Consider the following 230,686-nt stretch of genomic DNA (forward strand, 5'->3'; position numbering starts at 1 on the left):
GCTGCACTTTAAAAAAGTTTAATTCATAATTTTATAAATTGCTTTCGTCATATCCTGAGCTTGTAATCCTCGAATGCCTTGCTTTGCAAGCTCATCTCCAGCCAATGCATGTAAAGTGACAATATCATGTAAAGATATATCATCTTTAAATTGTGCTTTTAAACCTGCAATCATGCCTGACAACACATCTCCCATTCCAGCTGTTCCCATACCTGCATTTCCTGCAGTACAAATCCATAATTTTTCTTCTAAAATTAAACTACCTGCTCCCTTTAATACCCATTGTCCTTTATATTTTTGTTGTAATTTTTGAATAGATAAAATACGATCAAATTCAATAACTTTCGTTGAAATATTTAATAACTTAGCAGCTTCACCAGGATGTGGCGTTAAATAAAAATTAGATGTAAGCTGTTGGTTATCTTCTGCTAAAAACCATAATGCATCTGCATCTAAAACTATATCCAAAGAACATTTTACTAGCACAGAAAACCATTTATAAAATTCTTTTTTTGCCCATTCATCTCTGCCCAATCCCATCCCAAAAGCAACACTATCAACTTGTTCCAATAAATCCGCAATGTTATGCTGATTTAATACTTCAATATCTTTAACCATGATATTCGGAGATCTTGCTAAAATTGCACTATGATGCTTTGCATGACAAATTACTGTGACTTTTCCTGCACCTGTGGCAAATGCTGATTCAGCAGCCATTGTCACAGCCCCCCCCATGTCTGCATGTCCCCCACAATAAGTACATGCCCATATGTTCCTTTATGCCCATATGCTTTTCGGATTGGAAGATTAATTTTTAGTGGACTTAGGTGCGCTAGTGCTGTTAATTGTTTATCTTCTGGAATAGGTGCTATCAGTTTTATTTTTCCAATATATTCTTTCGCTTGACCTGTAAATAAACCCGCTTTAAACCCAAGTACTGTTAATGTCATATCGGCTTGAATCACACATGGTAAAGCTTGACCACTGTTTGCATTTAAACCACTCGGAATATCAATCGCGATTTTTAAGCCATTTTGTTGATTAATTACTTTAATAATCTCTTGCCAATTTTCATCTAATAACCGATTTAGACCTATACCAAATAAAGCATCTATATAACAATCATATTGTTGTTTAAATTGAAAATTCGAATATATGGTTATTCCTGCTTCTTTTGCTTCCTGAATTGCATAGGCTAAGTCTTCTGATATTCCAGGTGTTGCAGCATAAACATCAACAATATAATTTTTTTCTAACAAATACTTTGCTAATAAATAACCGTCACCAGCATTATTTCCTTGACCACAACATACAGCTATTCGTCTTATTTTCTTTTCAATGAATAAAGGAATAAGTTGTTGATTCATCATCCAAGCAACTTGCTGCATCAATCCATAAGAACTATTTTGTTGATTAAACCACCGTTGCTCCCATGCTTGAATTTCAGAGCTATGATAAACTTGCTGCTGCATTCTTATTTCCTTTTTATCAATTATGAACTTATCTCCATCTTTACATAAAATTCAAGTCGATCAATATGATCCTGAAGAAGTAAAAGTATGGATTAAGAATCAAGCACTAGCGCTTGGATTTTCTGATTGTGTCATTGCACGTCCGAATGCTCAAGAAGAACTGCTACGTTTAAAAGAATATTTAGAGCGTGGTTATCATGCTGATATGGATTATTTAGCAGAAAACTTAGATAAGCGTGCTGATCCGACGTTGCTTGTTCCCAACACAAAAAGTATTATTTGTGTTCGTATGAATTATTTAGTTACAACACCTAAACCACGAACAATACCTGATCTTCCAAATTCTGGCATTATTGCTCGTTATGCTCGTGGTCGCGATTACCATAAAGTCATGCGTGGACGTCTAAAAATATTAGCAACTAAAATTAAAGAAAAATATGGCGATTTTGAATCCCGACCATTTGCAGATTCAGCCCCAATCTTTGAAAAATCATTAGCAGAAAATGCTGGAATGGGCTGGACAGGTAAGCATACATTGCTCATCCATAAAAAATCTGGCTCATTTTTTGTACTTGGTGAACTGTTTACATCTTTAGAACTTCCTTTTGATTCACCAACTACTAAGCATTGCGGTTCATGCACAGCCTGTCTTGATATTTGCCCTACACAGGCGATTGTTGAACCATATATGTTAGATGCAAGAAAATGTATTGCATATTTAACAATTGAATACAAAGGTATTATTCCTGAAGAATTACGTAAACCAATCGGAAATCGTATTTTTGGCTGTGATGATTGCCAATTAATTTGTCCTTGGAATAGTTTTGCTCAAAAAACAGAAATTGAAGATTTTTATCCTCGACATGATTTAGACAGACTCACTTTATTAGAGCTTTGGCAATGGAATGAAGAAACATTTCTTAAAAACACTGAAGGTAGCCCTATTCGTAGAACGGGTTACCAAAGTTTTAAACGAAATATTGCGATTGGGCTTGGAAATGCTCCTTTTTCACCCGAAATTTTGACTGAATTAGAAGTTCAAAGAAATAAACATGATGATATTGTGCAAGTCCATATTGATTGGGCAATTCAACAGCAACATGAAAATTCACTAAAATTTACAAACAAGAATGTATAAATAGATTTTTACAAGAACCTTGCAAAGTTTGCACTATTTATATTTTTTAATTTCAAAATCAAAACATTTTATGTTTTTATAAAATATAATCTTGCAAGCATTTAACAAGAAAACCACAAAACATTGCAAGTATTTAAGCTAAATTAAAAATCAGGAAGCATACTTAAACTTGACACTTATTGCCTTCACTTAATAAAAAATCAATGTAAAAATATATCTCAATTTTTCACTTTTACAGGGAATTTCATAATGAATACACGCCATGATTGGACACGTGAAGAAATTACAAATCTTTATAATCTTCCATTCTTAGACTTAGTTTTTGAAGCACAACGTATTCACCGTGAAAATTTTCCTGCAAATACAATTCAAGTCAGCACACTACTTTCAATCAAAACAGGAAAATGCCCTGAAGATTGTAAATATTGTTCTCAATCGGTTCATTATGATTCAAAACTAGAAGCAGAAAAACGTATTGCTATCTCAAAAGTAATAGAGGAAGCCAAATTAGCATTAGCTCAAGGTTCTTCTCGTTTTTGTATGGGTGCCGCATGGAGAAATCCCCATGAACGAGATATGCCTTATGTATTAGAAATGGTCAAAGAAGTAAAAGCGCTTGGTTTAGAAACATGTATGACTTTAGGTATGCTCAATCAATCACAAGCAGAACGTTTAAAAGATGCAGGTTTAGACTATTACAATCATAATTTAGATACATCACGTGAATATTATTCACATATTATTAGCACACGTACTTTTGATGACAGACTTGATACCTTAGAACACGTTCGAAATGCAGGTATGAAAATTTGTAGTGGCGGTATTTTAGGGCTTGGAGAAACACAAAATGATCGTATTGGTTTACTCTATGAATTAGCTACTTTAGCCATACATCCAGAATCAGTTCCAATCAATATGCTCGTTCCAATTGAAGGAACACCACTCGAAAATATTGAAAAATTAGATGTAATTGAATGGATTAGAACCATTGCTGTTGCTCGTATTATTATGCCTAAAAGTTATATTCGACTTTCAGCAGGTCGAGAATCTTTAAGCGACTCAGATCAAGCATTAGCATTTATGGCCGGCGCCAATTCTTTCTTTTCAGGGGAAAAACTATTAACGACCCCAAATATAGGTGAAGGCAAAGATAAAATTTTATTAAGAAAATTAGATCTGAAAGTTGAAAAACCAAAACTGACGATCCATGAATTAAGCATCAATGCAATGGAAGTTTAAAATTTATTAATTAAAGGCACAAAACCGTGCCTTTAATTGACTAAAATGAAACCTACAAAATTAAATTGGCAACTTTTTAATAGCTATTACTCAATTAAGAATAATAGATAGTTCTTTTTTTCGAAAACTTATCTAACTGCTTTAAAAAACCTTCAAAATAATCTTTTTCCTTCTCTTCTGTTCGGTAACCTGCATATAACGTGCGGCGTAAACCTTGTTCTGCAACACAGTCTAGACGTCGTGATGTTACCCATCCTTTTTGCTCATACTCTTTTACAACCCAGTCTGGTAAAGCTGCAATGCCATGACCACTTGCAACTAACTGAATTAACATTTGTGTCAAATCTGTCGTTCTAATTTTCTTAGGATGAATATTTGCAGGAATAAACAATCGAGACATAATGTCTAATCTATGTTTATCTACTGGATACGTCACCAAAGTTTCCTCTGCCAACTCTTGAACGGTAATATTTTGGACACGAACAAGTGGATGCGTATTCGATAGTACTAAGCGTGATTCATATTCAAAAATTGGAAAATACTCAATTCCTTTTAATGCAATTGGATCTGCTGTAATGAGTAAATCAAACTCCCCAATTTGCAATAATTCATGTGGATTAGCATCAAAACCACTCGCAAAATCTAAGTCAACATCGAGATATTGTTGACGATATTGATTTAATAATGGCATTAACCAGTCGAAACAACTGTGGCATTCAGAAGAAAAAATTATCCGCCCTGTCTGACCATGCACAATTCTGGAAATATCAGTTTGTGCAATTTGTACTTGAGGTAAAACTTCATCAGCAAGCTTTAATAAACGCTGCCCCACATTTGAAAAACTTACAGGTCTAGTGCGACGATTCACAACCTCAACACCAAACCACTGATCTAACTCTCGAAGTTGGTGTGATAATGCAGATGGCGTTAGACACAAATCTCCAGCCGCAGCAACCAATGAACCATGTTCTCTCAGCGCCTTTAAAGTTTTTAGATGACGTAACTCAAGCATCTTTGCACCAAAATATAATAAATAAAACAAACAGTGTGACTAGCATACTCTAAAATTTATATTAGTTTATTTTTTTTCATTAAAAAAAATATATCGTGAAGAATTCTCATCAACCCTAAATACTTATTCCTTATTTATAAACTTAAAATCATTAGCGTTTATAAATAAAAAAGCTCTCCACAAAGGAGAGCTTACTTATAAGTTATCAACTTATTTATCTTGTAAAAGTTCAATATAAAATTCAGTCATTTCATCTGGTAACTTTTCTGTTACTTGCTTAGACATGGTCGCAATATAATTATTATCCATTCTGAGCTTTACAAATTTATATGATTCTAAGCAATCATAAATAACATCATACTTATTCAAAATATCATGTATTTTTTCTAGCGATTGTAAACAACTCACAACAATTGCAACATGTGCCTTTTCATGCAAAGTTTTAGCTTTAAAACGGTATTGATAATGCATCAAAAGCTTTCTTAACTCATCAGTATAATCAATCATATTTCGTACTATAGTTTGATAACCACGATATAAATTATCATCTTGTTTAAGTTGTTCGATATTTTTCCCTTGATATTCAACAAAATAAAATAAAGCATCCATACTTTTTTTATACGTTTTAATGGCTATTCGAATTTCTTTTTGATCTTGCTCAAGCTTGTTTAAATACTGCGGTTCTTTCCAATCTGCATACAAAGACAATAAGACAAAAGCAATAAAAAAAATTGCCGATGCAACTAAAAAATCTGTCTGTATATCAAACTCAGTAAATAGAAAATACGAACCACTAAAACAACAGCTTAAAAGCACAACCCCTAAAAACAATATTTTCAAAAATTTACTTTTCGTCATCTATAAAAAACCTTATGTATGCTTATTATATTTCAATTGAAATATATTCTACTCTAGCCACATATTCAAATCATAGATTTTAGTATATCAACCTATCTTAGCGATAGATTGATATAATCTTCACTTCTGTTTATTTTTTCAGCTTTTCTTCTATATTTTCAATAGATTTTTGCTCTATTTTTTCATAAAGTTCAATTTCATCAATAACTTCACAACCTAAATAACTTTCAAATAGCGATTTACTTGAAGTTATCTCATAATTAATTTGATGATTTTCTCCTAAATTCGACTGAAAAATCCCTGCAGCAGAAACAGGTAAAAAATCTTCATAAACAATGGGTTCAAAAGAAACTATTCCTTTTTTAATCAAGCTTTCCAATTCAAAAAAATGATTCTCTTCTTTTAAAAGATCATCTTCTTTATTGAGAAAATATCGGAAAAATGCTAGTTTTTCTAATCGTAAAGAATTGTAGTCATCGGGAAATTTTTTAAAGTTTTCATTCAATATTTCCATATATTGTTCTGAGTTCTGATCATTAGGTATTTCACCTAATTGTGTTCTAGATTTTTCTAAAAGTTCATCATATAAATGACGCCCTTTAACTGTTAATGCAACACCTCGTTGTTCAATTTCCCCAAATCGTGCAGTATGTGTTCCCTGTTCAGAGATATGATAGGATGGAAATAATACATTTTCCTCCAAAGCTTTAAAGCTTGTTTGACGTAATAAAATCGGACAATTTCTCGGAGGTGGTCCTTCGATGACTGCTTTAGGGCTCATTCCCAATTTAAACATCTCTTTTTGCGCCCAATCTATATCTAAAACTCGTGGCGTTAAATGATTAATATGAGGTCCTTTGAATGCAACAACATCTGCAACTAATCGGTGTTGTTGATGTAATGATTCATACAATGCTTTACTAACAGCTGCTTCTTTATGCCATCTAAATGTTTCAAGTACTTCATGAATAAACTCTTCTGCATCAATTTTACTTAATCCACCTTGTTGCTCAAATTTGTCAGTCAATATCAAAGCACGTTCTGTAAAAATTTGACGCTTTTCTAAAATATCATGTGCGATTTGACGTAAATTTTCATCTTCTACCAGCTCTAATCTTAATAGTGATGTAAAAACACGAAATGGACTTTCATTTAAATCTTCAAGCTTTAGAGCACGAAATGCAGTTGCAAAAACAGGTACACCTGCTGGAACTAAATCGTAATATCCAACTGGTTGCATCCCCATTACAGCAAAAATACGGCATATAGTTTTAATCTCTTGAGCCGTCCCTAACCGTATTGCACCATGGCGCTCTAAAGACAAACGCTTATATTCATCTCTCATGTGTAATTGGGTATTTAATGCTACTTTTTGATTTAGCATTTCACCATTAATATGTTTGACTAAATCAAGTAGATCACCATAAAGAGGAACTTCCTTTTTGTACATTTCAGACATAAGTGCTGAAAATTTAGATCTAATTTGATTTGTACTTATAAATTCCATTTTTTCTTTTCCTTATATCTATTATTTTTTAACTCTATTTTCACTACATTTAACTAAATCACTCAATGTGACGAACCGTAAATTAAATATAGTGTTTGTTATTCTGCCATGAGTTAATGAATAGAAAAGTATTTGAATATAGCTTTTTGCAAATGCATTTTGAGTATTTTTTCAGCCTTTAACTTATATTTATGTTCTAATTATTGTTTATTCCTTCTATTTGATAGCCATTTTCTTCTACTAATTTATGCTAGTTTTATGCTTCTGTTAAATTTAGAGATTTAAAACATTTTTCAACTATAAGTTGAATCTAAATTTAAATTATGTTTAAGGTATAAAGCCAAGTCTATATAAATGAAAAGTGATTTTTCCAATTCAAATATACACCAAAAAAATTATGCAAAACAAATCTCAGTATATTTATTTTTCAGCAAAATAAATCAATAAATACAATTAAATCAAATACTAAATTTCACAACATTAGATGCTTTTAAAAATCATTTTCATATATTCTATTGTGAATACATAGAAAAGTATTTTACCCCAAAACTTGGGAAAGGATCTGTAATGAACTCTATTTTTGAACATGCTCTTACCATATTCATGGCATTCTTTGCCATCATGAATCCAATTGCAAATACAGCAGCATTTGCTGGGCTTACAGGAAACATGAGTAAAGCACAAAAACAGGCAACAGCACTCAAAGCACTAATTATTACCTTTATTTTAATTACACTTTTCTCACTACTAGGTCAAAAAATATTTGATTTATTTGGTATTACATTGCCTGCTTTACGAATCACAGGCGGTATTTTGGTTTTTATGATTGGCTATCATATGCTACAAGGTTCTAGTTCAAATATTCATTCATCAAAAAATGAAGACCCTGTTGGCTCAAATGATATTTCAATTTCCCCTTTAGCTGTTCCTCTACTTGCAGGTCCAGGTACAATTGCTACGGCAATGAACTATTCAAGCAATGGTGGCTTACAAGATCTTGTCACCATTGGTGTTTTCTTTATTCTTTGCGTAATTACATATGTTTGCTTCATATTCTGTAATCAAATTATTGAGAAAATTGGTAAAAATGGATTAACCATTGTGACACGTTTAATGGGATTAATCTTAGCTGTGATTGGTACACAAATGTTTATTGCAGGTGTACATGGTGCTTTTCATCTACCGACTTAATATAAATCTTTAATTCAATTTCTATAATTAATGCCATGTAAAACTACATGGCATTTCATTTCATACAACCATTAATCTAAACAATTTATCACATTAAATTTCAATTAGAATTTCCATGTATAGTCAATATTTACACGTTGCTCTTTTGCAGACTTAAATGTTGCTTTAGGACCAAAATCATTTTTGTAATCTTCATGTCTAAGTCTAATATTAACTCCTTTTAAAAAGGTACTTTGTATTTGATACGAGAGTTCTATACCAAATTTACGTTCTGTTAATTTTCGATCATCTCCCACCAAATTAACAAGTTCAATATCATGTCCTTTGGTATAACGAGTCATTAATTTTAAACCGGGAACTTGTTTTTTAAAATCATAATCATAACGAATTGAATATGCCTTTTCTTTGGGATTTAAAAAATCTGTTGCCCAAGCATCCATATACGTATTTGCTTCTCCACCACTTAAATATGGAAAACCTGTTTTCCCTGAATTATAAATATAGCCAGCAGTAAATTTATGGTTATCCACGCCTAAAGTTACTGCAATATTTCCATGATAATTATCGACTTCCCCAGCTAAACTTTCACCTGCATCAACAGTTCTGAAAATTCTAAAATCTGTAAATACATTATATTGTTCATCAATTTTATAATTATTTTTTATCCAGAATGTGTATTGATTATAAATGTCATCCAAATTGGCATAAAAGAGACTTAATGTCGTTTCTGGTCGAATATCATAATAACCACCTGCATAAGTTAAACCTGATGTTTCAACTGATTTATATTTTTGATTTGCACCTGAAAGCTTAATTTTTTCATAATTGGTTGAATCACGATGATTAACACGGTTTACATAGCCCGCTTCTAATTTTAAGTTTTGAATCTCTTTAGATTCTAATGCGACACCACGATAAATTTGCGGTAATAATCTTGCCTGTGATCCAACTAAAACAGGATTTACAGGAATAAATCCACCTACTTTTAGCTCAGTTTGAGAAAATTTTAATTTTCCTGCAATACTGCCTTTGGTAAAAGTTGATACAGGTTCTAAATCTGATTTTAATGGTGTTAAAGCTGTACCATAATATTGCTTATCTCCCCACAAATTAATACCACTGCCAATCAAAACATCTACACCAAAACCAACAGGACCTTCGGTAAAACCTGATTTTGCATTTAAAATAAAGCCTTGTACCCATTGTTTTGATGCCGGTTGAGTTGCATCATCGCCAACAAAATTTCGATCTAAATAAAAGTTCCTAGCTGTAAAAGTTACATTACTATCTTCTACAAATGCAGCAAAGCTTACGCTTGGAAAAACTATAGTTGCACTCATTAAACCCAATATAAATTTTTTCATCGTCTTTTTCCTTAGACAAAAGTTCCATATTCCATTGATAATTAATCAATAGATTTTTAAAGTTTTAAGTTGTTTCAATTACTATCAATAGCAAAAAATTATCTAAATTTTAACTGTTCGCATTTCGATCATTCCTTAATTACGTATTGTTGATGAGTCCCTCTCATCACTATGTACTTTCAATTTTGAAAACTTGATTACGTATAACCAAGTTTTCATAACGGCCAACTAAACTAAAGTAAATACAGCAGTCGCTTTACCAACTGCTTTACCATTCTGATAAGCAATACTTTCAATATTGGAAATTTTCTTACCTTGACGAATGAAATAAACTTCAACATTCACCTTTTCAAGCGCACAAGGTCTTAAAAAAGCAATATTTAAAGAAACAGTTGCCGATGCCTTCCCTTCATAAGAAAGTAATGCAAATAATCCCATTGCATCATCTAGCATTGCGCACAGCATTCCACCTTGCAGATGTCCCATAGGATTGGCAAATTCAGGTTTTGCTTGATATTCCAAACTGAGTTTTATTTCAGTTTCATCAAATTTTAAAATTTGACCACCCAAATGCGTATGAATTGCTGGTGGTTTTAAATCATCAAGCACGTTCGAAACATTCTTTGTCATCTATTATTACTCACCAAAATAGCTGTCTTTAAATTCTGTAATTACATCTCCTGCACTTCTTACAGTATGCGCAAGACCATAAATTTCAGATAAAATGACACGATGATAAAAACGAGCAGTTTCAATTTTTGCAGTTAAAAATGCTGTATTTTCAGATGGTGATGCTAATAATTCTTCTGCTTTAGATGCACTTTTTGCATGTTGCCAAGCACCAACAACAATACCCACTAACATTAGATATGGCACTGAAATTGAAAGTGCTTGTTTAGTCGATTGCATGAATTGTGCTGCAATAAGTTGGCTATTATCTTCAAGTACCTGAATTGCAGCTGCAAACTCTTTTGCAATATCAGTTAATTGAGCTGATGCTTGTGTTTCTGCTAATGTTTCTTTCATTAACCCAATTAAAACAGCAAGATTTTTCCCTTGATCTTTAACAATTTTTCGACCGACTAAATCGGCTGCTTGAATGCCTGTTGTTCCTTCATAAATCACACTAATTACAGCATCACGTAAATACTGAGCAACACCCGTTTCCTCAATAAAGCCTAAACCACCATGCACTTGGATGCCTAAAGTTGTCGTTTTTAATGCTGTTTCTGTTGCCCATGCTTTAAATACAGGAATAAGTAAATCGACCAAACCTTGCTGATGCTTTCTCACATTCATATCAGCATGACGGAAGCTCATATCCTGTGCTTGGGCAATAAATAAAGATAAAGAGCGCATCGCTTCCACTTGTGCTTTCATTGTTAAAAGCATACGGCGTACGTCTGCATGTTCAATAATCGCTACAGGTTTAGCTGTTTCAACATCAACACCTTGTACTCGTTCACGTGCATAATCCAATGCCGCTTGATAAGAACGTTCAGTTAATGCAACACCTTCCATACCAACAGTTAAACGTGCCATGTTCATCATGACAAACATTGCAGCGAGACCTTTATTTTTCTCACCAACTAAATAACCAATCGCACCCTCATCATCACCATAAGCCATGACACATGTAGGACTCGCATGAATTCCTAACTTATGCTCAATTGATACACAACGTACATCATTGCGTTCACCTAATGAACCATCCTCATTCACCAAAAACTTAGGAACAAGGAATAGTGAAATTCCACGTACACCTTCAGGTGCATCAGGTAATCGTGCTAAAACAAGATGAATAATATTGTCTGTAAAATCATGCTCACCAAAAGTGATAAAGATTTTTTGACCATGAATACGGTATGAACCATCTGCTTGTTCAATTGCTTTAGTCTTTAAAGCACCCACATCTGAACCTGCACCAGGCTCAGTTAAATTCATGGTACCGCCCCATTCACCAGAAACAAGTTTAGGTAAATATTTTTGTTTTAACTCATCTGATGCGGCATGACTAATTGCTTCAATAGCACCAATAGTCAAACCTGAACACATGACAAAAGATTTATTCGCCCCCATCATTATTTCATTGACTGCTGTCGATAAAATATAAGGTAAACCTTGACCACCAAATTCAGGATCAAGTGAAATATTATTCCATCCCGCTTGAACAAATTGTTGATATGCTTCTTTGAATCCCTTTGGTGTAGTGACTTCACCCTGATTTATTTTTAGACCTTCACGATCACCACTTGCATTAATTGGATCTAGGATATTGGTCGCAAATTTACCAGCTTCATCCAAAATTGATTCGTATAAATCAACACTTAAATCTTCCAGACCAGAAAGTTGAGCCAATTGCTCTTGATCTAACAAATGATTAAAAATAAAGCTTAGATCATTTAGAGGTGCTTTGTAGCTGTTCATGCACTCATTTCCTTGTCTTGTAGTAAACGCCAGTTAATTTTTCCGCTTGCAGTTTTTGGAAGTTCTGCAACAAACTCGACCACTTTAGGTACCTTATATGCCGACATTTGTTCCCGACACCAAGTGGTTAATTCTTCTGAGGTCATTTGTTGATTATGTTTTAACACCACTATTGCTTTAACGCTTTCCCCACGGTCATTTTTACTACAAGGAATAATGCAGTTCTCTAAAACTTTTTCATTTTTATAAAGAATACTTTCAACTTCAGATGGCCATACTTTATAACCTGAAACATTAATCATGCGTTTCAAACGGTCAGCCATAAAGAAATAACCTTCTTCATCGTAATAACCGACATCTCCCGTTTTAAAGAAACGTTTGCCATCATGTTCAATAAAGGCTTTTTCTGTAGCTTCAGGATTTTTCCAATAACCACTAAATAAGCAAGGGCTGGTCGATATAATTTCACCACTTTGGCGGACACCAAGTTCCTCACCTGTTTCAGGATCAACAATACGACTATCAACATCAAATAATGGAATTCCCAAACATTGACGCTTACCACGCCCATAAGGATTCAGATGTACGCCTGCCGTCATTTCAGTCATTCCCCAACCCTCAATAAATTCAATACCTGTTAAAGTTTCAAAATCTTGAGCAATTGCATGTGGCATTCCAGTACCACCACCATAAACGCAAATAAATGATTTGAAATTAAATTGATTTACATTTGGCATTGCCAATAAATCTACAACCATTGTTGGAATACAGCACCAATGTGTTAAAGCATGTTGATCAACCACCTGAGCAGCACATAAACGATCCCAACGGGTCATTAAATACGTGGTTGCACCTAACCAAATAGGTAAACACATTGCATTAATCATTCCTGTCACATGGAAAAATGGCGTTACAGCCAATACTTTTGCTGTGTTATTCCATGGACACCAATTAATTTGCGTTAAAATTTGGGCAACTAGTGCACGATGACTCAACATGCATCCTTTTGGATGTGCTGTTGTACCTGATGTATATAAAATGACCGCAAGATCTTCACCATTTCTTGATGCTTTATATTGAATCGGCTCATGTTTTAATGCAGTTTGTAAGTTAATAACATGATCATTTTCAATAACTAGAGCAGCATTTGTTACGGTTTCTGGAATTTGAAATTTTGTTTCAGTAAATAAGTCATCTGCATAACGTGCAGCAATGATGGTTGATAAACATGTGCTTTCACATAATGGTTCGAATTGATCTACAATTTCAGAGCCTACAATGGCAATTTTAGATTCTGTATCTGTGATGTACCATTCCAATTCCAAGGTCTTATTCATTGGATTTACAGGAACAACAATGGCATCACAGCGTAATACAGCATAGTAAGCAATAATAAAAGACACACTATTTTGCATACACAAAACAACGCAATCACCCGATTGAACATTTAATTGTGTTGATAAATATCCTGCAAAACGTTCAATGCGTTCATTTAAAGTTGCATAGGTAATTTGGCTACCATAATAATTCACTGCAGATTTATCTGGATATCGTTGCGCACTGGTTTGTAAATGCTCATATACGCCAGTTTGTGGATATGACAATCCATGCGATAAATGACGTGGCCAATGATTAAAATGTAACTTACTCATTCTTTATTCCCTCAAAGATGCCGATCTCATCTTCCTAATGTCGGCATCGTGTTATCCATTTCAAAAATATTTATGCAACTTTTTTTGCTAATAATGTTGGAATTTGCCAAAAACTTGCATCACTATATAAATCTTCTGCAAATTGCTGTATGCGATTTTTCATTACATCCAAGCCTTGCTGTTCTGCATAAAACATTGGACCACCTCTCCAACGAGGAAAGCCATAACCCGCTAAATACACCACATCAATATCCGATGACCGTAATGCAATGCCTTCTTCCAATAAACGGAAACCTTCATTGGTTAATGCATAAATACAGCGTTCTACAATTTCTTCATTACTAAACGTTTTTGCTTCAATACCTTGTGCTTGACGGTAATCTTCAATCAGTTGAATTACTTCTGCATCTTGATCACCACGACGATTCCCTTGGCTATAGTCATACCAACCTTTTTTCGTTTTCTGACCTAAGCGCTGTTGTTCAACCAATAAATCTGCAATGCCTGAGAATTTTTTATTTGGATTCATCTTTAATTGTTGTTTACGAATCAAATACCCAATATCGTTCCCCGCCATATCACACATACGGAATGGCCCCATTGCCATTCCCCATTGTTCTAAAGCTTGGTCAATTTGATAAGGTGATGCACCAGCATCAATCAATAATCCTGCGATACGTAAATATTCATTCAACATACGATTGCCAATAAATCCATCACAGACTCCAGCAACCACTGCAACTTTTCGAAGTCGTTTACCGATGTCTAAAGCGGTTACTAAAGTTTGTTGACTCGTCAATTCAGTACGTACAATTTCAAGTAATGGCATAACCTGAGCTGGACTAAAAAAATGTAATCCCACCACGGCTTCAGGGCGTTTGGTAACTTTAGCTAACTCATTTAAATCTAATGTTGAGGTATTGCTTGCTAAAATTGCAGACTCAGGGAGATATTCATCCATTTTTTGTAAAACAGAGGTTTTAACTTCCCAATCTTCAAAAACAGCTTCAACAGCTAAATCAACTTGAGAAAGTGCCGCATAATCTAAAGTAGTTGATAGATTTTTTTGAATATTTGTCGCTTTTTCTTCAGTTAAACGACCTTTGCTAATTTGTCCATCAAAATACTGACCAATTAAACCTAAACCACGCTCTAAAGCTGCTTGATTATTTTCAATTAAAGTGACAGAAAAACCTGCATTTAAGAAGCAAATGGCAATTCCACTCCCCATTGTTCCTGCACCAATGACAGCAACTTTTTGTACTGGCTGTGCTTGAATATTTTGAGCTAAATCTGGAATGTTTTTAATTTCACGTTCTGCAAAAAATGCATGTCTTAAACTTTTAGATTCAGCACTTTCAGTCAGCATCTTAAAAAGTTGTTGTTCTTTTAGAAATCCTGCTTGAAAGTTTTGTTCTATAGATGCTTCAATCGCATCAATAATTGCATTTTGAACAACTGTATTTGTATGTTTTTTAAGTTGAGCTCGTTGATTTTCTAGGTGCTGAAGTAGTGCTTCATCTGATTCGATATTTATATTTTTAATATGATAAACAGTACCTACAGATTGCGTTGCAAAAGCCAATGCTGCACTTAACACAGACTCTTCCGTCAAAACATCAATCAATGCAGTTTCATTTAACGTATCTAATTTTAATGGCTTACCAGAAAGAATTGTATTTAATGCCCGCTCAACCCCAATATAACGTGGTAACAGTTGTGTCCCCGCAGCACCAGGTAATAAACCTAAATGTACTTCAGGAAGAGCTAGCTGACTTTTCTCATGAACAATTCGATGATGACATGCTAAAGCAAGTTCTAATCCACCACCGAATGCAACACCTGAAATTGCAGCAACAATAGGTTTCGATGCATTTGAGATTAAATCAAATAAATCGTGTAAAGATGGAAACTCTAAATGTATTCCTTGTGAAAACTCATGAATATCTGCACCAGCACTAAATGCTTTTTCACCACCATATAAAATGATGCTTCGTATCTCATTATTTAACAATAATTGTTGTATTGCCTGATATAAGTCATGACGCAATGCATGTGATAAAACATTTAATTTTTCAGTTTGAAAGTGAATGATTCCAATATTTTGACTGGTTTCAATACGAACTTGCCCTTGAGTATTCATATGCATCTTCCATTATTTAAAGCATCAAACAGTTTTCACTTCAGCAAGAACATATTTATTCTTGCTGAAAATTTAGTTTATTAATTAAGAATTGATAGGATCTATGTTTTGACGTTTTTTCATCGTACTTAACAAAATCAGAATTAAAATTGCCGCCACAATAATTCCAGGAATTGAAGTCGCTATTAATCCTGTAGCTCCACTTCCCATAATTAAAACTTGTCCAGCAATTGCAGGACCCGCCATCGCACCAAAGCGACCAACAGTCATTGCAGTTCCGACACCTGTACCACGAATTTTTGCTGGATAAATCTGACTACCTAAAGCATATAAAACCATTTGCCCGCCAATCGTAAAACAACCCACTAATGCAGCTGCAAAATACATGGCATAAAGTGTTTCAAAAAGATTTAATGCCAACAACCCCAAAACAATGCCGCTATACATCAAAATAATGACGTGTTGCATTTTCCAACGATCAACTAAGACACCTAAAATCACTGTTCCAAGAAATGCACCTAAAGAGAAAAACATCATGATGCTATTAGCTACTTTTTTCTCAAAACCAAGTTCCATAAATAATGATGGCAACCAATTCAACAACATGTATACCACCATCATCGTGAAAAAATATCCAATCCATAACAAAATCGTTGGCGTACGAAAATGCTGATTAAATAAATCTTTAAATGAAATTTGTGGCGTATTTTGCTGCTGATTTTGTGTTGCTAAAAATGCGCGTGACTCTGGTAAAAACCACATCATTAGTGGAATGACCAATAATGGTAATATGCCACCAACATAAAAAATAACTTTCCAGTCTTCACTGAGTGATGTACTTGCGAGCAATGAAATAACTACGCCACCAATAGGCATACCACAATACATTAAGGAAATTGCTCGGCCACGTGCTTTTTCACTTACTGCTTCAGAAGCTAAAGCAACTAAATTAGGTAATGCAGCACCCAATCCCACACCTGTCATAAATCTTGCAAATAGCAAGCCGTTATAAGTAGTCACAACCGCTGTTAGAATTGAAAAAATACCAAATAGTGCGACTGAAAATATTAGTATTTTCTTTCGACCAACCCGATCAGCTAAACGCCCACCAATTACACCACCTGGTAACAATCCTAAAATTGCTGCACTAAAGAACATTCCTAATGCACTTTTATCTAAACTAAAATGCTCTCTAACTCCAGATGCTGCTACACCTGCAGATTGAAGATCAATCCCTTCAATCAATGCAATTAAAAAACAAATTAAAATTGTCATCACCACATTCTTTTGTGATGCATTTCCTTTGACATCCATACCAATATTTCCTTTTTTGTTTTTGGATTCCATTTAGTCACAAAAATAATCATTACAAAATTATTGTCAAGCTAACTTGACGTTTTATAAATTAGCAAAAAGTCGTACATCAAAAGTAAAAAAATGTTAATTTACACAACTCATCCTCATCTTTTAGACATAAAATTTATTGTGAAATCATTACGACTTTTACTTCGTTCCCGCCTTGAATGGGTAGAAGATCGCCTTATGGCGAGTGCTGAAAAAAATGGATATGGCTATGTATCACCTTCAATGGCAAGGCTTTATAGCTATTTAGGAAATGAGCCTATTCCTATGTCTGAGCTTGCAAGACGTTTAAAAATTTCAAGGCAAGCTGTTCATCAGTTAGTCGCTGAAGGTATTAATTCTGACTTTCTAACTTTGATTAATTCGCCACATGATAAGCGAATAAAATTAGTAATGTTTTCGACAAACGGTAAAGAGATGGCAAATACAGCACTTGCTGAACTTAGAAAAATTGAAATAGAACTTGAAAGTTCTATCGGTTCTGAAAATGTTCAGGAATTAAGAAGAATTCTTGAGCTAGATTGGCCAACCTAACATCTTCATCTCTCAGATTTTCCTTATCATTGATTTAAAGACAGTTCTTTTTTATTGATATGAAGTTTTAATATTTTATATAAAATCAATATATTAATTAACTTTAAGATGAAATAGAACTGCCTTTATAAATTGAATATTAAGCATATTATTTCAAAGCCATTTTAAATTAACTATATACTTTATTTTATATAAATAGGGATTTATGGTTTAATTCTAGCAAAATGATGAATATTCTATTTCCTTTACTTTTCCTAAGATTATTATTTTACTTTCATTCAAATTCTCCTTGTTTATAGTTTAATATTATATTTACAAATATAATAAAAGTTGACTAAAACAATAATATTTAATAATGATAAAATTCACACTATAATTCATTTAGATAAAACGAATCACAATAAAACTAATTAATTTAAAAAAATATTAATAGCAATAGAGTTAATAATGTTTAATTTATGCAACAAATTGTTTTTTAATGCAAAATGATTTTACTTTGTCACTCTTATAATCTAAATAAAAATAATTAATGCTGAATAATAAAATATTTTTCACATTTAAATGCTTCCTATAAATGCAGATTTAAAACCATCCTTTAAAAGTAGGCATTCGATATTAGGGATATATTATGGAAACAACGAACAATTCAACAAGTTCATCGACTGACCTCTCTAATCATGAGAAGCCCGCCAAAACTGAAAATCAATCTACTACTTTAAATACACAAGAAATTCAAGAAAAGCTGACCGATTTAAAAACCACAACACAAGGTTTAAATCAATCTGAAGTAGTTTCTCGTCTCACTCAGTATGGTCCTAATGCCATTGAAGCTCATGAAGAAAGTAAATGGAAAAAATTATTAGGTTATTTTTGGGGACCAATTCCTTGGATGATTGAAGCTGCTGCAATCATCTCACTGTTTCGTCAAGATTGGCCTGACTTCATTGTCATTACCGTATTACTACTATACAACGCAATTGTCGGATTTTGGCAAGATAACAAAGCAGCAAATGCCCTTGCTGCACTAAAGCAAGGATTAGCAGCAAAAGCACATGTATTACGCGATGGAAAATGGGATGCAATTGATGCAACACAACTCGTTCCAGGCGATATTGTTACAGTATCAGGAGGAGAAATTCTCCCTGCTGATTTATTGCTCCTAGATGGTCAATATCTTTCCGTAGACCAAGCCGCATTAACGGGTGAATCTCTTCCTGTCTCGAGAAGTATTGGAGATACAGTCTATTCAGGTTCAATTGCTCGTCAAGGTTCAATGACAGGCGTTGTCACAGCCACAGGAAATAATACCTTCTTTGGTCATACAGCAAAACTTGTCGCATCTGCTGGCAGCAAATCACATGCTGAAGAAGCCGTTCTTAAAATTGGTGATTTCCTTATTTTATTGGCTGTAACACTTGCTGTAATTCTGATTGGTGTACAAGTTTATCGAGATATTGTCGCTGTTGGACATTGGGAATGGAGTGAAGCAGGACAAATTGCTCAATTTGTTTTAGTTCTTTTAGTTGCATCAGTCCCTGTAGCAATGCCAGCTGTTATGTCGGTCACTAAAGCTCTTGGTGCTTTAACACTATCAAAGCAAAAAGCAATCGTCTCTCGATTATCGGCTATTGAAGAACTTGCTGGTGTTGATGTCTTGTGTTCAGATAAAACAGGAACCCTAACGCTTAATCAACTTACCTTACAAACACCTATTACTTTCAATAATACATCTACAGATGACATTATTTTAGCAGCATGTCTTGCTTGCCAAAAAAATAGTACAGATGCTCTTGATCTCGCTGTTTTAACAGCAATGAAAGATCCTAAAATATTAGATCAATATCAATCAATTGATTTTGTGCCATTTGATCCTGTAAATAAAAAAACCATTGGTCATGTGAAAGATGCTCAAGGTAAATCAGTTCAATTTTCAAAAGGTGCACCACAAGCCATTGGTCAACTCTGCGGAATTGGTGAACAAGCAGGTTCTGATCAAACATCACAGCAATATTATGGACAAGTCAATGAGTTAGCTCGTCGTGGTACACGAGCTTTGGGCGTGGCACGCTCTAATGATGAAGGAAAAACGTGGACATTATTAGGTATATTGCCATTATTAGATCCACCTCGCCCAGATGCAAAAGACACCATTGCAAAAGCAAAAGAGTTAGGTCTTTCAGTCAAAATGGTCACAGGTGACGATGTCGCAATTGGCTCAGAAATTTCTCGTCAACTTGGTCTAGGTCAAAACCTACTGAGTGCTAGTGAAATTTTTAAAAATGATAAAGATCCAAATCATATTCACACAGATACCGCACGTGCAGTAGAAAATGCAGATGGTTTTGGTCGTGTATTTCCTGAACATAAATATGAAATTGTAAAAGCATTACAACAGCAAGGTCATATAGTGGCAATGACTGGTGATGGCGTAAATGATGCACCAGCATTAAAACAAGCAGATTGTGGTGTTGCTGTAAGTGGCGCTACAGATGCTGCTCGTTCTGCGGCTGCCATTGTACTGACTGCACCTGGTTTATCGACCATTATTAGTGCCATTACTGAAGCACGTAAAATTTTTGAACGTATTACATCTTACGTGTATTACCGCGTTGCGATGACCATCGCCATTATGTGTGTTGTGGTTTTATCTTATATTATTTTTGATTTACAACCACTTACTGCCATCATGATTGTGGTTTTGGCATTATTAGATGATATCCCAATTATGACCATTGCCTATGACAATGTGAAGGTAAGTTCTCAACCTGTACGTTGGAATATGCACCGTATTATTTCATTCTCGTCTGTGATGGGAATTATTGCCTTAGCTCAAAGTTTTGGCATGGTTCTACTATGTAAATATTGGATGAACAATCCTGAATTAATGAGCAGTTTGCCAATGACTATTGATCATCTACAAACAATGGTTTTCTTACAACTCGCAGCAGGTGGTCAGCTCTTAATTTTCATTGTGCGTAATCGGGGTGCTATTTTTGCTCGCCCTTATCCACATCCAAAACTACTTTTAGCAATTCTTGTAACTCAAATTATTGCTATTTTACTTTGTGTATTTGGTATTTTCGTTCCTGCACTACCTATTGAAATGATTGGTGTTGTTTGGATTTATGTCATTATTTGGCTTCTTATCGCAAGCCTTGCAAAAATGGCATATTACAAATACATGGATCGCCAAGAAATCAATACAAAATCTAATTAATGAAATATTCGGTTGAATATCTTTTAAAAAGATATTCAACCAGTTAGGTATTAAAAATTAATCATATTGGTTTAAAAAAGAGACTTCATATTATGAATTTATATAAAAAGTTAGTTGTTGAACCAGGTAGTAAAGTTAAATTAAAAAAGGTAGATGCATCTTTCCATGCAGATTACAAAGATGAAGAACATGCCAAAGAAACCTTAGCTAAACATGTCGCTAAAATTGGTGAGTTACAACGTAAATTATATGGTGAAAAAAAACATGCCTTACTTATTGTTTTGCAAGGAATTGATGCCGCTGGAAAAGATGGAACATGCTGGCATGTAATGAATGCGATGAACCCACAAGGTACATATGTACATGGTTTCAAACAACCTACATCTGAAGAAAAAGCACACGATTTTTTATGGCGTATACATCCACACACACCTGGCTTAGGTGATGTTTCAATTTTTAACCGCTCTCATTATGAAGATGTATTGGTACAAAGAGTTCATAATATTGTGCCTAAAAAAGTTTGGTCACAACGGTATGAACATATTAATAATTTTGAAAAATTATTAAAAACCAATAATGTCACCATATTAAAATTTTTCTTATACATTAGCCCAGAAGAACAATTAGCTCGTTTTAAACAACGTTTGGATGACCCTTCTCGCCAATGGAAAATTAGTGAATCCGACTATACAGAACGTGAATATTGGGACCAATATATTAGTGCATACGAAGATATGTTAGAAAAGTGTTCAACAAAAGAAGCACCTTGGTTTGTGATTCCATCAAATCATAAATGGTTTAGAAATTTAGCCGTTTCAGAAATCATCTTAAAAACATTAGAAGATATGAAACTTAAACTGCCTGAACCAACTGTAGATTTAACTGAAATACAGCATAAATATCATGAGATAATAGAAGACCAAAATAAGCCCTCTAAATAAATAGCTTATTTACATAAAATTTCTATAATCTCATATGATCAACAAATGCTTCTTTCTTCATTTAAAAGAAGCATTCTCATTTTATAAAAGTTTAAGGCAAAGCCAATGAATTTAACGCTTTTAATATTTCTTTTGGTTTATATTGCCATGGGGTTTGGCAAAGTACCTGGCTTCAAAATTGATAGAACAGGTGCTGCCTTAGTTGGTGCACTAGCAATGCTTGCTATTGGCAGTATTTCAGCACAAGCTGCATGGAATGCAATCGATTATAAAACCATTGGTTTATTGTTTGGATTGATGATAGTTTCTGGCGCTTTTGCTGTTTCTGGTTTTTACGCATGGGCTGCAAATAAAGTTGCAACTCTACAGGTTAGTCCTGCAAAGTTATTAGCAGTATTTATTGTAGTAAGTGGTGTTTTATCTTCTATTCTAACCAATGATGTTGTTGTCGTCGCTATGACGCCATTACTCGTTTCAATTACATTAGCGAGGGGGTTAAATCCAATTCCATTTTTACTTGGCTTTTGTTTTGCAGCCAACACAGGTTCTGTTGGAACTTTAATTGGTAGCCCACAGAATATGATCGCTGCTCAGGCACTAGATGTCTCATTTATTGATTTACTTAAGGTTGCAGGTATTCCCGCTTTAATTTCTCTTCCAATTGTTTGGGGAATCATTTGTTATTTATTTAAAGGCAAATGGACTATTGAAAAAACAGTAAATACTACTCCAACCACCATTGTTCAACCGCAACTTAATAAACTTGAAACTCTCAAAGCTTTAATTGTCACCATCGTACTTGTCGTTATATTTATTATGGATATATGGCCACAAGAACTAGTTGCATTAACCGCAGCAGGTATTTTATTAATTAATCGTACTGTTGCATCTAATGATGTTCTTAAAGAAGTAGATGGAAATTTACTTTTATTGATTATGGGTTTATTCATTGTCAATGCAGCGATGTCTACAACTGGTTTACCACAAACATTACTTGCTGATCTCAAACATATGGGACTAAATTTAAATGATCCACTCTCATTATTTTTTACCAGTGCTGCACTTAGTAATATCGTAGGAAATAACCCAACTGTCATGTTATTAGTTCCATATTTAGAAACAGGACTAAATGCGAATGCCCTTTGTGCAGCCCTTGCATTAGGCACAGGTTTTTCAAGTAATATGGTAATTTTTGGTAGTTTGGCAGGAATTGTCGTTGTCGAACAAGCTAAAGCTAGTGGTATTCAAATTTCATTTATGGATTATGCAAAAGCAGGTTTTCCTGTTGCTGTTGTATGTATTTTCCTCTCTGCATTTTGGATTTATTTTATCTAATCCTAAAGATGTTATTGCCAAATTTGGTAATAACATCTTCCTTACAAATCACTTAATGTATAAATAATTTCTAATGCTCAATATTTTTTTTATTTTTAAAATAACAAAAACCACCGTAAATCATACCAATCATAATAATACAAATCACAACCAATCCAGTCACTAAACTAAAACGACTTTCATCATGAATCAAATAATCCCACAACTGATGCAGCCCATGTGTAACCTGTAAACCAATGGTCACAATAATAAATGCCCATAAAAATGAAGCAACAATATTTACAAGAAAGTAACGGATAAAATGATATCTTTTAATACCAAAGCTAATTGGAATAACAGTTCTTAACCCCCAAGCAAAACGCATAAACAAAATACTTAAAGTGGGATATTTATCAATCAAAACACTAGCTTTATGAAATTTTTCAGCAAGTTTTGGACGATCATGGATAAACTTATGGCCAAATTTTGCACCTATCTGATAGTAAAATTGATCACCAATAAATGCACCTAATGTACCCGCCAAAATCAGTATCCAAAATTTAAATACTTCTTGCTGAACAGCATAAGCACCTAATAGTAAAACCGTTTCACCTTCAAAAAATGCCCCAACAATAACGGCAAAGTAACCATAATTTTGTAATAAATCTGACCAATCCATATACGAACTCTAAATACAAATTTACTCTTAAAACAGCCATGCAATTTAGGCTATAGAATAAGAATTTTTAAAAGATGTGACATCGCCTCTTCAGAATCTCACCGAATAATAAATCACAACTTTAAATATATGGGCATGAAATCTGCCTAGGATGCTTAATTTATCACATGATTAAAAAAATTGATTTGTAATGAACATTAATACACAGAAATTAAGTCGATCGTTTATTTTTATTGTTAAATAAATCGGCTTTAAATCAAAATATAGATTATACGTTATTTTTTAATATTCCTCCTTTCATATAAGAAAGGAGGAATTTTTATTATGTCGGTTTTATCCTGGGAAAATACCGCGCTCTTTACGTGCTTCTAAAATACGTTCACACGCTAAAATATAAGCAGCAGTTCTTAAGCTACATTCTTTTTTAGTCGCACAATCCCAAACATCTGCAACAGCTTTAATCATGAGTTTATCTAGACGCTCATTAATTTCTTCTTCGCTCCAGAAATAACTTGCAAAGTCCTGTACCCATTCAAAGTAACTTACAGTTACACCACCAGCATTACAGATCACATCAGGAACCATGGTTACACCACGTCGAGTTAGAATGTCATCCGCTTCAGGATATGTTGGTCCATTTGCACCTTCAAGAACCATTTTAGCTTTTAAACGCTCAGCACGTTCAACTGTAATTTGCCCTTCTAGCGCAGCAGGAATAACGATGTCCATTTCGACATCCCAGAAGTTTTCATCATCAATTTTTGTTGCACCAATAAATCCAGCAACACCCTGATTTTTTGCAACGTATTCAATAATACCAGGAACATCTATACCATTTTCATTAAAAACTGTACCTGTATGATCTTGAATACAGACAATTTTTGCATTTGATGCATGGAATAAATTTGCAGCTTCACTCCCCACATTACCAAAACCTTGAACAGCAACTTTCGCACCATCAACTTTAAGGTTAATTTTTTTCGCTACTTCACAACCTGTAATATATACGCCACGCCCAGTTGCTTTTACACGCCCCAAAGAACCACCTAAATGAACTGGTTTACCTGTGACTACGCCAGTAACAGTATGACCTTGACCAGATGAGTAGGTATCCATAATCCATCCCATAACATTGGCATTTGTACCAACATCTGGAGCAGGAATATCTTTTTGTGGTCCAATAATATGTGCAATTTCACTTGTATATCGACGTGTTAAACGTTCTAATTCACGTGTAGAAAGTTTACGTGGATCGACACGAATTCCACCTTTTGCTCCACCAAATGGTAAATTTAATACAGCAGATTTAATCGTCATCCATGCTGAAAGCGCCATAACTTCACTTAATTCAACATTTTGATGATAGCGAATACCGCCCTTTCCCGGTCCACGTGATAAGTTATGTTGTACACGATAACCTTCAAAATGTTGGATTTTCCCATCATCCATAATAATAGGCACATCAACAATTAATGCTCTTTTGGGACGTTTTAATGTATCGACATAATCTTGTAAGTCTTCACGCAAATATGGAGCAACCCTATCAATCTGCGCCAAAAAAGTTTGCCAAGCACCGTTATTTTCATCAATATAAGAAAGATTAGACATATTATTCCTTGTTTTTTAACCAATTCTCATTACAAATGTAATTGTACGCAATAAATGCTGCAAGTCGAGCAGTTAATTGATCTTTATCGTAATTTGGATTACATTCTGCAATATCTAATAATTTTATTTTTCCACTTTTTTGAATGAAATAAATCAAATTTTCGAATGTTTTTAGATCTATTCCACGTACTGCAGGAGCGCTAACACCTGGTGCTAATACCGCAGAAAATACATCTAAATCCACCGTTACATAAAGTATATCAACCTTCTGAATAAAGTCATCTACTTTAGATAATAAAGTGGATGAATCACAACTATTCAATTCATAATCAAATACATAATCAACCCCAAGTTGATCTGCCATTTCAAATAATGATCTTGTATTTGCATGTTTTGCAATACCAATACATAAATAGTGAAATGTCTTTCCATGCTGTTGAGACAAATGCGCTGCTTGTAAAAATGGGGTACCTGATGTTGCTTGAGTATCATTTCTTAAATCAAAATGTGCATCAAAATTAATAATTCCAATCCGCTGATCTACCTGATGTTGATTTACATATTGAAACAAACCATTAAAACTTCCATAAGCAACTTCATGACCACCACCAAATACAATTGGCTTCATGTTTTGTTCTAAAGCCTGCATAACCTTTTTTGCTAATTTAGATTGTGCTTGTTCAAGTTGTGCATCGATACAACTCACATTTCCAAAATCTTGAATTGTTATAGGCTGATGTACAGGTAAATTAGCCAATTGTTTTCGAATTAAATCTGGTGCTTTTGCTGCACCAATACGACCATGATTACGTTTAACACCTTCATCTGAATTAAATCCTATAATTGCAAAATCAGCTTGTTCAGATTGATTAACCACTTGGTAGATTCGACAATGCTCTACACCAGCACCATCATCACGTCCCTTCCATTGATACGAATGACTCATATTAGATACCATTTAATTATTACAATAATTACCTTAAAGATGTAGCAATTGTCCTTTTTGGATAATCTTTTTATTTAAATCGCCACCTAACCAATAACTGAGTTCTGAAGGATGGTCGATGTCCCACGCAACAAAATCTGCACATTTTCCAATGTCTAAACTGCCATGACGATGCGCTAAGTCCAATGCTTGTGCAGCATGAATTGTCACGGCAGCTAAGGCCTGTTCAGGTGTTAAACGAAATAATGTACATCCCATATTCATCATTAATCTGAGCGATAATACTGGTGATGTTCCTGGATTTAAATCTGTCGATAATGCAATTTTCACCCCTTGTTGAATCAATTTTTCAACAGGTGGGTATTGTGTTTCCCTAAGAAAGTAAAAAGCACCCGGTAATAAAACGGCAACCGTATCTGCATCAGCCATCGCAAGAATATCTTGATCGGTCATAAACTCAAGATGATCTGCCGATAAAGCATGATAGCGTGCAGCCAAACTTGATCCACCTAATGCAGATAATTGTTCTGCATGTAGTTTGACTGGTAAATTTAAAGATTTTGCAGTCTGAAACACTTTTTCGACTTGTTGTGGTGAAAATGCTAAATGTTCACAAAAGGCATCTACAGCATCTATCAGATGTTCTTGATGTAACTGAGGTAAAATTTTCTGACATATATAGTCAATATAACCATCTGCATTATTTTTAAATTCAGGAGGAAGTGCATGTGCTGCTAAACATGTGCTTCGTATTGTCATAGGTAGTTCATCTGCTAATTGTCGAATTACCTTCAGCATTTTTCTTTCATTTTCTAAATCTAGACCATAACCAGATTTAATCTCAATGGTTGTGACACCTTCTTTTAATAAACTTTGCACACGCTTTTTGGCAGATTGAAAAAGATCAGATTCAGAAGCTTCACGAGTAGCACGAACCGTACTTGAAATACCACCACCTTGTTGAGCAATTTCGGCATAACTTACGCCCTTTAATCTTGCTTCAAACTCACCACTACGATTTCCGCCAAAGACACCATGTGTATGGCAATCGATTAAACCTGGTGTAACCCAAGCACCATCTAAATCATATGTTTCATACTTTCCTATATCTAAACATGGCATTTCATTTCGTGGACCAATCCAATCAATACATTCATTTTTTGTAATAATGGAACCATCTTTAATGATTGAATATGTACCATGTTTCATTGTGGCAATATGACAATTTAACCAAACTTTTTTCATGATATTTACCTATATTTAGCACTGATCTTTTTCAGTTTTAAGGCTTCTTTTTAATAAGTCTTCTGTATTTTCTGTTGAGTCTAAATGTGGGCTAGACATTGAAGCCATCTTAGGTTTAATTTTCACATAATAAAAAATCGCTAAAATTAAGAGCCATGTTCCACCAACATAAATTGCAGGTCTTGACGTTGGAAAATAAGCAATAATTGCTAATACAAAAACCATAAATATAATTGCAAATGCAGGAGCATATGGCCAACCAACAATCGGGAAATCAAGTGCTTGAATCTCAGTTTTTGATAATTTACGGCGCATACCAATTTGTGAAATTAGAATCATCAGCCACACCCAAACGGTCGCAAAAGTTGCAATAGATGCAATGATTAAAAATATATTTTTGGGAATGAAATAATTTAGAACAACACCAATTAATAAAACACTTGCCATAACAACAACCGTCATCCATGGCACACCATTTTTAGAAATGCGTGTAAATATTTGCGGTGCTTGCCCATCTTTTGCCATGCCATATAACATACGACCTGCACCAAACACATCACTGTTAATTGCTGAAATAGCCGCAGAAATCACCACAACATTAAGAATAGTTGCAGCAGATTGAATACCTAAACTCTCAAAAATTTGAACAAATGGACTCCCATTTACACCAATTTGATTCCATGGAAAAATTGACATCAACACAAAAATAGTCAGTACATAAAATAATAAAATACGGATAGGTACAGCATTAATTGCTTGAGGAATGGCAGTTTTGGGATCTTTTGTTTCACCTGCTGTAATGCCAATAATTTCAATACCACCAAAAGCAAATACAACTACAGATAAACATGCAACCAGCCCTGCTATACCATTTGGCATAAATCCATCATAAATCCATAAATTTTGAATGCTTGAAACTGTGCCTTGATCGGTTTGGAATCCAAAAATCATTAAACCAAGACCACCAACAATCATCGAAATAATAGCAACAACTTTTATAATAGAAAGCCAAAATTCGAGCTCACCAAATACTTTGACATGTATAAGATTAATTGCACCTAAGAATAATATTAAAGAAAGAATCCAAATCCATCTTGGTACATCGGGATACCAGAATCCCATATAAATTCCAAAAGCAGTAACATCAGCCAATGCAACAATGATCATTTCAAAAACATAGGTCCAACCTGTAGTAAACCCTGCAAATGGACTAATATATTTACTTGCATAATGGCTAAATGAGCCAGATACGGGATTATGTACTGACATTTCTCCTAATGCTCTCATCACAATATAGATTGCAATTCCTGCAATAATATAAGCAATTAAAACTGAAGGACCTGCCATTTGAATGGCTGTTGCTGAACCATAAAATAGCCCTGTACCAATCGCTGAACCCAGTGCTAAAAATCGAATATGACGAGTGTTTAAGCCTCGCTGCAACGTAGACTTTTGTGACATGATAATCTCCAATCCATGAGGAAATTTGTTTATATCGGCTACATCATGTAGCCGAGTGCTTAATTACGTCCTATTTCAAGCTTGGCAATAAATTTGGAATAATTAAGGCATTTAAACATCCACTTTCAAGTAAGCGACTAGCTTGCTCAATGTCTGGAGAGAAAAAGCGGTCTTCACTATAATAAGGAACATGATTACGTAGAATTCGACGTGCATGCTCTAACTTCTGAGTTGTTTTTAGCCCTTTACGGAAATCTAAACCTTGGCATGCACCTAACCATTCAATCGCTAAAATTCCTCGTACATTTTCAGCCATTGCCCATAAGCGTTTACCAGCATTTGGAGCCATTGATACATGATCTTCTTGATTTGCAGATGTCGGTAAACTATCTACACTTGCAGGATGTGCTAAAGCTTTATTATCACTTGCTAAAGCAGCAGCTGTTACTTGTGCAATCATAAATCCTGAATTGACACCGCCATTTTCAACTAAAAATGGTGGAAGTTGTGACATGTGACGATCCATCATCATTGAAATACGACGTTCAGATAATGAACCGACTTCAGCAATTGCTAAAGCAATATTATCTGCTGCCATAGCGACAGGTTCTGCATGGAAATTTCCACCTGAAATTACATCACCTTCTTTTGCAAAAACTAAAGGATTATCTGAAACTGCATTTGCTTCTATTTCTAATACTTCTGCTGCTTGGCGAAGTTGAGTTAAGCATGCTCCCATAACCTGAGGCTGACAACGTAAGGAATATGGATCTTGCACTTTTTCACATGCTTCATGTGACTGACCAATTTCACTATGCTGACCTAATAAATCACGATAAGCCGCAGCAACATCTATTTGTCCACGTTGACCACGTACTTCATGAACACGTGTATCAAATGGAGCACGAGAACCCAACATTGCCTCTACACTTAAACCACCACATACGGTTGCTGCTGCAAATAAATCTTCTGCTTCAAATAATCCACGTAATGCGTAAGCAGTCGATACTTGTGTACCATTGAGTAATGCCAAACCTTCTTTTGCAGCTAAAGAAATAGGTTCTAATCCTGCAATTTTCAATGCTTCTTTTGCAGGTAGCCACTGTCCTTTATAACGTGCCTTACTTTCACCCAATAAAACCAATGACATATGTGCAAGTGGTGCTAAATCACCTGAAGCACCAACAGAGCCTTTCAAAGGAATATGAGGATACACTTCCGCATTAATTAAAGCTAAAAGTGCCTCCATTACTTTTAAACGAATGCCAGAAAAACCTCGCGCTAAGCTATTCACTTTCAACAACATGATAAGACGTACCATATTGTCATCTAAAGCTTCACCTACACCTGCTGCATGCGATAAAACTAAAGACGTTTGCAGTTTTTCTAAATCTTCAGTTGCAATTTTAGTCGAAGCCAATAAGCCAAAACCTGTATTAATTCCATATGCTATTCGACCTTCTTGAATAATTTTTTCAACACAATTTACACTTGCTTGAATATCTGGTATTGCCTGCGTAGATAATATTGCTTGAACTGGATTTAAATATGCTTGACGTAAATCCGATAAAGTCAATTTTCCTGGTTGAAGTAAAAGTTCCATTTGTTATAACCTTATTTTTCTATCTATTAAGGACTACTGATTTCGAATTAAGGGAAAAATCAGTGGCTATTCTGAAAAAACTCGTTATTTAAATTTTAGCCTGTAATCATTGGTAAATTTAAACCCTGCTCTTTTGCACATTGAACTGCAATTTCATAGCCTGCATCTGCATGTCGCATCACACCTGTTGCGGGGTCATTGGTCAATACTCTTAAAATTCGAGCAGCAGCTTCATCAGTACCATCACATACAATTACTACACCTGAGTGCTGAGAAAAGCCCATCCCAACACCACCACCATGATGTAAAGATACCCAAGTTGCACCACCTGCTGTATTGAGCAATGCATTTAATAAAGGCCAATCAGATACGGCATCTGAACCGTCTTGCATTGCTTCAGTTTCTCGGTTTGGACTAGATACAGAACCTGAATCTAAATGGTCTCGACCAATGACAATCGGTGCAGATAATTCACCACTACGTACCATTTCATTAAATGCTAAACCAAGTTTTGCGCGTAAACCTAATCCAACCCAACAAATACGTGCAGGTAAACCTTGGAAACTGATACGTTCACGTGCCATATCTAACCAACGATGTAAATGTTCATCATTTGGAATTAATTCTTTAACTTTAGCATCTGTTTTATAAATATCTTCAGGATCACCAGACAATGCGACCCAACGGAATGGCCCTATACCTCGGCAGAATAATGGCCGAATATACGCTGGAACGAAACCTGGGAAATCAAATGCATTTACCACTCCTTCTTCTTGCGCCATTTGACGAATATTGTTTCCATAATCAAAGGTTGGAATACCAGCAGCTTTAAACTCAAGCATTGCTTTTACATGTTGAGCCATAGATTGTTTTGCCGCTTTTACCACAACTTCAGGTTCAATTTTCGCACGTTCACGATACTCATCCCATGTCCAACCTATAGGCAAATATCCATTTAATGGATCATGTGCACTCGTTTGATCTGTAACCATATCAGGACGGACACCACGACGAACCAATTCTGGTAAAATTTCAGCTGCATTCCCATGCAAAGCAATAGAAATTGCCTTACCTTCTTTTGTATAACGCTGAATACGCTGCAAAGCATCATCTAAATCATTGGCTTGTTCATCGACATAACGTGTACGCAAACGGAAATCAATACTGCTTTGCTGGCATTCAATATTTAATGAACATGCTCCTGCTAACGTTGCAGCCAAAGGTTGTGCACCGCCCATTCCACCAAGACCAGCAGTTAAAACCCACCGACCTGTTAAATTTCCATTAAAATGTTGACGACCAGCTTCTACAAATGTTTCATATGTACCCTGAACAATACCTTGGCTACCAATATAGATCCATGAACCTGCTGTCATTTGCCCGTACATAGCCAAACCTTTTGCATCAAGCTCATTAAAATGTTTCCACGTTGCCCAGTGAGGTACCAAATTTGAATTAGCAATCAGTACACGTGGTGCATCTTTATGTGTTTTAAAAACACCAACTGGCTTTCCAGATTGAACTAAAAGAGTTTCATCATCTTCTAACTTTTTTAGTGTTTCAATAATTTTGTCATAGCATTCCCAGTCACGTGCTGCTCGACCAATACCACCGTATACGACTAATTCTTTCGGATTTTCAGCAACATCAGGATCTAAATTATTCATCAACATGCGAAGTGGCGCTTCAGTTAACCAACTTTTTGCATTTAATGCTGTGCCACGTGGTGCACGAATTTCTGTATCACGAAATTTTGTTGTCACAATTGGACTCCTTCCAATAACTCTATTTAATACTATCCAGTGAGTTTCTGTACACACTTAGATCAACTTGTATATACATGTATATATATTAAGCAGTGTTTTGAAGATTTGAAAAGAGCCTTTTGAAAATTAATTCACCACTCACAAATAAGATATTGATTTAAAAATAAATAAAAAGTGTAAAAAATCACACAATTATTATTTTCTACAAAAAATTAAGAAGAAATGCTGAATAAAAAGAAATATGTCATCAAAAAATGTTAATTTTTATGTCAAAAAATAAGGGAATGGATATCTTTTTAGATATAAATCCCCTTATTTTTTTGCATATTTTTTATTAAAAAGATAAAAATGAAGTAAAATTCAGCTCATTTTTATTTACTTTTCCATCAATAAAACCAACTTTAAGGCTGAAACTTACCTTCTAAGTAATATCGGCTACCTGGATATAATAAACGAGCACTTGAAATTAAATTTTGATTTGCCCATGTTCGTCGTCGAATTAATAAACACGGCTCATTTTTTGTAATTTTCAACCATTTTTGTTCTTGTGAATTAGCGAGTACAGCCTCAACAATGTGCTCACCCTCACTTACTGGTGCTTTTTCCATTAAATAACTATGCGGGGTAATTGTTGTAAAATCTTGTTGAAGATATTCTGGAATTAATATTGCATTCACTAATCGATCTTCAATTTGTACAGGAACGTCATTTTCAAAATGAATAATAATTGAATGAAATAATGGTTGATTTTCTTGCATTTGCATTATAAATGCTTGCTCAGAATTAGCATTAATTTGTTCAAGTTTAATTATTTCTGCACGATGAATATGGTGTCGAGCAAGAATTTCATCTGCAATATTATGAATTTGAAATAGCGCTGAATGCCCTTGTCCTTCTGCAACGAATGAGCCAACACCCTGCACACGAACAAGAATTTTATCTGCTGTAAGCTCACGCAAAGCCCTGTTAACAGTCATTCGACTACAACCAAACATTTTCACCAATTCACTTTCAGAAGGAATTTTGTCATTAATTTTCCAAATTCCCTTATAAATATTGTTTTGGATCATTTTTTTTACTTGTACATACAAAGGTGATGGACTTTCAAAACTCATTAATTTCTCAATCTCTTTTTGATGAAGTTAAAGATAACTATCCATATAAAATATTTTAAAGTCAAAATCTTATCTAAAATCACATAGTCTTTAAAATAATGACGTTTATTTTATATTTTGACATCGTTTCAATAAGTTTTTTTAGTTTTATATAATAAAAACTACTTTAAAGATTGACTCGATCTTAACATAGATATGAGACGTCATAAAAAGAATCAATTCATCGCAACATGGAATAAGGAGCCAATCCAAGAGCTAAATACCATTGCTATAACTCCCCAAATCATCACACGAAATGCACCGCGCCATATATTTGCTCCTCCTACATAACTTGCAATTCCTCCCATGATACCTAAACTAATTACACCAATAATCATTACTCCATATTCTAAGGACTGATCAGGCAACCATAAAATAGAAGCTAGTGGAAATAATGAACCTAAGGTAAATGCGAGCGCGGAAGAAAATGCGGCAGTAAATGGTCGTGCTGAAGTATGTTCAAAAATTCCTATTTCATCTCTTGCATGAGCATCTAATGCATTATGTAAAGTAAGTTGCTCAGCAACTTTAGTTGCTAATACTGAATCCAAACCTCTTTTCATATAAATATGTTTAAGCTCATTTAATTCTAATTCTGGATGTAATTCTAGCTCTCTAGCTTCCATTTTTAAGTCACTTTTTTCTATATCTTGTTGCGACTTCACAGAAATATATTCACCTGCTGCCATAGATGCAGCGCCAGATATTAATCCTGCAATACATGCAATCAACAAAGTTTGTGAAGATGCACCGCTTGCTGCCATTCCGACAACTAAACTAGTGACTGAAATAATCCCATCATTTGCTCCAAGAACCGCTGCACGTAGCCAACCTGAGCGTTCCATATAGTGTTTTTCAATATGATAGGAATGTGGCATTTTGATCTCTAAATTTTATTTTTAATATGAGAAATATAATTGATTTAAATATCTCTATAAACAAGATATTACATTAAAGTTTTTCTAATATTTTCGTTTTATATTATTTTTCTGTTAAATCTAATTTATTTATAAGATAAGCTAAATGTAAAATTTTAAGACACGTATAAACTTAGATATATTTCAAAGATTTCTACTTTTTTAGTAATTTTAATCACATCGATAAAAATAATGCATAATTATTAAAACATAAAAAGTTATTTAAAATAGAAAATAAGTCTGAAAAGTGCAAAATATGCTCTATTCAAGTTCAAAATTAATCGTTAGACTTTAGTCGCATAGGATTTATCTAAGCCTCTATTTTGGCTTATATCATTTGTTAGGATCATGGTATGACTTATATCTCTGCCTTCGTACTTGCTTTTGGTCTCTTAGGGATTATTATTATTTGGTCATTAGTTGAAGTCTTTTTTCAACGTAAAAAAGAAAAAATTTTAGAATGATTAAATTTCTTTATATAAAGAATAAGTTTTTGAATATTTAGCTTATTTTGAGGTCTACAGAAGTTTTTCAAACCAAAACCGATGTATTTTTAAACAATTCAATAAATATCAATCGTTAATCTGAACAAGTCTTGTCCACTTAGTTTAAAATAACTTGTATTTAAATTTGAGTTTGGGTACTATTCATAGCCGTTAAGGTTGTCCTTTTAGGAACCCTTGATAAAAATCTATAGGGCCTATAGCTCAGTTGGTTAGAGCAGCGGACTCATAATCCGTTGGTCCACAGTTCAAGTCTGTGTGGGCCCACCATATAAAACAACCACTTAGGTGTATTAATCCTAAGTGGTTTTTTAATGCCTGAAACTATATAAGCAATATGTAAGCACTCAAATAAAAATAGTTTTTAATAAGAAAACTGGAAATTTAATATTAAATAGATATTGTGGATGGGAGGAAAGGGTGAAGATCAAAGAAAAGGTAATAACCACTATTAGTTCTACTGTTGCAATAATTTTAGTTTTAATCATTTTGTAGGTTATGTTCTTGGGTTGTATCTAATGAATAGAATTTCCGAAATTTAAGCATCATTCAAACAGAAAATTACAACTCACTTTCCTATTTGTAACAGTGCCATAAAACTAAAAATAAGTGAAAATAACATTTTTTTGAAGCAACTCGCTTATAATGAAATAAATAATTGATCTATAAGTAATAGCCAAGCAGTTATTTTTAAATAAAACCATATATTTTTGGGATATATTGAATGCAGTTACTCAATGATAAAAATAGTCTAATCACTAGTTATTTACTAATTTTTATTTTTCTTGCACTCCTGATTCCACTGCATCTAACTGTAAGCTTTTTTTCAGGTTTTTTAGTATTTGCAATTATTCATAGCTTAAGCAAATCAAGTGAAAAATATATTGATGGTCGCTATGCACGTCTAACTTTTAGTGTTGTTGTTAGTCTCATCATTATTAGTTTAATTGTGCTAGGAATTGTTCGTCTCATTAGTTTTATTCATTATGACTTACAAGGCGCTAGACTCGACCAATTCAATGCAGAAATAGATATTTTACTACAACAGGTACAAGCGGAAATTATTAAATATTATCCAAGCTTTAGTCCTTACACCACAATTAGTTTAAAAGATCAACTATTTGCCTACATCAAAGAAAATCTTGGTATGCTTAGACATACAGGTACCAATATACTCCATAGCTTGGCGAGTATGATTATCGCTATTATTATTGGGATAATGATATCATTACATCAAATTCAACCAACAGCTCATATTCCTGCATTTAAAGCAGCGCTGATTGCTCGTATTAAAAACTTAGCCACGGCCTTTCAAAATGTAGTTTTTGCGCAAGTAAAAATTTCACTCATAAATACGCTATTATTTATTGTTTTTGCTCATATCATTTTACCAATTTGTGGTGTTCACCTGCCATTTGCAAAAACACTCACAATCTTAACCTTCATTTTTGGTTTAATTCCAATTATTGGTAATCTAATTACCAATACATTAATTACAGTTGCAGCACTGACTATTTCAGTTGGACTTGCAATTGTGTCATTAGCATACCTGATTATTATTCATAAGTTAGAATATTTTATTAATGCCAAAATCATTGGTACTAAAATTAATGCCACAGCCTGGGAAGTTTTATTAGCAATGCTTGTTTTTGAAGCTATTTTTGGAATTACTGGATTAATCATAGCACCTATTTACTATGCATATCTTAAGCTTGAACTCAAACAACAACAAATGATTTAATTCATTGTTAGTTGATCAACTATAATTTATTTTCAAAAAACATAAAAAACGGTAGCTTTGCTACCGTTTTTTAAAGTATTAACTATAAATTAAAGACCAAATACCAAACCATAGCCCATCAGTTGAGTATCATTTAAGTCTAAACCTTGCCCACCACCAAGAATCGAACCATAAGATGTATTATAGATATAAGTTGCATCTATACTTGTGTGACCATCGCTATAAATTGTTCCATCATTCTTAATATAACTACCTGAAGTAAGATTTAAACTATTACCACTCAAAATATTTTGGAAGTTATAAATCGCATTACCTGCCGTAAGATCTGCATCTCTATCTGAGTAAATCGTATTCAAATTCTTTAAATAACCACTTACATTCATTGTGAGTTTTTCTCTACCCACAATCCAACCATAGTTATGAACATCACCTTTACGAACATTAATCGATAAAGCTCCGTCAGCAACAATAAAGCCAGTTGCATTACCTTGGATAGTCGAACCACCACCAGCCATATAGAAAACATCACTATCAAGTGTCATATCACCTGTAGAGTAAATAGTTCCATAATTGTTACTAATTTTATGACCAGCTTGAATTGTAGTTGCTCCAGCTACCAAACGGTTTGGTACTAAACCACCATTACCCGAGCTAATTAATCCATAATCATTGTGTAAATCGTGACCAAGGTCTATTTTAATTGCTGCATTTTCTGAAATGATATGACCTTTGGTATTATTTAAATTCAGTGAATTAATTACAATACCATTTCTACCATACATACCACCATTCTGGTCTGTTAAGCCCAAGTGCTTACCATAACTTGTCGAAAAATGTTCAGATGATAAGTTTTGTACGCTATGACCTGCATTGACTGTTAATTCATTACTAGCAGCAATTAATCCTGGTGCATTATAAAGATGGTAATCTGCATCAATATCAATATTAGTACCTGTAATGACACCACCATTGTTATTAATATTTGCACCATTAATACTTACATCACCGTTTTTAGCAGTAACATAAGATAAATAGTTAGTCATATCACCTTGAAGATTAATATTTACATTTTGATCTGCAATAATTTTTGATTGATTACCAGTCAAGAATTTAGATTGAATATCAATATCGCCATTGGCATCAATAGTACCCAAGTCATTGTATAAACCATGTGATGATTCAATTGTGATATCACCTTGTTCTGCAATGATCTTTCCTTTTGTATTATTTAAAGTGAGTGTATTAATCGTTACACCATCTTTACCATACATACCACCGTCTTGATCTGTCAGACCTAAATATTTGCCATAACTTGCTGTCAAATGTTCTGAAGATAAGTTTTGAACACTATGACCTGCATTTACAGTTAATGCTTTATTTGCAGAAATCAAACCTGGTGCGTTATAAATATGATACATCGCATCAAGGTCAATATTTTCACCTGTGATTACGCCACCATTATTATTGATGTTTGTTGCACCAATACTTACATCACCATTTTTAGCGCTGATATAAGATAAATAGTTTGAAATATCACCTTTAAGGTCAATATTTACATTCTGGTCAGCAATAATATTTGACTGATTATTTGTTAATACTTTTGACTGAATATCAATATCACCATCCGCATAAATACTACCGTATGTGTTATTGATGTGATGTGATACCGCAAGATCTACATCACCTTCGGTTTGTATATAGCCAGCATAGTTTTCTAGGTTAGCAACGGAAATTGAAATTCCACCATTACCTGCAACAATACCTGTTGAACCTTGAGGTGATGTATCTGTTTTTTTGTTATATAACGTTGAATTTACAGCAACGATATCAACACCACCATTCACAGCACTTAATAAACCATTTGTATTATCAAGAGCACCTGTGCTCGTAATATTCAAATCATTTTGAGCCTGAATTTGACCATTTAAATTATATAAATAGTTCGAATTCGTAGAAACATTGTCTCCTTGAATTTGACCATTATAGTTATTCAGTTTTGCTGTATTTAATACAACATCTCCACCACTAATACCAACATTAGTACCTTTACCATTATTTACTAATTCATTGTTATTGGTATTAATTTGAACAGCGCTGTTACCTGCAATATAACCATTCGTATTATCTATACGTCCACTATTAATTTGAACGGCATTATTTGCTTCAATATTTCCAGTTTTATTATTAGATACCGAATACTTATTTGTATCTACAATAATTGAACCATTTGAATTAATTTGACCGCTTGTATTTTCAAGCACACCATTTGTTTTAATAGCCACATCACCAACTGCTGTGATTTGTGCACTATTATTTAGTAAACGACCATTTGCATCAATCTTGATACCGCCAACCTGCCCCACAATATTGCCTTGGTTACGTACACCAACACCATTCTCTGTACTTACTAAATTAATTTTGTCTGAGTACATACCACCAAGTTTTGCAACATCGATGCTGTATGTATTACGAGAACCTGTAGCCTGAGCAGCCCCCGTTACATTATTATTGGTATCAACATAGTTATTTCCAGCAATAAGATCTAACTGTTGATCTGCATAAATATCACCATTTACTACAATGGAACGCGCTAAAATTGCAGTTGGAGAATCACTTGTTAAACCATTTGTGGTGATTATTCCACCATTAACAGAATAACCTTTTAACTCACCATTAACTAAATCAGGTGTACCTGTCGTTAATGTCACACTTTCACTATTAATAAAACCACAGTCATTACACGTAATACCATTTGGGTTAGCAATGATTAATTGTGCTTTATCACCAGCAACTTCCATCATACCGTTTAAGGTACTTGCATTACGAGAAGTCACTTCATTCAAAATAACTGAGGCTGTACCTGATGCTAAATTCGCATTACCCGCAATTTGACCTGCTAAAACAGTATTTGCGCCATTTTGGCTATTATTAAAAATAACACCTTCACGACCAACGTTTAAACGATCATAAATATTGTGCGAAATTCCATTACTATTCGCCTGATTAATATTAATTACTGGAACACCATTCGTAGATGCAATATTACTGCCGTTGACCATTTGAATATTTGCTGCTTGAGCCGTCATTGGCAAGGCAAACAAAATACTTACAGTTAATGGATTCAGCTTCATTATTTGTTGTTTATCAGACATATATAACCCACTTATAATTTATCTTTTAATGTAATAAAAAATAGTTATTAAATTCTGACTAGATTCAATTTAGCGTACTTTCATGACCTACTCTAGTTACAGAGAAGATTTTTTAGTAAGCAAGAAGAAAATAACTATTTAATTTATCTTATAAATATAACATAATTAATCACATTAACAATAAAAAATATTAAGTATGTCAATATATTTAGATGTGTAGTTCTGTATATCTTTAGATAACCCAATTACAAATAAATGTTTAAAGTTAACATTTTTAAACACACTTGGATTTAACAATATAGAACTAAAGCAATATTTTAAAATTATAAAAAAGAGTAAAATTCACAATAAAAAAATTATAAATCAATAAATTAAATTATTTTTCTTATGATATAAATCTGATCAAATACTCACCTACAATCTATTTTTATTGAATATTGCATAACTTAAGCAACAAAATATATAACATTATTTTATAAATTAATCATGTGATAGAGTCTATAAACACCAAAAAAAATTACATATAAAAAACGGCAGCATTTCTGCCACCGTTTTATAAAAATATATTAATTACAAGCCAAAGACTAACCCATTACCTCTTAAGTCAGTATTATTCAACTCCAAACCTTCTCCACCACCTAAAATTGAACTACGAGAAGTATTATTAATATAAGTTGCATCAATATTAGTCGTACCATCACTATAAATAGTGCTACCATTTTTGATATAACTACCAGAAGTCAAACTTAAAGAACGACCACTTAAGATACTTGCAGAGTTATAAATTGCTTTACCTGTCGTAATATCAATGTCTTGTTCTGAATAAATCGTATTATAGTTCTTTAAATAACCATTTACATTCATTGTTAGTTTCTCTTTGCCAACAATCCAACCATGGTTATGTACATCACCTTTACGAACATTAATATCTAAAGCACCATCGGCTACAATAAAGCCTTTTGCGTTACCTTTAATTGTTGAACCACTTCCAGACATATGCAAGTAATCGCTATCTAGTGACATATCACCTGTAGAGTAAATCGTACCGTAGTTATTGCTAATCTTGTGACCAGCTTTAATTGTTGTAGCACCTGTTACAGTATCAGCACGATTTCCTACATTCGGAACTAATTCATTAGTATTCCCTGAACGAATGAGACCATGATCATTATGTAAATCATGTGTTAAATCAATATTAATTGCTGCATTATCTGCAATGATTTGACCTTTCTCATTGTGCAAGGTATGAGCATTAATGATAATACCTTGGTCACCATTAATCAGACTATTCTTATTAGTTAAATTACCATCAAGATTAATGTTTATCTTATTTCCAGCAACAATATTTGAATAACTATTACTTAATAATTTTGCTTGAATATCGATATTACCATCTGCATAAACATTACCATGTGAATTATGGAAACTACCCGTGCTTGTAATGCCTACATCACCAATAGTTTGCATATAACCATGTTGATTATCTAAGTGATTAACATCTATCGAAATTCCGCCCTTCCCAGCAACAATTCCTTCAGAACCTTCAGGTATGCTATCAGTTTTCTTATTTTTTAAGGTTGAATTCGTCGCAACAATATAAACACCACCATGTGCAGCTCTTAATAAACCACTAATATTCTCAATAGTGCCTGTACTCGTGATATCTAGATCCAATCGTGAATTAATTACACCATTATGGTTATGTAAAGATGTAGAATCAGAAGAAATATTATCCCCTTGAATTTGACCTTTATGGTTATTCAACTTTCCTGTTGTTAATACAACTTCACCACCTTGAATACCAACATTAGTACCTTGACCACTGTTTACTAACTCATGTCTATTTGTATTAATTTCAACTGCATTAACACCTGCAATATAGCCACTCTTATTTTCGACTGAGCCATTTGTATTAATAACAAGATCACCAGTAGATGTGATTTTTGCATTATTATTTAGTAAGCGGCCATTTGCATCAATCTTGATACCACCAACCTGCCCCACAATATTGCCTTGGTTACGTACACCAACACCACTTTCTGTGCTGACTAAATTAATTTTATCTGAGTACATACCACCAAGTTTTGCAACATCGATGCTGTATGTATTACGAGAACCAGATGAACGAACTGTACCAGTTACATTATTATTGGTATCAACATAGTTATTTCCAGCAATAAGATCTAACTGTTGATCTGCATGAATTTCACCATTCACAACAATAGAACGCGCTAAAATTGCAGTTGGTGAATCGCTTGTTAAGCCATTAGTAGTAATTTTTCCACCATTAACAGAATAACCTTTCAGCTCACCATTAACTAAATCAGGTGTACCTGTCGTTAATGTCACACTTTCACTGTTAATAAAACCACAGTCATTACACGTAATACCATTTGGGTTGGCAATGATTAATTGTGCTTTATCACCAGCAACTTCCATCATACCGTTTAAGGTACTTGCATTACGAGAAGTCACTTCATTCAAAATAACTGAGGCTGTACCTGATGCTAAATTCGCATTACCCGCAATTTGACCTGCTAAAACAGTATTTGCGCCATTTTGGCTATTATTAAAAATAACACCTTCACGACCAACGTTTAAACGATCATAAATATTGTGCGAAATTCCATTACTATTCGCCTGATTAATATTAATTACTGGAACACCATTCGTAGATGCAATATTACTGCCGTTGACCATTTGAATATTTGCTGCTTGAGCCGTCATTGGTAAGGCAAATAAAATACTTACAGTTAATGGATTCAGCTTCATTATTTGTTTTTTATTAAACATATTAAACCTACTAATAATTGATACACTATTAACATAAAAAAATCACTGTTTTTGACTTAATTCATTATTTACAGTGTTATTTTTCAAGAGAAAAAACATTGCAATATTTCTTAAGGCAAGCATATGACTGTTTAAAATTATTTATAAATTTATCATAAAATGTACACTTTTAACACATTATTGATTAAAAATGATAAATGAATCACATTAAACATAAGAATTCAAAAGCATAATTTTTAAATTTTTCTTACTTCTTATCATAAGAAATAATTGGTTTAGTAAAAATCAAGCTCCTTTAAAGACTAATTCACAACCATTAAAAGGAAATAATTCAAATAAAAAATACATGAATTTTCATGTAAAAAGTGATTAAACAACTCTCACCTAAATTCATTCAAGAACTTATTGACGATTTTTAAATTCCTTTTTTGCGATGTTAATATTTTCCTGATTCTCAATTGCCCATTGCTCTAAATTAATTATTATCGGTAAAAAACTAAAGCCTAATTCTGTCAATTCATATTCAACACTTGGTGGTTTTGTCGCAAATACAGTTCTTTTGACGAGTCCATTTTCTTCTAAAGATCGTAGTGTTTTAGAAAGCATTCTCTTTGAAATATTTCCAGGCAGATTTCTAAGAATTTCAGAAAATCTTAGTTTTCCAGAATTAAGTAAAAGTAAAACACCTATACTCCATAAATTAATAATATTACGTAGTACATCTTGAATTAAGCATGGATTTTCTTGATCTATTGAATTCATTCTAGGTTACTCCTTGGTAACTATATTACTTATTTAGCCATTCTTGTTTTTTATTTAACACTAATTAATATGTTTAAAGAATGTTTATAAAAGTAACCAAGTAATAGGTATTTAACATGAATAAAGTTATTGTCATTTTTGGTGCAGGTACTGGCTTATCAGCTTCAGTTGCTCGTCTGTATGGTAAACAAGGCTATCTTGTCGCACTGGTCGCAAGAAATAAAGAAAAGCTTCAATTATTATCAGATGATATGTCATCTAATCATATTAAAAGTTTTACTTTTATTGCTGATCTTTCAAAATCAGAACAAGTTAAAATGGTGATATCTGAAATTTACGACTCATTAGGTCATATTGATATTTTATATTATGCACCAAATCCAAGAGATACATTTATACCAGCAAATGAATTAACATCCGAACTTTTAATACCGAAAATTAATCTTTATTTGTTTGGTTTAATTAATGTTATTCAGGAAATTTTACCAATATTTAGAAAAAATAATGCAGGTATAATTTTATCTGCAATTGGTGGATCTGCTCTTGAAGGATTTCCATATATGAGTGGGTTAGGACCAGTAATGGCTGCTTCAAGAAATTACCTACAAGCTTTATATAAAGAATTAAACGAAGAAAATATTCATATTGGACTTTTAACGATTAGTGCACAAATTATAAATAGTGAAAATTATAAATTAACATATCAAGAAAGCTCACCTTTTCCATCTGTTCATCCTGATGCTTTAGCAAAAATGTTACGTGATATCGCTGATGACGTTACCAAGCTTGAAGTTCTATATCCATAATTCAAGCATTCATTTTACATCCAAATACCAGCATTGCTCCTCTGAGGAGTAATGTAAATTATTTAATATCACTAATTAGATTAATAGAGCTTTAAATTATTATGAAATTAGATTAATTACCAATCTAAAAAATAACAGAACCATCGTACTTTTAACATTAAATTAGAAAGAGTCTCACTGTTAGAAACAATGATAATAATTATCATTTGCAAAATTTCAAAAGATAATTAATCATATGATTGTTTATATTTCTCCTTCATTCAAATTAAGCTTATTAAGTTTTGCATTGCTTTCTATTATGCAAAATACACAAGCTGATAGTTCCGACATCATCAGGTCAAATGTAAAAACTGTATTGCCTACAATTAAAATTGAAGCCATGGATGAAGGAGATCCGATTAAAACTTATGTCGACTATAAACAAGCAAGTGTTACTCGTAATGATTTAGATAAAGTAGATATTCCTCAAACCATCGATACCATTGACGTTTCAAAATATAAAATCTACGGTGAAAATGATTTAAGTGTAATGCTACAAGGAACACCCGGTGTTTCTACAAGTTATGATATGCGTGGCGATGGAATTATGTTACGTGGTTTTAGTGCAGATACAGGTGATATTTATAGAGATGGTGTTAGAGAAAGTGGGCAAATACGGCGCAGCACTGCCAATGTTGAACGCATTGAAATTTTAAAAGGACCTGCTTCAGTATTATATGGTCGAAGTGCTGGCGGTGGTGTCATTAATATGGTGACTAAATATGCCAATTTTGACTCTAACAGCACAGTTGGTGCTTATGTTGGAAGCTATCAAAATGTAGGTGGAACTATTGATATCAATCGTGTGTTATCAAACAACTGGGCGGTTCGACTAGTTGGTGAAAAATCAGATACCAATAGTTTCCGCTCTGGCATTGGCTCAAATGAACAAATGATTTCCCCTAGTCTCACCTTTCGTAGTGATGATGAAAAATTAATTTGGACTACTGAATATACCTATGACAAATTAAACCGTGTGCCAGATCGTGGACCATCTTATGAGAATTTACCTATAGGTACTTCTATAAATATGGGATTTGCACAAGCAAATGATTATGTTAATGACATTCTTAAAACTACAAGAACTGATGTTAAATATGAATTTGCACCAAACTGGAAGTTTCATTGGAGCTTAAGCCATCGGGTTGCCGATCAAAATTTTGATCATTTTTATTTAGGCTCATTGTGCAAGCGTGATGAACCAATTCAAGGACGCAATGGCTGTTACAAAGGTTATATTAAACAATCATATTATTGGCAACAAACTTCAAATAAAACAACAGCAAATACTTTTGATATCACTGGCGAATTTTATACTCAAGCGATTCGTCATAACTTATTAATCGGTTTAGACTGGTCATATGAACAACGCGAGCCAAAGCTTTCAAATAAAAATACTGATGGATCACCTATATACGGCTTTGTACATCCATTAACTGGACAACGTTTTAGTAATAGAGGCACAGGACATGTTATTACCACACACAATTATAATGAAGGTACAAACTATGGACTATTCCTTCAAGATTTAATGAGCTTTAATGATCAATATAAACTGATGCTAGGGTTAAGATATGATTCTTATAGTGCTAAAACAACTAACCGTTTAGAAAGTTCTACGCTTTATAGCCAATCCACAAAAGTAAAAGACCAATCCATTAGTCCAAATATTGGTTTAATTTGGCAACCTATTGAAAGTCAAAATATATATGCTTCATATAGTAAAAGCTTTGTTCCTTTTGGCGGTAATATGGGGGTAAATGCTGTTTCAGCAAATGAAGATTTAGAAGCATTTAATAAACAACCACAATATTTGGATCAATATGAAATTGGGGTAAAAAGCGAATGGTTGGATTCGAAACTCACAACTCAATTGTCTGCATATAATATTAATAAACATAATATTCGTGGTCATGAAAATCCTGATGACAATACATCACCTATGATCATTATAGGTGAACATCAATCTAAAGGCATTGAATTTAGTTTCCTTGGTCAAGTTTTAAATAATGTATATATTCGAGGAGGCTACGGATACACGGATGCGAAGATTCTCAAAAATCACCGTGATTCATCACTTGAAGGTAATCGTCTAAGAAATGTTGCTAAAAATACTGGAAACTTATTTGTACGCTATTTGCCACATGAAAGAGTATATGCAGAAATTGGTACAACCTATATGGGGTCTTTTTATACATCCGATCAAAATCTTATAAAAATGCCTAATTGGACAAGACTAGATGCAGCAATTGGATATAAGGATCCACAATGGGGAGCAACTTTTGCAATTACCAATGTTGCAAATAAAAAATATTGGCGTTCATCTTCTATGCCAGGAACCCCAAGAAACTACTTATTTCGGGTGAATTACTTTTTTTGAAAATTTTATTTGATATTAAAATTTTAGTACATCAATCACTATAAAAAACTCGGACAAGTTGTCCGAGTTTTTTGAGAATATTATACCGCTCTTCTTTTAACTTGAACCTAATTTAAAAATTATATTTCCAGCCTAAATTTCCCTGATAAGATTGAGTACTCTGACTACCTACAATATAAGATGCATTTATCCAAACTTGACTATTTTGAGTAATCTGCCCTTCAACACCTAATTTGACCTCACCTAAATCATTTGAACCTTCATCACCATATTTGATACCATTCACTTCAATCTCATAAGGATTTGTATTATGAATATAATTTAACGCTATATATGGTCTATATGTTGTTAATTTACCTACATCAGTTGGAATTTCTAAATAAGTTTTAAAACCTAATCTAACTTGTAAATTATCTGATCCTCGATCTATATGAGAACCTTGTTGATCATAAAAAGTCTCTGCTTTCACATTTTGATAAACAAATTGCCCCTGTGGTTGAATCCACCAATTTTTCTGCCCATTTTTATTTAGTAAATAATCACCACCCGCTTCAATTGAAGCTGTAACACCCGATGAATCATATTTATAATAATTTTGATCTGCACTATCGACTTTATTTTTAAAACTATTCCAAAGTACCCATGAATCAATATATACACCTCTTTTTTCTACAGGATGTGCATACCAAGTTCCATACAAACCAGCACTATAACCATCTACAATTAATTTAGAATTACGCTCAGTAAGATAAGATCTTGTTTTACCACTATAATGTGCATATCCCCCCATGACACCTAAGTTATATTGATTATCTACTCCTAACGTTACTAACCCCATACCAATTTGTGTAACAAAACTATTTCCTTTTGTTTTTAGCTGATCAGACATGCTTTTGAATTTATGATGCCCGCCATATGTTCTAATCCAAACATTACCTTGATCTTGTTCTAAGTTTTGATAACGACTTGCACCTTCTCTATCTTCAAGTCTAGAAGTAAATAAGCTATTTGCCATTGCTTTAGCTGCTGAATAAGTTCCCACATCTGGTGTATAAATTGGCTGCTCTGGAACAAGTGGATCAACTGGGGGATCAATTTGTTGAACTTTACTTTCTAAGTACCAGTTATCAAACTCTGTAGAATTGAGACTAGTATTAGCTTTTTTAAGATTCAAAGAATAATCATATACGCCTGCTGATACATACCCTCCTTCTAAATAAAAGGTTCTATTAGACTCAGACAATCCTGTCTGAATCACATGAATACCCTGGACAGTTTTTGCACCCCCACCACCAATATTCTTAACTTGGAGCTTTGTTGTTCCTGTTGCTTCATTTTGAATAATAAGTTTATCTGTATCTGAATAATCATCGCCTAATCGTGTATTTATAACTAAAGTCCCATCATTTCCATGATATCCGCCAGAAATATGTGAAATATTAGGTAAAAATTGCTCGTTAGTTATATCTAAAATTCCACTATTTGTCACATTGGCATCTAAAATATATGCACCCTGTGTTTTTAATGAAGATGTGTTGTCAATAAAAATGCCATGTTCTTGATCTTTTGATGCTATCAACGTAGCACCTATATGATTCAGAAGACTAATATGAGAATTTTCTTTTAAATAAATATCTTCAAAATTTAAAAATTTACTCGCATCTAAAGCTTTATGCGTTGATCCATGTAAATTTAGTACATCATATTCTTCAATTGTAGCTTCACCGATTTTACTTCCTGCATCTATTTTAACAGCTGTGAAATCGACATTTCCTTGAACATTAACTGTATCTTCACCTGTATTTAAAAGAATATCTCCTGTTAAATCTACATCCTCATATAAATGTACAGTCGTGTTCCCAGATCCATCATAAAGTAAACTTTTACCTTCACCTGCCTTAATTATTGCGCCTTTTTGCAACTCAATATCGCCATCCACATTATTAATTACAATTGCATGATCCAATAGCGACTCTACTTTGGCATTTTCACCTAATTTAACAAGTGCTTTTCCATCTACTAGCTCAATATTCTCCTTTCCTTCCCCCAAAGTAACTGCAACTTTTTGACCAGTTACCGTGAGTGCAGCTCCATTTGAGCGTAAGCTTGAGATTTCACCAGAAGATACAATTGTTCCTCCAGAAATAATCAATGCTTGTGCAGACACATTTTTAGCATCACTCGTCGCATCTTCTAATGTTGTATCAATAATTAAGTTCTGTGTTTGAAATTCAGCAGTATTTCCATTTTGGACATAACCTCTAAAGCCTTGCGATGTAATTGAAGTATGACCACCTACGTTCAAATGACTATCTGTATTTGTAAATACCGCAGCTTCATAACTATTGGTATCACCCTTTGCTGTTATATTTGCCAAACGCTCACTTAAAAGAGTTAAATCTCCTTTAATATCAAAAATAGAGCTTCCAGACATTCTTACGCCACTTTTACCACTATTCGTATAAAAATACGCATTTCGACCAACATCCATTTTAGTTGAAATAATATCGGCATTTGATCCTCCACTAATCGTTCTTTTAGGATCATCTCTTATATAAGATGAAAAATCTTGATCAACTTCAATAATTGCATTCGAGGCATACAATGATCTTGGATTATAATTTGGATATGTCACATCTCGTCCTGATCGTGCATCTGTCACCAAACTTCCTGCAACTTTCAGTTTTCCTCCTACATTTTGCAAACCATGTCCACCCAATGTATTGATCACCATAAAATTACGTTTTATATCCGCTGTTGAATTAGCCTCAATTTTAAAAGATGCTGTAGATGGGCGATCACTCATTAATACCAAATACATTTTTTCAGCTGTAGTTTCAGCGGTTACAGCCTTTTCAGTTGCACTTGTTGCTGTAAATACACCTTCCTTAATATCAATATGTCCATAAATATAATCATCACGTTGTTGGGTATATTTTAAATCTCCTCCTGTTAACTCTTGATTAAGAAAATCCTCTACATCACAAATTTGACCAGAATTAGAAAAAACATCAAAACGCCCTGTACTATTTCCTTCTCTTTGGGAGTTTGGCGTACCTTCAGGATATCTTAAAACATCATTCCCATTACTATCTTTAATCATTGTTGATTCATATTGAATATTAACAACGGTACAGCCTCCAATATTATTATTAGAGTCATAATTTTTATATTTAATATTATCTGATGCAGCTTGTGTATATTGTGCTGTTGTCACCATGAGCAAAGCCATAGTTAACTTATTTAATGGAAATTTATTCAAATTTATACACCATTTATATATTTTAATTCCTAATTTATAATGTCTTTTATAATTTCACCCACTCATTATTTTGTTACACTATTGTACCTTTATTGATCAATTTAATTTAAATCTCAATTTTTATGACTCTGTATACATGTTTAAAAAGCAATCTTAATATTTCTCATAATTAATGTGATTATTCCTCTATTAAATATATTATAAATTTAAATAGTGAGATTTATCATTTTTATTAAAACTCACTATTTTCTATAGTCTTATCAAATTTATATTGACTGATTTAATAAACAAGACCAAAGTAATAGAGTTTTATGTACTTCATGATTTTATTCATATGTTTAAAAAATTTATTGGCGAAACCGCATTTAAAGTTTCTGGTTGGACGTATTCTGTGGAGCCTAATACACTTGAAAATAAACAAGTAATTATTGGGTTTGAACATACATCAATGATGGATGCTGTTTTATCTCTTGCGTTATTCCAAATTTATGACATAAAAATTCATACGTTAATAAAGAAAGAGTTATTTAAAGGTCCATTTAAGCCTATTCTTGAAGCAATTGGTGGTATTCCTGTCGATCGTAAAGCGAATAAAGATATTGTTTCCCAAATGGTTGAGCATTTTGAAAAAAATGAACATTTTAATTTAGTAATTGCTCCAGAAGCGACTCGTGCAAAAAATGGTGAAGAACGTAAGCCAATTCGTACTGGTTTTTGGCATATTGCAAAAGCTGCAAATGTCCCTATTGTTTTAATGTTTGCAAACTCAAAAACGAAAAAAGGGGGAATTTTAGGCAAAATCTATCCTTCTGATATTAATCATGATCTTGCTTTAATTAAGCAGCTTTATAAAGAACATACGGGTTTAGATATTATTATTCCCGAACCCAAATCAGCTTAATTCTTACCGTTAAAATATCAATTGATAGCGTAGTTTTGTTCTTACGCTATCAATATGTTAGTGTCTTCTTTTCTCTTATCCAATAAAATTTCATTTCTACCCAATACCGCTACTCTGTAAAAATATCTAAACATGATTTATCCGAGATTTCATGTATCATAAACACTGTTCTCTATACAATTTTTACTGAGTTCACATTATTTTTATAAAAATTTTAATATTTTTTGTATATATTCTTCCTTATATAAAAACGAACACTTTCTTAAAAAAAAGTGCTTATGGTAGAATTTGCAAAATTCGATAGGCATAAGGCCAGTAAGGAGCATATTTCGCATGGCGGGTCATTCCAAATGGGCAAACACAAAGCATCGTAAAGCAAAACAAGATGCTAGCCGCGCTAAAATATTCACTAAATTTATTCGTGAAATAGTTACGGCAGCACGATTAGGCGGTGGTGATGTTGCATCTAATCCGCGTTTACGTGCTGTAGTAGAAAAAGCATTAGCTGCCAATATGACACGTGATACTGTCAACCGTGCTATTGCACGCGGTGTTGGTGGTGAAGATAACGAAGATTTAAAAGAAGTAACTTATGAAGGTTATGGTGTCGGTGGCGTTGCGGTTATTGTAGAAACAATGACAGACAACTTGAACCGTACCGTACCAGATGTTCGTCACTGTTTCTCTAAAACGGATGGTAACTTAGGAACAGCTGGTTCTGTTGCATATTTATTTACTAAACGTGGTGAAATCACTTTTGAAGATATTTCTTTAGAAGATCGTATCATGGAAGTTGCTTTAGAAGCTGGTGCAGAAGATATTGAAGTTGATGAAGATGAAATCTTAGTCATTACAACTCCTGAATCTTTTGGTGATGTTCAAGACGCATTACACGCAGCTGGCTTAAAATCTGACAATGCTGAAGTTGTTATGAGTCCATCAACTAAAGCTGAAATTTCAGATATTGAACAAGCTAAGAAAATCTTAAAAATGATTGATATGTTTGAAGATCTTGATGATGTTCAAAACGTATATACCAACGTTGAGTTCACTGAAGCAGTTTTAGCAGAATTAGATGCTTAATTTTCAAATTTAAACTCTTAATAAAAAACGCATCTTTAAAGATGCGTTTTTTACTTTAAAGCTAAACTCGATTTAATAAGCCATGACAATTTAAAACATCATATTGTTTAATGACAAAGCTTGAATGTAGCGCAACCACATGCTCAATTTTACCAATTTTTTTCAATAATATTTCGCTATAGTTTTCCATGTCTTTTGCAACAACTTCAACAATAAAATCAGCGGATTGTCCCGTGACTAAAAAGGCATTAATCACTTCAGGAATACTTTCCAATTCAGCTAAAAATTTTGCAAAAGTATCAGTATCATGCTTACTTAAAGAAACTTGCAGTAAAACATGTAAGTTAAATCCTAGTTTCTGATAATTAATGTCACGTTTAATCCCTGACATAATATTTAAATCGATAAGATTCTTAATTCGTCTATGTACCGAACTCACCGATAAATTAATACGCTCAGATAATTCATTTAGATTTAAGTCTTCATGAGTCAGTATTTCTAAAATATGCTTATCAAAACGATCTAATTCCATTTTTGGCCTTTAAGCTCATAAATTTTCTTCTATTATGAGCTTAAATCAAAAAAATATTCAATGTATTGTCTATTTAGTGTTTTTATTTTTCATTACTCATCTTTCCTAAATTAAATACCTCTCCAATCCACACGTGCATTACGCTCTGTTTGATAGATTCGTATGATATATTGCCCTAAAGGTAAATTAATTAAATCATCTTTAAATTTTTGAAACTCATTAACTAAGGGCTGCCCTGTTTCTCGTTCCCAAGGTGTATCTTCAATTTCTAAAATTGGTGCCAACATTGAACACACTGCAATATCTGCTAAACCTAAACGATCACCAACTAAATACTGCCCTTTATTATCAATCAGTGTTTGGTTTAAGGTACTGATCATGACTTCTAAATATTGTTTAGATTCTTGAACTCTCTCATTATTAGTTAAATGATAACCCTTAGATAATAAAGCTTTGACCAAAGGCTTAGAATATTTTTCAAATTGGCGCATATACCCTTTTTCACCAATTAAAACCTCTAAGGATTCGTCATTTCCATTAAGTGAATAAGCTAAAACCCAACGACGAACATGTCGCCCTAACTCATTTGATAAAGTATTAATTTCTAAAGCTTGATTACGATATTTTACATCTGAACGAAGCAACGTATGCTCAGGATATTTTTGATCTAAATACAATGCTATTTGAGTGCTATCTGCAATCCATTGATCTCGATCTAATAAAATAGGAAGTTTATATTGCCCAGTTTTTAGCTTTGCAAATGCTCGATGAACTCCTGGAACTAAATTTTGTGCCACATATTCCAGCTCTTTATGATCTAACATCCATCTTGCCTTTTCGCAAAAATGAGATAAAGGAAACTGGTACAAAGTGCGCATAAATTTTCTACCTATACTAAGAAAAATTTTGATTGGTTTAATATTTTTTCAATCAAATACTTTAAGTTATAAGTTTAGTAAATAACAATGAGTAAATACACCAAATCCATTTAAAAATTCCATGTATTTTAGTATGTTTTTATATCATTTATTAGCTTATTTATATAAAAACATGATATTCAGTACACTTTTAGCACAATATTAAATATACGAAAAAAGAACTTTATTTATAGATAACAAAAACTTAACTTATTCACTTTAAGCATGACTAAATCATTATTTTTCTTATTAATTCTTTCAGATAAATAAATAATAAAGCCTCATTTAATTTTCCACCAAAAGCTAGGTAATTTTTTAGCATAACTTTTGGGAATGCTATCAATTATGTATCGTTTAAATATAGATAATATTCAAGTAATTGAAAATGACATAGAAGCCATTAATGCGGCTTATCAAATTGCAGACTTTGCATTAGAAAAACGGAATCTTCGTGATCAGCAACATCAATTACCTTTTGCTGAAATTGCTCTTTTTAGTCAACGAGGTTTAGGTGGAATTCGTATCCCTAAAAAATACGGCGGTGCTTTTATTTCAAATAAAACTTTGGTTCATGTATTCCGTATTTTAAATAAAGCAGATTCAAGCGTTGGACAAATTCCACAAAATCAGATTGCATTAATCAATTTAATTCAAAGTATTGGCACAGAAGAACAAAAATCTTTTATTTTCAATGAAATTTTAAAAGGTAAACGATTAGCAAATGGAGGACCTGAACGCTATACAAAAGATATTACTACTTTGAATACTCAAATTATTTTTGAAGATAATCAATACTTTTTATCTGGGGAAAAGTTTTACTCAACAGGCAGTAGTTTTGCAGATTGGCTTGCAATTAAAGCAATTCATCCAGATGGTCATATCGTTCTTGTACTCATAGAAAAAAATTCAGATGGTGTTGAAGTCATTGATGATTGGGATGGTTTTGGTCAAAGAACGACTTCAAGTGGCACAGTTAAACTCAATCATGTTCGAGTAAACCCACTTTTAATTTTAGATGAAAATGCCCTCTATGCTCAGCCTTCTTATCGAGGTGCCTATTCTCAACTTCTACAAACAGCAATTGATGTAGGAATTGCTGAAGCTGCTTTTGCTGATACTTTAACCGCTGTACATAAAGCTAGACCTATTATTGATTCTGGTGTTGCTCAAGCAAATCAGGAGCCTTTTATCTTGCAAGAAGTTGGAAAACTTAATGTACTGTTGGATGCTGCTATTCTTCTATTAGATGAAGCAGCTGAATATTTAGATGAATTAGATCAAAAAGAGACGATTACAGAACAGCAAGCTGCAAAAGCATCGATTTTAGTCGCTGAAGCAAAAGTTTATGCCAATGATGCCGCTTTACATATTTCAGAAAAATTAATTGAACTCGGTGGCAGTCGTGCAAGCTTATCTCAACACAATTTAGACCAACATTGGCGCAATGCACGTGTACACACATTACATGATCCTATTCGCTGGAAACTTCATGCACTTGGTGATTATTACCTCAATCAAAAGTTTCCTGCCAAACACGCTTGGATTTAAGGATACTCATCATGACGACTTATCAAAATTTAAATCAATTCAATGTTCAATCTTCAAAACCAGCACATATTATTCAAAATGATGCAGAAGCTTTAGAAATTGTACAGCAATTGGCTCATCAATTTAAAAACCATGCTATTCAAAGAGATGCTGAACGTATTTTACCATTTGAAGAAGTGGAAGCTTTTAGTCAATCTGGTCTATGGGCAATTACAGTACCGAAAGAATATGGAGGTACCGATGTTTCCACACAGACATTGACACAAATTATTGCCTTAATTAGCGGTGTAGATGGATCCTTAGGTCAAATCCCACAAAATCATTTCTATGCATTAGAAGTATTACGTAATAATGGTTCTAAGGATCAAAAACAAAAAATATATGCTGAAGTTCTCGCAGGCGCTCGCTTAGGAAATGCACTCGCTGAATTTAAAACGAAAGCGGCACACATTCGCCAAACCATAATTAAAAAATCTGAACAGGGATATATTGTGAATGGGGAAAAATTCTATTGCACAGGCAGTATTTTTGCCCACCGTATTCCTACATTGGTCAAAGATGAAAATAACCGTGAATTTTTAGCATTTATACCACGCCACAGTGAAGGTCTGAGCATTAAAAATGATTGGACAGGATTCGGTCAAAAAACAACAGGAAGTGGAACTGTTAAGTTTGAAAATGTTCATGTTGATGAAGATGATGTTATTCCATTTGATATTGCTTTTAGCCAGCCCACGCTTGTTGGTCCATTTGCTCAAGTTATTCATGCAGCGATTGAAACAGGAATCGCTCGAGCTGCATTTGAAGAAACTTTAGAGCGCATCCGCTTAGCAAGACCTTGGATTGATTCAGGTGTGGAATCTTCAACTCAGGATCCACTCACACTATTCGAGTTAGGTCGAATCATTACAGATGTACGAGCAACAGAGGTTTTACTTAAACAAGCTGCTCGTTCAATTGAAGCAGCAAAACCACTACCAAATGCAGAAAACATTGCAAAAGCATCGATTGATGTTGCCAAAGTTCGTGCCCTAAGTACTGAAGTTGCACTTAAAGCATCTTCCAAACTTATTGAATTGGCAGGTAGTCGTGGTAGTCAACGTGTTGATGGATTAGATCGATTTTGGCGCAATGCTCGAACACATACACTTCACGATGCTGCTCGTTGGAAATACTACTTCATTGGAAACTATAGCTTAAATGGAATAATCCCACCACGCAGAGGGACACTGTAATGACAAACAACATACATAAAAAAATAATTCTGAATGCATTTGATATGAATAGTGTCGGTCATATTAACCATGGCTTGTGGACACATCCAAGAGATGAATCATATCGCTTTAATCAGTTAAATTATTGGACTGAACTAGCACAAACATTGGAAACAGGCTTATTTGATGGTTTATTTATTGCAGATATTACAGGTGTCTATGATGTCTACCAAAATGGAATAGATTTAACTCTCAAAGAATCTATTCAACTCCCAAGTCATGATCCAAGTACTTTGGTTTCAGCAATGGCAGCAGTCACAAAAAATTTAGGTTTCGGTATTACGGTCAATTTAAGTTATGAGTCGCCTTACCAATTTGCACGACGATTTTCCAGTTTAGATCATCTGACTCAAGGTCGTATTGGCTGGAATATTGTGACCGGTTATTTAGATAGTGCAGCAAAATTAGTTGGACAAGCTGGCTTAAAAGATCACGATTTACGTTATGAACAAGCAGAAGAATTCTTAGAACTTGCTTATAAATTTTGGGAAGGTTCATGGGAAGATGATGCCATTATCATCGATAAAGAAAATCGCATTTTTACTAGACCTGAAAAAGTACATGCAATTCAACATTATGGAAAATTCTACCAAAGCCAAGGCGTATTTCAGGTTTCCCCTTCTATTCAACGTACACCTGTATTATTTCAAGCTGGTGCATCGCCAAAAGGGCTTGAATTTGCAACTAAACATTCTGAAGCGATGTTTATTGGTGCTGATACGCCAGAAAAAGTTAAAGCCCAAGTCGAAAAAATTCGTGCTCAAACAATTGCTCAAGGACGTCATGCCCAAGATATAAAAATATTGGTGGGGATCTCTGTAGTTACCGCAGAAACTGATGCTCTAGCACAAGAGAAATATAACGAATATTTAAAATATGCGAGTCCAGAAGCTGGATTAGCTCATTTTTCGAGTTCTATTGGTTTTGATCTTTCTAAATACCAAGACTCAGAAACAATTCCATATCAAAAATCAAATAGCATTGTTTCAGTCAACCAACGCTTTAAAGAAAATAAAGTCACCATCGCGGACTTAAAAGCTCAACATGCTTTAGGTGGTCGCTATCCTTTATTCATTGGTAGTGGTGCATCTGTTGCTGAGCAATTAATTCACTTTATTGATGAAACAGGAATAGATGGTTTCAATCTAACACGAACTGTTGCACCAGAATCACATCACGATTTCATTCGTTATGTCATTCCTGAATTACAACAACGTGGACGTTATAAAACGGAATATGCTCAAGGAAGCTTACGCCATAAATTATTCCAACAAGGCGATCGTTTATCCAAACAACATCCTGCTCAACAATTTCGATGTCATCAACATGCTGAAACATCAACCTTATCTCATTTAGATAAACATACTGCTTAATTTTAAAATTTCGGGAAAATTATATGGCTACGACTCAAAAGCAGTCGAAAAATAAATTTATTATTTTCGGCATCATTATTATCGCGGTGATTGTTGGGCTCATTATTTGGTCGCAACAAAAAAACTCTGTCAGCAATGAACTCGTGATCGGTCTAAGTCCACCTTTTGCAAAACAAATTCAAGTTGCTGCTGAAGAAGCCAAAAAACAAGGAATTAATGTAAAGATTGTTGAATTTTCAGATTGGAATACTCCCAATATCACATTAAATCATGGTGATATTGATGCCAACTATTTTCAGCATCAACCCTTTTTAAATAATGCCATTAAAGAAACAGACTTTAAATTAAAGCCACTGGGTATTGGCGCAGGAACACATGTTGGGCTTTATTCTAAAAAATTTAAATCTTTAGATGAAATTCCAAATGGTGCACGCGTCGTTATTCCAAATGATCCTGTAAACCAAGGTCGTGCTCTTTTATTGCTTGAACAATCTAAGTTAATTGGCTTAAAGGATTCAAATAATCATTTATCGAATTTAAGTGATGTTGTCAGCAATCCGAAGAACCTAAACTTTGTTGAAGTTGAAGGACCTCAAACAGCTCGTGCGGTTGATGATGCTGATTTAGTCTTTAGTTATCCAATGTATTTACGTTTAGCAAAAACGATTGATCCTAATGATGCCCTCGCTCTCGATCAAACCAATAATACACGTTATGCCATTTTATTTGTGGTTCGAGATGACTACGAAGAAAAGCACCCAGAAAAAGCTGAACAACTGAAAAAGTTTATTCATATCTTTCAAACATCTGACAAAGTCAAAGCCCAACTCAATGATGAAATTGGTGAAAAACTTTGGTTTAAAGGCTGGAATTAAGGGTTAAATCATGTCTAAATCACAACGAAAAAATCATAAGTTAATGATCATTGCTGGTATTGCGATTCTTTTGATTATTGGTCTCATCAGTTATCGCGTGATTAACCATCAACCAAAAAATAATGTACTTAAAATTGGTATTAGCCCACCTTATGCAGAATTATTAAAAAGTGTTGCAGATGATGTTAAAGCCAAAGGCATTGATGTCGAGCTTATTGAATTCTCAGACTGGCAAGCCCCAAATGTTGCCGTACAACACGGTGATATTGATGCCAACTTCTTCCAACAAAGTGTATTTCTAGCCAATGCAATAAAAGAAACAGGCTACGATTTAACGCCTTTTGCAAAAGGAACAGGAAGTCATGTTGGTCTATATTCTAAAAAGTACCAATCTTTAAAAGATATTCCAGACAATGCAAAGGTTGTTATTCCGAATGACCCAGTAAATTTATCACGTGCATTAACTTTATTGGCACGGGCAGGTTTACTTTCAGTGAAAGATATTAACAACGAATTAACAACACTCGAAGATATTACGAGTAATCCCAAAAATCTAAAACTTATTGAAGTAGAAGGCCCACAAACAACTCATGCCTATCATGAAGCAGATTTGATTTTTGGTTATCCACATTACTTAAAATTGGCAAATGTTGCAGATCCATCCTCAGCTTTACTTACCGATCCAATCAATAAGAAATTTGCCATTCTTTTTGTCACTCGCAATGACTATCAAGACCAAGATAAAAAACTAGAAACCTTCGTTGAAACATTCCAAAACTCTGAAAAAGTCCGAAAAATTTTGGACAAAGATTTCGGAAAAGGCATGTGGTTTGAAGGTTGGAAATAATTTAGGGGAAAAAAATATGGTTAGCTTTGGTTCATCACTCGATTTTACCGTACCACACATTACAATTCGTAATTTAAATAAATACTATCAAGTACAAGAAGCTCAAGTACATGCTCTTAAAGATATTAATTTAGACATTCCTGTCGGGAGTATCTTTGGCATTATAGGCAAAAGTGGCGCGGGTAAATCATCACTCATTCGAACTTTAAATGGGCTTGAAAATATTTCAGATGGTTCTATTCATATTCATAAACATGAATTATCAAAACTTTCTCATGCTGAATTGATTGCACTACGTCAGCGTATTGGGATGATTTTTCAACATTTTAATTTGATGTCCTCAAAAACAGTTTGGGAAAATGTTGCACTTCCTTTAAAAATTGCGAAACTTTCTAAACAAGAAATTGAACAACGCGTAAATGATGTATTAAATTTAGTCGGCTTAGACAATAAAGCCGATCATTATCCATCTCAACTTTCAGGTGGACAAAAACAACGTGTCGGGATTGCTCGAGCATTGGTACATCGTCCTGAAATTTTGCTTTGTGATGAAGCAACATCTGCACTTGATCCTGAAAGTACATCGGTAATTTTATCTTTACTCAAGGAAATTAATCAGAAGTTAGGAATTACAATTGTACTCATTACACATGAAATGCAAGTGATTCGTGAAATTTGTGATCAAGTTGTCGTGATTGATAAAGGTGAAATTGTCGAATCTGGTCAAGTGTGGTCTGTATTTTCTAGACCACAACAAAAGATTACTCAAGAACTGCTTAATTTAGAACAGCTAGATTTACCTTTTGATCTTCAACCATACCCTTCAGAAAATAGCCAAGTAATTTTAAAACTACGCTATGAGGCTCAAATAGAGCACTCACCGGATCTAAAAGAAATCTTGGCTGTATTTGATCAATCAGTTCATCTTTACCAAAGCCATATTGATTCAATTCAAGGTCATTTAATTGGTTCACTTATCATCTCGGTAAATCAAAATGAACTTGATACTCAACAAATTAAAGAACAACTAAAACATCAAATTGCACAAATTGAGGTACTTGGCTATGTATAACCAACTCATTGATTTACTTATCACAGGAACAATCGATACATTATTAATGGTCGGAATTTCTGCACTTTTTGCATTTATTATTGGTCTACCTCTTGCTGTTATTTTTGTATGTACTTCTGAACATGGAATCTATCCATCTAAAGGCATTAATCAAACTTTAGGCTGGATTGTAAATATCACTCGCTCTGTTCCATTTTTAATTTTAATGGTTGCCTTAATTCCAATTACACGTTTCATCGTGGGAACAAGTTATGGTGTTTGGGCAGCGATTGTGCCGTTAACTATTGCCGCAACGCCATTCTTCGCACGAATTGCTGAAGTGAGTTTACGTGAGGTTGATTCAGGTCTCATTGAAGCTGCGCAAGCCATTGGCTGTAACCGTAAACAGATAGTTTGGTACGTTCTTTTACCTGAAGCATTGTCTGGTATTATCGCAGGATTCACTGTGACCTTAGTCACAATGATTAACTCCTCTGCAATTGCTGGTGCTATTGGTGCAGGTGGATTAGGAGACATTGCCTACCGCTATGGATATCAACGTTTTGATATGCAAATTATGCTTGCTGTTATTTTGGTTCTTGTTGTTTTAGTCATGTTTGTCCAAGCTGTTGGAGACACTTTTTCAGCACATCTAGACAAACGAAAAATATAAAAATATTTGGCTAGGTTGATATCTAATCATCTAGCCAAGTTTATTCACAGTGTTTATTTACTGTCCATACTAAAAATATATACATTTGTTTAAACTCATTCTCTAAAAATAGAATATAAAAGTAACCTAATCATTTTAGAGAAATATGAATTCTTATTTCTTTCGCCTGACTTTATCACGGCTTTCATGTAAAATCGTTGTCAATTTTTATATAACACTTTGTGAGTCATTTCATGGGTTTTAATTGTGGTATTGTAGGCCTGCCGAACGTTGGTAAATCTACGCTTTTCAATGCATTGACTAAAGCTGCTATTGCTGCTGAAAACTTCCCATTTTGTACAATTGAACCAAACACAGGGATTGTACCTGTTCCAGATTCACGCCTAGATAAACTTGCTGCAATTGTAAATCCACAACGTATTCTTCCAACAACAATGGAATTCGTAGATATTGCAGGTTTAGTTGCAGGTGCATCTAAAGGTGAAGGTCTTGGTAACCAATTCCTTGCAAATATCCGTGAAACAGATGCAATTGCACACGTTGTTCGTTGTTTTGAAGATGAAAACGTGATTCACGTAAATGGTAAAATTGACCCATTAGATGATATTGCAACAATCAATACTGAACTTGCTCTTGCTGACTTAGAAACTGTAACAAAAGCTGTTACTCGTTTAGCAAAATCTGCAAAAGGTGGCGACAAAGAAGCTGTTGCAACTAAAGCCGTATTAGACAAAATTCTTCCATTATTAGATGAAGGCAAACCTGCTCGTGCAGCTGACCTTGATGATGATGAGCGTAAACTTGTACGTGGTTTTGGTTTACTTACACTTAAACCTACAATGTACATTGCAAACGTTGCAGAAGATGGTTTTGAAAATAACCCTCATTTAGATGCAGTTCGTGCACTTGCTGCGGCTGAAAATGCTATTGTTGTTCCGCTTTGCAACCAAATTGAAGCTGAAATTTCTCTTCTTGAAGATGAAGATCGTGCTGAATTTTTAGATGCTTTAGGCATGGAAGAACCAGGTCTAAACATCGTAATTCGTGCGGGTTATTCGCTCTTAGGTTTACAAACTTATTTCACAGCGGGCGTGCAAGAAGTTCGCGCTTGGACTGTAAAAGTTGGAGCAACTGCGCCTCAAGCTGCTGGTGTTATTCACACTGACTTCGAAAAAGGCTTTATTCGTGCTGAATGTATTGCTTACGAAGACTTCGTTCAATATAACGGTGAAGCTGGTGCTAAAGAAGCAGGTAAATGGCGTTTAGAAGGTAAAACTTATATCGTTCAAGATGGTGACGTTTTACACTTCCGTTTTAATGTATAAATTATATTGAACAAAAAGTCCCGAATTCGGGGCTTTTTTTATTATTTAACTCTTCAAAATTAAAATTTAGATCAATTTTTATCAGTAATTATTTTATTAACTTCAGATAAAACTTAATAGAGTATTTCAGCCAAATCCAAGTTCAACACTTCTATTTCTCTAGCTGTTTGTATACCAATGATTATAGATTCTAATTTCTGACTATCAAAAAACTGATTCGTTTCAGATTCAATTAATAAAATTAAAAAATAGCAATACAATAATGATTACAATTGATAATAATTATCATTACTATTTACTTACTTTTAATATTCCCCTACACTCATGCACACAACATGAATTAAAAAGGAATTCCCAATGGCATATACACTTCCCTCTTTACCTTATGCTTACGATGCACTTGAACCAAATTTAGATACAAAAACAATGGAAATTCACCATACTAAACACCATCAAACCTATATCAATAATATCAATGCTGCTATTGAAGGGACTGAATGGGAAAAACTAAGTGTAGAAGATTTAGTTTCAAAAATTAATGAAGTACCAGAACACTTAAAACATACGGTAATCAATAATGGTGGTGGTCACGCAAACCATTCATTATTTTGGACAGTGATGAGCCCACAAGGTGGTGGTGATCCCATTGGACAAGTTTCATTAGCCATTGAACAAGAATTAGATGGTTTTGAACAATTTAAAGATGCTTTTACCAAAGCTGCAATTAGTCGCTTTGGAAGTGGTTGGGCTTGGTTAAGTGTTACACCTAAGAAAAAATTAATTGTAGAAAGTAGCGCCAATCAGGACTCACCATTAATGCATGGTAATACCCCTATTCTTGGTCTAGATGTATGGGAACATGCTTATTATTTAAAATTTCAAAACCGTAGACCTGAATATATTGCTGCCTTTTATAATGTTATCAATTGGGATGAAGTGAATCGTCGATATTTACAAGCAATCAAATAATAGGCATTAAGCTCCTAATAATTTAGGAGCTTAATAAGCGACCAACATTAAACTTTAATTTTCTTTTAAAGCTAAAGACTTTTATCCATTTCCGCTCGTTGCTTTCTTGCTTCAAAAAGCACTTTATCTTTCAATTGTGTTCTAAAGCCGAATAGAAATATAAACTCTGCTAAAACAAATAATGGACCTATCGCTAAACCAATGACATCATCCATAAAAGCAGGTTTCTTCTTTTCGTAAAAATGCCCTATAAACTGAAAAACCCAACCAACAACAAATATCATAATACTTAAAACTAACCAATGTAAGGTATCCATTTCTGTCATAATAAGTGCAATTGGATATAGCAAAACAAATATAATTGCCATCAAACATCCGAAAAGCAAATCTAAACTTAAGTAATATAAACTGCATGATGTCATTAAAATCAAAGCCACAGTCACAGAATATCCTTCTACCTGAATTCCCCAATTCGCTGTTAAGCATATAATTGAAAAAACAATAAGAGGAATTCCAATAAAATGTGTGAGAACATTTCTGCGATCTAAATGATAAGCAGCATATTGACTCAATAATTTTTCTAATCTCGTCATTGCATTTCTTCCTATCGTTTTATATATTCCATACACAAAAAATGCTTCTTCAATTGCTATTTGAATCGCCCATTCAATAGACCGAAAGATAAATACTTTCTTTTAATATTTTTATATCATGCAATAAGAGAAATTACATAAGTATTATATTTATCTCAGGCTTAAACTAGAAACACAATTATTAAATATACAGCATTTTGTCTTTTACGATTTTAATTGGCAGACATTTACATCATCAAAACCATTTGTACATGGTGCAACTTCATTTTCAACTTGTGTTTTATCAATATTTTTTTGTGCTGACTCAGGTGTACTCTGACATGCTACAACAAATACTACAACACAAAAAACTAATATTTTTTTCATCTTAATCTCAAATAAATCCTGTAAGTTATTGGTAGTTATTAGACAATATTTCACATATTTTATCAAATAGAGATAATCTATAACAATTATAGATAATTTATTTTATATAAAAAAAACGAGGCTATTGCCTCGCTTTAAAATCATATTTTTTAGTGTATTTTATAAATTACGACAAGATATTTTGGCTTTTAAACTCCTGCTCCATTTTTTTTCGGATCAGTATTTCCTAATTTTGGATTATCAATTGCATTTTTGCACTGTGCTTTATCTCTCTCATAATCAGATTGTTTAGCAGTTGCATCTTTGTTTTCTAATGTTTCGCGTGCCCAAATTTCTAAACTCGATAATGCTTTACGACATAAAGCATATTTCCCTTCAGTCACCGAATCTGTCATTTTCACATTAATACGCCAATCTGTTCCTAGCTTACGTGCAGGTTTTCTCACTTGCTCTTCAATTTGGTCTAATTTCTTTTCATAGACAAGCACATCAACATCATTGATAAATTTCCAAGCAGCCTGTGCATAGCTTGTCGCATCATTATCTAATTTCGGTGCAGGTTTAATCACTACTTTTTCTTGATTTTCATTATTACTACATGCTTGTAAAAGCATACTACTAGAAACCATCGAGATCACGATTAATGCTACTTTATTTAACTTTAACATTTTAGCTTTAACTCTAAAAACATTCAGGCAATATGCTAGTGAATTCGGTTACAATACTCAATCTTCATTTTAACAATTGTTCTAATCTTATTAGGAACTCCTGTGTCTCAACACAATACATCTCAACCTGCTAGTTTTTGGCAAGGGGCGAAAGATAGTCAGGCGATTATCTTCACCTATTTGCCAGTATCTTTTGCTTTCGGTGTTTCTGCTACACAGTTTGGTTTTACACCATGGGAAGCTTTATTTTTATCATGTTCAATGTATGCAGGAGCTAGTCAATTTCTAGTCGTCGCATTATTAGGTAGTGGAACTTCTATTTGGATGACTGCACTAACAGTCATTGCTTTAGATATTCGTCACTTACTATATGGTCCTGCACTTTATAATCTGATTCAAGATAAAATTAACCTAAAAAAAACCGCAGTATGGGCTTGGGGACTAACCGATGAAGTCTTCGCTTCAGGCATGATTAAATTATCCCAACGTCGTCAAGAATGGTCTGAATCTTGGATGCTCGGTTTAAGCTTATTTAGTTGGATGTCATGGGCACTTGGTTCTTTATTAGGTGGTTTATTTGCAGATCAAGTTTCAAACTTGCCACAATTTCTACAAGCAGCGCTCGACTTCTTATTACCTGCATTGTTCTTAAGTTTCCTTCTTGCTGCATTTGACAAAAAATATAATTTTGTCGTGATTACTACCACAATTGTTTCAGCCATTTCTTGCTATTTTATTGATTTATCTGCTGCTATTTTTATTGGGATTTCATCAGGAATACTTGCTGGCTTATTTAAACATTATGTACTTAAACAACACGACCCTGAATTAATGCGGAGTCACCATGAATCTTGAAATTATTCTTGTCGGTATTCTTGTTGGAATTGCAAATTTTGCTTCAAGATTTGGACCATTTTATTTTATTCAAAAATTTCAACAAGGTTCCCAAAAGCGTGGTGCACTTTGGATCAAAATTGCGTTAGGCTCAATTGGTATTTCTGCAATTAGTTCAATGTTAGTCGTAGCGACATTACCTCCATTATTGGAAATGCCTCATAAAAGTTTTGCAATGCTAATCGGTTTTATTGTTTTAGCATGCTTATACTTTAAGTTTAGAAAAATTGTACCTGCAACACTTATTGCTGCCTTGGCATATGGTGTTGTCTATACGTATGTTCCTATCACATTATAAATTTAAGCCATATGAATTGTGAATTTACACCACAATTCATATTTTAAATCCACAAATATATTTACTAAAATAAAAAACTCAATTCCGACAATATTTAAATTCAATCTTGTAGATTACTCATCTCAATTTATTTCTTATTGTTCAATAAAAATCTCACATACTCTAAATATAAATAAATACTCTTACGACATAATTCCTAATTCATTTGATTTTTACAACTTAATTACAACTTTAAATGTGCTATTTCATTATGATAGCGCTAAAATCAGGTCAATCTTTACAAAAACATGGCTGTTTAAATGAAGATAAAAAAGAGATTTTATGGAAAATAAGCCACCAATTATTGGCCCTGTTCCAAATTGGACAGAAGATGAAAAGCCAACCCTTCCTGGCTCCCCTGCATTTATCCAACGATCTCTTCCTGTACGTGCAGTTTACCTATTTATTGGCTTTTTCATTGCAATTGCAGGAAGCTTAAGCAATGGATTTATCACAGCAAATCTACCTGTTTTTGAAGGACAATATTCGCTTACACCGTCTGAAGCCGCACTCATTCCTGCTGTATATGTTATGGCAAATGTGAGTTCCAACTTACTCCTTTTTAAATCTCGGCAACAATTTGGTTTACGTGCTTACTCTGAAGTTGGCTTATTCATTTTTATCATTGTCATTATCTTGCATCTCTTTGTCGATAATTTTGCAATGGCGCTTTTTGTGAGGGCAATTAGTGGTTTAACCGCTGCCCCTCTAAGCTCTTTAGGTATGTACTATATTATGCAAGCCTTTGGGAAACAACATTCTAAAAATGGAATGTATCTTGCCTTAGGATGTCAACAATTAGGTGTTCCTCTAGCTTGGATAATTTCACCCGCTTTAACGAATGTGAATGATTGGGGAACTTTATATAGCTTTGAGTTAGGCTTAGCTTTATGTTGTTTTGCTATGGTTGTTTCTGTCAAATTACCTCGAAGCTTACAGGTAAAAGTTTTTGAAAAAAAAGACTTTATTACCTTTGTTCTGTTAGCTTCAGGCTTTGGCTTCCTTTGTATATTTTTAACTCAGGGTCCTATTGTTTGGTGGTTTAATGCCTCTTGGCTTGCCTATTTTTTAATTGTAGGACTAGCACTTGTCGCTCTAGGTTTACTTTTTGAGAGTCAACGTAAAAATCCGCTTATTATGACCGAATGGCTAAGCACATCTGCAACTTTACGCTTTATTATTAGTGCTTTTGCATTAAGATTTTTGCTTTCCGAACAAAGTTTTGCTGCTGTACATTTTTTAAAAACAATGGGAATGGGGCCAGATCAATTTGTTCCACTCTATACTGTTATTTTCTTCGGTGTTCTTGCTGGTACCATTTTTAGTGCTTTTACTTTTTCATTAGAAAGAATAGTTTTACACCTTTTTCTTGCAGAGTTATTAATTCTAATTGCTTGTGCTTTAGACCATCAACTCACAAGCCAAGTACGCCCTGTAAACTTCTACCATAGCCAATTTCTGATTAGTTTTGCAACGGGGATGTTTATGGGCCCCCTATTATTAACAGGAATGATGCGAGCACTTAAAAGTGGTGCAACACATATGGTCACATTCATTGTTCTTTTTTCAGCAACGCAAAATTTTGGTGGTCTTGTGGGATCGGCTTTTTATTCAACGTATCAACAAATAAGAACTCAAACACATGAACAAAATTTAAAGAATGAACTCATTCAAACCAATCCTCTTATTCTCCATCAACTAGCTTCATATAAAGTAAGCTCAAGTATCTATACGCAAGATCCTGCTATTCAAAATGAATTATCAATTCGAGATTTAAATCAAAATGTTACAACTCAGGCACAAGTCAATGCTTACAATGATGTCATTACCCTAAATGCCATTTTTGCTGTTTTATTATTATGTTGGGGAATTTTCATCATTATTGTTAATAAATATTTGTTCAAAAAACAAAATATTAGCCCATTTTAGTCATTGTGATTATTACTTTTGAGATCAATTTATGCAAAAAGATCAAAAAAATCCTGAAATTGAAAATCAGCAACAAAACTCAAATCAACATGAGTTTACAGGGCACGCAAGCAAATTGATCAAGACAACAAAACCTATGTTGGCATTGATGTTTTTAGTTCTAATCGTTGGTATTTTTTTAATTTTATATGCTTGGAAAATTGGTCCCTTTCAAGGTCATGTAGAAGCAACTGATAATAGTTATGTGCATGGAAAAATTACAATTTTATCTTCACAAATTAACGGATACATTCGTGACGTCTTAGTAAATGACTTTGACTATGTCAAAAAGGGACAAATATTAATGTATATTGATTCAAATACATATGAACAAAAAGTTGTAGAAGCGAAAGCTGCAGTAGAACAAGCTAAAAACAATTTAGCTAATCAAAAGCAAGCCATCGAACAACGCAAAGCTGATATTATTTCAGCGCAAGCCCAAGTTAAACAAGCTCAAGTTAATTATGAATTGGCACTCAATCAACAACAACGATACGCTAACTTAAAAAGTACAGGGGCAGCTTCTAAATCGGAAATCAATACTATTGAAACTACAACCAAAAGTAGTTTTGCAACATTAGAAGAAGCAAAATCAAATGTCTTAGTTGCTCAAGAAGCATTAAAAACAGCACAAGTTGCAGAAATAGGATTAAAAGCACAAGTTGAGAGTGCGAAAGCACAACTTTCCCAAGCCGAAATCACTCAGAGCTATAGTATTATTTATTCTCCCATTGATGGGCAGCTGGGACAAATTAATCCTCGTGTAGGTCAATATGTTTCGGCTGGCTCCCAACTCTTTACAATTGTTCCACCACAAACATGGATCATTGCTAATTTTAAAGAAACTCAAATTGCAAATATAAGATTAGGTCAAACATCGTGGTTTACTGTGGATGCATTAAATGATAAAAAATATATGGGTAAAGTAGATCAAATTGCACCAGCAACAGGTTCACAATTCAGCGTAATTAAACCAGATAATGCAACAGGTAACTTCACTAAAGTCGTGCAACGTATTTCTGTACGTATCCAAATAGATTCTGATCAAGAAGCAATTAATCTATTACGTCCAGGTATGTCAGTCGAAACTTATGTAGATACTCAATCATTATCGAAATAGATGAACTATTTATTAAAAAAGATACTGAGAACCTACAAGTGGGTATTTTTATCCATAATTTTACTATATGAATCACATGATGAACTTATAGAGTCCTTTTTATATTTGCGAATAAAATATTGGAATAACTATTTTCTATTGTTACCCTATGCTTATAAAAAGTACATCAATGAAAAAGATATATTTTTTTATTTACTTTAAAAACAATATATTAATAAAAATTAATTACATTTTGAAACATTTAGATACATAAGATTACTCATTTTCTCCCTTTTTTTGTGGAAACATCTGCAAATACATACTGACATGTATATGTTTTTATTAAATAAAGGGGAATCTTTACATGAAACTTGCAAAAATTGCATTCGCTAGCTTAGCTTTAGTTGCTGCTTCTCAAACTTTTGCTGCAAAAGAAACAACTACTCCTCCACCAGTACTTGAATCAACTACTACTGATGTTGCAATTAACCCTGCTTCTGTTGTTCCAGTTGTTGTAACTTCAGAAAATGAAGTAACTCCTGAAAATACTCCTTCAGCTACTCCTGATTTAACAACAACTACAACTGAAGCTGTTGTAGAAGCTGTAGTACCTGCGAAGTAATTTACAATAAAAGCCTATATTAAAGTCTTAATATAGGCTTTTTAGCTAAAAATAAAAACATTGGACATCTTTTATTTCTTATTTGATTAATTCTTAAAATATTTTTTCGGATCTCAGCATTTACTTTTATATATCAGTTTTAAACCTAACTGTTATCAGAATTAATTCATTTATTTTCATTAAATCCGCACTGAAGTGTGAATAGAGTTCTGCTATGCTAAAAGCCCCATAATATCAAGCATGGATGAAAGACATGAGCGTGACTATTGGTACCCCACTACAATCTTCTGCGTTTAAAGTTTTACTATTAGGATCTGGTGAACTTGGTAAAGAAGTCGTGATTTCACTCCAACGTCTTGGTGTGGAGGTACATGCTGCTGACCGTTATGACCATGCTCCAGCAATGCAAGTTGCTCATTATTCATATACGTTAAATATGGCAGATGCCAAAGAATTAAAAATATTAATTCATCAAATTAAACCTCATTTAATTATTCCTGAAATTGAAGCAATTGCAACAGATGTACTTGTTGAAGTTGAAGAACAAAAAATTGCTACAGTAATTCCTTCTGCAAAAGCAGTTAATTTGACAATGAACCGTGAAGGTATTCGACGTTTAGCAGCTGAAGAACTTGGATTACCAACATCTGCTTATCGTTTTGCAGATTCCTTAGAATCTTTCCGTGCGGCTTGTGATGATATTGGTTATCCAAATTTTGTAAAACCTGTTATGTCTTCTTCAGGTAAAGGTCAGTCACGCGTTAAAAGCTTTGATGAAGTTGATGCTGCTTGGAAATATGCTCAAACAGGCGGTCGTGTTAATCAAGGCACAGTGATTGTTGAATCTCAAATTGATTTCGATTTTGAAATTACATTATTAACAGTACGTGCAAAAAATCCTGAAACTGGTGAAATCGAAACATCATATTGTGATCCGATTGGACACCGTCAAGATGACGGTGATTATGTTGAAAGTTGGCAGCCTCAAGCAATGACAGTAGTTGCTTTAGATGAAGCAAAAAGAATTGCACATAAAGTCACAACTGCACTAGGTGGTTGCGGTATATTTGGTGTCGAACTATTTGTAAAAGCAGATAAAGTATGGTTTAGTGAGGTCTCACCTCGCCCACATGATACTGGACTTGTCACCTTAGCATCTCAATTCCAAAGTGAATTTGAATTACATGCTCGTGCTATTTTAGGTCTTCCAGTCAATACAGAACGTCATAGTATTGCTGCAAGTGCTGTTATTTATGCTGGTGTAGATGATAAAAACTTGTCATTTTCTGGCTTAAATTTTGCTTTAGCCCATCCAAATACTGATTTACGTCTTTTTGGAAAACCCGAAGGCTTTAAACGTCGTCGTATGGGTGTGGCAACTGCACGTGCAGAAACAGTAGATCAAGCACGTGAACTTGCTCAAAATACAGCAAATCTTGTTAGTGTAAAGCAAAACTAATTTCAACATCATAATGGACAGATGTACATGATCAATACGCTTCCCTTGCTGAACTATGTAAAAAGTAGCCATGATATTCAAGCCATTAACCAGTGGCGTACCGATGTCGAAAATCAGTTACAAGAATATTTTGATCAAGGTCTGTCCATTCGAGAAGTCATTCGTGCACGTTCAAATTTAATTGACGAAGCACTTCAATTTATTTGGCAACATGCAGGACTCGATCAAACCACATTAGCACTTTTTGCTGTAGGTGGTTATGGTCGTCGTGAAATGCTTCCCTATTCAGATGTCGACATCATGATTCTCTCTGAAGGAGAAATGTCATCTGAAAATGAAGAGCTTATTTCAGCATTTATTTCATGCTTATGGGATGTCGGAAATTTTAAACCAGGTATTAGTGTCCGCACTATTCAAGACTGTATTACTCAAGCAACCAAAGATTTAACAGTAGCAACAAGCTTAATTGAAGCACGCTTCATCACAGGTAATGAATTATTAGCAAAATGGCCTCGAAAAATTGTTTCTCAAACATGGACAGATAAAACATTTTTTGATGCAAAAATGGAAGAGCAAACAAAGCGTTATGCTCAACATAATAATACAGAAAGTAATTTAGAGCCTGATATTAAAAATGCACCTGGTGGTATCCGAGATATTAATCAAATTGGATGGATTGCCAAACGACATTTTCGTGTTAACCGTATTTATGACTTGGTTCATCTTGGCTTTATTTCAGAGTTTGAACTTGGTGTACTTGAAGAAGCTGAAAGCTTTTTATGGGAAATTCGCCATCATCTACATCGCTTAACAAAACGAGATGAAAACCGATTATTATTTGATTATCAACGTGATATTGCATTAACTTTTGGCTACACACGAGAGGAAGGTCAATCTCTTAATTACCCAATTGAGCAATTCATGAAGCGTTATTATCGAACTGCACAGCAAGTCTCAACGCTAAATGAAATGTTATTGTCTTATTTTAATGAGTCAGTCATTACACCTCGCTTACCGAGTTATGAACGTCGAATTGAAGAAATTAATGATAATTTCAAATTAGTTGATGGTAAGCTCGCGGTTCAACATCATAAAGTCTTTGCAGAAAATCCAAGTGCTATCTTTGAGATTTTCTATTTATTAGCAAATCGTCCTGAAGTTGAGGGAATTCGTGCTCGAACATTAAGATTATTAACACTTGCAGCAAAAAGAATTGATCAGACTTTTAGAGATAATCCAGTGCATCAAGCACTATTTATGGCAATTATCCGCTCACCTCACCGTTTATATGAAACGCTCATTGCAATGAAGCGCTATGGCGTTTTAGGAAACTATATTCCTGCTTTTGGGCAGATTATGGGACTTATGCAATATGATTTATTTCATATTTATACAGTAGATGCACATACCCTTTTACTTCTACGCAATCTTAATCGTTTTAAAGAACCTGAGTTTGCAAAAGACTTCCCTGTGGTTAGCTCTGTTTTCCAACGTATGGGGCGTCGAGATATTGTATATTTAGCTGCAATTTTCCATGATATCGCCAAAGGTCGCGGTGGTGACCACAGTGAGCTTGGTGCAAGTGATGCCATTGAATTCTGCCGATTACATGGCTTTACAGAGCGAGAATGTAATCTCGTTGCATGGCTGGTAAAAAATCATTTACAAATGTCTGTAACCGCTCAGAAAAAAGATATTTCTGATCCTGATGTTGTTAAAGAATTTGCAGAAAAAATGGGCGATATGGAGCACTTAGATTATCTCTATACCCTAACAGTTGCTGATATTAATGCCACAAATCCAACACTTTGGAATACATGGCGAGCATCACTTATGCGCCAGCTTTATACACATGCACGTGATGTTATTCGTTCAGGTTTGGGCCGCCCTGTCGATTATCAAATGCTCATTGAAGATGCCAAATTTACAGCAAGTGAAAAGCTCGTCAACGACTTCTCACTGGATGATGTTGAAAAAGTTTGGCAAGAATTAGGCGATGAATATTTCCTTAAAGAATCAGCAGATGAAATTGCTTGGCATACTCGTGCTATTTTACAACACGGCGATAATCCTGCACCCCTTGTTTTAATGCGTGCACATCGTAAATATGCTCAAGATGCAGTACAAATCTTTATTTACACACAAGATAAGCCTAATTTATTCGCTACCACAGTAGCTATCCTTGATCGTATGAATCTAGATGTTCAAGATGCGCGTATTATTACTGCGGAAAAGGCATTTAGCTTAGATACCTACGTAGTGCTTGATCGTTTTGGAACATTACTCACAGATCCTGAACGTGAAGATATTGTGATTCAATCTTTAATTAAAGCATTAAGTCAATCAGATAAATATCCTGGTTTAATGCAACGCCGCATTCCACGTCAATTACGCCATTTTGATATTGAAAATACAGTCGATATCACATTAAATGAAGCTCTAAATCAAAATATGGTTGAAATTGCAACCCTTGATCATCCTGGCTTACTTGCGAAAGTTGGCGGGTTATTTATGATGCAAGGTCTTGATATCCATTCTGCAAAAATTGCCACATTAGGTGAGCGTGCAGAAGATGTTTTCTACGTCACTAAAAAAGATGGTTCACCTATGACCGCAGATGAAGCAGATCTTTTTGCAACACGCTTAAAATCCGCACTAGACGAAGCTTCAAATCAAGTCTGTGGCCAACATTAACTTTACTTACTCGGTATTTATTTTTCATGAACTCTAGTTTGTCTTTATTGCACCCTTATCCATTTGAAAAGTTAAATCGACTTTTTCAAGATATACAACCTGCAAATTTACCTTTGATTCCTTTATCAATTGGTGAACCAAAGCATCCTGCTCCAGAGTTTGTGAAACAAGCAATTATTGATAACTTTAATCACCTTTCAACTTATCCAAATAGTAAAGGTCTTCCCGAATTACGTGAAAGTATTGCAAATTGGTTAACTCGTCGCTTTAAGCTTAATCAAATCAGTGCCGAAACAAATGTATTACCTGTATCAGGTACTCGTGAAGCTATTTTTTCTTTTGTGCAAGCTTTGATTAAACGTGAAGATTCACCTTATGTAGTAATGCCGAATCCATTTTATCAAATTTATGAAGGTGCTACATTACTTGCAGGTGCACAACCATATTTCATCAATTGTACTGAAGAAAATGGCTATTTAGGCGACTTCGATGCTGTACCTGCTGAAGTTTGGGAAAAGACCGCTCTTTTATTTGTTTGTACACCAGGCAATCCTACTGGTGCTGTATTGTCTAAAGAACAATTCAAACAATTAATTGCTCTTTCAGATAAATATAACTTTGTTATTGCATCAGATGAGTGCTATTCAGAATTATGGTTTGATGAAGCACCTACAGGCTTACTTGAAGTATGTGCTGAAATCGGACGTGATGATTATAAAAATTGCGTTGTATTCCATTCACTTTCTAAGCGTTCAAATTTACCTGGTATGCGTTCTGGCTTTGTTGCTGGGGATGCGGCATTGCTTAAACCATATTTGCAATATCGTACTTATCATGGTGCTGCAATGCCTGTTCAACATCAAATTGCATCAATTTCTGCATGGGATGATGAAACTCACGTTGAAGAAAATCGTAAACTTTATCGTGCAAAATTTGAATTATTCCAAAATGAATTAGGTCACTTATTACCATTACAAAAACCAGATGCTGGTTTTTATTATTGGTTAAAAGTAGACAATGATGAAGCATTTGCCAAAATGCTCATGGAAAAAGCACATATTAAAGTACTTCCTGGACGTTATTTATCTCGTGATACTAAACAAGGTAATCCGGGTGAAAATCATGTGCGTATGGCGCTTGTAGCAGATATTGAACAATGTGAACAAGTGATTCAACGACTTAAATCAATTCTATAAATATTCATAAAAACACCTGTATTCAATACGGGTGTTTTTATTTTCACATAAAGTTCACTCAATAAATGTATAAAAAATAAATCACAAAAAAAATATTAAACTTGAATCAAATCACCATAAAAACATAAGTTTACTTAACATTACATGCACACACTATGCATTCAATTAGAAGTTGCTATGAATAGATAATCATCATGTGAAATGGATAATTTTATAAATGTACTATACCAACGGAAATTACGAAGCATTTGCTCGTCCACGTAAACCTAAAAATGTCGATCAAAAATCGGCTTGGTTTGTTGGCTCAGGATTGGCCTCTCTTGCTGGTGCTGCTTTCTTGATTCGAGATGGCCAAATGTCAGGTCACAAAATTACTATTTTAGAAGAACAATCTATTCCTGGTGGTGCTTTAGATGGAATTAAAGAGCCTGAAAAAGGTTTTATTATTCGGGGTGGTCGTGAAATGGAAAACCACTTTGAATGCCTTTGGGATTTATTCCGCTCTATCCCTTCTTTAGAAATTAAAGATGCTAGTGTATTAGATGAATTTTATTGGTTAAATAAAGATGATCCAAACTATTCATTACAACGTGCAACGGTTAAGCAAGGTCAAGATGCACAAACCAATGGTTTATTTACATTAAGCGAAAAAGCACAAAAAGAAATTATTCATATTTTCCTTTCAACACGTGAAGAAATGGAAAATAAACGTATTAATGAAGTTTTTAGTCAAGAGTTTTTTGATAGTAATTTTTGGATGTATTGGCGAACAATGTTTGCATTTGAAGAATGGCATTCTGCACTAGAAATGAAACTCTATTTGCATCGCTTTATTCATCATATTGGTGGATTACCTGATCTATCAACATTAAAATTTACCAAATATAATCAGTATGAATCTTTAGTTTTACCGCTTGTAAGTTGGCTAAAAAGTCACGGTGTTAAATTTCAATATGACACTACGGTTGAGGATGTTGATTTTAATATTTCATCAGAGCATTTGCAGGCAAGCCATATTCATTGGACACAGAATGGAAAACAAGGTGGTGTTAAACTCAGTGAAAATGATCTGTTGTTTATTACCAATGGCTCACTTACCGAAAACTCAGATTGCGGTGACCATCAAACGCCTGCCCAAATTAAATATGGTGCTGCTCCCGCTTGGGATCTATGGAAAAAAATTGCACAAAAACATGATTCCTTTGGTCATCCTGAAAAATTTTGTTCAAATATTGCTGAAACAAAATGGGAGTCTGCAACAGTTACAACTTTAGATCATCGTATTCCTGAATATATTCAAAAAATTGCAAAACGCGATCCATTTAGCGGCAAGGTTGTTACAGGAGGAATTGTTACTGCAAAGGATTCTTCTTGGTTACTTAGCTGGACAGTTAATCGTCAACCTCATTTTAAAAATCAACCTAAAGATCAAATTGTAGTTTGGGTTTATTCTTTATTTGTTGAAAAAAATGGCGATTTTATTAAAAAACCAATGCAAGACTGTACAGGTGAAGAAATCACACAAGAATGGTTATATCACATGGGCGTACCTGTAGAAGATATTCCAGAACTTGCGCGTACTGGTGCAAAAACAGTACCTGTGATGATGCCTTATGTCACTTCATTCTTTATGCCTCGCCAAGCTGGCGATCGTCCTGATGTTGTACCTGCTGGATCGAAAAATTTTGCATTCATTGGTCAATTTGCTGAATCAACACAACGAGATTGTATTTTCACAACAGAATATTCAGTTCGCACACCTATGGAAGCCGTATATACTCTACTCGATATTGAGCGTGGCATTCCTGAAGTCTTTAACTCAACTTATGACATTCGTTGTTTGCTTGCAGCAACAGGCCGCTTAAGAGACGGTAAAGAACTTGATATTCCTGGCCCTAAATTTATTCGAAACTTATTACTTAATAAGTTAGATGACACTCAAATTGGTTCACTACTCAAAGAATATAATTTGGTTTAAGATCACTGAGTTTTAATCATAAAAGAAAAAGAGATGTGAAATCACATCTCTTTTTTTGTAGAACTTTAATTTTTTCTATTTTAATGCTGCTTCAATATCTGCTTCTAAAGCTTCTGGCTTCGTTGTTGGTGCATAGCGATTTACAACCAACCCATTTTTACCAATTAAGAATTTAGTAAAGTTCCACTTAATGCCATTTCCTAATACACCTTTACTATTATTTGTTAAATATCTAAAAATAGTATGTGCTTCAGGACCTTTTACATTCACTTTAGAAAACATTGTAAAAGTGACACCATAATTTTTCTGACAAAATGCGCCAATTTCTTCATCAGAACCTGGATCTTGTCCACCAAATTGGTTACATGGAAAGCCTAAAACTTCAAAGCCTTGATCTTTATATTTTTCATACAACTTTTCAAGACCTGAAAATTGCGGGGTAAAACCACATTTACTAGCCGTATTTACAATCAGTAAAACTTTACCTTCGTAGTCTTTTAGTGATTTTTCTGTTCCGTCTAGCAACTCAGCTTCAAATTGATAAATATTGCTCATGGATAAGTTTCCTCATCACTTTTTTCGTCTGTCTTAAGATCTAGTGAAGCCGAATTTACACAGTAACGTAAGCCCGTTGGCTCAGGGCCATCTGGAAATACATGACCTAAATGTGCATCACATTGGTGACAAACAATTTCTGTTCTAACCATACCATGTGACAAATCTCGATGCTCTTCTATCGCAGAATTATTTTTTGGTTTATAAAAACTTGGCCACCCACAACCACTGTCATATTTCGTTTCAGAGCCAAATAACTCTGCTCCACAACAGCGACAATAGTACGTACCCTCTTGTTTTGTATTCCAATATTTACCTGTAAAAGCTGGCTCAGTTCCCTTTTGACGAGTAATACGAAATTCTTCTGGTGATAACTCTCTTTGCCATTCTCTGTCTGTTTTATTGAGTTTTCCCATGACTAACTCCTTTAAATCTTTTACATTCAATGTCATGCTTCTATACTCTTCCATATTTACGCTAGTACTTAAAAAATATCTAGCTAAATTTCAACATAGATTGTGATATTTCAGTAATCTATAATTTATAACTTACTTTTTATTGGATGGAATCATGTCCGTTACAGGTAACACCTCTTCACGCGAAATTAAAAAATCTTCAAAACTCGAGCATGTATGCTACGACATTCGCGGACCTGTGTTACGAGCGGCCAATGAAATGGAAGAAGCCGGTCATAAAATTATTAAACTTAATATTGGCAATCCAGCTCCTTTCGGCTTTGAAGCGCCACAAGAAATTATTAATGATATTGCACTAAATCTTCCTAATGCGATTGGCTATACCGATTCAAAAGGTATTTTCCCTGCTCGTAAAGCTATTTGTCAGTACTACCAACAAAAAGGTATTTTAAATATGCACGTCAATGATGTGTATATTGGTAATGGTGTATCAGAACTCATTGTTATGGCTATGCAAGGCCTACTTGATGATGGCGATGAAATGCTTATTCCTATGCCTGATTACCCATTATGGACAGCTGCTGTAAACTTATCTGGTGGTACAGCCATTCACTATAAATGTGATGAAGAAAATAGTTGGTATCCAGACATTGCAGATATGGAAAGTAAAATCACATCAAATACCCGTGGTATTGTGATTATCAATCCAAACAACCCAACAGGTTCTGTTTATCCACGTCATGTTTTAGAACAAATTGTAGCGCTTGCAAAAAAACATGATCTTATTTTATTTGCTGACGAAATCTACGACAAAATTATCTATGACGGTATTGAACATGTTGCTGTTGCCGCTTTAGCTGGTGATCAATTATGTATCTCATTTAATGGTCTATCTAAAGCATATCGTATTGCAGGTTACCGTTCAGGTTGGATGGCAATTACAGGCAATAAATCACGTGCAGCAGATTATATTGAAGGTTTAGACATGCTCGCATCTATGCGTTTATGTGCAAACCATCAAGCACAATATGCAATTCAAACAGCATTGGGTGGCTATCAATCTATTAATGATTTAATTCGCCCAGGTGGTCGCTTATACGAACAACGTAATATTGCATGGGAAATGCTGAATGAAATTCCAGGTGTTTCTTGTGTAAAACCTGAAGGTGCAATGTACTGCTTCCCTCGCTTAGATCCAAATGTCTACAATATTCAAGATGATGAAAAATTGATGTTAGACTTCCTCAAAGCAGAAAAAGTACTATTGGTACAAGGTACAGGTTTTAACTGGCCTACTCCTGATCATTTCCGCGTTGTATTCTTACCTGCCGAAAATGAATTACGTGAGGCAATGACTCGTTTAAGTCGTTTCTTGGCTAAAATTCGTTAATCATATTCAATTCAGTGAATATATAAAAAGGCACTTTTATTAGTGCCTTTTTATACTTAAAATTAAATCAAATTTATAATTTATCTAGTTCATATATTCCATAATTTCCAATAAATACCACCTCCCGATCTTCTATTGGCTTTTCCAAATGATTCGGCTTTTTAATCAGTAATCTATTTTTAGCTTCATCCATAAAAATATAATCGGCAGGAAATTTATCAATCGCGAAGTTTTGATTAACCTTCAGCCATCCCAATTTTTCCATTTTGGAAGCAAAAAATTCATAAACCATTGTTAATAGCGCAACAAGGTAGTACGCGCAAAGGACAACTTTATTGTGAGCTAAGTGATGATGGACAACGTGTTTATATCAGTGGACACGCCATTCTAATCATGAGTGGGCAGCTTAGTATTCCCATTTAATCTTAAGGAATTTTGAATTTTTAATAATACTTTTCACTATCTTATGATTATTTTTATACTGTAAATACATCAATAAATAAAAATCACCCAAGAAATTATAAGCATTTTCTTACATAAATTATATTTTATCAGTTTAATAAAATAGGGTAAATTCAATACGGTGTGATGACTTAAAACTGAAAATAAATACGTTTTAATTTTTAAATGTAATACATATGCATCAGCATCACACCTATTTGGAATAAGTTATTTAACAAGGAATAATGATGAAAAAATCACTTTCAATTTTAGCACTTAGTATCGGTTTACTTCTTCCCCTATCTACATTTGCAAAAAACAATGTTGTTGTCGTAGCCACTGGCGGTACGATTGCTGGAGCAGGTGCAAATTCAACGAATAGTGCAACCTATACAGCAGCAAAAGTCCCTGTCGACGACCTATTAAATGCGGTTCCACAAATTCAAAATCTAGCAAATGTTACAGGCGTACAAGCCCTACAAATTGCTTCTGAAAGCATTACAGATAAAGAACTCATTAGCATTGCACGACAAATAAATGACTTATTAAAAAAGCCTGATATAAATGGTGTTGTGATTACTCATGGTACAGATACTTTAGAAGAAACAGCTTTCTTCTTAAGCCTTGTCGTAAAATCAAATAAACCAATTGTTCTTGTTGGTTCAATGCGTCCACCTTCAGCATTATCGGCTGATGGTCCACTTAACCTTTATAGTGCAGTAGCACTTGCTGCTTCAGATAGCGCAAAAGGTAAAGGCGTGATGGTTCTTATGAACGATAGCATTTTTGCTGCACGTGACGTATCTAAGACCATTAACATTCACACCAATGCGTTTGTAAGCCAATGGGGTGCATTAGGAATGATGGTTGAAGGAAAACCATATTGGTTCCGTAATGTTGCAAAACGCTTTAATGCTGCATCAGAATTTAATATTGAAGAGATTAAAGGTGATAGTTTACCTTTAGTTCAAATTGTTTATGGCTCTGGTAACATGGTTCCAGATGCCTATGAAGCCTATGCAAAAGCAGGTGCAAAAGCGATTATTCATGCTGGTACAGGAAATGGTTCAGTTGCAAAATACATCGTACCTACACTAACTAAACTACAAAATGATGGTGTACAAATCATTCGTTCATCACGTGTACCACACGGCTTTATTCTACGTAATGCAGAACAACCAGATGATAAATACGGCTGGGTTGTTGCACATGATTTAAATCCACAAAAAGCCAAACTCCTTGCTGCTTTAGCTTTAACTAAAACAAAAGATCCTGCTGAAATTCAACGCATGTTCTGGGAATACTAATTTCTTCTAAATTAAAATTTCGCATAAAAAAGCACTAAAATTTTAGTGCTTTTTTATGCTCATTTGAGTGAGATACATAGCAATATTATGAGAATACGTTAAGCTAAATATAAATGTTCAATAACATGGAAAATTCACATGGCTTTTAAAATTCATTATATTGATGTTAAAAACCAACTACAAAATTATATTTGGCTCATAGAAGATACGTCCTCTCAAGAAGTCATTGTAATTGACCCTACTGAAGCACATCTAGTTGAATCATTCTGTATAGAACATCAATTTACTCTAAGCCAAATTTGGCTTACACATTGGCATAAAGACCACATCGGTGGTGTACCTGAATTGACCCTTAATCGAGATATTCCAGTTTATGGGCCTAAAGAAGAAATAAATAAGATTCCTTTTATTACTCATCCTTTAGAACACCAATTCAAATTTCATTTTAATCAACTCGAAATAGAAATTATTGCTGTTCCAGGTCACACATTAGGTCATATTGTTTATTTTATTAATGAAATAGAAAGTGTATTTTGTGGTGATACATTATTTGCAATGGGCTGTGGCCGTGTCTTTGAGGGTACTTTTGAACAAATGTATCACTCTTTAAATCGTTTAGCCGCACTCCCTCCAGCAACAAAAGTATATTGCACACATGAATATACCCTATCGAATGCTAAATTTGCCCTTGCTACAGATCCAGAGAACATCGAAATTCAACAGCGCTATGAGCACATTGAAGCGCTTCGCTTACTCAACAAAAATACCTTACCAAGCACCATTGAATTAGAACTTAAAACTAATCCTTTTCTTATGGTAGATAATGTACATGACTTTCAAAAACTACGTGAATGGAAAGATAATTTTTAATCCATCATGATAGTATTTGATGACTTTTTTGATAAGCATCCAACTCATCTTGTGTCACAACTTGAGTTCGATGCATTTCATCGACACGAACCAATAATAAGCCACCAAGTGCAGGTTGATAACGACGAGCACTACCAAATGGCGTATATGCCACTTTCGACTGTTCTGCAAAATACAACCAATCCTCATGCCCCAATAGCACCGCAACTGGCACTAATTGTTGCTTTTCTATCTCTAAAATTTGTGTTTTAACTTGGTCTTCAATCTTCATCATCAACTACATGGTTTCACAATATTTTTTCAAAATAAATATAATGCATTCCAATTCATTTAGCTGAATATTTTTAAAACTTTTAATTTTATATTTAAATTAAACAAAATATTTCATTATTAATTTTTGTAAAATTAAAGTATTTACTTTAAAAAATATTTTTTATTCTTTATTTTCATAGGCTTAAAATTAAATTATGCCTAAAAAGTGCATATTTTAAACTCATATTCTATTTACATTTAGTAGCCTCTACACAATTTATTCTCTTTTTCTTAAATTAACACTTTAAAAATGAACGTATCACCCTTATAAATAAATAAGTCGCAATAAAGGAGTATGTCTCGTGAAAAAAGTAGTTAAAGCTAAAAACTTAATCGCTTTTCGCATTTGGTTAGAAAAATTAGGTTATTCAGTGAAAAACCTAGCAGACAATCGTGGCTTTACATTTAGCTTCAAAAAGGAATATGGCTTAGTTACTGGTGAATTGGCGGGAAACTCTCTTGCAGTTCAACTCGGTGAAGAGTTTGAAGATCATTTAAAAGCATAAGCTCTAAATTAATTTGTAATACGAGAACACTTCCTATTTTTTATTAAAGCTCATACTGATATGGGCTTTTTTATTTTCATCTCATTCTTAAATTTCAGGCAATAAAAAAGCAAGGTTATTATACCTTGCTTTAATATTGATGGTGGGGACGGAGAGACTCGAACTCTCACACCTTGCGGCGCTGGAACCTAAATCCAGTGCGTCTACCAATTTCGCCACGTCCCCATCAGGGTACTAACATATTGTTAGATTTTAAAAATTTGGCAGAGAATCAAGGACTCGAACCTTGACCAACGGTTTTGGAGACCGACATGCTACCATTACACCAATCCTCTGCGATACTTAATAACCAAGTTAACTTGATAATTAAGTGGTGGGGACGGAGAGACTCGAACTCTCACACCTCGCGGCGCTGGAACCTAAATCCAGTGCGTCTACCAATTTCGCCACGTCCCCGATGGCTGTGTATATTATAGAGATCATCCCCTTATGACAAGCACTTTTTATGAAAAAAACACTTGTTTGATTAAATATAAAACAAAATGGTTTTTTTCGTATTTTTCTTATACAACATCAACGATTAAGCACGATTTTAACGTAGAAAAATCAACCACTCGCTGATTTTTTTGTTTTCTTAACATCATAAGAAGTAAGGGTTTAAAGCATAAAAATTGTTCAGGTAATAAAATTTCTAGTTTTTGACAGTGTAAAACAGCCCATTCTTGATATGTTTTTGCTTGTAATCTCGTTTGAGATAACCATTCCAATAAAATTATACCTAGTGCATAGATATCACTTGCTTTACTTTTAGTCATTCCTTGAAATAATTCTGGTGCCATATAACGTGGAGTTGCATTTAAAACGTGTGATATCTCATCTTGAACATAAAAACTTTGCTCAAAGTCCAATAATTTGATGGCATGATCAAATTTAATAAAGTGTTCATGTTTTAAATCTCCATGAATACAATCTTTTTCATGTAACTTTTCCAATATATTGAGCACTTGTAATATTTGATGACTCACTTGCGTTATATCTAAAGTTAAAACTGATGTATTAAATATAGATTCAGCATGTGGCAAGACTAAACTTTGTTGACCGAACATTAACTCTGGAATATTAGGTTTGTTATTGATGATTGCATGTGCCAGTACAATTCGCTCTAAACCATTTTTCTTCGATTGCTCATAAAAATTTAGTTCTTGCTGAAATCCTCTTTCAAACTGTAAATGATGATTCAATAACTGTGTTTTGATCCATACATGATGAATACCATCATCATATTCATACAAATAACGACCATAAGCTAAACTTTGTGCTTTCGTTTTTAATTTAAAAGCACTCGGTTCCATTTGACTGAAATCTAAATCATCAAAGAGCATGCTTATCCTGATGCTGTAAAACTAAAAGATTTTCTAAGCAATGCTGAATCGTTTTCCCTACTCGCGCATGTGCTTCTATAGCTGAAATTTTTGGCCATGTTGCACGCTCACCCTCTCTTTGCAAAATTTTAAATAAATTTTGCTTTGGGTTTTTGAGCATATAGCTATATTCACGTAAATTAAAATTACCAAAAATATTCACATCACCATAGTAATGCTGATCAATCACGCCATAGCCATAATCTAATAACCGACGAATCGTTGGGAGCCCTTCTGCACGCTCACGAGCAAAATCCATAACGCCTTTTGATATCACCACACCTTGACGACGTGCAATACGCTCAGGCCAGCTTAAAACGTTCTTTCTATAACGTTTTTCATCAGACTGCATAAATGGAACAATATGTGGATTAACCTGACTTGCAATGGTGTAACTCAAATTATATAAGCGTGCCATTTTCTCTTGAGGAAAATCGCTACGGACACTTCCATCTACCCACTTGGTATCTGCCATATAAGACGTGTATTTACCGTCATAACGCTTACTAGTCAGTTTCACAGGTGGAAATAAAACAGGTACAGCACAAGAAGCTAAAACAGCACTCCAAACTAAAACATCAGGCGATGTAAACTGATTCATAATACGTGCATTCTGTGTTGCTTCATAAGGTGCAACAGCAACATTAATATATAAACCAGACTGTTCAAATGCTTCTTTAAAAGTGAGGTCACCTAAATTTTTCTTTAAAAATTGTTTTAAATAACGAACATCTGCAAGACCACCATTCCCTTTCAGAATTTCTTTCCAATCACGAAACTTAAATGCTTCATCAAAGAAATTTTCACCATTTAAGATATGTTCAATCTCTATTGGTTTAGATACACCTAGCATTGCTGTCATAATCGCACCAGCACTTGAACCTGATAGTACCGAAGGCATTAAGTCTTGTTCATATAATGCTTTACAGACTCCTGTATGAAATAAGCCGAGTGTGGCACCACCAGAGAACATAATTGCGGGTTGACCATAAGCGACTTTACTTGCCTCAAAAAAATGTATTTTTTCTTCTAAGGAAATACCCGTACATGCACTTGAAGCAATATAAGCCAAGCATTCACTGACTTGCTCAATATAATCTTCAATAATTTTTTTTGTACCAATACACGTCATGGCAAAAAGCATAGGATGTGCAATATTAGCTACATCGTAAGTTAAGCCCTCATGTAGAACATGAATAAGATCTTTATCTCGCTTTCCTACACGATAACGCTTCAATAAATTTAATCGTGCTGAAATGACAGCAGCATCAAAATACGTAGAGGAATTATCATATTTCCACTCCCATGCACCGGATACTTCATCAATTTTTAATGCCGTAGCTTTCCATTCTTCATAACTTTCTGCATGTTGTAATTGTTTTTTTAATAATTTTACACGCTTAGATTTATAAGGATTTATACTTTGAGAAAAATCTTTAAATAACATTTTTAATCCTCGTCCATTAAACTTGAGTAATGGCTTTTATTACTCCCTTCATATTGCAGAAATTAAATGCATACTGCAATATTAAAAATATCCTTTCGTATAGCGAAACTTTGGTATACATTCAAGGATGAATCATATCAATAAACAGATCAAAGTTAATTACGTATGTCTACAATCCAATTACCTGAAAATATTATAGATTCCTTAAGTTTAGTGTTAAAGCAATTACAGCAAACACTCCCACCCATTAAGCTAGAAACGGATTTTTCTTCTATTGCATATAAATGGCAAAACAAACAGCTAATTCCAATTCAACAGCCTAAAAAAATGTACTTAGATGATCTAAAAGGAATCAATAAACAAAAAGAAAAAGTGATTCAAAATACGTTGCAGTTTTTAAATGGCTTACCTGCCAATGATGTCTTATTAACAGGTTCTAGAGGTACAGGAAAATCCTCAATTGTCAGAGCCTTACTTACGGAATATGAAGCTCAAGGTCTACGACTAATTGAAATTGAACGTGATGATTTATCCGATTTACCTGAAATACAAAAGTTAATCGCACATCGTCCAGAAAAATATATTGTATATTGTGATGATTTAGCATTTAACGCAGAAGATGAAAATTACAGAAGTTTAAAAAGTGTCTTAGATGGTTCATTACAATCAGGTTCAAGTAATTTTATTATTTATGCAACGAGCAATAGACGCCATTTGCTTCCTGAATTTATGCATGAAAATACACCACTTACCAAAGTAGATGTACCTCAATACACAGAATTACATCCACAAGAAGCAATTGAAGAAAAAATTTCATTGTCTGATCGTTTTGGTATGTGGCTCTCTTTTTATCCAATGGATCAAAATTTATATCTAGAAATTGTTGAGCATTATCTAGCTAAAGAAGCTATGCCATTTGATTCTGAAGTACGTATAGAAGCTTTAAGGTGGTGCCAATCAAGAGGACAGCGATCTGGTCGTGCCGCATACCAATTTTCCAAACATTGGATTGGTTCGCAAAAATTAAAAAATATTTAAATATTTCGGGAATATTTAATATTCCCACCTCTCTTTACTAATTGATAACAATTATCATTTATCAATAAAAATCATATAAAATTCGCTATTCATGGATTTAAATAATAAATATCAATAAAAGGAATTGTTTGTTTAGTCCATTTTTGCCTAAAATATACGTCAGTCATTAGAACCAAATTTTAGGTAGCTGTCGCCATGACATTTGTTGTCACAGAAAATTGTATTAAATGTAAATATCAAGACTGTGTTGAAGTTTGCCCAGTTGATTGTTTTTACGAAGGTCCGAACTTCCTAGTCATCAATCCTGATGAATGTATTGACTGTGCACTTTGTGAGCCTGAGTGTCCTGCAAATGCTATTTTCTCTGAGGATGAATTGCCTGAGGGTCAAGAAGTCTTTATTGAACTCAATGCCGATTTATCTCAAAAATGGCCTAACATTACTCAAATTGGCGATCAACCTGAAGATCGTGAAGAATGGAATGGTAAACCAGATAAATTACAATACCTCGAAAAATAATCTAAAAAAGATCAGCACATGCTGATCTTTTTTTATACTCAAAATACACATTAATTTTCAATATTTTGCATTTTTGTGCTCAATTTTGGATTATGATACACCGAATATTAATAAACTATTGATTTGCATAATGAAGCATTTTTTGAAAGCGATGCTTTCTTTTGGCTTTATCTCACTTACTGTGATTGGCTGCTCCTCTACGACAATAGAACAAGGAACAACTCAAGTACCACAAAGTAAGCGTATATACATTCCTCAAGAAAAAGTATCTTTTGAACGCTCTACTCCACCAACACCCAAAATTGTACCTTATACCTATAACTCTTGGCTGGCAGTTCGTGATAATTTAATTCAAGTTCGCGAATATGAAAAATTTTTAGAACAAAATCAAGTTGGGCATATTATTCCAACTTATGAGCTCCTTAGAACCGCAAGAGATTGGAAAAAATGTGGGCGCTCTGAATATATGGTACCTAATCGGGAACTATGGAAAAATCAAATTCCAACATTGAAAGTATTTAAATATTTAGTTGCTGGTCAAGTTTTAACAGATTTTACAGTCACTTCTGTATATCGAGATTTACCGTTAAATCAGTGCGCTGGCGGAGCCAATTCTTCAAAACATTTATTTAACTCAGCAATTGATTTCAGAATTGGACCAGAAAATCCTCAAGCTTCCGATTATGCTACTATTGAAAATACTAAATTTAAGCTCTGCCAATTTTGGGTTCAATATGGACCAAGCTTAAATATTGGTTTAGGCATTTATGCTTCAGGACAAATTCATATTGATACCCAAGGTTTTAGAACATGGGGGCCAGATCTGACACGTCATACATCTATGTGCAATTACTAATATAAAGAGGCTGATGAAGCCTCTTTTTTTATATTCTTCTTTATTTTCACTTCTTCTTCACGTGAGAATGCTTGAAAAAATTGCAGTCTATCAAGAAAGGTATAAAATGCACACATCGCAACAAAGGTGACATAATTATGCAACAAATGTGGACAGAAATTGATAGCTTTATCGATTCACATTTAATCCCCAATGATCCAATTTTAGAGCAAACTTTAGAGAATACTGCTGCAAAAGGTTTTCCTGATCACCTTGCTGTTGCACCAAATCAAGGGATGTTATTGCAAATGCTGATTCAAATGAATCAATGTAAACGCATCTTAGAGTTAGGAACTTTTGCTGCCTATAGCACAATGTGGTTAGCACGTGCATTGCCTGAAGATGGTTATATTTTAACAATTGAAGGGCGAGATACACATGCGGCTATGGGGCAAGAGAATATTGATAAAGCTCAATTGCCACAAACAATCGATTTAAAAGTCGGACGTGCAGCAGATGTTTTAAAGGCTCTTCCTGAAGACTTTGAAGCTTTTGACTTTATCTTTATTGATGCAGATAAACAAAGCTATCCTGAATACCTTGAACTTAGTCTTAAATTCTCACATTCAGGTACTATTATTTTTCTAGATAACGTTATTCGTGCAGGTGAAATATTAAATCCTGAAAACCATAAGCCAAGTATTGAAGGCTTACGGACTGTATTTAAAGATATGCAAAATCACCCTCGAATTCTATCTTGTACAGCATTACAAACTGTTGGAAGCAAAGGTCATGATGGCTTTGCACTTGCAATTGTTAAATAAATTTCACATGCGCACAAAAAACGATCTTTTTTGTTTTTTTGTTTAATATTATATAGATATAAACAGTATCCATAGAGTTATCCACAATTAATGCGGATAACTCTAGAACTTAATTTATTGTTTTTTAATATATTCTTATAAGAAAAATATCATTTTGCCACTAATAACGGAACATCAACATTTCTAAAAATAGATGTCGTAATACTTCCCAAGAAGAATTGATGAATCTTACTATGACTAAATGCTCCCATCACAATAAGCTGAATACCATGTTCACGTTGATAACCTAATATATTCTCTGCAACATCACCATAACGATATTCTGTCACAACATCTAAGCCTGCATTTGCTAAATATTGGCCTGGTTCCTCTAAGATTTCTGGATGATCCCCCACATACAATAAATGGCACTGTAATAATCTTAGTAAATCTGTTTGTGCAATACGCTTAAGCATTTTTGAACAGGTAGGTGAATATTCATAAGCAAAAATAAATCGAGTTGGTGGTTTAAATGTTTCCCCAACTGTCATTACGGTACAATTTGCGCCACGAATAAAATTTTCAACATTACTGCCTAAAACTTTATTTTTTTCAGCAGAACGCTCCCCTACACGCCCAATAACAGCAATATCATCTTCTCTTAATAAAGAAAAGCTTTGTTCTAAAAAATCACCTTTTTCTTGAATATGAGTTGCATCTAGACCATGCTTTTCTTTGATCATTTGAGAAATATGATTTAATAAATTATTACTATAATCCAATGCTATATCACTTTGTTTTTGTTCTAATTCTGCTAATTCCTTTAATAGCATTGCATTACTTTCAAAACCAATTACTCCACTAATTTCACCTAAATGGTAACTAGCTGGGTAATAATCTAGAATCTGTAAAAGCACCAGTTCTCGATGTGTTTTCTTTGCAATCCACGCAGCTGCTTCAGCTAAAGCCTGAATACATGGAGATGAATCAATACATGCAATGACTCGCTTCATAATAAGCTCCAAAGTTTTATATAATTCTGTTTTATATCTTTCCTTAAAACTAGCATAGTTATTCAATATATTTCATCTACTAATCGCTAATTTATGTTATTTTTTAATCAAAATATTAAAATGCACATTTACATTCTGCATACATTCATTTTATATAAATCTAAAACCTTAATATTCCAAAAAATTACAGCCGTTTTCATTTTTTATTGCATGTTGAGATGTAACTTCAACATACTATTACCATCATTGATAAAAAATTTTATTTACGAAACCGAATAAATTTTGCGGGATTTCCTACGACTATTTCAGCTCTCCCTACGTCTTTAGTCACCATACTATTCATACCAACAATCGCATGGTCAGCAATTTTTATGCCATCTTTTATTCCTACATGAGCACCTAACCAGACATCTTGTCCAATCTCAATTCCCTGAGACCTTACAGCTTGTTTATAAATAGGCTGAGACATTTCCATACCATGATCAAATGCATACAAATGACTATAAGCAGCTATTCGAACTTGATTACCTAACTTAATTCCAGCTTTACCTCCATCTAAAATACAATGATGATTAATTGCAACTTCCTCACCAATTTCCAACGGCCCATGCAAAGTACAATCTGCTGCAATGAATGTATTATCACCAATTTTAATTTTGCGTCCCGGCTCAGCAAAAATATGAGCTAATGGTGAAATAAAACAATTTTCTCCAATTTCTATTGTTTCCATTTCTATTAAATAAGCTTGATATTCTTGTTGCCATTGTACTGCCCATTCTCTATGTTTTGGCTTTAAAGACCAATACAACCAAGGCATATAATTTAAACGATGCTTATGTTGCTCTCTATATTTTAATAATGGATCAATAATCATTCTTCAGCCTCATCATCAATAACCTTAAGTTGTTCACGCCCACGTGTTGTATCTTGAATTTTAAGTGCCAAAGGTTCTATTTGATGAATTTGAAGCAAAGCCGTAATGCTTACACCATCTGCCGTATATTCTTCTATATATTCAATTTGCTGAGTATTTAATTCATATTGAAAAATTGCCCATTCATTAAATAAACAAGAAAATTGAACTTTTTTCTTTTCAATTAATTCTATTTTTTCAGCCAATAATAAACATTTTCCGGCACAACCACCATAAGCACGAACAAGCCCTCCCGTACCTAATTTAATGCCTCCGTACCATCGATTGACTAAAACCAATACATTGGTCAAATCATTGCCCTCAATCGTAGCTAAAATAGGTCTACCTGCTGTTCCTGAAGGTTCACCATCATCATTAAATCTGACTTGATGACCGATTTTCCATGCCCAACATTGATGAGTAGTTGTGATATCTTTATATTCTTCTAAAAAATCTTTTACTGCCTGTTCATTTTCAACAGGCACAGCAAAAGCTTGAAAATGACTTTTCTTAATATCTTCTTCAAAACTGACTAAGGTTGAAATCGTAAATGGCATATCAACGTCATACACAAATAAATCACAGCGTATCATAACGTGAATTACTCTCATTTTTTGAATGAAATACTAAAATATCACTGTAAATTATCTAGCTATTGAGGTAATAATCGTATTCTACTTAAATAGACAAAATATCAACTGATGTGTGCTGAAATAACAGGACACTTCTACTTGGGAAATTCTAGGCAGCCATCCTGTAAAAGTCTTCTGCCATTTGATTTGGTGTCTTAAAGTCCAATCCTTTCTGAATTCTCTGCTGATTATAAAATAGCTCTATGTATTTTGTAATATCTGCTTTAGCTTCTTCCCTTGTTTTATAATTGCGATGATGAACCAATTCATTTTTTAATATTCCCCAGAAGCTCTCAATAGGAGCATTATCGAAGCAATCACCGCGTTTACTCATTGATCCCTGAAATCCATATTTTTCAAGTATCTTTCGATATTCATGACTACAGTATTGGCTGCCCCTGTCAAAGTGAATAATCAAGTCTTGAGAGGGTTTATGATTTCGAATCGCCATGCTCAGTGCATTGCAAACGAGCTGTGACGTCATCCGTTCACTCAAGCTATACCCAACTACTTGTTTGCTGCAAAGATCTTTTAAAGCCGCTAAATACAGCCATCCTTCAGCTGTCCACACGTATGTAATGTCACTTACCCATGCAATGTTTGGAGCAGTCACTGTAAAATTTTGCTCTAACAAATTATTGTAAACCGTACGTTGATGGTCGCTATGAATTGTTTTTTTGAAACGCCTATGCCGCTTACAATACAGCTGATTAAGTTTTTTAATACAACGAACTGCATACTCGCTAATTTCTATTCCTTGTGCCTGTAAGTACTTGGTTAAACGAATATAACCATAGCTTTCATTGGTTTCTTGGTGAGCAATTTTAACCAATATGGTTTGATGATTTCTCTGAATAACCCGCTTACTTAAGCCATATTTTAACCATTCATAAAATCCAGAAACTGAAACGTGGAGTAACCGAGCCATCATAGTGACTGAGTATGCATGTTTTTGCTGTTTCATATGTGCGTACTTTACTGACTTTCTTTGGCAAAGTACGCTGCTGCTTTTTTTAGAAATTCTCTTTCCATTTCAGCGGTTTTAAGTTGCTGCTTCAGTTTTTTATTTTCCTCGAGAAGAGCAACGAGATCAGGTGAATATTGTTGTGTGCCTACTAATTTTCCAGCTTTTGCTTTGTTGTACCAATTTGAAAGGGTTTGCATTGAAATGCCAAGCAGTCGTGCTGTTTCTGAAACATTGCCATTGTTTGAATCAATAGCTTTGATTGCTTCAGCTTTGAATTCTGCTGTATAAATCTTTTGTTTTTTGCTCATGGTAAACTCCTGATAAGTATGTGTAGTTTACCAAGTTAAAGTCTCCGTTTTTTTCAGCACACATCAAAACATGATAATGATGCTTTTTTGAATTATGCTAGAGAAGATGTTTTTGGTTTAGTCTTCTTATTTAATCAGAAAAAAACACAGATTCAAGAACATGAAATGGAAAAGCTTACTAATCAGTTATTCAATATTGCATTAAAAAATCAAGGTACCTATTATCTTCCTTATCGTTTACATATTTCTGCTGAAAATATGAGATTAGCTTACCCTCAAGCGAATCAGTTTTTCCAATTAAAAAAGAAATATGATGATAAGCTAATTTTTAATAATCAATTTTATTTACATTATTCACTCGAAAAACTTTCAAACTAAAAATGCTCATTATGATTTCAAAATAAAAGCCCTACTTAGGGCTTTTGATTCTTAACATAGATTAGATGAAAGTTAAACAACAAAATCTTCGCCTAAATACACCTGACGAACCATTTCATTATCTAAGATCTCTGCTGGAGCACCTTCTGCAATTACGGCACCTTCACTAACAATATAGGCACGCTCACAAATGGTTAAAGTTTCACGCACATTATGATCAGTAATTAAAACACCAATACCACGATTTTTTAAATCAATGATAATGTCTTTAATATCACCAACGGAAATTGGATCAACACCAGCAAATGGTTCATCCAATAACATAAATTTAGGATCGGCTGCTAATGCCCTTGCAATTTCTGCACGGCGACGCTCACCACCAGAAACACTCATACCAAGAGAATCTTTAATATGTGTAATTTTAAAGTCATTTAAAAGTTCAGCTAAACGCTCTTGACGTTGTTGTTTATTTAAATCTTTGCGTGTCTCTAAAATTGCCATAATATTTTCAGCAATCGTCAATTTTCTAAAAATTGAAGCTTCCTGAGGTAAATAGCCAATTCCTTGTCGAGCACGTTCATGCATTGCATAATGTGATAAATCCAAATCATCAAGATGGATTTCACCCTTATCCATACGAACTAAACCAACAACCATATAAAAACTTGTTGTTTTCCCCGCACCGTTTGGCCCTAATAAACCAACAATTTCTCCACTTTTCATAGTAAATGAAACGTCTTTCACAACCCAACGCTTACTATAATTTTTAGCCAAATGTTTAATACATAAGGTTTGCTGAGCTGTATTAATTTGTTCTGCCATTAATCACGAGCTCCTGGAAATGATTTAGAACTTGATGGTGGAATTACCATTTCAACACGTCCTTTAGATGAACCTGATTCACTTGAAGAACCCAGTGCTTCAATATCCCCTTTGTTCATACTATAACGAAGAACTGCACCCTTAATACTTGAGCCATCTTGCTCAAGAAATGCATTTCCAGTTAACGTGATAATGCCTGTTTGTGCATTATAAACAATCTTCTGTGCATGTCCTTTTGCTAAACCTTTATTAGTATCAACTTTTTGTTGGAACTTTGCTGGACTGCCATTTGCTGTAATTGTTGTAATGTCTTTCTTTTCATTAAAATTCGCCACAATTGTATTTGCTTGTAAGCGCATAGTTCCTTGTTCAATAATGACATTACCTGAATAAGTATTTACACCAGTCTTTTCATTAAATGTTGCTTTATCTGCAACAAGTTTAATAGGTTGCTGACGATCTGATGGTAATGCAAAAGCCACATTCGTGATTACTGATGCCAAGCCTACAACTAAGGTTTGCTTAAAAAACTTTTTCATTTGTGTAAGCTTAGTCTTATGGTTCATATGTGCCTCTTACAGAAAAAAACTCGTACTGCCCACTGTTTAAGTTGGCTTTCAGCCCTTGGCTAATCATTTTAGATTGCGGGCTGTCAATCACAACCTGCTTATCTGTTTCAATCTCTTTTGTTTCAGGATAGCCAGTTAACTCAGTTGTTGTCATTGTCATTTTACCATTTGGCAAAATACGTGTTGCAACAACTTCATTCGATAAAACTACACGCTGATTATCATCATAACTATGAGCAACTTTTGCATAGAAAGTTCCATCAAGCGCTCCATTTTGATACGTTTGTGCATGTAAATTATCTAATTTGGATGTTTTATTAGATTCATCTTGAACCAAACGATCTGCCTGCGCTTTAATCACAACCTGACCATTCTCATTTGTTTGAGTTAAATTAATATTTTCAGCAGCATAGGTCATACTTCTCGTTGCATCAACTTCGAGTTTCTTGCTTTTACCACTGTAATAGTAATACCCAGCACTTAAAGATCCAATGATCAGTGCTGTAATATATAAACTTTTTGTTTCCATATAGGCTTTTTTAACTCAAACTTTTGAATCTATATAACATTATTCGGGAACTGAGACATACTTATCAAGTAGATTTGAGTATACGCCTTTTGCCATCAAGATCATATCGCAAATCTCTCGAACAGCACCACGTCCGCCCATTGCCTGAGTGACTAAATCTGCACGACGACGCACTTCTATATGCCCATTCGGCACAGTGACTTTCATACCTGCAATTGCAAATGCTGATAAATCAGGCCAATCATCGCCCATATATAAGCAATCTTCTGGAGAAAGATTAAATTGTGCACAAGCTTCTTTTAGCGCCACACCCTTATCTTCACGCCCTTGAAAAACAAGATCAACTCCAAGATCTGACATACGTTTTTCAACAATATTACTTTTACGTCCAGTAATAATAATAACTTTAACACCAGCCTGTTGAACAAGCTTCATACCTAAACCATCACGAATATCAAATGACTTAATTTCATCACCTGAATTCGTGAGTGTTACAAAACCATCACTTAAAATACCATCTACATCTAGAACTAATGCTTCTAAATGGCGTGCTTGTTCAAGCAAAATAAAAGATGTCACTTAATTTACCCCTGCATTAATTAGATCATGCATACTAATTACACCAATTACTTTTTTGGCATCATCAACTACAACAAATTGATTAATTTTCTTCTCATGTAAAGCCTCTAAGGCTACTACAGCTTTTGCTTCCATTGAAATTGTTGATGGATTTTTCGCCATAACTTCTGAAACAGCAAGATTTACATCAAATCCTTGCTGCTTATCAATTAAACGACGTAAGTCACCATCTGTAAAAATACCTAATAAGATATCATTTTCATCAACAACTGTAGTTAAACCCAATCGTTTATCTGAGATCTCATACAATACTTGATTCATTGGCGTATCTGGTGACACTTTAGGAAGCTCGTCCCCTGTATGCATTAAATGCTTTACATGAAGTAATAAACGCTTGCCTAACGCGCCTGCAGGATGTGATCTTGCAAAATCATCAGCTGTGAAACCACGTGCTTCAAGTAAAGTTACTGCTAATGCATCACCTAAGGCTAATGTTGCTGTTGTACTCGATGTTGGCGCTAAACCAAGTGGACATGCTTCTTGAGCTTCACCTAGAGTTAAAGCAACATCTGCATTTTGTGGCATAGGTCCTGTATCATCACGACTAATAGTGATTAGTGGCACACCTAAATGTTTAATCAATGGCATCAGCATCATAATTTCATCACTCTTACCAGAGTTTGAAATTGCGATCAGCACATCACCACGAACTAACATGCCTAGATCGCCATGTCCAGCTTCACCTGGATGCATAAAAAATGAAGGTGTTCCAGTAGAGGAAAAAGTTGCTGCCATTTTTCGCCCAATATGACCAGACTTACCCATACCAGTGACAACAAGACGCCCTTTGCACTGAAGAATAATTTCACATGCTTTGGTAAAACGTTCGTCAATTTGTTCTGCTAAAATTTGCAAAGCATGTTGCTCTATACTTAGAGTTTCTAAAGCAACTTTTTGGAAATCAATTAAATTTGGCTTATTGTCAGCGTTCAACTTTTCATCCTACACAATGTGAAGAGCATCTTTTCAGATTAACTAATTTTCTCAATTTTAGCAGATCTATGCAATTCTGCATTTCAAAATATATAAGAAATATAATTTATTAATTTGTAGAAGTGGTTACCAAATGATGTGAATTGTACGACGAATATTAAAAACTAGCATCAAATATGGAGATGTCTTATTAAAAAAATAAAATTACAATATTATCAATAATATAAAAACATTTTCATTTTTAAATTGATCTGATATTACTGAATTTAATCATATTAAAAAAATTTATGAGAAAACTAATTGAATAAACAGTTCAATTTTAGAAAAACATTAATATTAAAAAGTTCATCTTTCTGAAGTTATTTATGTCAGTAAATATAAACAATAAAATTAAAAAAAATATAATTTACTATTACTATTTCCCTACTATTTTAATCAACTTTCAAGGTTGTTTGTTTTATAATCAAAAAATTAAATATAATATTTATAAAAATAGAATTAAATATTTGAAATCTACAAGAAAAAAAATAAAAACCATACAAAAAAAACTCATCAAAACTAAAAATAAATTTAAAAACAATAGGTTATTTTAAATAAATTATAATAAAAATTAAATGATTTTTATCAATTTTAATAATATTATATACTGGTATAAATTATTCATAAAAATTTATTTTATAAATACGAAATTTATAATTTTTAATCAACTTAACAACATTACATAAACTTATCAATAATTTAAATGATAATAATTATGTATTCTCGGAGTATAAAATGGGATTTAAATTAATACCAACTTTAATCTCTGTCACCATTGCACTTATTATTTGGTTTGTCATTCCAGTTCCTGAAGGTGTAACACCCAATGCATGGTTACTTCTCGCTATGTTCGTTGGTGTTATTTCAGCGATTATTGGTAAAGCAATGCCTATTGGTGCTATATCTATTATTGCAATTGCACTTGTCGCAATTACTCGCGTAACAGCGGACACACCAAGTGCCGCAATTAAAGATGCTTTAAGCGGTTTTGCCAATCCACTTATTTGGTTGATTGGTATCTCTATTATGATTTCGAAAGGTCTGCAAAAAACAGGCTTAGGTTCTCGTTTAGGATATTACTTTATTGCTGTTTGGGGCAAAAAGACCATTGGTATTGGATACAGTTTAGCACTTTCTGAACTTATTCTTGCACCAGTAACACCAAGTAATACTGCACGTGGTGGTGGTATTATTCATCCAATTGTACGTTCTATTGCTGCAAGTTTCGATTCAGATCCTGAAAAAGGGACACAGGGTAAAATTGGTAAATATCTTTCTTTAGTCAATTACCATTCCAACCCTATTACTTCAGTCATGTTTATTACTGCGACTGCACCCAACCCCTTAATTGTAGATTTGATTGCCAAAGCAACAAATAGTGAAATTCACTTAACTTGGACAACATGGGCTTTAGCGATGGTGTTACCTGGTATTGTTGCTTTAGCATTGATGCCTATTATTTTATATTTCATGTATCCACCTGAAATTAAGCAAACACCGAATGCTTCAGATTTCGCGAAAGAACGCTTAAAAGAAATGGGACCAATTTCTGGGCATGAAATTATTATGCTATGCGTTTTTGGTTTGTTATTGCTGTTATGGGCGGGTATTCCAGCCATGCTGTTAGGTAATATGTGGACTTTAGATCCAACGACCACTGCATTTTTAGGTCTATCGTTACTGCTATTAACGGGTGTCTTAACATGGGATGATGTCTTAACACAAAAAAGTGCTTGGGATACAGTAACATGGTTCGCTGCTCTAGTCATGATGGCAACATTCTTAAATAAACTGGGTTTAATTGCTTGGTTCTCTGGCGTACTTCAAACAGGTATCGGACATTTAGGTTTAAGTTGGATTCCTGCTAGTTTATTACTATTACTTGCATATATGTATGCACATTATATGTTTGCAAGTACAACTGCACATATTACTGCAATGTTCTCTGCGTTCTATATTGCAGGTATTGCTGTTGGTGCACCGCCAATGTACTTTGCATTAATGATGGCTGCTGCTTCAAGTATCATGATGACACTAACACATTATGCAACAGGTACTTCTCCTATTGTCTTTGGTTCAGGTTATACCACCTTAGGAGAATGGTGGAAGGCAGGCTTTGTTATGAGTATTGTTAATATTCTAATCTTTATTTTCTTAGGTGGAATTTGGTGGAAATTCCTAGGTTTCTGGTAAAACCTAATTTCTTCTTATTATTTATTTTAAAGGAGCTTTTGCTCCTTTAATTTTTACTTTTATTCGTTTTAAATATAGTAAAACACTTTTTATTTAGCACAATTTCTTAAATATATGTTTTAATATGCTTAGTATGAGATGAGCCTTATATGAGTATTACGTGAGTAATACGACTAGCCCCTAACCATGGGGCTTTTTATTGACTAAAATCAACAACTTAGAATTAATTGGCTTAATTTTGGCATAATACTAAAACTCGAAAGCCCCTAATTTTTGTTTTAACTTGGGATTTAGTGTATATATTATTGAATCTGTATCCCTGAGTTTTTGGTAGAATTTTTAACAGATGACGTCACAACTCGTTTGCAATGCACTGAGCATGGCAATTCGTAATCATAAACCTTCTCAATTCACTTGCGAAGCAGTGCTTCTCAGGTAGTCAATATTGCAGTTATGAATATCTTAAAATATTGAAAAATATAAATTTCAGGATTCAGAGAGCTTCTAGGGAATATTAAAAAATGAATTGGTTCATCATCACAATTATAAAACAAGGAAAGAAGCTAAAACAGATATTACAAAATACATAAAGCTATTTTATAATCAGCAGAGCATTCAGAAAGGATTGGATTTTAAGACACCAAATCAAATGGTAGAAGACTTTTACAAGATGGCTGCCTAGAATCTCCCAAGTGAGAGTCTCCTGTTATTCCAGCACACATCAAAAAAGAATCTTATATGCCACGAACATCTTTGATGTAGTTGTAGCAATAACCTAGAACCCTCCATGTGAAAATTTTATGTTAATATGTAATGGTCAAGTCAAATCAGACACAAGCATAGAGAGTTTTATACTTTTTGTTCAAAATTATTTGGTGATAAATATCCAAATGAAAAATTCTGAACCCAACTAATTACCCTAAATCGGGCTTGAACCAAATCACAAAAATATTTAAGTCTAGTTTAATTTAAAAAAAACGAATTAATGCTTCTTAAATTTCTTATTTCTTAGTAATTACTTTAATGCTTATATCTTCCTCAGCATCAAATAATACTTGATGACAACAGATTCCTCCCTACTAATGCAGGAGTAGCTCGCATGTTGGAAGAAGAGCAAAGAATATTTGAACAAGATGGTGTTGTTGTTTTACGTGGCTTCTTTAAAGAATGGATTAATTTGCTTGAAGCTGGAGTAAATACAAATGAGCAAAATCCAGGACAATGGTTTCGTGATTATACTCCAGGACAAACTCAAGGACGATTCTGGGCAGATTATTGCAATTGGCAACGTATTGATGCCTTTAATCACTTTGTTAAAGAAAGTCCTGCAGCAGAAATAGTTAAAACTTTAATGCAGTCCCAAAGTGTACGAATGTTTCATGAACATGTTTTAGTCAAAGGTACTGGTTCATCAAAGGTCACACCTTGGCATCATGATGCACCTTACTATCCAGTAGATGCAAAACAAACCTTAAGCCTATGGATTCCACTTGATCCTATAGCTAGAGAATCAGCTATTGAATTTATCGCTGGATCACATAAATGGGGCAAACATTTTAAAGCACAGGGCTTTAATGGTGAATACTATGACCACGGTGAGATATCCGAAGAAATGCTACCTGATATTGACAATAATCGAGAAAATTACAATATTTTAGGATGGGAACTGCAACCTGGTGATGCGATTGCTTTTAACTATCTTACGATACATGGTGCACCTGGTAATGCATCGACCAAACACTCAAGACGAGCCGTTTCTTTTCGTTGGTTAGGGGATGATGCTATATATGTAAATCGTGGTGGTAAAACTTCCCCACAATATCCTCAGTATATTGGTAAGCTGACTACAGGTGATGCATTGCCTGAAGATGAGTTTCCTTTTGTAGCTTAAATTTTCTTTCTACAACTGTTGTATTTCGACTTTTACCAATGTTTGCCCATTCAAACATTGGTTTTTTTATAACTCTAAGGTTCTAATTTTTTATAATTTCATGAGGATAAAAAAGCTCCAAAACTTGGAGCCTTCATATATCTAAATTTATTCTGAATAATGAATCACTGTACGAATAGATTTTCCCTCATGCATTAAGTCAAAAGCTTCATTAATCTGATCTAATCCCATAGTATGAGTCACAAAAGGTTCCAACTGAATATCTCCTTTCATAGCATCTTCAACCATGTCTGGAAGTTGAGTACGACCTTTTACTCCACCAAATGCTGTGCCCTTCCAAGTGCGTCCAGTAACAAGTTGAAATGGACGTGTTGAAATTTCCTGCCCAGCTCCAGCTACACCAATAATAATTGACTGCCCCCAACCACGATGTGTACATTCAAGCGCTGAACGCATGACATTGACATTACCAATACATTCAAAGGAATGGTCCACACCCCAACCAGTCATTTCAACAATTACTTCTTGTACAGGCTTATCATAATCTTTTGGATTAATAAAATCAGTTGCACCAAATTTGGCAGCAAGTTTAAATTTTTCAGGATTGGTATCGACAACAATAATTTTCCCAGCCTTGGCTTGACGTGCACCCTGTACCACCGCTAGACCTATGCCCCCTAAACCAAACACGGCGACTGAATCACCTTTTTGAACTTTCGCTGTATTATGTACAGCACCAATTCCTGTCGTCACACCGCAGCCAAGTAGACAAACATGTTCAGGATTAGCTTTTGGATTAACTTTAGCCAAGGATACTTCAGCAACAACCGTATATTCCGAGAATGTCGAGCATCCCATATAGTGATATATCGGCTGACCCTTATAAGAGAAACGTGTCGTACCATCTGGCATCACGCCTTTACCTTGTGTTGCTCGTACTGCAACACATAAATTAGTTTTCCCTGATTTACAGAATAAGCATTCCCCACATTCTGCTGTGTATAAGGGAATGACATGATCACCAGGTTGAACACTTGTTACGCCCTCTCCAACTTGAATCACTATGCCTGCACCCTCATGCCCAAGCACCGCAGGAAACACTCCTTCTGGATCTGCTCCTGATAAAGTGAAAGCATCAGTATGACATACCCCAGTATGGGTAATTTTGACTAATACTTCTCCAGACTTCGGTGGCTCAACATCGAGTTCTACTATCTGTAAGGGTTGCCCTGGAGCAAAAGCAACTGCTGCACGTGATTTCATATTTAATCTCACTCATCTTATATTGATTGTGTCGTTTATTATAGAAATTAAACGAACAATAAAATTTTCATTAAAAAATTTCTCTTCGTATTTATATGAAGTTCAGATATTTGAAGCAATTCGGTTTTTTTGATTCATTTGTTCTGCTTATATGATTTTCACTATTCAACAGACCTACTTATATTAAATCAATCGAAACAGTTTTGATTTTTTTGTGAAGTTTAGGGCTTTCAAAAAGCAAAAAATAAACAGCAAACTTTCACAGTGGGCTTTGAAAAAGGATAAAGAAAATGAAGTTAGATAATCTGATCGTAGATACTGTGGTTGTCGGTGCAGGTCAAGCCGGCGTGGCAATGAGTGAACATTTGACTTCTTTAGGTATTTCACATGTTGTACTAGAAAAAAACCGTATTGCTGAAGCTTGGCGTACACGCCGTTGGGATTCATTAGTTGCCAATGGTCCGTGTTGGCACGATCGTTTTCCTAATATGGAGTTTGATGCAGATCCAGATGCATTTATTCACCACAATCAAGTTGCTGACTATTTCGAAAATTATGCAAAAAAACTTAATTTACCTATTCATAACGGTGTCACGGTTTACAAAGTCTATAAATCTATCAATCGTTTAGGCTATACCATTGAAAGCTCTGAAGGAACTATTTATGCAGAGCATATTGTTTCTGCAACAGGTGCATTTCAAAAAGCAGTGATTCCATCTATCGCACTACAAAATCCTTCTTTTTATCAAATCCACTCAGATGATTATAAAAATCCTCAACAATTACCCGAAGGTGCAGTGTTAGTGATTGGTGCCGGTTCTTCTGGAGTACAAATAGCAGATGAACTAAACCGTGCAGGTAAAAAAGTCTATTTATCCGTTGGGCGTCATGAGCGTCCACCTCGTACCTATCGTAATCGTGACAATGTATGGTGGTTAGGTGTTCTTGGTGGTTGGGACTTTATGCGTACCGACACTGGTCCATTAAAAGGTTTCGCTGTGAGTGGTGCACATGGTGGTATTAATGTTGATTTCCGTGTATTAGCAAAACAAGGGATTACACTGCTCGGGAGTACTGAGTCATTTGATGGGCAAAAAATTAAGTTTAAAGATAACTTGAAAAACAACCTTGATGAAGGTGATACAGCACTCATGGCATTTTACGATGAAGCAGATGCTTATATTACGAATAATGGCTTAGATTTACCTCCTGAGCCTCAAGCACGCAACTTATTGCCAAATCCCGAATGTGTGACTAATCCTATTCTAGATCTTAATATGCAAACTAATAATATTACTTCTGTAATTTGGGCATCTGGCTTTGGTTATGACTTTAGTTGGTTACAGGTAGATGCCTTCGACGAATTTAATAAACCAATTCATAAGCAAGGTATTTCCCCACAACGTGGTGTGTATTTTCTCGGATTACCTTACTTAACAGGTAGAGGATCAAGCTTTATTTGGGGCGTTTGGCACGATGCAAAACATATTGCTGAACATATTGATATTCAACGTAAATATAAAGAATATCAAACCGATAAAATTTTACTAAAACATTCAGCTTAAAGGTCTATCAATTTCAGTGCACATATACACCTTCATTGGTTGATATGTGCATTTTTGTTTCTATTTACTAAATTCAGATTAATATTTTGGGGATACTTATGAACACTATTTTAAAGTCTAAAATTACAGATAAATGTGCATGGATCGGTAGTGAAATTGCGGATCAGACCGATTGGATTTATCAGCTTTCACCACATATGTTGGCAACATTAAATCAAGCACTTAAAGTACTTGAGGCTAAAGAATTAAATGCACCTGAATTTACCAAATATGATGTATATATCGAAGATCCTATTTTTTTAGCCGAAATTGAAAAGATCTCAAATGAACTTGAAAATGGTTATGGATTTATTGTGATTCGTGGTTTAGATACCAATATATACACTGAGGCACAATTGGCGAATCTGTATTATTTATTCGGTTTACATATGGGTGATGCCGTAACACAAAATGCTCGAGGTGATTTACTTGGTTATGTAGAAAATGTTGGTGATAAATCCCAAAAAATGACCCGTGTTTATGAGACCAATGATTACTTGCCTTATCACTCAGACTTAAGTGATGTGGTCGGCTTACTTTCTATTCGTAAAGCTAAAGAAGGTGGGCTTAGTAGTATTGTCAGTTCATCAACAGTATATAACCGAATTTTGGAGCAATATCCTGAATATTTAGGTTATTTCTACCATACTGCTTGGTATGATCATTTAGGTGAAATAGATCCATCTTTATCACCAATTTTTAGTTATTTTGATGGTAAATTAGCCTGTCGATATCTACGTCACTATATAGAACTTGGACATGATCGTCGTCGTATTCCATTGTCTCAAGTACAAATTGAGGCTCTAAATATATTTGATGAAATCAGTCATGATCCAAATTTACGTTTGGATATGATGCTTGAACCAGGTGATATGCAATTTTGTAATAACTATTGTGTGATGCATTCGCGTTCATCTTTTGAAGATGATGATGATCTAAGAAATCGCCGTAAATTATTGCGTTTATGGTTAAAGATGCCAAATGCACGTAAATTGGCCCAAGACTTCCCAGGTCGTAATGGAATTCCAAAAGGATTAGGTCAAGTAGCTTAAAATTTCAAAAAATACAAAAAAGAGGTCTTATGGCTTCTTTTTTTTATCAACGCTTAATTAGATTTTATTGTCGTGTTAAAAACAGTTATAACTTTTAAGTAAAATTATTAAAAGAGTCGTCATATTGAACAATATAAATAATCTTAAAAACCTAAATTACTAGCCAAATTTTTCCAAATATTCATCATCATTCAGATTTGTTAAAATACACTATTCTAGATATATTGGATGTGGATAATGTTCTTTATATTCAATCGGCACCGTTTAATATGAAATATCTCATACGAACTCAAAAAACTATTTAATTTATCTACGCTTTTATTTCATCCTTTTAGAAAACCAAGGCTTTTCAACAAATGTGTCAAAAAACCGTATTTTTAATACGGTTTTTTATTAAAATGACTTAAATATTAAAACAGATAAGATACTTGCAAATTCAACATATTTTCATTTTTATCGGCACTTCCTAGAGCATATGAATCACCTGGACCACCAATTAAGAAATCATTCTTACCCACAATATAATCTGCAACAAACAACAAATTATTATAGTACGCAGAAATCCCTAAAATATGGCGGCTTGAATCTTTAAAACCAGATTCTGACTTTGCATACTTACTATACATAAAATGTGGTTGAATTTTCTTAAATTTACCAACATTTTTAAATGAATATGCCAAATCCATAGTATAGAAAACACCTTTATTTGCGACCATAAAGTTATCATCAAATGAACCCATTAATGATGCATTAGGTGTAACAGGATCGGCATTATCAACATCATTTTTACCAATTGTTGCTATTAATTCAAAATTTTTATAATTCAAATGACCAAACATAGCCCACGCATGGCGCTTACCTGTTGTACTAAAGGTTTTATTATCAATATCAGACATCCAATAAGAAGCACCAACATTACTCGAAATATCTTCAGCTAAATAATCAATATCCTGTTTTACTCTTACAATAAACATATTGGTTTCATCAAGATGAGTAATTGAGCCATCTTCTGGCTTAACAAAGTTAGTAGAATAGCGACTTGCATCTTCAGAATATGGACCTGCATAACTTCCCCCATCGCCTGGATAAAAGCCCACTTCAACTTGAGTACCTGTATCAAATTTTCCTTGGTATTTAATCCCAAGGTTATGAATATCCTCTAAACCAATTTGAGTCATAACACCACCATAGTAGTTACTTTCCCAGAACCGACCTGGACCAAATGGTACGACTTGTAAACCAGCCTGAATATGATGTTGCTGATTAAAATTATAGCCAATATAAGCATCTACAAGCGTTGAAAAATCACACAGTTTATCGAACTGATAACAACGATATTCAATATGACCATAAAGCTGAGGCGATTTATAATCTAGATTGATACGTGCAGCATCAAACGTTAATTTATGGTCATTTTCAGTCCAGCTTTTGTCTTGGTACTTTGCACGTAAAAAACCCGATACACTTAACTCACCTGGCATTGAGGTAGCATCACCAATACTTAACTTCCCCGCAAAAACTGGCGTACTTAACGTTGCCATTACAATCACCACATTAATGCGATCAAAAACACTCAATTTCATTTATTTCATCTCTTATTTTCATATTTACTAAAAATATATTGATCTAAGCACAATTATTTCGGCATATATTTTTCAATATCTTCATCGGTTGGCGCTTGCAAGTTGTACTTCGCAATCAGCTGATCGTATTCACCTGACTTTTTAATGGCATCTAAACCATTTTTAACTTTGTTAAATAGCTCTTGATTACCTTTTGGAATCGCAATACCACCTAAAATTGGAAAAAATGGTTCTGTTGAACTAATGACTAAACGCCCTTTTAATTTTTCTGCAGTACTTTTGGCTACGCTGGCATCGTCATAATGTGCATCTACAGCTTTCGCTAATAATGCTTGTACAGCCTCAGGTGAGGTAACAAATTCTCGTACAGTGATTGGTGGTTTACCTTTAGCAACACAACTATCTTGCGACATTTTACGTAGCTGTTCTGGAAACATTGAACCATTTTGAGATGCGATAGTTTTTCCACAGAGGTCATTGCGGGTTTTAGGTTGATAATCTGAATCAGCTAAAACAATCAACGCCTCCGTAGTCATGTAATACGGCACCATATCAACTTTTTCTAACCGTTCTTTTGTGATGTACAACGCAGACATAAGCAAATCGAATTTTTTTGCTTCTAAACCTGTAATCAAATTCGAGAATCGACTATCTACAAACATTGCTTGATCATTTGAATGTTCAAATATTTTATTCGCTATATCAATATCAAAGCCTACTGGTTGACCATTTTCCATTGACTCAAATGGAGGAAAAGTCATATCGCTGCCAATTTTGTAGACTTTAGCTACTGTTTCAGCATTAGCATCTTGTTGTGGTGTTTTTTCACTACATGCTGATAAACCACAAGCTAAACTTACAGCGACAATGAGTGGCTTAACTTTAAAAAATAAATGCATTTACTTACCCCAAACCTTCACTCTGAATGACATTTAAAAATGTTATACGTGAGTTTTTACCTGAAAGTAATTTTGAAATTCTGTGTTAGAAGTGTAGAAAATGCGATGCAACATCAACGAAAAAAAATATTACACTTTCCTTATTTTTCAATGGGATAAATATATGAAAAGTGAACTAGAAATACGCATTGATTTAGCAACTTCGCTTCGCTTAAGTGCAAAATTAGGTATGACTGAAGCTGTAGCCAATCACTTTAGTGCAGCTGTTTCAGAAGATGGAAAATCATTCTTATTAAATCCCAAATGGGTGCATTTTTCCAAAGTCAAAGCAAGTGATTTGATCTTAGTTCATGCTAATGATCCAGACAGTTTTGAAAAGGGAAAAATTGATTCGACTGCATGGGCAATTCATGGGCAAATCCATCAACTTAGACCAGATATCAAAGTAATCATGCATTTACACCCCATATATGCAACAACACTCTCTTGTTTAAAAAATCAAACCTTAATTCCGATTGAGCAAAATAGCGCACGATATTTTAATCGAGTGTCTTATGACACAAATTATAGTGGTATGGCAGATCAATTAGCCGAAGGTCAACGCCTAGCTGGCTTACTCAAGCACCATTCACGTTTACTGATGGGAAATCATGGCGTACTGATCGGTTCGCATGACATTGGTTTAGCTTTCGATGATATGTACACATTTGAGCGCGCTTGCCAAATTCTAATTCATGCCTATTCTACTGGGCAAACTCTAAATATTTTAGAAGATCATATCGCTGAAAAAACTGCACAAGATTGGGAAAAAATTGAAGACTTCAGTAAGGCACATTTTGAAGAAATGAAATCGATTCTAATTGCAGAAGCCCCAAGTGTAATAGATTAAATATTCCTTCTAAAACGTAAAAAGAGCTTCAAAAGAAGCTCTTTTTTTTGCCTTCAACTTATGCCATTTCCAAACCAGCTTGTTGTACAAAAAATGACGCACCTTTGGGTTTTTGTGGCAGTCTTAACTGATTTTTAGTCATACGCACTTGGCCACTTTCCACGCCATACACCAATTGACCTTGGTGAACACTTGGTAATGGGTTATCAGATAAAGCCACGGCATCTTCAGCAGCATAAACCGTAATAAACAAGTAACGAGGTAACTCAGTATTGTTTGCACCTGATGCATGTAGTAACCGCGTATGCATAAAGCACACTGAACCTGCTGTACCAATGCATGAAATATAATTTTGACAATGTTCCACCTCAACTTCAGCTTCTACTTTTCCTGTGAATCGACCATCTTGCCAGTGATTAAATAGCTCACCTTTATGGCTACCCGGAATCACTTGCAATGGTCCATTTTCTGCAGTGACCTCACCAACCATTAATAAAGCTGTGATCATGTCATCATTGGTATGGGGGGTAAATGGAAAGTCCTGATGCCATTTAACTGTTGTTGCAGTATGTGGTAATTTTGCATTTATTTTACTATGATGAAACCGTGTCCCACTGCCACCAATTAATTGCCCTGCCATTTCAGCCATATTCGAGTGAATTGCAGTTTCAAAATATGCATCTGAAATTTCGGTTGGTGAACTTACACGTCTTAGCGCAGGATGATCTTTGTCATGATCTGTAGGATCGACATCGAAACGAGGACGGCCATCTAATGTTTCACCATAAGCTTCGCTATATTGACGACTTTCATCAACCCATATTTCTAGTTGAAAACGTAAACCAGCTAATTCATCTGGACTCATCACATTTTCAACAACAAGAAAACCATTACGATGAAATTGTTCTATTTGCGATGTTGTTAACATATTCTTTCCTATCTATTCTGAATTTCAGTTATTTGTCCATTACTGCGGCAATATCTTCTTTTGTTGGTGCTTGTAAGCCATATGCGTTTAAGATTTTTTCAAAATCACCCGATGCTTTTAATTTATTTAAGCCCTCTTCAATCAACTTATAAGTCTCAGTATCTCCCTTACGAATACCAATCCCCCCCACTGTTGGAAAGAATGCTTCAGTTGATGTGATTTTGACTTTATCTGGTAAGTTTTTCACAGCAGCATTCATGACAGCAGCATCATCATACTGAATGTCTACAGCACGAGCTAATAAGGCTTGTGTAGTTTGTGGTGATGTTTCAAATTCACGAATCGTAATGGCTTTTTTACCTTCCGCTACACAACGTTCTTTTGAAATTTCTTGTACTTGGGCTGCAAATGCTGTGCCTTTCATCGCACCGACAACTTGACCACATAAATCCTCAGGACCTTTTGGAGTAAGTTCTGAGTCTTGACGTACCAGCAATGAAATATCCGTTTTGTAATATGGAATCATATCAATTTGCTCAAGGCGTTCTTTGGTGATGTACATTGATGAAAACAACACATCGAATTTTTCACCTTTTAAACCTGGAATCAAGTTTGCCCAACGTGTATCAACCCAGTCAGGTTTATAGCTTCCATCAAGTTCTGCAATTTTTTCCATAATCTCAACACTAACACCGCTTGGCACACCATCTTTTAAAAATTCATAAGGTGGGAAAGTTAAATCAGAGCCAACACTGACTGTCTTTTTTACATCTGTAGCTGTTGCAACAGAGTTTTCCTGTTTAGCACATCCAGCTAATAATAATCCGCTGACCAAAGCACTGATTACAGTATTTTTTCCTTTCATAAATCACCCCAAACTCAGTTGTGTTTTTTCTCTTATTTAAAATATAAAAGAATATGTTGATTAATCCGATTTGGATTTTTTTACCTAGTGCTTTATAAAAATAAAATTCTTGAATTCACACATCGTTAAAAGAAAAGCAGTCAGTAAATGACTGCTTTTATAAAAATTTTAATTAAGCTGCTCTGGCCATAAATTTATCTAATCGTTCATTACCTGCTTGTTTTAATGCATCAGGATGATCATTTAAAACAATGTGTCCACCTTCCATAAAGACGACACGATCTGAAACTTTAAAAGCAAAATGCATTTCATGCGTCACAATAATCATAGTTAAGCCTTCACTTGCCAACTCTTCGATAACTTTTAAAACTTCATTAACTAATTCTGGATCAAGCGCCGAGGTGGGTTCATCAAACAAAATAATAGAAGGTTGCATTGCCAATGCTCGAGCAATCGCAACACGTTGTTGTTGCCCACCAGATAATTGATGTGGATATTTATTGGCATGTTGCTTCATTCCCACTTTTTCTAGCATTGCTAGTGCTGTGATTTTGCTATCTAAAACCGTTCCCATATTGTGGTACATCGGTGCCAACATAACATTTTCTAAAATGGTTTTATGTGGGAACAAGTTAAAGCTTTGAAACACCATACCAATATTCACAATTTGTTTTTTATAATCCGTTGATTCGTCTGTTAATTCCTGATCTTTTAAAAATGGTTGACCTAGCAAATTCACAGTACCTTGATTTAATGCTTCAAGACCATTTAGAGTACGAATAAACGTTGTTTTTCCTGAACCTGAAGGTCCAATAATAGAAATCACCTCTCCCCATTTTACTTTTAAATCGATTCCTTTTAGAACTTCTTGTGTACCATAAGACTTGTGAATATTTAAAGCTTCAAGTGCATATTCACCCGGGCGCTCAACATTAATTTCTTTACGCGCTCGAACAGATGCTAATGGCAATTGATATAAAGGATCATTCTTATCTAACAAACCTGGTTTACGATTAGTAATATCAATTTTTCGCTCAAACCAATTAATCAACCATCCAAAAACAGTGACAATAAAAACATAATAGAATGCGACAGCTAACATCGTTTCCATCACTAAAAAGTTTTGGGTATAAAGACGTTGACCAACCAGTAAAATTTCTGTCAGTGAAATGACAGACACAAGAGATGTAAGTTTAACAATAGAAACGTATTCATTCCCTAAAGCAGGTAGTGCAACGCGAAATGCTTGAGGTACAACAATTAAACGTTGAATACCAGAATATTTAATCCCTAAAGCTTTACCTGCCTCAACCTGCCCTTTATGAATAGATGTTAAGCCACCACGGTGAATTTCAGCAATATAGGCCGCTTCGCTTAGGGTCATAGCGATCAACCCTGCTAAAAATGGTGATGCTAAAACTACGCTAGAACTTGGAAAAATTTGTGGCAAGTTATATACAAAGACCAATAACACCAAAAGTGGCAAACTTCTAAAGAACCAAATATAGATATCACTTGACCATGCCAAAGCCTTGAATCTAGATTGTTTACCTAGAGCTAAAACAAAGCCTAATACAATACCAATTACCCAAACTAAAACACTCAGTTCAATCACAGTCCAAGTTGCTAACCAAAATTCTCGATTCAATAATAAATCAAATGTATATGACCAATTAAAATCCATTCATAACCCCTAGTCGCATGATTCTTTTCTATTACATTTGTTATATCGGAATTTATAAAAATAAGTAATTTCGAAAATATGATGCATTAGCAACGTTTTTTTTAAGCAATAAAAAAGAGATCTATCTATACTCAATAGATCTCTTTTATTAATTCAACTTCAGCATAAACTTTCTACTAATTTTGCTAAAAAAGTGTCACATTCTTGCATTTGCTCTATCGCAACATATTCATTTGGCTTATGCGCTACCCCAATATCTCCAGGACCACAGACCACGACTGGACAATTCAATGCATTTTGGAATAATCCACCCTCTGTACCAAAAGAGATATTTCTCAATGAAGTTTCAGCAGGTAGTATTTTTTGAATAAATTGCACAGCTTCAATAGTTGCTGAAGTTTTTAAACCTGGGTACTGATTAACTTCTTCAACATCTATATAAACTTGAAACTGTTGTTTTATTTTTTCTAAAATTTTCTCCTGAATATCACTGCTTTTATCTTGTACTAAATGACGAATCTCATAATCGACAATACATTGGTTTGGCACAATATTTAACGCTGTCCCACCTACAATTTTTCCGACATGCACCGTAGTATAAGGAATATCGTACCCTATATCTTGATGCCCTTTTACACGTAGATCATCTTGTATCTGCTGTAAAGATTCAACCAATTGACTCGCAACATGAATCGCATTCACATAGCGAGGAGCAAGGGCTGAATGACCTTCCTCACCACGACATTTCGCACGAAAAACAGTTTTACCTTTATGTGCTAATGCCAATTGCATCATAGTCGGTTCACCTATGACACATAAAAGTGGTGATACGATTGTAGATGCTAACTGTTCCAAAATTCCACGAACACCAATACATCCAATTTCCTCATCATAAGATATACATAAATGTAATGGTCGTTTGAGTGATTTCTGACTTGCATCAAGCATAGCCATGATTGCACAGGCTAAAAATCCTTTCATATCTGCTGTGCCACGACCATAAATATGCTCATTTTTAAAGGTTGCCTCAAATGGAGGGCTATCCCATTGTTGACCTTCTACAGGCACTACATCTGAATGTCCTGATAATAAAATACCAGGTTGATCTAATGGCCCAACACTAGCCAATAAATTAGCTTTCGTTTTGTCTTCATTAAAATTGAGTTCAACTGATATCTGATTTTGCTCAAAGACAAATTTTACATATTGGATTAATTCAAGATTCGTTTTATAAGATGTTGTGTCAAAACTGATTAATTTTGATAAAAGCGAGATTGAGCTAAGATCACTCATCGTTAGACCTCTACCGCAGCAGCTTTCATTTTCACGTGCGGATCAAAGAAATGGGCATCTCCCATTCCAGGAATATATTGATTAGATAAAAAGGCACGACAACGACTAATAAATGCTTGTGCAACAGTATTTAAATTGGCATTTTTAGCAGTTGCTAAACCGATTTGCATTGGACGTTGCTCACCCGCAATTCTTAAACGCACTAAGCGTTTACCATCAAGCGAATAATTATTTTTTGGCCGAACATTTAAAATGGTATAACCTAAATTATTGGCAACCATTGAACGAACGACATCGACATGACGTGAAGAATGCTCAACTTTTGGACTTAATTTGTGGTTACGAAATAAAGAAATAAAGTAATCATTGCTGTATGGTAAATCGAGCAATACCATCGGATGCTCAGCTAACTCTTCAAGTGTAACTGCCACATTATGTGCAAGAGGATGTGCTTCGCTTACTAATACATGTGGAGGAAGCATAGCCAAAGGTTCAAAGTGAATTAAGTCATGATCAATATTTAAATCGTAGGTAAGTACAACATCCAGTTCATTTCTCACCAAACTATTTAATAGAACTTGTTGATCTTCTTCACATAAATCTAAAGTGACATTTTTATATAAATTCACAAAACCATGAATAATTTCTGCATAAATCATCGGCGAAAATGCAGTAAAACAACCTAGTTTCAATGGACCACGTATAGTTCCTGAAAAGTCAGCTGCAAGTGCATATAAGCTATTGGCTTGGCTAAGTATATATTTACATTCATGCATGACCTTTTCACCAATATTAGTCAAGATCAATCCCTTAGCATGTTGACGGATAAATAGTTGAACCTGTAATTCAGATTCAATATGAGCGATTGCAGCAGAAATTGATGGTGAAGAAACATGAATTTTTTCTGAAGCAATAATGATGCTACCGCTTTCTGCAGTAGCAACAAAATATTGCATTTGGCGTAATGAGATTCTGTTTAGCACGCTTATATCCTTGATCAGCGCTTATTGAAGTCTTATCGATCGCCAGCCACTCCGTAGCTTGGTGAACTAGAAGGATCTAAGGCACGAACAACATAGTCTTCAACTTGCGGCTCATAAACTTTCCAAAGTTGATATAAATCTTCAATTGGGGTTTCCGACCAATCAACTCGTAAATTAATCACAGGCCATTCGAGTTTATCTACAACTAAAAGACCTGCTGAATGAACTGGACCAGCTTCGCCACCTGCATCCAATCCCGCTTTTAGTGCAAGCATAAGACGTTCAGCCAAGCTTCCTACTGCTTTTTCAAAGGTTTCTACCATCACTATTGGGATATCTTTATTTTTCAAAAGATTTCCCGCACCAACAGCATGCTCACCTACGCACTCTGAATGCACACCTAAAGTATATTTGCCACTAAATACAGCAGGTTTTTTATCTGAATTAATTACACTTAATTGACGATACTCAATAAAGTCAGTGTTTTTGATCAATTCCGAGATAGATTCTTCTGGTGCCAGATCATATTTGGTCATATCTAGCAAAATGCTTGCCAAGTATGGATCAGTAATGTTCTGTGATGTGGCAACCCCTACACCTGCTTTAGCTTGAATGCACCTTGCTGCAACAGCTGGTGAGGAAGAACTAATTGCTCCTCCAAATTGCCCTGTTTTATGGCACCGTGCGATAATTGAAAATGTCATATACAGTTATCCTTTTATATAATTAGTCAGGAATCACTGCTGTTGCGTCAATTTCGACCAACCACTCTGGACGAGCAAGTGCTGAAACAACAATACCAGTCGAAACAGGAAATACGCCTTTCAACCATTTACCAACTATACGGTAAACATCTTCACGATAACGTGGATCAATGATATAAATTGTGATTTTGCAAATGTCTTCAAGCTCACCACCTGCTTCTTCTAGTAGCATTTTAATGTTATACATCGCTTGTTCTGTCTGGCCTGCGACATCACCAATACATACACTTTCAGAAGTATCAAGATTTTGACCAATTTGCCCACGCAAGAAAACAGTACTGCCACGAGCAACAACTGCTTGGCATAAATCATTATCTAAGTTCTGTTCTGGATAAGTTACTTTAGTATTGAATGTTCTAATACGTGTATGTTTCATTTAAGATGCTCCTCTATTGGTACATCTTCAGTATGAATTAATCTTATTGGATGGCAATTTCTCTTTTCTGTGCTACTACTTCAAAAAATCCTTATCATATAAATATATGATGAATTTTTTAATTGATAAGATGTAAATTGAAAATCTATTCACTTGAACGAAAAATGGAATATCTATTAATAGCACTCTCACATTAACTTTTTAATTTATGCACGAGTAATTTAAGTATCATCTATTATTGATAAAATATATTATTCAATATCATAGACCCAATTTTGAGCTTGTTGGTCAGTAGTCGTTTCACAAACATAGTAGTCATGATTCCATGAGTCTTGATGAAATATCTCTTTCTTAAAGTAAGTAACTTTCTTACCATTTTCAACACAGACAAAGCTATCGCCTTGATCTTTAACTTGGGTTCCGTTGAGGAAGCCACCAATACAGAGGAAGCGGGATTGTTTAGACATTTTTTAAATTAACTTCTTTAAAACTTTAAATCACTAGATACAGTCATTATAAATTTTTATTATTTTTTTTAATATTAATAGTTAAAAAAGAGTTTATTATTTAGCTCTTTTTTATATCACTTACTAATTATTTATCTAACTTTCAATTCTAAATCAATTTTTAGACGAACTTTTTCTTCAATGTCTTTCACAATGAAGTTTGGCGCAATATTAAATAATAACATTTCTAGTAAATACGGTTGCCTGCTAACACCATATACATCAACCGACAGCTGCTTTATCAATTTACAATATGCATGATATGCAATTTTATGACTGCGATATGTATATTTTTTACTACTTAATCTAAATATTGTTTGCATATCGTATTTGATCAACTCACTGTTACGCCCTTGTGGTTGTGTAAATAGCTCAACCTCTGGTGCATAATTAAATAAAAGCCAATTAAGAGCGTAAATAACACGTGAATCATAAATAACATATTCAGTAGGATTAATAAAAGATGCAACTTTTGAAAACGAAGAAATTCGCTCAAATGAGTTTTTTGTTAATGATTTCTTATCCAACTCTGTTATGAATTTTAAAATTTTAGTGTCATTCACATTATTATGTTTAAATGATGAAATACCACCCCATTCTTGAATTATCCAATAATAAATTGAGATACAATTATCTTGCTCTAGGATTGTATGCAAATATTCTTTTAAATAAACATTTCGATCAAAATTTGATTCGATATCATCTGGAATTTTAACTGGGCAATTGTCTGGAATTTCCCAATTATAAGTTTTAACATCATATTTTACAGATAACTCTTTTAATACCGAAATTAATTTTTGCATATATATTCTTTCTAAAAATAAAAAGCTAATAAATTTATTCTGACTTTTAACTTATATTTATTTAACTTTCAAACAATTATATTTTACTGCGCAGTATATCCACCATCCACTGCAATAGCCGCTCCATTGACAAAAGACGCTTCATCACTCGCAAGAAATAAAACCACATTTGCCACTTCTTCAGGCTTTCCAAAACGTCCTATTGGGTGCAAATTAACAAAACTTTGCTTATATTTTGGCTCCATTGCACTTAATAATGGCGTATCAATATAGCCTGGGCAAACAGCATTTACTCGTATACCACGCGAAGCATAATCAATGGCTAATGTTTGAGTTAACAACTTAACTCCTGCTTTTGCCGCAGCATAAGCAGTCACCGCATGCTTGCCAACAAAGCTATGTACAGAACCACAATTTACAATAACGCCTTTCATTTTATTTTCTAACCAATATTGAATTGCATATTTATTCAATAAATAAACCGAATTTAAATTGGTATCAATGGTATCTTTCCAACGTATAAAATCTAATTGATCAATAGAATCATCATTTGCAATTCCCGCGTTTGCAAAAATAATATCGAGTTTATGAAATTTTAAAATCGTAAATTGAATAAGGTCTTTATTATCTTGTTCCTGACGTACATCCATTTGAAAAAATGCCGTTGTATATCCTTTATTATTTAATTCTTCACTTAATTTTTGACCTTGTTCACAACAATCTGCAATTACTACTTTTGCACCTTGTTGACAGAAATTATTTACTGTTGCAAAACCAATACCACTTGCTCCACCTGTCACAATTGCAACTTTAGAATCGAATTTCATAGATTTCCTTTAAAATTATTTTGTTATCTACTATTTAAAATACATAAGGATTAATTAAATTTATTTTATTTCACACATTCTTATTTTAAAGAATAAAAAAATAAGGGCTGAATTCTCAGCCCTTATTTTATGCTAATTAAAGTAGAAAAGTATAGTTTTACATTTTTATAAAACCATACTAATCAGCACTTAGGTTAATTGTGCAGTTGCAATTTTCTTAGTATCAACGTCTTTAGCAGCATCAGTATATGCTTCCATTTTGTCGAAATTCATATATTGATAGATATCTGCAGACATGCTGTCAATTTGAGCAGCATACTGTTGATATTCTTCTGGAGAAGGTAATTTACCTAATACAGCTGCAACAGAAGCAAGCTCAGCAGAAGCTAAGTAAACGTTAGCACCTTGACCTAAACGGTTAGGGAAGTTACGAGTAGATGTAGATACACAAGTGGTGTTCGGAGCTACACGTGCTTGGTTACCCATACATAATGAACAACCTGGCATTTCTGTACGAGCGCCAGCTTTACCATAAATGTTATAGAAACCTTCGTCCATTAATTGACGCTCATCCATACGAGTTGGAGGAGCCAACCATAAACGAGTAGATAAAGAACCACCAGGTACTTTATCAAGTAGTTTACCAGCTGCACGGAAGTGACCAATGTTAGTCATACATGAACCAACAAATACTTCGTCAATTTTCACGCCTTGAACGTCAGATAACAATTTCGCATCATCTGGATCGTTTGGACAGCAAAGAACTGGCTCAGTAATTGTTGCAAGGTCAATTTCATACACTTTAGTGTATTCAGCATCAGCATCAGCTTTAAGAAGTGATGGATTTGCTAACCATTTTTCCATGTTTTCAACACGACGTGCCATAGTACGAGCATCGCCATAACCTTCAGAAATCATCCATTTCAACATTGTAATGTTTGATTTAAGGTATTCAGCAACTTTCTCTTCAGAAAGCGTGATTGCACAACCAGCAGCAGAACGTTCAGCAGATGCATCAGAAAGTTCGAATGCTTGCTCAACAGTTAAGTCAGTTTCCATTTCTGTTAAGTCGATTTCTAAAATACGACCAGAGAAGATGTTTTTCTTACCTTTCTTCTCTACAGTTAAGTCACCTTCTTGAATCGCAACGTAAGGAATTGCATGTACAAGGTCACGTAATGTGATACCAGGTTGCATTTTACCTTTGAACTTAACAAGAATAGACTCTGGCATGTCTAATGGCATAACACCAGTCGCTGCAGCGAATGCTACAAGACCAGAACCCGCTGGGAATGAAATACCAATTGGGAAACGAGTATGTGAGTCACCACCAGTACCAACTGTATCTGGAAGAAGCATACGGTTTAACCAAGAGTGAATAATACCGTCACCTGGGCGTAAAGATACACCACCACGGTTCATGATGAAATCAGGAAGCGTGTGTTGCATTTGAACGTCAACTGGTTTTGGATACGCAGCTGTGTGACAGAAAGATTGCATTACTAAGTCTGCAGAGAAACCTAAGCAAGCTAAGTCTTTTAATTCGTCACGAGTCATTGGACCAGTTGTATCTTGCGAACCAACAGTCGTCATTTTAGGTTCACAGTAAGTACCTGGAAGTACGCCTTGACCTTCAGGAAGACCACAAGCGCGACCAACCATTTTTTGAGCCAATGTGAAACCTTTACCAGTTGCAGCAGGCTGAACTGGAGTACGGAATAAAGTTGAAACTGGTAAACCTAATGCTTCACGTGCTTTAGTTGTTAAACCACGACCAACGATTAAGTTAATACGACCACCAGCACGTACTTCATCTAGAAGAACTGGAGTTTTAAGGTTAGATTCAGCAATTTGTGCGCCATCTTTGAATGCAGTTACTTTTGCAGCAGCGTGATCGATCTTAAGAACGATTTCGTCACCCATGTTCATGTTTTGAACATCAATTTCTACTGGTAATGCACCCGCATCTTCCATTGTATTGAAGAAAATCGGAGCGATTTTAGAACCTAAGCAGTAACCACCGTCTTTTTTGTTTGGAATGAATGGAATGTCATCACCAAAGAACCAAAGAACAGAGTTAGTTGCAGATTTACGGCTTGAACCTGTACCAACAACGTCACCAACATAAGCAACTTGATTGCCTTTAGCAATAAGCGCTTTAATTTGGTTTAACGGACCAACTTCACCTGGTTTTTCAGGGTTAATACCATCACGTTCGTTTTTCAACATTGCATTTGCATGTAATGGAATATCTGGACGACTCCATGCATCTTGCGCAGGTGACAAATCGTCAGTATTTGTTTCGCCAGTTACTTTGAAAACTGTAAGTTTAATTTCTTCTGGAACGTCTGCACGGCTTGTGAACCATTCAGCATCAGCCCAAGATTGCATAACTGCTTGCGCATTTGCATTACCAGCTTTCGCTTTATCTGCAACGTCATGGAACGCATCAAACACAAGAAGTGTTTTTTTCAATGCTTCAGCAGCAAGCCCAGATAATTCAGCATCATCTAATAATTCAACTAAAGGAGCTACGTTATAACCACCAAGCATAGTACCTAGTAAGAAAACCGCACGCTCTTTAGAAACTAATGTCGATGTCGCTTCGCCTTTTGCTACAGCAGTTAAAAAAGCAGCTTTTACATAAGCAGCTTGGTCAACACCCGCTGGAACACGGTTTTCTAACAAGTCTACTAAAAATGCTTCTTCACCTGCAGGTGGATTTTTTAATAATTCAACTAATGCAGCAGTTTGAACATCATCAAGTGGCTTCGGTGGGACTCCGAGTGCGGCACGTTCTGCAACGTGTTGGCGGTAAGCTTCTAGCACGGTGTAATTCCTCTTTTTTAAAAAATTATTTGTAAATTCCTACTTATAAAACTTTACAAATAATATGGACTCTCAAATTTTACTAAAATTCGAGTCAAAAGTTAATGCAAGTAAAGTGTTTCTTTATGATGCCCATTATTTTTTAACTAAATGATGCTCAAATCGACTATTATTAAATCAATTTTGGCTCAAATTGGACAACAAACCCACCTTCCAAGATTTTTTAACACGAACTAAGCCAGAAAAAAGGCAACATAAATGTTGCCTGATTATTTTTATGGATGATATTGCACCTTAGTGTACAGTAGTTTGTTGCACATATTGCTTTAAACTTTCATGGCAACCTTCAAATTTGATCTGAATTTCATCATCATGCAACATACAATGATCTACATTTGAGAATGAAATTTTTACTGCATAGATTTTGGCATCTATATCAATCGGATTGTGTAAATACACTCTATCACCGAGACTTAATACATATGAACTACCACCAATAACAGCAATTCCTTTTTCATCTTCCAAGAGCAAATCTGAATTATTTAAGTAACCAATCACTTCCATAACACTGCTCCACTTCTTCTGTTTTTTTATAATATGACAAAAAAAGATAAGCTTTTCTATATTTATAATATAGTTTTATGTGAATACATTTTGCTTAGGCTATTTATTCAAGCCATAAAAAACCGCTCATTAGAACGGTTTATAATCTGGCATTTCTTCATGTGGCGTTGCTATACATTTTGCAGTAAATTCACTACGTACTTTTTCTCTTGAACCTTCAATATCATTTTTAATTGATTTTTCAGGTAGTGCATAGACTGCTTCAATAATATCGAAGATAAAACCTTTGGTAATATCATCTTCAACTTTATTGGCATGCTCAATCGCTTGATCTTTAGGAATCGCATTTTGTCGATCAAGCATAATTGTACGTGCTGCATTACCAACACTTTTACAATAACCGTGCCATTGCTCTTCTTGAGTCAAGGGCTTTTTTTCCGCACAGCCTGTTAAAACCACCAAAGCAATCAAGCCTATTAATTTCTTCATTTCTACTCTCCTAATCAAGTTATCATAATCAAAAAAGCAGGAAAAACGAAATACTGAATAATGATGTGTGCTGAAAAAAACGGAGACTTTAACTTGGTAAACTACACATACTCATCAGGAGTTTACCATGAGCAAAAAACAAAAGATTTATACAGCAGAATTCAAAGCTGAAGCAATCAAAGCTATTGATTCAAACAATGGCAATGTTTCAGAAACAGCACGACTGCTTGGCATTTCAATGCAAACCCTTTCAAATTGGTACAACAAAGCAAAAGCTGGAAAATTAGTAGGCACACAACAATATTCACCTGATCTCGTTGCTCTTCTCGAGGAAAATAAAAAACTGAAGCAGCAACTTAAAACCGCTGAAATGGAAAGAGAATTTCTAAAAAAAGCAGCAGCGTACTTTGCCAAAGAAAGTCAGTAAAGTACGCACATATGAAACAGCAAAAACATGCATACTCAGTCACTATGATGGCTCGGTTACTCCACGTTTCAGTTTCTGGATTTTATGAATGGTTAAAATATGGCTTAAGTAAGCGGGTTATTCAGAGAAATCATCAAACAATATTGGTTAAAATTGCTCACCAAGAAACCAATGAAAGCTATGGTTATATTCGTTTAACCAAGTACTTACAGGCACAAGGAATAGAAATTAGCGAGTATGCAGTTCGTTGTATTAAAAAACTTAATCAGCTGTATTGTAAGCGGCATAGGCGTTTCAAAAAAACAACTCATAGCGACCATCAACGTACGGTTTACAATAATTTGTTAGAGCAAAATTTTACAGTGACTGCTCCAAACATTGCATGGGTAAGTGACATTACATACGTGTGGACAGCTGAAGGATGGCTGTATTTAGCGGCTTTAAAAGATCTTTGCAGCAAACAAGTAGTTGGGTATAGCTTGAGTGAACGGATGACGTCACAGCTCGTTTGCAATGCACTGAGCATGGCGATTCGAAATCATAAACCCTCTCAAGACTTGATTATTCACTCTGACAGGGGCAGCCAATACTGTAGTCATGAATATCGAAAGATACTTGAAAAATATGGATTTCAGGGATCAATGAGTAAACGCGGTGATTGCTTCGATAATGCTCCTATTGAGAGCTTCTGGAGAATATTAAAAAATGAATTGGTTCATCATCGCAATTATAAAACAAGGGAAGAAGCTAAAGCAGATATTACAAAATACATAGAGCTATTTTATAATCAGCAGAGAATTCAGAAAGGATTGGACTTTAAGACACCAAATCAAATGGCAGAAGACTTTTACAGGATGGCTGCCTAGAATTTCCCAAGTAGAAGTGTCCTGTTATTTCAGCACACATCATGTATTTTAATGCTGAAATCACCCAACAGTCTACACGTCAATTTTTAATGTAGATTAAAATAAAAATATAACTAAGTATAACAACAACTTAAAAACATTTGTGCTTTCACTACACTAGAATTTCCAGTTGTAGAAAAAGTCGATTGCTTTCTCTAATGATTGGCTTGCTTCCAAATATAACCGTTGATTCAACTGATAACGAAGCGTTAGTTTATTTACAGAACTAAATACTCCGACGCCATATCGTATAAATAAATCAGGTGTGATGTATCCTGTTAAACTTACACGTGTGTCATCACCATCACCTCGTGCATCTAAAGCTAAACCACTTAAACCAAATGTTCGTCCAATTTCATTTGTAATTGCACGTGTACCACCAAGTCCCATACTTAAACCAGCTGCTGCAATTGTATTATTCACATCTGATTTAAAGCCCGCTGTTCCACTAAATGAACCAGAACCTTCATTGATTCGTCCTGTTAATAAAGCATTCAATGCTTCTTGTTCAGAAAGCCCTGCATCATTATAAATTCGAATATTTGGATTAGATGCTGTACCAGACACTCTTACACCGACTAAATTTCCTTGAATGGTCTTACTTGTATCCGCATCTAGTGTAGGATTTGCTAATGGACCATTAAAACGTGCAATCGCTTTATTTAGGACTAATGACTGCCCATATGCTTCAAAGGTCACACGTTGGCTAACACCAATAGCGCCATTTGCACGCATAGCTGATTCACTACCTGTTTGAGTTAAATATAAGCGACCAGCAAGTGGGAATCGGCTATCAAAACCTTCAAATATAACTTGATCACCTAAGCGCAAATCAATCTTAGTATCAATGCTCCAAGGTTTAGCCGCTTTTAATACGTCTAATTGATTTTGTCCTGCATGTATAACACGTGCATCTGGTGACACCTCAACAACTGTCGCGGAAGATTCAGGCATAGAAATTAATGCACGTGGTATTAAAATACTGCCATCTACTTTTAATATTTTTTTCATTGGAAAAGCTTCCAATGACATATTTGGTGTAACAAGTGCTGTAATTAATGGCGCTTGACGAATTAATAGATTTTCACCTTTTAATTTCAATTGAATTTTAGGTTCATCTTTCCAATCTAGATTTCCAGTTAAATGACCAACTCCACGACCACTATTAAATGCACCATTAATTGTTGCCGAATCTTGCTTAATTGCTGAATAGATTTGAATATTTGTTAAATTAACAGGAAGTGAAATCATACTAATTTCACCATTTTTTAAACGCATCTCACCTGTTAATAACGGTGCAGATAGTGATCCATGTACTTTTCCAGCAAAAGATAAAATCCCACCTAATTTACGCACATCAGGAATAAATGGTTTAAAGACTTTCAAATCTACTTCATTAAATGCAATCTCCCCATTCATATTTTTATTTTCACTATATGGGTCAATTACAACATTGGCATAACCTGTACCAATCGCAGGTGTTTTTACATCTAAACGAATTTGTAAGCCTTCAGCAACACTTTTTGCAATAAGCGCAACTTGTTCATAAGGTAAATTTGAACCTACTTCTCCTGAATCAATATCTGAGACACCAATTAGACCATTGCGTGTAACAATTTTGGCATCAATTTTAGGTTTCTGACCATCTGCCCAAGATGCTTTTGCATAACCATTTAATTTACCTGTTAGTGCCAAACCATCTGGCATAAATGCGGCAAAATCTCCTAAGTCTAAGTTTTCTGTTAAAAATGAGACATTACCATGATCTGAACTCACACGAATTGGCTGATCAAAACAGAGTTTACTATTCTTACTTGCCCAACAATGCGCGCCAACAAATAAGTCTCCTTTCTCAGAATTATAAACAATAGAAGCATTTTGTTCTTGTACAAGACGTGTCCTAAAAGAGTCTAAATCCCCTTTTTGAATTTGTCCTAACCAGTTATTTTGCTCATTGAAACCACCAGCTAATTGAACATAGAACTGCGTGTATTTATTTGATGCACTAAGTTTAACTAAATGAGCTTTTCTTGTGCCCACAATAGCGACTTGGGCTTCTTGAATTTCACGCTGACCACTTCTTAAAGATGTTAATGTTGCAATCAATTGTGTTGGTAAGCTATTTGATGCAGGTAGTTCGCCTTGTACTCGAATCTTTTGGATACTAAATAAATTATTTAGACTTAAATTATCAACCGCAAGATTTGCTAATACTTTTAATTTTGGCTGAGATTGGATATCTAAATAACCATAAGCACGACCTCTTAGACCAGTATAAATTTCACGCAAAGCTGGTGCATTAATTTTAATTTTTAAACTTTGTTGATTTCCAGAAGCCTGTATTTGATTTTGTGCATAACTAATAAATAGATTATTGGCTTCAAATTTTTCAGGAACCATCTGATTTTTATTAGATAAAACCAACGCCAAATTACCTGTACCGCGTAATGCCTTATTATTAATTGTTCCTGCTAAATTTAATCTAGAAATTTGAACTTTCTTATAATTATCTGTCCAAATACCTTTCGTATGAACAATACCCGAAATTTCTCCACGAACATTTTGTGCAAAATAATGAGGTTTAAAATGGACTAAAGATGCATTAATGTCCCAACCTATACCATTCGTCAAGTCAAGCATACCATTTGCAGCAATTTTCCCTGCCACACCATCATGGTATAAATTTGCAATTTTAATATAATCAGTTGTGCCTGCTACCATAGCTTTCAGAACACCTTGGCTACCAGGTACGGAACTTGCTTTTAGAGCACCATCATACTGAACAGCAAAGCTTTTAAAACCACCACCTGATTTTTCATCTTTAAATAAAATTGCAGCCGTACTTTTACCAGTTAACTGTACTGTTTCATTAGAACCATCTAAACGACCTGTTAAATGAACAGGATTAAGCTGAATAATTTGTTGGTTTGGTCGCTCATATCCATTTGCTTTAATTTCACCATTCAATAAATTAATAGGTGCAGCACTCGCTAAAATTTGAGGATTAAAGTTAGTCGCTTTTAATGCGGCATTCCATTTGAATTTACGCTTTTCTGTTGGTAATTGCAGTAATGCTTGACCTGTTAAGCTTCCCTTTCCATCACCATAATTTAAATCGGTAATTTTTAAATCATCTGCTTTAATGTTTAATTTTGCTTGATATTGACCAGCAGGTAGCATGCTTTTTTCATGTGCCAATATACTTGTTTTAAACTGAATATTTTGTTGATCTTCTAGTAAATTAATTTTTACTTCACCAGATTTACTATTTAGCCACCCCACATAAGGCATTTCACGATCAATATTTTCCCACTGAACATCTAATACCATAGGCTCATATTGATTTGGCTTTGGTTCATTTTCAGTTAAAAGTAAATTCCATGTTTCATATTGATCAAAATCAACTAATCCTGTAACTTTTAATCCTTTATCCAAACTACCTGTCGATGCAATTTTGGCATCTAAACGTGGTGGTAAAAACTCACGAACAACTTCTGGAATAATTTTATCATTACTATCTAATTGTTCTAGACGCCCCGTAATATCCCATTTAACCTCTTTCTCCCAATCAACCACACCAGCTAAATTTACAGCACCATTCATTAATTGTCCGTTAAAACTTTGGATGCTCAAACGATTAACAAAATCTGTATACATCATCGCTGTATACTGACCCTTTGGAATATCTTTACCACTAATATCAGAATCAAGTTCTAAATTAAGGCCATCTGCTGTACCTGAAAAACGAATAACTCCTTTTTCGGCAAATAATTCTTGATCAGTTAAAATTGGAAGATGGTATTTATTTAGTTTTAATGCACCTTTCATTGGAACATTATCTCGAACTGGGTGAATAACACCCCAGCCCGTCAACATATCAGGTGTTTCTGTTGCAAATCCAACTTGGATGGTATCAAGAGAACCTTTTGCTACAACCGAAATGTCATGGATATTCAAACTATCATGTAAGGATGGCAAATTGACATCTGCACGTAAATTTAGTGGATACTTATCCTTAAAATTCATACCTCCAACTGCATTTCTAACATTTAAATATCCCATATCCATATATAGGTTCTTAAATGTTAAATCGGTATCTTTCCACAGAGTATCTTCTAAATGAATACTATAAAAATCTACATCTGTCTGACCAGAGGTTCGAATTAATAAATGATCAACATCTGCTTTATTTAGTCTTAAAACAAAAGGTAAGCTTATATCACTAAATTTAAATGGCTCATCACTTGATGGACCTTTCATAATAATTCTTAAATCTTGAACGTCTGCATGACGTAAATGTATTTCTTTATTCAGAATTGCTCGCCAACCTAGAGAAATATCAGCTCGATTAATTTTAACGTCAACACTTTCTAAATTGACCAATACATTTTTTAAAATAATTCCTTGAAGTAAGTTACCACCTTCATATTCATATTTAATGACTTCTTGGCGTTCTAAAACACTATCTAAAAGAAACTTACTACCTTTATCGGTAGAAAACATAACGGCTAAAGCTGCAATAATAAAAATCAGGATAAACAGCAATGTAAGTAAAATACTTCGTAAAATTTTACGCTTTGGTGGAAGCGGTGCTGGTACTTCTGATTCTTGTTGAACGTCAGCCATAATGCTTAATCAAACCTTTAAATTTGCGGGCCAATGAAAAAATGTAGTCGAATAGGATGATCTTTATCAGAAATACCTGAAGCTAAATCTATACGAATTGGTCCAATTGGTGATGCCCATCTTAATCCTAAACCAATACTATACGCTGTTGGAGTATTAAATTCTTTATCATATGCATTACCAAAGTCACTAAAAACAGCAGCACGCCATCCTTCCATAAATTGGTAATTATATTCTACTGAACCAACAGCCAGAGCTTGACCACCAATTTTAATGCCAAAAACTTCAGGAGAAAGTGACTTATAATCAAAACCACGTATGGTTTGGTCACCACCAGCAAAGTATCTTAAATTATAGGGAACTGCATTAAAGTCTTTTGTGAAAATATAACCAAGATTTCCTCGACCAAGTATTTGATTATTATCATTTTCACCATATGAAAACAAGAACTTCCAACCAGCATTTGCAATTGCCATGTTGGTATCGGTCAATAATTTGTCACTTCCTAGTTCAATTTTATAGCTTTGACTAAAACCACGTGTTGGATTAACACGTTTATTCGCATCTATACGTGAAATTTCATAACCAAACAACAAAGATTCCTGCTGTGATTTTGTATTCGCTTTAAACCAATTTGGAACATCATCCCAATTCACAACATCAAGTGCATCACCAGATAAGCGATCTAAACGATATCGAGTACTCCAAATTTGTTGCCATCCACCAAATGGGTTTTTAATAATACGGTCAACACCTGCAACACCTGCTTCTGTTTGCAAATCTCCCGTTTGGCTAATTCGTTTGCGTTCTTCACGTTCATAACCAGCGACCAAAGTAAAATAATCATTAAGTGGATGATTAAAAGGAATATTATAACGACCTTCAGCCGATTGTCTGATTTGAGATAACTCCAAGTTCGCATCGAATGAGTGACCACGCCGGTTTACAATAGCACGGCGATACTGTCCCCTTAAACGAAAACCCGTATCTGAACCATAGCCTAAACCAGCTTCAGCACTATTTAAACGGTCTGCATTAAGTGTAACTAAAACTGGAACTGTTTCATCTTCTCGTGCTTTTATCTTTAATTGTTCTGTTTTTACTTTTTTACTGTCTTCTTCAGCCTGATCAACGTCTGAGAATGAACGACTTTTACCAACTGATGTCCCCGCAAACTCAGCTTCATTTACCAAGTTTTGAGTGACTTCCTTATTAGAAGTGAGTTCATGTTGATGATTTAATTGAGCTCGAATATCATCAGGAACATCTTCTTCTGCCAATAATGCTTTAACATCATCAGTAAGTTCCAGTGGCTTTTCAATTGGATCAGGAATAATCGTATCGACAAGTGTGTAATTAAAATAACGTGAATTCGTTAAATTATTTACTAAGCCCGTAACACGCCATAACGCATAATCTTGACCTGGTTTCCAAGGTACCATTTTTTCTAAGACATCCATATCTAAAGGAATTTCTTTAGTTGGATCACTCATGGTAAATTCTGCTAAGCCTAATTTATAACGATTTCCTGTTTCAAATTTTAAAGTGATATCCGCTTCATTTTCAGGTTGAAAAATTTGTAAATCATGAATACGCCAATACGAATCAAAATAACCAAAATTTGTAGCAGCTTCAGTGATTCGATCTTTAGTTTTAGTATATAACCCCTGATTTAAAACATCGCCCACTTGCAAGTCAGGTAAAATACCAATAATTTGAAACTGTGGTAATGAAGCACCCGTTCCAGTGAATTCAATATTTTGATTATCTACAATAACTGGAGCATTCGGCTCAACATAAACATCTAAAAGGGCCTTTCCCTTTTTTTCAAATCGGAAAACTGCATTATAAAAACCAACTGCTTCAGCTGCATTTTTTGATAATTCACGTAATTGAGGAACAGCCGCTGAATAATCATCAAAAACTTCTACGGTATAACTCGATAATTTTGCCTCAATATTGGCTTTTAATTTTTGTTGAGCTGCAATTTCTTTTTTATCTAATGCATAACTTCGACCATCATCAACTAAGTGCACATGCGCTGTAATTCTTGAAGCGGCTGCTGTATTTTCATCATCTTTATCATTTTTAGGCTTAATCGAGTTAAAAATTCGTTTGAAGACATTTTGCTTTTTCTGATCTTCAACTTGATCTTGTTGTAAACCTAATTCACCTAATGTTGCACCTGTTTCATTTGCCTCAACAACAATTTTACTTTCAGCTTGAATATTATTCATAAGCTGATTGACATTAATTGGTGCAAAATTAATCTCAGCTAACTCTTGTTTTGTAGCCTCATTGACCACAACCTCATTTTGCTGATTTGCCCTATAAGCTAGTGCTTCTTTTTTTGCTTCATCTGCAACAGCATAAATTTCATTAACCATATCTTGATTTAGATTAAATGAAGGCATCGCTTCTAAATCATCTAAATTAATATTTTGAAATTCTTTAATATCTTCATTATGACTTAATTGTTGATTGAGCATCTCAACACTATTGGGAAAATCCATCTCCATATTTGAGAGTTCAGTCTTTTCTTGTGGTTTATCTGCTGGATATTTATCTTTTATAGTAAACTGTTCATCTATTTTTTCTTTACTATCACTTTTTTCTTGAATATTCTCGGTTTTCTCATGTTGAAGATTATCCAAAGATTCAGCAAAAATTTGATTGCTCATAAAACTTAAAAATAAACTCACATATACATGTTTTGCATGTTTCCACTGAAAAATGGAAGTCATACTGACAGATAGTGCTGACTTTTTAAACTTCAAATGTGCAGACATACAAACTCGATAAACTGATTAGTTATGACGGATATTCAATATGAATGAAAACATAAATTTTTATACAAATACAAACTTTCTTGTGGAAAATTTCTGTAGATCATACCTGATTTTTATATAATTACATTAAATCGTGACAATTCTTAATAAATTTTGAATGCAGTACATAAATTATGGAAAAAAATGAGCCTTTACTGAGTACACGTCGTTTTTTACCGATGTTTCTTACCCAGTTTTTCGGTGCACTTAACGACAATGTATTTAAACAGGCACTTTTATTGGTCATTACCTATGGAATGATTAAACAGCAAGTTTCTGATATAGGTATGCTCAATAACTTAGCAGCATTACTTTTCATATTACCTTATTTTATTTTTTCTGCTACCGCAGGACAAATTGCAGACAAATATGAACGATCTCTATTAATTCGCGCAATTAAAACTATTGAAATTTTCATTATGCTAATTGGTACCGCAGGTTTTCTATTAGGTAATGTTTGGATTTTACTTCTTGCTTTATTTTTAATGGGAACACATTCAACATTTTTTGGCCCAATTAAATACGCTATTTTACCCGAAATATTAAAACCGAATGAATTAATGTCTGGAAATGCACTGTTTCAAACAGGTACATCTTTGGCAATTTTAATTGGCATGATTTTAGGTGGTGCTGTTATTTCATCTGCAGGTGGAAATTTAATTTGGATTAGCTTAACCGTACTGATCATTGCAGTTCTTGGCTATATCTCAAGTCGCTTTATTTTAAAACAACCCATTACTGCACCAGATATAACAATTGATTGGAATTTTTTCAGAACTAGCTTCCAAACTATTCAATATGCTAAAAGCTTACCTTTAGTTTTCGCCATTTTACTTGGAAACTCTTGGTATTGGTTTTACGGCGCAACTTATTTAACTCAAATTCCTCAAATGACTTTAGAAAATATGCACGGCAATGAAAATGTCGTGATTTTATTATTAACATTATTTTCTGTTGGTATTGGTGTTGGTTCTATGCTGTGTCGAAAAATTGGAGGCGCAGAAGTTAACATTAAAATGGTACCTATTGGTGCTATAGGCTTAACGCTATGCGCACTTTATTTAGCAGCCAGTTTACACTTTGTTCCATCATCTACAGACGAATTACTTGGAATTAGTGAAATTTTAAATTTAGGTGGAACTTATCATCATATTTTAATTGCGGTGACTTTGTTAGGCATTAGTGGTGGTTTTTATATTGTTCCGCTATACACGATGATGCAGGCTTATTCACCTCGCTCACATCGCGCGCGCGTTGTCGCAGCAAATAACATTTTAAATGCCGTTTTTATGGTAAGTTCTGCTATATTTTCTATTATCATTTTAAGTATTTTAAATATAGATATTAAAATACTGTTTTGCATTACTGCTGTTTTAAGTGCAATTTTTTCAATTTGGTTATTAATCAAATTAAAATCATTATTAAAAATTGCACACGTTTCACTGGAGGATTAATCCATGCGTCAATATACAGGTGTCGATAAGCTCATTCAGTCATTCGACCAAGCTTTACGTAGCCTTGTACCTGGAGCAACATCTGCTCATCGTGAAAATCCTGGCAACAGTGAAAAAGCTCAATTAGGAGTAAAAGATGCGCGTCATGTCGCAGGTCTTATGCGAGTTAACCATAGCGGTGAAGTTTGTGCTCAAGCGCTTTATCATGGTCAAGCTTTAACAGCAAAACTACCTAATGTGCGTCGTGAAATGGAACAAGCAGCGATTGAAGAACAAGATCATTTAGCTTGGTGTGAAGATCGTTTAAAAGAACTTGATAGCGTACCTAGCTTACTTAATCCTGTTTGGTATTCATTGTCTTTTACAATGGGCGCTCTTGCTGGTGTTGCGGGTGACAAATATAGCTTAGGTTTTGTTGCAGAAACTGAACGCCAAGTGAGTTTGCACTTAATGGATCATATTGGACAACTTCCAGAAAGCGATAAGCGTTCATTAAAAATTCTTGAACAAATGAATGAAGATGAGTTACATCACCGTGACACTGCTTTACAAGCAGGTGGCGTAGATTTACCACTTCCTGTCCGTATTACAATGACAGCTATTTCTAAATTAATGACCAAAACTAGTTATTATATTTAAGTTTAGAATATTGCTTTAAGCATTTAAAAATTAAAAGCTACTTATTTAAGTAGCTTTTTTTAATAAAATTTAATTCAAGCAACAATATTTTTCTTAAAAAAAAGAAGCCCTGACATTGTCAGGGCTTCTTTTGAATTTGGCGGAAGCGGTGAGATTCGAACTCACGGAGGGGTATAAGCCCTCGTCGGTTTTCAAGACCGGTGCATTAAACCGCTCTGCCACGCTTCCATGGGCGTCATAATATCAGTTTTTACATTTATGACAAGTAAAAAATCATATAAAAACACTCAAACGAATAATGTTTCACCAAATATACAAAAAAACATTATAATTTGGCTGCAATTTCAGCACCTTCACGTATTGCACGCTTTGCATCAAGCTCGGCAGCAAGTTTTGCCCCACCAATTAAATGATAATGAGCAATGGTATTTTCACCCTCTTTAGGCATAATTTCATTTACAGACTCCTGTCCTGCACAAACAACAACAGTATCTACACGTAATAATTGGTCTTGCTGTGCATGTTTAATCCATAGACCTTCATTCGTTACAGATTGATATTCCACACCACGTAACATTTGTACTTTATGTTTCTTTAATTGTGCTCGATGCACCCATCCTGTTGTTTTTCCAAGCCCTGCACCAACAGATGTCATTTTGCGTTGTAATAAATAAATTTCTCTTATTGGCGGAGCAATTTCTATATTCTGCATGCCACCTTCGGAATCATAATGAGCATGTGTATCTACACCCCATTCTTTCTTCCACTCTTCAATTAATTGTGGTTGTATTTGAGTTGGCGGTTTTAATAAGTATTCTGCAACATCAAAACCTATACCACCCGCACCAATAATCGCTACACGTTGCCCTACCTCTGCACCATTTAAAACATCGGCATAAGATAAAACTTCAGGACGATGACTTCCCTGTATGTTCAATTGACGTGGAATAACACCTGTCGCCACAATGACATCTTCAAAACCTTCTCGTTCTAATTGCTCTCTATTAATTTTGGTATTCAATCGAACATCTACAGCCATTTTCTCTAATTGGACTTTAAAATAACGAATAGTTTCGTGAAATTCTTCTTTACCAGGAACCACTTTTGCCAAATTAAATTGTCCACCCACTTCTGCTTTAGCCTCAAACAAAGTGACTTGATGACCTCGCTCCGCTGCCACAATTGCGGCAGACATTCCTGCTACACCACCACCAACAACGGCAACTCTTTTTATTTTTTTAGTTTTACGATAAACCAACTCTGTTTCATAAGCTGCTCTTGGATTAACTAAACAAGTTGCACGAATATTCTTAAAAGTATGATCTAAACATGCTTGGTTACACGCAATACATGTATTAATTTCATCTACGCGATTGGTTACCGTTTTAGACACCCAAAATGGATCTGCTAAGAATGGGCGTGCCATAGACACCATATCTGCTTGCCCATTCGCTAAAATTTGTTCAGCAACATCTGGCATATTAATTCGGTTTGATGCAATGATCGGTACTGAAATATGCTTTTTCACTTCTGCGGTATAATCAACAAATGCCGCACGTGGAACTGATGTCACAATGGTTGGAATACGTGCTTCATGCCATCCAATACCTGAATTCATTAACGTCACCCCAGCCTTTTCTAAAGCTTTAGCCACAGTAATTACTTCATCCATCGTATTACCATTGTGAACCAAATCAATCACAGACAAGCGAAAGCAAATAATAAATTTTTCACCAATTGCTTCACGAATTGCTTTGACAATTTCAACCGCAAAACGCATACGGTTTTCAATAGCACCACCCCAAGCATCTGTACGCTGATTCACATGACGACTTAAAAATTGATTCAGCAAATAACCTTCTGAACCCATAATTTCTACACCATCATAGCCGGCCTTTTTCGCTAAGCTAGCGGTTTTAACATAGTCCTTAATCGTGCTAAAAATTTGTTTTTCACTCAGCTGTCTTGGTTTAAAAGGTGAAATAGGTGATTTTATTGGACTTGCTGAAACAACAAATGGCTGATATCCATAACGACCTGCATGTAAAATTTGTAATAAAATTTTAGCCCCATGACGGTGTACCGCTTGCGTCACAAGTCTATGTGGGACAACATCTCCAAGTTGATTCATTGTTCCACCAACAGGTAATAACCACCCCTGTTTATTTGGTGAAATCCCTCCTGTGATCATAAGACCTACGCCACCTTTAGCCCGTTCTTCAAAATATGCAGCTAATTTAGGATAGTTATAAAAACGATCTTCGAGCCCTGTATGCATTGAACCCATCACAACGCGATTTTTTAATTTGGTAAATCCTAAATCTAAAGGTTTTAAAAGGTGCGTATAGCGTGTCGTCATGATGAATCCTTTTCTTCTATATTTGATCACTTACTCCTTTGTACTCTAGGCTTTTTTTATACTTTTGTAGATGGCTCATCGTTAAATTTTTCTGACCTTAAAGTCAATTAAAAAAAGACGTAGCTTTTGCTACGCCTTTAATAGGGCTTTTATACTTTGCCATGATTTTAATTTTTCAGATTTATTTCCAATTTTTTAATTTAGAGGTGTAGCCAATACCCACATTAAAGCTATTGGTTGGATCTAATTTTTGATAATGATTTTTTAATGCAGGTTTAGCAACATACAAATGCCCCACATTATGTTCTGCAGGATATTCCGCTCCGCGATCATCTAACAACTTCCACATTTCATGTTCCATTGCTAAAGGATCAACACCTTTTTTCACAATATAATCTTGATGAAAAACATGACATAAGAAATGCCCGTAATACAATTTATGTAAAATTTTTTCATCCATTTCTTTAGGTAAGGTTTCTACCCATTCACGGTCATTACGGCGTAAAGCAATATCAAGTGCGACTATATCTTCAACTTCACTTAAATGTGTATCTCGGTAGCGGATAGCCGCACCTGCAACTGCAAAGCGATGTAAAAATGCTTTTCGACCTTCTTCGTCTGTACAACAAAAAAAATCTCCTGTTGTATGTTGCTTAAAATAATCTGTGAAAAATTTCGTAACTTGTTCCGCATCCTGATGTTCAATCCGAAGAACTAAATGATGCTCATATAAATCTCGAAATTCATTCATTCGTTTTGGCAAATGAGAGGGCAAAAATTTTGTTACCCATTGCAGAACTTTATCGCTTAAACCACGTAAGCCAAATTTCTGTAAATATCCATCTACTTTATCTTTCATTGCAAAAGCAGCAGGAACTTTAGCTGTCCCGAACTTTTCAATAAACATAAATGTATCTTTACCAAATTCTGCACCAATGTCATAAGCAACACGATGTATATACTCACCTGCAATAGGTACTCTTGGCAGATCTTTTAATAAAAAGCGACGAATTTCTGTTAAATCATCATGTGAATTTGTACCTACATAAAATACCTGACTTGGAATTTTTTCAAAGGTATCTAAACGAACCGCAAATACACACACTTTTCCAGCAGAACCTGAAGCTTCAAACAAACGTGTTGGATCAGCATTAAAACGTGCAGGCGTATTTTCATCAACCTGACAAACATCATGTGAATAACGCTGATCTGACGCACAGCGATGTTCTTCTTGTCGTACATCTACGGCATTATATTTTTTATGTTCTAAATTCAATAATATTTCTTCAGGCGTTTGACCTAAATCAATACCCAAGTGGTTAATCAACTCTAGAGAACCATCTTCATTAACTCGTGCATACAAAGCTAATTCCGTATAAGCAGGACCTCTGCGTACCAAAGCACCACCCGAGTTATTACATACTCCACCAAGTACAGATGCTCCAATACATGATGAACCAATTACCGAATGTGGTTCTCGGTTATAACCTGCTAGTTCTTTTTCTAAAGCATCTAAAGTTGCACCCGGTAAGCAAACTACTTGCTTACCATCTTGAATCACTTGAATACCTTTAAGACGGCGTGTACTTAACACAATGACAGGTCGATCATATTCGCCAAAAGGAGTTGACCCACCTGTTAATCCTGTATTTGCAGCCTGCATAATCACAATAAAATCTGCTTCAACAGCAAGCTGTAATACTTTCCATTGTTCAATGAGCGAGCCAGGAGCAACTACAGCAAAAACTTCTCCAGAACCATAGCGGCGCCCCTGACGGTATAAACGAGTATCACTATCTTCTGTAAGCACATGCTGTTTCCCAACAACATGAATAAGTTTTTGAAGGATTTCTTTTGAAGCAGATAAGGTATTCATATTTTACAACTTCCATATCTAGCATACATTCCTTCTCCGTCTAAGATGATGAAGACACTCAGAACTCAAGAAGAAGGAATTTTATTGCTGAAAATGCGCTAAACTTATAAAAATTAAATTTGAAATGACTTAACGAAGTTCTTTTTCTAACTTCACCAAACAATCAGAGCTAATATCTGCAATCGTTTTAGCCCCTGTCAAGGTCATTGCTACACGCATTTCTTTATCAATTAAATCAAGTAAATTACTAACACCTGCGCCACCTGCAGCACCTAAAGCATAAACAAATGCACGACCCAACATACAGGTGTCTGCACCCAATGCCAACATGCGTACAACATCTAAACCGTTACGAATGCCAGAATCTGCAAGAATTTTAATATCACCTTTAACCGCATCAGCAATAGGAGGTAAAGCACGAGCAGAAGATAAAACACCATCCAACTGACGACCGCCATGATTCGATACCACAATACCATCAGCACCAAAACGCACCGCATCTTTGGCATCTTCAGGGTCTAAAATACCCTTAATTACCATAGGTCCATCCCAAAACTCACGAATCCACTCTAAGTCTTTCCATGAAATTGATGGATCAAAGTTATTGCCTAACCAACCGATATAATCTTCTAAGCCTGTTGGTTTACCCAAATATTTTGAGATATTTCCCAAGTCATGAGGACGCCCCATCATGCCAACATTCCAAGCCCAATGTGGATGGAAACATGATTGTATATAACGACGCATTGCGGCATTTGGACCACTCATGCCCGAGTGAGCATCTCTATAACGTGCACCCGGTACAGGCATATCTACGGTAAATACTAAAGTTGAACAGCCCGCAGCTTTTGCACGTTCTAATGCATTACGCATAAACCCACGGTCACGCAATACATAAAGTTGAAACCACATTGGACGTTGAATTGCGGGTGCAACTTCTTCAATTGGACAAACAGAAACTGTAGATAAAGTAAATGGAATTCCTTTTTTATCTGCTGCAACTGCAGCCTGAACTTCACCACGACGTGCATACATTCCTGTTAAACCAACAGGAGACAAAGCCACAGGCATAGATAAAGTTTCATCAAAAAGCTTTGTTTCCAAACTTAGCTCTGACATATCATTTAAAACACGTTGTCTAAGCGCAATTTTTGATAAATCTTCTACATTGCGTTTTAACGTATATTCTGCGTATGCACCACCATCAATATAATGAAACAAAAATGGAGGTAAACGACGCTTTGCCGCTTCACGGTAATCATTTGCAGAAGAAATAATCATAATTTAAATCCTGTTTAATCGACTTGCACGCTGTTGACGAGCTTCTTCTTCATCTATAGAACGTACTTGTCGAATGACAAACTCAATATGCCCACATACTGCATTTTTCGCAGCTTCTGGATCTTGATTTTCAATTGCCGTCATAACGCTTAAGTGCTGATCTTGCAATTGATCAAAACGATGTGATTCCGAATAAACTTTACGTCGCCCTAAAACGACATTAAATTCCAACAAATTAAATAAACTTCGCATGACTTGAATCAGCACGACATTATGTGAAGCTTCTGCAATTGCAAGATGAAATTTAGCATCTGCTCTTGCAGCTTCATCATCATCACCAATCGCTTGATAATGTGCGATACGCTCATAACATTGTCTTATTTTGGCAATATCTTCTGCTGTTGCACGTTGTGCTGCATACCATGCTGTACCGCCCTCTAAAATTAATCGTGATTCCTGAACATCAAAGCGATATTCAGGATCTTGATCAATTAAATTACTTAAAGGTTGTACAATTTGATGCTGTGACCAATCTACTGGAACTTGCTGCACATAAGTACCTGCACCAACTTTACTGACCAAAATCCCTTGACTAATTAACTGTTGAATCGCTTCACGTAAAGAAGAACGAGAAACAGCCAATAACTCACATAATTTACGTTCAGCAGGCAAACGGTCTCCGACTTGCATTTCATTTTTTTGAATAAATACACGTAAGTTTTGTACGACTTTGTCAGAGACTTTCATTTGCAATTACCTTTTGTTGCATGTCATGGAATCATCCATGGGAACACATAAGCTTGTAAGGTAATCATAATACCGATCATGATGGTAAAAACGATACTGTGTTTTACAGTAAATCGGAATAAATCTGATTCTTTACCCACCAAACCTACGGCTGCACATGCAATTGCAATTGATTGTGGTGAAATCATTTTCCCTGTTACACCACCACTAGTATTTGCTGCAACCAACAATACTTCTGGAACACCAATTTGCTGTGCCGTTGTCGCTTGTAATGCAGAGAACAATGCATTTGCCGATGTATCTGAACCTGTTAAAAACACGCCAATCCATCCTAAGAATGGAGAGAAGAAAGTGAAAGCATGTCCAGTATGTGCAAGTGCTAAAGCTAATGTTGCAGACATTCCTGAATAATTTGCAATAAAAGCAAATGCTAACACCATACCAATTGAATAAATTGGTGTTTTTAATTCATAGATTGTTTCGGCAAATGTTGAAATCGCTTCTTTAGGTTTCATTTTTAAATAAATGATTGTAATCACTGCCGCAATAAAAATTGCAGTCCCTGTTGCAGACAACCAATCAAACTTAAAAACTGCATCATAATCTTGAACATCAGCAACAACAGGCGGCATTTTTTGCACAAGCTGATGTAAATATGGCACTTGGATTGAAATCACTAAGTCATGTAAAGCACCACCTTTGGCAAATAAATCCTTAAATGGCTTAATGCTCCAAATTGTTACCATAACCGTTAAAATAGCAAATGGAGACCATGCTTTTGCAATTTGCCCCAAGGTATATTTCTTTTGCTTTTCTTCTTCTAAGCTCCCATCAACATTTTGGTCTTCTTGATTAAAACGGAAAATATGTTTTGGTTGCCAAAATTTCAATAGCACTGTAAGAGCAACTAAAGATGCAATTGCTGCGGTAATGTCTGGTAATTCTGGACCTACAAAATTTGATGTTAAATATTGAGCAATAGCAAATGCACCACCACCTACAATTACCGCAGGCCATGTTTCTTTAACACCACGCCAGCCATCCATGATTGCCATAATCCAAAACAGCACAATCGGCACCATAAATGGTAATTGGCGACCTACCATCTTACTAATTTCTAGAGTTTCAACACCAGAAACCTGACCTGCCACAATAATTGGAATACCCATCGCACCAAATGCAACAGGAGCTGTATTTACAATTAAACATAAACCAGCAGCATATAAAGGTTTAAACCCTAATCCAACCAATAAAGCCGCTGTAATTGCAACTGGTGCACCAAAACCTGCAGCACCTTCTAAAAAAGTACCAAAGGCAAAACCTACTAAAAGCATTTGTAAACGTTGATCTTCAGTAATGGATAAAATAGAAGCTCGAATAACGCTAAACTGCCCTGTTTTAACTGAAATTTTATACAGAAAAACTGCACCAACAATAATCCATGCAATTGGCCACAGACCATATAAAAAGCCATAAATCAAGGAAGCGAATGCCATCATCGCAGGCATATCATATGCAAATAACGAAACGCCCAATGCCAAAATTACAGTAATTGTTCCCGCAACGCTCCCTTTTAAACGAAAGACAGCCAATGCAAAAAAGAAAAATACAATAGGAATAAGCGCAATTAGGCTAGATAGCCAAATATTCCCCATTGGATCATAAATCTGTTGCCATGATTGCAGCATTCTCATCTCCTTGAAATGCTCAACTTTTATATAAACCCACTTTAAAAATCATATTGGTAATACCAATGTTTATTTCAACAAAAAAAATAAACACCTAAATCCTTATAATTATCTTAATTTCTAAGTAAAAGAAGTTCAATAACAATAAATGGTCATACCAATTTAAATGAGTAACTTAAATTAAATAGCGATCCGAAAGCATCTATAAAAAATTAATTATCCAATTGTTTTTTATCAAAAAATAATTCTTCACTTTTTCTCATTTAACATTCACTCAACTTTAGTCTAACACCTCAAAATAGGACTTAAATTCCATCTTTATCCCCCAATTAAATTCAACTAAAACAAATCTATAATCTCTCACTATTCATTTAAGCCAATCTTGAAACCCAAAAAATTCTGGAGATAAAATCCACAAAAGACCTAAAATTTTTTAAAAATGTATTTTTTGCAAAAACAAGCCCTCGGAAAAGTGCTATAATCTGCCAGTTAAAATTCTCATTGGCCACCAAATATGGTGCCTGTTTTAGAAAGTTAGGACTTACAATGACTGATAATGCAACTATCTTGCAGAATGTACCGGTAGGCAAAAAAGTTGGTATCGCCTTTTCTGGTGGTCTTGATACTTCAGCTGCTTTATTGTGGATGAAACAAAAAGGTGCTGAACCTTATGCTTACACAGCAAACTTAGGTCAGCCAGATGAAGATGACTACGATGCTATTCCGAAAAAAGCTGAAGCTTATGGTGCGGTAAAAGCACGATTAGTTGATTGCCGCTTACAACTTGCACTTGAAGGTATTGCTGCAATTCAATGTGGTGCATTCCATATCAGTACAGGTGGTGTTCCTTATTTCAATACAACACCTTTAGGTCGTGCAGTAACAGGTACTATGCTTGTTACTGCAATGAAAGAAGATGATGTAAATATCTGGGGTGATGGTTCGACTTATAAAGGTAACGACATTGAGCGTTTCTACCGTTATGGTCTTTTAACAAACCCAGCACTAAAAATTTATAAGCCTTGGTTAGACCAAACATTTATTGATGAGCTTGGTGGTCGTGCGGAAATGTCACAATTCCTGATCGACAACGGCTTTGACTATAAAATGTCAAAAGAAAAAGCATACTCAACAGATTCAAACATGTTAGGTGCGACTCACGAAGCAAAAGATCTTGAATACCTAAATGCTGGTATCAAAATCGTTGACCCAATTATGGGCGTTGCATTCTGGAAAGAAGACGTTGAAATCGCTCCTGAAGAAGTATCAATTACTTTTGAAGAAGGTTTCCCTGTTGCAATCAACGGTCAACGCATTGAAGATCCTGTTGAGTTTATTCTTGAAGCAAACAAAATCGGTGGTCGTCACGGTCTAGGTATGTCTGACCAAATCGAAAACCGTATCATCGAAGCGAAATCTCGTGGTATCTACGAAGCTCCTGGTATGGCTCTTCTTCATATCGCTTACGAGCGTCTTGTGACTGGTATTCACAACGAAGATACGATTGAACAATACCGTATTAACGGTTTACGTCTTGGTCGTTTATTATACCAAGGTCGTTGGTTCGATTCACAAGCATTAATGCTTCGTGAAACTGCACAACGTTGGGTTGCTAAAGCAATTACTGGTACAGTAACTTTAGAACTTCGTCGTGGTAACGATTACACAATCATGAACACTGAATCTGAAAACCTTACATATGAAGCTGAACGCTTAACTATGGAAAAAGGTGACTCTATGTTCTCTCCAGCAGATCGTATTGGTCAATTGACTATGCGTAACCTAGACATCACAGATACTCGCGCAAAATTAGGTATCTACACTGGTGCAGGTTTACTTGCTGTAGGTACAGGTTCTGCTGTTCCTCAATTAAAAGATAAAAACAAATAATTTGTTAAATCTTTAAAAAAAGCCGCTCTTTTGAGCGGTTTTTTTATTCCACGCAATAAAACACAAAAAATTACCACAAAAAACAGTAAACTAATCAAGTGAATCATTTATTTATATAAACAGAGTTTTTGCCTACTTTATATCCACTTCGCTACAAATCAAAATGTGTTAACACACTATTTATATTTTAAATAGTCAAATCCAGCACAAATCAAGCACCACTTCTAAGTCAGCAATAAACTATTGGATAATAAAGTTCTTTTTTATCGACAAAAAAATAGAAAATTATTTTTATACAAGCATATTTTTATAATTTGTCATTATCTTTTTCTTTATATTTGGATTATCATTCATATTATTTGCATTGTTTGAACTGCTTTGAATACGATTACTATCCTTCAACCAGATGATTGGCATGCACATTTACGTGACGGCCTTGCTCTTCAAAGAACCGTACCCGATTTAGCTCGACAATTTGCTCGAGCAATCTGTATGCCAAATTTAGTACCACCTGTAAAAACAGTTGCTGAAGCTGAAGCATATCGTGAAAGAATTTTAGCTCATGTGCCAATAGACACTCAGTTCGATCCTCGCATGGTTCTTTATTTTACTGACCACACATCACCAGATGAAGTCAAAAAGATTAAAGAATCTGAACATGTAAATGCTATTAAGCTCTATCCTGCTGGTGCAACAACGAATTCAGACAATGGCGTAAGCGATATTCGTAAAGTTTATGCAGTAATTGAACAATTAGAAACACATCAAGTTCCTTTACTTTTACACGGTGAAGTTACACATAATCATGTTGATATTTTTGATCGTGAAAAACGCTTTCTCGATGAAGTGCTAACACCGCTATTAAGACAATTTCCACAACTTAAAATTGTACTTGAACATATCACAACAAGTGATGCAGCTCAGTTTGTTTTAGAACAAGATCGAAATGTCGCAGCAACAATCACACCACAACACTTATTATTTAACCGTAATGACATGCTAGTTGGTGGTGTTAAACCACATTTCTATTGTTTGCCTATTTTAAAACGCCAAACACATCAACAAACATTATTAGAAGTCGCAACCAGTGGAAATCCTCAATTTTTCCTTGGTACAGATAGCGCACCACATTCAAAAAATGCAAAAGAAAATGCATGTGGTTGTGCAGGCTGTTATAGTGCACCTACAGCAATCGAGCTTTATGCTCAGGCGTTTGATCAAGTTGGCAAAATAGAACGCCTTGAAGGCTTTGCTAGCCACTTCGGTGCGGACTTCTATGGTCTCCCACGAAATACGAAGACCATCACCCTAGTGAAAGAAGATCAAATTATTCCAGAAAGTTTAGACTATTTGGATGGTGAAAAAATTGTTCCACTTTATGCTGGAAAAACCATTCAATGGAGAAAATTGTGACAGACGAAACTCTACCAATCATTGGTCAGCGTTTTCGAGGATTTTTACCTGTTGTTGTCGATGTTGAAACAGCAGGTTTTAATTCACAAACCGATGCTTTATTAGAAATTGCGGCTATTCCTATTGTTTATGATGCTGAAGGAAAATTTGTTCCTGGTGAAGCGTATCATGCACATATCAACCCTTTTGAAGGTGCAAATCTAGATCGTAGGTCTTTAGATTTTATTGGTATAGACCCTTTTAATCCAATGCGCGTCGCAATGGCTGAAGATGAAAAATCTGCTATAAAACGCATATTTAAAGCCATCAATAATGTTCGTCGCGAACAAAATTGTACGCATGCTGTTTTGGTTGGTCATAATGCCCATTTCGACTTAGGTTTTGTTCAAGCAGCAATTGCACGCACAGGTACCAAAAATCAAAATCCGTTCCATAGCTTTTCTGTTTTTGATACAGTGACTTTAAGTGCTGTTATGTTTGGACAAACGGTACTTGCCAAATCATGTATTCAGGCTGGAATTGAGTTTGATGGTAAAGAAGCTCACTCCGCTTTATATGACACACAGAAAACTGCTGAACTGTTTTGCTACATTTTAAACAAACTAGCACCAAATTTAGTTGACACTTTAGTGGCGGATCAATAAGATACCGCCATCTTCTAAACGTCCCTATCGTCTAGAGGCCTAGGACATCGCCCTTTCACGGCGGTAACCGGGGTTCGAATCCCCGTAGGGACGCCATCATCATCTCTCTTTATCGTTTTTTTAAATCAGTTTAATTGATATTTTTATTGAAAATAATTCTCATTATTATTGCTACATTTTTAATATTTAATGATAATCAATATTATTATTGTTTGCATTTGTGTTTATGATGACGTTCTCTCGTACAATCCTTAGCTGTGCCATTTTAACCATTCTCAATATATCAGCTTACGCAAACCATGAAACCGATAGTACATACAATACCAATAACAACAAAGTTTATGTTGCACTCAATACAATTCATTTGACTGCACAAAATAATAATGAAATTGGAAAAACCATTTATACCAAGGAAGATTTAGAGCGCACACCGAATAGCCAAAAAACAATTAGTGAATTTTTAAAAGTAAATGCAAATATAGAATTTTCAAATAATGCAAATGCTGCTGCATCTCAGGGTGAAATTAATTCAGGAGACATGTCCATTCATGGTGCTCTACCCTATAACAATAGCTTTTTAGTCAACGGAATGAATATCAACAATGATATTAATCCATATTCAAACAATACTGCTGCCAATCATGTCAACAATCTTGCAGGCAGCTCACAAGCCATCACCATCAATACCGACTTATTATGCAACCTTGAAGTATTAGATAGTAATGTTAGTGCTAAATATGGCAAATTTACAGGTGGTGTCATCAGCGCTGAAACCTGTGCACCAAAAACTGAAGTAGAAAAAATTCATGGTTCAATAAACTATGACTACACAAATTCTTCTTGGAACCGTTTCAACTATATTGATGCAGATGAAGAGGCTGATTTCTTAGATCCAGCAGAAACAAGTGCTCAAAAGAATTATAGTAAACAAGGGTTCAGTCTCTTTAGTTATGGGCGACTTAGCAATACTATTGGCATGAATTTAGGCTTTACGCAAAGGAAGTCAGATATTGATGCAAATTCTCTACTCATTGATGCACGCCCATACAATGAAACTCGCCAAGCCGATAATACAACATTTGAATTATTCTACGATCCATCAGATGACTTTTCTGCAAAACTTGGTTTACAACATTTTGAAGATAAAAGCTTACGTTTTGTAGCAACAGCTTTAACAGATGGTATTAAACAAAGTTCAAATAGTGATTCCATTAATTTAAACCTAAAAAATAATTTAGGATTTGCAACATTAAAGCAAAACATAAGCTATCAAGAGAAAAAAAATAACCGCGAAAGCTCAATCAATGATATTTATGCTTGGTACTATTCAGAAGATAAAAACTGGGGCTCAACAACCCAGTCCACAGAAGGTACTTTTGGCAATATTTACACCAAACAAAAAACCTTTAATTATGATGTAAGTGGTGCTTTTGAAGATATACAACTATTTCAAACACGCCATCATTTTAATATTGGAGCGGGTTTTGAACATACCAATGCTGGTTGGTATAGACCCGAAGACTATTCTTCTTATTTTCTACCGACAAAATTTGGTACAGACTGTATTCAAAATGACGGAACATTTGCCGATGCTTGCGATGCCAGCTTTATTCCAAGCAAAAACACTTCAGGACAATACAGCACCAGAAAAACTGTGTATTTAGCAGGTAATATAGATCTTACACAAGATTCTTGGTATGCCTTTGCAGAGGATAAAATCAACTGGAATGACACAATAGAAGCAACTATTGGCTTACGTTACGATTATGACAGCATTACCAAAAATGGAAACATTGCACCTCGTACATCTTTAAATTACATGCCTTTTTCCAATCAAAGTTTAATATTAACAACAGGTTGGAACCGCTATTACGATCGCTATCTATATACATTTAGCCTACAAGACGGTTTAAATAATTTACAACAACGCTATGATCGTAAAGATCTTGATTCCCCATGGACTGAAGGTGCAAATAATTCTTCTATTAATGTGAGCCGAAACCAACTTGACCTTCCTTATGCAAATGAATGGCTTATTGGGATGAGTGGTGAATTCAGCAATTGGAGCTACCAACTAAAATACATCAAGCGCGATTATAAGGATCAATATTATTTGGTTCGCCCAGATCCAACAGATTTATGGACACGCATTTACACAAATGACAAAACGTATCGCTCAAAAAATATTACCTTTAATTTGAATAATATCACCCCTATTGATCTATTCGAGGCTGAACATCGTTTTAATTTAGCCCTAAATTATTCAAACACTAAACGTGACTACAACAATGCTGATGAAGTTGAGTTAAAAAACTACACGCATGTTTTATTCAATGGATCAATTACAACTCCAAACGATATTCCTGCAAGTGATTTCAACACACCTATTACAGCTCGCTTAAGCTGGGATTTTACCCCCCACCGCTTAACAGGTTTAAATATTAGTAATTTTCTAATTTATAAACCACATTATGATGATCTTACCAAGTCTAGTATCCCAGCTAAAGATCAGATTACACATAATGGCTTACCTATTATTTATAGCTACAATGATACTAAAATTCCAACAGTATTCCGTTGGGATATGCGTATAAGCTACACCCAAAAATTATCTAAGAATATAAATGGAATTTTTGGATTAACCATTAATAATGTAACAAACCGCCATAATGTATATTTAGACAATGACTATTATCTAAAATCTGAAATTGGTCGACAATTTATTGCAGATATCACCCTTAAATTTTAAGCATAAAAGAAAAGAGAGGGAGCTCTCTTTTTTTATAATCTTTCGCTATACTAAAAACTCTAGAACATACCTTTTTGTGCTTTTATTATGTTGAAAAATATTCTACTTGTTTGTGCAATTCTACTTCCTTCCGCACTTTATCTTTATATCGTCACTAAAGATGATGCTCCAAAAGCTACACATCCAATTGATAAAATTCAAAACAAATAAAGTTTATACAAGTTATTTAACGAAAAAAAATAGACTTCCCCCCAATCAAAACTTCACTATTATAATGATAATAGCCTCTATTTAGATATAGAGGCCTTTTCAATATTTAACATAGCCTTAACTCTGATGAATATTTAATAATCACATAAACATTTATATTCTAATTCTTTTTTGACAATTACGATCTAGACCTATAATATAGCCATCACCTCAAAACGTCCCTATCGTCTAGAGGCCTAGGACATCGCCCTTTCACGGCGGTAACCGGGGTTCGAATCCCCGTAGGGACGCCATTTATAATAACTAAATTATATATTCATTAATTAATCACAATTCGATTGCACAAATCTGTATTTTCACTACAATAACTCCCTTCATTTATTTACTTTTTGACATCCTATGCACTCATCTCCGAATGATGCTTCGCATCAGGGCAATTCTGCGCCTTTAAAACGCGCTATGAGTACTCGACATCTAGTTATGATTTCGCTTGGCGGCGCAATCGGGACTGGCCTATTTTTAGGTTCGGGTGAAGTCATTGCACAAACGGGGCCAGTAGGTGCCATTATCTCCTATTTCCTTGGCGGTATTATCGCCTATATGGTTATGCTTTGCTTAGGCGAACTTGCTGTTCATATGCCTGAGTCTGGATCTTTTGGTGCCTATGCATCAAAATACATTGGTCCAGGTACTGGTTATACCATGACATGGTTATACTGGTTAACATGGTCAGTGACTCTTGGAACCGAATTTACTGCAGCTGCACTACTTATGCAGGAATGGTTCCCTGATAGTTCTATGTGGCTGTGGACGCTCATCTTTGGTGCTTTCGTATTTACCTTAAATATGATTTCAACCAAATGGTTTGCTGAATCTGAATTCTGGTTAGCTTTAATTAAAGTTGTAACCGTTGTTGCCTTTATTCTTCTTGGTTTATTGGCAATCTTTGGTGTCTTAGGTTATCAAGGTCAAGAAACTGCTCCTCTTTTTGGTAATTTAACTGCGCAAGGCTGGTTCCCAGAAGGTTTATTCCCTATTTTTGCAACAATGCTAATTGTTAACTTTGCCTTCTCTGGTACTGAGTTAATTGGTGTTGCTGCCGGTGAAACTAAAGACCCAGCTAAAAATGTACCAAAAGCCATTAACACTGCCATCTTCCGCCTATTGATCTTTTTTGTAGGTACGATTGTCGTTGTTACTTGCTTACTACCACATCAAGAAGCAGGTCTTAGCGCTGAAGGTGTAAGTAGTAGTCCATTCGTAACTGTCTTCCAACATATTGGTATTCCGTATGCTGAAGATGTGATTCGCTTTGTAATTATCACAGCATTACTTTCTGCTGCAAACTCAGGTTTATTCGCTGCATCACGTATGATGTGGTCATTGTCATACAATAAGCAACTTCCAGCAGTATTCTCTAAAGTGAATGCGCGTGGCATTCCATATGTTGCCGTAATTGTAACAATGATTGGTGGTATGCCAGGCTTACTATCTGAGCAATTTGCACCTGAAACTATCTTTAAAAATCTACTAGGTATTGCTGCCTTTACAATGGTCGTTGTATGGATGAGCATCTGCTTAAGCCAATTCAACTTCCGTCGCCAGTGGTACAAAGCAGGTCACACTAAAGAAGAACTTGGCTTTGCTGCACCACTTTATCCATTAGTGCCTATTCTTGGTTTTATCTTCTGCTTTATTACCTGCGTAAGTATGGTATTTGATGCTGAAATGCTACCTGGTTTTATTGGCTGTATGATTTTCATCGTTGCTTGCTATGTTAGCTACTATACGATTTATCATAAAAAGCAATAATAATACCTCATAAAAAAGGATGCAAAAGCATCCTTTTTTATTTTAAAAATATTAATATCATATGTTTACAGTATACTTAGGTCTGCGATTTTCTAAACCATCTATCAAGTTCTGATAAGCCAACTCTGCCATTTTGTAGCGTGTTTCAGCTGTCGCAGAACCAATGTGTGGTAACGTAATTACATTGTCCAGACCAAATAATTCAGACTCTTGCAAAGGTTCCTTTTCATATACATCCAAGCCAGCAGCATAAATTTGATTTGTTTTTAATGCCTGAATGAGTGCCTGCTCATCAACAACTGAACCTCTTGCAATATTAATAAATACAGCATGTTTTTGCATTTTTTCAAAATGTTCTGTACGAATTAATGCTTTTGAGTCCGCATTTAAATCAACAGCAATAATAATAAAATCAGATTGCTGAAGTAATTCATCTAACTCACAATATTGCGCATTAAATGCATTTGCAACTTCAGGTTTTTCCTTGCGACTATGATACAAAATTTGCATATTAAAACCATAAAAACCACGTCTAGCAATTGCAGTACCAATATTTCCCAAACCGATAATTCCAAGCTTTTTAGCAAAAATATCTTGTCCAAATTGAGATGGAGAAACTGTTCTTTTCCACTCACCTGCCTTTGTCCATTGATCTAGAGCCACAACTTTTCTGGCAGCACTCATCAACAGAGTAAAAGCCAAATCTGCCGTTGTTTCAGTTAATACATGTGGTGTATGGCATAAGTAAATATTTTTTTGTTTTAAGTATTCCAAATCATAATTATCATAACCAACACTTACGCTAGATATGACTTTTAAACGAGTTGCACTTGATAAATTCTTTTTATTCAAAATTCGTCCTGCACCAATCATTCCATCAGCATCTTGTACTTCAGTTAATATTTGCTGATTCACATCACCTAGTTTAGGATTTATTTCTACAACGTGATATTTTTTCTTTAATTTTTCTAAAATTTCTTTATTTATTTGACTAAAAACAACAACTTTTTGTGCCATATACCTACTCTCTTCCTTGATTATTTTGTATAAAGTTCCATAACCTTCGTTTCAATAAAGGTTCTTCCAACATATCTTGTAAACTAGCCAAGCTCATGATGTCATGACTTAAATAATGTGGTAATTTCCCTAAACTGATCACCTTTTTATCAATTGAAATCGCATCAACAAAGCCTTGAATATAATTTCCGACACCATGAGCATCATTCATATTCTCTAAAGCAAATGGCCAATTCAATTCATAAAATTCTGAATGAATTGCACGTTGAATATTTCCCCATAATTGCTGTTGCTCAGCATTAACTTCTGTACTATCAATAATTATGACCAAATGTGACAATACTAATGCTTGTAATGAAAATGGTTCAATTTCTAATCTTGGACGTTCCTCTACAATTTCTTCAATAACTGAACGCACCTCAACTACAGGCTGTTCAATCTCTGGTTTATTAATTATAGTTTTTTGTAGAGTGTCTACCGTTTTTGCAGTAACCGAAGTCTGAACAACTGGTATCTGAGTAATAATTTCAGATATAGTCTGATCTCGCCATAACAATGTACGATCAGTTTCTTGACACACAACATCACGAGGAATCCAAATATCAATTCCTAATTGCGCTAAAACTTCTCTTTGATGACCAATCATGACATCCAACTACTACTTCCTATTTTCAATTGCTATTTTAGCTGTTATTCACTTAGAATTCAGATCTTTTATGAGACAATATCAAATAATCATTAAACTATTTTTCTTTTGCATCATCTCAATCATGTCTTTCGCTTCAAAACCTAAACGCCAATAAAGCAACTCCAATACATCCAATTCATCTTGCGTAATAATACGATCACTCCATAGACATAATTCCGCAGCAGATAACACACTTAAACGATCACGCAATAAAAGCCCTGCCATATCTTGTAAGATTTCTGCTAAATCAATCGGTTCATCTGAAATTTCCTCATATAGCTCTAATTCCTCAGACTTCAAAATCCTACTAAGAATATCCACTCGTGCATGCAATTGATTATCTGTGTTAATTTGCTGTACATGTAAAAGAGCATCAATTAAACGTACAATTTGAGGTTTTACTTCTTCAAGTGATTTGGGCATTCTACTTGGAAGTAAATTTAATTTATATTTTACCGTTTCGATCAACAATGCATCTAGTAAACCAATCTCACCATCTTCCTGAATAATTTTTGCAAGTTTAGTTAAAAATTGACGTGCTATTGTTTCAGGAATAGTACCAATATTTCGACATGCCTCATGAAAGATTGCAATATGATAACGCCCATCCAAACGTAATAATTCATCAACAATCGCTCTGCTCACACTAGCTTCAGCAGGAATGAACTCTCTATATTGTCGTATCATTAAAATTGCAACCATAACTTCCCGAGCACCAGCAGAGGTTTGTAAAGCGCGCTGAATCAACTCAGGCCGCGCCATATTTTCTCGAACTTCTGGGTTCACGGGTTTAATCGCATCTTTAATAGCAAAACTAATTGGAGATAATCTTAATAATGGTAAAGGCTGTGGAGATATCCAAGCCGGCATACGATACTCTTCATTCAACTCTTCTAGCAATTTAAACATTCGAATTAAAGAAAGTTTTCGCTTATTTTTTAAACTCTCCAAGTGTAAATCCTGAATCAGGGTCGGATCTAATTCAAAAATTCGTGCTTGAATACTAGGGTGAATATTCAACCAACTTTGTGGACTTAAGGAATTGGCATAACACATATGTGATATCGCTTCTGAGTATTCACTATATATTTGTGATCCAACATGATGAACTGAAATACGCAGCAATGTTTGAATATTAGCTGTATTATTATTCATTCTTTCAGTTTTAAAATCATTTTTAAACGTAATTTTGCTTAAAATAATATATTTAAAAAATCGTGTAATTAAGACTCCCAAACTTCCAATCAACCAAATTATTCCCCCCATTGCAACAAATAGTGTGGATAACTTACGTTGCGAATGTTCACCATTCAGATTGAAACCTTTTTTTGCTAAGTAACTTCCAATCTGACTGAATGTTGTGAGACAACTGTATAAAATTTTTAAATAAGTATTCCTAATGGTATCGCCAGATAAAATTCGATTAAATTCATGACTTAACAATCCATAAAGCTCATATTCATCTAAATTTTGCAGAGCACCCCAAGTTAAAATAATCACAATATCTTTAGGATAGAAGCCTGCTGTTAAAGCATTTACACCAACTTCATCTGACAAAATATATAAAGATGGTGTTTCTATTTCAAATTTTGTCGCCAATTCAGAAATTATTTTTAAAGCCTGATACTCTTCAGGTGTACTTTCTAATTTTTCAATTTTACGTGCACCTAACCGTGCAGCAAATGAATGCCCTCCTGTACGAAAAATATAATAATCGTACAAAATAAAGCCTAGCATTAAGCATAAAATAAAAGTAATAAAATATGGACTATAGTAATTCCAAAAAATAGATTGAGTAGATTCAAAGTAATAAATTGCTATACCTAATAAAGCATTTAAAATAAATACTGTAAAAGCTACAGCAATGAGCCACACACATGTTGCCCAAACAAACTTTTTATTTTCGAATAAATAGCAACTTACATTCTCCAATGTAAATTCCCTAATCACTAAATTTAGACACATCATAAATTAAAAAAGTGGGAAATTCCCACTTTTTTAATTTTAATTCTCAGAAGAATAATTATTCTTCTGTGATTCCTGTTAAATCAACAGATGCAGCATCAATATTCACATCCACATAACCATCTTGCTCATTTTTAGCAGAATCATTACGCTGTTGTTGAAGATTGTCTAAATACTGCTCATCAATACCACCAGTGACATAAACACCATCAAATACAGAACAGTCAAACTCACGTACTGCTGGAACTTTGGTTGTACGAACAGCTTCTTTTAAATCATCTAAATCTTGAAAAATTAAACGATCTGCTCCAATAATTTCACGAATTTCTTCTACGCTACGATTTGCTGCAATCAATTCAGATTTAGCAGGCATATCAATACCGTAAACGTTTGGATATTTCACCATTGGTGCTGCTGAAGCAAAAAATACTTTTTTCGCACCTGCATCTCTTGCCATTTGAATAATTTCATTACACGTTGTACCACGAACAATTGAATCATCAACCAAAAGTACATTTTTGTTTTGAAATTCCAATTCTACTGGGTTCAACTTATGACGCACAGATTTTTTACGTTGCTGTTGACCTGGCATAATAAATGTACGACCGATATAACGGTTTTTCATAAAGCCTTCGCGGAATTTCACCCCAAGCATATTAGCAAGCTCTAATGCTGAAGTACGCGATGTATCTGGAATTGGAATGACAACATCAATATCATGTTCATCCCCCCACTCACGCAAGATTTTTTGTGCAAGTTTCTCACCCATTTTCAAACGTGCTTTGTATACTGAAATACCATCAATTGTGGCGTCAGGACGTGCAAAATACACATATTCAAAAATGCATGGGCTATATTGATAATTTGTAGCACATTGTTTGGTGTGCAATTGACCAGCCTCATCAATAAAAATAGCTTCACCTGGTAAAACATCACGCTCAACTTTAAAACCAAGTGCTGTAATAGCAACCGATTCTGAAGCCAAAATATATTCTGTACCTTGTTCTGTTTCACGAGAACCATAAATTAAAGGACGGATACCATTCGGATCACGAAAACCTACAATTCCTTGACCAGTGATCATCGCAACAACAGCATAAGCCCCCTTACAACGCTCATGCACACGTGCTACAACATCAAAAATATCATCGGCCGTTGGTACAAGTTTGCCACGCTTCTGTAATTCATGTGCAAATGCATTCAAAAGCACTTCTGAATCTGAATCTGTATTCATATGACGCAAATCTGTTTTGAATAGATCATCATGAATATCGCGTGTATTCGTTAAATTACCATTATGAGCTAAAGTAATCCCATATGGTGAGTTGACATAAAATGGTTGCGCTTCAGCACTACTTGATGAACCTGCAGTTGGATAACGAACATGCCCTATCCCATAATTACCACGTAATGCTCGCATATGGCGTGTATGGAACACATCGCGAACCATACCATTGTCTTTACGAAGGAATAATCGCCCTTCATGACATGTCACAATACCCGCAGCATCTTGTCCACGATGCTGTAACATCGTCAAAGCATCAAATAACATTTGGTTAACGGGTGATTTACCAGCTATACCAACAACTCCACACATAGCAACCTCGCAGACAAGCTAGGATTAATAAAAAGGGTTTTTCGTAGATTTATCTTCTTGGCTACGATGATCGTTTTCCATGCCAGAAGAGAAGTCTGGAGATTTCTTAGAATCTTCGGACCGTATATGCTGTAAAACCTCATTTGCAACATCTTTAGACATCTGTGATGCCCAAGGCGCGTAAGGCATTAAACTTGTGATGAGCTTAGATTGCTTCCAATGTGGAGAACTTTCAACCCAAGGACCAATGCCCTGAATTGTAATTAATACAACCAATAACCCTTTCAAACCGCCTAAAACTCCACCAGCCAACCGGTTTAACGGTCCAAGCTTTAAAGTCTTTAAAATTCGATCTAAAAGAAATGTCACAATCCAAGTAAGAACAATAATACTTAAGATAATAAATGCAAATGCTGCAATTTTTTGTACCACTGGATCAGCACTAAGTACGGTCATGGTTGGTGCCAGAACGGAGGCATATTTTGCAGCTAAAATAAGTGCAAAAATCCACCCCACTAAGTTCGCAAAGGCTTTAATAAATCCTTGTCGCAAACCGTTTAGCCCTCCAATGAGCAAAATAACCAGTATAAAGATATCAATGGTATTCATATCTATAATGCATTAATACAATCTTGAACCAATTTTGGTCCTGTATAGATTAATCCACTATACACTTGTACCAAACTTGCTCCAACTTCACGTTTTGCTACAGCATCTTCACCTGATAAAATACCACCAACACCAATTAGTGGAATTTTTCCATCCAAGGCTTTAGAAAACTCTGCTAAGCATTTTGTACTTTTTTCGAAAACAGGTGCACCAGATAAACCACCAACTTCATTACCATATGGAAGATCTTCCACACCTTCACGTGATAATGTTGTATTTGTGACAATCAATCCATCAATTTTATACTCAATCAATTGATTCGCAATAAATTGAATATCTTCTTGTTCAAGATCTGGCGCAACTTTTAACACAAGCGGTACATAATGCTGAAATTCATCTGCTAATTCTAACTGACGATTTTTCAAAGTCTTTAGCAACTCTGTAAGTGCATCACCACTTTGTAAACTACGAAGGTTTTTTGTATTGGGAGAAGAGATATTTACAGTAATATAAGAAGCGTAATCGTAAACTTTTTCCAAGCAAATCAAGTAATCATCGACTGCATTTTCAACAGGTGTATCAGCATTTTTACCAATATTAATGCCTAAAATTCCTTTAAAATTTGCAGATTTCACATTCTCAATAAGCTTATCAACCCCTTCATTGTTAAATCCCATACGATTAATAATCGCTTTTGCTTTTGGAAGTCTAAATAAACGAGGATGAGAATTACCTGATTGAGGACGTGGTGTGATTGTCCCAATTTCAATAAAGCCAAAACCTAAATCAGCCAAAGCATCAATATATGCACCATTTTTATCTAAACCTGCTGCCAATCCAACTGGATTTGGAAATTCAATTCCCATACAAGTCACAGGTTTATGAGGAACAGTTTGACGCATCAAGCCCATTTTATGAGTTGATTTCAATAAGGATAATGTGAGTTCATGCGCACGCTCCGGTGCTAAAGAGAATAACAATGGGCGAGCAAGAGAATACAACATATCGGTAAAAGTCTACTGCTTTTTAAGTCAGTGCATTATAGGCATGAGCGATAAAAAAAACCATGCTTTGCAGTACTATATTTTTACCACCTATACCACTGTTGCTGTTAATTTAATCTGACCACCCTCTGAAATTAATTCCATTTTTTCAATACTTAAGCCTAATTGTGCCAACTGAGTCATAAAATTTCCAAGCACTGCATAGCTCTCATGACTGATCATTATTTGTACTTTTCCAGCATTTTCTTGTGCACTGAGAGATAATCCCATCGATTGTGCTGTACGCTGAATTTTATCTGCTGTGCTTAACGAAGCATCTTCTACAGGTTTCATCGTCGCAGCATTCATCTGCATCCAAGTTATAAGTTCATTTAACTCATGAATTCGTTTTTGCTGATTTTCAGCAGCTTGGTGCATATACCACAGTGCAGAGCCAATTCCTGCAACAATCACAAATACTGCAGTAAAAATCACCATTATTCGTTCACGTGTACTCAATCGCTCAAGATATTCTTCGATCTGATCCGAAATTATCGTTATTCTATTTTCTAGTGTTTCTTTGATGTTCATTACTGTACTTTCACCAATCCAACCACACCTAATGTATCTGTTTTAATATTACCTAGTTCAACTTTTAAACCCTGTTGACTTAATTGTTGGCTTAAATTCTGTAAACTTTGTGTATCTTTTGCCTTTAAGACCATATTGAGCCCTTGCTCATCATAATTAATTTGATCTGCAATAATTTGATTTTGCATCATTATTGGACCAATTTGACTTAACAAGTTCAGAGCAGATAAATTTGCCGTTTGACTTGCATTCATTTGCCCTTTAAATTCACTTCTTATATTTTGCTCTGTTACCCGCAAATTCTGACCAAACCATGATTTATATTGCTGAATTGCTTGCTCAGCAGTTTGATTCGCTACATTTTTCAACTTCATCCATCGTAACGCATCATAACTAAATTGCACAAAAATAATTGCAATAATGACAGCTATACATGTTTTCCAATAATCTGTAACCGTCGATTTACTCTTTGACTTTGGAATAAAATTCCAGGGATGTTGCTTAATTTTTTTAATTGATTCAAATTTTAAATCAAAAACTTCGATTTGATCTTCTGTAACACATGAAGTTAATACTTTGTATTGATGATAATTCAAATCAGCAACTCTATAGCACTGCTCTTTTTTTTGAAAATCTATATATATAGATAAGTCATCAATTGAATTTCCTGTAAATTCACCTTCTCTGACAAGTAATCGATCACCTAGATTTGCAATCACAGTCTGCCCTTTTTCAGGTAAAGGTAAAACTAGAAAATCTGGTAATAATGCAACAACTTTCACGGGAATCAACATTAAAGAATGAATAATATTTTCCAGTGTTTGATTTGAAATACCCGAAATAAACAATTGATCTGGCTGTTGAAAAAAATGCATAACTTTCATGCTATCAATCGGCTGTATCGTAAACTCTTCCAACAAGTATCGGACACCATCATTCCCCAATTTTATATACTGAGGTTTCGATAATGTTTGTTGAATTGCCTGTAAATGCCGACTTGGAAAATACACTACAGTCTCAGTACCATGATAAGACTGAATAGAATGGATCAACATTTCCAAACTTTCCGCTTTAAACCACGTTTCGCCAATTGACCAAAACCAAATACCATTCGTTTCAGGCATCCATAAATGCAACATGCTCTTCTGCCATTATATTTAAATTATTTTTATACTGTAGGTATGTAACTATTTACTTGTGTTGAAAGCCCTTGAGCAATAACAACTTGATCAAAAATACGTGCTTCTGCTAATGAATATGGATGAAAAGATTCCATCGTTAAGATTGTTGAAATATGAGCAACAACATTCATATGACATACAACAGCAATAGATTCATAAGGTAAATAAGATAACCATTCAACCGCAACCTTTGCATCGTCTTCAGGTTTAATCGCATTACAAATCACAACAGGTACATCTTTAAAATATACCTGTAAATACGATAATGTTTCTTGTGCTCTTAATAATGGACTCACCACAAATACATCTGGCTGAATTTTTTTTCTTAAAAACCCTGCTATTTCAGCAGCCTGCAAATGTCCACGCGGTGTTAATGGACGTGATATATCATTTCCATATACTGGAGGTGCCGCCTCTCCATGCCTAACCAAAGTCAATTGCATTGCTTTTCCTTTCCTATATTCTATCTTCTGATTTTTATTACCATCTTTTTTAAGATTTGAAATTAAAAATCAGCATCAAATTTTATATCAACACAATTATAAAGTTTTACCATGACAAATACCTGACAGTATTTGTCATTTTTATATTAATTTTCTGCTTACTGATGTGGTAGAACAAACTCCACATCACTACGATTACCATTTTTCATTAAAGAAAATGCAATACTTACTGGTGGTGCACCTTGATAAATCACATCATATAGTGCACATGTGATTGGCATATATACACCTAGGTCTTCAGCACGTTTCTTGACCTGAACAATCGTATTAATACCTTCAGCAGTTTGACCCAGCTCTGTTGTCGCCTGCTCTAAAGTTTTTCCTTTTCCTAGAGCATAACCGACTTGATAGTTACGACTTAAAGGGCTACTACAAGTTGCAAACAAATCACCAACACCAGACAAACCAAGAAAGGTTAATGGGTTTGCACCTAATGTTACAGCAAAGCGACTCATTTCAGCCAAAGCACGTGTCAAAATCATACTTTTTGTATTTTCACCCACATCATATGCTGCTGCCATACCCATTGCGACCGCATAAATATTTTTTAACGCACCGCCAAGTTCAACACCATTTACATCATCACTGGCAAATACACGAAATAATGCACTATGTAAGGCTTGCTGAACTGATGTTCTAACCAATTCTGAATCACTCGCAATCACAGTTCCAGCAGGCTGTCCTGCAACAATTTCTTTTGCTAAATTAGGACCAGAAAGTACACCATAAGGTACTTCAGGTAATTCTTGGCAAATGATATCGCTCATAAAACTAAACGTTTCTGCTTCAATACCTTTCGTTAAAGATACAATCGCCTGACCACTAATAAATGGTTTTGTCTGTTTTAAAACACTTCTAAAGGAATGGCTTGGAATTGCGACTAAAATAATATCTCGATCTCTTACCGCAAGTTCTAAGTCCGAAACAGCCTTAAGTTCAGGTTCTAGTAAAAAATCAGGTAAATAACGCTTATTGATATGTGTTTCATTAATCTCTTTCGCAACAGCATCATCACGAATCCAAATCATGGTATCGCAACCATTACGGACCGCAGTATTTGCCATGGCAGTACCAAAACTACCACCGCCTAGAACTGTAATCCTTAAATCACCTTCTTTTTCTATTTTCAATTGATCAATTAAACCTGAAAAATCCAACTCAGACATAATGTCTTTTTCCTTATTTTATTTATTCCAATGATGCACAAACTCATTTACGTTTATTTCATGCCTTGGCGGTATTGCTTTAACCGCTGTTCCAATATAAATAATACCCGAGATTAAGTCATTTTCATTTAAACCGAGTGCTTGCTTAAAATGCTTTGATTCTACAACTGCCCCACTGCGCCACATTGTCGAAAACCCCTGTGCTTGTAGTGAAAGTAAGAAGTTTTGAATTGCTGCGCCAGTACTTAAAGTCTGCTCAAAATATGGAACTTTAGGATGCTCAATAAATTTAGTTAATGCAATTACCAATAGTGGTGCACGATAAGGATGATTCTTCACTCTCTCTAATTGCGCTGCTTCAGTTTGACCTGTATCCGCTAATGCTTGTGATAATAACTCACCAAATGCTTCACGTTGATCTTCAGGAATCACCACAAATCGGGTTGGTTTTAAACGATGATGATCAGGTGCTGTTAAAGCTGCAACAAAAGCTTTTTCTAACTGCTCTGCATTCGGAGCTGGTTCAACTAAATGCCCAATAGATTGACGTTGATGAATATTTTGATGCACGCTCTCTACGACTAAATCAACCATTGCATTTACAATCTAACTGAAATTAACTCTTAGATTAGCACAAACAATTTTTCTTTCTCCACTTCAATATGTAGAATATTTTATCTAAGTATTACATGTAAAATCTCTTTAAATATAATAGATATACAATAAAATTAAGCTTTTCATATATTTCTCCATTTTTCACATCTATTTTTATGATTCAATGGATAGATTAAATCACTAACTGATTGAGTAAAATATGAATAAAAAAATGGTATTAACTGGCCTCTTTTCAGCACTACTCATGAGTGCTTGCTCAACCACACCATCAAACCACACAACAATCATCCAAAAACCAAATAGTCAATTCGAAGTAACAGGATTAGGCAAAACCGAATTAATTGCTAAAAATAATGCTGCAAATGCAGCAAATAAATCTTGTGGTAAATTATCTGCAATTATTTTAAATGAAAAAACAACTTACAACGGCGTATTACAAGGAGTTGTTGACCCTCAAACTGGAAAACTTATTCAAGCAGCAACAAATGTTTTAGGCAAACTCTCAGGTACCAATACAGATATATCAAATGATGATGATTATCAAACAACGCTAAGTTTTCAATGTAAATAATAGCCATAAAAAAATGCCACTTTATCGTGGCATTTTTTATCTCTTCAACCCTCTTTAAGGATTTACTCGATTAGCAATAACCATCTAATCGCGTTAGCGGTAATTTTTGCCCAATCGCTTTTTCAATTTCTGGAAGATAAAAAGCATCATCTTCAGACAAGAAACTAATACTTACACCACGAGTACCTGCACGACCCGTACGACCAATACGATGTACATAATCATCTGACTGCTCTGGTAAAGTAAAATTGATGACATGAGAGACACCATCAACATGAATACCACGACCAGCAACATCAGTTGCAATCATAATATTTTGTTTACCATTTTTGAACTGATCAAGCATTTTTAAACGCTTGTCTTGTGCAATTTCACCTGAAAGCATTACAACTTTATAACCATCTTTTTTCAAATGATCGTATAAGCGTCTAACTTGGTCACGACGATTTGCAAAAATCATCACTTTTTCAATAGGTTCATCACGTAAAATATCTTGCAATAATTTATATTTATCTGAACCTGCAACCATGTAAACTCGTTGTTCTACATCTGCATTGGTCTTCTTATCAGGTTCAATTTCAACTGTTACAGGTTCAAATAACCATTGCTGAGCTAAATTTAATACATCATAGTTAAATGTCGCAGAGAACATTAAAGTTTGGCGTTGTTCTTTTCTTGGTGAATAACGAACAATACGCTTAACAGATGGAATAAATCCCATATCCAATAAACGATCTGCTTCATCAATTACTAAAAATTCTATCTGATCCAACCAAACTTGCTTTTGTTCAACTAAATCAATGAGTCGACCTGGTGTTGCCACCATAATATCTACAAAATTTTTATCTAAAAGTGAAGTTTGCTTATCAAAATCAACACCACCAAGAAGCGTCACCAAATGTAAATTCGTAAACTTAGTTAACTCTTTAGCATCACTTTCAATTTGTAATGCAAGTTCACGTGTCGGAGCCAAAATTAATGCACGTGGTTCACCACGGTATCTCTGTTCTTGAATTGGATTATTCAGCAGATCATTGATTACACTAATTAAGAAGGCAGCTGTCTTACCAGTACCAGTTTGTGCTCGACCAATTGCATCATGCCCGGCTAATGTATATTTTAAAACCTTCTGCTGAATTGATGTCATAGTGCTAAAGCCTAATGCATCAATTGCTTTTTTCAAATCAGGATGTAAATTTAAGGTTTCAAAACCAGCTGACATATTAATATGCTCTAACTCACTAATGGATAAATAAAGTTTTTACATTATAAACAAAAAACGCCCCAATATACATCAGGGCGTTTTCCTCAAACCAATCTAAAGATTAGTCTAATGGCTGAACTTCTTCAGCTTGGAAGCCTTTTTGACCTTTAACTACGCTGAATTCAACGCGTTGACCGTCACGAAGTGAACGGTGGCCGTCGCCTTGGATAGCACGGAAGTGAACAAATACATCATCACCGCCATTGCGTTGAATAAAGCCAAAGCCTTTAGTGTCGTTAAACCATTTTACTACGCCTTGTTCGCGAGCAGCTGTCATAAGTTAATCCTCATTGATTTAATAGAAGGACCACCCGGTGTTGCAAACAGCAGACAAACAAGGGTTAAAAACAATTTTTATTTCTAATCTTGTAATCATTCTGTGAAACTATTAACAAAATCCCGGTTACATCCATAATATGAAGTAGGTTTCAAACAATTTTTAGTTGTTGTAAATCCTAATTCGAAATGAGCTTACCATGTGTTTAAAACAATTAATAGATTTTTTTTTATATATCTTATTCAATTTTAGTGATTTAATTTATACGTCATTTTTATGCATAGACCTTTGTTAAATTAAATAAATTTTTTTTTGGATTTGGCTTTAAATTTGCTAATATAATATGTTCTTAAATGTAATTTACTTAAAATTTGATCATGAATGATATTGATTCATCAATGAATGTCATTGACGCAATGGGTAAACCTTGCCCCATGCCATTATTAATGCTCAAACGTTCATTAAAGAACAATCAAGGAAAAAAAATTTTATTAAAGTCTTCAGACCCACACAGTTTGCAAGATATTTCACGTTACTGTGAAATAAATCACATCAAATGTGAATCCTTGAAGATTTCAGAATATGAATTTCACTATATTATTGAAGTATAATATGATCTTTCTGTTCTCATTTTATTCATATTTGACATTAAAGATTACATTTCTTCACTAATTGAGCTTTAATGTCTAACGTTATTAGCTTTAAGATAAAGCATAGTCATTTACACAATCCTATGAGGAGACAATATGAGTGACAGCAGCAATCAATTGATGCCCCTGTCATTATCGGCGCCAGGTGCAAATCTCGGTGCTTATATTAGTACTGTCAATCAAATACCAATTTTAACAGCTGAACAAGAAAAAGAGTTAGCTGAACGATATTTCTATGACCAAGATCTTGACGCTGCAAAGATGCTAGTCATGTCACATTTACGTTTTGTTGTGCATATTGCACGTAGCTATGCGGGTTATGGTTTGCCGCAAGGGGATCTCATCCAAGAGGGCAATTTAGGCCTAATGAAAGCTGTTAAACGCTTCGACCCTAATATGGGCGTACGTTTAGTTTCTTTTGCTGTCCATTGGATCAAAGCAGAAATTCATGAATACGTCATTCGTAATTGGCGTATTGTTAAAATTGCAACAACAAAAGCTCAGCGTAAATTATTCTTTAATTTAAGAAGTTTAAAAAAATCGAGTAAAAAACTTACCCTCGAAGAAGCACAATCAATTGCAAATGACTTAAATGTAACAGCAGAACAAGTCCTTGAAATGGAAGGTCGTTTAACTGCTTACGATGCTGCATTTGAAGCTTCAGGCGATGATGACGACGAAGGTTCAACTCACGTTGCTCCTGCATTGTACTTAGAAGACAATCGTTATGATCCAGCTCGCTTAGTTGAAAATGAAGATTATGAAGAACAAAGCACCGCTGCACTTCATGATGCAATGGAACAGCTTGATGATCGTTCTCGTAATATTCTACAACGTCGCTGGTTAGATGATGATAAATCCACACTACATGAGCTTGCCGCTGAATATAACGTTTCTGCGGAACGTATTCGCCAATTAGAAAAAAATGCGATGGAAAAAATTAAAGTCGCAATGTCATCCAATTAACAATATAAACAATGATTAAAAAAAGGGCCAAGTGCCCTTTTTTTAATACATAAAACTTCAATAATTGAAACGCTATTATACTTTATTGAAACAGCACATTTATGCTATGTTTGAAACACTTTTAGTGTTGGTAAATTATTATGTGGATTGCAATTGCGGCACTCAATTTAGCTTTCGCTGTAATGCTAGGTGCATTTGGTGCACATGGACTCAAAGCTCATGCAACAGAAGCTCAACTTGCTTGGTGGCAAACCTCCACAGATTATTTTTTTTATAGTGCCTTAGGTTTATTGGCTATTGGCATTATTGCCAAAGTCATTCCACAAATTCCAATTAAATCTAGTTTCCTACTTATTCAAATAGGAATTTTATTTTTCTGTGGATCTTTATATATCATGGCACTAGGCTTACCACGAGGCTTAGGTGCAATCACACCAATTGGTGGTGCACTGATGATTTTAGGTTGGTTATTATTGGCATGGAATGCATTTAAATATGCAAAATAAAATAGGATTTTAAAATGAAAATCTATTTAAATGGCGAACAACAAGAAACTCAATGTACCAATCTTTTACAACTCATTCAGGAACTTGCTTTAGAGGGTAAACGCTTTGCTGTAGAAAAAAATGAAATGATTATTTCTAAAAGCAAACTTGAGCAAGCTATTCTTACCGAAAACGATAAAATTGAAATTATTCATGCCGTCGGTGGCGGTTAATTTGGAGTACACATGGAAGATACAGCCCTTAAAATTGGCTCACGCATATTTCAATCTCGCCTACTCGTAGGTACTGGAAAATATAAAGACCTGCATGAAACAGATTTAGCTATTCAAGCAAGTGGTGCAGAAATTGTGACTCTCGCTATTCGTCGAGTCAATATTGGACAACACCGAGATCAACCGAATTTACTTTCTGTAATTCCACCTGAAAAATATACATTATTACCAAATACCGCAGGTTGCTTTGATGCAAACAGTGCTATTCGCACATGCATGCTTGCACGTGAGTTACTAGATGGTCACAACCTTGTAAAACTTGAAGTTTTAGGTGATGAAAAAACACTTTATCCTAATATCACAGAAACCTTAAAAGCTGCTCAAACCTTAATTGAAGATGGTTTTGAAGTTATGGTTTATACATCTGATGATCCAATTGTTGCACAAGAACTTGAAAGTATGGGTTGTGTCGCGATTATGCCTTTAGGTAGCCTCATTGGTTCTGGTTTAGGAATTTTAAACCCGCACACTATTTCTATTATTAAAGAAAATGCAAAAGTTCCTGTTCTTGTCGATGCAGGTGTTGGAACAGCAAGTGATGCTGCTATTGCAATGGAATTAGGTTGCGATGGTGTACTTATGAATACCGCTATTGCAGCAGCACAAAATCCAATTTTAATGGCATCTGCAATGAAAAAAGCAGTTGAAGCAGGTCGAGAAGCCTATTTAGCAGGTCGTATGCCTCGTAAACGAATGGCGAATGCAAGCTCACCTGAAACTGGGTATTTCTTTAAATAAGACTGATAATTTTTTCGTGAAAAGAATGTTGAAACATTCTTTTCACTTTCTAATATTTGAGAATTACAATGAAAATAATTTTTACCTTTCTTTTAATTTTAATCCCCTCTTTTACATTTTCTCAAACAACATCTTCTAAATTAAAATCATTAATCCCTAAAAATTGGGAAGTACTTACTTACGCAGAAGGTAGTTTAAGCGCAGATAATCTAGATGATCTCGCTATTATTATTCAACCAAAAAATACCAATATTAAAAATAGAAAATTACTGATTTTTTTTAAACAAAACCAAAGCTATCAAAAAATATTATCTAAAGAAATTCCTGAATGGACATATAGAGATCAAGAAGCATGTATGAGTGATGCAATTGATGAAGATAGTTTGACTATTAAAAATAAAATTTTAGATATTTCATTTAATGACTTGAACACTTGTTCAAATTGGTATGGGCTAGAATGGAAATATCGTTTTAAATATATACAATCACAATTTACTTTAACAGGTTTCGATTATTGGCTTCTTTATAAGACTGATGGAACGCTTAAACAATATAGTGGAAATTTTTTAACAAAAAAATTAAAAATAACTTTAAGTAATGCATTCGATGAAAATATTCAACCTAAAATTACTTGGTCAAGCTTAAAACCTATTATCCCTAATACACTTCAACAGATTCAATTTCAACATAATCAAAGCGCTCTAGATCAAATGACTTCAAATGAATTAAAAGAATAGATATATTTTTCACTTATTTTTTGATCACCATATATCATTTAAAATAAAATACCTTTTAGAAACCATCAACAATATAAATAAAAACAGCCTTTTTAAAAGGCTATTTTTTAATGAAGAATACTTAATTTAAGCAATTAACCCTTCATCACGCATAGCGATTTGTACCGATTGACGAGCACCAACTTTGTCTCTTAATGCTAATATATTTTTATATGAGCTTAAGTCATGATGAATCACACTTGACCAATTTGTAATAACAAATAAGTATGCATCAGCAGGACCAAAGTTATCATCTACCAAATATTCATTGTCTGATTCAGCAATTGTTTTATCAATATATGTCAATAAACGATCTAATTCTGCATAAGCTTTTTGTTTTGCATCATCAGTTAATGCTGCTCCAAAAAATACTGAATACGCATCATGTAATTCAGAATTCAAATATCCTAGCCATTCTAGAACTTTTGCTCGCCCCATACCTGAAGGAGGAATCAAGTCTTGCTTAGGATCATGTTGAGCTAAAAAAGGTAAGATTGCGACATTTTCAGTTAAAATCAAACCCGGATTAATCTCTAAAGCTGGAACATAACCTTTAGGATTAATCTCATAATAATTTGTACCCTTTTCTGTTGTATGGGTTTTTAAATTAACTTTTTCTAAATCAAAATCGACATTAATTTCATTTAAAATAATATGGGCAGCTAATGAGCATGCACCAGGAGAATAATATAGCTTCATACCTAATCCTTGTTACTTATCTATTTACTGTTCTATCTAGCTTCTATTGAACTTTCAAGTGATATTACCTATAAAATTACAAAAAAGCGCAAATTTACACATTTATCTTTACCCATTTAATATTGATGATTATTTAGACTTTTTCAAGTAGAAAATCACTGCTTTTATCGGCAAATTTGCTTTAACATAACCATCTTTATTTTTTTGAACAAATAATCGTGATTAGCCTGAAAAAAGCAGAATGGTTTTCTAATATACGTACAGATATTTTAGCTGGATTAGTAGTTGGATTAGCATTAATTCCTGAATCTATCGCCTTCTCAGCTATTGCAGGCGTAGATCCACAAGTTGGGCTTTATGCTTCATTTTGTATTGCTGTTTCAATCGCCTTTCTAGGTGGTCGCCCCGCTATGATTTCAGCAGCAACAGGTGCTTTAGCACTTCTAATGATTACATTAGTTAAAGAGCACGGACTACAATACTTACTCGCTGCCACAATTTTAACGGGTATCATTCAAGTGATTGCTGGCTATTTCAAAGTTGCAAAACTTATGCGTTTTGTTTCAAAATCTGTTGTGTTTGGTTTTTTAAATGCACTTGCTATTCTAATTTTTATAGCACAATTTCCTGAAATACAAAAAATGGATGCTCTAGGATATCTATTTATTGCTTTAGGCTTAATCATAATCTATACATTTCCATATATTCCCAAAATAGGTAAATCAATTCCTTCCCCACTTATTTGTATTATTATTTTAAGTTCAATTGCACTATTTCTAGGTGCAGACATGCGAACTGTCAGCGATTTAGGACACTTTCCAGATACACTACCAATTTTCCTAGTTCCACAAATTCCTTTCAATTTCGAAACTCTTTCTATTATTTTTCCATATTCAGTTACCTTAGCAACTGTTGGTTTACTTGAAACCATGATGACAACAACTGTTGTAAATGAAGTCACGCAAACTGAAGCTGACCGTCATCAAGAATGTCGAGGGCAAGGTTATGCAAATATTGTGAGTGGTTTTATGGGAGGAATGGCTGGCTGTGCCATGATTGGACAATCGATTATTAATGTTAGCTCTGGTGCTCGCACTCGTTTATCAACATTAGTAGCTGGTATTTTTTTACTCTGCCTAGTCGTCTTCTTTAAAGATTGGCTTGCATATATTCCAATGGCAGCATTAGTCTCCATCATGATTATGGTCTCATTTACCACTTTTCAATGGGATTCTGTTAGACATTTTAAGCAACATCCACTGTCATTTAATGTTGTGATGATTTCTGTTGTTATTATTGTACTTTGCACACATAATTTAGCGCTTGGCGTATTTATTGGTGTTCTGTTATCAGCATTGTTCATTATTAATCAATTGGAAGCTTCAGTAAAAGTTGAAACTAATCTTAAAAATACACAATGTAGAATTTACATAATTTCTGGACAAATATTTTTTAGTAGCTCAGATAAGTTTTTCCAACTTTTTAACTTCAATGAAAATATTCAAAATATCGAAATTGACCTAACACATGCGCATATATGGGATATTACATCCGTAAATATGTTAGAAAGTGTAGTGAATAAATTTAAACAACAAGGTATTTCAGTTCATATTACAGGCTTAAATGAAGCAAGTAGCACATTAATTGAAAAATATAACTCTAGCATATAAAAGAAATATACATAAAACCCAATCAATATTTGATTGGGTTTTTTAATATATGTTCATTTTATGCTGCATGATCTTCAATGAATACGAGTAAATCGACCAATTCATTAACCTGCTGTTGACTAAGTTGTTCAGGATGAAAACCCAAGACATTGCATGACAATAAATATTGCTGAATCATGCTTTGCTTTGAAACATACTTCATTGCCCAATCAGAGAATTTTCTTACTTCTATTTCCTGCATTTCAAAAAATTGGAGTTCCGTATGTCTTAAGTCCTTTTCAAGCTTTTCTTTTAATATAAATAAATCATCTTTTTCGCCCTCTAAATACTGAAAAAATGTTCCATCTGCAAAATACAAAACTCCAGTTACATCATGAAGAACATTAAAATTTCTTGCCTCAGAAAGTATATTTCTTAAATCTATTAACAATTGTTCTTTTGAGGAGGTGGTTTTACTTGTATAACTCAATTTAAACACTAAATATCCCCTTGAAAAAAATAAAAAAACCACATTTACACAATTGCAAATGTAGTTCCTTTTTAACAAAAGCTCAAACAATTATTCGAAATAATCACATGTTGGCTTAGGCAAGTCTAATAGTCCTTTTTTCAACAAATCTGACCACTCATGGCTAATTCTTTGAAAATACTTGTCCGATTCAAAAATACGCTTACCATTTGGAACGATTAAACTGTCTTTTTGATAAACGACAACATCTAACGGCATTCCAACGGATACATTAGAACGCAAGGTAGAATCAAATGAAATTAGACTACAACGCAATGCTTCATCAAGGGGCATATCATAAGCCAGTGCACGATCAAGGATCGGTTTTCCATATTTACTTTCACCAATTTGAAAAAAAGGCGTATCTTTTGTTGCACAAATAAAATTTCCTTGCGGATAAATATTATAAAGCTGCATGGGCTCATGACCAATTTGCCCTCCCAATAAAAGGCTACAATAATAATTGCTCTGTTCTAAAGTATCTGTTGTTACATCATTGATCACTTTTTTGAGCGTTTGTCCCACCAGTTCAGCAACTTCAAACATTGTATTTACACTATATAAATTTGGCTCTTGCTTTATCGTTAATTGATTTTTTAGAAACCCAATAACCGCTTGTGTTGTTGCCAAATTTCCTGAGGTTTGAATGGTAAAAAATCGCTTACCGGGCTGTCCAAAAATATATAATTTCCGAAATACTGAAATATGATCAACTCCTGCATTTGTGCGCGTATCGCTAACAAACACCAAACCCTCTTTTAAACGTAGCGCACAACAATAAGTCATAATTCCCTCTTTTATCTAACAAGCAAGAACCTGCACAATTGAGTGCATGGTTTCTGTGCCACCTTTTTCTCTAACGCCCCTTACCGGTGCAACATCTAAATAATCTCGACCAACTGCAACATATACATGCGATTTTGGTGAAAATAATTGATTACTAATATCAAAAGAATACCATGTGTTATTTAAAAACACCTCACACCATGCGTGACTTGCCAGATGAGGCATATTATCAACATGCAAATAGCCAGAAACATATCGTGCTGGTACACCTAAAGCCTTACACATCGCAATAAATACATGACTATGATCCTGACAAACACCTTGCTGATGCTCAAAAGCCTCTATAGCAGATGTCATAACATTTGTTGATTTAGGAACATATAGAATGTAGTCCAACACAGCTCCCGCTAATTGCACTAAATTTCCATAATTAACTTCAGGAACATAGCGATGTGCAAATTCCTTCATTTCAGGGCTACATAATGTATTAACTGTGGGTTGTAAAAACAAATACGGATTCAAACGATCAGATAAACCTAAAACAGTACTTGTATTTAATTCAACAATTCCTTGAGCCATAATCGTCATTTGTTGATAGTCAAAGCGTTGTGTACTAGTAATCCATACATTATTAAATGCATCGATCTTTTTTTCTCTACTTCCTGGTACACTTATATCCCAATAATGTACTTTTTGATGTGCATTATTAAACGGCGTCATTTTTAAATACTGAATGCTATTACATGCATGTTCAGTATACTCAAAATGTGTTTGATGATTAATCATGAGCTTCATAGTTTTACCTCAAACATATTCTGAATACACTGACTAAATACATAATAATTTTGATCACTCGGTTGATGCTTTAGGTCAATCCAAACATCATCTAATTCATACCATCCAATATCTTTTAATTGTTGAATAACAATATTTAAGTCATTAAGTGTTTCTATCAACTCTTGTTTTAATCTCAACTGTCTATCAAGTTGCTCCAATAACTGCCCCAATTTAAAAAACAAATAAACATCATTGGCTTCAGCTTCAAAAATTTCACAACAATCACTCACAACATCACAGATATAACCTGGATTTTCACTTGCCAATTTAATTAATTGACCTAATTCAGCATATCCTTTTGCCGACAAGATTCCTCTTAATTCATGAATATTATTCTTCATGAACATAAATTGTTGTTCAAATGACGCTGACTGATTCACATTCAAAACCAATTCATTCAATGAAGATGCATCAAATGCAGGTAAACAAAATGCTTTTGCATATTCCAATGCAAGCTCATCTTGTTGAAATGGAAAACATTGACATAAATACTGCGTACGCGTGATATAGCGCCCCAACCAAAAAATATGCTCTGCATTACTATTTAATAGAATCATTATTATTCCCTCATTTTTTCTTAAGAATGCACTTGATCAACAACCCAAGTATCCTTAATTCCCCCACCCTGAGATGAGTTCACGACCAAAGAACCTTCCTGCATTGCCACACGTGTTAACCCTCCAGGTACAATCTCAGTACGATAAGGTGAACTTAAGACAAATGGTCTTAAATCAATATGTCTTTCTGCAATACCCTGCTCTGTCAAAGTAGGTGAAACTGAAAGCTCTAATGTTGGCTGTGCAATATATAAATGTGGTGTTGCAATAATTTTATCTTTAAATACAGAGAGTTCACGCTCACAGGCTTGAGGACCAATTAACATGCCGTATCCACCAGAACCTTGAGCTTCTTTAACGACCAACTTATCTATATTCTCTAAAACATAATCTAAGGATTCTTTTTCTCGACATTGATACGTTGGAACATTCCGTAAAATTGGGCGTTCTGCCAAATAAAAATCTATCATTTTATCAACATATGGATAGATTGATTTATCATCTGCAACCCCTGTACCTGGCGCATTTGCAATAACTACATTGTGCTGTAAATATGCCGACATTAACCCAGGTACACCTAATGTACTATCAGGCTTAAAGCATAGAGGATCAATAAATGCATCATCTACACGACGATAAATCACATGGACTTGTTGCTTTCCTCGAATTGTTTTGACATAGACTTTGTCATTTTCAACAAATAAATCACGAGAAGTCACTAAAGGCACATCCATTTCTCTTGCTAAAAATGCATGTTCATAATAAGCACTGTTATAACGTCCTGGCGTTAAAACAACAATAAATGGTTTATCAACATAGGCATTTTCAGCCAATATTTCTTTTAATAAATGTGGATATTCTTCAATATCTAAAATATGACTTCTACGACAAAGATCTGGCATTAATTTTTGGCTAATTTTACGACCTTCCAGCATATATGAAACACCTGAAGGGGTTCTCAAATTATCTTCTAAAACAAAAAAATCACCTCGGCTGTCACGAATAATATCAACACCACTAATTTGACTATAAATACGACCTTTTAAATTATGAGAAAGCATTGCAGGTTGATATGCTTCGTGTGATAAAACTTGTAATTCAGGAACAATTCCTGCTTTTAATATTTCTTGTTCATGATAAATATCATGTAAAAATAAATTCAATGCTCGTACACGCTGCGAACATCCTAATGAAATCTTATTCCATTGCTGTTTTGCAATAATTCTTGGTATTACATCAAATGGAATTGTACGTTCAATTCCTTCATTTTCCCCATAAACCGTAAATGTAATGCCTTCATATAAAAAATGCTGTTTAGCACGATCATTTAATGCATTTAATTCATCTATATTGAATTGAGATAACCATTGTGCAATACGATTAGACGCCTCCCCCATCATCGCTTGATCATCTAACAACTCATTAAAAAATTTTGATTGCATTGTTTCAAATAAATGTTGAGTTTTTTGATGTACAGAGTTTCCCCCGTCAATCTTTACATCACGAGCAATATGACTCGTCGCAAAAGCATCCACACCTAAATCTTTTTCTAAATTATCATTCAACATAGCAACCCTCTCTTTTATCATTTATTGGATTCACATATGCAATTTAGATGCCAAAAAATAAACAATATTATAATTTAAAATTGTTATATCAATGTATTACAATAAATGAATTGCTTTCACGTGAACGAATGTTGCAGAATATCAGTCTAATGATTCTCATGAGTTTGATGCTTTTTTATTTAAGCTCATCTTTTTAAAAACTGATTTTTTTAATTTGATTTCTGAAACTACATATGTCAACCCAAGAAAAAGAAACATCTAATACCTTATATCGTCAGTGGCAAATTTTGTCCCGACTTTCTACAGGGAAATGGATGGGAACAAGAGAATTACAAGAAATTTTGCAACGTGAAGGCATTGACATTAGTCTTCGAACAATTCAACGTGATTTAAATCAAATTTCCCAACGTTTTCCGATTGAAAATAATGGTACCGTTCCACAGGGTTGGCGCTGGAGATCAGATGCCCCTATTCAAAGCCTACCTCATATGACCAGCTCTCAAGCAGTTACATTCATGATGGTGGAGGAACATTTAAATCACTTACTACCACCAAGTTTAATTGAAGAAATGACGCCATGGTTTGACTTAGCACGTCGTAGCCTTTCCAATCAAAATAACGTACGTCAATGGATTAATAGAGTTAGAATTGTTCCAGCGACTCAGCCCTTAATTCCACCTTTAGTTGAAAGAACTGCGCAACAAGCAATTTACGAAGGTTTGTTACAAGATAAACAATTAGAATGTACTTACCAACCTCGTATTTCTATTTCATCCGAAGAAAAAACATATATCTTAAATCCGCTTGCGCTTGTACAAAAAGGTGCTGTTATATATTTAATATGCACGCGTTTTGATAAAACAGATATCCAAACTTTTGCATTACATCGTTTTAAATCTGCGAAAGTTCTTGAATCTAGAGCTTTACATCCTGTCGATTTTAACATTGATAAATATATCGAATCTGGTGCACTCGGTTTCAGAGTCGACTATTCAAGACCCACCGAAAATATTCAGATTAAACTCACCATGAGCGAACATGATTCAACCTATTTTGAAGAATGCCAACTCAGTACAGATCAAACAATTATTAAACAAGATGATGGCTTAATGATTGTTTCAGCAACAGTGCCTTATACGTCCCAATTAGTATGGTGGTTACGAGGTTTTGGAAAAATTATTCAAAATATTGAACCTTTATTTCTATTCAATGTAGTCAAAGAAATTGAAGATTAGAAAAGTGAGTCCCTTAAAAGGACTCACCCATTTTTTATTATATTTTTCTATTTATAAGCACTCTAAATTTTAACTTTTGAAAGCGAATGTTTTTATGCTTATACAGTCCACTCATGACATTAGCACATGCATGCTAATTCAGCAGTATTATAACGAATCGACTTTTTCGTCATTACCAACCTCCATTTTATTTTCTGTTTATGCACTATAAAAACTTTATACACAGAATGGAAATCACAAGATCTACTACTTAAATCATATTTTTTATTTAACAGTAAATCATCGTTCTATATTCAAAAAAACTAAATGAAATTTACATTTTACTTACCATAATTAATTGTTCTCATAATTTAAACAGCAAGATATTTTCAATTAATCCATAACTTTAATTTTAAAACTCAAATAACTACAACAAACTGTCTGATCAGTTCAAATTTTACTATTTTAGAATACCCAAATTAAAAGTATAACTTTTCACATAACCTAGAATTTTATTAAAAGTATAAATACAGGAATAACAATGATCGAACCAACAAACGTTACACTCGAAAAACATCCATTTTTTCACAAAAGTATTTCTTTCGATTTTCACGGAAAAATTATTCAATCTAAAGAGATCGAATCACAAAACTTTTCAGCAAAAAATGTTGCAATTATAGGGACAGATCAAAATACCGTCACACATCTCAATTCAATTTGTAATAGTGCTGAATCTGTAGTCGTATTTCAAATTAAACCCAAATATATACTACCTAAAACAGATAAATTATTTCAAAAATTCATACATCCATTATTTACAAGAAATAAGCGATTTTTAAATCAAAGAATAAAATCAATTACCTCTCTAAGGTTTTTAGAAAATAAAGTAATCAATGATTGGTTGAGAAAACAGCTAAGCCCCAATATTGCAAATATTCCTAAAAAATTTTTAAGATCGGATGATTACTACACCGCCCTTCAGTCTAAAAATTGTCGTCTTATTACATGGCCAATAAAAAAAGTGGTCAAAAAACAATTAACTTGTATGGATAATTCATCTTATCCAGCTGATATTATTATATTATCTGAGCATGAAATTGATTAAAAAATATTTAAACGCTTCATTCATTCAATAGTTTTAAGTGATAATTAAATAGAAAAATGTAATAAAAGAGCCATATCAATAGCTCTTTTAAGTTTTAATCATAAAAATGATTTAGTTAATACGACGTTTGAGACCTGTCATTTGAATAATACGTGTTGAGATTTCCTCGATGGACATTTCAGAGACATTTAAATATTTAATGCCTTCAGAAATATAAATTCCTTCAATAGCTCGAAGCTCCATTTGACATTGGTTAAAACTCGCATAGCGACTTCCTGCTTTTCGCTCTGTACGAATAGCCACAAGGCGTTCAGAGTCAATCATCAATCCAAATAGTTTATTTTTATGTGGTCTTAATACTGCTGGTAAACGGTTATCATCAAGGTCTTCTTCTGTTAATGGATAGTTCGCTACACGTATACCAAATTGTAAAGAAAGATAAATTGCTGTTGGTGTTTTTCCTGAACGAGACACCCCGATGAGAATCAAATCAGCCTTATCATAATGGCGTGTACGTGCACCATCATCGTTATCTAAAGCAAAATGTACTGCATCAATACGCGCTTTATATGATTCAGCATTCGTCACAGCATGTGTTTGCCCGACTAAAGTTGTAGGCTTGGTTCCAAGCTCTGTAGACAATCTCTCTATAAGTCCTTCAAATACATCAAGATTCACAGCATTTGCTGTATTAATAATATCTCGAACATCTTGATCAACTAAAGTATCAAATACCAAGGGTTGCTGACCATCTAACTGTGAACGTGCATTAATTTCAGCCACAACAGCTGTGGCAGCCTCTTCAGTATTGATATAAGGAATAATATGAATGTCGAAATCGACATGCGGAAACTGTGCTAACAGTGAGTGTCCAAGGGTTTCAGCCGTAATGGCAGTACCATCAGAAATAAAAAAAACACTCCGCTTAATTTGTTTGTCATCCGACATTTAAAATTCTCCTTAAACATTTGTCTTAGTACTATATAATCATTATAGTAACCCCATCTTACATGACTGTCGCTTAGTAAAGTCAATTACTAAGTTTTTTTGATATAATTTCATGCCAAGATAGTGATTAATACTGCAAAAGTGGAGTAACAACTTTGGAAGCGCGCGTAATTGGTCTAGAAAAATTAGGGAAGAATGATGTTGAACTAGTTGGTGGGAAAAACTCATCACTAGGAGAGATGATCAGTCACTTATCAAATGCTGGTGTTTCGGTACCTGGAGGCTTTGCAACAACAGCTGCTGCATATCGTGAATTTCTCGAGCAGAGTGGCCTAAACGCTAAAATTAATGCAGAACTAGCAGCATTGAATGTCGATGATGTGAATGCTCTAGCTGAAACTGGCGCAAAAATTCGTCAATGGATTGTAGATACTCCGCTTACAGCAGAATTAGAAAAAGAAATTCGTGCTGCATTCGAATCATTATCTAACGGCAACCCTGACATCGCGGTTGCCGTTCGTTCATCTGCAACAGCAGAAGATCTTCCAGATGCATCTTTCGCTGGTCAACAAGAAACTTTCTTAAATATTCGTGGCATTGATAATGTTCTGATTGCAATTAAAGAAGTTTTTGCATCTCTTTATAATGACCGTGCTATTTCTTACCGTGTTCACCAAAACTTTGCACATGACGTTGTAGCGTTATCTGCTGGTGTTCAACGTATGGTTCGTTCTGAAACTGGCGCTGCGGGCGTTATGTTTACACTAGATACTGAATCTGGTTTCCGTGATGCAGTATTTATCACTGCATCTTATGGTTTAGGTGAAATGGTTGTTCAAGGTGCCGTTAACCCTGACGAATTCTATGTATCTAAACCACTTCTTAACGCTGGTAAACATGCAGTTTTACGTCGTAACCTTGGTTCTAAACATCAAAAAATGGTGTATGGCGAAGAAGGTGCTGCTGGTAAATCTGTTGTTGTTGTTGATGTTGAAAAAGCTGATCGTCAACAATTTGCATTGAATGACCAAGAAATTCAAGAATTAGCGAAACAAGCGCTTATCATTGAAAAGCATTATGGTTCACCAATGGACATCGAATGGGCAAAAGATGGCGATGATGGTTTAATCTATATTGTCCAAGCTCGTCCTGAAACTGTAAAAAGCCGTGAAAACGTTGGCACAATGGAACGTTACCTCCTAAAACAAAAAGGTACTGTGATTTGTGAAGGTCGTTCAATTGGTCAACGTATTGGTTCTGGTCGCGTACGTATTGTCACTTCTATTAAAGAAATGGATAAAGTACAAGACGGTGACGTCCTTGTTTCAGACATGACTGACCCAGATTGGGAACCAGTAATGAAGCGTGCTGCAGCAATTATCACTAACCGTGGTGGTCGTACTTGCCATGCTGCAATTATTGCTCGTGAACTTGGCGTTCCCGCAATTGTAGGTTGCGGTAATGCAACCGAAATCTTAGTTGATGGTCAAGAAGTGACTGTTTCTTGTGCTGAAGGTGATACAGGCTTTATTTACGAAGGTTCTTTAGATTTTGAAATTCAAAAGAATTCAGTTGAATCTATGCCAAAGCTTCCGTTCAAAATTATGATGAACGTAGGCAACCCTGACCGTGCATTTGATTTTGCTCAAATTCCAAACGAAGGTATTGGTCTTGCTCGTTTAGAATTCATCATCAACCGTATGATTGGTGTGCATCCTAAAGCATTACTTAATATTGATAGCCTTCCACGCGAAACACGTGCTGCTGTAATGGCTCGTACAGCTGGTTATGCTTCTCCAATCGAGTTCTATGTTGAAAAACTGGTTGAAGGTATTTCTACACTTGCCGCTGCTTTTGCAGATAAACCCGTTATTGTTCGTATGTCTGACTTTAAGTCAAATGAATATGCAAACTTAATTGGTGGTAAATTATACGAGCCAGAAGAAGAGAACCCAATGCTTGGTTTCCGTGGTGCAAGTCGTTATGTTTCTGACAACTTCCGTGATTGCTTCGAATTAGAATGCCGTGCATTGAAAAAAGTTCGTGATGAAATGGGCTTAACTAATGTTCAAATCATGATTCCATTCGTACGTACTGTGGCTGAAGCAAAACGTGTAATTGAACTTCTTGCATTAAATGGTCTTAAGCGTGGTGAAAATGGTCTTAAAGTGATCATGATGTGTGAATTACCAACCAATGCATTATTGGCTGAACAATTCCTTGAGCACTTCGATGGATTCTCTATTGGTTCAAATGACTTAACTCAGTTAACATTAGGTCTAGACCGTGATTCTGGTATCGTATCTCATTTATTTGATGAACGTGATGCAGCTGTTAAAGTCCTTCTTTCTATGGCAATTCAAGCATGCCGTAAAGCAGGTAAATATGTAGGTATCTGTGGTCAAGGTCCTTCAGATCACCCTGATCTTGCTAAATGGTTAATGGAACAAGGTATTGAATCAGTTTCATTGAATCCAGACTCAGTTCTAGATACTTGGTTCTTCCTTTCTGAAAAAAATACTCAACAAGCGTAATAAAACGTGATAAAAAGACCCATTAATGGGTCTTTTTTATTTTTGATTTGGAATTTAAAATTTATGCAGATTTACTTGGCACGCAATAATCAACAAGCTGGTCCATATACACTTGAACAATTAAATCAAATGTTAGCAAGTCAACAAGTTTTACTAACAGATTTAGTTTGGCATCAAGGTATGACTGAATGGAAGGCGCTAGGTGAACTCACCCAAGGACAATTTGTTTATCAACCAAATATCCCTTCTTCTCCTTCTGAGCCGGCACCTCCGTTTAACACACCAAATAACAATCAAAATAGTACTTACAAGGCTCAATCGACTCAAAATAGATCAACAGACACTCAAGCTGAACTTGCATCATTAGGCTCTCGCTTTGCTGCAAAAGTCATTGATTTACTACTTTGGCTCCCTGCTTTTGTTATTCCTTCTTTTTTCTTTCAAGCAGAACAACAAAAACAATTGATAGAATTACAACAAAAGTTACAATCTGCAACAACATCAAATCAAGTTGAGCAGCTACAAAGTCAACTATTTGGTATGATTCCTATGGAAGCATATCAAGCAATGGGCATATACATTTTCATTATGCTGATTATTCAAGCTGTGATCATTTCAAAAACAGGTCAAAGTATTGGCAAACGTCTACTAAAAATTAAAATTGTAGATGCTGAAACTCAAGCACCAGTCAGTCTACTCAGAGCATTTACAATTCGCTCTGTTCTGTTCATTTTTTTGAATGCCTTGCTCTTTCCATTTATCACTTTTTTAGATTTTGCTTTTGGATTGAGCAAAAAACGTCAAACATTGCACGATAAACTAGCAAAAACAATTATTATAAAAAAATAAATACCCTTATAGCCATTAAGGATTAAGCCTCCTTAATGGCATACAGTATATTGATATTAAAATAAAATTATTATAAAAAAATACAATTCCGAGCGGTAAAATTGGTTTTTATTACAGCTATTTAAAGCACTTTTATGTATAGCTTAGTTCTCAGATATAAGGCATAATGCCCTACAACGTAGCGGTGTCTTATGATTGGAACATCTACTTGATAGTAATTCCCAATCACAAGACACTTTAATCGCTATCCCATATTTTTTTAGGGAATGGGACTCTTCACCGAGGTTGTAAAATGAGACAAACAATTTTAGCTGTATTGTCTTTATCAACGCTTGCTGCACTCTTAACTGGGTGTGGTGGTGATATGGTACTTCTAAACTCTAAAGGTCCAGTAGCAGAAGGTCAAAGTAACCTGATGATGACTGCGATCTACTTAATGCTTTTGGTGGTTATTCCATCTGCTTTAATGGCATTATGGTTTGGTTGGAAATATCGCGCGTCAAATAAAGATGCAGACTATAAACCGACTTGGGCACACTCTACTGCAATTGAAGTTGTAGTTTGGGGTATTCCCGTAATTATTATTGGTATTTTAGCTTGGTTAACTTGGTGGGGCTCCCACAAGTATGACCCATACCGCCCTCTTGAATCTGAGAATAAGCCTTTAACTGTTCAAGTGATTGCTGAACAATTTAAATGGATTTTCATCTATCCAGAACAAGAAATTGCAACTGTAAACGAATTACGCTTCCCAGAGAAAACTCCGTTAAGCCTTCGTTTAACATCTAACTTTACGATGAACTCTTTCTTCATCCCAGCGTTAGGTGGACAGATCTATGCAATGGCAGGAATGCAAACTCACCTGAACTTATTGGCAAATGAAACTAGCCCAGCTGATGGCTACCGCGGTTTCTCTTCTAACTATTCAGGTTATGGCTTCTCACAAATGCACTTCCGTGCTTATTCTGTGACTGATGCACAATTTGCTGAATGGGTTGATGCAATCAAAGCAGGTCAAGGTACTACAATTAATCCTAAAGCAATTCAAAAGCCGATCTTAGATCAGGCGGAATTTGCTGCCTTGCGTGATGGCAACCGCTCTAAGCACCAAATTGAAGTACTTATAGCAAATGCAAAAACTCCTGAAGAAAAGGCTGCTGCTGAAGCAATGAAGCCTTATCCAACTAAGCCATCTCCAGTAATGTATTTCTCTACTGTAGAAAAAGGCTTATTTGAATCAGTGATCAATAAATATATGTCTAACTATCATGGTGCTGATCACTCAGCAACTGCGGTAGAACAGAATGCTCCTGCATCTGAAGCACATGTAGATGTTGAACATGCAACTGCTTCTCAAGGAGAATAATACATGAGCTTCTTAGGTAAGTTAGGTCCAGAAGTAATTCCTCACGATCCAATCGTGTTGGTGACTGTTGCACTGATGGTTTTAGGTGGCCTTGCAGTTATTGCAGGTATTACCTATTTCAAAAAATGGGGCTACTTGTGGAACGAATGGTTCACATCTGTAGACCATAAAAAAATTGGTATCATGTATATTTTCGTATCGATTATCATGCTTTTGCGTGGTTTTGCCGATGCGATTATGATGCGTCTTCAACTGTTCCTTGCAAAAGGTGGCGGTGAAGGTTATTTACACCCAGAACACTACGATCAGATCTTCACCGCACACGGTGTAATCATGATTTTCTTCGTGGCAATGGGTCTTGTAGTAGGTTTAATGAACGTTTCTGTACCACTTCAAATTGGTGCACGTGACGTAGCATTCCCGTTATTAAACTCTCTTAGCTTCTGGTTATTCGCTGGTGCTGCTGGTTTAATGATGGCTTCTCTTGCGATTGGTGAATTCGCTGCGACTGGTTGGATGGCATATCCACCACTTTCAGGCATTGAATATTCTCCAGGCGTAGGTATGGACTACTACATCTGGGCGATTCAGGTTTCTGGTCTTGGTACACTTTTAACTGGTGTTAACTTCTTTGTTACCATCATTAAAATGCGTGCACCTGGCATGAAACTTATGGACATGCCTATTTTCACTTGGACGAGTTTAATTACTGCAGTTCTAATCATTGCAACATTCCCAGTATTAACTGCGACTCTTGCAATGCTTACGCTTGACCGTTACTTCGACTTCCACTTCTTTACAAATGACTTGGGTGGTAGCCCAATGTTGTACGTAAACTTGATTTGGACTTGGGGTCACCCAGAAGTATATATCTTGGTATTACCAGCATTTGGTATTTACTCAGAAGTTACTGCAACTTTTGCTCGCAAAACGTTGTTCGGTTACAAGTCAATGGTGTATGCAACTGTAGCAATTGGTGTGTTATCACTAGTTGTTTGGGTTCACCACTTCTTTACAATGGGTGCAGGTGCCAACGTTAACGCGTTCTTCGGTATCATGACCATGATTATTGCGATCCCTACAGGTGTGAAAATCTTCTCTTGGTTATTCACGATGTATAAGGGTCGTATTACGTACACTACCCCAATGCTATGGACACTAGGTTTCCTTGTGACTTTTGGTATCGGTGGTTTAACTGGTGTATTAATGGCGGTTCCACCTGCGGACTTCCTTGTACACAACTCTTTATTCCTTATCGCTCACTTCCATAACGTAATTATTGGTGGTGTTGTATTCGCGATGTTCGCGGCAATCATTTTCTACTGGCCAAAAATGTTTGGTTGGACATTAAATGAAGCTTGGGGTAAAGCTGCATTCTGGTTCTGGTTCATTGGTTTCTATGTAGCATTCATGCCACTTTATGTTCTTGGTTTCATGGGCATGACTCGTCGTTTGAATACTTATGACAACCCTGAATGGGATCCATACTTAGCCATTGCTTTCGTTGGTTCAGTATTAATCTTGTTTGGTTTATTGTGTTTCGTAATGCAAATCGTTGTTGGTTTCTTACAACGCAAAAACAACATGGATTACACTGGTGACGTATGGAATAGCCGTACTCTTGAATGGTCTACTTCTTCACCTGCTCCGTTCTATAACTTTGCTCATCTTCCAAAAATTCATGGTATTGATACTTTCTGGACTGACAAAGAAAATGGTCTTGCTTATGCAAAACCTGCGAAGTATGAAGATATCCATATGCCAACAAACCGTGCTGCGGGCTTTGTAATTGCAATGTTTATTACAATTATGGGCTTTGCTTTAATTTGGCATATTTGGTGGTTAGTAGTTGTTACTTTCATTGCTTCTATCATCAGCTTCATCGTTTCTTCTTTCACGAAGAAAGTGGACTACTATGTTCCAGCTGCTGAAGTTGAACGCATTGAAAATGAACGCTATGCGCTTCTTGAAAAACACTTGAAGAAGGACTAAGACAATGGCTGAAGTACTTCATCACGACAACCATGGACACGATGATCATCATCACGATGATACCGACATCACTGTCTTTGGTTTCTGGACTTACTTGATGAGTGACTTGATTTTATTCGGTACACTCTTCATCGCGTTCGCTGTATTAAGCAGCCACGTCCCAGTAGGTACACCAAGTGCAAAAGATTTATTTGGCGTGTCTTTAGACTTCGTCCTAACTGAAACTTTTGCTCTTTTAATTTCTTCTGTAACATTTGGTTTTGCAGTTCTTGCTGCATACAAAAAAGATGTTGCTAAGGTATTAACTTGGTTAGCTATTACTTGGGTATTTGGTGCTATTTTCATTGGCATGGAATTATATGAGTTCTCTCATTTAGTTCATTCTGGTCATGGCCCAAGCACAAGTGCGTTCTTATCTGCGTTCTTCACTTTAGTTGGTACGCATGGTATTCACGTAACTTCTGGTTTGGTTTGGATGATCGTATTAATGATTCAAATCAAAAAATACGGTTTAACACTACCAAATATGCGTCGTCTAGCATGCCTAAGCTTATTCTGGCACTTCCTTGACATCGTTTGGATCTGTGTATTCAGCGTAGTTTACTTACTGGGAGTTATCTAATGAGTCATGATCATAACTCTGCTGGTGCAGCACACGGTAACGTAAAACAGTATACGATTGGTTTTATCCTTTCTATTATCTTGACTATTATTCCATTTGGAATGGTAATGTCGGGAAATTTTGAAGGACAACGTGGCCTACTCGTTGCTGTCATTGCTATTACAGCAGTTGCTCAGGTTCTTGTTCAATTAGTTTACTTCTTGCACATGAACTCATCTTCAGAACAACGCTGGAACGTGATTGCATTCATTTATACAATTCTTACCATTGCAATCTTATTGATTGGTTCGGTATGGATTATGAATCACTTACACTTCAACATGATGATCTAAACTGGTTGTCATGCTGAAAAAGTATTTATTCCTGACTAAGCCAGGAATTCTCTTTGGTAACTTCGTTACCACTTTGGGCGGCTTTTTCTTAGCCGCCCAAGGTTCTGTAGATTTCCTCCTTTTACTCATTACTCTTCTAGGAACAACATTTGTTGTTGCTTCTGGTTGCGTTGTCAATAATTTCATTGATCAAGACATCGACCAAAAGATGGAACGAACAATGAACCGTGCATTAGTCAAAAAAACTATCACTCCTTCAGTTGCATTGGCATTTTCTGCTGCACTAGGAATTAGTGGCTTTGCGTTATTGTGGTTCTTTGTAAATGTCTATGCTTTCGGTTTTGCTATTCTTGGTTTTGTGGTTTATGTAATTTTTTATAGTCTATGGAGTAAACGTACTTCTATTCACCAAACGGTCATTGGAAGTATCTCTGGCGCAAGCCCTCCAGTAATTGGTTACACTGCTGTTGCAAATGAATTTGATGTTGCCGCATTGCTGATTTTTTTAGCATATGCACTTTGGCAAATGCCACATTCATGGGGAATTGCAATCTACCGCTTTGATGACTATAAAAATGCTGGCATTCCAATTTTACCTGTAGCACGTTCAATTTTTCGCACGAAAGTTGAAAGCTTGATTTATGTCTTGCTCTTTGCTGCGGTGTTAAATGGTTTGTATTGTTTTGGCTATACCAATATATTTTTCTTAATTACGTTCAATCTGCTTTGTGCATATTGGGTTTATTTATCAATTATTGGATTTAAAGCTGAAAATGATCAGGTTTGGGCTAAACGCTATTTCTTATATTCAGTGATTTTAATTACTGCATTAAGTATCAGTTTTAGTTTTAGCTATGTCTCCCCTGCACCTAATTTACCACTGTTTTAAAAAAGATAGAGTGATCTCTATCTTTTTTTTATTATTAAATTTATAACATTCCAAATATATAAAATTTTTACTCATTTTTATTTCCAACTATAAATTTATTATGTGACCACAATGAAAAAAAGATCTTTCAATATCACCCAATCATTTCTTATTGCGTGCTTACCCAGTTTATTTTTTATTACGTCTATAGCACATGCAGGTGTAGACACTTCTTGTGAACCCAATATCAATATGGACGCTACTCATTTTAATAATTGTAGTAACCTCCCCATACTTATTCCCAGCAATAACAGTAAAACAAATATGTTCTTACTATTAAGTGATATAGGCATGATTAATATCAAACCACTTACACAAGATAAGCACTTATGGACTGCTAGTTATGGGATTGTGCCTTTTGAATCAGCTACATTAGCAAGCGCTATTGAAAATAAAGTTCAGAACAAAGATCAAAATAAATATAGCAATTCTGCTAGAGAATTTTCACTTATTTACGAAGAACGTTGTGTATCTTTAGAAAGTGGAAAAAATGAATTTATTGATGCAGTCAAAAACAACAAAAATATTCCAAATGCAGAAAAACAAATTTTAATTGCCGAACGAAATAAAATAACAGAATGTGACCATGCTCAAATCCCTTTAATTAAAGTCAATCCTGCTTGGACAACCGTCACTCGCCAATATGCCTCATATTTAAATGGCGCTATTTCTTTTTACAATACTAACTATTCCACAGCGACTAAGATTTACTTAGCATTAGAAAATGTTGAAGATCCATGGATTAAAGAAACCAGCCAATATATGCTGATTCGTACTTATTTAAATGAAGCATATGCAACAGGCATAGACTCATATAATTTTATGAACTTTGATTCAATTGAACAATCTTTAGTAAATAAATTCCATGATCAAATCCATAATTATCTAAAGCTATATCCTAATGGACGATATACCGCAAGTGCTCGCGGTTTATTACGTCGTGCATATTGGTTAACACAACAAAAAGAAAAAATTGTGGATGAATTTATATGGCAAATGAATCATACATCATCGCCTTCATTCAACTTAACGATGTCTTTAGTTCCAAATGAAATAGATCGAATTATTTTTAATAGTCAAAATATTGATCCTAAAATTTTTAAAGAGCCATTTTTTTTAACAGTTTATGATTTAATGAATCTACGCGCATCAACAAGTGATGATGAGCAACCTATTTCATGGAATCAATTAAATACACAAAAGTCTGCATTTAAAGCTCAACCTGAACTCTTTCAATATCTACAAGCTGTTCACTTAGTTTATGTTCAAAACAAACCACAGGAAGCATTAAAATATCTTCCTAAAAGCACAAAGAATATTTTAAACTATTTACAATTAAGCCAAGTTTTTCTTAAAGGTAAAATTTTAGAACAAATCAATCAAAACCAAGCTGAACAATATTGGGAAGAACAACTGAAACAAGCCAAGACTTCCTATCAGAAAGGATTATTTGAATTAACCTTAGCGAAAAATTTAAATAATAAACAAGAAGTAAATGCTTTTATTGGCAAAAAGCCGGTCATTTCTCAAATTAACTTACAGCAAAACTTTATTCAACATCATGCCAATGAAAAATCTTTAGAACAAATTATTCAATCTAGTCAAAGTTCAGAAGATCAAAAACAAGTTGCTTTATATACGTTATTATCTAAAGCATTGATGGCACAAAACTTTAAATTATTTAATCAATACTATGCCAATTTACCTAAAAATGCAGCGCAATATAAATCTTATGCCAGCATTGAAAGCCTAGAAGAAAAACCACCTTTTTCTCACTTTATTTGGAATGGAACTCAAATTACAGCGCAGCTACAATGCCCAGATTTAAGCACATTAACCAAACAACTCGAAACAACAAAGCATAATCAACTTCTTAATGTTTGCTTAGGTGAATATATTCGTAGTGAACACCCTGCTATTTCACCTAGTTGGAATAGTTATGAACAGCGGGATTCTTCAAAATTCATAGGTACATTTTTCACTCGTGGAGATATCTATAAAAATATTATTGAAAATGAACCTAAAGGTGATTTACATGCATATGCACTTTATCGTGCAGTTATGTGTTACTCACCAACAGGAACAAATGATTGCGGAGATAAAGATGTTGATATTTCAGTGAGAAAACTATGGTTTAATCGTTTAAAAAGTGAATATCCAAACACAACCTGGGCTAAATCGTTAAAATACTATTGGTAAAACATTTATGCTTAAAATGATGCCTTATATTTTTTCATATATTGCACTCGTAATGCTTTTATTACCTATACAGAAGATAGATGCCGCTACAACACGTGTTGATGCAAACCAATATTCATCATTTTGGATTTGGGGCAGAATTCAATCTGCTCCTTATTTACAACAAGCGAAAGAACTCTATATTTTACAAGGAGAAATTCGTCTAAATAACACTTCAAAGCAATCAGCACTCATTCCTCAAAGTGTTGGAGTTCTTAAAATTCCACATCAAAAAGTTTGGCTTGTATATAGAAACCACCATCTACAATGGAATAATCAAGAATTAGCTCATATTTTAAAACGTATTCAATCATGGGAAAATGCAGGAAATAATATTCAAGGTATTCAAATTGATTTCGATGCGCAAACAAAAAACTTAAATGAATATGCTATTTTTTTACAAAAACTAAGATCACAACTTCCTAAAAAATATAAACTTAGTATTACTGGTCTACTGGATTGGACCAATGTACAAAATCAAGAAACCTTAAACTTACTTCGTCAAAATATTGATGAACTTGCGATTCAAAGCTATCAAGGTTCAACAACTATTCCCAATTATCAGAACTATTTAAAAAAAATCTCTGCGATGAAGTTACCATATAAAATAGGTATCGTTCAGCATGGTATTTGGGATAAGTCATTGAATTTTAATTCTGATCCAAATTTTAAAGGCTATATTGTGTTTTTATTACGCAATGAACTATTAAATAAATAATTACTAAAATATTCAAAATTTATCACTAACCCGAAAAAGCATAAGATTTATTTGTTTTTAACTTCAATATTACCTATAATGCCACCTTGCATTTTTTTGCAACACAACTTCGGTTGTGACTCCTTGCTTCTAACAATTAGGTTAGGGGCTGTATAATCCGTAAGGAGCTGACAATGCGTCACTACGAAATCGTACTTCTGGTACATCCAGATCAAAGCGATCAAGTGGTAGGTATGGTTGAACGCTATATCTCTCACATTAAAGAAGCTGAAGGTCAAATTCACCGTCTTGAAGATTGGGGCCGTCGCCAATTGGCTTACCCAATTAACAAAATTCACAAAGCGCACTACATTTTAATGAATATTGAATGTGGTCAAACGACTCTTGACGAGCTTGAAGAATTGTTCCGTTATAACGATGCAATTATTCGTAGCCTTGTTATCCGTCGTGAAAACGCAATCACTGAAGAGTCTTTATTGGCTAAGAGTGCTGAAGAAAAACGTGCGCGTAAAGCTCAACGTGAAGAAGCACAATTGGCTCAAGACTCTGCTGAAGCATAAGGAGAACATCAATGGCACGTTTCTACCGTCGTCGCAAGTTCTGCCGCTTTACAGCTGAGAACGTTACATATATCGACTACAAAGATATCGACACTTTAAAACAGTACATCACTGAAAACGGCAAGATTGTTCCTAGCCGTATTACAGGTACTAAAGCTCGTTACCAACGTCAATTGGCGTTAGCTATCAAACAAGCTCGTTACTTGTCTTTGATTGCTTACACTGACAATCATAAGTGAGGTTGAGCTGTGGATATTATTTTATTACAACGCGTTAAAAACCTTGGTAAATTAGGCGATAAAGTTTCAGTTAAAGCTGGTTACGGCCGTAACTTCCTTATCCCTCAAGGTATTGCTGTTGCAGCAACAGAATCAAACACTGCTGCTTTTGAAGCTCGTCGCGCTGAACTTGAAAAAGCTGAAGCTGAAGTTTTAGCTGCTGCTCAAGCACGTGCTGACCAATTAAACGAAGTAAATATCGTAATCACTGCGAAAGCTGGTGACGAAGGTAAATTATTCGGTTCAATCGGTACTCGTGACATCGCTGATGCGTTAACTAATGCTGGTCTTGAAGTTGACCGTGCAGAAGTTCGTTTACCAAATGGTGCGCTTCGCAACACTGGTGAATTCAACATCGCAATCCAATTGCATCATGATGTTGTAGCAGAAGTTTTAGTTACTATCGTAGCTGAATAATTCTTGCTAAAAAAAAGAGCATGCTTTTGCATGCTCTTTTTTTATCTGTAAAAAATGTGTTTTTACTTTTCATTTAAATGAAAATTTCAATCCTAATTTTCAAGCAGAATCTGTATCATCTGCTAAAATGAAAACTATTGATTCACGTTACATTTTCTTTGCATTTACTGTATTTAAAAATCAGGGATTTATATGTCACAGGCGAATGCCAAAAGCACACAAAAAAGCTCAAAAACAGAAGTGAATAGTGCTGAAAATTCTCCATTAAAAGAATTTCGTACCCCACCACATAACTTAGCAATTGAACAAGCTGTTCTTGCTGCGCTTATGACCGTTGCTGAATCTTTTGAGCAAGTCGGTGATGTTTTACAAGAAAGCGATTTTTATGCGACTCGACATAAATATATTTTCCGCGCAATTGATACGCTTGCCAAAGAAAACTCACCTTATGATGCCGTATTAGTCAATGACTGGCTCATTAAACAAAATCTGTTAGATGCTGCGGGTGGTGAAGAATACCTCATGCAACTTATGGCTGACTCTCCTTCTAGTTTCTATAATATTGAAACTTATGCAGCCAAAATTAAAGAATTTTCGACTTTAAGAAATATGATTAAAGTCAGTACTGAAATTTTACAAAATGCCTATGACACAAAAGGCAGATCTGTCAGTGAGATTTTAGATTTAGCTGAAACAAACGTATTCCAAATTGCTGAACAACATAATAACAATAAGAAAAATGCAGGCCCTAAAGCAATTACAAGTGTTGTTGCCGACGTTTTTGACAAACTCAATGAATTATCTCAAATGGAAGGTAATATCACTGGTTTAACAACAGGCTTCTTAGAATTAGATAATAAAACATCAGGAATGCAAGCTGGCGACTTAATTATTGTAGCTGCACGTCCTTCCATGGGTAAAACTACCTTTGCCATGAATCTTGTTGAGAGCGTACTCTTTAACAATAATCTTCCAGCACTCGTATTTTCTATGGAGATGCCAGCAGACTCCATTGCAATGCGTTTAATTTCAGCTTACGGTAAAGTTCATCAAGGACATTTACGTTCAGGTAAGTTAGATGGTGAAGAATGGTCAAAAGTCACAGGAACCATTTTACAGCTTCAAGAAAAAAATCTATATATTGATGATTCTTCTGCCCTACCACCAACCGAACTTCGTGCTCGTGCACGACGTATTGCAAAACAGCATGGTGGGAAAATTGGCTGTATCATGGTCGATTACTTGCAGTTAATGAAAGTTCCAGGCATGGGGGATAACCGTGTAGGTGAGATTTCTGAAATTTCTCGAAGTCTTAAAGCATTAGCTAAAGAAATGCAATGCCCTGTTATTGCTCTTTCACAGCTTAACCGCTCACTGGAAAACAGACCAAATAAACGCCCTGTAATGTCCGATCTCCGTGAATCTGGTGCGATCGAGCAGGATGCCGATTTAATCATGTTTATTTACCGAGATGAAGTCTACAATAAAGAATCTAAAGAAGCAGGAACGGCTGAAATCATTATTGGTAAACAGCGTAATGGTCCAATTGGTACAGTTCGTTTAGCTTTTGAAGGACAATACACACGTTTTAGTAATTTATCACCTGAGTTTTATGCTCAGTATAATGATGAGGAATAATCTCTCATCATTACAATTTAATTAATCCTAGGAGTAATTAGGGTGCGCCAAGCAACAGTTTATATTGATCGTGAAGCACTTCAATATAATTTCAATAGAGTCAAACAACTTGCACCAAAAGCTAAAATAGTCAGCATGGTTAAAGCCAATGCTTATGGTCATGGAGTTAAAGACTGCTTAGCAGCCTTAGAAAATACAGATGCCTTTGGCGTTGCCTGCCTAGAAGAAGCACTTGAAATTCGTCAACTAGGTTATAAACAAGATATTACTCTTATTGAAGGCGTTTTTTCAGCAGATGAAATGCACGTTGTGATTGAGCAAAACATCGAAGTTATTGTTCATCATCAACAACAAGTAGATTGGCTATTGGCAAATAAAGATGCCTATCTTGCTAAAAACTTAAAAGTTTGGGTAAAACTAAATAGTGGTATGAATCGTTTAGGTTTTAAAATTGATGTAATTAAAAATATCATCAATCAATTAAAAGCTGAAGGTTTTAACTGTGTTTTAGCAATGCATTTTGCCAATGCAGATAGCGATCATCCTCTTAATGATGAACAAATTCGTCAATTCCTTGAAGTTAAAAATGATTGTGCTCCAATCATGGGATCATGTTGCAACTCTGCTGCTATTTATAAATATCCTGAGTTACATTTTGATTATGTGCGCCCAGGCATCATGCTCTATGGAGCAACACCATTTGCAGATAAATCTGTACATGATTTAGATTTAAAACCTGTAATGACATTTACAGCAGAAATTATTGCTTTAAATACGATTCAAGCAGGCGAAGCTGTTGGTTATGGCTCTTTATATATTGCAGAGAAAGAGACTCAACTTGCTATTGTTTCTATTGGCTATGGTGATGGTTATCCTCGTGCATTTCCAAAACAAAACTTTGTTGCTATTAATGGACAAAAAGTTGCTCTTGTTGGACGTGTAGCAATGGATATGATTGCAATTGATGTCACTGGTCTAAATGCTCCAATTGGTACAAAAGTCGAACTTTGGGGACAAAATAGATTAGTCGATGATGTTGCTGAAGCAAATGGTACGATTGGCTATGAGCTATTATGTCGTCTCAGCAACCGCCCTGTTAGAAAACAAATTTAAGATTTCATTTTTTCTTTTCATTTAAATTTCTATGAAATACTAAATCGCAAAAACATAAAATAAAAAGCCCAAGCTCGAACTTGGGCTTTTTATTGACTAAAATTCGACAATAGCTGTAAAAAAGTTTGACTTACTAGGCTCAAGACTTAAAATACCGCTTTCGAGTTTTAATCTATCCAAAATTATGTCGAACGATTTATTAGACCAGCAAGTTGTAGAGCTGGACAACCTGAACGAACACCGTGAAATTGTCACTTTTATGCGTCGTTCATCTCCATTAAATACATCTCAACGTACTGCGCTTGAACAATATGCTCACTTAATTTTGGAATATCCTGTTGGTGATCTACGTCAGCACTTTGAACATCCTGAGCGCCCTTTAACTGTTGAAATTGGCTTTGGTATGGGCCGTTCACTAGTTCTCATGGCAAAAGCAAATCCTGAACGTAACTTTGTGGGTATTGAAGTTCACGTACCTGGTATTGCTCAATGTGTTTATGAAGCTGGTCTTGCTGAAGTAACCAATTTACGCGTACTTGATGCAGATGCAATTCAAGTTTTACGTGAAATGCCAGATAATAGCATTAACTGTGTACAACTTTATTTCCCAGATCCATGGCAGAAAAAACGTCACTTCAAGCGTCGTTTCGTTGCACATGAACGCATGGAACTTGTTGAACAAAAGCTAGAGCTAGGTGGTACTTTCCATTCTGCAACAGATTGGGAACCATATGCTGAATGGATGCTAGATGTTTTAGATAATCGTCCACGTTTAGAAAATCTTGCGGGTAAAGGTAATAGCTATCCTCGCCCAGAATGGCGTCCTCAAACTAAATTTGAACGTCGTGGTATTGAATGCGGCCATAAAATTAATGATTTTATTTTCAAAAAAATCAACTAATTTAAGTAATTCATTAAAGGCTTATCATTCAAGATAGGCCTTTTTATATTTTCTATTTATTACTTTGATATTTTTCTAAAATTTGCTGACTTAATAGCGAATAGACATCTAAAAAATTATCCTGATTTTCAGCTTTTAACATGTTCTGATGCATATGAAGAATATTTTGATCCCCTCTTCTTGCAGGACCTGTTTGCGCATGATCTGGACTCACCATTGTTGCTTTTTTTGCTGTTTCTAAAATAAGTGGATATAGCAAAGAAAAATCGACTTGTTTTTGATCTAAAATTTGCTTTGAAATATCATAACAATAATTACTAAAATTACAGGCAAATACAGCCGCTAAATGTAAACTTAATCTTTGTTCAGATGAATATTGATATACTTTTTCAGTTAATAATTGCGCAATATTATTTAAAAGCTCAGTGTCTTCTTTCTCACGTGCTTCAATAAAGAGAGGTGTTTGTTGCCAATTAATTTCACTCTCATAGCTAAATGTTTGTAATGGATAAAATATCCCAACCCGATCTAAAGAACTTGCCAATACATTAAGATGAGTACTCCCTGATGTATGAACAATTAACCCTTTAAAATTCAATTGTTTTAATTGAGCTATAACCGATGGAATAGCTTGATCACTTACTGCAATAATCAATAAATCTAGATGCTGATTAATTTTTTCAAATTCATTAATCGCTTCTGCATTAACTATAAAAGCGAGCTTTTGCGCATGCAATAAATCACGACTATAAATTTGAACAACCTCATAATGCCGCTGTAATTGTTGTGCTAAATGTGTTGCTACACGACCAGCGCCAATGAATCCTATTTTCATATTTAACTACGTGAATTAATGCCAATGAAAAATCATGCCAAGAAATCTTATTTGATGCAAATAATACTACCTTAATCGTTTAATTATCATCTTTATTTTAGAAATAAAAATAGTCAGCAAAAGCTGACTATTCTTTATGATCGAAACAATGATTCGGATTCGACTATTGAACTAATTCTTCTAGATACGAAATACGTTTTTTTGTTTCAGCATTAAAACATTTAATATATTGCATACGTTCATTCTGCTGTTTCATTTGATCATTCCAATACTGATATTGCTTTTGGTATGTTTCTTTTTCATTATCGGATAATGAATAAACTGATTTTTGTGCCAATACTTTACAATCGACATCACGTTTTTCAAACCAATCTGCCTGGGCTTGTTTGATTTCAATACGTTGCTCATCTGCCAAAGAATCCCAAGCTTGATTTAAACTTTCAACAAGTGAAGTCTTTTCAGATTCTAGTTCTTTGTTACGAATATCCATTGCTTTTTGAGCAAGTTCAGTCTGCTCCATATGTTCTTGTTCATGCTGCTTTATTCTTTCTTTATCTTGTTTATTTTCTTTCACATAAGCCTCATATTCAGCAGCATATTGTGAAACTGAAACAATACCTTCAATAACAGCAATCTGATTTGATACGCTTAAATACAGACCGTCTTTATCTGTTTTCGTAATCGCATATCGTAAATCACTCAACAACTGATCATTTTTAAATATATAGTCATCACTTTCTAAAGCATCATGCAAAGTGTAATTATTATTATTATACTCATGATCACACTCTTCGCATGGTCTTTCTAAAAAGGCATTTTCAGCACGTTGCTGAAGACCTTTTGGTAAATGAATAATTAACTGACTTGTACATTTTAAATCTTTGCCATTTTTATCATCATCTGGTGTAAGCGTTGTAACACCTTTAATTTCAAATTTAATACCCTTTTTTATTTTTTCTAAAAGACTTAAATCTGCCACATAAGAAGAATGACGAAGACGTTTATCCAATTCTTTAATATATTCATCTCTTAAATGATTTTGTATTTGCTCTAAATTTGCAGGCGCAGTACAGCTCCAATCTTGTAAAAGTTTAGATTCTGCATCATTCTCTTTTGCTTCATTTTCTTTTTTCAACAAATCACAGCCCGTAAAAAGAAGACTTGAGCTAAGCACGCCAATTATCATTAATTGCTTCATTGTATTTTTTAACCACAACTGATTGTTATATTTTCCCCTGCATTTAAACAAAAAAGTGTAAAAAAAACCACATTTCCATAAAAAAAGTCAGCATAAGCTGACTTTTTTTATATTTTCAATATTATGCAGAAAAAGTCTGAACAACCTTTCCTTTTACTGTTTGTTGAGTCAACGGTGTATTTTTACCATGTGAAATAATTGTATCTTTATTTAGTTGCCATTCTAACTTTGGATCAATCAAAACCCATCCGAACTCTTGCAACCAATTTTCATACATATTTGCTACTTTTGCTGGTGCAATAGTCACTTTTTCTACCCACTCTAATGGCTCAAATAATCCTTCTTCAACTAATTGAATACCAAATGGAACATAGGTATCAAAAGCTGTAAAACCAGATAATGTTTCAGCAAATGGTGCCATTTTAGCAGAACGACTTAATGGTTCATGATGTGTACAAATCGCATCAATAACCCCTTCCTTCAAACCTTGGCGTAATAACTCTTTATCTTGTTCTGAACGTAATGGCGGTCGAACATGTGCTAATGAATTAAATCCATCAATTAATTGATCTGTTAAATGTAATTGATGCATTGCAACATCACAGGTCACATTTAAACCTTTCGCTTTTGCAAGCTTAATTAACTCAACTGATGCACCGCATGACAACAAGCCAAAGTGAGCACGTACACCTGTTGCTTCAATCATCAGAAGATATTTAGCAATTGCTACTGTTTCAGCCAAAGCTGGAATCATTGGCAAACCTTGACGTGAGGCAACAAAACCTTCATGTACACAGCCATCTTTAGCAATTTGATGCTCTTCTGCATAAAAAACGACAGTCATATCTAAACCGGCAGCATATTCAAGTGTACGAATAACAACATCATCATCTGCAAAAGGAGCATTTGCATTAGAAACAGCTGTACAGCCACCTTTTTTAAGACCTGCCATATTTGCGGGTTGCTTACCTAAAAGTCCTTGAGTTTGTGCCCCAATCACTTTTAAATAAATACCTCCATCAAGCATCGCTTTTTCAACTAAACCATGAATAAGCGCACCATTGTCTTGAACAATTGGTTTTGAATCTGGGGGGGTAAACACATGTAAAATACCATTTTCACGTGCAGCTTTACCTTCAGATTTTAAAGTACCATGCTGTTGTTGACCTGGCTCACGTAAGCGTGCACATAAATCAACCATAGTAGGCATTAACCATTTTCCTTGACCATCAATAACTTGGTTTACATCATCCGATGCTGAAACCAATTTTCCATGTTCAAGAAAAACCGTTTGAATATTATCTGTCTTGTTAATTGGGTCTAAGACACGTACATTTTCAATTTTTACAATACTCATGACTGTCCCCTTATACCGCAATCGCTTCTAATAAACCTTTTTCTTGTAATTGACCTTGCATAGACAAAGCCAATACTGCCATACGAACGGCAATACCATTGGTCACCTGATGTAAAATTACAGATTGAGGACCATCGGCAATACTCGAATCAATTTCCACACCACGGTTCATTGGCCCAGGATGCATTACAATACAATCAGGTTTTGCAAGTGCTAATCTTTCTGGATTTAATCCATACATCTTATAAAATTCAGCTTGAGAAGCTAAAGCTGGAGAATCAATTCGCTCATTTTGAATACGCAATGTAATAATCACATCGCAATCACGAATGCCATCTTCCATTTTATTGAATAGACGAACATCTGCACCATACTCTTCAAAACCGTATGGCAATAACGTATTTGGAGCAATCACACGAATATCTTTGCATCCTAAAGTCTGTAAAGCAGCAACATCAGAACGAGCAACACGTGAATGTTTAATATCGCCAATAATGGCAATACTCATATCTTCAAATTTTTTATTGGTTTCACGTCGAATGGTTAACATATCCAACATTGCTTGTGTTGGATGTGCATGACGTCCATCACCAGCATTAATAATTGCGATATCAGGACAAACATCTTTAGCAATAAAATGTGCTGCTCCAGAAGAAGAATGACGTACAACAAAAATATCTGCCGCCATTGCTTCAAGATTCCAAAGCGTATCTCGTAATGTTTCACCTTTTGAAGTACTTGATCTTGCAATGTCAATATTTAAAACATTAGCAGAAAGTCGCTTTGCGGCAGCTTCAAAGGTTGTTCGAGTACGAGTAGAATTTTCAAAGAAAAGATTCATTACCGTACGACCTTCTAAGAGATTGTTAGTAATGAGCTGATTTTGGTCATTAAAAAAGGACGCCGCGGTGTCCAATATTTTTGTAAGAACTTCTTTAGATAGACCTTCTATGGTCAAAAAATGCTTTAGGTTTCCGTGTTGATTAAGTTGAATCTGGCTCGGAGAGTGCAATGATGCCAAATGCATGATGGATTCCTTATACGCTAAGTTAACGTATTATACAGATAAACCCAAATCATTGGCAGATCATGTTTCGGGAAAATAGAATAAAGACTAAAGAAATTAACATTCAAAAATACAATATATAGTTTAATTATCAATTATATATTTTAACTCAAATGCATTATCATCTCTTCTTTATTCAAATGAATTCAAAACCAATATATGAATAACAACTTTATCGTTCTTTCTGCTTAATTTTCCTTGTATAATCATGTCATCTAATTTTTTCTGTTAAAGCAATACTTTCCTTTATGCATTAACACGAACACGCTCTAAACAATTCGCCTTAGTTCTGAGATTTATATGAGAAGTTACGACATTTCTTATATTAATAAATCTCGATATTTATCAAATTCATGTAATTATAGAAGTCATGTCCTATGAAAATCGTCATTCTCAATAAACCTTATGACGTCCTCTCCCAATTCCGTCCAGATGAAAAGCATCAAACCATGGCCGATTTCATCGATGATCCTGAACTACGAATTGCAGGTCGTTTGGATATGGACTCTGAAGGGTTAATGTTCCTTACCGATCATGGTGGTTTAAATCAATTTATTACACATCCTTCAAATAAAAAATTTAAAACTTATTTAGTTCAAGTTGATGGCGACATTACCGACGAAGCACTTGAGCAACTTCGTAAAGGTGTGGAATTAAATGATGGTATAACTTTACCAGCCAAAGCTATTAAGGTTTCAGAACCAGAATGGCTTTGGGAGCGTGTTCCACCAGTACGTTTCCGTGCATCTGTACCAACGTCTTGGGTTGAAATTTCTATTTGTGAAGGTCGTAACCGTCAGGTTCGTCGTATGACAGCAACTGTTGGTTTTCCAACTTTACGATTAATTCGTACTAAAATTGGTTCTATTGATTTGGTACAACTTGGGCTACAACCTGGTGAAACTAAAGAAATTGAACCTTTACTTTATCCTGATTTTAAAGATGTTCCTGCTGCAGAACCTTATCGTTCACGCTCATATGTGAAAAAACCAGGCGGTACTGGTGGCAAACCAATCAACAAAAAAGTCAATAAAGATGGTACACCAAAGAAAAAGTCAGGTACACCTCGCATTTGGCAAATGGAAGATGGTGAAAAGCCTCGCCGTAAAACGAATGGTACAACACGTCCAAGTACCAAAAGTCGTGGTCGTCGCACTCGTTAATTTTCTTCTCATTTAAAAAAACAAAAGAATGCTTCGGCATTCTTTTATTACATAATTCATATGATTTATTAATTTGATATATACTAGACTCCAGCAGTTCAATCATTTAGCTGTTTTATTAAAATGGAGCAATAATATGAAAAAAATTATTTTTGGTGCCCTTACTGCTAGTTTAGCAACTTTAAGCTTTGCACAAAATCCGCTAAGTGTTCACGTTCTAAATCTAGAATCTGGTTTACCATCACCAAATGTTTCTGTCGTTCTTGAAGCTCAACAAGGTAATAATTGGGTAAAACTGAATGAAAAGAAAACAGATGAAAATGGTCGTATTAAAGAGTTATTCCCTAAAGAAACTGAACTTCAAAAAGGCACTTATAAAGTAACATTTAAAACTGGTGAATGGTTTAAAGAACAAAATCAACGTTCTTTCTTCCCTGAAGTTCCTGTTGTTTTTATTGTTGACGGTAATTTAGATCACTACCATATTCCACTTCTTCTAAGTCCATATGGCTATTCTACTTATCGTGGAAATTAATTAAATTTTCAAAAAATGGATGCAGATGCATCCATTTTTTAATCCAAATCATTATGAAATATGTGCTGGAAAAGCAATCACTTTCTCTAATTTCATTTGGTTAGTCGCAATCATTAATAAACGATCAATACCCAATGCAATACCTGAACATTCGGTCATATTTGGCAAAGCACTAAGCAAATACTCATCTATTGGCATAATATGAAGCCCAAGCTTTTCACGCTCAATATTATCTACCTCGAAACGGGCTCTTAAAATATTTGCATCAATTAACTCATCATAAGCATTTGCAAGCTCTAGACCTTCAATATAAAGCTCAAAGCGTGCAGCAACTAATTCTCCATCTTCATCATTTTTCGTTTTTGCTAACGATGCCATTTCATGTGGAAAGTCTGTTAAAAAAACAGGGGTATCAAAACCTAAACTAGGCTCAACAAAATGAGAAAATAATAAATCAATATATCCTAATCGATCATCACCTAAGTCTAGATTTAACCCCAATCTTCGGCAACAATCTTTGAGTTCTTGAACGCTTGCTTTTAAAGGATTTAAATCCAAACGATCTATAAATGCATGCTTATAGCTCAATACTGTTGGTCGAACTTCACCAAACCGATGTTTTAGAGTAACATTTAACAAATCTGTTACCTCCAACATAAGTTCTTTCAAACTCATATTTGGTCTGTACCATTCCAGCATTGTAAATTCGCTATTATGTTTTCTGCCATGCTCATCATCACGAAAAACTTTACAAATCTGATAAATTGGACCGCTACCACTTGCAAGCAAACGTTTCATTGCAAATTCTGGTGATGTTTGTAAATAGTGTGTTTTTTTATGCCCTTGTAGATGTCTCTGTACCTGAATTGATGCTAAATGCACATCCGTAACGCCTGCTTGAGACAAAATAGGAGTTTCAACTTCTAGAACATTTTTTTCTGCAAAAAATTGACGAATTTGTATATACATTTTTGCACGTGCTTGCATTGCTTTTAAGTCGCACGTTGGCTGATATTGAATTTGAGATGTCATGCCTTAGGCCCTCCATATGCTGCCCATTCACGACGTAATGGATAAGTTTTTCTTAAATAATCAAATGCTTTTTGATCTACCTTACCGTCTTTAAGACATGCGCGTAAATTTTGATCATCTCTTTGAATATCATAAATTTCTGAAATATATCTTTTTAATACTGACTTTAAATCTTGTGTATTAAATAAAGCATCACATACTGGTAATTGTGTTTCAAATTCTTTGTCATTCTTATAATTAAATGTTTGACAGAATGCGTCATAAATCATTTGAGTACCACGTGCTTTTCCTTCCAAGCTATAGCCTGCAATATGTGGTGTCACAATACGAATTAAATTTAATAATTCTTCTGAAATTTCAGGTTCATGTTCAAATACATCTAAAACGACAGCACGATTTGTTTTCTGAAGATCTTCAATTAAAGCAGATTCAGCAATAACTGGACCACGTGCAGAATTAATGAGAATCGTATCTGGTTTCATTTGAGCTAGTGTTGAAGCATTTATTAAATGATAGGTTGGATAATCACCTGTTTTGGTTAAAGGCACATGAATTGAAATTGCATCAGCATTTTGAAGTAAGCTATTTAATTCAACTTGATTCACATGACAACGTTCTACAAATGGATCATACGCAATGACATTCCAATTTAATAATTGAGCCATTGTTGCTAAACGAGAACCGACATTCCCTAATCCAATAATTCCTAATGTAAAATTTTCATTTTGATCTAATAATTGTGGTTTTAAATTCAGTAAAGCAGTAATTACATATTCAACAACAGCCTGTGCATTACAGCCGGCAGCATTTGACCATTTTATTTTTTGTTTTTCAATTTCTGTAATGTCTAAATGATCAGTGCCAATCGTAGCACTACCAATATACTTAAGTTGGCTCTTCTCAATTAATTGATGATTTACCTGAGTGACAGATCGTATTAATAAAGCATCTGCATCTTCTACATCTTGATGAGTTAAGGTTCGACCAGCATGTTGGTAAATATCACCAAAGTCAGAAAAAAAATATTCTGTAAATGCTAAATTCTCATCTGCAATGATCTTCATAGTACTATCCAAGTCAAACTTGTCCTATGATAACGCTACAACCTTAAAATATAAATTATGTAAATTGCTTTAATGCTATATCTTCAATTTTTATGGCTAAAAAAACTTTAAATACGCTGGTATTAATTTTTGTGAACCTTCAAACCCAATAATCCCATTGACTGTCATATTTGGGTGAACTGTTTCTAATAATCCATAATCAATTAATCCTACATGGTATTTGTGACCATCTTGATCAACTAAAAATACTTTATCCATATCTAATTTAAAATGCTCTGTGCCTCTATTTCGAATATAAACATGAAAATAATAGACTCCATCTTTTAATTGGTTGGTCTCATATACAGCAATATCAATTTTTTGTTGTGATAAATAATTAGAAACTAAAAATCGCCCACCAATTTGAGTCGACATTGATTGATGATTAATATTTTGTTTTACTGTATGTCGAGTATCATCATGTAATTTATCTTGATCATGATGATTACATGCTAAAAGCATCATCACACAGCAGATACAGATAATCTTTTGATTTAATGCCCAAATGCTCATCAACAATAACCAGCCATTTAGATTTCCCCTTAATCATGACGAATATTTAAGCAATTATTTTTTAAACAATGGAAATACCAATAATAATGATAAATAAATCACACTTTATATTATTTTTGTTTAGTTATTAGTTTTTTTTGTAGCATTAACTAAAACTTAATATTAAATTAATTTTCAAAGCTATATAATTCAATTATTTCAAACAAATATATTTATTTAGAAATAAGTTTTATCAATATATTTTTATATTTAATTAATAAAGAAATTAAAATATAATAAAAGAGTCATAATTTATTTCATTAAATTAAAAGCTTATATAAAGTTTTATATATTTTTTTAAATTTCATTACATTATTTAAATTTTTATTACATTTTAAATCATCTATTTTTTTTGTTTTATTTTTTAAATTTTGTTGTGAAATCATATCAACAACATGAATAAACTATTTACTTTTACTTAACAATATTTTATTTTTTCAATAATTTACATGATATTTAGACCCATTTCCGACTAAATTACTAGGTTGAATCTAATTTATAGATCACTACAATGTAATCCCATATTTTTCCTATGTCTTTATAGATCCATCATGAGTATCACTCACGTTACAGAACTTTTATCCCCTGCTGGTTCACTTAAAAATATGCGTTATGCATTTGCCTATGGTGCAGATGCAGTCTATGCAGGACAACCTCGTTATAGTTTACGTGTACGTAACAATGAGTTTGATCATGATAATTTAGCCATTGGAATTGCTGAAGCACATCAGCTTGGGAAAAAATTCTATGTCGTTGTGAATATTCAACCACATAATTCTAAACTGAAAAATTTTATTCGTGACTTAGAGCCTGTTGTTGCTATGCAACCTGATGCACTCATTATGTCTGACCCTGGTTTAATTATGATGGTACGTGAACATTTCCCACATATGGATGTTCACCTCTCTGTTCAAGCCAATGCTGTAAACTGGGCAACTGTAAAATTTTGGCAAAAAATGGGACTCACTCGCGTTATTTTGTCACGTGAATTATCTATTGATGAAATTGAAGAAATAAAAAATCAAGTTCCTGGTATGGAAATTGAAGTTTTTGTGCATGGTGCTTTATGCATGGCTTATTCTGGTCGTTGCATGCTTTCTGGCTATATGAATAAACGTGATGCCAACCAAGGTGCTTGCACAAATGCATGCCGTTGGGAATATAAGATTCACGACGCAAAAGAAGATGAAACAGGTGATGTTATTCCTGTTCAGCAAATTGAAAATTCAACTTGCTGTCAGTCATCATCTCAAGATGCTGATGAGCAACACATGTTAAATCAACATCATATTGATGAACCTGTACTTTTACAACGTAATGAAGAAGATATGTTTGCCGCAGAAGAAGATGAACATGGCACATATTTCATGAACTCCAAAGATTTACGTGCAGTTCAACATGTTGACCGTTTGACAAAAATGGGCATTCATTCGCTTAAAATTGAAGGTCGTACAAAATCTTATTTTTATTGTGCACGTACAGCGCAAATTTATCGTAAAGCTATTGATGATGCATTAGCAGGAAAGCCTTTTGACCCATCATTAATGACTCAACTTGAAGGTCTAGCAAACCGTGGCTATACCGAAGGTTTTTTACGTCGTCATGTACATAGCGAATATCAAAACTATGAAACAGGCTCATCACGTTTCGATCATCAACAATTTTGTGGTGAAGTTTTAGAACGTAATGGTGACTTTATTAAGATTGATGTCAAAAACCGCTTTGTGGTTGGTGACTCACTAGAGCTTATGACGACTTCAGGTAACATCACTTTTATACTTTCTGAAATGACAGATAAAAAAGGTAATGCTATTACAGAAGCTAAAGGTTCGGGTCATATTGTAGATATTCCTATACCTGCAGATGTTGATATGACTTATGCACTGTTAATTCGTAATTTACCAAACTCAACTGCGGATATTTCTGCATCTTCTTTAGCTTATCAAGCAAACTAAGGAAAGCAGTCATGGCATTATTAATTACAGATAAATGCATCAATTGTGATATGTGCTTACCTGAATGTCCAAATGATGCCATTTATGAAGGTGAAAAAGTATATGAAATTGATGTAAATCGATGTACAGAATGTGTGGGATTTTATGACCATCAAACCTGTATTTCGGTTTGCCCAATTGAATGTATTATTCCTCATCCTGAGCATGTTGAAACGCAAGAACAACTCATGCAAAAGTTCGAAGGATTAAAACTTTTCGGTTAGTTTTAATCAAAGTCATAAATTAGTTTCAGCTAGACTTCTTTCATTTTATAAACATTCTTCTAATCACTCCATGAAAAAAGAATGCTGAAAGAAGTCTATTTTTTTGCTTTTAACTTAATTCAATTTGATATTGCTGTTCAAGTTGCTGAACTGCGGCTGAAAAATCAAGTTCAGATGCTTGTCGTTTTGGCGTTAAACTCATTTGGTGATCGACCAATCGCAGTAATTGTAAATCTAAATTTTCTTGTGCCAGTAAATCAACAGCTATTCCAATATCCTTTTGAAGTAAATCGAGTGCAAAGGTTTTTGGAAAACTTCGATTCAATACTTTTTGCGCCATAATATTTAAAGACATCGCACTTTGCCCACTTGAATGATTAATACAATTCAGTGCGGAATTTAGATTCACCCCTTTCGCTTTTAATAGGGTCAAACCTTCTGCCAATGCCCATAAATGTGTTGCCATTAAAGTATTATTTACTGCTTTTACAGCAAAACCCGAACCACTTTCTCCCACATATTCAATTAAATGTGAAAAAGCCTGAATAATAGATTTCGCTTTTTCAAAAGCAGCTTGGTTGCCTCCAATCATCACGGTAAGTGTGCCATTTTCTGCACCTATCGTTTGTCCAGAAACAGGAGCATCTAAATAATCCACACCGACTGTTTTTAAAAATGCCGATAAAGATCGTGCAACATCAGGCACACCACTTGTGCAATCAATCCAAATACTTCCAGATTTAGGTGTATATTGTCGAATTAATTGTTCAACATCAGCACTTGTCGGTAAACAGCTAAAAATATAATCTGCCTGTACAGCTTGTTCTATAGAAACAGATATCGTTCCAAATAATTGAGCATGATCTTTTGCTTTTTGCTGCGTTCTATTCCATACCCAAACTGAATGACCGAGTTTTGGCAAATGGGATGCCATATGCCATCCCATCGCCCCTAACCCTATAAATGCAATATTAAGTCCCAAAAGAATCTCCTAACTATGTGCAATTTTCGTTTCAGAACTCTCAACTGCCGTTGTCATATCAGCAGTTTTCTCTTCCCCACGACTTAAAAATAAGTTAAGTAAAATAGCAGCCAATGTTGCTGTACCAATTCCACCTAAATCGAATGAACCAATATGTAAACTGTAATTACCAGTTCCCATAATTAAACAAACTGCACCAATAATTAATGTACTATTTTTAGTGAAATCAACTTTGTTATCGACCCAAATTTTAGCTCCAGCAACTGTAATTAATCCGAATACAACAATTGATGCACCACCCAATAATGCAACGGGAATCGTACTAATCACTGCACCAAATTTTGGTGATAAACCCAATAAAATTGCAAAGACACCAGCAAATACAAAGACAGTTGTTGAATACACTTTAGTAACAGCCATAACCCCAATATTTTCTGCATAAGTTGTCATGCCTGTACCACCTACCGAAGCGGAAAGCGTAGTACATACACCATCAGCTAAAAAACCGCGCCCCATATAAGGTGACAAATTTTTGCCTGTCATTGCAGATACAGCTTTGAAATGCCCTAAATTTTCTGCAACTAAAATAATCGCAACTGGTGCAATTAACATAATGGCATTTAAATCAAATGTAGGTGAATGAAATGTAGGCAAACCAAACCATGTAGCTTCACCAACTTTAGTAAAATCTATAGGTGTACCAAATCCCATGACATTGGCAATAATAAAATACAATGCATAAGATGAAACCAAGCCTAATAACAACAATAAACGGCGTACCATTCCACGAGTAAATACTGCAATTACACTAATACAAATAATCGTCAGTAATGCCATCCAACTATCAAAATTATTTGCTGAGACACTCTTAATTGCTACAGGCGCAAGATTTAAACCAATAATCATGACAATCACACCTGTCACAATTGGAGGCATTAATTTTTCAATCCATGCTGTGCCTGTTTTTATGACTAATAAACCAATAAGTGCATAAACAATACCGCAAACAATTGTTCCACCTAAAGCTAAGGCGATATTGGGATTAGCACCAACGCCTGTATATCCTGTAACAGCAACAACAGCACCAATAAATGCAAAACTTGATCCTAAATAGCTTGGTAATCGTCCCCCTGTGATGAGGAAGAATAAAATTGTGCCTATTCCAGTAATAAAAATAGTTAAATTTGGATCGAACCCCATCAATAACGGTGCCAAAACAGTTGCACCAAACATTGCAAAAGCATGTTGCAAACCTAAAACGAGACTTTTCCCAGCAGGCAAATATTCATCAATTTGCACAGGTGTTGTATCTAAATTACCTGTATAAGGCTTAAATTTCGGAAACCACGGTTCTTTTGTTTGCATGGGAATCCCCTAGTCATATTTTCATTAATTCATTTCTGTTGGCTCGCAATACGCTCGATTAAAATACATCAGCGCATTCATTCCTTGGCTTTGTTTCATTGCTTTAACTTCGCAAAATAAAACATCATGACTTCCTATAGACATGCTCTGTACAACCTCACAATCAAAACTCACCAAAGCATCTTCTAAAACAGGTGCTTGAGTCACTAATGTTGTCCATTGCCCTTGTTGAAATCTTTCATCCATTGGTGTTTTTCCACCAAATAAATTTGAAAGATGCTGATGTTTAGAAGCCAATGTATTTACGCAAAGTACCTGATTGGTTTTAAAAGTCTCAAACACTGAAGCAGAACGATTTAAGCAAACCAATAATGTTGGAGGTGTGTCTGTCACACTACATACAGCTGATGCAGTAAAACCTGCTTGACCCGCTTCTCCATGCGTCGTAATCACATTTACAGCCGCACCTAAATTTGACATTCCTTGACGGAAAACTTGCTGATCAATTGCCAAATGTGTAAGTGAAGCCAATTCATCTAAATTATTTAATTGCAGTTTTTCAGCATCAATATTTGATAGTTTTGCATTCATGACATCCCCCATCCCTAGAATAATTCTTCTCCTTCTAGGGTGATTTTTCACTGATTAATTGTTCATTTATTTAACTAAACATGTGCAATAGATGCGATTTCAACTAGAGCATCAGGTTTTACTAAGCCTGTTTGCACGCAATAACGTGCAGGTTTATCGCCTGGGAAATATTCGGCATACACAACATTAATTGCTGCATAATCTGCCCAATCTTTGACAAAAATATGATTAAAAGTAATGTCATCCATTGTGCCACCTGCTGTTTCAATCACTTTTTTGATAGTCTCTAAAATATGTCGAGTTTGAGCAGCTGCATCGCCAACATGAACGACATTATTATTTTCATCAAAAGCTAAAGTACCTGAGACATAAACAATGTTGTCTGCTTTTGTTGCAGGGACATATGGTGCTAATGGTTTACCTGTTCCTGCTGGAATAATAATTTCTTTTGGCATTTGAATTTCCCCTTAATTTTCAAAATTTTCTTTATGCTGATTTATCTAATTTCTGTTCAGATGTACTAAATGTCTCAACAAAATTTTGAGTATCTGACACCCAGCCAAAGAATGTTTTAATGTTATAAATACTGGCTTCATGGGCTTCGACTGGACCTGCTTGATAACAAGCATCTGCCAATGCCACACCAAAATATTCTAGGAAAAAGCCATCTCTTAGCGTCGACTCCACGCAAACATTTGTTGCAATACCGACAAAAACAAGATTACGAATTCCCCTACAGCGCAGCATGCTGTCTAAAGCTGTATTAAAAAATCCGCTATAACGTGGTTTTTCAATCACTAAATCTTGTGCAGTTGGTTGTAATTCATCAATGAGTTCAAAATCCCAGCCTCCTTTTGCTAAAAGTGTGCCTTGTAACTCAGGATTCTTACGCATTGTTTTTAATGCATTTGATTTATGGAAGTTTGGAGAATCAATCCCACCTGCTTCTTTGTATTGCTGATCCCAACCATTTTTAAAATAAATTACTTGAATACCAGCTTCATGAGCGGCATCTACAGCTTTTTTAATGTTTTCAACAACAGGTTTGGTTTTTGAAACATCAAATCCAGCCAAATCCAAATATCCACCTTGCGAGGTATAAGCATTCTGCATATCAATAACAATTAATGCAGTTTGCTCTGGTGCAAGTTGAATATGTTCAGGTTCTGCCTTTAATTCTTTGCTAAATGCACTTGCTTGAGTAAAGGTGCTACAAACGACTGATTGGCTCATGCTGATTTCTCCCAAACTGGTGCTTCAACCACATCATCAATCACAACATGCTGACGACATTTCATAAGTGGTTGAATTTTTTGCCCAAAGTCTTCTACGCCTAAAATAAAATCATCAAAGGTTAATAAAATTCCTTCCGTCCCTTCAATTTCGCCAATTTCATCCAACATTTTTGCAACATTGGCATATGAACCCACCAACGTTCCCATGTTAATATTCACAGGAGATACACTTGAAGCCATTTGACGAATATTGGTATCTGCACCAGATTTGGTATCTTTTCCACCTTGATTCATTAACCAATTAATTGCTTCAATATCGGCACCATCATTGTAGTTTTGCCATTTCGCCATTGCTTCTTCATCTGTTTCAGCAGCAATCACCATAAATAGAACATAAGTTTGAACATCTCGACCTGTTTTATCTGTTTGTTCTTTTAAACGATCATTAATCTCTGCATAAGCTGTTGGTGTATTTAAACCTTTGCCAAAAACAAAATTATAATCTGCATATTTCGCTGAAAATTCCAAACCTGTTTCTGACTGACCAGCACAAATAATTTTCATATCTGCTTGTGGTTGTGGGCTCACTCGGCAATCATTCATTTGGAAATGTTCGCCTTTAAAATCAGACTTACCTGTTGCCCAAAGTTCACGTAAAATTTGTACATATTCAGATAAGTATTCATAACGTTTGCCAAAATACTCATCTCCAGGCCACATCCCCATTTGGGTATATTCAGGAGCTTGCCAACCTGTCACTACATTTAAGCCAAAACGACCATTAGAAATAGAATCAATCGTAGATGCCATACGTGCAACAATCGCAGGTGGCATAACCAATGTTGCTGCTGTCGCATAAATTTTAATTTTACTAGTTACCGCAGCTAGACCCGCCATTAAGGTAAATGTTTCTAGGTTATGATCCCAAAATTCAGTTTTTCCACCAAAGCCACGCAACTTAATCATAGATAAAGCAAAGTCAAAACCATAATGTTCTGCACGTTGCACAATTTGTTTATTCATCTCAAAACTTGGTTTGTATTGAGGCGCATTTTCAGACAATAACCAACCATTATTACCAATTGGACAGAACACACCAATTTTCATATCAACCACCTCTTTTTTAACTTTTATTCAAAAAATTTATTTAAGAAATATTTAATCTTTCATACAAGTTGTTTAGCAATTGATATGCCAACTTTATTTATTTAAATATTTTCAAATACTTATATGTTTTTAATTTTACTATTTAGTAAAAACCATATTTTTTTCATTGCTCATTTTTAGTTATTCTTGTTTTAAATAAGTGCACGTTTTGAACCAAAATCTTACCAAAAGGTAAAAAATCATATAAAAAAAACCATAAGATAAACTTATGGTTAATTCAGGTTTAAAATCACTTTACTTTAATGGATGAGAAAATTAATTACCGCTTGATTCATCATTTCAGGCTCAGTCACAGTAGAGGCATGCCCACCATTTTCTAAGATGGAATAAGTACCATGCCCAAGTGTTTGATATAAATCCAAGGTTTTTTGATACGGCACTAAAAAATCATCTTGATTGGCAATAAGATGAACTTTGACATCTTTTAAAGCCTCTATATGTTTTTGTTCAATTTTAAATTTTTTTAATGCATTTAATCGTGCAAATACGTTATGTTTGGGTGGAAAATCTAATCCTTGTTTTTGTTCAGCTAGTTCAATCTGTTTAATATTTTTAGAAATCCATGCAGGTGGATATAAAAATAATGCTTGGGCTTGAATATAAGCCTCTGCCCCTACATACTCTAATAAAGCAGTTCTAGCAGAAAAACATTTTTCAGTATGAGGATCTAAATTATCCCATGCATTGATACTGGTTAAACTTAATAATTTAGTCTTATTTTTGAGCACTTCATCTTCATGAATTAATGTGGCAAGTTCGGCTCCAATATGTCCACCTAAAGCATGCCCAACAAAATGAAATTTTTCGATATTTTCTTGATCTAATATATTTAAAACTTGTTTTGCCATATTGGTCATACTGTATTGATCTATTAAATACTCAGCACTTGCATGACATCCTTCTTGGTCATAAGTCAAAATATGAAAATATTGACTAAATGTCTCTATTTGAGGATTCCAAAAATTTGCATGCCCTCCTAAACCAGAAGACATCACCATAAACTCTTTTGCTGCTCTATTTTTTGATGGATGAATATAATAATTCATTTTATACCCTTCGATAAAATTTCATATTTTCACTGCAATCTTTGTGCCCAATTATTTCAATCTATAATTTTTTATGAGCTCTATCATGTATTTAAATCGTTGTAAATATATTAAATATTAATAATAATTGTTATCATTTACATTATTAATTATTCGTTTCCTATTGGACCATTAAATGAATAGCCCAATCCATGCCCTAGATCCTTCAAAAATTAATTCATCTACACGAATAAAATGTAAATCCCAAACGACACCTCTCTCTTATCGACTCATGATTAGCTATCGCTTTGCATTGGCATTAATCGGAGGATATGTACTTGCAAGCTTATCAGCGATTGTGACTGCTCAATATTTTGCAGATTACAGAGGAAGTGCTGCGATGAGTGCCACGCTTATTGCTTTCGTACTTTGGGCAAGTGCATTTATTTGGGTATTTATGGTCAATAAAACACTTAAAGCAAGTTTAGGAATTTTCATTCCTGTATGTGTGCTTTTTATTTGTTATAAAATTTTGGGAAATTAATATGCGTGTAGATGCAAAACAGGAAGGTCCTCGCCAGTCAATGTCTTGGCTACATACATGGGCAAGTTTAATTCTAGGATGGTTACTCTACGCAATTTTTGTCACAGGAACGCTTAGTTTTTTCCAAAATGAAATAACTGTTTGGATGAAACCAGAACTCCATCAATCTGTCCCACATTCTTCACAAGTGGCTCAGACACAAGTGGCATTGAAATATTTACAGGAAAATCACCCAAATGCAGGTAGTTGGAATATTCAACTTCCTAATTCGCGTCAAAATACAACTCTCATTACTGTTCGTGATCAAGGTGAAGATCCTCGTGCAAGACGAGGAGGAAACCGTATCACTATAGATAGTGCAACAGGTGAGGTACTTGAAGCTCGTGAAACACGTGGTGGTAGTTTCCTATATCGTTTCCATTTCGATTTATATGGTATGCCTAGAATGTGGGCTCGCTGGATTGTCGGAATTGCAACATTACTCATGCTGGTTGCAATTATTAGTGGTGTTATTACCCATAAGAAAATTTTTAAAGATTTTTTCACCTTCCGTCCAGGAAAAGGTCAACGTTCATGGTTAGATGCACATAATGCAACAGCGGTATTTGCACTTCCCTTCCATATTATGATTACTTTAAGTGGATTATTACTTTTACTCTTTACTATCATGCCTTGGGGAATTGAAAAAATTTATGATAATCGAGGCGCATTTTTACAAGAACAAAATCGTGCACTCGTACAAACAAATAATGAAAAAGAAAAAAGTAATGCAAACCGTGAAAATCGCTCTGAACGTAATTCAGAATCTTCTGAAAATACCCCTCGTAATGATCGTGGTGATAATACAGAAAGAATGTCTGCACGTAATGGAAATGCTGAAGTACCAAATGAACGTCGACGTAAACATCAAAGTGTTGAAGCTCAACCTGCACCACTCGCTCATTTAGAACCAATCATTACAGAAACTCAGCAAGAGTGGAAAACTAATCCAATCAGTAGCATTAGTATTGTTTCACCGAATACGAATCAAGCCCAAATTGAATTACGCGCTTTAAATGGTGAAAGCGTCGTATTTCGTAATATTTATGCCAGTCTTCAATTTAATGGCGTTACAGGTAAAAACACGACAGATGAAAGTGCACAGCTAAAAAATCCTTCGGTTGCTATGGGCATCTATAATGTTATTACGACATTACATGAAGCACGTGGTGTACAGCTTGCTTTACGCTGGTTACTATTTTTATCTGGTATTGTCGGTACATTAATGATTGCTACAGGTCTTGTTTTATGGTGTGTAAAACGTGCACATCAACAGCAAAAACAAGGCTATAAATCATTTGGTTATCGTTTAGTTGAAGTTTTAAATATTGCTGCAATTATTGGACTACCTATTGCCTGTGCTGGTTATTTTTATGCAAACCGTTTAATTCCTGCACAAATGGAAGCACGTGCTGATTTAGAAATTCGTAGTTTCTTTATCATATGGCTCATCACTTTCATTTATTCAATGTTTAGAACATCTCGTCAAGCATGGTTAGAGCTTCTTGCTTTTGCCTCACTCATGTTTGCATTGTTACCAATTTTGAATTTTGTTACTGGTGGTCAAGCTTTATGGAACAGTATTGCTTATGGTCAATGGGTAATTGCTAGCTTTGATTTAGCCATGTGGACATTAGCAATATTATTTATTTTTACGTTCTATAAAGTTAAAAATCACAAAGGATTAGCCATGAAAAAAGCAAAAAATCCTGCATCAAACAAGGAGTCTGAAGCATGATTTTTTTCTTACTCGCATGGTCAATTGCAACACTTGGATTTATTGCTTTAGCAAGTTCAATGTCAAAACACCAAAAACAAATTTTTGATCGCGAACTGAGTGCAGGACAAAGTCAAATTGCGACTTTACTTGGCTGGTTTTTGTTAATCATTTCACTCATTATTAGCTTAATTCCCTATACGTTAAGCAATGGAATCAGCTATTGGGTTGGTGTACTCACATTTTCAGCATTATTTGTGGGTTTAAACTTAAGCTACTACGCTCATAAAATGAAATATATAACGATCATTATTATTGCCATTGCCTTAATAAGCGCAATTATTTGCTTATTATAGTGCATGCTTTGCATTATCAAGCCAATCTTCAGATTGGCTTTTTTTATTGTTTCACTTAATCTATAGCAAATTTAAAATGGTTCTTTTTATGCCAAATCGTATTTCTCCTCCTACTGAACTGATGAACCTTGCTATTGCTGGTAATGCTAAAGCACAATTTGAGCTTGCTGAACTGTATATGCAAAGTGAACATGAAGATGATAATTTTTTAGCAGAAGAATGGGCTTTAAAATCTGCCGAAAATGGTCATCTTGAAGCAATGTACTGGCTTGGTGAAGGTTATACAGTCTATGCCAAAGAAATCGCTGAAGAAGATGCTGAAGAAGCAAAAACTCACTTTGAATTGGCTTATTATTGGTTAACTCAAGCAAGCCAACTCAAACATGCTGCTGCAACTTTAGAGCTCGCAGGGTTTTATCGTCGTGGTGATGTAATTGAGAAAAATGTAGAAAAATCTATTCAATTGATTACTCAAGCCGCTGAATTAGGTGATATCCAAGCAATGCGTGATTTAGCATGTATTTATGAACACGGCTTAGGTGTTGAAGTAGACGAAGAAAAAGCTGATTTTTGGAATGCTAAAGCAGAGCAATAAAACAGATTTAGAGTACTAAAGTAAGCCACTTTATATGTGGCTTACTTTTAAAAATATCTTTTATGACATATCGTAATTTAATACGCCAATCTATAAAAACCAGTATTAATTAATTTTTGCAATCATTTGGTCAACTAAACAATTTTCATTTTGTTTCACTACAATTTGAATAACTCCTGAACGATGTGCCAATACAGGAACCTCCATTTTCATTACTTCCATAATTGCAATCGCATCACCTTCTTTCACTTCTTCCTGATTATTGACCGTCCAATGTGTAATCACTCCATTCATCGGTGCTAATAAATCTTCAGGATGAAAATCAGTTTCAGAAATTGCTTCGGTTGAAGAAGTCATTTGCTGGTTTTGAGCAAACATTCCTGCTGGCAAACCTAAACGATGAAGTTTTCCATCAATTTCAATATAACTGAGTACCATTGGTGCTTGATGATTTGGAATACTTCGCTGTTTCGGCTTTAATTCTTGTTTAAAATCATTTTCAATCCACCGTGTATGAACCTTAAATTCATCAATAAAATCTGGCTCAGTTAAAATAGCACGATGAAAATCAAGTACAGATGCAACACCTTCAATTTTAAATTGTGTTAAAGCACGCCTAGCACGCGCAATAGCAATCTCACGCGTCGGACCAGTCACAATCAGTTTTGCCATTAATGAATCGAAATGACTTGAAACCAAAGAACCAGTTCGCACACCTGTATCTATACGTACTCCATTTCCAGTGGGTGCTTCAAATAAACTTAATGTACCGAAGGCAGGAATAAAACCTCGACTTGGATCTTCTGCATTAATACGAAACTCTATGGCATGTCCTTCTGCTTTTGGTGTTTCCTGAACAGATAACGGATAACCTAATGCAATTCGAATTTGCTCAACGACTAAATCAAGTTTGGTCGTTTCTTCAGTAATCGGATGTTCAACTTGTAATCGTGTATTTACTTCTAAAAAAGAAAGCTTGCCATCTTTACTTAATAAGTATTCAACAGTTCCCGCACCCACATAATTTGCAGCTGAACAAATATTTTTTGCTGACGTTAAAATTTCTTGATAGATATGTTCAGCAATAAATGGTGCTGGAGATTCTTCAACTAATTTTTGATTACGGCGCTGTAAAGAACAGTCCCGAGTTCCTAAAACCACAACATGACCATCTTGATCTGCAATGACTTGCGCTTCAACATGACGTGGTTGATCTAAATACTGTTCAACAAAACATTCTCCTCGACCAAAAGCAGCGAGTGCTTCACGTACAGCAGAATCATATAGTTCTCGAACTTCTTCTAATTTCCAAACAACTTTTAAACCACGACCACCACCACCAAATGCAGCTTTAATGGCAATAGGTAAACCATATTGTTCAGCAAACTTTATCGCTTCATCTGCATTTTTAAGAGGTTCTTGTGTCCCTTGTACTAAAGGTGCTCCTACAGATGCAGCTATTTTTCGTGCTGCAATTTTATCACCTAAACATTCTATTGCACTTGGTGATGGTCCTACCCATTTTAAACCTGCATCAATCACAGCTTGTGCAAACTCAGCACGTTCTGATAAAAAACCATATCCAGGATGAATCATTGTTGCTTTAGATTTTTTCGCAATTTCAATAATTGCTGGAATATTTAAATAAGTTTCAGGTGCAGTAACACCTGCTAAGCTCCAAGCTTCATCAGCAAGTTCAACATGCATACTTCCAATATCATCATCAGCATAAATTGCAACCGATGAAATTCCCATATCACGACATGCATTAATAATTCGAACCGCAATTTCGCCACGATTGGCAATTAATAATTTTTCATTATTCATTATGATTTACTCTCAATATCTATTAATTCAGCAATTTTTCTAAATTGAATACGACAACCTGCGGGAATTTGTGCCACAAGATCCCAATGATGCTTTGCAACTGAAGCCAATACTGGATATCCCCCTGTTAAGGGATGATCATTCATAAATAAAACAGGCTGACCACTCGGTGGAATTTGCAATGCACCAGTGCATGTCCCTTCACTTTCAAGTTCTTGCGTGATTTTTCGTTGTAATGGCACATCTCCAGATAACCGTAAACCAACTCGATTACTTTCATTGGTAACTAACCATGTTTGATCAAAAAATTGCTCAATACTTTTCTCATCAAACCAATCAGTTCTTGGTCCCATCACTAAATCTAGTTCAACAACATCACCCACTTTGGGTAAATCATTTTTTGCTTCTGCATGAGGGTAAATCGGTAATGTATTCATCTTTGCTTGATAAAGAACATCTCCAACTTTCAAAGGTTCAGAACCTAAAATCGCCAAACTATCAAAAGAATAACTATTTAAAATTGGTTGAAGGCAAAAGCCACCTCGAACTGTTAAATAATTACGAAGACCAGCTGTTGGTGTTTGAATATGAAATTCATCTCCAGCATCGAGTGCAATAGGCTGATAACTTTCAAAAATAGCCTGCTGACCTGTTGAATATTTCACTTTAATTTGCGACTTTGCACCTGTCACAGCAATTACTGCTGAATCTTGCATTTGCACTTTTAAACCACCGTTTAATATTTCAATGACAGCAGTTTCTATCGGATTTCCCACAATACGATTCACCATATGCATTGCCGATAAATCCATTGCACCTGCACGACCTACACCAACTTGCGTTTGATGAAAACGCCCTTCATCTTGAATTAGCATTTGTAAGCCTGAACCTAAAATTTTAAATACAGGATGATTTGATTTTAATTGCTTTGTTTCAGTTGAAATAATTTCAGTTGAACCAATCTGTTTCGGTATGCTCACAGATATCGGTCGATGACTCACATCTTCAAAGTGAACTTTCATTCCTGGTAATAAAAGTGCAGGATTTTTTCGATCTAAATCCCACATTTTTTCTAATGTTGTACCAATTAATTGCCATCCACCGGGACTATCTTTTGGATAAATTCCTGAGTATTTTCCTGCTAGCCCAAGTGAACCTGCGGGTATTTTTTTACGTGGCACTTTTAAACGAGGAATATCCGTAAAGGGATGATCAGAACTTGTTAAATAAGCAAATCCCGGAGCAAAACCAATGAATGCAACATTCCAAATACTTTGCTGATGTTTTTTAATCACCTCAGCAACTAACATACCTTGTAATTCAGCAACTTGTGATAAATCTTCACCATCATAAATAATAGGAATAATGACTTCTTCAGCTTGTCGATCAATACTGCTCCCTATTTCAAGCTTTTCAATACAAGAAATGAGCTTCTGTAACGTCGTTTCAAATTCATTGAAAAAAACTAAAATTGTTTTTGCAGCAGGAATTAATTCTTTAATTCCATTTAATTTTACCTGCTGTAATTTGCTATATAACGCCAACGTTTCTTCTAAACTTGCCAATTCAATTAAGAAACTGTCGACATTTACTGATAAAAATCGCATTTGCCTAATCCTTAGCTATATTGAATTAATTCATCCATGCACGGTCTGGAATATCTGTAATAAACATATGACCAGGCGCATGACTAATCGCAAAAGGAATTTTTGAGTTCATGACCGCTGCTTGTGGTGTCACACCACATGCCCAAAATACGGGAATTTCACCATCTTCAATACGAGAAGCTTCACCAAAATCAGGCTGATGAATATTTTGAATACCTAAACTTTCTGGATGTCCAATATGTACAGGTGCACCATGTACACTTGGCATACGAGATGTAATTTTGACTGCTTCAGCAATTTGATGAGATGGAATTGGTCGCATTGAAACCACCATATTTCCAGAAATTCGCCCAGCAGACTCACAACTAATATTGCTTAAATACATTGGAACATTGGTATTATCTTGAATATGTCGAACTTCAATACCCGCTTCTTGCAAAGCCGTTTCAAAAGAGAAACTACATCCAATTAAAAATGTCACTAAATCTGGATGTGCATTATAAATATCTTGTGCATCGGTAATTTCATCAACAAGTTCTCCATCTTTCCAAATTCTGTAACGAGGAAAATCGGTACGAATATCTGAATCCTGTGCCAATTTTGTTGAATAAACACCTTCTTCCAAAACATCCAATACAGGGCAACTTTGTGGATTACGATGTGCATATAATAAAAAATCATATGCCCATTCTTTTGGCACAGAAATCATATTCACTTGAGTCATTCCCGCAGCCATTCCTGCTGTTGGTCGATCAAAACCTGCTCTGATTTTATGCCTTGCTTCCAATGCTGCTTTAAGCTGTTGAATATCTGCTTTAATGTTTGTCATGGTACAAATTCCTTATGCACAAAAAGATCGAATGAGAATATTATTTTTCAATAGTTCTGCCTTTATGGCAGCCGACATCTGTAAAGCACCGTCAGTGTCGCCATGTAAACAAATCGTGTCTGCTTGAATTGGTGTAAACTTCCCATCAATTGATTCAACACCACCTTGCTGCAACATAGACACCACACGCTTTGCGACAAACGTAGCATCATGTAAAACAGCACCCTCTAAACGGCGTGAAACCAAAGAACCATCACTGTTGTAAGCACGGTCAGCAAAAGCTTCTGAAACCACTTTCAAACCTGAAGAACGTGCTTGCTCAACTAAATTTGATCCTGCTAATGCAACTAAAACCAATTGATCATCATAAATTTTAATTGCATCAATCACTGCTTTTGCTTGCGCTGAATCTTTCGCAATCGTGTTATATAAAGCTCCGTGTGGCTTTACATATTTAACTTTTGAGCCTGAAGATTTTGCTAAACCATCAAGTGCTGAAATTTGGTACAACACATCTGCCATAAGTTCATCATAGGATAAATCCATATTTCGACGACCAAAACCAACCAAATCTGGATATGCCACATGAGCACCAATCGTGACACCTAGTTTCACAGCTTGTTTTACGGTATTTAAAATACCAAGCGGATCTCCTGCATGAAAACCACATGCAATATTGGCACTACTTACAACAGGTAAAATTTGTGCATCATTACCCATTTTCCATGAGCCAAAACTTTCACCCAAATCACTATTTAAGTCTACAAACATGCTACAAGCTCCTTATGATTTAAAGTTTAGTCAGATAATTAAACACTGTTGTAAATGACATATAGCCCATCCACCATGTCAACAGACACGTTAAGATACCTAAAACAAGTAACCATTTAGGATAGTTATAATTACCCATCATATCTTTACGACAAGCAGCAACATAAACAAAAATAGATAAGCCAATTGGTAAAACCAAACCATTAAAGCCACCAACGAAAATCAGTAATCCTGCTGGTGTTGCACCCAATACAACATAAAGCAATAGTGCTAAAGCAATGAATGTGATGGTTGTATAATTGGTTTGTTTTGGTGATAAATTCTTTTTGAATGCAGTTGCAAAAGAAACCGAAGTATATGCAGCTCCAATTGTGCTACTGATCCCTGCAGCCCAGAAAATTAAACCGAAAAGTTTAAAACCAAAAGTTCCCGCTGCATATTGAAAAGCTTGTGCTGCTGGATTGGCAGTTTGACCTGAAAGATCAATTGCTGCACCACTAACAACCACACCTAAGAATGCTAAAAACAGCACATAACGCATGATCCCAACAACAACAATTCCTTTAGTTGCAGCCTTAGCAACTTCTTCGATATTCTCAGGTCCAACCGCACCTTTATCTAAAAGTCGATGTGCGCCTGCATAACAAATGTAGCCACCAACAGTTCCACCAACAATGGTCGTAATAATGGCAAAATCAATTTGGTCAGGTAAAAAGGTTTGTTCTACGGCCTGTCCAACAGGTGGCATGACAATAAAAGCAACAATAATAATTAAGCTAATTTTTAATAGCCCAAAAACAATCATGCTCTTATCCATAGCAAGTGTTGCTTTACGTGATGCAAAAATAAAAATGGCTAATGCACCACTCAGCACTCCACCTATTTTGACATCTAAACCGAATAAAGCATTTAGACCAAGCGCTGCACCTGCAATGTTTCCGACACTAAAGAAAAAACCGCCTAAAATCACTAAAAATGCCAGTAAATAGCCACTACCCGGCAATGCTTTATTGGCAATATCTGGAGCACGCATCTGTGTTAAAGTCACAACACGCCATATATTTTGTTGCACTACATAATCAATTAAAATAGAAATTAAAATAGCAAAGCCAAATGCAGCACCCAACTTCACAGTGAACACGGCAGTTTGAGTTAAAAATCCAGGTCCCATTGCAGATGTTGCCATCATAAAAATAGAGGCAACAATCGCCCATTGACGATCGGATAAAAGAGTAGATTTTAATAAAGACATATAATGCGTTCCTCATCCAATTGAGCTTAATTAACGCTTTTACAATAAAGATCAAAAAACTTTATTCTCAAAAATAAAATTTTTGTCCGATCCTTTTTTAAGATTGATATTTTTCACGATGAAAATGAGATTTTATTTTCAACAATAAAACATTATACAAAACAAACTTGCGGCTCAACTCACTATTAAACCATTCAAAAAAAACTAACCTTATGATTTTTATTATTATTTTTATTTGTTTAAATTTCATATAATTCAAACTTATCACTACCTATAAGCTAAAACTATGAGACTCTCTGTATAAAAAACCGTGTATATCGATATATTATTTATTGTCGCTGATTTAATTTATTCATTTCATTTCTAGAAATAAATATTGCCAATTCCGATAATTTTTCTTTTAAAGCTGTATTACTTCCTTGTGTATAAATGGCTGTAAAATTTAAAGGTTTCAATTGCACAGGAGTATTTAAAACCTCTAAACGGCCATCTAGAATTTCTTGAATTGCCGTTAACTTTGGAACTAAAGCAATACCTACACCTTGCTCAGCTAAACGCAATAAAACTTCCAATGAATAGCTCGTAATTGAAAGAGGTTCATCAATATTTTTTTCTTTCATTTGTGCTTTTAATTCTTTATATGGATAAGTCAGTCGAGGATAAGTCAAAATAGTATTCGACATTAAATTTTTAAATGATATTTGTCCAATACTGCCTGGAAATGTAGGTGCTGCTAAAAAGCATAATTCAAACTCACCTAGCGCATGTTCAACACACTCAAATTGAATCGTAGGGCCTAACAAAAATGCCATATCTAAATCGCCATTTTGTACACCTTCTTGTAACGATGGAGTCAAACTGACAACAATTTCCACAGAAATATAAGGAAATTTTTTTTGCACTTGCTCTATATATTCAGTCAACCATGTATAAACAATTGTTTCTGAAACACCTAAGCGAATTGTTCCTGTTAAATTTTGATTATCAGATAGCTCCAAAACAAGATCCGTTTCTAAACGTATAAATTTTTCTGCATATTTAAATAATGTCATTCCTTTTGATGTGGGTTTTATTGTACGGGAACTTCGATCTAAAATAGTAAAACCTAAATCCTCTTCTAAAGATGTTATCTTTTGAGAAATAGCAGGCTGCGTCATTTGAAGCTTATGTGCTGCCTTATTAAATCCATTTAAAGTAACCACCCAATAAAATGCTTCAAGATTTTTTAAATTCACGCTAAAACCTTTAATTAAAAGATAATTTCTAAAATAAAAATTATTTACTCAAATCTATAAATATTTCTCATAAATAACGGCGAAACATTCCATATATTTTAAACATGAGAACATTTCATATATCGCATTTTATGAAATGTTCTCTTAAAAGTGTTATTTTTCCACCAAACTTTCACCAATAATTTTAAGGAGATTAGTTGTTTGTCCAATAATTGCAGTACGATAACTTTCAAATATTGCAGTCGTGATTGCATTATCATCTTGTTTTACATTTGGTACGCCATCAAAGTTATTCATTACAGGTACATGAATATGACCTGCTGGAATTTTAAGTCTCATTACATCACGTAATAAGGTGTTACGGTAAGCAGATTCATTTGATAAATAATCTCCACCACTTCCATTACGAGAACACCATTCAGGTACTGGATCTTTAATTAAGGACATATTAGGCATTTTATTTACTACTTCATGTCCTCCTTCCCCCTGCGTTTCAGGTTTAGAACAATCTGGAAAATATTCATAATAAGTATTCCAAGTAACATCAAATCCTTCTAAACCTTCACCCGTCACCAACATAGGACGAAGTATTCCTAATTGAGAATGATCTTCTAACATTTTTTTATGTGGAAATGAGGCTATTGTAAATTGTGGTGGAGAATCCTTTTTCCATTCTGATGCTGTATCCGATCCAAACCATCTTTCGGGTACAACAATATTACAACCTGAACCTTTCAAGCTGATCAAATCTACACCATCTCCAACGTTTTTCCCTATTGCTAAAGTATCTTTAGGTAAACTAGAAAGACAATATGCCATTCCATCATTACCTGCTACAGAACCATGAAATCTTGCATTATATTGTTCTAAATTAAAAATAGAATTACCTCCCTGACTCAAAGTAATTGATGCATCTACACGTTTCGGTCCCGCTTTAAACCAAGGACCCAATGTATCTTCCTGCATTCCTTTTGTAAAAGGATCATAATTTACAGGCAAAATATAAGATTCAATATGTAAAATAGAACCATCTGAAAGTATAAATTCCTTACCATCTAATGCTAAAGCTACCGCAGCAGAAGGATTACCATTACGTAAGCCCGTATTTGGTTCACCTGGTTGCCCCAAGCTAAATACATCAAAACCACTAATAATCATTCGACGATAAAGCCGACCATCTGCATTTTTTCCTTCAGGTAAATCAATACTATTTTGACCACGTGATGCTTTTTCAAATATCCACTGTAATTCTTCTTTTTCTGCAGCTGTAAGTATAAATTTTGGATTCCATTGCCTTAAGGCTTTGGTCATTTGAACACGTACCCAATACAATATTCGGTCATCACTCGCAGGTAAACTTGCATTCCCCTTTATAACACTTCGACCTTGTGCACGATCTACCGCGGTAGACCAAAGTTCTTGACCTGATTTACTCACTAATTTCTTCGCTTGTTCAAAATTAGAGACTTCTGTTAAGCCATTGGTATTACATAAATTTTGTTTGAAATTTGAAATAAGTTGATTAAAACCACCCGCATTGATCATACGCGTTGCCAGTGGTGTTTTATCATTACCCACTACATTTTCACCAGAAAAAGGCAATGGTGTTTCAAGGCGACGCTCTTCATAACTCAACTGAACGGAAGTATTCCAACCACATGATATTTTGGCTGAATTTTTTTCTATACCATTGTTTTGCTTATCACCACATGCCATGAAAAATGTTGAAGATAAAATTGCAGCTATTGTTTGATATCTTTTATTCATTTTATTGTTACTCCTTCTTAGATATATCGTTCATTCCCTTTAAGAACGAATATCTCCATCTACGATGGAACCGTCATAAAAAATAAATATTAAAATTCAATCTTTATTACTTCTATCTAAAATTTTCATCTCCCTTATTCTTATCCTCTTAATTTCCTTATTATTTATTTCATTTTGAATACATATAAATATTTAGAGTCTTTTAAAATTTAAAATAGACGAGATATATATCTCATACTATTCAAATTTAGTTATATGGTTGTATGATAAATTTATTTTTTTGACAAATTGGGCATAATTATTGCTAATCGCAATATTTATTAAAAAATTTACTTTACTATTTTGTATAATTTATTAATAAATAATTACTATTTTTTATGACTCACATCTTCAAATAATGATAAAAAAATAAGCCAATGATCGAATCAATGGCTTATTTAATAAATATTTTAGATTTGGCTTTTTAATTCTTTAATGCTGAACGCATTTGAAACTCAACATCATCAATAATAATCGCTTGTCTGCAAATTCCTTCTGCCTTACGCTGATTTTCAAATAACAAAGCAGGCATAGGATCAAAAGAATCAAAGAAACAAATTTCATTGTCATCTACGGAATACACTAAAGATTGGTTTCCAACTTCATCTAAAGTGTCGTAATACACAATGACAAATTTACCTTGTTCTGTTGCTTGCTTAATTTGTTGATAACTTAATGCAGGTTGTACAGGTATTTTTAATTGTTTAGCTTGTTCATACATATCACGTTCTTTTTCTTCAATGTACAGATCTTCATCTGTATAAAAAGAAACTTTAAAGCCAAATTTTTGCAACGCTATTGCTAAGGCAATCGTATAAGTGCCTTCTTCATAATCATATTTTGTGGCTTGAATTAAAGCATTTACATCAACATCTACACCATGATGTTGAAATAACATCCAAATGGCATATAGCCCGCAATTAGCTTCTAAATTAACTAAAGATTCAGGGAAATTTAGTGCCATTATTCCAATCCAATTTAATAACTGTATTGATGATAATGGCTACTTGATTAAACTCAAGGATTATTCCAATAACGTGCAATCATTTTAATTAAAATAATGTATTCATCATGCAAAACTTAGAATACTTTAAGCACATTTCCAATAACCATATGCTTAAATAATTCCACCATTTACACGTAAAACTTGTGCATTTATCCAGTTACTTTGTTCATTTACTGCAAAATCAATTACATTTGCAATATCTTCAACTGTACCTAAACGCTCTAAGGGAGAAGCCATACTTAATTTTTGAATTAACTCCTCGCTTTTTCCTTCTAAAAAAAGTTTAGTTGCTGTTGGTCCAGGTGCTATCGCATTTACAGTAATATTTTTACCTCTTAATTCTTTCGCTAAAATAATCGTCAAAGATTCAATTGCTGCTTTTGATGCAGTATACACACCATAATTTTCAGGATTTAATGCAACAACACTGCTTGATAAATTAATAATTTTTCCACCATGCTCAAGACGTTTTGCTGCTTCTCTCATGGTATAAAGTGAACCTTTAATATTAATATCTATCAATTGATCAATATCTTGATTACTTAACTGTTCTATTTTGCTCATACGTAAAATCCCAGCATTGTTAATCAGTACATCTGCTTTTCCATAAGTACTTATGGCATGATCAAATAATTTAATAACTTCTTCTGCCTGACTAATATCTGCTTTATAAAGTGTTGCAAGACCACCAAACTCAAGAATATCTTCTAAAACTTTTAATGCAGCTTGATCATTATTTGAATAATTAATAACAAGCTGATGACCTTGTCTTGCCAATAATTTTGCAGTAAATGCACCTATTCCACTTGAAGCGCCAGTAATAATAATTACTTTCTTTAAATCAATTGTTTTTATCGTTTGCATTGTGTTTTATCTCTTAATATTTGTTCTTGGAAGGTTTATATAATAATGTTCAAAAATAAAAAGATAATGAGCTAAAAACCGACATCATTGTTCATTTTTTTAGAACAAAGGAAAAATAAAATGGATAAATTAAAAGCAATGTCTATTTTTCTGCATGTTGTTGAACAAAACAGTTTCACACAAGCGGCCAAAATATTAAACATGCCTCGCTCTACTATGACAGAAGCTATTAAAAATTTAGAAAATCAATTAAATACAAAACTATTACTACGAACAACTCGTCAAATAAAAACCACAAATGAAGGAGAAATCTATTATCAACATTGCAAATTTATTTTAGATTATATTAACCAATCCGATCATCATTTCCTTCATGCCAAACCTAAGGGCACATTAAGAATTGAAGTACATGGTGGTTTTGCCGCTACGTTTATTTTGCCTTATTTAAATCAGTTTTTCGCACAATATCCTGAAATACATATTCTTCTTACCGAAAGTGATCGTTATGCCAATATAATCAATGAAAATATTGATTGTGTTATTCGTATTGGGCATCTAAATAATAGTGATTTAATTGTGCGAAATTTAGGTTACATAGAACAAATAACGCTTGCGAGCCCACAATATTTAGAACAATTTGGTATTCCTAAACATCCAAATGATTTAAAACATCATTTTATGGTTGGATTTTATTTAAGTGCACAACAGAAGCCTCTTCCTCTTGAATTTATTATTCAAAATAAACTTCATGTTTTTAATTTACCATTTTTACTTCAAGTAAATGGTTCAACTACATATTCATCCGCAGCAAAACAAGGTTTTGGTATCATCCAAGCACCATATTATTCTCATCGTTTAGATCTAGAACAATTACAGCTCAATCAAATTTTACAAGATTATCCCGTTCCTCCTTTAGCTATTTCCTTACTTTATCCATCTAAAAAACTCATTTCTCCAAGACAAAAAGTATTTATAGATTGGATTGTGGAACTTTTTAAAAAAGAAGATCATTTTAATCATTCAATAAAAAATCTTCATTTAATTAGATAGTAATCAATTTCAGATTGGAACTAAACCATTTTCCAAGTACAATACTTCGCTAGTCGAGGGATGTTGCGACTTTTTTACAGACAGGCACATAAATGTCATAACACGTAAATTAGCCAGGCTCGACGATCGGTTAATCTTTTCACAGACTGACCAACAACGGCATCCGCGAACTGAATGATCAATTTTTGCTTTTATTAAGGAGATCGTGATGAACGCGGTTAATGCTTCATTTACAGATTACAAAGTAGCCGACATCAATTTAGCTGACTACGGTCGTAAAGAAATTAAACTTGCTGAAGCAGAAATGCCAGCTTTAATGGGTTTACGTAAACGTTATTCAGCTGCAAAGCCACTTGCTGGCGCCAAAATTCTTGGCTGTATCCACATGACGATTCAAACTGCTGTTTTAATTGAAACATTAGTTGAATTAGGCGCAGAAGTTCGTTGGACTTCTTGTAACATCTTCTCTACTCAAGATCACGCTGCCGCTGCAATTGCTGCTTCTGGTGTTCCTGTATTTGCTTGGAAAGGCGAAACAGAAGAAGAATACATGTGGTGTTTAGAACAACAAATCAATGTAAATGGTACGCCTTGGGATGCCAACATGATTTTGGACGATGGTGGTGACTTAACTGCTCTTGTTCACGAAAAATATCCAAATGTTTTAGCTAAAATTCACGGTATTACTGAAGAAACAACAACAGGTGTTCAACGTCTTTTAGAAATGTGGAAAGACGGTTCACTTAAAGTTCCTGCAATCAACGTAAACGATTCAGTAACTAAATCTAAAAATGACAACAAATATGGTTGCCGCCACTCACTAAATGATGCAATCAAACGTGCGACAGATATGCTTTTATCTGGTCGTCGTGCACTTGTAATTGGTTATGGTGATGTTGGTAAAGGTTCTGCTCAATCTCTTCGTCAAGAAGGTATGATTGTTCGCGTATCTGAAATCGATCCAATTTGTGCTATGCAAGCATGCATGGATGGTTACGAAGTTGTATCTCCATACAAAAATGGCGTTCAAACAGGTAAAAAAGAAGATGTTAACGCTGACCTTCTTTTAAATACTGACTTAATCGTAACTACAACTGGTAACTACCACGTTTGTGACTCAGCAATGCTTGATACATTAAAAGCAGGCGCTGTTGTTTGTAACATCGGTCACTTCGATACTGAAATCGACACTAACTACCTTCGTGGTTACAAATGGGTTGAAGTTAAGCCACAAGTTCACCAAGTTTATCGTTCAGAGGACGAAAATAACTACTTAATCCTTCTTTCTGAAGGTCGTTTAGTTAACCTTGGTAATGCAACAGGTCACCCATCACGCGTAATGGATGGTTCATTTGCCAACCAAGTATTGGGTCAAATGCACTTATTCGCTGAAAAATTTGCTGATCTTCCAGAAGATCAAAAACAAGCGGCTATTCGTGTAGAACTACTTCCTAAGAAATTAGATGAAGAAGTTGCTGCTGCAATGGTTGCAGGTTTCGGTGGTGTATTAACAACTTTAACTCAAGAACAAGCTGACTACTTAGGTGTTCAAGTTGAAGGTCCATTTAAATCTGATGCTTATAAATACTAAGTTTTAGTTTTACTCTCATCCTAACCTTCTCCTTAGGCTATATATTGTGCAAGAGCAGAAACTTAATACTTAGATTAAGTTTCCTCTCCTCTTAGTAGAGGGTTAGTGAGAGATCAAATCATATAAGTATTTATAAAAAGGATTTTTATATGTCTAAACAGATTCCAATTTCCTTTGAGTTTTTCCCAACAAAAACAGATGTAGGGGCTGAAAAACTTAAAGTTGTTCATCAAGAATTACAATTACTTAATCCTGAATTCTTTTCGATTACCTACGGTGCTGGTGGCTCAACACGTGAACGCACTTTAGCAGCAATCAATGAGTTTAATGGCAAAGGAATACCTGTTGCCCCTCACCTTTCTTGTATTGGTGATGATAAAGTTCGTATTGCTGAATTATTAGATATCTATAAAGCTCAAGGTATAAACCGAATTGTCGCTTTACGTGGTGATTTACCATCTGGTCAAGTTGGTCTAGGTGAACTCCCATATGCTCAAGATTTAGTTCGCTTTATTCGTGAACATTCAGGTGATCATTTCCATATTGAAGTAGCAGCTTATCCTGAAATGCATCCGCAAGCAGATAGTTTTGATCTTGATATCAAACGTTTTTGTGAAAAAGCAAATGCAGGAGCAAATGCAGCTTTAACCCAATTCTTTTTTAATCCAGATGCCTATTTCTATTTTATAGAGCGCATTCAAAAAGAAGGTGTCAATATTCCTGTTGCCCCAGGTATTATGCCAATTACCAATGCAAGTAATTTAATTCGCTTTGCAGATGGTACAGGTGCAGAAATTCCTCGTTGGATTCGCAAACAATTGGCTGCATATGGTGATGATACTGCAAGTATCAAAGCTTTTGGTCATGAAGTCATTGTTAAGCTTTGCGAACGCCTGCTTGCAGGTGGTGCACCAAGCTTGCACTTCTACACAATGAATACTACTGATCCAACCCGTAAACTTGTGCTTGACCTTGGTTTAGCATAATTTTTTGCCTATTTGAGAGATAAGATTTAATGCCACGTTTTTTTATCGATGCCGACCTTAATGTAGATACAACTGTAGAAATGACAGAAACAGTATTCCATCATTGGGTAAAAGTCTTACGTGCTCAAATAGGTGATCAAGCCACTTTCTTTAATGGACAAGGTGGCGAATATGATGTGACATTAGTTGAAGCAACAAAAAAAGTAGCATCGGTTCAAATCAATTCGTTCAATCCTCAAAATAGAACAGCAAAGCATAAAACTTTACTTGGGCAAGTCATGAGTAAAGGTGATCGTATGGACTATGCCATCCAAAAAGCTGTAGAACTTGGTGTATCAGAAATTCAATTACTCACTTCTGAACGCTGTGAAATGCGCTTAAAATACGATCGTGATCAAAAAAAATTAGAACACTGGCAAGGTATTGCCATTGCAGCATGTGAACAATGTGGAATGAATATTGTTCCTAAAATTCTCGCTCCAATTTCTTTAGAAGCATGGCTTCAAACTAACTTACCAACAACAAAACTTGTACTAGCTCCAAATAAAGAGGAAGTTAATATTTTAGAAAATATCAGCTTAGATGTTGCCCTTTTAATTGGTCCTGAAGGTGGCTTAAGTGAAAATGAAATTCTCTCCGCAAATACTGTAGGATTTCAAAACTGGTGCATCGGTGAACGTATACTTAGAACAGAAACGGCACCAATCGTTGCACTTTCCATTATTAATTTTTTGTGATACAAGTCACACTAAAACCTAAATTTAATATATAATATTTATTAATTTATATATATTTTGATATTTCAAAAATATTCTCCCAAAGTTTTTTGAAATATCAATAAATTAGTTCTAAAATACTCTAGAACGCTTTAGGTTTTAAATGCATGTCCAATGTTAATAATTATGCGTATAAAAGATATCTATATAGTGAACAAATTAAAAACTCATTAATAACGATTCGATATTTTTTACTAAGTATTTGTCTAGTCAGTACTTACATTTATGTTGTTTTTTCTCTTTTTTTTGGTTATTCAGAAATACTAAATATATGGTTTAATTTAACTGAAATAATAATTTTTATTAGCTTATGCATTACTTTATTTAAATTTAGATTTGGAACATATTCTGATAAACATGCTGATTTATGGGTGAAATCTGTTTGTATCACCATAGGGCTTATGCTTGCTTTAGGAACTTTTGTATTATATTTCCAGTTACCAATGTATGTAAAAAACTTTAATTATTATCAAGGATTAAATCTTTCTTTTATTTTAATTGGAGTCAGTTTGGTATTTGCTTTAGCTTTTTTAAATCAAAAGCTTATTTATTTCCTTATATTATTCTTCCCTGTTATTTTGCCTTTTTTATATGCACAAATAACATTAACACTAGATAATCATTTATTATTTTTTATTTCAACAGATTTTATTCTAATTTCAATATTTATTTGTGCCAGTATTTCTGTTCGTATACAAAATAAATTAACTAATTTACTTTTTAGAAATAAATTATTAGTTGAAGATGCTGAAGAGCAAATACTCGTCCAAAACAAACTGAATACACAACTTAAAATTGAGATGGAAAAGTCAAAAGCGATTGAGCTAAAACTTCAAGAATATTCGCAAATATTGGAATATAAAATTAAAGAACGTACTTTAGATTTAGAAATCATGCACCAAAATCTTAAAAATAAACAGACAAATTTAATATTAGCCCATGATATTGCTGGTTTAACACCTTGGGACTGGAATATTAAAGAAAGAAAAATTACATTAAATAAGAAGTCGAATAAACAGTCTCTCGATTCAGACTCTATAACTCTTGATTTTAACAAAGAAACTCCTGTTCATCCTAGTGATGTAAAGCATTTCACCTATGAGTTAAAACGACATTTACGGGGTTTATCAGATCAATTCGAAGCAACATATCGCATCCAATGTAACGATAATAAATGGCATTGGGTACATGATATTGGTCGAGTAATTAGCCGTAATCCCAAAAACAATTTCGCAATTAAAATGGTCGGAATACGTCGAGATATTAATAAAGAACGTTTAGATCAAGAGCGTTTAAAACTTTCTGCAAGCGTATTACAACAAGCAGCTGAAGGAATATTTATTTTAGATGAAGATCTTAAATATATCGATGTAAATCCATTTTATGAAAAATTAACTGGATTTGAACGTGAAATTTTATTAGGTAAACAAGTATTTGAAATTTGTATAAATAAACAAGATAATCAACAATTAATGCATAACTCAATTATAACTAAAGTATTAACAACTGGTAAATATGATGACGAAATTACTGAACAGTTCTTATCTGGTAAAGAACTTACATTAAGATTTCATATTAATGCAATTAAAGATGATTTAAATAGAACCATTAATTATATTGGTATTGTTTCAGATTTAACTGAAAAAAGGTTACAAGAACAGCGTCTTTCGTACTTAGAAAACTATGACACACTAACAGATCTACCAAATCGAATTTATTATAATTATCAACTTCATCAATATGTTGTGACTCACCAAAATTCAGTTAAGCAACTTGCGATTATTCGCCTTAATATTGATAGATTCAGACCTTTAAATGAGTATTTAAAACAAAGTGGTGGAGATGAATTACTCCGACAATTAGCACAACGTTTACGTTTATCTAATGATGAAGCGCTATTTCTCGCACATTTAAATAGTGATAATTTTGCAATTGTTTATGAGCTATCACACTTACGCCCCTCTATTCATGAACAATGTGAAAAGATTATGCGTAGCCTATCTACACCATTTAACATTAATGGAGAAGATCATCACATCACCGTTTCAATGGGTGTATCTTTTTATCCTGAACATGGTCGCCAAGTTGATTACTTAAATAGTTATGCAGAACAAGCACTCAAAGAAGCTAAAAGTTTGGGTGGTAATATGGTGCGTATTTATAATCTAAGAGCAGATGTTTTACTCAACCAAGATATTTACATAGAACGCGATCTAAGACACGCTATCAAAAA

The 230,686-nt window shown here is 34.6% G+C and carries 199 protein-coding genes, 7 tRNA genes and 4 pseudogenes (2 of these 210 running past the window's edge); 96 read left to right on the forward strand and 114 right to left on the reverse strand.

What is annotated here, in order from left to right; all coding sequences use genetic code 11:
* Positions 1-12: the final stretch of a LysO family transporter gene (locus tag AOY20_RS12285; protein ID WP_054582136.1), read on the forward strand. It extends 897 nt beyond the left edge of the window; 12 of the gene's 909 nt are visible here — the last part of the coding sequence; its start codon lies beyond the left edge, outside the window; its stop codon occupies positions 10-12.
* A gap of 6 nt (positions 13-18) precedes the next feature.
* Here AOY20_RS12285 and AOY20_RS12290 read toward each other — a convergent pair.
* Positions 19-1,472: pseudogene (locus AOY20_RS12290) on the reverse strand (NAD(P)H-hydrate dehydratase).
* A 22-nt stretch (positions 1,473-1,494) separates the two neighbouring features.
* On the opposite strand from AOY20_RS12290, the gene queG reads away from it, so the two are divergent.
* Together queG and bioB are read left to right on the forward strand one after the other, a co-directional pair.
* A complete protein-coding gene (gene queG / locus AOY20_RS12295; RefSeq protein WP_054582137.1) occupies positions 1,495-2,610 on the forward strand; it encodes a tRNA epoxyqueuosine(34) reductase QueG in 1,116 nt (371 codons plus the stop codon).
* 249 nt (positions 2,611-2,859) lie between these two features.
* On the forward strand, positions 2,860-3,849 hold the full coding sequence (gene bioB, locus AOY20_RS12300) for a biotin synthase BioB (RefSeq protein WP_054582138.1): 990 nt from the start codon (positions 2,860-2,862) through the stop codon (positions 3,847-3,849).
* Positions 3,850-3,943: 94 nt separating this feature from the next.
* On the opposite strand, the gene AOY20_RS12305 is transcribed toward bioB, so the two are convergent.
* The 3 genes from AOY20_RS12305 to hglS form a co-directional block, all read right to left on the reverse strand.
* Positions 3,944-4,861, reverse strand: coding sequence for a LysR family transcriptional regulator (locus AOY20_RS12305; protein ID WP_054582139.1), 918 nt, complete (start codon positions 4,859-4,861; stop codon positions 3,944-3,946).
* Between the two features lie 210 nt (positions 4,862-5,071).
* Entirely contained in the window at positions 5,072-5,719 is a 648-nt protein-coding gene (locus AOY20_RS12310) for a hypothetical protein (RefSeq protein ID WP_054582140.1), read from the reverse strand.
* Positions 5,720-5,849: 130 nt separating this feature from the next.
* Positions 5,850-7,226 (reverse strand): 2-oxoadipate dioxygenase/decarboxylase HglS, encoded by a 1,377-nt coding sequence (gene hglS / locus AOY20_RS12315; RefSeq protein ID WP_054582141.1) that lies wholly within the window; start codon positions 7,224-7,226, stop codon positions 5,850-5,852.
* Positions 7,227-7,793: 567 nt separating this feature from the next.
* On the opposite strand from hglS, the gene AOY20_RS12320 reads away from it, so the two are divergent.
* Complete coding sequence (locus tag AOY20_RS12320; RefSeq protein WP_054582142.1) at positions 7,794-8,417, forward strand: MarC family protein; 624 nt, start codon at positions 7,794-7,796, stop codon at positions 8,415-8,417.
* A gap of 104 nt (positions 8,418-8,521) precedes the next feature.
* Here AOY20_RS12320 and AOY20_RS12325 read toward each other — a convergent pair whose 3' ends face one another.
* The 6 genes from AOY20_RS12325 to mhpT form a co-directional block, all read right to left on the reverse strand.
* Positions 8,522-9,781: an OprD family outer membrane porin gene (locus tag AOY20_RS12325; RefSeq protein WP_054582143.1), complete on the reverse strand. Its 1,260-nt coding sequence runs from the start codon at positions 9,779-9,781 to the stop codon at positions 8,522-8,524.
* 228 nt (positions 9,782-10,009) lie between these two features.
* A complete protein-coding gene (locus tag AOY20_RS12330; RefSeq protein WP_144424781.1) occupies positions 10,010-10,411 on the reverse strand; it encodes a PaaI family thioesterase in 402 nt (133 codons plus the stop codon).
* Positions 10,412-10,417: 6 nt separating this feature from the next.
* Positions 10,418-12,208 (reverse strand): acyl-CoA dehydrogenase, encoded by a 1,791-nt coding sequence (locus tag AOY20_RS12335; protein WP_054582144.1) that lies wholly within the window; start codon positions 12,206-12,208, stop codon positions 10,418-10,420.
* Positions 12,205-13,860 carry a long-chain-fatty-acid--CoA ligase gene (locus AOY20_RS12340; protein WP_054582145.1) on the reverse strand — a complete coding sequence of 552 codons (1,656 nt, stop codon included), beginning with the start codon at positions 13,858-13,860 and terminating at the stop codon, positions 12,205-12,207. The genes AOY20_RS12335 and AOY20_RS12340 overlap by 4 nt, the downstream gene beginning before the upstream one ends.
* 70 nt (positions 13,861-13,930) lie before the next feature.
* A complete protein-coding gene (locus AOY20_RS12345; protein ID WP_054582146.1) occupies positions 13,931-16,003 on the reverse strand; it encodes a 3-hydroxyacyl-CoA dehydrogenase NAD-binding domain-containing protein in 2,073 nt (690 codons plus the stop codon).
* A gap of 84 nt (positions 16,004-16,087) precedes the next feature.
* Positions 16,088-17,350 carry a 3-(3-hydroxy-phenyl)propionate transporter MhpT gene (gene mhpT, locus AOY20_RS12350; RefSeq protein ID WP_417855515.1) on the reverse strand — a complete coding sequence of 421 codons (1,263 nt, stop codon included), beginning with the start codon at positions 17,348-17,350 and terminating at the stop codon, positions 16,088-16,090.
* A gap of 138 nt (positions 17,351-17,488) precedes the next feature.
* Between mhpT and AOY20_RS12355 the strand changes: the two genes are divergently transcribed.
* The 4 genes from AOY20_RS12355 (at position 17,489) to AOY20_RS12370 (ending at position 23,392) form a co-directional block, all read left to right on the forward strand.
* Positions 17,489-17,899 (forward strand): MarR family winged helix-turn-helix transcriptional regulator, encoded by a 411-nt coding sequence (locus AOY20_RS12355; protein ID WP_054582611.1) that lies wholly within the window; start codon positions 17,489-17,491, stop codon positions 17,897-17,899.
* 628 nt (positions 17,900-18,527) lie between these two features.
* Complete coding sequence (locus AOY20_RS12360; protein ID WP_054582147.1) at positions 18,528-21,116, forward strand: plasma-membrane proton-efflux P-type ATPase; 2,589 nt, start codon at positions 18,528-18,530, stop codon at positions 21,114-21,116.
* A gap of 92 nt (positions 21,117-21,208) precedes the next feature.
* The gene (locus AOY20_RS12365; protein ID WP_054582148.1) at positions 21,209-22,057 is read left to right on the forward strand and encodes a polyphosphate kinase 2 family protein; all 849 of its coding nucleotides are present in this window, start codon (positions 21,209-21,211) and stop codon (positions 22,055-22,057) included.
* A gap of 105 nt (positions 22,058-22,162) precedes the next feature.
* Entirely contained in the window at positions 22,163-23,392 is a 1,230-nt protein-coding gene (locus tag AOY20_RS12370; protein WP_054582149.1) for an ArsB/NhaD family transporter, read from the forward strand.
* Positions 23,393-23,462: 70 nt separating this feature from the next.
* Here AOY20_RS12370 and AOY20_RS12375 read toward each other — a convergent pair whose 3' ends face one another.
* The 9 genes from AOY20_RS12375 to AOY20_RS12415 form a co-directional block, all read right to left on the reverse strand.
* Entirely contained in the window at positions 23,463-24,050 is a 588-nt protein-coding gene (locus tag AOY20_RS12375; RefSeq protein WP_054582150.1) for a DedA family protein, read from the reverse strand.
* A gap of 333 nt (positions 24,051-24,383) precedes the next feature.
* Positions 24,384-25,658 (reverse strand): Glu/Leu/Phe/Val family dehydrogenase, encoded by a 1,275-nt coding sequence (locus AOY20_RS12380; protein ID WP_054582151.1) that lies wholly within the window; start codon positions 25,656-25,658, stop codon positions 24,384-24,386.
* A 1-nt stretch (position 25,659) separates the two neighbouring features.
* A complete protein-coding gene (gene hutG, locus AOY20_RS12385) occupies positions 25,660-26,604 on the reverse strand; it encodes a formimidoylglutamase (RefSeq protein ID WP_054582152.1) in 945 nt (314 codons plus the stop codon).
* Positions 26,605-26,637: 33 nt separating this feature from the next.
* Complete coding sequence (gene hutI / locus AOY20_RS12390; RefSeq protein WP_054582153.1) at positions 26,638-27,849, reverse strand: imidazolonepropionase; 1,212 nt, start codon at positions 27,847-27,849, stop codon at positions 26,638-26,640.
* A gap of 15 nt (positions 27,850-27,864) precedes the next feature.
* The gene (locus AOY20_RS12395) at positions 27,865-29,310 is read right to left on the reverse strand and encodes an amino acid permease (RefSeq protein ID WP_054582154.1); all 1,446 of its coding nucleotides are present in this window, start codon (positions 29,308-29,310) and stop codon (positions 27,865-27,867) included.
* Between the two features lie 70 nt (positions 29,311-29,380).
* Positions 29,381-30,913: a histidine ammonia-lyase gene (hutH, locus tag AOY20_RS12400; protein ID WP_054582155.1), complete on the reverse strand. Its 1,533-nt coding sequence runs from the start codon at positions 30,911-30,913 to the stop codon at positions 29,381-29,383.
* Between the two features lie 95 nt (positions 30,914-31,008).
* A complete protein-coding gene (gene hutU, locus AOY20_RS12405; RefSeq protein ID WP_054582156.1) occupies positions 31,009-32,676 on the reverse strand; it encodes a urocanate hydratase in 1,668 nt (555 codons plus the stop codon).
* Positions 32,677-33,080: 404 nt separating this feature from the next.
* Positions 33,081-33,794, reverse strand: a complete 714-nt coding sequence (gene hutC, locus AOY20_RS12410; RefSeq protein WP_054582157.1) for a histidine utilization repressor — start codon at positions 33,792-33,794, stop codon at positions 33,081-33,083.
* Between the two features lie 215 nt (positions 33,795-34,009).
* Positions 34,010-34,711, reverse strand: a complete 702-nt coding sequence (locus AOY20_RS12415) for a VIT1/CCC1 transporter family protein (RefSeq protein WP_054582158.1) — start codon at positions 34,709-34,711, stop codon at positions 34,010-34,012.
* A gap of 735 nt (positions 34,712-35,446) precedes the next feature.
* Here AOY20_RS12415 and AOY20_RS12420 point away from each other — a divergent pair.
* Together AOY20_RS12420 and AOY20_RS12425 are read left to right on the forward strand one after the other, a co-directional pair.
* Positions 35,447-35,523: transfer RNA gene (locus AOY20_RS12420), tRNA-Ile, on the forward strand.
* 454 nt (positions 35,524-35,977) lie between these two features.
* Positions 35,978-36,994: an AI-2E family transporter gene (locus tag AOY20_RS12425; RefSeq protein ID WP_054582159.1), complete on the forward strand. Its 1,017-nt coding sequence runs from the start codon at positions 35,978-35,980 to the stop codon at positions 36,992-36,994.
* Between the two features lie 89 nt (positions 36,995-37,083).
* Here the strand turns inward: AOY20_RS12425 and AOY20_RS12430 are convergent, their stop codons facing one another.
* From AOY20_RS12430 to AOY20_RS12440, 3 genes are all read right to left on the reverse strand, one after another.
* Positions 37,084-40,146, reverse strand: coding sequence for a two-partner secretion domain-containing protein (locus AOY20_RS12430; protein WP_054582160.1), 3,063 nt, complete (start codon positions 40,144-40,146; stop codon positions 37,084-37,086).
* A 570-nt stretch (positions 40,147-40,716) separates the two neighbouring features.
* Positions 40,717-42,939, reverse strand: coding sequence for a filamentous hemagglutinin N-terminal domain-containing protein (locus AOY20_RS12435; protein ID WP_054582161.1), 2,223 nt, complete (start codon positions 42,937-42,939; stop codon positions 40,717-40,719).
* A gap of 402 nt (positions 42,940-43,341) precedes the next feature.
* Positions 43,342-43,701 carry a winged helix-turn-helix transcriptional regulator gene (locus AOY20_RS12440; RefSeq protein ID WP_054582162.1) on the reverse strand — a complete coding sequence of 120 codons (360 nt, stop codon included), beginning with the start codon at positions 43,699-43,701 and terminating at the stop codon, positions 43,342-43,344.
* Positions 43,702-43,817: 116 nt separating this feature from the next.
* Here AOY20_RS12440 and AOY20_RS12445 point away from each other — a divergent pair, with 116 nt between their 5' ends.
* Both AOY20_RS12445 and AOY20_RS12450 read left to right on the forward strand, forming a co-directional pair.
* Entirely contained in the window at positions 43,818-44,507 is a 690-nt protein-coding gene (locus AOY20_RS12445) for an SDR family NAD(P)-dependent oxidoreductase (RefSeq protein WP_054582163.1), read from the forward strand.
* 235 nt (positions 44,508-44,742) lie between these two features.
* Positions 44,743-46,926: a TonB-dependent receptor gene (locus tag AOY20_RS12450; RefSeq protein ID WP_054582164.1), complete on the forward strand. Its 2,184-nt coding sequence runs from the start codon at positions 44,743-44,745 to the stop codon at positions 46,924-46,926.
* 112 nt (positions 46,927-47,038) lie between these two features.
* Here AOY20_RS12450 and AOY20_RS12455 read toward each other — a convergent pair whose 3' ends face one another.
* A complete protein-coding gene (locus AOY20_RS12455) occupies positions 47,039-50,188 on the reverse strand; it encodes an autotransporter family protein (protein WP_054582165.1) in 3,150 nt (1,049 codons plus the stop codon).
* Positions 50,189-50,522: 334 nt separating this feature from the next.
* Here AOY20_RS12455 and AOY20_RS12460 point away from each other — a divergent pair, with 334 nt between their 5' ends.
* Complete coding sequence (locus AOY20_RS12460) at positions 50,523-51,089, forward strand: 1-acyl-sn-glycerol-3-phosphate acyltransferase (protein WP_054582166.1); 567 nt, start codon at positions 50,523-50,525, stop codon at positions 51,087-51,089.
* A 333-nt stretch (positions 51,090-51,422) separates the two neighbouring features.
* A complete protein-coding gene (locus tag AOY20_RS12465; protein WP_054582167.1) occupies positions 51,423-52,172 on the forward strand; it encodes a YebC/PmpR family DNA-binding transcriptional regulator in 750 nt (249 codons plus the stop codon).
* Positions 52,173-52,233: 61 nt separating this feature from the next.
* On the opposite strand, the gene AOY20_RS12470 is transcribed toward AOY20_RS12465, so the two are convergent.
* Together AOY20_RS12470 and AOY20_RS12475 are read right to left on the reverse strand one after the other, a co-directional pair.
* Positions 52,234-52,704, reverse strand: coding sequence for an Lrp/AsnC family transcriptional regulator (locus AOY20_RS12470; protein WP_054582168.1), 471 nt, complete (start codon positions 52,702-52,704; stop codon positions 52,234-52,236).
* Positions 52,705-52,814: 110 nt separating this feature from the next.
* Positions 52,815-53,582: a glutathione S-transferase family protein gene (locus tag AOY20_RS12475; protein WP_054582169.1), complete on the reverse strand. Its 768-nt coding sequence runs from the start codon at positions 53,580-53,582 to the stop codon at positions 52,815-52,817.
* 384 nt (positions 53,583-53,966) lie between these two features.
* On the opposite strand from AOY20_RS12475, the gene AOY20_RS12480 reads away from it, so the two are divergent.
* The 9 genes from AOY20_RS12480 to AOY20_RS12520 all read left to right on the forward strand — a co-directional run bounded on the left by AOY20_RS12480 (position 53,967) and on the right by AOY20_RS12520 (position 63,556).
* Entirely contained in the window at positions 53,967-55,169 is a 1,203-nt protein-coding gene (locus AOY20_RS12480) for an SfnB family sulfur acquisition oxidoreductase (RefSeq protein WP_054582170.1), read from the forward strand.
* 11 nt (positions 55,170-55,180) lie between these two features.
* Positions 55,181-56,404 (forward strand): SfnB family sulfur acquisition oxidoreductase, encoded by a 1,224-nt coding sequence (locus tag AOY20_RS12485; protein ID WP_054582171.1) that lies wholly within the window; start codon positions 55,181-55,183, stop codon positions 56,402-56,404.
* Positions 56,404-57,816, forward strand: coding sequence for an LLM class flavin-dependent oxidoreductase (locus tag AOY20_RS12490; RefSeq protein WP_054582172.1), 1,413 nt, complete (start codon positions 56,404-56,406; stop codon positions 57,814-57,816). Before AOY20_RS12485 ends, AOY20_RS12490 begins: the two co-directional genes overlap by 1 nt.
* A gap of 23 nt (positions 57,817-57,839) precedes the next feature.
* Entirely contained in the window at positions 57,840-58,691 is an 852-nt protein-coding gene (locus tag AOY20_RS12495) for a MetQ/NlpA family ABC transporter substrate-binding protein (RefSeq protein WP_054582173.1), read from the forward strand.
* A 10-nt stretch (positions 58,692-58,701) separates the two neighbouring features.
* On the forward strand, positions 58,702-59,538 hold the full coding sequence (locus tag AOY20_RS12500; RefSeq protein ID WP_054582174.1) for a MetQ/NlpA family ABC transporter substrate-binding protein: 837 nt from the start codon (positions 58,702-58,704) through the stop codon (positions 59,536-59,538).
* A 16-nt stretch (positions 59,539-59,554) separates the two neighbouring features.
* Positions 59,555-60,610, forward strand: a complete 1,056-nt coding sequence (locus tag AOY20_RS12505) for a methionine ABC transporter ATP-binding protein (RefSeq protein WP_054582175.1) — start codon at positions 59,555-59,557, stop codon at positions 60,608-60,610.
* A complete protein-coding gene (locus AOY20_RS12510; protein WP_054582176.1) occupies positions 60,603-61,262 on the forward strand; it encodes a methionine ABC transporter permease in 660 nt (219 codons plus the stop codon). The genes AOY20_RS12505 and AOY20_RS12510 overlap by 8 nt, the downstream gene beginning before the upstream one ends.
* Positions 61,263-61,495: 233 nt before the next feature.
* The gene (gene ychF, locus AOY20_RS12515) at positions 61,496-62,587 is read left to right on the forward strand and encodes a redox-regulated ATPase YchF (RefSeq protein ID WP_054582177.1); all 1,092 of its coding nucleotides are present in this window, start codon (positions 61,496-61,498) and stop codon (positions 62,585-62,587) included.
* A gap of 357 nt (positions 62,588-62,944) precedes the next feature.
* Positions 62,945-63,556, forward strand: a complete 612-nt coding sequence (locus tag AOY20_RS12520; RefSeq protein WP_054582178.1) for a superoxide dismutase — start codon at positions 62,945-62,947, stop codon at positions 63,554-63,556.
* A gap of 71 nt (positions 63,557-63,627) precedes the next feature.
* Here AOY20_RS12520 and AOY20_RS12525 read toward each other — a convergent pair whose 3' ends face one another.
* The 3 genes from AOY20_RS12525 to AOY20_RS12530 form a co-directional block, all read right to left on the reverse strand.
* Complete coding sequence (locus AOY20_RS12525; RefSeq protein WP_054582179.1) at positions 63,628-64,149, reverse strand: Mpo1 family 2-hydroxy fatty acid dioxygenase; 522 nt, start codon at positions 64,147-64,149, stop codon at positions 63,628-63,630.
* Positions 64,150-64,353: 204 nt separating this feature from the next.
* Positions 64,354-64,515, reverse strand: a complete 162-nt coding sequence (locus AOY20_RS14770; RefSeq protein ID WP_158320002.1) for a hypothetical protein — start codon at positions 64,513-64,515, stop codon at positions 64,354-64,356.
* A gap of 188 nt (positions 64,516-64,703) precedes the next feature.
* Entirely contained in the window at positions 64,704-65,183 is a 480-nt protein-coding gene (locus AOY20_RS12530; RefSeq protein WP_054582180.1) for a hypothetical protein, read from the reverse strand.
* Positions 65,184-65,285: 102 nt separating this feature from the next.
* Here AOY20_RS12530 and AOY20_RS12535 point away from each other — a divergent pair, with 102 nt between their 5' ends.
* From AOY20_RS12535 to AOY20_RS12575, 9 genes are all read left to right on the forward strand, one after another.
* On the forward strand, positions 65,286-66,038 hold the full coding sequence (locus tag AOY20_RS12535) for an AzlC family ABC transporter permease (protein WP_054582181.1): 753 nt from the start codon (positions 65,286-65,288) through the stop codon (positions 66,036-66,038).
* Positions 66,028-66,375: an L-valine transporter subunit YgaH gene (gene ygaH, locus AOY20_RS12540; protein WP_054582182.1), complete on the forward strand. Its 348-nt coding sequence runs from the start codon at positions 66,028-66,030 to the stop codon at positions 66,373-66,375. The genes AOY20_RS12535 and ygaH overlap by 11 nt, the downstream gene beginning before the upstream one ends.
* A gap of 321 nt (positions 66,376-66,696) precedes the next feature.
* A complete protein-coding gene (locus AOY20_RS12545; RefSeq protein ID WP_054582183.1) occupies positions 66,697-68,343 on the forward strand; it encodes an MFS transporter in 1,647 nt (548 codons plus the stop codon).
* Between the two features lie 31 nt (positions 68,344-68,374).
* Entirely contained in the window at positions 68,375-69,502 is a 1,128-nt protein-coding gene (locus tag AOY20_RS12550) for an HlyD family secretion protein (RefSeq protein ID WP_054582184.1), read from the forward strand.
* 343 nt (positions 69,503-69,845) lie between these two features.
* On the forward strand, positions 69,846-70,103 hold the full coding sequence (locus AOY20_RS12555) for a hypothetical protein (protein ID WP_054582185.1): 258 nt from the start codon (positions 69,846-69,848) through the stop codon (positions 70,101-70,103).
* Between the two features lie 253 nt (positions 70,104-70,356).
* Positions 70,357-71,562 carry a formate-dependent phosphoribosylglycinamide formyltransferase gene (gene purT / locus AOY20_RS12560; RefSeq protein ID WP_054582186.1) on the forward strand — a complete coding sequence of 402 codons (1,206 nt, stop codon included), beginning with the start codon at positions 70,357-70,359 and terminating at the stop codon, positions 71,560-71,562.
* Between the two features lie 27 nt (positions 71,563-71,589).
* On the forward strand, positions 71,590-74,256 hold the full coding sequence (glnD, locus tag AOY20_RS12565) for a [protein-PII] uridylyltransferase (RefSeq protein WP_054582187.1): 2,667 nt from the start codon (positions 71,590-71,592) through the stop codon (positions 74,254-74,256).
* Between the two features lie 26 nt (positions 74,257-74,282).
* Entirely contained in the window at positions 74,283-75,452 is a 1,170-nt protein-coding gene (gene dapC, locus AOY20_RS12570; RefSeq protein ID WP_054582188.1) for a succinyldiaminopimelate transaminase, read from the forward strand.
* Positions 75,453-75,669: 217 nt separating this feature from the next.
* Complete coding sequence (locus AOY20_RS12575) at positions 75,670-77,430, forward strand: oleate hydratase (protein WP_054582189.1); 1,761 nt, start codon at positions 75,670-75,672, stop codon at positions 77,428-77,430.
* Between the two features lie 75 nt (positions 77,431-77,505).
* Here the strand turns inward: AOY20_RS12575 and AOY20_RS12580 are convergent, their stop codons facing one another.
* Both AOY20_RS12580 and msrB read right to left on the reverse strand, forming a co-directional pair.
* On the reverse strand, positions 77,506-77,985 hold the full coding sequence (locus AOY20_RS12580; protein ID WP_054582190.1) for a glutathione peroxidase: 480 nt from the start codon (positions 77,983-77,985) through the stop codon (positions 77,506-77,508).
* Complete coding sequence (gene msrB, locus AOY20_RS12585) at positions 77,982-78,401, reverse strand: peptide-methionine (R)-S-oxide reductase MsrB (protein ID WP_054582191.1); 420 nt, start codon at positions 78,399-78,401, stop codon at positions 77,982-77,984. The genes AOY20_RS12580 and msrB overlap by 4 nt, the downstream gene beginning before the upstream one ends.
* A 154-nt stretch (positions 78,402-78,555) precedes the next feature.
* Here msrB and AOY20_RS12590 point away from each other — a divergent pair, with 154 nt between their 5' ends.
* A complete protein-coding gene (locus AOY20_RS12590) occupies positions 78,556-79,791 on the forward strand; it encodes a pyridoxal phosphate-dependent aminotransferase (RefSeq protein WP_054582192.1) in 1,236 nt (411 codons plus the stop codon).
* A gap of 73 nt (positions 79,792-79,864) precedes the next feature.
* On the opposite strand, the gene AOY20_RS12595 is transcribed toward AOY20_RS12590, so the two are convergent.
* Positions 79,865-80,083: a hypothetical protein gene (locus AOY20_RS12595; protein ID WP_054582193.1), complete on the reverse strand. Its 219-nt coding sequence runs from the start codon at positions 80,081-80,083 to the stop codon at positions 79,865-79,867.
* A 397-nt stretch (positions 80,084-80,480) separates the two neighbouring features.
* On the opposite strand from AOY20_RS12595, the gene AOY20_RS12600 reads away from it, so the two are divergent.
* Together AOY20_RS12600 and gloB are read left to right on the forward strand one after the other, a co-directional pair.
* Complete coding sequence (locus AOY20_RS12600) at positions 80,481-81,539, forward strand: asparaginase (RefSeq protein ID WP_081403401.1); 1,059 nt, start codon at positions 80,481-80,483, stop codon at positions 81,537-81,539.
* 138 nt (positions 81,540-81,677) lie between these two features.
* A complete protein-coding gene (gloB, locus tag AOY20_RS12605) occupies positions 81,678-82,409 on the forward strand; it encodes a hydroxyacylglutathione hydrolase (RefSeq protein ID WP_054582195.1) in 732 nt (243 codons plus the stop codon).
* Positions 82,410-82,413: 4 nt separating this feature from the next.
* Here gloB and AOY20_RS12610 read toward each other — a convergent pair whose 3' ends face one another.
* On the reverse strand, positions 82,414-82,680 hold the full coding sequence (locus tag AOY20_RS12610; RefSeq protein WP_054582612.1) for a hypothetical protein: 267 nt from the start codon (positions 82,678-82,680) through the stop codon (positions 82,414-82,416).
* Between the two features lie 343 nt (positions 82,681-83,023).
* Between AOY20_RS12610 and AOY20_RS12615 the strand changes: the two genes are divergently transcribed.
* On the forward strand, positions 83,024-83,227 hold the full coding sequence (locus AOY20_RS12615; protein WP_054582196.1) for a hypothetical protein: 204 nt from the start codon (positions 83,024-83,026) through the stop codon (positions 83,225-83,227).
* A gap of 140 nt (positions 83,228-83,367) precedes the next feature.
* Here AOY20_RS12615 and AOY20_RS12620 read toward each other — a convergent pair.
* The 5 genes from AOY20_RS12620 to AOY20_RS12640 form a co-directional block, all read right to left on the reverse strand.
* Positions 83,368-83,452: transfer RNA gene (locus AOY20_RS12620), tRNA-Leu, on the reverse strand.
* 36 nt (positions 83,453-83,488) lie between these two features.
* A tRNA-Trp gene (locus tag AOY20_RS12625) sits at positions 83,489-83,562 on the reverse strand.
* 36 nt (positions 83,563-83,598) lie between these two features.
* Positions 83,599-83,683, reverse strand: a tRNA-Leu gene (locus tag AOY20_RS12630).
* 107 nt (positions 83,684-83,790) lie between these two features.
* Positions 83,791-84,609, reverse strand: a complete 819-nt coding sequence (locus tag AOY20_RS12635) for a protein kinase domain-containing protein (RefSeq protein WP_054582197.1) — start codon at positions 84,607-84,609, stop codon at positions 83,791-83,793.
* Positions 84,599-86,095: a DUF3336 domain-containing protein gene (locus AOY20_RS12640; RefSeq protein WP_054582198.1), complete on the reverse strand. Its 1,497-nt coding sequence runs from the start codon at positions 86,093-86,095 to the stop codon at positions 84,599-84,601. The genes AOY20_RS12635 and AOY20_RS12640 overlap by 11 nt, the downstream gene beginning before the upstream one ends.
* 165 nt (positions 86,096-86,260) lie before the next feature.
* On the opposite strand from AOY20_RS12640, the gene AOY20_RS12645 reads away from it, so the two are divergent.
* From AOY20_RS12645 to AOY20_RS12660, 4 genes are all read left to right on the forward strand, one after another.
* Entirely contained in the window at positions 86,261-87,133 is an 873-nt protein-coding gene (locus AOY20_RS12645) for an ATP-binding protein (RefSeq protein WP_054582199.1), read from the forward strand.
* 195 nt (positions 87,134-87,328) lie between these two features.
* Positions 87,329-87,652, forward strand: a complete 324-nt coding sequence (gene fdxA, locus AOY20_RS12650) for a ferredoxin FdxA (RefSeq protein ID WP_054582200.1) — start codon at positions 87,329-87,331, stop codon at positions 87,650-87,652.
* Between the two features lie 130 nt (positions 87,653-87,782).
* Positions 87,783-88,508: a D-Ala-D-Ala carboxypeptidase family metallohydrolase gene (locus AOY20_RS12655; RefSeq protein WP_054582201.1), complete on the forward strand. Its 726-nt coding sequence runs from the start codon at positions 87,783-87,785 to the stop codon at positions 88,506-88,508.
* A gap of 137 nt (positions 88,509-88,645) precedes the next feature.
* Complete coding sequence (locus AOY20_RS12660) at positions 88,646-89,311, forward strand: O-methyltransferase (RefSeq protein ID WP_054582202.1); 666 nt, start codon at positions 88,646-88,648, stop codon at positions 89,309-89,311.
* 149 nt (positions 89,312-89,460) lie between these two features.
* Here AOY20_RS12660 and AOY20_RS12665 read toward each other — a convergent pair whose 3' ends face one another.
* The 4 genes from AOY20_RS12665 to AOY20_RS12680 all read right to left on the reverse strand — a co-directional run bounded on the left by AOY20_RS12665 (position 89,461) and on the right by AOY20_RS12680 (position 93,123).
* A complete protein-coding gene (locus AOY20_RS12665; protein WP_054582203.1) occupies positions 89,461-90,303 on the reverse strand; it encodes a universal stress protein in 843 nt (280 codons plus the stop codon).
* Between the two features lie 259 nt (positions 90,304-90,562).
* On the reverse strand, positions 90,563-91,177 hold the full coding sequence (locus AOY20_RS12670; RefSeq protein ID WP_054582204.1) for an acyltransferase: 615 nt from the start codon (positions 91,175-91,177) through the stop codon (positions 90,563-90,565).
* On the reverse strand, positions 91,174-91,773 hold the full coding sequence (locus AOY20_RS12675) for an IMPACT family protein (protein WP_054582613.1): 600 nt from the start codon (positions 91,771-91,773) through the stop codon (positions 91,174-91,176). The genes AOY20_RS12670 and AOY20_RS12675 overlap by 4 nt, the downstream gene beginning before the upstream one ends.
* 184 nt (positions 91,774-91,957) lie before the next feature.
* Positions 91,958-93,123 (reverse strand): IS3 family transposase gene (locus tag AOY20_RS12680; protein WP_144424783.1). Its coding sequence is split into 2 segments (ribosomal slippage): positions 91,958-92,856 and positions 92,856-93,123, totalling 1,167 coding nucleotides; the frame shifts between segments, so codons are not numbered across the junction.
* Between the two features lie 87 nt (positions 93,124-93,210).
* On the opposite strand from AOY20_RS12680, the gene AOY20_RS12690 reads away from it, so the two are divergent.
* Positions 93,211-93,501: a hypothetical protein gene (locus tag AOY20_RS12690; protein ID WP_054582206.1), complete on the forward strand. Its 291-nt coding sequence runs from the start codon at positions 93,211-93,213 to the stop codon at positions 93,499-93,501.
* A 72-nt stretch (positions 93,502-93,573) separates the two neighbouring features.
* Here the strand turns inward: AOY20_RS12690 and lptB are convergent, their stop codons facing one another.
* From lptB to AOY20_RS12715, 5 genes are read right to left on the reverse strand one after another with little or no spacing between them, the layout of a single operon-like run.
* A complete protein-coding gene (gene lptB / locus AOY20_RS12695; RefSeq protein WP_054582207.1) occupies positions 93,574-94,323 on the reverse strand; it encodes an LPS export ABC transporter ATP-binding protein in 750 nt (249 codons plus the stop codon).
* Positions 94,323-94,862: a lipopolysaccharide transport periplasmic protein LptA gene (gene lptA, locus AOY20_RS12700; RefSeq protein ID WP_417855921.1), complete on the reverse strand. Its 540-nt coding sequence runs from the start codon at positions 94,860-94,862 to the stop codon at positions 94,323-94,325. Before lptA ends, lptB begins: the two co-directional genes overlap by 1 nt.
* Before the next feature lie 16 nt (positions 94,863-94,878).
* The gene (gene lptC, locus AOY20_RS12705) at positions 94,879-95,421 is read right to left on the reverse strand and encodes an LPS export ABC transporter periplasmic protein LptC (RefSeq protein ID WP_054582209.1); all 543 of its coding nucleotides are present in this window, start codon (positions 95,419-95,421) and stop codon (positions 94,879-94,881) included.
* Positions 95,422-95,460: 39 nt separating this feature from the next.
* Positions 95,461-96,000 carry a KdsC family phosphatase gene (locus AOY20_RS12710; protein WP_054582210.1) on the reverse strand — a complete coding sequence of 180 codons (540 nt, stop codon included), beginning with the start codon at positions 95,998-96,000 and terminating at the stop codon, positions 95,461-95,463.
* On the reverse strand, positions 96,001-96,993 hold the full coding sequence (locus AOY20_RS12715; protein WP_054582211.1) for a KpsF/GutQ family sugar-phosphate isomerase: 993 nt from the start codon (positions 96,991-96,993) through the stop codon (positions 96,001-96,003).
* A gap of 774 nt (positions 96,994-97,767) precedes the next feature.
* Here AOY20_RS12715 and AOY20_RS12720 point away from each other — a divergent pair.
* From AOY20_RS12720 to AOY20_RS12725, 3 genes and pseudogenes are all read left to right on the forward strand, one after another.
* The gene (locus AOY20_RS12720) at positions 97,768-99,225 is read left to right on the forward strand and encodes a DASS family sodium-coupled anion symporter (protein WP_054582212.1); all 1,458 of its coding nucleotides are present in this window, start codon (positions 97,768-97,770) and stop codon (positions 99,223-99,225) included.
* Between the two features lie 508 nt (positions 99,226-99,733).
* A pseudogene (locus AOY20_RS15190) lies at positions 99,734-99,907 on the forward strand (IS3 family transposase); the annotation flags it as partial.
* Between the two features lie 417 nt (positions 99,908-100,324).
* On the forward strand, positions 100,325-101,116 hold the full coding sequence (locus AOY20_RS12725; RefSeq protein ID WP_054582213.1) for a phytanoyl-CoA dioxygenase family protein: 792 nt from the start codon (positions 100,325-100,327) through the stop codon (positions 101,114-101,116).
* A gap of 147 nt (positions 101,117-101,263) precedes the next feature.
* Here AOY20_RS12725 and AOY20_RS12730 read toward each other — a convergent pair whose 3' ends face one another.
* Positions 101,264-102,379 (reverse strand): S-(hydroxymethyl)glutathione dehydrogenase/class III alcohol dehydrogenase, encoded by a 1,116-nt coding sequence (locus tag AOY20_RS12730; RefSeq protein WP_054582214.1) that lies wholly within the window; start codon positions 102,377-102,379, stop codon positions 101,264-101,266.
* A gap of 290 nt (positions 102,380-102,669) precedes the next feature.
* Here AOY20_RS12730 and AOY20_RS12735 point away from each other — a divergent pair, with 290 nt between their 5' ends.
* The gene (locus AOY20_RS12735; RefSeq protein WP_054582215.1) at positions 102,670-103,944 is read left to right on the forward strand and encodes a flavin-containing monooxygenase; all 1,275 of its coding nucleotides are present in this window, start codon (positions 102,670-102,672) and stop codon (positions 103,942-103,944) included.
* Positions 103,945-104,042: 98 nt separating this feature from the next.
* Positions 104,043-105,035 (forward strand): TauD/TfdA family dioxygenase, encoded by a 993-nt coding sequence (locus tag AOY20_RS12740; protein ID WP_144424784.1) that lies wholly within the window; start codon positions 104,043-104,045, stop codon positions 105,033-105,035.
* 410 nt (positions 105,036-105,445) lie between these two features.
* Here the strand turns inward: AOY20_RS12740 and AOY20_RS12745 are convergent, their stop codons facing one another.
* Both AOY20_RS12745 and AOY20_RS12750 read right to left on the reverse strand, forming a co-directional pair.
* Positions 105,446-106,618: a hypothetical protein gene (locus AOY20_RS12745; protein WP_144424785.1), complete on the reverse strand. Its 1,173-nt coding sequence runs from the start codon at positions 106,616-106,618 to the stop codon at positions 105,446-105,448.
* A gap of 53 nt (positions 106,619-106,671) precedes the next feature.
* Complete coding sequence (locus AOY20_RS12750; RefSeq protein WP_054582217.1) at positions 106,672-107,517, reverse strand: ABC transporter substrate-binding protein; 846 nt, start codon at positions 107,515-107,517, stop codon at positions 106,672-106,674.
* Between the two features lie 163 nt (positions 107,518-107,680).
* Here AOY20_RS12750 and AOY20_RS12755 point away from each other — a divergent pair, with 163 nt between their 5' ends.
* The gene (locus AOY20_RS12755) at positions 107,681-108,406 is read left to right on the forward strand and encodes a class II aldolase and adducin N-terminal domain-containing protein (RefSeq protein WP_054582218.1); all 726 of its coding nucleotides are present in this window, start codon (positions 107,681-107,683) and stop codon (positions 108,404-108,406) included.
* A 58-nt stretch (positions 108,407-108,464) separates the two neighbouring features.
* Here AOY20_RS12755 and AOY20_RS12760 read toward each other — a convergent pair whose 3' ends face one another.
* The 14 genes and pseudogenes from AOY20_RS12760 to AOY20_RS12820 form a co-directional block, all read right to left on the reverse strand.
* Positions 108,465-109,334: a phytanoyl-CoA dioxygenase family protein gene (locus AOY20_RS12760; RefSeq protein ID WP_054582219.1), complete on the reverse strand. Its 870-nt coding sequence runs from the start codon at positions 109,332-109,334 to the stop codon at positions 108,465-108,467.
* Positions 109,335-109,362: 28 nt separating this feature from the next.
* Positions 109,363-110,199: an ABC transporter substrate-binding protein gene (locus AOY20_RS12765; RefSeq protein WP_054582220.1), complete on the reverse strand. Its 837-nt coding sequence runs from the start codon at positions 110,197-110,199 to the stop codon at positions 109,363-109,365.
* 172 nt (positions 110,200-110,371) lie between these two features.
* Complete coding sequence (locus tag AOY20_RS15195) at positions 110,372-111,136, reverse strand: amino acid ABC transporter ATP-binding protein (protein WP_417855923.1); 765 nt, start codon at positions 111,134-111,136, stop codon at positions 110,372-110,374.
* A gap of 96 nt (positions 111,137-111,232) precedes the next feature.
* Positions 111,233-111,883 (reverse strand): annotated as a pseudogene (locus AOY20_RS15200) (amino acid ABC transporter permease); the annotation flags it as partial.
* Between the two features lie 159 nt (positions 111,884-112,042).
* Complete coding sequence (gene argE / locus AOY20_RS12775; protein WP_054582222.1) at positions 112,043-113,176, reverse strand: acetylornithine deacetylase; 1,134 nt, start codon at positions 113,174-113,176, stop codon at positions 112,043-112,045.
* A 2-nt stretch (positions 113,177-113,178) separates the two neighbouring features.
* Complete coding sequence (locus AOY20_RS12780; protein ID WP_054582223.1) at positions 113,179-114,159, reverse strand: LysR family transcriptional regulator; 981 nt, start codon at positions 114,157-114,159, stop codon at positions 113,179-113,181.
* A 32-nt stretch (positions 114,160-114,191) separates the two neighbouring features.
* Positions 114,192-114,863, reverse strand: a complete 672-nt coding sequence (locus tag AOY20_RS12785) for a DUF1028 domain-containing protein (protein WP_054582224.1) — start codon at positions 114,861-114,863, stop codon at positions 114,192-114,194.
* 22 nt (positions 114,864-114,885) lie between these two features.
* Positions 114,886-115,299, reverse strand: coding sequence for a RidA family protein (locus AOY20_RS12790; RefSeq protein WP_054582225.1), 414 nt, complete (start codon positions 115,297-115,299; stop codon positions 114,886-114,888).
* A gap of 251 nt (positions 115,300-115,550) precedes the next feature.
* Positions 115,551-115,766, reverse strand: coding sequence for a hypothetical protein (locus AOY20_RS12795; protein WP_054582226.1), 216 nt, complete (start codon positions 115,764-115,766; stop codon positions 115,551-115,553).
* Positions 115,767-115,897: 131 nt separating this feature from the next.
* Positions 115,898-116,608: a hypothetical protein gene (locus AOY20_RS14960; protein WP_227510337.1), complete on the reverse strand. Its 711-nt coding sequence runs from the start codon at positions 116,606-116,608 to the stop codon at positions 115,898-115,900.
* 83 nt (positions 116,609-116,691) lie between these two features.
* Positions 116,692-117,435, reverse strand: coding sequence for an SDR family NAD(P)-dependent oxidoreductase (locus AOY20_RS12805; RefSeq protein ID WP_054582227.1), 744 nt, complete (start codon positions 117,433-117,435; stop codon positions 116,692-116,694).
* 189 nt (positions 117,436-117,624) lie between these two features.
* Entirely contained in the window at positions 117,625-120,264 is a 2,640-nt protein-coding gene (locus tag AOY20_RS12810; RefSeq protein WP_054582228.1) for a bifunctional aconitate hydratase 2/2-methylisocitrate dehydratase, read from the reverse strand.
* A gap of 294 nt (positions 120,265-120,558) precedes the next feature.
* Positions 120,559-120,828 (reverse strand): hypothetical protein, encoded by a 270-nt coding sequence (locus AOY20_RS12815; protein WP_054582229.1) that lies wholly within the window; start codon positions 120,826-120,828, stop codon positions 120,559-120,561.
* Between the two features lie 129 nt (positions 120,829-120,957).
* On the reverse strand, positions 120,958-121,317 hold the full coding sequence (locus AOY20_RS12820) for a hypothetical protein (protein WP_054582230.1): 360 nt from the start codon (positions 121,315-121,317) through the stop codon (positions 120,958-120,960).
* A gap of 127 nt (positions 121,318-121,444) precedes the next feature.
* On the opposite strand from AOY20_RS12820, the gene AOY20_RS12830 reads away from it, so the two are divergent.
* A protein-coding gene (locus tag AOY20_RS12830; RefSeq protein WP_144424762.1) for an IS3 family transposase occupies positions 121,445-122,610 on the forward strand; the annotation gives its coding sequence in 2 pieces (ribosomal slippage) (positions 121,445-121,712 and positions 121,712-122,610; 1,167 coding nt in all).
* A 156-nt stretch (positions 122,611-122,766) separates the two neighbouring features.
* Here the strand turns inward: AOY20_RS12830 and AOY20_RS12835 are convergent.
* Both AOY20_RS12835 and AOY20_RS12840 read right to left on the reverse strand, forming a co-directional pair.
* Complete coding sequence (locus AOY20_RS12835) at positions 122,767-127,275, reverse strand: translocation/assembly module TamB domain-containing protein (RefSeq protein ID WP_054582231.1); 4,509 nt, start codon at positions 127,273-127,275, stop codon at positions 122,767-122,769.
* A 17-nt stretch (positions 127,276-127,292) separates the two neighbouring features.
* Complete coding sequence (locus AOY20_RS12840) at positions 127,293-130,064, reverse strand: autotransporter assembly complex protein TamA (RefSeq protein WP_054582232.1); 2,772 nt, start codon at positions 130,062-130,064, stop codon at positions 127,293-127,295.
* A 173-nt stretch (positions 130,065-130,237) separates the two neighbouring features.
* On the opposite strand from AOY20_RS12840, the gene AOY20_RS12845 reads away from it, so the two are divergent.
* Positions 130,238-131,557 carry an MFS transporter gene (locus AOY20_RS12845; RefSeq protein WP_054582233.1) on the forward strand — a complete coding sequence of 440 codons (1,320 nt, stop codon included), beginning with the start codon at positions 130,238-130,240 and terminating at the stop codon, positions 131,555-131,557.
* A 3-nt stretch (positions 131,558-131,560) separates the two neighbouring features.
* Entirely contained in the window at positions 131,561-132,196 is a 636-nt protein-coding gene (gene coq7 / locus AOY20_RS12850; protein WP_054582234.1) for a 2-polyprenyl-3-methyl-6-methoxy-1,4-benzoquinone monooxygenase, read from the forward strand.
* Positions 132,197-132,333: 137 nt separating this feature from the next.
* Here coq7 and AOY20_RS12855 read toward each other — a convergent pair.
* The 6 genes from AOY20_RS12855 to lldP form a co-directional block, all read right to left on the reverse strand.
* A tRNA-Ser gene (locus AOY20_RS12855) sits at positions 132,334-132,424 on the reverse strand.
* A gap of 97 nt (positions 132,425-132,521) precedes the next feature.
* Complete coding sequence (locus tag AOY20_RS12860; protein ID WP_054582235.1) at positions 132,522-134,555, reverse strand: NADPH-dependent 2,4-dienoyl-CoA reductase; 2,034 nt, start codon at positions 134,553-134,555, stop codon at positions 132,522-132,524.
* A 181-nt stretch (positions 134,556-134,736) separates the two neighbouring features.
* The gene (gene dld / locus AOY20_RS12865) at positions 134,737-136,431 is read right to left on the reverse strand and encodes a D-lactate dehydrogenase (protein WP_054582236.1); all 1,695 of its coding nucleotides are present in this window, start codon (positions 136,429-136,431) and stop codon (positions 134,737-134,739) included.
* Between the two features lie 129 nt (positions 136,432-136,560).
* Positions 136,561-137,712, reverse strand: a complete 1,152-nt coding sequence (gene lldD / locus AOY20_RS12870) for an FMN-dependent L-lactate dehydrogenase LldD (protein WP_054582237.1) — start codon at positions 137,710-137,712, stop codon at positions 136,561-136,563.
* A 3-nt stretch (positions 137,713-137,715) separates the two neighbouring features.
* Positions 137,716-138,459 carry a transcriptional regulator LldR gene (lldR, locus tag AOY20_RS12875; protein WP_054582238.1) on the reverse strand — a complete coding sequence of 248 codons (744 nt, stop codon included), beginning with the start codon at positions 138,457-138,459 and terminating at the stop codon, positions 137,716-137,718.
* A gap of 23 nt (positions 138,460-138,482) precedes the next feature.
* The gene (gene lldP, locus AOY20_RS12880) at positions 138,483-140,153 is read right to left on the reverse strand and encodes an L-lactate permease (RefSeq protein ID WP_171250418.1); all 1,671 of its coding nucleotides are present in this window, start codon (positions 140,151-140,153) and stop codon (positions 138,483-138,485) included.
* 540 nt (positions 140,154-140,693) lie between these two features.
* Here lldP and argG point away from each other — a divergent pair.
* From argG to AOY20_RS12915, 8 genes are all read left to right on the forward strand, one after another.
* Positions 140,694-142,037, forward strand: coding sequence for an argininosuccinate synthase (gene argG, locus AOY20_RS12885; protein ID WP_054582240.1), 1,344 nt, complete (start codon positions 140,694-140,696; stop codon positions 142,035-142,037).
* A 378-nt stretch (positions 142,038-142,415) separates the two neighbouring features.
* A complete protein-coding gene (pyrC, locus tag AOY20_RS12890) occupies positions 142,416-143,450 on the forward strand; it encodes a dihydroorotase (RefSeq protein WP_054582241.1) in 1,035 nt (344 codons plus the stop codon).
* Positions 143,435-144,094, forward strand: a complete 660-nt coding sequence (rnt, locus tag AOY20_RS12895; protein ID WP_162490449.1) for a ribonuclease T — start codon at positions 143,435-143,437, stop codon at positions 144,092-144,094. The genes pyrC and rnt overlap by 16 nt, the downstream gene beginning before the upstream one ends.
* Before the next feature lie 20 nt (positions 144,095-144,114).
* A tRNA-Glu gene (locus AOY20_RS12900) sits at positions 144,115-144,190 on the forward strand.
* 130 nt (positions 144,191-144,320) lie between these two features.
* Complete coding sequence (locus AOY20_RS12905) at positions 144,321-146,843, forward strand: TonB-dependent receptor plug domain-containing protein (RefSeq protein ID WP_227510338.1); 2,523 nt, start codon at positions 144,321-144,323, stop codon at positions 146,841-146,843.
* An 87-nt stretch (positions 146,844-146,930) separates the two neighbouring features.
* Positions 146,931-147,053: a hypothetical protein gene (locus AOY20_RS15090; RefSeq protein ID WP_257720059.1), complete on the forward strand. Its 123-nt coding sequence runs from the start codon at positions 146,931-146,933 to the stop codon at positions 147,051-147,053.
* A 217-nt stretch (positions 147,054-147,270) separates the two neighbouring features.
* A tRNA-Glu gene (locus AOY20_RS12910) sits at positions 147,271-147,346 on the forward strand.
* A gap of 106 nt (positions 147,347-147,452) precedes the next feature.
* Positions 147,453-148,865, forward strand: coding sequence for an amino acid permease (locus tag AOY20_RS12915; protein WP_054582243.1), 1,413 nt, complete (start codon positions 147,453-147,455; stop codon positions 148,863-148,865).
* Between the two features lie 57 nt (positions 148,866-148,922).
* On the opposite strand, the gene AOY20_RS12920 is transcribed toward AOY20_RS12915, so the two are convergent.
* The 11 genes from AOY20_RS12920 to AOY20_RS12970 form a co-directional block, all read right to left on the reverse strand.
* Positions 148,923-149,882: a 2-hydroxyacid dehydrogenase gene (locus tag AOY20_RS12920; protein WP_054582244.1), complete on the reverse strand. Its 960-nt coding sequence runs from the start codon at positions 149,880-149,882 to the stop codon at positions 148,923-148,925.
* A 4-nt stretch (positions 149,883-149,886) separates the two neighbouring features.
* Positions 149,887-150,528: a hypothetical protein gene (locus tag AOY20_RS12925; RefSeq protein WP_054582245.1), complete on the reverse strand. Its 642-nt coding sequence runs from the start codon at positions 150,526-150,528 to the stop codon at positions 149,887-149,889.
* Between the two features lie 81 nt (positions 150,529-150,609).
* Complete coding sequence (locus tag AOY20_RS12930; RefSeq protein ID WP_054582246.1) at positions 150,610-152,502, reverse strand: M48 family metalloprotease; 1,893 nt, start codon at positions 152,500-152,502, stop codon at positions 150,610-150,612.
* Positions 152,503-152,593: 91 nt separating this feature from the next.
* Positions 152,594-154,132 (reverse strand): amidophosphoribosyltransferase, encoded by a 1,539-nt coding sequence (purF, locus tag AOY20_RS12935; RefSeq protein ID WP_054582247.1) that lies wholly within the window; start codon positions 154,130-154,132, stop codon positions 152,594-152,596.
* 24 nt (positions 154,133-154,156) lie between these two features.
* A complete protein-coding gene (locus AOY20_RS12940) occupies positions 154,157-154,741 on the reverse strand; it encodes a CvpA family protein (protein ID WP_054582248.1) in 585 nt (194 codons plus the stop codon).
* A 2-nt stretch (positions 154,742-154,743) separates the two neighbouring features.
* Positions 154,744-155,745, reverse strand: coding sequence for a quinone-dependent dihydroorotate dehydrogenase (locus tag AOY20_RS12945; RefSeq protein ID WP_054582249.1), 1,002 nt, complete (start codon positions 155,743-155,745; stop codon positions 154,744-154,746).
* Between the two features lie 90 nt (positions 155,746-155,835).
* Positions 155,836-156,315, reverse strand: a complete 480-nt coding sequence (gene gspM / locus AOY20_RS12950; protein WP_054582250.1) for a type II secretion system protein GspM — start codon at positions 156,313-156,315, stop codon at positions 155,836-155,838.
* Entirely contained in the window at positions 156,315-157,454 is a 1,140-nt protein-coding gene (gene gspL, locus AOY20_RS12955; protein WP_054582251.1) for a type II secretion system protein GspL, read from the reverse strand. Before gspL ends, gspM begins: the two co-directional genes overlap by 1 nt.
* Positions 157,455-157,483: 29 nt before the next feature.
* Positions 157,484-157,939 carry a SixA phosphatase family protein gene (locus tag AOY20_RS12960; RefSeq protein ID WP_054582252.1) on the reverse strand — a complete coding sequence of 152 codons (456 nt, stop codon included), beginning with the start codon at positions 157,937-157,939 and terminating at the stop codon, positions 157,484-157,486.
* Positions 157,940-158,097: 158 nt separating this feature from the next.
* On the reverse strand, positions 158,098-159,165 hold the full coding sequence (locus AOY20_RS12965) for an NAD(P)H-dependent glycerol-3-phosphate dehydrogenase (protein ID WP_054582253.1): 1,068 nt from the start codon (positions 159,163-159,165) through the stop codon (positions 158,098-158,100).
* A gap of 18 nt (positions 159,166-159,183) precedes the next feature.
* A complete protein-coding gene (locus tag AOY20_RS12970; RefSeq protein ID WP_054582254.1) occupies positions 159,184-159,759 on the reverse strand; it encodes a nitroreductase family protein in 576 nt (191 codons plus the stop codon).
* Between the two features lie 220 nt (positions 159,760-159,979).
* Between AOY20_RS12970 and AOY20_RS12975 the strand changes: the two genes are divergently transcribed.
* Positions 159,980-160,351, forward strand: coding sequence for a hypothetical protein (locus AOY20_RS12975; RefSeq protein WP_054582255.1), 372 nt, complete (start codon positions 159,980-159,982; stop codon positions 160,349-160,351).
* A gap of 70 nt (positions 160,352-160,421) precedes the next feature.
* Here AOY20_RS12975 and rhlB read toward each other — a convergent pair whose 3' ends face one another.
* The gene (gene rhlB, locus AOY20_RS12980) at positions 160,422-161,573 is read right to left on the reverse strand and encodes an ATP-dependent RNA helicase RhlB (protein WP_054582256.1); all 1,152 of its coding nucleotides are present in this window, start codon (positions 161,571-161,573) and stop codon (positions 160,422-160,424) included.
* 103 nt (positions 161,574-161,676) lie between these two features.
* The gene (locus AOY20_RS12985) at positions 161,677-161,892 is read right to left on the reverse strand and encodes a cold-shock protein (RefSeq protein WP_004280099.1); all 216 of its coding nucleotides are present in this window, start codon (positions 161,890-161,892) and stop codon (positions 161,677-161,679) included.
* Between the two features lie 377 nt (positions 161,893-162,269).
* On the opposite strand from AOY20_RS12985, the gene AOY20_RS12990 reads away from it, so the two are divergent.
* The 6 genes from AOY20_RS12990 (at position 162,270) to AOY20_RS13015 (ending at position 165,761) form a co-directional block, all read left to right on the forward strand.
* Positions 162,270-162,503 (forward strand): sulfurtransferase TusA family protein, encoded by a 234-nt coding sequence (locus AOY20_RS12990; RefSeq protein ID WP_054582257.1) that lies wholly within the window; start codon positions 162,270-162,272, stop codon positions 162,501-162,503.
* A gap of 135 nt (positions 162,504-162,638) precedes the next feature.
* A complete protein-coding gene (gene rpoH, locus AOY20_RS12995; RefSeq protein ID WP_054582258.1) occupies positions 162,639-163,508 on the forward strand; it encodes an RNA polymerase sigma factor RpoH in 870 nt (289 codons plus the stop codon).
* Positions 163,509-163,648: 140 nt separating this feature from the next.
* Complete coding sequence (locus tag AOY20_RS13000) at positions 163,649-164,014, forward strand: DUF423 domain-containing protein (RefSeq protein ID WP_054582259.1); 366 nt, start codon at positions 163,649-163,651, stop codon at positions 164,012-164,014.
* Positions 164,015-164,028: 14 nt separating this feature from the next.
* Entirely contained in the window at positions 164,029-164,226 is a 198-nt protein-coding gene (gene thiS / locus AOY20_RS13005) for a sulfur carrier protein ThiS (RefSeq protein ID WP_054582260.1), read from the forward strand.
* Between the two features lie 12 nt (positions 164,227-164,238).
* Positions 164,239-165,024 (forward strand): thiazole synthase, encoded by a 786-nt coding sequence (locus AOY20_RS13010; protein WP_054582261.1) that lies wholly within the window; start codon positions 164,239-164,241, stop codon positions 165,022-165,024.
* Between the two features lie 68 nt (positions 165,025-165,092).
* The gene (locus AOY20_RS13015) at positions 165,093-165,761 is read left to right on the forward strand and encodes a hypothetical protein (protein WP_054582262.1); all 669 of its coding nucleotides are present in this window, start codon (positions 165,093-165,095) and stop codon (positions 165,759-165,761) included.
* A 126-nt stretch (positions 165,762-165,887) separates the two neighbouring features.
* Here the strand turns inward: AOY20_RS13015 and AOY20_RS13020 are convergent, their stop codons facing one another.
* The gene (locus AOY20_RS13020) at positions 165,888-166,499 is read right to left on the reverse strand and encodes a glutathione binding-like protein (protein WP_054582263.1); all 612 of its coding nucleotides are present in this window, start codon (positions 166,497-166,499) and stop codon (positions 165,888-165,890) included.
* Positions 166,500-166,717: 218 nt separating this feature from the next.
* On the opposite strand from AOY20_RS13020, the gene AOY20_RS13025 reads away from it, so the two are divergent.
* Complete coding sequence (locus tag AOY20_RS13025) at positions 166,718-168,169, forward strand: SulP family inorganic anion transporter (RefSeq protein WP_054582264.1); 1,452 nt, start codon at positions 166,718-166,720, stop codon at positions 168,167-168,169.
* Between the two features lie 58 nt (positions 168,170-168,227).
* Here the strand turns inward: AOY20_RS13025 and AOY20_RS13030 are convergent, their stop codons facing one another.
* From AOY20_RS13030 to AOY20_RS13050, 5 genes are all read right to left on the reverse strand, one after another.
* Positions 168,228-168,647: a BLUF domain-containing protein gene (locus AOY20_RS13030; RefSeq protein WP_227510339.1), complete on the reverse strand. Its 420-nt coding sequence runs from the start codon at positions 168,645-168,647 to the stop codon at positions 168,228-168,230.
* 81 nt (positions 168,648-168,728) lie between these two features.
* A complete protein-coding gene (locus AOY20_RS13035; protein ID WP_054582266.1) occupies positions 168,729-169,463 on the reverse strand; it encodes a proteasome-type protease in 735 nt (244 codons plus the stop codon).
* Positions 169,464-169,478: 15 nt separating this feature from the next.
* Positions 169,479-170,258 carry a transglutaminase family protein gene (locus tag AOY20_RS13040; protein ID WP_054582267.1) on the reverse strand — a complete coding sequence of 260 codons (780 nt, stop codon included), beginning with the start codon at positions 170,256-170,258 and terminating at the stop codon, positions 169,479-169,481.
* On the reverse strand, positions 170,255-170,857 hold the full coding sequence (locus tag AOY20_RS13045) for an alpha-E domain-containing protein (protein WP_054582268.1): 603 nt from the start codon (positions 170,855-170,857) through the stop codon (positions 170,255-170,257). Before AOY20_RS13045 ends, AOY20_RS13040 begins: the two co-directional genes overlap by 4 nt.
* Before the next feature lie 20 nt (positions 170,858-170,877).
* Entirely contained in the window at positions 170,878-172,425 is a 1,548-nt protein-coding gene (locus AOY20_RS13050) for a circularly permuted type 2 ATP-grasp protein (protein ID WP_054582269.1), read from the reverse strand.
* A gap of 233 nt (positions 172,426-172,658) precedes the next feature.
* On the opposite strand from AOY20_RS13050, the gene AOY20_RS13055 reads away from it, so the two are divergent.
* Complete coding sequence (locus AOY20_RS13055; protein ID WP_054582270.1) at positions 172,659-173,660, forward strand: helix-turn-helix transcriptional regulator; 1,002 nt, start codon at positions 172,659-172,661, stop codon at positions 173,658-173,660.
* A gap of 520 nt (positions 173,661-174,180) precedes the next feature.
* Complete coding sequence (locus tag AOY20_RS13060; protein ID WP_054582271.1) at positions 174,181-174,744, forward strand: NAD(P)/FAD-dependent oxidoreductase; 564 nt, start codon at positions 174,181-174,183, stop codon at positions 174,742-174,744.
* 111 nt (positions 174,745-174,855) lie between these two features.
* On the opposite strand, the gene ppsR is transcribed toward AOY20_RS13060, so the two are convergent.
* Entirely contained in the window at positions 174,856-175,692 is an 837-nt protein-coding gene (gene ppsR, locus AOY20_RS13065; protein ID WP_054582272.1) for a posphoenolpyruvate synthetase regulatory kinase/phosphorylase PpsR, read from the reverse strand.
* Between the two features lie 155 nt (positions 175,693-175,847).
* Here ppsR and ppsA point away from each other — a divergent pair, with 155 nt between their 5' ends.
* The 15 genes from ppsA (at position 175,848) to trmB (ending at position 192,178) form a co-directional block, all read left to right on the forward strand.
* On the forward strand, positions 175,848-178,226 hold the full coding sequence (gene ppsA, locus AOY20_RS13070) for a phosphoenolpyruvate synthase (RefSeq protein ID WP_054582273.1): 2,379 nt from the start codon (positions 175,848-175,850) through the stop codon (positions 178,224-178,226).
* 63 nt (positions 178,227-178,289) lie between these two features.
* On the forward strand, positions 178,290-179,075 hold the full coding sequence (locus AOY20_RS13075) for an RDD family protein (RefSeq protein ID WP_054582274.1): 786 nt from the start codon (positions 178,290-178,292) through the stop codon (positions 179,073-179,075).
* A 292-nt stretch (positions 179,076-179,367) separates the two neighbouring features.
* Positions 179,368-180,441 (forward strand): ubiquinol oxidase subunit II, encoded by a 1,074-nt coding sequence (gene cyoA, locus AOY20_RS13080; protein ID WP_054582275.1) that lies wholly within the window; start codon positions 179,368-179,370, stop codon positions 180,439-180,441.
* Positions 180,442-180,444: 3 nt separating this feature from the next.
* The gene (cyoB, locus tag AOY20_RS13085) at positions 180,445-182,433 is read left to right on the forward strand and encodes a cytochrome o ubiquinol oxidase subunit I (RefSeq protein ID WP_054582276.1); all 1,989 of its coding nucleotides are present in this window, start codon (positions 180,445-180,447) and stop codon (positions 182,431-182,433) included.
* Positions 182,434-182,437: 4 nt separating this feature from the next.
* The gene (gene cyoC, locus AOY20_RS13090; RefSeq protein WP_054582277.1) at positions 182,438-183,055 is read left to right on the forward strand and encodes a cytochrome o ubiquinol oxidase subunit III; all 618 of its coding nucleotides are present in this window, start codon (positions 182,438-182,440) and stop codon (positions 183,053-183,055) included.
* Complete coding sequence (gene cyoD / locus AOY20_RS13095; protein WP_054582278.1) at positions 183,055-183,387, forward strand: cytochrome o ubiquinol oxidase subunit IV; 333 nt, start codon at positions 183,055-183,057, stop codon at positions 183,385-183,387. Before cyoC ends, cyoD begins: the two co-directional genes overlap by 1 nt.
* A 10-nt stretch (positions 183,388-183,397) precedes the next feature.
* A complete protein-coding gene (gene cyoE / locus AOY20_RS13100) occupies positions 183,398-184,276 on the forward strand; it encodes a heme o synthase (RefSeq protein WP_054582279.1) in 879 nt (292 codons plus the stop codon).
* Positions 184,277-184,387: 111 nt separating this feature from the next.
* Positions 184,388-186,514, forward strand: coding sequence for a PA5441 family protein (locus tag AOY20_RS13105; RefSeq protein WP_054582280.1), 2,127 nt, complete (start codon positions 184,388-184,390; stop codon positions 186,512-186,514).
* Between the two features lie 7 nt (positions 186,515-186,521).
* Positions 186,522-187,271: a DUF3142 domain-containing protein gene (locus AOY20_RS13110; RefSeq protein ID WP_417855557.1), complete on the forward strand. Its 750-nt coding sequence runs from the start codon at positions 186,522-186,524 to the stop codon at positions 187,269-187,271.
* Positions 187,272-187,444: 173 nt separating this feature from the next.
* Positions 187,445-187,831, forward strand: a complete 387-nt coding sequence (rpsF, locus tag AOY20_RS13115) for a 30S ribosomal protein S6 (protein ID WP_054582281.1) — start codon at positions 187,445-187,447, stop codon at positions 187,829-187,831.
* A gap of 11 nt (positions 187,832-187,842) precedes the next feature.
* Positions 187,843-188,070: a 30S ribosomal protein S18 gene (gene rpsR / locus AOY20_RS13120; protein ID WP_054582282.1), complete on the forward strand. Its 228-nt coding sequence runs from the start codon at positions 187,843-187,845 to the stop codon at positions 188,068-188,070.
* Between the two features lie 9 nt (positions 188,071-188,079).
* Positions 188,080-188,526, forward strand: a complete 447-nt coding sequence (gene rplI, locus AOY20_RS13125; RefSeq protein WP_054582283.1) for a 50S ribosomal protein L9 — start codon at positions 188,080-188,082, stop codon at positions 188,524-188,526.
* A gap of 192 nt (positions 188,527-188,718) precedes the next feature.
* The gene (dnaB, locus tag AOY20_RS13130) at positions 188,719-190,164 is read left to right on the forward strand and encodes a replicative DNA helicase (RefSeq protein ID WP_054582284.1); all 1,446 of its coding nucleotides are present in this window, start codon (positions 188,719-188,721) and stop codon (positions 190,162-190,164) included.
* 42 nt (positions 190,165-190,206) lie between these two features.
* Entirely contained in the window at positions 190,207-191,277 is a 1,071-nt protein-coding gene (gene alr, locus AOY20_RS13135) for an alanine racemase (RefSeq protein ID WP_054582285.1), read from the forward strand.
* A gap of 184 nt (positions 191,278-191,461) precedes the next feature.
* Positions 191,462-192,178, forward strand: coding sequence for a tRNA (guanosine(46)-N7)-methyltransferase TrmB (gene trmB / locus AOY20_RS13140; RefSeq protein WP_054582286.1), 717 nt, complete (start codon positions 191,462-191,464; stop codon positions 192,176-192,178).
* 52 nt (positions 192,179-192,230) lie between these two features.
* On the opposite strand, the gene AOY20_RS13145 is transcribed toward trmB, so the two are convergent.
* From AOY20_RS13145 to AOY20_RS13160, 4 genes are all read right to left on the reverse strand, one after another.
* On the reverse strand, positions 192,231-193,013 hold the full coding sequence (locus tag AOY20_RS13145; protein WP_054582287.1) for a Rossmann-like and DUF2520 domain-containing protein: 783 nt from the start codon (positions 193,011-193,013) through the stop codon (positions 192,231-192,233).
* Between the two features lie 163 nt (positions 193,014-193,176).
* Positions 193,177-194,211: a hypothetical protein gene (locus AOY20_RS13150; protein ID WP_054582288.1), complete on the reverse strand. Its 1,035-nt coding sequence runs from the start codon at positions 194,209-194,211 to the stop codon at positions 193,177-193,179.
* Between the two features lie 121 nt (positions 194,212-194,332).
* On the reverse strand, positions 194,333-195,568 hold the full coding sequence (locus AOY20_RS13155; RefSeq protein ID WP_054582289.1) for a dihydroorotase: 1,236 nt from the start codon (positions 195,566-195,568) through the stop codon (positions 194,333-194,335).
* 10 nt (positions 195,569-195,578) lie between these two features.
* Positions 195,579-196,595: an aspartate carbamoyltransferase catalytic subunit gene (locus AOY20_RS13160; RefSeq protein WP_054582290.1), complete on the reverse strand. Its 1,017-nt coding sequence runs from the start codon at positions 196,593-196,595 to the stop codon at positions 195,579-195,581.
* Positions 196,596-197,011: 416 nt separating this feature from the next.
* On the opposite strand from AOY20_RS13160, the gene AOY20_RS13165 reads away from it, so the two are divergent.
* The gene (locus AOY20_RS13165; RefSeq protein WP_054582291.1) at positions 197,012-197,797 is read left to right on the forward strand and encodes an rRNA large subunit pseudouridine synthase E; all 786 of its coding nucleotides are present in this window, start codon (positions 197,012-197,014) and stop codon (positions 197,795-197,797) included.
* Positions 197,798-197,933: 136 nt separating this feature from the next.
* Complete coding sequence (uraH, locus tag AOY20_RS13170) at positions 197,934-198,332, forward strand: hydroxyisourate hydrolase (RefSeq protein ID WP_054582292.1); 399 nt, start codon at positions 197,934-197,936, stop codon at positions 198,330-198,332.
* 51 nt (positions 198,333-198,383) lie between these two features.
* Here uraH and epmA read toward each other — a convergent pair whose 3' ends face one another.
* From epmA to AOY20_RS13185, 3 genes are all read right to left on the reverse strand, one after another.
* Positions 198,384-199,364, reverse strand: a complete 981-nt coding sequence (gene epmA / locus AOY20_RS13175) for an EF-P lysine aminoacylase EpmA (protein ID WP_054582293.1) — start codon at positions 199,362-199,364, stop codon at positions 198,384-198,386.
* The gene (locus AOY20_RS13180; protein WP_054582294.1) at positions 199,361-200,428 is read right to left on the reverse strand and encodes a 4-phosphoerythronate dehydrogenase; all 1,068 of its coding nucleotides are present in this window, start codon (positions 200,426-200,428) and stop codon (positions 199,361-199,363) included. The genes epmA and AOY20_RS13180 overlap by 4 nt, the downstream gene beginning before the upstream one ends.
* A 96-nt stretch (positions 200,429-200,524) precedes the next feature.
* The gene (locus AOY20_RS13185) at positions 200,525-200,980 is read right to left on the reverse strand and encodes a protein kinase family protein (protein WP_054582295.1); all 456 of its coding nucleotides are present in this window, start codon (positions 200,978-200,980) and stop codon (positions 200,525-200,527) included.
* Positions 200,981-201,570: 590 nt separating this feature from the next.
* On the opposite strand from AOY20_RS13185, the gene trhP reads away from it, so the two are divergent.
* Both trhP and AOY20_RS13195 read left to right on the forward strand, forming a co-directional pair.
* Positions 201,571-202,974 (forward strand): prephenate-dependent tRNA uridine(34) hydroxylase TrhP, encoded by a 1,404-nt coding sequence (trhP, locus tag AOY20_RS13190; protein WP_054582296.1) that lies wholly within the window; start codon positions 201,571-201,573, stop codon positions 202,972-202,974.
* An 11-nt stretch (positions 202,975-202,985) separates the two neighbouring features.
* Positions 202,986-203,237 carry a YfhL family 4Fe-4S dicluster ferredoxin gene (locus tag AOY20_RS13195; protein WP_054582297.1) on the forward strand — a complete coding sequence of 84 codons (252 nt, stop codon included), beginning with the start codon at positions 202,986-202,988 and terminating at the stop codon, positions 203,235-203,237.
* A 109-nt stretch (positions 203,238-203,346) separates the two neighbouring features.
* Here the strand turns inward: AOY20_RS13195 and AOY20_RS13200 are convergent, their stop codons facing one another.
* The 7 genes from AOY20_RS13200 to rutD all read right to left on the reverse strand — a co-directional run bounded on the left by AOY20_RS13200 (position 203,347) and on the right by rutD (position 209,623).
* Positions 203,347-204,183, reverse strand: coding sequence for an NAD(P)-dependent oxidoreductase (locus AOY20_RS13200; protein ID WP_054582618.1), 837 nt, complete (start codon positions 204,181-204,183; stop codon positions 203,347-203,349).
* Positions 204,184-204,228: 45 nt separating this feature from the next.
* On the reverse strand, positions 204,229-205,584 hold the full coding sequence (rutG, locus tag AOY20_RS13205; protein ID WP_054582298.1) for a pyrimidine utilization transport protein G: 1,356 nt from the start codon (positions 205,582-205,584) through the stop codon (positions 204,229-204,231).
* Positions 205,585-205,608: 24 nt separating this feature from the next.
* Positions 205,609-206,175, reverse strand: coding sequence for an NADH-dependent FMN reductase RutF (rutF, locus tag AOY20_RS13210; RefSeq protein WP_054582299.1), 567 nt, complete (start codon positions 206,173-206,175; stop codon positions 205,609-205,611).
* A 74-nt stretch (positions 206,176-206,249) separates the two neighbouring features.
* Positions 206,250-206,630, reverse strand: a complete 381-nt coding sequence (rutC, locus tag AOY20_RS13215) for a pyrimidine utilization protein C (RefSeq protein ID WP_054582300.1) — start codon at positions 206,628-206,630, stop codon at positions 206,250-206,252.
* Between the two features lie 31 nt (positions 206,631-206,661).
* A complete protein-coding gene (gene rutB / locus AOY20_RS13220; protein WP_054582301.1) occupies positions 206,662-207,408 on the reverse strand; it encodes a pyrimidine utilization protein B in 747 nt (248 codons plus the stop codon).
* On the reverse strand, positions 207,405-208,517 hold the full coding sequence (gene rutA / locus AOY20_RS13225) for a pyrimidine utilization protein A (RefSeq protein WP_054582302.1): 1,113 nt from the start codon (positions 208,515-208,517) through the stop codon (positions 207,405-207,407). Before rutA ends, rutB begins: the two co-directional genes overlap by 4 nt.
* Positions 208,518-208,816: 299 nt before the next feature.
* Complete coding sequence (gene rutD / locus AOY20_RS13230; RefSeq protein ID WP_054582303.1) at positions 208,817-209,623, reverse strand: pyrimidine utilization protein D; 807 nt, start codon at positions 209,621-209,623, stop codon at positions 208,817-208,819.
* A gap of 175 nt (positions 209,624-209,798) precedes the next feature.
* Between rutD and AOY20_RS13235 the strand changes: the two genes are divergently transcribed.
* The 4 genes from AOY20_RS13235 (at position 209,799) to AOY20_RS13250 (ending at position 212,853) form a co-directional block, all read left to right on the forward strand.
* On the forward strand, positions 209,799-210,146 hold the full coding sequence (locus AOY20_RS13235) for a hypothetical protein (RefSeq protein ID WP_054582304.1): 348 nt from the start codon (positions 209,799-209,801) through the stop codon (positions 210,144-210,146).
* A gap of 1 nt (position 210,147) precedes the next feature.
* A complete protein-coding gene (locus tag AOY20_RS13240) occupies positions 210,148-211,923 on the forward strand; it encodes a PepSY-associated TM helix domain-containing protein (RefSeq protein WP_054582305.1) in 1,776 nt (591 codons plus the stop codon).
* Positions 211,920-212,258, forward strand: a complete 339-nt coding sequence (locus AOY20_RS13245) for a DUF3325 domain-containing protein (protein ID WP_054582306.1) — start codon at positions 211,920-211,922, stop codon at positions 212,256-212,258. Before AOY20_RS13240 ends, AOY20_RS13245 begins: the two co-directional genes overlap by 4 nt.
* A gap of 88 nt (positions 212,259-212,346) precedes the next feature.
* Entirely contained in the window at positions 212,347-212,853 is a 507-nt protein-coding gene (locus AOY20_RS13250; protein WP_054582307.1) for a tetratricopeptide repeat protein, read from the forward strand.
* A gap of 105 nt (positions 212,854-212,958) precedes the next feature.
* Here AOY20_RS13250 and AOY20_RS13255 read toward each other — a convergent pair whose 3' ends face one another.
* From AOY20_RS13255 to AOY20_RS13295, 9 genes and pseudogenes are all read right to left on the reverse strand, one after another.
* Entirely contained in the window at positions 212,959-214,680 is a 1,722-nt protein-coding gene (locus AOY20_RS13255; RefSeq protein ID WP_054582308.1) for an acetyl/propionyl/methylcrotonyl-CoA carboxylase subunit alpha, read from the reverse strand.
* On the reverse strand, positions 214,680-216,287 hold the full coding sequence (locus AOY20_RS13260) for a 5-oxoprolinase subunit B/C family protein (RefSeq protein ID WP_054582309.1): 1,608 nt from the start codon (positions 216,285-216,287) through the stop codon (positions 214,680-214,682). The genes AOY20_RS13255 and AOY20_RS13260 overlap by 1 nt, the downstream gene beginning before the upstream one ends.
* Positions 216,288-216,312: 25 nt before the next feature.
* Entirely contained in the window at positions 216,313-217,116 is an 804-nt protein-coding gene (locus AOY20_RS13265; RefSeq protein WP_054582310.1) for a putative hydro-lyase, read from the reverse strand.
* Between the two features lie 12 nt (positions 217,117-217,128).
* The gene (locus tag AOY20_RS13270; RefSeq protein ID WP_054582311.1) at positions 217,129-217,887 is read right to left on the reverse strand and encodes a LamB/YcsF family protein; all 759 of its coding nucleotides are present in this window, start codon (positions 217,885-217,887) and stop codon (positions 217,129-217,131) included.
* A 19-nt stretch (positions 217,888-217,906) separates the two neighbouring features.
* Positions 217,907-219,159, reverse strand: a pseudogene (locus AOY20_RS13275) (NRAMP family divalent metal transporter).
* Between the two features lie 309 nt (positions 219,160-219,468).
* Entirely contained in the window at positions 219,469-220,374 is a 906-nt protein-coding gene (locus AOY20_RS13280) for a LysR family transcriptional regulator (protein WP_054582313.1), read from the reverse strand.
* A gap of 153 nt (positions 220,375-220,527) precedes the next feature.
* Positions 220,528-222,141 carry a hypothetical protein gene (locus tag AOY20_RS13285; RefSeq protein WP_227510341.1) on the reverse strand — a complete coding sequence of 538 codons (1,614 nt, stop codon included), beginning with the start codon at positions 222,139-222,141 and terminating at the stop codon, positions 220,528-220,530.
* Positions 222,142-222,604: 463 nt separating this feature from the next.
* On the reverse strand, positions 222,605-223,144 hold the full coding sequence (locus tag AOY20_RS13290) for a cysteine peptidase family C39 domain-containing protein (RefSeq protein ID WP_054582314.1): 540 nt from the start codon (positions 223,142-223,144) through the stop codon (positions 222,605-222,607).
* A 153-nt stretch (positions 223,145-223,297) separates the two neighbouring features.
* Positions 223,298-224,050 carry an SDR family oxidoreductase gene (locus AOY20_RS13295; protein WP_054582315.1) on the reverse strand — a complete coding sequence of 251 codons (753 nt, stop codon included), beginning with the start codon at positions 224,048-224,050 and terminating at the stop codon, positions 223,298-223,300.
* Positions 224,051-224,170: 120 nt separating this feature from the next.
* Between AOY20_RS13295 and AOY20_RS13300 the strand changes: the two genes are divergently transcribed.
* The 5 genes from AOY20_RS13300 to AOY20_RS13320 all read left to right on the forward strand — a co-directional run.
* Complete coding sequence (locus tag AOY20_RS13300; RefSeq protein ID WP_054582316.1) at positions 224,171-225,100, forward strand: LysR family transcriptional regulator; 930 nt, start codon at positions 224,171-224,173, stop codon at positions 225,098-225,100.
* Between the two features lie 208 nt (positions 225,101-225,308).
* Positions 225,309-226,691 carry an adenosylhomocysteinase gene (gene ahcY, locus AOY20_RS13305; protein WP_054582317.1) on the forward strand — a complete coding sequence of 461 codons (1,383 nt, stop codon included), beginning with the start codon at positions 225,309-225,311 and terminating at the stop codon, positions 226,689-226,691.
* A 149-nt stretch (positions 226,692-226,840) separates the two neighbouring features.
* Entirely contained in the window at positions 226,841-227,677 is an 837-nt protein-coding gene (gene metF / locus AOY20_RS13310) for a methylenetetrahydrofolate reductase [NAD(P)H] (RefSeq protein ID WP_054582318.1), read from the forward strand.
* A 29-nt stretch (positions 227,678-227,706) separates the two neighbouring features.
* Positions 227,707-228,414, forward strand: coding sequence for a 16S rRNA (uracil(1498)-N(3))-methyltransferase (locus AOY20_RS13315; RefSeq protein ID WP_054582319.1), 708 nt, complete (start codon positions 227,707-227,709; stop codon positions 228,412-228,414).
* A 146-nt stretch (positions 228,415-228,560) separates the two neighbouring features.
* Positions 228,561-230,686, forward strand: partial view of a bifunctional diguanylate cyclase/phosphodiesterase gene (locus tag AOY20_RS13320; protein WP_054582320.1) — the 5' portion only. Its footprint extends 730 nt past the window's final position; only the first 2,126 of its 2,856 coding nucleotides appear in the window; its start codon is at positions 228,561-228,563; the stop codon falls past the right edge of the window.

It is taken from the genome of Acinetobacter equi, from assembly GCF_001307195.1.
In the GTDB taxonomy this organism is placed as follows: Bacteria; Pseudomonadota; Gammaproteobacteria; order Pseudomonadales; family Moraxellaceae; genus Acinetobacter; species Acinetobacter equi.

Coding starts and splice junctions, on each gene's coding strand:
- queG (WP_054582137.1), top strand. CDS start 1,495: ATGAACTTATCTCCATCTTTACATAAAATTCAAGTCGATCAATATGAT.
- bioB (WP_054582138.1), top strand. CDS start 2,860: ATGAATACACGCCATGATTGGACACGTGAAGAAATTACAAATCTTTAT.
- AOY20_RS12305 (WP_054582139.1), bottom strand. CDS start 4,861: ATGCTTGAGTTACGTCATCTAAAAACTTTAAAGGCGCTGAGAGAACAT.
- AOY20_RS12310 (WP_054582140.1), bottom strand. CDS start 5,719: ATGACGAAAAGTAAATTTTTGAAAATATTGTTTTTAGGGGTTGTGCTT.
- hglS (WP_054582141.1), bottom strand. CDS start 7,226: ATGGAATTTATAAGTACAAATCAAATTAGATCTAAATTTTCAGCACTT.
- AOY20_RS12320 (WP_054582142.1), top strand. CDS start 7,794: ATGAACTCTATTTTTGAACATGCTCTTACCATATTCATGGCATTCTTT.
- AOY20_RS12325 (WP_054582143.1), bottom strand. CDS start 9,781: ATGAAAAAATTTATATTGGGTTTAATGAGTGCAACTATAGTTTTTCCA.
- AOY20_RS12330 (WP_144424781.1), bottom strand. CDS start 10,411: ATGACAAAGAATGTTTCGAACGTGCTTGATGATTTAAAACCACCAGCA.
- AOY20_RS12335 (WP_054582144.1), bottom strand. CDS start 12,208: ATGAACAGCTACAAAGCACCTCTAAATGATCTAAGCTTTATTTTTAAT.
- AOY20_RS12340 (WP_054582145.1), bottom strand. CDS start 13,860: ATGAGTAAGTTACATTTTAATCATTGGCCACGTCATTTATCGCATGGA.
- AOY20_RS12345 (WP_054582146.1), bottom strand. CDS start 16,003: ATGAATACTCAAGGGCAAGTTCGTATTGAAACCAGTCAAAATATTGGA.
- mhpT (WP_417855515.1), bottom strand. CDS start 17,350: ATGGAATCCAAAAACAAAAAAGGAAATATTGGTATGGATGTCAAAGGA.
- AOY20_RS12360 (WP_054582147.1), top strand. CDS start 18,528: ATGGAAACAACGAACAATTCAACAAGTTCATCGACTGACCTCTCTAAT.
- AOY20_RS12365 (WP_054582148.1), top strand. CDS start 21,209: ATGAATTTATATAAAAAGTTAGTTGTTGAACCAGGTAGTAAAGTTAAA.
- AOY20_RS12370 (WP_054582149.1), top strand. CDS start 22,163: ATGAATTTAACGCTTTTAATATTTCTTTTGGTTTATATTGCCATGGGG.
- AOY20_RS12375 (WP_054582150.1), bottom strand. CDS start 24,050: ATGGATTGGTCAGATTTATTACAAAATTATGGTTACTTTGCCGTTATT.
- AOY20_RS12380 (WP_054582151.1), bottom strand. CDS start 25,658: ATGTCTAATCTTTCTTATATTGATGAAAATAACGGTGCTTGGCAAACT.
- hutG (WP_054582152.1), bottom strand. CDS start 26,604: ATGAGTCATTCGTATCAATGGAAGGGACGTGATGATGGTGCTGGTGTA.
- hutI (WP_054582153.1), bottom strand. CDS start 27,849: ATGAAAAAAGTTTGGTTAAATTGTCATATTGCCACAATGAAACATGGT.
- AOY20_RS12395 (WP_054582154.1), bottom strand. CDS start 29,310: ATGTCACAAAAGTCTACGTTGCAGCGAGGCTTAAACACTCGTCATATT.
- hutH (WP_054582155.1), bottom strand. CDS start 30,913: ATGGAACTTTTACTTCAACCAGGAAAATTGACTTTATCGGATTTACGT.
- hutC (WP_054582157.1), bottom strand. CDS start 33,794: ATGAGTTTTGAAAGTCCATCACCTTTGTATGTACAAGTAAAAAAAATG.
- AOY20_RS12415 (WP_054582158.1), bottom strand. CDS start 34,711: ATGCCACATTCCTATCATATTGAAAAACACTATATGGAACGCTCAGGT.
- AOY20_RS12425 (WP_054582159.1), top strand. CDS start 35,978: ATGCAGTTACTCAATGATAAAAATAGTCTAATCACTAGTTATTTACTA.
- AOY20_RS12430 (WP_054582160.1), bottom strand. CDS start 40,146: ATGTCTGATAAACAACAAATAATGAAGCTGAATCCATTAACTGTAAGT.
- AOY20_RS12435 (WP_054582161.1), bottom strand. CDS start 42,939: ATGTTTAATAAAAAACAAATAATGAAGCTGAATCCATTAACTGTAAGT.
- AOY20_RS12440 (WP_054582162.1), bottom strand. CDS start 43,701: ATGAATTCAATAGATCAAGAAAATCCATGCTTAATTCAAGATGTACTA.
- AOY20_RS12445 (WP_054582163.1), top strand. CDS start 43,818: ATGAATAAAGTTATTGTCATTTTTGGTGCAGGTACTGGCTTATCAGCT.
- AOY20_RS12450 (WP_054582164.1), top strand. CDS start 44,743: ATGATTGTTTATATTTCTCCTTCATTCAAATTAAGCTTATTAAGTTTT.
- AOY20_RS12460 (WP_054582166.1), top strand. CDS start 50,523: ATGTTTAAAAAATTTATTGGCGAAACCGCATTTAAAGTTTCTGGTTGG.
- AOY20_RS12465 (WP_054582167.1), top strand. CDS start 51,423: ATGGCGGGTCATTCCAAATGGGCAAACACAAAGCATCGTAAAGCAAAA.
- AOY20_RS12470 (WP_054582168.1), bottom strand. CDS start 52,704: ATGGAATTAGATCGTTTTGATAAGCATATTTTAGAAATACTGACTCAT.
- AOY20_RS12475 (WP_054582169.1), bottom strand. CDS start 53,582: ATGCGCACTTTGTACCAGTTTCCTTTATCTCATTTTTGCGAAAAGGCA.
- AOY20_RS12480 (WP_054582170.1), top strand. CDS start 53,967: ATGTATCGTTTAAATATAGATAATATTCAAGTAATTGAAAATGACATA.
- AOY20_RS12485 (WP_054582171.1), top strand. CDS start 55,181: ATGACGACTTATCAAAATTTAAATCAATTCAATGTTCAATCTTCAAAA.
- AOY20_RS12490 (WP_054582172.1), top strand. CDS start 56,404: ATGACAAACAACATACATAAAAAAATAATTCTGAATGCATTTGATATG.
- AOY20_RS12495 (WP_054582173.1), top strand. CDS start 57,840: ATGGCTACGACTCAAAAGCAGTCGAAAAATAAATTTATTATTTTCGGC.
- AOY20_RS12500 (WP_054582174.1), top strand. CDS start 58,702: ATGTCTAAATCACAACGAAAAAATCATAAGTTAATGATCATTGCTGGT.
- AOY20_RS12505 (WP_054582175.1), top strand. CDS start 59,555: ATGGTTAGCTTTGGTTCATCACTCGATTTTACCGTACCACACATTACA.
- AOY20_RS12510 (WP_054582176.1), top strand. CDS start 60,603: ATGTATAACCAACTCATTGATTTACTTATCACAGGAACAATCGATACA.
- ychF (WP_054582177.1), top strand. CDS start 61,496: ATGGGTTTTAATTGTGGTATTGTAGGCCTGCCGAACGTTGGTAAATCT.
- AOY20_RS12520 (WP_054582178.1), top strand. CDS start 62,945: ATGGCATATACACTTCCCTCTTTACCTTATGCTTACGATGCACTTGAA.
- AOY20_RS12525 (WP_054582179.1), bottom strand. CDS start 64,149: ATGACGAGATTAGAAAAATTATTGAGTCAATATGCTGCTTATCATTTA.
- AOY20_RS14770 (WP_158320002.1), bottom strand. CDS start 64,515: ATGAAAAAAATATTAGTTTTTTGTGTTGTAGTATTTGTTGTAGCATGT.
- AOY20_RS12530 (WP_054582180.1), bottom strand. CDS start 65,183: ATGTTAAAGTTAAATAAAGTAGCATTAATCGTGATCTCGATGGTTTCT.
- ygaH (WP_054582182.1), top strand. CDS start 66,028: ATGAATCTTGAAATTATTCTTGTCGGTATTCTTGTTGGAATTGCAAAT.
- AOY20_RS12545 (WP_054582183.1), top strand. CDS start 66,697: ATGGAAAATAAGCCACCAATTATTGGCCCTGTTCCAAATTGGACAGAA.
- AOY20_RS12550 (WP_054582184.1), top strand. CDS start 68,375: ATGCAAAAAGATCAAAAAAATCCTGAAATTGAAAATCAGCAACAAAAC.
- AOY20_RS12555 (WP_054582185.1), top strand. CDS start 69,846: ATGAAACTTGCAAAAATTGCATTCGCTAGCTTAGCTTTAGTTGCTGCT.
- purT (WP_054582186.1), top strand. CDS start 70,357: ATGAGCGTGACTATTGGTACCCCACTACAATCTTCTGCGTTTAAAGTT.
- glnD (WP_054582187.1), top strand. CDS start 71,590: ATGATCAATACGCTTCCCTTGCTGAACTATGTAAAAAGTAGCCATGAT.
- dapC (WP_054582188.1), top strand. CDS start 74,283: ATGAACTCTAGTTTGTCTTTATTGCACCCTTATCCATTTGAAAAGTTA.
- AOY20_RS12575 (WP_054582189.1), top strand. CDS start 75,670: ATGTACTATACCAACGGAAATTACGAAGCATTTGCTCGTCCACGTAAA.
- AOY20_RS12580 (WP_054582190.1), bottom strand. CDS start 77,985: ATGAGCAATATTTATCAATTTGAAGCTGAGTTGCTAGACGGAACAGAA.
- msrB (WP_054582191.1), bottom strand. CDS start 78,401: ATGGGAAAACTCAATAAAACAGACAGAGAATGGCAAAGAGAGTTATCA.
- AOY20_RS12590 (WP_054582192.1), top strand. CDS start 78,556: ATGTCCGTTACAGGTAACACCTCTTCACGCGAAATTAAAAAATCTTCA.
- AOY20_RS12595 (WP_054582193.1), bottom strand. CDS start 80,083: ATGGTTTATGAATTTTTTGCTTCCAAAATGGAAAAATTGGGATGGCTG.
- AOY20_RS12600 (WP_081403401.1), top strand. CDS start 80,481: ATGAAAAAATCACTTTCAATTTTAGCACTTAGTATCGGTTTACTTCTT.
- gloB (WP_054582195.1), top strand. CDS start 81,678: ATGGCTTTTAAAATTCATTATATTGATGTTAAAAACCAACTACAAAAT.
- AOY20_RS12610 (WP_054582612.1), bottom strand. CDS start 82,680: ATGAAGATTGAAGACCAAGTTAAAACACAAATTTTAGAGATAGAAAAG.
- AOY20_RS12635 (WP_054582197.1), bottom strand. CDS start 84,609: ATGCTCTTTGATGATTTAGATTTCAGTCAAATGGAACCGAGTGCTTTT.
- AOY20_RS12640 (WP_054582198.1), bottom strand. CDS start 86,095: ATGTTATTTAAAGATTTTTCTCAAAGTATAAATCCTTATAAATCTAAG.
- AOY20_RS12645 (WP_054582199.1), top strand. CDS start 86,261: ATGTCTACAATCCAATTACCTGAAAATATTATAGATTCCTTAAGTTTA.
- fdxA (WP_054582200.1), top strand. CDS start 87,329: ATGACATTTGTTGTCACAGAAAATTGTATTAAATGTAAATATCAAGAC.
- AOY20_RS12655 (WP_054582201.1), top strand. CDS start 87,783: ATGAAGCATTTTTTGAAAGCGATGCTTTCTTTTGGCTTTATCTCACTT.
- AOY20_RS12660 (WP_054582202.1), top strand. CDS start 88,646: ATGCAACAAATGTGGACAGAAATTGATAGCTTTATCGATTCACATTTA.
- AOY20_RS12665 (WP_054582203.1), bottom strand. CDS start 90,303: ATGAAGCGAGTCATTGCATGTATTGATTCATCTCCATGTATTCAGGCT.
- AOY20_RS12670 (WP_054582204.1), bottom strand. CDS start 91,177: ATGATTATTGATCCATTATTAAAATATAGAGAGCAACATAAGCATCGT.
- AOY20_RS12675 (WP_054582613.1), bottom strand. CDS start 91,773: ATGCCATTTACGATTTCAACCTTAGTCAGTTTTGAAGAAGATATTAAG.
- lptB (WP_054582207.1), bottom strand. CDS start 94,323: ATGGCAGAACAAATTAATACAGCTCAGCAAACCTTATGTATTAAACAT.
- lptA (WP_417855921.1), bottom strand. CDS start 94,862: ATGAAAAAGTTTTTTAAGCAAACCTTAGTTGTAGGCTTGGCATCAGTA.
- lptC (WP_054582209.1), bottom strand. CDS start 95,421: ATGGAAACAAAAAGTTTATATATTACAGCACTGATCATTGGATCTTTA.
- AOY20_RS12720 (WP_054582212.1), top strand. CDS start 97,768: ATGGGATTTAAATTAATACCAACTTTAATCTCTGTCACCATTGCACTT.
- AOY20_RS12725 (WP_054582213.1), top strand. CDS start 100,325: ATGTTGGAAGAAGAGCAAAGAATATTTGAACAAGATGGTGTTGTTGTT.
- AOY20_RS12730 (WP_054582214.1), bottom strand. CDS start 102,379: ATGAAATCACGTGCAGCAGTTGCTTTTGCTCCAGGGCAACCCTTACAG.
- AOY20_RS12735 (WP_054582215.1), top strand. CDS start 102,670: ATGAAGTTAGATAATCTGATCGTAGATACTGTGGTTGTCGGTGCAGGT.
- AOY20_RS12740 (WP_144424784.1), top strand. CDS start 104,043: ATGAACACTATTTTAAAGTCTAAAATTACAGATAAATGTGCATGGATC.
- AOY20_RS12745 (WP_144424785.1), bottom strand. CDS start 106,618: ATGAAATTGAGTGTTTTTGATCGCATTAATGTGGTGATTGTAATGGCA.
- AOY20_RS12750 (WP_054582217.1), bottom strand. CDS start 107,517: ATGCATTTATTTTTTAAAGTTAAGCCACTCATTGTCGCTGTAAGTTTA.
- AOY20_RS12755 (WP_054582218.1), top strand. CDS start 107,681: ATGAAAAGTGAACTAGAAATACGCATTGATTTAGCAACTTCGCTTCGC.
- AOY20_RS12760 (WP_054582219.1), bottom strand. CDS start 109,334: ATGTTAACAACATCGCAAATAGAACAATTTCATCGTAATGGTTTTCTT.
- AOY20_RS12765 (WP_054582220.1), bottom strand. CDS start 110,199: ATGAAAGGAAAAAATACTGTAATCAGTGCTTTGGTCAGCGGATTATTA.
- argE (WP_054582222.1), bottom strand. CDS start 113,176: ATGAGTGATCTTAGCTCAATCTCGCTTTTATCAAAATTAATCAGTTTT.
- AOY20_RS12785 (WP_054582224.1), bottom strand. CDS start 114,863: ATGACATTTTCAATTATCGCACGGTGCCATAAAACAGGGCAATTTGGA.
- AOY20_RS12790 (WP_054582225.1), bottom strand. CDS start 115,299: ATGAAACATACACGTATTAGAACATTCAATACTAAAGTAACTTATCCA.
- AOY20_RS12795 (WP_054582226.1), bottom strand. CDS start 115,766: ATGTCTAAACAATCCCGCTTCCTCTGTATTGGTGGCTTCCTCAACGGA.
- AOY20_RS14960 (WP_227510337.1), bottom strand. CDS start 116,608: ATGCAAAAATTAATTTCGGTATTAAAAGAGTTATCTGTAAAATATGAT.
- AOY20_RS12805 (WP_054582227.1), bottom strand. CDS start 117,435: ATGAAATTCGATTCTAAAGTTGCAATTGTGACAGGTGGAGCAAGTGGT.
- AOY20_RS12815 (WP_054582229.1), bottom strand. CDS start 120,828: ATGGAAGTGATTGGTTACTTAAATAATTCAGATTTGCTCTTGGAAGAT.
- AOY20_RS12820 (WP_054582230.1), bottom strand. CDS start 121,317: ATGAAGAAATTAATAGGCTTGATTGCTTTGGTGGTTTTAACAGGCTGT.
- AOY20_RS12835 (WP_054582231.1), bottom strand. CDS start 127,275: ATGGCTGACGTTCAACAAGAATCAGAAGTACCAGCACCGCTTCCACCA.
- AOY20_RS12840 (WP_054582232.1), bottom strand. CDS start 130,064: ATGTCTGCACATTTGAAGTTTAAAAAGTCAGCACTATCTGTCAGTATG.
- AOY20_RS12845 (WP_054582233.1), top strand. CDS start 130,238: ATGGAAAAAAATGAGCCTTTACTGAGTACACGTCGTTTTTTACCGATG.
- coq7 (WP_054582234.1), top strand. CDS start 131,561: ATGCGTCAATATACAGGTGTCGATAAGCTCATTCAGTCATTCGACCAA.
- AOY20_RS12860 (WP_054582235.1), bottom strand. CDS start 134,555: ATGACGACACGCTATACGCACCTTTTAAAACCTTTAGATTTAGGATTT.
- dld (WP_054582236.1), bottom strand. CDS start 136,431: ATGAATACCTTATCTGCTTCAAAAGAAATCCTTCAAAAACTTATTCAT.
- lldD (WP_054582237.1), bottom strand. CDS start 137,712: ATGATTATTTCTTCTGCAAATGATTACCGTGAAGCGGCAAAGCGTCGT.
- lldR (WP_054582238.1), bottom strand. CDS start 138,459: ATGAAAGTCTCTGACAAAGTCGTACAAAACTTACGTGTATTTATTCAA.
- lldP (WP_171250418.1), bottom strand. CDS start 140,153: ATGAGAATGCTGCAATCATGGCAACAGATTTATGATCCAATGGGGAAT.
- argG (WP_054582240.1), top strand. CDS start 140,694: ATGACTGATAATGCAACTATCTTGCAGAATGTACCGGTAGGCAAAAAA.
- rnt (WP_162490449.1), top strand. CDS start 143,435: ATGGAGAAAATTGTGACAGACGAAACTCTACCAATCATTGGTCAGCGT.
- AOY20_RS12905 (WP_227510338.1), top strand. CDS start 144,321: ATGATGACGTTCTCTCGTACAATCCTTAGCTGTGCCATTTTAACCATT.
- AOY20_RS15090 (WP_257720059.1), top strand. CDS start 146,931: ATGTTGAAAAATATTCTACTTGTTTGTGCAATTCTACTTCCTTCCGCA.
- AOY20_RS12915 (WP_054582243.1), top strand. CDS start 147,453: ATGCACTCATCTCCGAATGATGCTTCGCATCAGGGCAATTCTGCGCCT.
- AOY20_RS12920 (WP_054582244.1), bottom strand. CDS start 149,882: ATGGCACAAAAAGTTGTTGTTTTTAGTCAAATAAATAAAGAAATTTTA.
- AOY20_RS12925 (WP_054582245.1), bottom strand. CDS start 150,528: ATGATTGGTCATCAAAGAGAAGTTTTAGCGCAATTAGGAATTGATATT.
- purF (WP_054582247.1), bottom strand. CDS start 154,132: ATGTGTGGAGTTGTTGGTATAGCTGGTAAATCACCCGTTAACCAAATG.
- AOY20_RS12940 (WP_054582248.1), bottom strand. CDS start 154,741: ATGAATACCATTGATATCTTTATACTGGTTATTTTGCTCATTGGAGGG.
- AOY20_RS12945 (WP_054582249.1), bottom strand. CDS start 155,745: ATGTTGTATTCTCTTGCTCGCCCATTGTTATTCTCTTTAGCACCGGAG.
- gspM (WP_054582250.1), bottom strand. CDS start 156,315: ATGAACATCAAAGAAACACTAGAAAATAGAATAACGATAATTTCGGAT.
- gspL (WP_054582251.1), bottom strand. CDS start 157,454: ATGTTGCATTTATGGATGCCTGAAACGAATGGTATTTGGTTTTGGTCA.
- AOY20_RS12960 (WP_054582252.1), bottom strand. CDS start 157,939: ATGCAATTGACTTTGGTTAGGCATGGAGAGGCGGCACCTCCAGTATAT.
- AOY20_RS12965 (WP_054582253.1), bottom strand. CDS start 159,165: ATGTCTGAGTTGGATTTTTCAGGTTTAATTGATCAATTGAAAATAGAA.
- AOY20_RS12970 (WP_054582254.1), bottom strand. CDS start 159,759: ATGGTTGATTTAGTCGTAGAGAGCGTGCATCAAAATATTCATCAACGT.
- AOY20_RS12975 (WP_054582255.1), top strand. CDS start 159,980: ATGAATAAAAAAATGGTATTAACTGGCCTCTTTTCAGCACTACTCATG.
- rhlB (WP_054582256.1), bottom strand. CDS start 161,573: ATGTCAGCTGGTTTTGAAACCTTAAATTTACATCCTGATTTGAAAAAA.
- AOY20_RS12985 (WP_004280099.1), bottom strand. CDS start 161,892: ATGACAGCTGCTCGCGAACAAGGCGTAGTAAAATGGTTTAACGACACT.
- AOY20_RS12990 (WP_054582257.1), top strand. CDS start 162,270: ATGAATGATATTGATTCATCAATGAATGTCATTGACGCAATGGGTAAA.
- rpoH (WP_054582258.1), top strand. CDS start 162,639: ATGAGTGACAGCAGCAATCAATTGATGCCCCTGTCATTATCGGCGCCA.
- AOY20_RS13000 (WP_054582259.1), top strand. CDS start 163,649: ATGTGGATTGCAATTGCGGCACTCAATTTAGCTTTCGCTGTAATGCTA.
- thiS (WP_054582260.1), top strand. CDS start 164,029: ATGAAAATCTATTTAAATGGCGAACAACAAGAAACTCAATGTACCAAT.
- AOY20_RS13010 (WP_054582261.1), top strand. CDS start 164,239: ATGGAAGATACAGCCCTTAAAATTGGCTCACGCATATTTCAATCTCGC.
- AOY20_RS13015 (WP_054582262.1), top strand. CDS start 165,093: ATGAAAATAATTTTTACCTTTCTTTTAATTTTAATCCCCTCTTTTACA.
- AOY20_RS13020 (WP_054582263.1), bottom strand. CDS start 166,499: ATGAAGCTATATTATTCTCCTGGTGCATGCTCATTAGCTGCCCATATT.
- AOY20_RS13035 (WP_054582266.1), bottom strand. CDS start 169,463: ATGACTTATTGTTGTGCGCTACGTTTAAAAGAGGGTTTGGTGTTTGTT.
- AOY20_RS13040 (WP_054582267.1), bottom strand. CDS start 170,258: ATGAAGCTCATGATTAATCATCAAACACATTTTGAGTATACTGAACAT.
- AOY20_RS13045 (WP_054582268.1), bottom strand. CDS start 170,857: ATGATTCTATTAAATAGTAATGCAGAGCATATTTTTTGGTTGGGGCGC.
- AOY20_RS13050 (WP_054582269.1), bottom strand. CDS start 172,425: ATGTTGAATGATAATTTAGAAAAAGATTTAGGTGTGGATGCTTTTGCG.
- AOY20_RS13055 (WP_054582270.1), top strand. CDS start 172,659: ATGTCAACCCAAGAAAAAGAAACATCTAATACCTTATATCGTCAGTGG.
- AOY20_RS13060 (WP_054582271.1), top strand. CDS start 174,181: ATGATCGAACCAACAAACGTTACACTCGAAAAACATCCATTTTTTCAC.
- ppsR (WP_054582272.1), bottom strand. CDS start 175,692: ATGTCGGATGACAAACAAATTAAGCGGAGTGTTTTTTTTATTTCTGAT.
- AOY20_RS13075 (WP_054582274.1), top strand. CDS start 178,290: ATGCAGATTTACTTGGCACGCAATAATCAACAAGCTGGTCCATATACA.
- cyoA (WP_054582275.1), top strand. CDS start 179,368: ATGAGACAAACAATTTTAGCTGTATTGTCTTTATCAACGCTTGCTGCA.
- cyoB (WP_054582276.1), top strand. CDS start 180,445: ATGAGCTTCTTAGGTAAGTTAGGTCCAGAAGTAATTCCTCACGATCCA.
- cyoC (WP_054582277.1), top strand. CDS start 182,438: ATGGCTGAAGTACTTCATCACGACAACCATGGACACGATGATCATCAT.
- cyoD (WP_054582278.1), top strand. CDS start 183,055: ATGAGTCATGATCATAACTCTGCTGGTGCAGCACACGGTAACGTAAAA.
- cyoE (WP_054582279.1), top strand. CDS start 183,398: ATGCTGAAAAAGTATTTATTCCTGACTAAGCCAGGAATTCTCTTTGGT.
- AOY20_RS13105 (WP_054582280.1), top strand. CDS start 184,388: ATGAAAAAAAGATCTTTCAATATCACCCAATCATTTCTTATTGCGTGC.
- AOY20_RS13110 (WP_417855557.1), top strand. CDS start 186,522: ATGCTTAAAATGATGCCTTATATTTTTTCATATATTGCACTCGTAATG.
- rpsF (WP_054582281.1), top strand. CDS start 187,445: ATGCGTCACTACGAAATCGTACTTCTGGTACATCCAGATCAAAGCGAT.
- rpsR (WP_054582282.1), top strand. CDS start 187,843: ATGGCACGTTTCTACCGTCGTCGCAAGTTCTGCCGCTTTACAGCTGAG.
- dnaB (WP_054582284.1), top strand. CDS start 188,719: ATGTCACAGGCGAATGCCAAAAGCACACAAAAAAGCTCAAAAACAGAA.
- trmB (WP_054582286.1), top strand. CDS start 191,462: ATGTCGAACGATTTATTAGACCAGCAAGTTGTAGAGCTGGACAACCTG.
- AOY20_RS13145 (WP_054582287.1), bottom strand. CDS start 193,013: ATGAAAATAGGATTCATTGGCGCTGGTCGTGTAGCAACACATTTAGCA.
- AOY20_RS13150 (WP_054582288.1), bottom strand. CDS start 194,211: ATGAAGCAATTAATGATAATTGGCGTGCTTAGCTCAAGTCTTCTTTTT.
- AOY20_RS13155 (WP_054582289.1), bottom strand. CDS start 195,568: ATGAGTATTGTAAAAATTGAAAATGTACGTGTCTTAGACCCAATTAAC.
- AOY20_RS13160 (WP_054582290.1), bottom strand. CDS start 196,595: ATGCATTTGGCATCATTGCACTCTCCGAGCCAGATTCAACTTAATCAA.
- AOY20_RS13165 (WP_054582291.1), top strand. CDS start 197,012: ATGAAAATCGTCATTCTCAATAAACCTTATGACGTCCTCTCCCAATTC.
- uraH (WP_054582292.1), top strand. CDS start 197,934: ATGAAAAAAATTATTTTTGGTGCCCTTACTGCTAGTTTAGCAACTTTA.
- epmA (WP_054582293.1), bottom strand. CDS start 199,364: ATGACATCTCAAATTCAATATCAGCCAACGTGCGACTTAAAAGCAATG.
- AOY20_RS13180 (WP_054582294.1), bottom strand. CDS start 200,428: ATGAAGATCATTGCAGATGAGAATTTAGCATTTACAGAATATTTTTTT.
- AOY20_RS13185 (WP_054582295.1), bottom strand. CDS start 200,980: ATGAGCATTTGGGCATTAAATCAAAAGATTATCTGTATCTGCTGTGTG.
- trhP (WP_054582296.1), top strand. CDS start 201,571: ATGAGTATCACTCACGTTACAGAACTTTTATCCCCTGCTGGTTCACTT.
- AOY20_RS13195 (WP_054582297.1), top strand. CDS start 202,986: ATGGCATTATTAATTACAGATAAATGCATCAATTGTGATATGTGCTTA.
- AOY20_RS13200 (WP_054582618.1), bottom strand. CDS start 204,183: ATGGGATGGCATATGGCATCCCATTTGCCAAAACTCGGTCATTCAGTT.
- rutG (WP_054582298.1), bottom strand. CDS start 205,584: ATGCAAACAAAAGAACCGTGGTTTCCGAAATTTAAGCCTTATACAGGT.
- rutF (WP_054582299.1), bottom strand. CDS start 206,175: ATGAATGCAAAACTATCAAATATTGATGCTGAAAAACTGCAATTAAAT.
- rutC (WP_054582300.1), bottom strand. CDS start 206,630: ATGCCAAAAGAAATTATTATTCCAGCAGGAACAGGTAAACCATTAGCA.
- rutB (WP_054582301.1), bottom strand. CDS start 207,408: ATGAGCCAATCAGTCGTTTGTAGCACCTTTACTCAAGCAAGTGCATTT.
- rutA (WP_054582302.1), bottom strand. CDS start 208,517: ATGAAAATTGGTGTGTTCTGTCCAATTGGTAATAATGGTTGGTTATTG.
- rutD (WP_054582303.1), bottom strand. CDS start 209,623: ATGAATTATTATATTCATCCATCAAAAAATAGAGCAGCAAAAGAGTTT.
- AOY20_RS13235 (WP_054582304.1), top strand. CDS start 209,799: ATGAATAGCCCAATCCATGCCCTAGATCCTTCAAAAATTAATTCATCT.
- AOY20_RS13240 (WP_054582305.1), top strand. CDS start 210,148: ATGCGTGTAGATGCAAAACAGGAAGGTCCTCGCCAGTCAATGTCTTGG.
- AOY20_RS13245 (WP_054582306.1), top strand. CDS start 211,920: ATGATTTTTTTCTTACTCGCATGGTCAATTGCAACACTTGGATTTATT.
- AOY20_RS13250 (WP_054582307.1), top strand. CDS start 212,347: ATGCCAAATCGTATTTCTCCTCCTACTGAACTGATGAACCTTGCTATT.
- AOY20_RS13255 (WP_054582308.1), bottom strand. CDS start 214,680: ATGAATAATGAAAAATTATTAATTGCCAATCGTGGCGAAATTGCGGTT.
- AOY20_RS13260 (WP_054582309.1), bottom strand. CDS start 216,287: ATGCGATTTTTATCAGTAAATGTCGACAGTTTCTTAATTGAATTGGCA.
- AOY20_RS13265 (WP_054582310.1), bottom strand. CDS start 217,116: ATGACAAACATTAAAGCAGATATTCAACAGCTTAAAGCAGCATTGGAA.
- AOY20_RS13270 (WP_054582311.1), bottom strand. CDS start 217,887: ATGTTTGTAGACTTAAATAGTGATTTGGGTGAAAGTTTTGGCTCATGG.
- AOY20_RS13285 (WP_227510341.1), bottom strand. CDS start 222,141: ATGAATAAAAGATATCAAACAATAGCTGCAATTTTATCTTCAACATTT.
- AOY20_RS13290 (WP_054582314.1), bottom strand. CDS start 223,144: ATGGCACTAAATTTCCCTGAATCTTTAGTTAATTTAGAAGCTAATTGC.
- AOY20_RS13295 (WP_054582315.1), bottom strand. CDS start 224,050: ATGCAAACGATAAAAACAATTGATTTAAAGAAAGTAATTATTATTACT.
- AOY20_RS13300 (WP_054582316.1), top strand. CDS start 224,171: ATGGATAAATTAAAAGCAATGTCTATTTTTCTGCATGTTGTTGAACAA.
- ahcY (WP_054582317.1), top strand. CDS start 225,309: ATGAACGCGGTTAATGCTTCATTTACAGATTACAAAGTAGCCGACATC.
- metF (WP_054582318.1), top strand. CDS start 226,841: ATGTCTAAACAGATTCCAATTTCCTTTGAGTTTTTCCCAACAAAAACA.
- AOY20_RS13315 (WP_054582319.1), top strand. CDS start 227,707: ATGCCACGTTTTTTTATCGATGCCGACCTTAATGTAGATACAACTGTA.